Annotated in this window: 153 protein-coding genes and 1 riboswitch; of the genes, 84 read left to right on the top strand and 69 right to left on the bottom strand. The window is 73.0% G+C overall.

Annotation, left to right across the window (positions count from 1 at the left end; translation table 11 throughout):
• On the top strand, positions 1-543 hold a 543-nt coding region (locus ACFWV2_RS17590), incomplete at its 5' end, for a pentapeptide repeat-containing protein (protein WP_384405927.1).
• A 27-nt stretch (positions 544-570) separates the two neighbouring features.
• Here ACFWV2_RS17590 and ACFWV2_RS17585 read toward each other — a convergent pair.
• From ACFWV2_RS17585 to ACFWV2_RS17570, 4 genes are all read right to left on the bottom strand, one after another.
• A complete protein-coding gene (locus ACFWV2_RS17585; protein ID WP_384405926.1) occupies positions 571-2,454 on the bottom strand; it encodes a serine/threonine-protein kinase in 1,884 nt (627 codons plus the stop codon).
• A 58-nt stretch (positions 2,455-2,512) separates the two neighbouring features.
• Complete coding sequence (locus ACFWV2_RS17580; protein ID WP_384405925.1) at positions 2,513-3,334, bottom strand: GNAT family N-acetyltransferase; 822 nt, start codon at positions 3,332-3,334, stop codon at positions 2,513-2,515.
• Positions 3,335-3,436: 102 nt separating this feature from the next.
• Positions 3,437-4,024, bottom strand: coding sequence for a cupin domain-containing protein (locus tag ACFWV2_RS17575; protein ID WP_384405924.1), 588 nt, complete (start codon positions 4,022-4,024; stop codon positions 3,437-3,439).
• A 16-nt stretch (positions 4,025-4,040) separates the two neighbouring features.
• Positions 4,041-5,261 (bottom strand): cytochrome P450, encoded by a 1,221-nt coding sequence (locus ACFWV2_RS17570; protein WP_384405923.1) that lies wholly within the window; start codon positions 5,259-5,261, stop codon positions 4,041-4,043.
• Between the two features lie 378 nt (positions 5,262-5,639).
• On the opposite strand from ACFWV2_RS17570, the gene paaK reads away from it, so the two are divergent.
• Entirely contained in the window at positions 5,640-6,935 is a 1,296-nt protein-coding gene (gene paaK / locus ACFWV2_RS17565) for a phenylacetate--CoA ligase PaaK (RefSeq protein ID WP_384405922.1), read from the top strand.
• A gap of 74 nt (positions 6,936-7,009) precedes the next feature.
• On the opposite strand, the gene ACFWV2_RS17560 is transcribed toward paaK, so the two are convergent.
• Positions 7,010-8,524: a fatty acyl-CoA synthetase gene (locus tag ACFWV2_RS17560; RefSeq protein ID WP_384405921.1), complete on the bottom strand. Its 1,515-nt coding sequence runs from the start codon at positions 8,522-8,524 to the stop codon at positions 7,010-7,012.
• Positions 8,525-8,679: 155 nt separating this feature from the next.
• Between ACFWV2_RS17560 and ACFWV2_RS17555 the strand changes: the two genes are divergently transcribed.
• The gene (locus ACFWV2_RS17555; protein ID WP_384405920.1) at positions 8,680-11,067 is read left to right on the top strand and encodes a penicillin acylase family protein; all 2,388 of its coding nucleotides are present in this window, start codon (positions 8,680-8,682) and stop codon (positions 11,065-11,067) included.
• A gap of 22 nt (positions 11,068-11,089) precedes the next feature.
• Here the strand turns inward: ACFWV2_RS17555 and ACFWV2_RS17550 are convergent, their stop codons facing one another.
• Positions 11,090-12,187 carry a calcium:proton antiporter gene (locus ACFWV2_RS17550; protein WP_384405919.1) on the bottom strand — a complete coding sequence of 366 codons (1,098 nt, stop codon included), beginning with the start codon at positions 12,185-12,187 and terminating at the stop codon, positions 11,090-11,092.
• A 311-nt stretch (positions 12,188-12,498) separates the two neighbouring features.
• Here ACFWV2_RS17550 and ACFWV2_RS17545 point away from each other — a divergent pair, with 311 nt between their 5' ends.
• Both ACFWV2_RS17545 and ACFWV2_RS17540 read left to right on the top strand, forming a co-directional pair.
• Positions 12,499-14,154: a serine hydrolase gene (locus tag ACFWV2_RS17545; RefSeq protein WP_384405957.1), complete on the top strand. Its 1,656-nt coding sequence runs from the start codon at positions 12,499-12,501 to the stop codon at positions 14,152-14,154.
• Positions 14,155-14,250: 96 nt separating this feature from the next.
• Entirely contained in the window at positions 14,251-16,275 is a 2,025-nt protein-coding gene (locus ACFWV2_RS17540; RefSeq protein ID WP_384405918.1) for an exo-alpha-sialidase, read from the top strand.
• A gap of 12 nt (positions 16,276-16,287) precedes the next feature.
• On the opposite strand, the gene ACFWV2_RS17535 is transcribed toward ACFWV2_RS17540, so the two are convergent.
• From ACFWV2_RS17535 to ACFWV2_RS17515, 5 genes are all read right to left on the bottom strand, one after another.
• Entirely contained in the window at positions 16,288-17,196 is a 909-nt protein-coding gene (locus ACFWV2_RS17535) for a LysR family transcriptional regulator (protein WP_384405917.1), read from the bottom strand.
• A 116-nt stretch (positions 17,197-17,312) separates the two neighbouring features.
• On the bottom strand, positions 17,313-18,512 hold the full coding sequence (locus tag ACFWV2_RS17530) for a glycine C-acetyltransferase (RefSeq protein WP_384405916.1): 1,200 nt from the start codon (positions 18,510-18,512) through the stop codon (positions 17,313-17,315).
• Between the two features lie 3 nt (positions 18,513-18,515).
• Entirely contained in the window at positions 18,516-19,550 is a 1,035-nt protein-coding gene (tdh, locus tag ACFWV2_RS17525) for an L-threonine 3-dehydrogenase (protein ID WP_384405915.1), read from the bottom strand.
• A gap of 234 nt (positions 19,551-19,784) precedes the next feature.
• Complete coding sequence (locus tag ACFWV2_RS17520; RefSeq protein ID WP_384405914.1) at positions 19,785-21,341, bottom strand: phytoene desaturase family protein; 1,557 nt, start codon at positions 21,339-21,341, stop codon at positions 19,785-19,787.
• A 355-nt stretch (positions 21,342-21,696) separates the two neighbouring features.
• Positions 21,697-24,159, bottom strand: coding sequence for a tetratricopeptide repeat protein (locus ACFWV2_RS17515; RefSeq protein WP_384405913.1), 2,463 nt, complete (start codon positions 24,157-24,159; stop codon positions 21,697-21,699).
• Between the two features lie 729 nt (positions 24,160-24,888).
• Here ACFWV2_RS17515 and ACFWV2_RS17510 point away from each other — a divergent pair.
• From ACFWV2_RS17510 to ACFWV2_RS17475, 8 genes are read left to right on the top strand one after another with little or no spacing between them, the layout of a single operon-like run.
• The gene (locus tag ACFWV2_RS17510) at positions 24,889-25,512 is read left to right on the top strand and encodes a hypothetical protein (RefSeq protein ID WP_384405912.1); all 624 of its coding nucleotides are present in this window, start codon (positions 24,889-24,891) and stop codon (positions 25,510-25,512) included.
• Positions 25,502-26,206, top strand: a complete 705-nt coding sequence (locus tag ACFWV2_RS17505) for a cupin domain-containing protein (RefSeq protein WP_384405911.1) — start codon at positions 25,502-25,504, stop codon at positions 26,204-26,206. Before ACFWV2_RS17510 ends, ACFWV2_RS17505 begins: the two co-directional genes overlap by 11 nt.
• Positions 26,203-26,985, top strand: coding sequence for an SDR family oxidoreductase (locus ACFWV2_RS17500; RefSeq protein WP_384405910.1), 783 nt, complete (start codon positions 26,203-26,205; stop codon positions 26,983-26,985). The genes ACFWV2_RS17505 and ACFWV2_RS17500 overlap by 4 nt, the downstream gene beginning before the upstream one ends.
• 14 nt (positions 26,986-26,999) lie before the next feature.
• Positions 27,000-27,749 (top strand): SDR family NAD(P)-dependent oxidoreductase, encoded by a 750-nt coding sequence (locus ACFWV2_RS17495; protein ID WP_384405909.1) that lies wholly within the window; start codon positions 27,000-27,002, stop codon positions 27,747-27,749.
• 40 nt (positions 27,750-27,789) lie between these two features.
• The gene (locus ACFWV2_RS17490; RefSeq protein ID WP_384405908.1) at positions 27,790-29,100 is read left to right on the top strand and encodes an MFS transporter; all 1,311 of its coding nucleotides are present in this window, start codon (positions 27,790-27,792) and stop codon (positions 29,098-29,100) included.
• Positions 29,090-30,280: an aminotransferase class I/II-fold pyridoxal phosphate-dependent enzyme gene (locus ACFWV2_RS17485; protein WP_384405907.1), complete on the top strand. Its 1,191-nt coding sequence runs from the start codon at positions 29,090-29,092 to the stop codon at positions 30,278-30,280. The genes ACFWV2_RS17490 and ACFWV2_RS17485 overlap by 11 nt, the downstream gene beginning before the upstream one ends.
• Positions 30,273-30,581, top strand: a complete 309-nt coding sequence (locus ACFWV2_RS17480) for a chorismate mutase (protein ID WP_384405906.1) — start codon at positions 30,273-30,275, stop codon at positions 30,579-30,581. Before ACFWV2_RS17485 ends, ACFWV2_RS17480 begins: the two co-directional genes overlap by 8 nt.
• Before the next feature lie 32 nt (positions 30,582-30,613).
• A complete protein-coding gene (locus ACFWV2_RS17475) occupies positions 30,614-30,907 on the top strand; it encodes a Dabb family protein (RefSeq protein WP_360793045.1) in 294 nt (97 codons plus the stop codon).
• Positions 30,908-31,173: 266 nt separating this feature from the next.
• Here the strand turns inward: ACFWV2_RS17475 and ACFWV2_RS17470 are convergent, their stop codons facing one another.
• A complete protein-coding gene (locus ACFWV2_RS17470) occupies positions 31,174-31,374 on the bottom strand; it encodes a hypothetical protein (protein ID WP_384405905.1) in 201 nt (66 codons plus the stop codon).
• A gap of 260 nt (positions 31,375-31,634) precedes the next feature.
• On the opposite strand from ACFWV2_RS17470, the gene ACFWV2_RS17465 reads away from it, so the two are divergent.
• Complete coding sequence (locus ACFWV2_RS17465) at positions 31,635-33,719, top strand: SpoIIE family protein phosphatase (RefSeq protein WP_384405904.1); 2,085 nt, start codon at positions 31,635-31,637, stop codon at positions 33,717-33,719.
• 11 nt (positions 33,720-33,730) lie between these two features.
• Positions 33,731-34,756 (top strand): PHP domain-containing protein, encoded by a 1,026-nt coding sequence (locus tag ACFWV2_RS17460; protein ID WP_384405903.1) that lies wholly within the window; start codon positions 33,731-33,733, stop codon positions 34,754-34,756.
• Between the two features lie 34 nt (positions 34,757-34,790).
• On the opposite strand, the gene ACFWV2_RS17455 is transcribed toward ACFWV2_RS17460, so the two are convergent.
• The 3 genes from ACFWV2_RS17455 to ACFWV2_RS17445 all read right to left on the bottom strand — a co-directional run bounded on the left by ACFWV2_RS17455 (position 34,791) and on the right by ACFWV2_RS17445 (position 37,783).
• Positions 34,791-36,188 carry an NADP-dependent succinic semialdehyde dehydrogenase gene (locus ACFWV2_RS17455; RefSeq protein ID WP_384405902.1) on the bottom strand — a complete coding sequence of 466 codons (1,398 nt, stop codon included), beginning with the start codon at positions 36,186-36,188 and terminating at the stop codon, positions 34,791-34,793.
• A 112-nt stretch (positions 36,189-36,300) separates the two neighbouring features.
• Positions 36,301-36,969 carry a ThuA domain-containing protein gene (locus ACFWV2_RS17450; RefSeq protein ID WP_384405901.1) on the bottom strand — a complete coding sequence of 223 codons (669 nt, stop codon included), beginning with the start codon at positions 36,967-36,969 and terminating at the stop codon, positions 36,301-36,303.
• Positions 36,970-37,141: 172 nt separating this feature from the next.
• On the bottom strand, positions 37,142-37,783 hold the full coding sequence (locus ACFWV2_RS17445; protein ID WP_384405900.1) for a TetR/AcrR family transcriptional regulator: 642 nt from the start codon (positions 37,781-37,783) through the stop codon (positions 37,142-37,144).
• A 101-nt stretch (positions 37,784-37,884) separates the two neighbouring features.
• Between ACFWV2_RS17445 and ACFWV2_RS17440 the strand changes: the two genes are divergently transcribed.
• From ACFWV2_RS17440 to ACFWV2_RS17425, 4 genes are all read left to right on the top strand, one after another.
• Positions 37,885-40,629: an FHA domain-containing protein gene (locus ACFWV2_RS17440; protein ID WP_384405899.1), complete on the top strand. Its 2,745-nt coding sequence runs from the start codon at positions 37,885-37,887 to the stop codon at positions 40,627-40,629.
• A 3-nt stretch (positions 40,630-40,632) separates the two neighbouring features.
• Positions 40,633-41,346, top strand: coding sequence for a hypothetical protein (locus tag ACFWV2_RS17435; protein WP_384405898.1), 714 nt, complete (start codon positions 40,633-40,635; stop codon positions 41,344-41,346).
• Positions 41,346-42,350: a serine/threonine-protein kinase gene (locus tag ACFWV2_RS17430; RefSeq protein ID WP_384405897.1), complete on the top strand. Its 1,005-nt coding sequence runs from the start codon at positions 41,346-41,348 to the stop codon at positions 42,348-42,350. The genes ACFWV2_RS17435 and ACFWV2_RS17430 overlap by 1 nt, the downstream gene beginning before the upstream one ends.
• Positions 42,351-42,431: 81 nt before the next feature.
• Positions 42,432-42,821, top strand: a complete 390-nt coding sequence (locus ACFWV2_RS17425) for a hypothetical protein (protein WP_384405896.1) — start codon at positions 42,432-42,434, stop codon at positions 42,819-42,821.
• Between the two features lie 71 nt (positions 42,822-42,892).
• Here ACFWV2_RS17425 and ACFWV2_RS17420 read toward each other — a convergent pair whose 3' ends face one another.
• Positions 42,893-44,242 (bottom strand): streptophobe family protein, encoded by a 1,350-nt coding sequence (locus ACFWV2_RS17420; protein ID WP_384405895.1) that lies wholly within the window; start codon positions 44,240-44,242, stop codon positions 42,893-42,895.
• A gap of 175 nt (positions 44,243-44,417) precedes the next feature.
• On the opposite strand from ACFWV2_RS17420, the gene ACFWV2_RS17415 reads away from it, so the two are divergent.
• Together ACFWV2_RS17415 and ACFWV2_RS17410 are read left to right on the top strand one after the other, a co-directional pair.
• Positions 44,418-45,836 (top strand): DUF6777 domain-containing protein, encoded by a 1,419-nt coding sequence (locus tag ACFWV2_RS17415; protein WP_384405894.1) that lies wholly within the window; start codon positions 44,418-44,420, stop codon positions 45,834-45,836.
• Between the two features lie 31 nt (positions 45,837-45,867).
• Entirely contained in the window at positions 45,868-46,407 is a 540-nt protein-coding gene (locus ACFWV2_RS17410) for an FBP domain-containing protein (RefSeq protein WP_384405893.1), read from the top strand.
• A 22-nt stretch (positions 46,408-46,429) separates the two neighbouring features.
• On the opposite strand, the gene ACFWV2_RS17405 is transcribed toward ACFWV2_RS17410, so the two are convergent.
• The gene (locus ACFWV2_RS17405; protein ID WP_384405892.1) at positions 46,430-47,620 is read right to left on the bottom strand and encodes an acyl-CoA dehydrogenase family protein; all 1,191 of its coding nucleotides are present in this window, start codon (positions 47,618-47,620) and stop codon (positions 46,430-46,432) included.
• A gap of 135 nt (positions 47,621-47,755) precedes the next feature.
• On the opposite strand from ACFWV2_RS17405, the gene ACFWV2_RS17400 reads away from it, so the two are divergent.
• From ACFWV2_RS17400 to ACFWV2_RS17385, 4 genes are all read left to right on the top strand, one after another.
• Positions 47,756-48,988, top strand: a complete 1,233-nt coding sequence (locus ACFWV2_RS17400; RefSeq protein ID WP_384405891.1) for a CaiB/BaiF CoA transferase family protein — start codon at positions 47,756-47,758, stop codon at positions 48,986-48,988.
• Positions 48,989-49,055: 67 nt separating this feature from the next.
• Positions 49,056-49,727, top strand: coding sequence for a GntR family transcriptional regulator (locus tag ACFWV2_RS17395; RefSeq protein ID WP_384405890.1), 672 nt, complete (start codon positions 49,056-49,058; stop codon positions 49,725-49,727).
• A gap of 147 nt (positions 49,728-49,874) precedes the next feature.
• Positions 49,875-50,468: a TetR/AcrR family transcriptional regulator gene (locus ACFWV2_RS17390; protein WP_384405889.1), complete on the top strand. Its 594-nt coding sequence runs from the start codon at positions 49,875-49,877 to the stop codon at positions 50,466-50,468.
• A gap of 144 nt (positions 50,469-50,612) precedes the next feature.
• Entirely contained in the window at positions 50,613-52,679 is a 2,067-nt protein-coding gene (locus ACFWV2_RS17385) for a discoidin domain-containing protein (protein ID WP_384405888.1), read from the top strand.
• 107 nt (positions 52,680-52,786) lie between these two features.
• Here ACFWV2_RS17385 and ACFWV2_RS17380 read toward each other — a convergent pair whose 3' ends face one another.
• The gene (locus ACFWV2_RS17380) at positions 52,787-54,103 is read right to left on the bottom strand and encodes a YncE family protein (RefSeq protein ID WP_384405887.1); all 1,317 of its coding nucleotides are present in this window, start codon (positions 54,101-54,103) and stop codon (positions 52,787-52,789) included.
• Positions 54,104-54,271: 168 nt separating this feature from the next.
• On the opposite strand from ACFWV2_RS17380, the gene ACFWV2_RS17375 reads away from it, so the two are divergent.
• Positions 54,272-54,940, top strand: coding sequence for a CBS domain-containing protein (locus ACFWV2_RS17375; RefSeq protein ID WP_384405886.1), 669 nt, complete (start codon positions 54,272-54,274; stop codon positions 54,938-54,940).
• Between the two features lie 152 nt (positions 54,941-55,092).
• Here the strand turns inward: ACFWV2_RS17375 and ACFWV2_RS17370 are convergent, their stop codons facing one another.
• Both ACFWV2_RS17370 and ACFWV2_RS17365 read right to left on the bottom strand, forming a co-directional pair.
• Positions 55,093-55,392 (bottom strand): DUF1876 domain-containing protein, encoded by a 300-nt coding sequence (locus ACFWV2_RS17370; RefSeq protein WP_384405885.1) that lies wholly within the window; start codon positions 55,390-55,392, stop codon positions 55,093-55,095.
• Between the two features lie 141 nt (positions 55,393-55,533).
• Positions 55,534-56,301, bottom strand: coding sequence for an SDR family NAD(P)-dependent oxidoreductase (locus tag ACFWV2_RS17365; RefSeq protein ID WP_384405884.1), 768 nt, complete (start codon positions 56,299-56,301; stop codon positions 55,534-55,536).
• A gap of 124 nt (positions 56,302-56,425) precedes the next feature.
• Between ACFWV2_RS17365 and ACFWV2_RS17360 the strand changes: the two genes are divergently transcribed.
• The 3 genes from ACFWV2_RS17360 (at position 56,426) to ACFWV2_RS17350 (ending at position 60,451) form a co-directional block, all read left to right on the top strand.
• Positions 56,426-58,411 (top strand): NlpC/P60 family protein, encoded by a 1,986-nt coding sequence (locus ACFWV2_RS17360; RefSeq protein WP_384405883.1) that lies wholly within the window; start codon positions 56,426-56,428, stop codon positions 58,409-58,411.
• A 309-nt stretch (positions 58,412-58,720) separates the two neighbouring features.
• Positions 58,721-59,419: a type 1 glutamine amidotransferase domain-containing protein gene (locus ACFWV2_RS17355; protein WP_384405882.1), complete on the top strand. Its 699-nt coding sequence runs from the start codon at positions 58,721-58,723 to the stop codon at positions 59,417-59,419.
• A gap of 81 nt (positions 59,420-59,500) precedes the next feature.
• Positions 59,501-60,451, top strand: a complete 951-nt coding sequence (locus ACFWV2_RS17350; protein ID WP_384405881.1) for a LysR family transcriptional regulator — start codon at positions 59,501-59,503, stop codon at positions 60,449-60,451.
• A gap of 16 nt (positions 60,452-60,467) precedes the next feature.
• Here the strand turns inward: ACFWV2_RS17350 and ACFWV2_RS17345 are convergent, their stop codons facing one another.
• Positions 60,468-62,594: an HAD-IC family P-type ATPase gene (locus ACFWV2_RS17345; protein WP_384405880.1), complete on the bottom strand. Its 2,127-nt coding sequence runs from the start codon at positions 62,592-62,594 to the stop codon at positions 60,468-60,470.
• A gap of 96 nt (positions 62,595-62,690) precedes the next feature.
• Between ACFWV2_RS17345 and ACFWV2_RS17340 the strand changes: the two genes are divergently transcribed.
• Positions 62,691-63,062 (top strand): ArsR/SmtB family transcription factor, encoded by a 372-nt coding sequence (locus ACFWV2_RS17340; RefSeq protein ID WP_384405879.1) that lies wholly within the window; start codon positions 62,691-62,693, stop codon positions 63,060-63,062.
• 44 nt (positions 63,063-63,106) lie between these two features.
• Here ACFWV2_RS17340 and ACFWV2_RS17335 read toward each other — a convergent pair whose 3' ends face one another.
• Positions 63,107-64,381 (bottom strand): preprotein translocase subunit SecY, encoded by a 1,275-nt coding sequence (locus tag ACFWV2_RS17335; protein WP_384405878.1) that lies wholly within the window; start codon positions 64,379-64,381, stop codon positions 63,107-63,109.
• A gap of 43 nt (positions 64,382-64,424) precedes the next feature.
• Positions 64,425-65,861, bottom strand: a complete 1,437-nt coding sequence (locus ACFWV2_RS17330; RefSeq protein WP_384405877.1) for an MFS transporter — start codon at positions 65,859-65,861, stop codon at positions 64,425-64,427.
• Positions 65,862-66,104: 243 nt separating this feature from the next.
• Between ACFWV2_RS17330 and ACFWV2_RS17325 the strand changes: the two genes are divergently transcribed.
• Positions 66,105-66,755, top strand: a complete 651-nt coding sequence (locus tag ACFWV2_RS17325; RefSeq protein WP_360792991.1) for a carbonic anhydrase — start codon at positions 66,105-66,107, stop codon at positions 66,753-66,755.
• A gap of 148 nt (positions 66,756-66,903) precedes the next feature.
• On the opposite strand, the gene ACFWV2_RS17320 is transcribed toward ACFWV2_RS17325, so the two are convergent.
• The 4 genes from ACFWV2_RS17320 to ACFWV2_RS17305 are packed head-to-tail and all read right to left on the bottom strand — an operon-like array spanning position 66,904 to position 71,157.
• Complete coding sequence (locus ACFWV2_RS17320; protein ID WP_384405876.1) at positions 66,904-67,758, bottom strand: glycosyltransferase family 2 protein; 855 nt, start codon at positions 67,756-67,758, stop codon at positions 66,904-66,906.
• Positions 67,743-68,981 (bottom strand): glycosyltransferase, encoded by a 1,239-nt coding sequence (locus ACFWV2_RS17315; protein ID WP_384405875.1) that lies wholly within the window; start codon positions 68,979-68,981, stop codon positions 67,743-67,745. The genes ACFWV2_RS17320 and ACFWV2_RS17315 overlap by 16 nt, the downstream gene beginning before the upstream one ends.
• Positions 68,978-70,048: a glycosyltransferase gene (locus ACFWV2_RS17310; RefSeq protein ID WP_384405874.1), complete on the bottom strand. Its 1,071-nt coding sequence runs from the start codon at positions 70,046-70,048 to the stop codon at positions 68,978-68,980. The genes ACFWV2_RS17315 and ACFWV2_RS17310 overlap by 4 nt, the downstream gene beginning before the upstream one ends.
• Positions 70,045-71,157 (bottom strand): glycosyltransferase, encoded by a 1,113-nt coding sequence (locus tag ACFWV2_RS17305; protein ID WP_384405873.1) that lies wholly within the window; start codon positions 71,155-71,157, stop codon positions 70,045-70,047. The genes ACFWV2_RS17310 and ACFWV2_RS17305 overlap by 4 nt, the downstream gene beginning before the upstream one ends.
• 266 nt (positions 71,158-71,423) lie before the next feature.
• Between ACFWV2_RS17305 and ACFWV2_RS17300 the strand changes: the two genes are divergently transcribed.
• Positions 71,424-71,645, top strand: coding sequence for a DUF5133 domain-containing protein (locus ACFWV2_RS17300; RefSeq protein WP_384405872.1), 222 nt, complete (start codon positions 71,424-71,426; stop codon positions 71,643-71,645).
• Between the two features lie 78 nt (positions 71,646-71,723).
• Here ACFWV2_RS17300 and ACFWV2_RS17295 read toward each other — a convergent pair whose 3' ends face one another.
• Positions 71,724-72,782, bottom strand: coding sequence for an SPFH domain-containing protein (locus ACFWV2_RS17295; protein WP_384405871.1), 1,059 nt, complete (start codon positions 72,780-72,782; stop codon positions 71,724-71,726).
• A 3-nt stretch (positions 72,783-72,785) separates the two neighbouring features.
• Entirely contained in the window at positions 72,786-73,217 is a 432-nt protein-coding gene (locus tag ACFWV2_RS17290) for an NfeD family protein (RefSeq protein WP_384405870.1), read from the bottom strand.
• Between the two features lie 252 nt (positions 73,218-73,469).
• Between ACFWV2_RS17290 and ACFWV2_RS17285 the strand changes: the two genes are divergently transcribed.
• Positions 73,470-74,531 carry a PucR family transcriptional regulator gene (locus ACFWV2_RS17285; protein WP_384405869.1) on the top strand — a complete coding sequence of 354 codons (1,062 nt, stop codon included), beginning with the start codon at positions 73,470-73,472 and terminating at the stop codon, positions 74,529-74,531.
• Between the two features lie 122 nt (positions 74,532-74,653).
• Here the strand turns inward: ACFWV2_RS17285 and ACFWV2_RS17280 are convergent, their stop codons facing one another.
• The 4 genes from ACFWV2_RS17280 to ACFWV2_RS17265 all read right to left on the bottom strand — a co-directional run bounded on the left by ACFWV2_RS17280 (position 74,654) and on the right by ACFWV2_RS17265 (position 79,437).
• Positions 74,654-76,123: a non-reducing end alpha-L-arabinofuranosidase family hydrolase gene (locus ACFWV2_RS17280; RefSeq protein WP_384405868.1), complete on the bottom strand. Its 1,470-nt coding sequence runs from the start codon at positions 76,121-76,123 to the stop codon at positions 74,654-74,656.
• Between the two features lie 209 nt (positions 76,124-76,332).
• Positions 76,333-77,166, bottom strand: a complete 834-nt coding sequence (locus ACFWV2_RS17275; RefSeq protein WP_384405867.1) for a carbohydrate ABC transporter permease — start codon at positions 77,164-77,166, stop codon at positions 76,333-76,335.
• Positions 77,163-78,098, bottom strand: coding sequence for a carbohydrate ABC transporter permease (locus tag ACFWV2_RS17270; protein ID WP_384405956.1), 936 nt, complete (start codon positions 78,096-78,098; stop codon positions 77,163-77,165). The genes ACFWV2_RS17275 and ACFWV2_RS17270 overlap by 4 nt, the downstream gene beginning before the upstream one ends.
• A 46-nt stretch (positions 78,099-78,144) precedes the next feature.
• Positions 78,145-79,437: an extracellular solute-binding protein gene (locus ACFWV2_RS17265; RefSeq protein ID WP_384405866.1), complete on the bottom strand. Its 1,293-nt coding sequence runs from the start codon at positions 79,435-79,437 to the stop codon at positions 78,145-78,147.
• Between the two features lie 232 nt (positions 79,438-79,669).
• Here ACFWV2_RS17265 and ACFWV2_RS17260 point away from each other — a divergent pair, with 232 nt between their 5' ends.
• From ACFWV2_RS17260 to ACFWV2_RS17245, 4 genes are all read left to right on the top strand, one after another.
• Positions 79,670-80,683 (top strand): LacI family DNA-binding transcriptional regulator, encoded by a 1,014-nt coding sequence (locus ACFWV2_RS17260; protein WP_384405865.1) that lies wholly within the window; start codon positions 79,670-79,672, stop codon positions 80,681-80,683.
• A gap of 9 nt (positions 80,684-80,692) precedes the next feature.
• Positions 80,693-82,915 (top strand): glycoside hydrolase family 3 N-terminal domain-containing protein, encoded by a 2,223-nt coding sequence (locus ACFWV2_RS17255; protein ID WP_384405864.1) that lies wholly within the window; start codon positions 80,693-80,695, stop codon positions 82,913-82,915.
• Positions 82,912-84,369: a family 43 glycosylhydrolase gene (locus tag ACFWV2_RS17250; protein WP_384405863.1), complete on the top strand. Its 1,458-nt coding sequence runs from the start codon at positions 82,912-82,914 to the stop codon at positions 84,367-84,369. Before ACFWV2_RS17255 ends, ACFWV2_RS17250 begins: the two co-directional genes overlap by 4 nt.
• 141 nt (positions 84,370-84,510) lie before the next feature.
• Positions 84,511-85,944 carry an endo-1,4-beta-xylanase gene (locus tag ACFWV2_RS17245; RefSeq protein ID WP_384405862.1) on the top strand — a complete coding sequence of 478 codons (1,434 nt, stop codon included), beginning with the start codon at positions 84,511-84,513 and terminating at the stop codon, positions 85,942-85,944.
• A 91-nt stretch (positions 85,945-86,035) separates the two neighbouring features.
• Here ACFWV2_RS17245 and ACFWV2_RS17240 read toward each other — a convergent pair whose 3' ends face one another.
• Both ACFWV2_RS17240 and ACFWV2_RS17235 read right to left on the bottom strand, forming a co-directional pair.
• Positions 86,036-88,654: an RICIN domain-containing protein gene (locus tag ACFWV2_RS17240; RefSeq protein ID WP_384405861.1), complete on the bottom strand. Its 2,619-nt coding sequence runs from the start codon at positions 88,652-88,654 to the stop codon at positions 86,036-86,038.
• Between the two features lie 815 nt (positions 88,655-89,469).
• Positions 89,470-90,090: a DUF1772 domain-containing protein gene (locus ACFWV2_RS17235; RefSeq protein ID WP_384405860.1), complete on the bottom strand. Its 621-nt coding sequence runs from the start codon at positions 90,088-90,090 to the stop codon at positions 89,470-89,472.
• Positions 90,091-90,266: 176 nt separating this feature from the next.
• Between ACFWV2_RS17235 and ACFWV2_RS17230 the strand changes: the two genes are divergently transcribed.
• Entirely contained in the window at positions 90,267-91,136 is an 870-nt protein-coding gene (locus ACFWV2_RS17230) for a LysR family transcriptional regulator (RefSeq protein ID WP_384405859.1), read from the top strand.
• Positions 91,137-91,286: 150 nt separating this feature from the next.
• Here ACFWV2_RS17230 and ACFWV2_RS17225 read toward each other — a convergent pair whose 3' ends face one another.
• The gene (locus ACFWV2_RS17225; RefSeq protein ID WP_384405858.1) at positions 91,287-91,934 is read right to left on the bottom strand and encodes a LuxR C-terminal-related transcriptional regulator; all 648 of its coding nucleotides are present in this window, start codon (positions 91,932-91,934) and stop codon (positions 91,287-91,289) included.
• A complete protein-coding gene (locus tag ACFWV2_RS17220; protein ID WP_384405857.1) occupies positions 91,919-93,139 on the bottom strand; it encodes a sensor histidine kinase in 1,221 nt (406 codons plus the stop codon). The genes ACFWV2_RS17225 and ACFWV2_RS17220 overlap by 16 nt, the downstream gene beginning before the upstream one ends.
• A gap of 109 nt (positions 93,140-93,248) precedes the next feature.
• Between ACFWV2_RS17220 and ACFWV2_RS17215 the strand changes: the two genes are divergently transcribed.
• Complete coding sequence (locus tag ACFWV2_RS17215; protein ID WP_384405856.1) at positions 93,249-94,016, top strand: ABC transporter ATP-binding protein; 768 nt, start codon at positions 93,249-93,251, stop codon at positions 94,014-94,016.
• A complete protein-coding gene (locus tag ACFWV2_RS17210) occupies positions 94,016-96,385 on the top strand; it encodes an ABC transporter permease (RefSeq protein ID WP_384405855.1) in 2,370 nt (789 codons plus the stop codon). The genes ACFWV2_RS17215 and ACFWV2_RS17210 overlap by 1 nt, the downstream gene beginning before the upstream one ends.
• A 506-nt stretch (positions 96,386-96,891) precedes the next feature.
• On the opposite strand, the gene ACFWV2_RS17205 is transcribed toward ACFWV2_RS17210, so the two are convergent.
• The gene (locus tag ACFWV2_RS17205; protein ID WP_384405854.1) at positions 96,892-98,019 is read right to left on the bottom strand and encodes a PQQ-binding-like beta-propeller repeat protein; all 1,128 of its coding nucleotides are present in this window, start codon (positions 98,017-98,019) and stop codon (positions 96,892-96,894) included.
• A gap of 398 nt (positions 98,020-98,417) precedes the next feature.
• Between ACFWV2_RS17205 and ACFWV2_RS17200 the strand changes: the two genes are divergently transcribed.
• The 4 genes from ACFWV2_RS17200 to ACFWV2_RS17185 all read left to right on the top strand — a co-directional run bounded on the left by ACFWV2_RS17200 (position 98,418) and on the right by ACFWV2_RS17185 (position 103,225).
• Positions 98,418-99,716, top strand: coding sequence for a vanadium-dependent haloperoxidase (locus tag ACFWV2_RS17200; protein ID WP_384405853.1), 1,299 nt, complete (start codon positions 98,418-98,420; stop codon positions 99,714-99,716).
• 383 nt (positions 99,717-100,099) lie between these two features.
• Entirely contained in the window at positions 100,100-101,014 is a 915-nt protein-coding gene (locus ACFWV2_RS17195) for an SDR family oxidoreductase (protein WP_384405852.1), read from the top strand.
• A 230-nt stretch (positions 101,015-101,244) separates the two neighbouring features.
• Complete coding sequence (locus tag ACFWV2_RS17190; protein WP_384405851.1) at positions 101,245-102,159, top strand: alpha/beta fold hydrolase; 915 nt, start codon at positions 101,245-101,247, stop codon at positions 102,157-102,159.
• Positions 102,160-102,241: 82 nt separating this feature from the next.
• Positions 102,242-103,225 carry an SDR family oxidoreductase gene (locus ACFWV2_RS17185; protein WP_384405850.1) on the top strand — a complete coding sequence of 328 codons (984 nt, stop codon included), beginning with the start codon at positions 102,242-102,244 and terminating at the stop codon, positions 103,223-103,225.
• A 203-nt stretch (positions 103,226-103,428) separates the two neighbouring features.
• Here the strand turns inward: ACFWV2_RS17185 and ACFWV2_RS17180 are convergent, their stop codons facing one another.
• On the bottom strand, positions 103,429-103,707 hold the full coding sequence (locus tag ACFWV2_RS17180) for a GlsB/YeaQ/YmgE family stress response membrane protein (RefSeq protein ID WP_384405849.1): 279 nt from the start codon (positions 103,705-103,707) through the stop codon (positions 103,429-103,431).
• Positions 103,708-104,120: 413 nt separating this feature from the next.
• On the opposite strand from ACFWV2_RS17180, the gene dhaK reads away from it, so the two are divergent.
• From dhaK to ACFWV2_RS17125, 11 genes are all read left to right on the top strand, one after another.
• The gene (dhaK, locus tag ACFWV2_RS17175; RefSeq protein ID WP_384405848.1) at positions 104,121-105,113 is read left to right on the top strand and encodes a dihydroxyacetone kinase subunit DhaK; all 993 of its coding nucleotides are present in this window, start codon (positions 104,121-104,123) and stop codon (positions 105,111-105,113) included.
• Positions 105,114-105,139: 26 nt separating this feature from the next.
• Positions 105,140-105,760, top strand: coding sequence for a dihydroxyacetone kinase subunit DhaL (gene dhaL / locus ACFWV2_RS17170; protein WP_384405847.1), 621 nt, complete (start codon positions 105,140-105,142; stop codon positions 105,758-105,760).
• Positions 105,757-106,197 (top strand): PTS-dependent dihydroxyacetone kinase phosphotransferase subunit DhaM, encoded by a 441-nt coding sequence (locus ACFWV2_RS17165; RefSeq protein ID WP_384405846.1) that lies wholly within the window; start codon positions 105,757-105,759, stop codon positions 106,195-106,197. The genes dhaL and ACFWV2_RS17165 overlap by 4 nt, the downstream gene beginning before the upstream one ends.
• A gap of 37 nt (positions 106,198-106,234) precedes the next feature.
• Positions 106,235-106,471, top strand: a riboswitch (cobalamin riboswitch).
• Between the two features lie 28 nt (positions 106,472-106,499).
• Positions 106,500-107,198: an energy-coupling factor ABC transporter permease gene (locus tag ACFWV2_RS17160; RefSeq protein ID WP_384405845.1), complete on the top strand. Its 699-nt coding sequence runs from the start codon at positions 106,500-106,502 to the stop codon at positions 107,196-107,198.
• Positions 107,195-107,938, top strand: a complete 744-nt coding sequence (locus ACFWV2_RS17155) for an energy-coupling factor ABC transporter substrate-binding protein (RefSeq protein WP_384405844.1) — start codon at positions 107,195-107,197, stop codon at positions 107,936-107,938. The genes ACFWV2_RS17160 and ACFWV2_RS17155 overlap by 4 nt, the downstream gene beginning before the upstream one ends.
• A 6-nt stretch (positions 107,939-107,944) precedes the next feature.
• Complete coding sequence (cbiQ, locus tag ACFWV2_RS17150) at positions 107,945-108,694, top strand: cobalt ECF transporter T component CbiQ (RefSeq protein WP_384405843.1); 750 nt, start codon at positions 107,945-107,947, stop codon at positions 108,692-108,694.
• 5 nt (positions 108,695-108,699) lie between these two features.
• Complete coding sequence (locus ACFWV2_RS17145) at positions 108,700-109,584, top strand: ATP-binding cassette domain-containing protein (protein ID WP_384405955.1); 885 nt, start codon at positions 108,700-108,702, stop codon at positions 109,582-109,584.
• 170 nt (positions 109,585-109,754) lie between these two features.
• Positions 109,755-111,770, top strand: coding sequence for an FAD-dependent oxidoreductase (locus ACFWV2_RS17140; RefSeq protein WP_384405842.1), 2,016 nt, complete (start codon positions 109,755-109,757; stop codon positions 111,768-111,770).
• A 32-nt stretch (positions 111,771-111,802) separates the two neighbouring features.
• Positions 111,803-112,348 carry a PadR family transcriptional regulator gene (locus ACFWV2_RS17135; RefSeq protein WP_384405841.1) on the top strand — a complete coding sequence of 182 codons (546 nt, stop codon included), beginning with the start codon at positions 111,803-111,805 and terminating at the stop codon, positions 112,346-112,348.
• Positions 112,349-112,684: 336 nt separating this feature from the next.
• On the top strand, positions 112,685-114,076 hold the full coding sequence (locus ACFWV2_RS17130) for an FAD-dependent oxidoreductase (RefSeq protein WP_384405840.1): 1,392 nt from the start codon (positions 112,685-112,687) through the stop codon (positions 114,074-114,076).
• 108 nt (positions 114,077-114,184) lie between these two features.
• On the top strand, positions 114,185-115,639 hold the full coding sequence (locus tag ACFWV2_RS17125) for an endonuclease/exonuclease/phosphatase family protein (RefSeq protein ID WP_384405839.1): 1,455 nt from the start codon (positions 114,185-114,187) through the stop codon (positions 115,637-115,639).
• 55 nt (positions 115,640-115,694) lie between these two features.
• Here ACFWV2_RS17125 and ACFWV2_RS17120 read toward each other — a convergent pair whose 3' ends face one another.
• The gene (locus ACFWV2_RS17120; RefSeq protein WP_384405838.1) at positions 115,695-117,035 is read right to left on the bottom strand and encodes a DUF2252 domain-containing protein; all 1,341 of its coding nucleotides are present in this window, start codon (positions 117,033-117,035) and stop codon (positions 115,695-115,697) included.
• Between the two features lie 184 nt (positions 117,036-117,219).
• Here ACFWV2_RS17120 and ACFWV2_RS17115 point away from each other — a divergent pair, with 184 nt between their 5' ends.
• Complete coding sequence (locus tag ACFWV2_RS17115; protein ID WP_384405837.1) at positions 117,220-117,975, top strand: GntR family transcriptional regulator; 756 nt, start codon at positions 117,220-117,222, stop codon at positions 117,973-117,975.
• A gap of 54 nt (positions 117,976-118,029) precedes the next feature.
• On the opposite strand, the gene ACFWV2_RS17110 is transcribed toward ACFWV2_RS17115, so the two are convergent.
• A complete protein-coding gene (locus tag ACFWV2_RS17110) occupies positions 118,030-119,568 on the bottom strand; it encodes an amino acid permease (protein ID WP_384405836.1) in 1,539 nt (512 codons plus the stop codon).
• A 101-nt stretch (positions 119,569-119,669) separates the two neighbouring features.
• Positions 119,670-120,644 carry a hypothetical protein gene (locus ACFWV2_RS17105; RefSeq protein WP_384405835.1) on the bottom strand — a complete coding sequence of 325 codons (975 nt, stop codon included), beginning with the start codon at positions 120,642-120,644 and terminating at the stop codon, positions 119,670-119,672.
• A gap of 302 nt (positions 120,645-120,946) precedes the next feature.
• Between ACFWV2_RS17105 and ACFWV2_RS17100 the strand changes: the two genes are divergently transcribed.
• The 5 genes from ACFWV2_RS17100 (at position 120,947) to ACFWV2_RS17080 (ending at position 126,020) form a co-directional block, all read left to right on the top strand.
• The gene (locus tag ACFWV2_RS17100) at positions 120,947-122,533 is read left to right on the top strand and encodes an FGGY family carbohydrate kinase (RefSeq protein ID WP_384405834.1); all 1,587 of its coding nucleotides are present in this window, start codon (positions 120,947-120,949) and stop codon (positions 122,531-122,533) included.
• Positions 122,530-123,966, top strand: a complete 1,437-nt coding sequence (locus ACFWV2_RS17095; protein ID WP_384405833.1) for an FAD-dependent oxidoreductase — start codon at positions 122,530-122,532, stop codon at positions 123,964-123,966. Before ACFWV2_RS17100 ends, ACFWV2_RS17095 begins: the two co-directional genes overlap by 4 nt.
• On the top strand, positions 123,963-125,168 hold the full coding sequence (locus tag ACFWV2_RS17090) for an FAD-dependent oxidoreductase (RefSeq protein ID WP_384405832.1): 1,206 nt from the start codon (positions 123,963-123,965) through the stop codon (positions 125,166-125,168). The genes ACFWV2_RS17095 and ACFWV2_RS17090 overlap by 4 nt, the downstream gene beginning before the upstream one ends.
• A 67-nt stretch (positions 125,169-125,235) precedes the next feature.
• Complete coding sequence (locus ACFWV2_RS17085) at positions 125,236-125,712, top strand: NUDIX domain-containing protein (RefSeq protein ID WP_384405831.1); 477 nt, start codon at positions 125,236-125,238, stop codon at positions 125,710-125,712.
• Between the two features lie 62 nt (positions 125,713-125,774).
• Complete coding sequence (locus ACFWV2_RS17080) at positions 125,775-126,020, top strand: hypothetical protein (RefSeq protein WP_384405830.1); 246 nt, start codon at positions 125,775-125,777, stop codon at positions 126,018-126,020.
• Positions 126,021-126,068: 48 nt separating this feature from the next.
• On the opposite strand, the gene ACFWV2_RS17075 is transcribed toward ACFWV2_RS17080, so the two are convergent.
• Positions 126,069-127,319: a cytochrome P450 gene (locus ACFWV2_RS17075; protein WP_384405829.1), complete on the bottom strand. Its 1,251-nt coding sequence runs from the start codon at positions 127,317-127,319 to the stop codon at positions 126,069-126,071.
• 61 nt (positions 127,320-127,380) lie between these two features.
• A complete protein-coding gene (locus tag ACFWV2_RS17070; RefSeq protein WP_384405828.1) occupies positions 127,381-127,533 on the bottom strand; it encodes a hypothetical protein in 153 nt (50 codons plus the stop codon).
• Positions 127,534-127,878: 345 nt separating this feature from the next.
• On the opposite strand from ACFWV2_RS17070, the gene ACFWV2_RS17065 reads away from it, so the two are divergent.
• Positions 127,879-129,132 carry a D-alanyl-D-alanine carboxypeptidase family protein gene (locus ACFWV2_RS17065; RefSeq protein ID WP_384405827.1) on the top strand — a complete coding sequence of 418 codons (1,254 nt, stop codon included), beginning with the start codon at positions 127,879-127,881 and terminating at the stop codon, positions 129,130-129,132.
• A gap of 77 nt (positions 129,133-129,209) precedes the next feature.
• Here the strand turns inward: ACFWV2_RS17065 and ACFWV2_RS17060 are convergent, their stop codons facing one another.
• Both ACFWV2_RS17060 and ACFWV2_RS17055 read right to left on the bottom strand, forming a co-directional pair.
• Positions 129,210-131,573 (bottom strand): ATP-binding cassette domain-containing protein, encoded by a 2,364-nt coding sequence (locus ACFWV2_RS17060; protein ID WP_384405826.1) that lies wholly within the window; start codon positions 131,571-131,573, stop codon positions 129,210-129,212.
• A 37-nt stretch (positions 131,574-131,610) separates the two neighbouring features.
• Positions 131,611-131,853: a DUF5133 domain-containing protein gene (locus ACFWV2_RS17055; RefSeq protein ID WP_384405825.1), complete on the bottom strand. Its 243-nt coding sequence runs from the start codon at positions 131,851-131,853 to the stop codon at positions 131,611-131,613.
• A 127-nt stretch (positions 131,854-131,980) separates the two neighbouring features.
• On the opposite strand from ACFWV2_RS17055, the gene ACFWV2_RS17050 reads away from it, so the two are divergent.
• On the top strand, positions 131,981-133,018 hold the full coding sequence (locus ACFWV2_RS17050) for an NAD-dependent epimerase/dehydratase family protein (RefSeq protein ID WP_384405824.1): 1,038 nt from the start codon (positions 131,981-131,983) through the stop codon (positions 133,016-133,018).
• Between the two features lie 38 nt (positions 133,019-133,056).
• Here the strand turns inward: ACFWV2_RS17050 and ACFWV2_RS17045 are convergent, their stop codons facing one another.
• The gene (locus ACFWV2_RS17045) at positions 133,057-133,917 is read right to left on the bottom strand and encodes a glutathione S-transferase C-terminal domain-containing protein (RefSeq protein ID WP_384405823.1); all 861 of its coding nucleotides are present in this window, start codon (positions 133,915-133,917) and stop codon (positions 133,057-133,059) included.
• Positions 133,918-134,384: 467 nt separating this feature from the next.
• Here ACFWV2_RS17045 and ACFWV2_RS17040 point away from each other — a divergent pair, with 467 nt between their 5' ends.
• The 4 genes from ACFWV2_RS17040 (at position 134,385) to ACFWV2_RS17025 (ending at position 138,333) form a co-directional block, all read left to right on the top strand.
• Positions 134,385-134,840 carry an RrF2 family transcriptional regulator gene (locus ACFWV2_RS17040; RefSeq protein WP_384405822.1) on the top strand — a complete coding sequence of 152 codons (456 nt, stop codon included), beginning with the start codon at positions 134,385-134,387 and terminating at the stop codon, positions 134,838-134,840.
• A 234-nt stretch (positions 134,841-135,074) separates the two neighbouring features.
• Complete coding sequence (locus ACFWV2_RS17035) at positions 135,075-136,430, top strand: acyl-CoA dehydrogenase family protein (RefSeq protein ID WP_384405821.1); 1,356 nt, start codon at positions 135,075-135,077, stop codon at positions 136,428-136,430.
• A gap of 147 nt (positions 136,431-136,577) precedes the next feature.
• On the top strand, positions 136,578-137,450 hold the full coding sequence (locus ACFWV2_RS17030) for a universal stress protein (RefSeq protein WP_384405820.1): 873 nt from the start codon (positions 136,578-136,580) through the stop codon (positions 137,448-137,450).
• A 157-nt stretch (positions 137,451-137,607) separates the two neighbouring features.
• Positions 137,608-138,333 carry a CAP domain-containing protein gene (locus tag ACFWV2_RS17025; RefSeq protein WP_384405819.1) on the top strand — a complete coding sequence of 242 codons (726 nt, stop codon included), beginning with the start codon at positions 137,608-137,610 and terminating at the stop codon, positions 138,331-138,333.
• An 11-nt stretch (positions 138,334-138,344) separates the two neighbouring features.
• Here ACFWV2_RS17025 and ACFWV2_RS17020 read toward each other — a convergent pair whose 3' ends face one another.
• The 7 genes from ACFWV2_RS17020 to ACFWV2_RS16990 all read right to left on the bottom strand — a co-directional run bounded on the left by ACFWV2_RS17020 (position 138,345) and on the right by ACFWV2_RS16990 (position 146,261).
• Positions 138,345-140,000 carry a sigma-70 family RNA polymerase sigma factor gene (locus ACFWV2_RS17020; protein ID WP_384405818.1) on the bottom strand — a complete coding sequence of 552 codons (1,656 nt, stop codon included), beginning with the start codon at positions 139,998-140,000 and terminating at the stop codon, positions 138,345-138,347.
• A 97-nt stretch (positions 140,001-140,097) separates the two neighbouring features.
• Positions 140,098-140,391, bottom strand: a complete 294-nt coding sequence (locus ACFWV2_RS17015) for a hypothetical protein (RefSeq protein WP_360792891.1) — start codon at positions 140,389-140,391, stop codon at positions 140,098-140,100.
• A 97-nt stretch (positions 140,392-140,488) separates the two neighbouring features.
• Positions 140,489-142,708 (bottom strand): NADP-dependent isocitrate dehydrogenase, encoded by a 2,220-nt coding sequence (locus tag ACFWV2_RS17010; protein ID WP_384405817.1) that lies wholly within the window; start codon positions 142,706-142,708, stop codon positions 140,489-140,491.
• Positions 142,709-142,753: 45 nt separating this feature from the next.
• On the bottom strand, positions 142,754-143,827 hold the full coding sequence (locus ACFWV2_RS17005; RefSeq protein WP_384405816.1) for a phosphatase PAP2 family protein: 1,074 nt from the start codon (positions 143,825-143,827) through the stop codon (positions 142,754-142,756).
• 172 nt (positions 143,828-143,999) lie between these two features.
• Positions 144,000-145,034, bottom strand: a complete 1,035-nt coding sequence (locus tag ACFWV2_RS17000) for a LacI family DNA-binding transcriptional regulator (protein WP_384405815.1) — start codon at positions 145,032-145,034, stop codon at positions 144,000-144,002.
• A 93-nt stretch (positions 145,035-145,127) separates the two neighbouring features.
• On the bottom strand, positions 145,128-145,457 hold the full coding sequence (locus ACFWV2_RS16995) for a putative quinol monooxygenase (protein ID WP_384405814.1): 330 nt from the start codon (positions 145,455-145,457) through the stop codon (positions 145,128-145,130).
• 45 nt (positions 145,458-145,502) lie between these two features.
• Entirely contained in the window at positions 145,503-146,261 is a 759-nt protein-coding gene (locus ACFWV2_RS16990) for an IclR family transcriptional regulator (protein ID WP_384405813.1), read from the bottom strand.
• Positions 146,262-146,449: 188 nt separating this feature from the next.
• Between ACFWV2_RS16990 and ACFWV2_RS16985 the strand changes: the two genes are divergently transcribed.
• From ACFWV2_RS16985 to ACFWV2_RS16960, 6 genes are all read left to right on the top strand, one after another.
• The gene (locus tag ACFWV2_RS16985) at positions 146,450-148,186 is read left to right on the top strand and encodes a VanW family protein (RefSeq protein WP_384405812.1); all 1,737 of its coding nucleotides are present in this window, start codon (positions 146,450-146,452) and stop codon (positions 148,184-148,186) included.
• A gap of 120 nt (positions 148,187-148,306) precedes the next feature.
• Positions 148,307-149,338 carry a serine hydrolase domain-containing protein gene (locus tag ACFWV2_RS16980; RefSeq protein WP_384405811.1) on the top strand — a complete coding sequence of 344 codons (1,032 nt, stop codon included), beginning with the start codon at positions 148,307-148,309 and terminating at the stop codon, positions 149,336-149,338.
• A gap of 84 nt (positions 149,339-149,422) precedes the next feature.
• Positions 149,423-150,868 carry a glyceraldehyde-3-phosphate dehydrogenase gene (locus ACFWV2_RS16975; RefSeq protein WP_384405810.1) on the top strand — a complete coding sequence of 482 codons (1,446 nt, stop codon included), beginning with the start codon at positions 149,423-149,425 and terminating at the stop codon, positions 150,866-150,868.
• A gap of 136 nt (positions 150,869-151,004) precedes the next feature.
• Entirely contained in the window at positions 151,005-151,796 is a 792-nt protein-coding gene (locus tag ACFWV2_RS16970) for a DUF817 domain-containing protein (protein ID WP_384405954.1), read from the top strand.
• Between the two features lie 210 nt (positions 151,797-152,006).
• Positions 152,007-152,210, top strand: coding sequence for a cold-shock protein (locus ACFWV2_RS16965; RefSeq protein WP_030218719.1), 204 nt, complete (start codon positions 152,007-152,009; stop codon positions 152,208-152,210).
• A 214-nt stretch (positions 152,211-152,424) separates the two neighbouring features.
• The gene (locus tag ACFWV2_RS16960; protein ID WP_384405809.1) at positions 152,425-153,870 is read left to right on the top strand and encodes a DEAD/DEAH box helicase; all 1,446 of its coding nucleotides are present in this window, start codon (positions 152,425-152,427) and stop codon (positions 153,868-153,870) included.
• Between the two features lie 56 nt (positions 153,871-153,926).
• On the opposite strand, the gene ACFWV2_RS16955 is transcribed toward ACFWV2_RS16960, so the two are convergent.
• Positions 153,927-154,352, bottom strand: a complete 426-nt coding sequence (locus tag ACFWV2_RS16955) for an ATP-binding protein (protein WP_384405808.1) — start codon at positions 154,350-154,352, stop codon at positions 153,927-153,929.
• A gap of 226 nt (positions 154,353-154,578) precedes the next feature.
• On the opposite strand from ACFWV2_RS16955, the gene ACFWV2_RS16950 reads away from it, so the two are divergent.
• Complete coding sequence (locus tag ACFWV2_RS16950; protein WP_384405807.1) at positions 154,579-155,073, top strand: DUF6328 family protein; 495 nt, start codon at positions 154,579-154,581, stop codon at positions 155,071-155,073.
• Between the two features lie 62 nt (positions 155,074-155,135).
• Positions 155,136-155,465, top strand: coding sequence for a plasmid stabilization protein (locus ACFWV2_RS16945; RefSeq protein ID WP_384405806.1), 330 nt, complete (start codon positions 155,136-155,138; stop codon positions 155,463-155,465).
• Between the two features lie 42 nt (positions 155,466-155,507).
• Here the strand turns inward: ACFWV2_RS16945 and ACFWV2_RS16940 are convergent, their stop codons facing one another.
• Positions 155,508-156,926 carry an amidase gene (locus tag ACFWV2_RS16940; RefSeq protein ID WP_384405805.1) on the bottom strand — a complete coding sequence of 473 codons (1,419 nt, stop codon included), beginning with the start codon at positions 156,924-156,926 and terminating at the stop codon, positions 155,508-155,510.
• A 126-nt stretch (positions 156,927-157,052) separates the two neighbouring features.
• On the opposite strand from ACFWV2_RS16940, the gene ACFWV2_RS16935 reads away from it, so the two are divergent.
• Positions 157,053-157,748 (top strand): 4'-phosphopantetheinyl transferase family protein, encoded by a 696-nt coding sequence (locus ACFWV2_RS16935; RefSeq protein WP_384405804.1) that lies wholly within the window; start codon positions 157,053-157,055, stop codon positions 157,746-157,748.
• A gap of 59 nt (positions 157,749-157,807) precedes the next feature.
• Here the strand turns inward: ACFWV2_RS16935 and ACFWV2_RS16930 are convergent, their stop codons facing one another.
• The 3 genes from ACFWV2_RS16930 to ACFWV2_RS16920 form a co-directional block, all read right to left on the bottom strand.
• Positions 157,808-158,167, bottom strand: a complete 360-nt coding sequence (locus ACFWV2_RS16930) for a hypothetical protein (RefSeq protein WP_384405803.1) — start codon at positions 158,165-158,167, stop codon at positions 157,808-157,810.
• An 85-nt stretch (positions 158,168-158,252) separates the two neighbouring features.
• A complete protein-coding gene (locus ACFWV2_RS16925) occupies positions 158,253-159,740 on the bottom strand; it encodes a SulP family inorganic anion transporter (RefSeq protein WP_384405953.1) in 1,488 nt (495 codons plus the stop codon).
• A gap of 266 nt (positions 159,741-160,006) precedes the next feature.
• Positions 160,007-160,882: an oxygenase MpaB family protein gene (locus tag ACFWV2_RS16920; protein ID WP_384405802.1), complete on the bottom strand. Its 876-nt coding sequence runs from the start codon at positions 160,880-160,882 to the stop codon at positions 160,007-160,009.
• A gap of 239 nt (positions 160,883-161,121) precedes the next feature.
• Between ACFWV2_RS16920 and ACFWV2_RS16915 the strand changes: the two genes are divergently transcribed.
• Entirely contained in the window at positions 161,122-162,840 is a 1,719-nt protein-coding gene (locus tag ACFWV2_RS16915; RefSeq protein WP_384405801.1) for a PP2C family protein-serine/threonine phosphatase, read from the top strand.
• 114 nt (positions 162,841-162,954) lie between these two features.
• Here the strand turns inward: ACFWV2_RS16915 and ACFWV2_RS16910 are convergent, their stop codons facing one another.
• From ACFWV2_RS16910 to ACFWV2_RS16885, 6 genes are all read right to left on the bottom strand, one after another.
• Entirely contained in the window at positions 162,955-163,551 is a 597-nt protein-coding gene (locus ACFWV2_RS16910) for a GAF domain-containing protein (protein WP_384405800.1), read from the bottom strand.
• A 25-nt stretch (positions 163,552-163,576) separates the two neighbouring features.
• On the bottom strand, positions 163,577-164,416 hold the full coding sequence (locus ACFWV2_RS16905) for a S8 family serine peptidase (RefSeq protein ID WP_384405799.1): 840 nt from the start codon (positions 164,414-164,416) through the stop codon (positions 163,577-163,579).
• On the bottom strand, positions 164,413-168,426 hold the full coding sequence (locus ACFWV2_RS16900) for an adenylate/guanylate cyclase domain-containing protein (RefSeq protein ID WP_384405798.1): 4,014 nt from the start codon (positions 168,424-168,426) through the stop codon (positions 164,413-164,415). Before ACFWV2_RS16900 ends, ACFWV2_RS16905 begins: the two co-directional genes overlap by 4 nt.
• 41 nt (positions 168,427-168,467) lie before the next feature.
• On the bottom strand, positions 168,468-168,728 hold the full coding sequence (locus ACFWV2_RS16895; RefSeq protein WP_384405797.1) for an aroma-sacti cluster domain-containing protein: 261 nt from the start codon (positions 168,726-168,728) through the stop codon (positions 168,468-168,470).
• Positions 168,725-169,387 carry an iron-containing redox enzyme family protein gene (locus tag ACFWV2_RS16890; protein WP_384405796.1) on the bottom strand — a complete coding sequence of 221 codons (663 nt, stop codon included), beginning with the start codon at positions 169,385-169,387 and terminating at the stop codon, positions 168,725-168,727. Before ACFWV2_RS16890 ends, ACFWV2_RS16895 begins: the two co-directional genes overlap by 4 nt.
• A gap of 112 nt (positions 169,388-169,499) precedes the next feature.
• Positions 169,500-170,585 carry a radical SAM protein gene (locus tag ACFWV2_RS16885; RefSeq protein WP_384405795.1) on the bottom strand — a complete coding sequence of 362 codons (1,086 nt, stop codon included), beginning with the start codon at positions 170,583-170,585 and terminating at the stop codon, positions 169,500-169,502.
• 827 nt (positions 170,586-171,412) lie between these two features.
• Between ACFWV2_RS16885 and ACFWV2_RS16880 the strand changes: the two genes are divergently transcribed.
• The 6 genes from ACFWV2_RS16880 (at position 171,413) to ACFWV2_RS16855 (ending at position 179,398) form a co-directional block, all read left to right on the top strand.
• On the top strand, positions 171,413-172,612 hold the full coding sequence (locus ACFWV2_RS16880) for a glycosyltransferase (protein ID WP_384405794.1): 1,200 nt from the start codon (positions 171,413-171,415) through the stop codon (positions 172,610-172,612).
• Positions 172,584-173,546 carry a DUF6895 family protein gene (locus tag ACFWV2_RS16875; RefSeq protein ID WP_384405793.1) on the top strand — a complete coding sequence of 321 codons (963 nt, stop codon included), beginning with the start codon at positions 172,584-172,586 and terminating at the stop codon, positions 173,544-173,546. The genes ACFWV2_RS16880 and ACFWV2_RS16875 overlap by 29 nt, the downstream gene beginning before the upstream one ends.
• A 176-nt stretch (positions 173,547-173,722) precedes the next feature.
• On the top strand, positions 173,723-174,907 hold the full coding sequence (locus ACFWV2_RS16870; protein WP_384405952.1) for a radical SAM protein: 1,185 nt from the start codon (positions 173,723-173,725) through the stop codon (positions 174,905-174,907).
• A 2-nt stretch (positions 174,908-174,909) separates the two neighbouring features.
• Complete coding sequence (locus tag ACFWV2_RS16865) at positions 174,910-175,839, top strand: DUF6895 family protein (RefSeq protein ID WP_384405792.1); 930 nt, start codon at positions 174,910-174,912, stop codon at positions 175,837-175,839.
• Positions 175,836-177,248 carry an MFS transporter gene (locus ACFWV2_RS16860; protein ID WP_384405791.1) on the top strand — a complete coding sequence of 471 codons (1,413 nt, stop codon included), beginning with the start codon at positions 175,836-175,838 and terminating at the stop codon, positions 177,246-177,248. Before ACFWV2_RS16865 ends, ACFWV2_RS16860 begins: the two co-directional genes overlap by 4 nt.
• On the top strand, positions 177,245-179,398 hold the full coding sequence (locus ACFWV2_RS16855) for a prolyl oligopeptidase family protein (RefSeq protein ID WP_384405790.1): 2,154 nt from the start codon (positions 177,245-177,247) through the stop codon (positions 179,396-179,398). The genes ACFWV2_RS16860 and ACFWV2_RS16855 overlap by 4 nt, the downstream gene beginning before the upstream one ends.
• 161 nt (positions 179,399-179,559) lie before the next feature.
• Here the strand turns inward: ACFWV2_RS16855 and ACFWV2_RS16850 are convergent, their stop codons facing one another.
• The 4 genes from ACFWV2_RS16850 to ACFWV2_RS16835 all read right to left on the bottom strand — a co-directional run bounded on the left by ACFWV2_RS16850 (position 179,560) and on the right by ACFWV2_RS16835 (position 188,430).
• The gene (locus tag ACFWV2_RS16850; RefSeq protein WP_384405789.1) at positions 179,560-181,395 is read right to left on the bottom strand and encodes a BTAD domain-containing putative transcriptional regulator; all 1,836 of its coding nucleotides are present in this window, start codon (positions 181,393-181,395) and stop codon (positions 179,560-179,562) included.
• A gap of 209 nt (positions 181,396-181,604) precedes the next feature.
• Positions 181,605-184,616 (bottom strand): helix-turn-helix transcriptional regulator, encoded by a 3,012-nt coding sequence (locus ACFWV2_RS16845; RefSeq protein WP_384405788.1) that lies wholly within the window; start codon positions 184,614-184,616, stop codon positions 181,605-181,607.
• Positions 184,617-184,761: 145 nt separating this feature from the next.
• The gene (locus ACFWV2_RS16840; RefSeq protein ID WP_384405787.1) at positions 184,762-184,962 is read right to left on the bottom strand and encodes a hypothetical protein; all 201 of its coding nucleotides are present in this window, start codon (positions 184,960-184,962) and stop codon (positions 184,762-184,764) included.
• Between the two features lie 144 nt (positions 184,963-185,106).
• The gene (locus tag ACFWV2_RS16835; protein ID WP_384405786.1) at positions 185,107-188,430 is read right to left on the bottom strand and encodes a type 2 lanthipeptide synthetase LanM family protein; all 3,324 of its coding nucleotides are present in this window, start codon (positions 188,428-188,430) and stop codon (positions 185,107-185,109) included.
• Between the two features lie 423 nt (positions 188,431-188,853).
• On the opposite strand from ACFWV2_RS16835, the gene ACFWV2_RS16830 reads away from it, so the two are divergent.
• The gene (locus tag ACFWV2_RS16830; protein WP_384405785.1) at positions 188,854-189,207 is read left to right on the top strand and encodes a PRC-barrel domain-containing protein; all 354 of its coding nucleotides are present in this window, start codon (positions 188,854-188,856) and stop codon (positions 189,205-189,207) included.
• The last annotated feature ends 58 nt before the right edge of the window (positions 189,208-189,265 follow it).

The following is a 189,265-nucleotide window of genomic DNA, read 5'->3' as shown; positions in this document are numbered from 1 at the left end:
GACCCCTGGCGCGTTTTGTTCGCTGTTTTCTTGGTGGGGCCCCCGGCGCCCGCGCGGCGGCGACCCCCCCCCGCGGCGGGGCCCCGGCGGGGGGCCCGCCCCCCCCACGCCGACCTGAGGGGTGCGCTCGACCGTGTCGAGGCGCTCACCCGTGTCTCGGCGGACACGCTGGAGCAGCTCCGTGTGCCCGAGGTGCGCGCCGACGTGAACCGGCTGCTCCTGCGGACGAGTGAGCTGGTCCGCGCGACGGCCGGCGGGAAGCCGAGGAGCCGGCGCGGCGCGGACCTGGTCGGGAAGCGGCTGCGCGGGGCGCGGCTGCGCGGCACCGACCTGCGGGGGGCGCTGCTCATCGCCGCCGATCTCACGGGGGCGGATCTGTCGCTCACCGATCTGATCGGCGCCGACCTCCGCGACGCCGATCTGTCGGGGGCGGACCTGACCGGCGCCCTCTTCCTGACGCAGCCCCAGCTGAACGCGGCGCGCGGGAACGCCGACACCCGGGTCCCGGAGGGCTTCGAGCGCCCCGCGCACTGGACGGCCTGACCGTCCCCCGCCTCCTGCCCGGGAGGCCTAGGAGGAGGCCGCCGCGTTCCGCCAGACCGTGACGTCGAGCGTCAGGTAGGTGCTGGGCGAGTCCTCCGGAGAGATGCCCTTGACCGTGACGAGTCCCAGGTGTCCCGTGCCGGTCGTGACGCAGATCTGGCGGCCCGTGGACAGTTTGTTCACGTAGACGTTCTGGGTGAAGCGGGTCTCCGCGCGGCACACGGCGAGGGAGCCCTTCTGCCCCGGGTCGAGGAGGACCAGGCTGCCACCGGTGACCTCCGCGTCGAGGTAACCGCCGGTGTCGTAGGAGAGTTCGTACCCGCCGTCCTCACCGTCCTGGGGTCGCACGGTGTCGTCGCCGAGGGTCAGGTGGTAGCCGGCGGTGAGGTTGACGCTCGTGTAGTCGGCGGGCTGCGGGTCGGTGCCGGTGGAGGGCCTCGTACTCGGGGTGCTGCCGGTGGTGCCGGGTGTCGTCGCTCCGCCCTGACTGTTCGACGGGTCGCCGCTCGACGTGCCCCCGCTCGGCTTGTCGCCGTTCGCCGCGGTCGTCTGCCCCTTGTCCTTCAGCAGGGCGTACGCCGTCACACCGCCCACCGCGCCGAAGGCGAGTACGGCGGCGACGGCGACCAGCAGTCCTCGTCCGGCCCGGCCCCGTGAGGCGCCGGGCGCCGTGGGCGGTTGCCCGCCCGGGCCGCCGAGGTGCTGGTACGGCGCGGGGCCGGGCCCCTGCGTCGGCGCGTACGCGGCGTGGACCGGGGCGGCGTGCACCGGCGCCGCATGGGGCGGAGGCGTGCGGTACGGCCCGAACTGCTGTCCGACGGGTGTCCGGTGGGCGCCGGGCGGGCCGGCCGGCGGGGCCGGAGCGGCGGGCGCGGTAGGTCCCGCGGGGGCGGTGGGGGCGTAGCCGGGGGGCGGGCCCGACGGAGCGGTGGGTGAGTAGCCGACCGCGGGGGCGGCCGCCGGGGGCGGCGGGGTCTGGACGGGTGCGGGGGCGGCCGCCCTCGCCGTGATGTCGGCGGAGACCGGGGCCGGAAGCCAGTCCTCGGGGCGGCGGAGCACCGTCGCGGCGTTCGCCTGCTGGCAGAGGCGGATGATCTCGGCGAGCGTCGGCCTCGCTTCGGGGTCCTTCGCGAGGCACCGGGTGACCAGCTCGCTCAGCCGCTCCGGCACCGCGGTGAGGTCCGGCTGCTCGTGCACGATGCGGTAGAGCACGCCGTGCGAGGTGCCCTCGCCGAACGCGGGGACGCCCGTCGCCGCGTAGGCCGCGACCTGTCCGAGCGCGAAGATGTCCGTCGCCGGGGTGACCTTGCGGCCCGCGGCCTGCTCGGGAGCCATGAACGACGGGGTGCCGATGGTGACGCCGCTGCCGGTGAGCGAGGTCGCGTCGGCCGCGTGGGCGATGCCGAAGTCGATGACCCGGGGTCCGTCGGAGGCGAGCAGCACGTTGGACGGCTTGAGGTCGCGGTGGACGATCCCGGCTCCGTGGATGACGTGCAGGGCCTCGGCCATCCCGGCGACGAGCAGCAGCACCGTCTCCACGGGGAGCGCCCCGTGGGCCACGACGGCGTCGGCGAGGGACGGGCCCGGGACGTAGGCGGTGGCCAGCCAGGGCTGGGCGCCTTCGGGGTCGGCGTCGATCACGGGCGCGGTGAAGAGCCCCTGCACGCGCTGCGCGGAACGCACCTCCTGGGCGAAGCGGCGGCGGAACTCCGCGTCCTCGCCGAACTCGGGGCGGATCAGTTTGATCGCCACGGGCCGGCCACCGGGCGTGTACGACAGGTACACCTTTCCCATGCCGCCCGCCCCCAGCTTGGCGGCCAGCCGGTATCCCGCGACCGTGGTGGGGTCGTCCGCCGCGAGCGGGTGGAAGATCTCGCCCGCGTCGCCTCTCCCTGGCTGCTGACCGCTCATGTACTCATGTCTCCCCACGCTGACCTCTGTTGCCGCACGGCACCCTACCGTTGTGCGGTCACCCCGCCCGACCCGAGGGAGGCCGGGCGGCGGTGCGGCCGGCCTGTCCGGCGTACGTGTAGGGGGTGGTGGTGGAGAGGGTGAGGAAGCCGAGCCGCTGGAGGATGGGGCGGCTGGTGGCGGCGGCGTCGACCTGGACGTAGCGGTGGCCCCGTTCGGCCGCGAGGCGGGCGCGGTGGGCGACGAGGGCGCGGTAGAGGCCGCGGCCCCGCCAGCTCTCGACGGTGCCGCCGCCCCAGAGTCCGGCGAAGTCGGTGCCGGGGCAGAGTTCGAGGCGGGCCGCGCTGACGGGTTCGCCGGCCGCGAGGGCGACGACGGCGGTGACGGTGTCGGGGTCGGCCGCGAGGCGGTCGAGGAGCCGGCGGCCGATGTGGGTGCTGTCGGTGCCGAAGGCGCGTTCGTGGACCTCGACCACCTGGCGCACCCCGGCCTCGTCGGTGACCGGGCGGAGTTCGACGCCCTCGGGGAGCGGTGCGTCCAGGGGCAGAGAGGCGGCTTCGGCGGCCATCAGGGTCTCGGGGTCCTCGGCGGTGAAGCCGGCGGCGAGGAGCCGCTCGCCGAGGTCGGCGGGGGTGTCGTGGGCGTACAGCTTCCACTCGAAGGACAGACCGGCGGTGCGGTAGTGGTCGATCTGTTCGGCGATGGCCCGGTCGGCGGCGGAGGCGTCGAGGCGGGACCAGAGCACGCCGTTCCAGGCGTGCGCCGGTCCGGTCTGGCGGACGACGTCAGCGAGGCGTTCGACCCGGCAGCCGGGGCCCTCGGGGCGGGCCCCGTGGCGGAGCTGACGGTCGTACAGGTCACGCAGGCGCTGGGGTTCCATGGGATCACTCCAGCATCGCGTCCGCCCCCCTGCAACGGGGTTTCCGCTGGTCGGGACGGCGACGGCCCGGCCGGGGCCGGCCGGGCCGCGGTCCTCGCGCGGTCATAGGGCGGGGGTCACCCTGCCGGACGCGGACGGCGATCCGGTCGTTCCCGCGTCGTGCCGGAGCGGGGTGATCTGTTCGATGTCGTAGCGGATCCGGAGCCGTTCGACGGCTTGGTGGTCGACCTCTCCGCCCGAGGCGAGGATCTCCATGAGTTCCTCGAAGTACCGCTCGTGGTCGGGTGGCGGGGAGGCCTGGAAGAGCATGCGTACGGGGTCCCCGGTGGGGTTGGCGAAGGCGTGCGGGCAGCCGGGCGGCACCAGGATCAGGGTTCCGGGGGTCGCCCGCACGGCCCGCTGCCCGGAGGAGGACTCCCATTCCCGCCAGCTGTCCGTCGTGCGGACGAGCGGTTCGAAGGCGAGGACGTCGAGTTCCCCCTCCAGGACGTAGAAGAGTTCCTCGCTGTGTCCGTGGGCGTGGGCGCCGACGTCGAAGCCGGGCGGCACGACGACCTCGAAGGTGGAGGCGGTACGGGAGTGCTCGCCGGTCACCTTGAAGGTGACGTGCTGGGCGGCGGTGGTGAGGGTCTTGCCGTGGCCGGGCGGCACGATGAGGCCGCCGCCCGGTCCGATCGCGGTGGCTGTCACGGTGTGCGGGTTCCTCTCACCAGGCGACCGGGAGGGTCTCGGGGCCGCGGATGAGGGCTCCGCGCTGCCAGCGGATCTGGTCCTCGGGCACGGCGAGCCGCAGGTTCGGGAAGCGGGTCCACAGGGAGTCGACGAGGATCTCCGACTCGATGCGGGCGAGCGCCGAGCCGGGGCAGTAGTGGGGGCCGTGTCCGAAGGCGACGTGCGGGTTGTAGCCGCGGTCGAAGTCCAGCCGTTCCGGGTCGGGGAAGACGGCGGGGTCGCGGTTGGCGGTCAGGTAGGACACGTAGACCGGGTCGCCGGCCGGGATGGTGACCCCGCCGACCTCGACGTCCTCCAGGGCGATCCGGGAGAGACCGACGGCGTTGCGGTGCGGGATGTAGCGGAGGAGTTCGTCGACGGCCTGCGGGACCAGGGCGGGTTCCGCGCGCAGCCGGGCGAGGTGCTCGGGGTGGGTGAGCAGCGCGTACACCATGTTGGCGCTGTTGTTGCGGACCGCGTGGGCGCCGCCGATCTGGATGAGGACGGCGAGTCCGACGGCCTCGTGTTCGGTGAGGGTGTCGTCGTCGACGGCGTCGGCGAGGACGGCGGCGAGGGTCTCCTTGCCGGTGCCGTGGGTGCGGCCGATGAGCTCGGTGAAGTAACGGCCCATGTCGGCCTTGGCCTGTTCGCTGGCCTCGCGGCCGGCGGCGGCGGAGATGATGGTGTCGGACCAGCGGGCCATCAGCGGCTGGTCGCCCTCGGGCACCCCCATGAGTTCGCTGACCATGGCGAGCGGGAACGGCCGGTTGACGAGCTCCATGAGGTCGGCGGGCGCGCCGTGCTCCTCGACCCGGTCCAGGAGCCGGTCCATGACGTCCTGGGCGTGGTCGCGCAGCGCGCGCAGGGCGCGGGCGCTGAAGGCGCGGGCGACGACGCGGCGCATCCGGGTGTGGTCCGGCGGGTCGGCGAAACCGACGGCGCCTTCCATCGGGATGAAGTGGGGGGCGACCCGGGTGATGGAACGGCCCCAGACGGCCTGGCGGCTGAAGCGGGGGTCGACGGAGACGAACTTGACGTCCTCGTACCGGGTGACGAGCCAGGCGTGACCCTCGCCGTTGGGCAGCCGGACCCGGCTGACCGGGTCCTCGTGCAGCAGCTTGGCGAGCAGCGGGTCGAAGTCGAGGCCGGTGAGGTCGGGCACGGCCCAGAAGTGGACCTGGGGGGAGTCGGCGTCGGTGGCGGTGGTGGCGGTCACGAGGCCGCCCCCTCGGGAGGGGCGACGGCGGGGCGGTGCTGCGGGTGGGGAGGGGTGACGGCGGGGCGGTGCGGGTCGGGCATGACGTTCACTTTCGTCCGGGCACGCGGGCGGGCCGCCGCCCGGGCCGGGGCGGCGGGACCGAGACCGGGCGGACCTCGGCTGATCCAGCCTTCCCCGCCCCGGAGGCGCGCCGTCCCGGGGCCCGCCGAAAAGACACCCCAAGGTGTGATGATCGGTTCGCACCCGGCGGTGCCGGGAAAAGGGCCGGCCGACCCCTTGCCAACCCCCCGGCCCCTGCGGTTCTACTGTCCCGGAACGCATCTACCGAATGATCGGTCGTCCGGTCCGTGACCGGGGCCGTGGAGGAGCAGCGCGATGACGGACCTGCTGGACAGCGGCGAACGGCTCGGGCGCGAGGAACTCGCGGCACTCCAGCTGGAGCGCCTGCGGGCGACCCTGCGCCACGCGTACGAGAACGTGGACTTCCACCGGCGCTCCTTCGACGCGGCCGGCGTGGCCCCGGACGACTGCCGGACCCTCGCGGACCTGTCCCGCTTCCCCTTCACCACCAAGGCGGACCTCCGCGACCACTACCCCTTCGGCATGTTCGCCGTCGAACCGGACCGGATCCGCCGCGTCCACGCCTCCAGCGGCACCACCGGCCGTCCGACCGTCGTCGGCTACACCGAAGGCGACCTCGACACCTGGGCGGACGTGGTGGCCCGGTCCCTGCGGGCCGCCGGCGTCCGCCCGGGCCACAAGGTGCATGTGGCGTACGGGTACGGCCTGTTCACCGGCGGGCTCGGCGCCCACTACGGCGCGGAACGGCTCGGGTGCACGGTGATCCCCGCCTCCGGCGGCATGACGGCCCGGCAGGTGCGGTTGATCCAGGACTTCCGGCCCGAGGTCATCATGGTGACCCCCTCGTACATGCTGACGCTGCTCGACGAGTTCGGGCGGCAGGGCGTGGACCCGCGCTCGACCTCCCTGAAGGTGGGCGTCTTCGGCGCGGAGCCGTGGACGGAGGCGATGCGGAAGGAGATCGAGGAGGCCTTCGCGATCGACGCGGTCGACATATACGGCCTGTCGGAGGTGATCGGGCCAGGCGTGGCGCAGGAGTGCGTGGAGACCAAGGACGGACTGCACATCTGGGAGGACCACTTCTACCCGGAGGTCGTGGACCCCTTCACCGGCGAGGTGCTCCCGGACGGCGAGGAGGGGGAGCTGGTCTTCACCTCGCTCACCAAGGAGGCCATGCCGGTGGTCCGCTACCGGACCCGTGATCTGACGCGTCTGCTGCCGGGGACCGCGCGGGTGTTCCGGCGGATGGAGAAGGTGACCGGGCGCAGCGACGACATGATCATCCTGCGCGGGGTGAACCTCTTCCCGACGCAGATCGAGGAGCTCGTGCTCCGTACGCCGGGCGTGGCCCCCCACTTCCAGCTGCGGCTCACCCGGGAGGGACGGCTCGACGCCCTGACGGTACGCGCCGAGGCCCGCCCGGGGGCGACGGGCGAGGAGCGGGCGGAGGCGGCCCGGACGCTCGCGGCGGCGGTCAAGGACGGGATCGGGGTCTCGGTCGGGGTCGAGGTGGTCGACACCGGGACGCTGGAACGGTCGGTGGGCAAGATCAAGCGGATCGTGGACCTGCGGGAGGGCGGGAAGCGCTGAGGCCTGTCCGGAAGGGCCCGCCCACGCTCGTCACGCAGACGAGCGGCGCTGGTTTCCGGACTGGCCCGAGGGGGTCATGAGGGCTCGCCGGCGAGGCGGTCGCGGAGTTCGCGCTTGAGGATCTTGCCGCTGGCGTTGCGGGGCAGTCCGGGGGTGAAGTGGACGCGCTTGGGGGCCTTGAAGGGGGCGAGCCTCTCCCGTGCGTGGGTGAGGAGTTCGGCCTCGGTGACCTCGCCGCGCGGGACGACCACGGCCGTGACCGCTTCGATCCAGCGGTCGTCGGGGAGACCGATCACGGCCACCTCCGCGACGCCGGGGTGGGTGTACAGCGCGTCCTCGACCTGGCGGGAGGCGACGAGGACGCCGCCGGAGTTGATGACGTCCTTCACCCGGTCGACGATCGTGTAGTAGCCCTCGGTGTCGCGGACGGCGAGGTCGCCCGAGTGGAACCAGCCGCCTCGGAAGGCCGCCTTCGTCTCGTCGGGCTTGCGCCAGTAGCCGTCGCACAGCTGCGGCGAGCGGTAGACGATCTCGCCGGGGGTGCCGTCGGGGACGTCGTCGCCGTTCTCGTCGACGACGCGTGCCTCGACATGGCGGACCGGACGGCCGCACGACTCCATCCGGCCCTCGTGCTCGTCCGGGCCGAGGACGGTGGCGAGCGGCCCGATCTCGGACTGGCCGAAGCAGTTGTAGAAGGCGAGCCCCGGGAGCCGGGTGCGCAGCCGCTCCAGGACGGGCACCGGCATGACCGACGCCCCGTAGTACGCCTTGCGCAGGGCGGACAGGTCGCGACCGGCGAACTCGGGGTGGCCGGCGAGGCCGATCCAGACGGTCGGCGGGGCGAAGAGGCTGTCCGCGCGCCCGGCCTCGATCAGGTCGAACAGGACGGCCGGATCGGGGCCGTCGACGATCGTGTTCTCGGCGCCGACCGCGAGACAGGGCAGCAGGAAGACGTGCATCTGCGCCGAGTGGTACAGCGGCAGGGCGTGCACCGGCCGGTCGTCCTCGTGCAGGTCGAGGGCCTCGATGGCGCTCGTGTACTCGTGGGCGAGCGCGAGGTGGCTCATCATCGCGCCCTTGGGGAGGGCGGTGGTGCCCGAGGTGTAGAGCAGTTGGGCGAGGTCTCGGGCGTCGCGGTCGGTGGGGTACGTCTCCGGTTCGGCGAGCGCGTCGAGCAGTGAACCGGGCGCGTCACGCAGGGCCTTGACCGCGAAGCCGTCGGGGACGCGGTCCGCGAGGGCCGGGTCTGCGAGGACGAGCGAGCTGTCCGACTGCTCCAGGACGTACGCGAGGTCCTCACCCGTCAGGTGGTGGTTGACCGGCACGTGGATCAGCCCGGACCGGGCGCAGGCGAGGAACGCGATGAGGTAGGCGTCCGAGTTGTGGCCGTACGTCGCCACCCGGGCGTACTCCGGCAGGGCGAGGCCGTGCCGCCGCTCGCGCAGGACCGCTGCGGCGGTGGAGACGGCCGCGTCCAGCTCCGCGTACGTCCACGTCCTGTCGGCGTACCGGACGGCGATCCGGTCGGGGACACGCCGGGCGCTCGCGCGCAGGAAGCCGTCGACGGTACGGCTGAGGAGTCGGTCCATGCGGTGATCCTCGGCGCGGACGGTCCGAGGGTCAAGTACCGCTCCCAGTGCCGCACTTGTCCGGACGCCGGATACCGAACGGGATGTTGACAAGGGGGCGCGCGGCTGGGTGCATGGGGCAACCAGCAGTGCACATCCGTCCGTCGGGAGACACGTTGCATCTCCGCACCCGTCTGAAACACCTGGCGCTCACCGGCGCCGCCCTCGCCGTCGTCACCGCCTCGCTGCCGGGCGCGGCGGCCGCGGACTCCGGCGGTCGGGGCCACCGTCCCTCCGACCGGGGGCTGTCGGCCGTCATCCGGTACACCGAGTACGGCGTCCCGCACATCGTGGCCAAGGACTACCCGAACCTCGGTTTCGGGACGGGCTGGGCCCAGGCCGCCGACCAGGTCTGCACCCTCGCGGACGGCTTCCTGACCGTGAACGGTGAACGGTCCCGGCACTTCGGTCCGGACGCCGCCACGGACGGCTCGCTCTCCTCCGCCGCCACGAACCTCTCCAGCGACCTGTACTTCCGCGGGGTGAAGGACGCCGGGACGGTCGAGGAGCTGCTCGCGACCCCGGCACCGGCCGGGCCGAGCCGTGACCTCAAGGAACTGATGCGCGGCTGGGCGGCCGGGTACAACGCCTGGCTGCGGAAGAACCGGATATCGGATCCCGCCTGCGCGAAGGCCGCGTGGGTCCGTCCGGTGACCGCGCTCGACGTGGCCCGGCGGGGCTTCGCCGTGTCGGTGCTCGGCGGGCAGGGCCGGGCCGTCGACGGCATCACCGCCGCCCGGCCGCCGGCCGCTTCCACGGGGGAGCCCGTACGGGCGCCCGACCCGGAGCGTGCGGCCGCGGCCGCGCGGGACCTGTTCGCCGCCGGGAACGCCACCATGGGCTCCAACGCCGTCGCCTTCTCGGGCGCCACCACGGCGAACGGGCGCGGGCTGCTCCTCGGCAACCCGCACTATCCGTGGCAGGGCGGACGCCGCTTCTGGCAGTCGCAGCAGACCATCCCGGGCGAACTGAACGTCTCCGGTGCCTCGCTCCTCGGCACCACCGTCGTGAACATCGGCTTCAACGACAAGGTGGCCTGGAGCCACACCGTCGCCACCGGGGTGCCGCTGAACCTGCACCAGCTGACGCTCGCGCCCGGTGACCCGACCGCGTACCTGGTGGACGGCCGGCCCGAGCGGATGACCCCGCGCACGGTGACCGTGCCGGTGAGGGACGGCGCGCCCGTCACCCGCACCCAGTGGTGGACCCGGTACGGCCCCGTCGTCGGCGGCCTCGGCGCCCAGCTCCCGCTGCCGTGGTCCCCCACCACGGCGTACGCGCTCAACGACCCCAACGCGGTCAACCTGCGCGGCTCCGACACCGCACTCGGCTTCGGGAAGGCCCGGTCCACGCAGGACATCGCCGACACCCTCGCACGCACCCAGGGCCTGCCCTGGGTCAACACGATCGCCGCGGACTCGGCGGGGCACTCCCTCTTCACCCAGGCGCAGGTACTCCCCCGCGTCACCGACGAACTCGACCGGCGCTGCTCCACCCCGCTCGGCCGGGCCACCTACCCGTCATCGGGTGTGGCGGTGCTCGACGGCTCCCGGTCGGACTGCGCGATCGGCTCCGACCCCGACGCGGTACAGGCGGGGGTCTTCGGCCCCGCGCGGATGCCGGTCCTTCGGGACACCCCGTACGTGGCGAACTCCAACGACAGTGCCTGGCTGACCCACGCCGACCGGCCGCTGACCGGCTACGAGCGTGTCTTCGGGACGATCGCGACCCCGCGTTCGCTGCGCACCCGGGGCGGGATCGAGGACGTGGCGGCGATGGCGGAGCGCGGCCGGCTGACGGTGGCGGACCTGCAGCGCCAGCAGTTCGCCAACCGGGCGCCGGCCGGTGACCTGGCGGCCGCCGACGCGGCGGAGGCCTGCGCGGGCGCGCTCCCGGGCGACCCGGAGGTCTGCCGGGTGATCGGCGCCTGGGACCGGACGGTGGACACCGGCAGCCGGGGCGCGCTGCTCTTCGACCGGTTCTGGCGGAAGTTCACCGGCACGGTGAGGCCGGCCGACCAGTGGAAGGTGCCGTTCTCGCCGAACGACCCCGTCCGTACCCCGAACACCCTGAACACGTCGGCGCCCGGGTTCGCGAAGGCGCTGACCGACGCGGCGGCGGAGCTGCGGGCCGCCGGGATCCCGCTGGACGCGCCCCTGGGCGCCCATCAGTTCGTCGTACGGAGCGGGCAGCGGATCCCGGTGAGCGGCGGCACCGAGTCGCTCGGGATCTGGAACAAGACCGAATCCGTGTGGGACGCGGCGGGCGGCGGCTACGTCGAGGTGGCGCACGGGACCAGCCATGTGCAGGCGGTGGGCTGGGACGGCGGAAGGTGCCCGGTGGCCCGGACCCTGCTGTCGTACTCCCAGTCGTCGAACCCGGCGTCGCCGCACTACAGCGACCAGACCCGGCTGTACGCGGGTGAGCGCTGGGTGACCTCCCGGTTCTGCGAGAAGGACATCCTGCGCTCACCGGCGCTGCGGGTGGTGGTCGTCAGGGGCTGAACGCCTCTTCCGGGCCCCGTCGTCAGGGGCTGAACGACAGGAAGACGAAGGCCGCGAAGATCGAGAGGTGGACGCCGCCCTGGAGGAGGTTGGCACGTCCGGGCACCACGGTCAGGGCGCTCACCACACCGGTGAGGACGAGCAGGACCATGTGGAGCGGGCCGAGACCGAGCACGAGGGGCCCGGACAGCCAGATCGATGCGAGCGCGATCGCCGGAATCGTCAGTCCGATACTGGCGATCGCGGAGCCGTACGCCAGGTTGAGGCTGGTCTGCACCCGGTCCCTGCGGGCGGCGCGGACGGCGGCGAGGGTCTCGGGCAGCAGCACCATGAGGGCGATGACGACGCCGACGACCGCCTTGGGCAGGCCCGCCGACTCGACGCCGTTCTCGATGGTCGGCGAGATCAGCTTGGCGTTTCCGACGACGGCGACGAGGGCGACCAGGAGCAGGCCGAGGCTGGTCCAGGTGTCGCGCCGGGTGGGCGGCTCGGCGTGCTCGTCCGCCGAGTCGTGGCCGGGGCGCGGCACCGGGAGGAAGTAGTCCCGGTGCCGTACGGTCTGGACGCCGACGAACACGCCGTACAGACAGAGGGAGGCGACCGCGGCGAAGGCGAGCTGCGCGGTGGAGAACTCGGCGCCGGGCTGGCTGGTGGTGAAGGTGGGCAGGACCAGCGTCATCGTGGCCAGGGTGCAGACGGTGGCGAGCGCGCCTCCGGACCCCTCGGCGTTGAAGACCGCGACCCGGGTGCGAAGGGCGGCGACGAGGAGGGACAGGCCGACGATGCCGTTGCAGGTGATCATGACGGCGGCGAAGACGGTGTCACGCGCGTACGTGGAGGTCTTCTCACCGCCTCCCGCCATCAGCGTGACGATGAGCCCGACCTCGATGACGGTGACCGCGACGGCGAGGACGAGCGAGCCGTAGGGTTCGCCGACGCGGTGGGCGATGACCTCGGCGTGGTGGACCGCCGCGAGGACGGCGCCGAAGAGGCAGAGCGTGATGAGCCCGACGGCGAAGCCCGGGAGATCCCGCCCCCAGGCCGCCGCGAGGGCAAGCGCCGCCACCACCGGCCCCCAGGTGGTCCACTGCCGTGCCGTCGCCGCCGTACTCGAACTCATGATCCGCATCCTGCCACAAAGGATGCTTTCAGCCCTTTCGTTCCAAGGTCGCGGCCGGTGGACGAGCGGCTGGAACGGACGCTCCCGACCCTCCCGGCAGGGGTCGCGGAGGCGGCACTTGTCCCGCTCGCCGTGGGGTTCGCGGGGCACGACCGGGACGCAGTGCCGCCTCGATCTCGGCCGGGTAACCGTCCTGGAAGGAAGTCCGGAGCCGACCCCTTAGCCTGCGCTTGAGCCTGAGCCTGAGCCGGGCGCGGGGGAGACGGCGGCTGCGGCCTTGAACGTGCGAAGGAGGTGTCGAGAGCGTGGGCATGGCGGAAGGCGGAGGCGGGGCCGGCAGGCGCACCAGCCTGCGGCCGGGCTCGGCCGAGGAGGCCGGGCTGCTCTCCGCGCACCTGGACGGGCTGGTCACGGAGGCGGAGAGGTTCCTCGCGCCCTCCCCCACCCACCCCTGGTACGCGGGCGCCGTGCTGCTCGCCGGCCGTGGCGGGATCGTCGCCCTGCACCGGGCGATCGGCTCGGCGGTGCGGTACTCGGCCTACGACGAGACGACGGACACCGGCGTCGAGCTGCCGCCGGAGCGCCGGGTCGCCATGACCGAGGAGACCGTCTTCGACCTGGCGTCGGTCACCAAACTGTTCACCTCGATCCTGGCGGTGCAGCAGATCGAGCGCGGAACACTGGACCTGGAGGCGAGGGTCACCGCGTACCTCCCGGAGTTCGGTGGCGGCGGGAAACGGGAGGTCACGGTACGTCAGCTGCTCACCCACACCTCGGGGCTCCGGGCGTGGCTTCCGCTGTACGAGGAGCGCACGCGGGAGGGGAGTCTGCGGCTGCTGTGGGACGAGGGCCCGGCGCACTCGCCGGGGACCGCGTACCTCTACTCCGATCTGAATCTGATCACACTTCAGCTGGTCCTGGAGGAGATCACCGGTCACGGTCTGGATGTCCTGCTCCACGACGAGATCACCGCTCCCCTCGGGATGCCCCGCACTCGTTTCGCTCCACCGCTCTCCTGGCGGCCGGGGATCGCCGCCACCGAGGACGCCCGACCACCGTGGTCCGGCCTCGACCGGGGCATGGTGCGGGGCGAGGTCCACGACGAGAACGTCCACGCTCTCGGCGGGGTCGCGGGCCACGCCGGGATCTTCTCCCGCGCCTGGGACCTCGCGGTCCTCGCCCGCACCCTGCTGAACGGCGGGGCGTACGGCCCGGCACGCATCCTCTCCCCCGCCTCGGTGGACCTCATGTTCACCGACTTCGCCGGCGCCTTCCCCGGTCACGGCCACGGCCTCGGCTTCGAGCTGCACCAGCACGGGTACATGGGCGCGATGGCCACTCCCCGTACGGCCGGGCACACCGGATTCACCGGTACCAGCATGGTCCTGGACCCGACGACCGACACGTTCCTGATCGTCCTCGGCAACTCCGTGCACCCGGTGCGGTCCTGGCGCTCGGGCTCCGCCCCGCGCGTCGCCCTCGCCGACCGGCTGGCCAGGGCCGTGCCCGTACGGTCGGCCGGGGGTCGCGCGGCCTGGTTCTCCGGCATGACGAGCGGCAGCACCGGCACCCTCACCCTGCCGCCGGTGCCGGGTGCGGCACGGTTCGCGTGCACCCTGTGGTGGGACACCGTGCCCGGCGCGGACGCGACCGCCCTGGAGGCCTCGGCGGACGGCGGCAGGACCTGGCGGCCGGTGCCCTTCACCACCGACGGGCGCACCGAGCACCCGACGGGGACGGTCGGCGGCTGGTCCGGGCGGGTCTGGCACACCGTGTCCGCGCCGCTGAACCGGGCGGAGGGACTCGTGCGCTGGCGGTACACCATGGACCGGCGGTACGTGGGGCGTGGCGTGTACGTGGACGGGCTCCGGCTCCTCGACGGGGCGGGGCGCCCGGTGTTCGACGCCGCGCGGCCGGCGGACGAGGCGCGGATCGAGGCGAACGGATGGTGCAGGTCGGTCGATTGAACACGCCGGGCGCAGCGCCCGCAGGGACCCCGGACACGTGATCACATGAGATACCGTCCCGGCGGGAGATCTCCTGCGTAACGAGGTGTTTCCTTCGTGTCGTCCCTGCCCGAGCGCCGTCCCCCCGGCGCGCGCCGCTTCCCCCTCTCCGCATGGCTGTGCGCTCTCTCCCTCGCCGTCCTGGCCACGGTCGTGCTCGCGGTCGCACCGCCGTCCCGCGCGGACGCATCGGGGACGACCGCCACCACGGCGTCCACCGCACCGCTCACGACCCAGGTGCTCACCACGCCGTTCAAGGCGCGCGAGAACTACTTCTGCACGCGGATCCCCGCCCTCGTCACCAGCACCGACGGTGTCCTCCTCGCGTTCGCCGAGGGCCGCACCCGGCTGCCGACGACGGGTTGCCACGACGTCGGCGACAACGACATCGTGCTCAAGAGGTCCGTCGACGGCGGTGCGCACTGGGAGGACCTCCGGGTGATCATCGGCGCGGGAGACACGCGGGCGCACGGCAACCCCGTGCCCGTGGTGGACGCCGTCACCGGCCGGATCACCCTGCTGTACGCCAGCAGCGACTGGAACCGTGACGGGGCCAAGCCCGATCGTGACGGCTTTCCCCGTACCATCCACTCCGTCCACAGCTCGGACGGCGGCGTGACCTGGTCCGCGAGCGTCGAGCTGCCGCAGTTGAAGGCCCCCGGGTGGGGGTGGGTGTCCACCGGACCCGGCCACGGCATCCAGCTCACCCGCGGACCGCACCGGGGCCGGCTGATCGTGCCCGGCGACCACACGGCGGGGGGCAACACGACCGCGGGCGCCCACCTTTACCACAGCGACGACGGCGGCCTGACGTGGAAGCTCGGCGCCGTCACCCCCGCCGTGAGCAAGTCCGGGGCGTTCCCGGCCGAGTTGACGGTCGCCCAGACCACCGACGGCGCCGTCCACGTCAACGCCCGCAACTCCGAGCCCAGCCGATGCGCGACCAACGACCACCGGCTGGAGACCACGAGCGCCGACGGCGGCGCCTCCTTCGCCGCGCCCTTCACTCCCGTGGCCGATCTGGACACCTCCCCCACGTTCGGCTCGCTGCTGCGACTGCACGCACCCGACCAGGACGGCAGGCCCGAGCGGCTGCTCTACTCCGGCCCCTCCCGCCTGGGCCCGAACCCGCTGGAGGACCGTCGCGAGCTGGCCGTCCGCTCCTCGTACGACGAGGGGAAGACCTGGAGGACCGTCGGCACCCTCGTCTCGGCGGCCCGCACCGGCTACTCCGATCTGACCCTCCTGCCGGACGGCTCCCTCGGCGTCCTGTACGAGACGGCCGGCAACGTCCCGCACGGCAACCTCGTCTTCGCGGCCTTCACCGAGAAGGACATGGACGACGCCGCGACCGAGCTGCGCCGCCCGCGCACCGCCGACACCCGGGTGCGGCCACCCGGCGAGGCGGGCAACCACGCCGTCGTCCACGGCGGGGCCGTACTCGGAACCCGCCTCAGCGGCAAGGCCATGGAGCTCGACGGTACGGACGACTACCTGCGTCTGGTCTGCTCGCCGTCCCTGCGGGTCGACGACCGGGACTTCACCGTCACGGCCTGGTTCCGGCACTCGGCCACCACCGGCACGCTGCCGATCGTGTGGGCGTACGGGATGCCGGGCACCGACCCGCTCAAGAAGGGCCGGCACTTCTCGGTCAGGGCCGAACCCGGGGCGGGGAACGTCCTGCGCGCCACCGTCGGCACGGACATCGGTTCCACGGAGGTGACACTCCCCTCCTCGTACAACGACGGCGCATGGCACCACGTCGTGTTCACCCGCGCCGACCTCACCCTCGGCCTCGCGGTGGACGGCGGCGCTCCGGCCACCGCCGCCATGCCGGAGGGGGCGTCGGCGGCCGACAGGAACGTCACCCCCGCCGCCCAGTTCAACATCCACATCGGCGCCCGGCCCGACTTCCCCAACCAGCCGCCCGGGGTCACGCAGCTCTTCCGTGGCACGCTCGACGACGTACGGCTCTTCCGGCGCGCGCTGACCCCGGCCGAGGCCGCCCTGGTGAAGAGCGGCTCGCTCGACGTGGCCACCGCGGACGAACGTCTCCGCCTCGGCTTCTCCACCGTCTGGTAGAGCCGCCCGGGGTCAGGCGCCCGGTTCCGAGGCCGTACGGAGGGCGGTGAGCACGGGGCTGATCAGGGGGTGCTCCTCCGCACCGCGCCGGACGGCGGCGAAGACCCTGCGCGTCGGGGCCACACCGTCGATCGGGCGTACCTCCACCCCCGCGAGTTCCATGCCGCGCAGCGCCGAGCGGGGCACGAGCGCCACTCCCGCGCCCGCGGAGGCGAGGGCGACGACCGCGCGGAAGTCGTCGGACGCGTGCTCCAGGCGCAGGGTGAACCCGGCGTACTCGCAGGCCAGGACGGTGACGTCATGGCAGGGGTTGCCGGTGGACTGGCCGATCCAGGTGTCCTTGGCGAGGTCGGCGAGCGCGACCCGCCGCTCGTGCGCGAGCGGGTGGCCGGCCGGCAGGACCGCGTCGAAGGGCTCCGCGTAGAGCGGGACGCGGGTGAGGCGGGCGTCGTCCTCGCCGGGAGCGCCCCGGTACTCGACCGCGACGGCCACGTCCACCTGCCGGTCGAGGACCATGAGCAGGCTCTCGTCGCCCTCGGCGTCCCGGACCCGGACCCGGATGCCGGGCGCGGTGCGGGACAGGGCCGTGAGGGCGGGGGCGACCACGAGCCCGATGCCGGTGGCGAAGGCGGCGACCGTGACCGTACCGGCGTCACCGGAGCTGTAGGCGGCGAGTTCCGACTCGGCGCGCTCCAACTGGGCGAGGACGGCGTTGGCGTGGCTGAGCAGGATCTCGCCGGCGGGGGTGAGGCGGGCGCCCCGGGCGCTGCGGTCCACCAGGCGGTGACCGGTCTCCTGTTCCAGGGCGGCGAGCTGCTGGGAGACGGCGGAGGGGGTGAGATAGAGCGCGGCGGCCGCCGCCGTGACCGTGCGGTGGTCGGCCACCGCACGGAGGATGTGCAACCGCCGCGCTTCGATCATGCCCCTAGTCTCGCAGGCCGCGAGACCGGCTCTCGTCCCGGCCGCGCGGGGTCCGGGACCGGCCGCGCGGACCACCCCCGACCCGGGCGCGCAGGTCGCGGGACCGGCGTTCGCACTCAGCCGCGCAGGGCGGCTCGGGTCTCGACGAAGGCGTCGACGGCCCGGTTCACGTCGGCCGTGGAGTGGGCGGCGGAGAGCTGCACCCGGATCCTGGCCTGGCCCTGCGGCACGACCGGGTACGAGAACCCGATCACGTACACACCGCGCTCCAGGAGCAGTTCGGCCATGCGGCCCGCCTCGGAGGCGTCGCCGATCATGACGGGGGCGATGGCGTGGTCGCCGGGGAGGACGTCGAAGCCCTCGGCCGTCATCCGGGTCCGGAACAGCTCGGTGTTGGCGCGCAGCCGCTCGCGGAGGTCATCGGCGGACTCCAGGAGGTCCAGGACCTTCAGCGAGGCGGCGGCGATCACCGGGGCGAGCGTGTTCGAGAAGAGGTACGGGCGGGAGCGCTGACGCAGCAGGGCGACGATCTCGGCGCGGGCGGCGACGTAACCGCCCGAGGCGCCGCCGAGGGCCTTGCCGAGGGTGCCGGTGATGATGTCGACGCGGTCCATGACGCCGTGCAGCTCGGGGGTGCCCCGGCCGCCGGGGCCGACGAAGCCGACGGCGTGCGAGTCGTCGACCATGACCATGGCGTCGTAGCGCTCGGCGAGGTCGCAGATCTCGCCGAGCGGGGCGACGTAGCCGTCCATGGAGAACACGCCGTCGGTGACGATGAGCTTGCGCCGGGCGCCGCCCTCCGTGGCCTCCTTCAGCTGCTGCTCCAGGTCGGCCATGTCGCGGTTGGCGTAGCGGAAGCGCCGGGCCTTGGAGAGGCGGATGCCGTCGATGATCGAGGCGTGGTTGAGGGCGTCGGAGATGACGGCGTCCTCGGCGCCGAGGATCGTCTCGAAGACTCCGCCGTTGGCGTCGAAGCAGGAGGAGTAGAGGATCGTGTCCTCCTGGCCGAGGAAGGCCGAGAGGCGCGCCTCCAGCTCCTTGTGCACCTCCTGGGTGCCGCAGATGAAGCGGACGGACGCCATGCCGTAGCCCCAGCGGTCCAGCGCCTCGTGGGCGGCGGCGATCACCTCCGGGTGGTCGGCGAGGCCCAGGTAGTTGTTGGCGCAGAAGTTGAGCACCTCGCCGGGACGCCCGCCCTCGGTCACGGCGACGGTGGCCGACTGGGGCGTGCCGATGACCCGCTCGGGCTTGTGGAGCCCGGCCTGCCGGATCTCGTCGAGGGTGGCGCGGATGTCGTCGCGTACGGAATCGAACATGGGTCAGGCTCCCGCAGTCCAGTCGAGGATGATCTTGCCGCTCTTGCCGGAGGCCGCGTCGTCGAAGGCGGCCTCGAAGTCGGTGTACGCGTAACGCCCGGTGATGACGGGGGCGAGGTCGAGGCCGCCCTCCAGGAGCACCGACATCGCGTACCAGGTCTCGAACATCTCGCGGCCGTAGATGCCCTTGACGGTGATCATGGAGGTGACGATCTTCGCCCAGTCGACGGCGAAGTCCTCGCTGGGCAGGCCCAGCATGGCGATCCTGCCGCCGTGGGTCATGTTGGCGACCATGTCGCGCATGGCGTGCGGGTTGCCGGACATCTCCAGGCCGACGTCGAAGCCCTCCTTGAGGCCGAGGGTGCGCTGGCCGTCGGCGATGGTCTGCTCGGCGACGTTGAGGGCGAGGGTGACGCCCGTCTTGCGGGCCAGGGCGAGACGCTCCTCGCTGACGTCGGTGATCATCACGCTGCGGGCGCCGGCGTGCTTGGCGACGGCGGCGGCCATGATGCCGATCGGGCCCGCGCCGGTGACGAGGACGTCCTCGCCGACGAGCGGGAAGGAGAGCGCCGTGTGCACGGCGTTGCCGAACGGGTCGAAGATCGCGGCGATGTCGAGGTCGACGGCGACCCGGTGCACCCACACGTTGGACGCGGGCAGCGCCACGTACTCGGCGAAGGCTCCGTCCCGGCCGACCCCGAGGCCGACGGTGGCGCGGCACAGGTGACGGCGTCCGGCCAGACAGTTGCGGCACTTGCCGCAGACGAGGTGGCCCTCGCCGCTGACCAGGTCGCCGACGGCGATGTCGGCCACGTCACGGCCGACGGAGACGACCTCGCCGACGAACTCGTGGCCGATGGTCAGGGGCGCGGCGATCGTCTTCTGCGCCCAGCCGTCCCAGGAGCGGATGTGCAGGTCGGTCCCGCAGATGCCGGTCCGCTTGACCTTGATCAGTACGTCTCCGGGGCCGGTCTCCGGCTCGGGCACGTCCGTGAGCCAGAGTCCCGGCTCCGCCTTCAGCTTGACCAGCGCCTTCAATGCATCGGCTCCCGACGTGCGTGTCCTGTGATGTGGGGGCGCGGGCACGACTGAGTGCCCAAGATCCCTGGAAGAGAATCTTCCGTACGGAGCGCTCGCGGTCCATCGAGGATTTCTTAAGCGCGCTCGCAGATCAGCTTCACACCCCGGGCGGGCGCCCGGCGACGTCAACGCGCCCGAACGGCGGGACCCCGTGCGGGGAGGCACGGGGGGCCACCGTGGGACGGCGCTCCCTCAGCGGCCCAGGGCCGCCATCGCCGCGTTGTGGCCGGGGATGCCGCTCACTCCCCCGCCTCTGATCGCGCCCGCCCCGCACAGCAGCACGTTGGCGTGCCGGGTCTCCACGCCCCAGCGGCCCGTGCCGTCCTCCGCGTACGGGAAGGAGAGGTCGCGGTGGAAGATGTGGCCGCCGGGCAGGCGCAGTTCGCGTTCGAGGTCGAGTGGGGTCTTCGCCTCGACGCAGGGGCGCCCGTCCGCGTCGACGGCGAGGCAGTCGGTGATCGGTTCGTCCAGATGCGCGTCGAGCTGGTCGAGGGTCGCCGCGAGGAGCGCGGCCCGAGTGCCCTCGTTGTCGGCGGTGAACAGGCGTGCGGGGGTGTGGAGCCCGAACAGGGTGAGCGTCTGGTGGCCCGTGGCGGCGAGGTCGCGGCCGAGGATCGTCGGGTCGGTGAGCGAGTGGCAGTAGATCTCGGACGGCGGCGCGGAGGGCAGCCGTCCGGCGGCGGCCTCGGCGTGGGCGGTGGCGAGCTGCCCGTACCCCTCGGCGATGTGGAAGGTGCCGGCGAAGGCCTCGTGCGGGTCGACGGACCGGTCGCGGAGTCTCGGCAGCCGGGTGAGCAGCATGTTGACCTTGAGCTGGGCGCCTTCCGGGGCCGGCGGCGGCGTCTCGCGGAGGAGGGCGGCGAGGTCGCGGGGGGAGGCGTTGACGAGGACGTGGTCCGCCTCGACGGTGTCCTCTCGGTCGGCGGTGCGGTAGGTGATCGCGGCGCGGCGGCCGTCCGTCTCGATCCGGGTGACCTCGTGGCCGGTGCGGAGGTCGGCGCCCGCGGCGCGGGCCGCGTCGGCGAGGGCATCGGTGAGGGCGCCCATGCCGCCGACGGGCACGTCCCAGTCGCCGGTGCCGCCGCCGATGACGTGGTAGAGGAAGCAGCGGTTCTGCGGTAGCGCCGGGTCGTGGGCGTCGGCGAAGGTGCCGATGAGGGCGTCGGTGAGCACGACACCGCGGACGAGGTCGTCGGCGAAGGTCCGTTCGACGGTGACACCGAGGGGTTCCTCGAAGAGCATCCGCCAGGTCTCGGCGTCGTCGACGCGGTCCCGGAGCGCGGCGCGGGTCGGGAGCGGCTCGGTCAGGGTGGGGAAGACGCGGCGGGCGGCCCTGCCGGTGCGGGCGTAGAAGGCCTGCCACGCGTCGTACTCGCGGTCGGAGCCGGTGAGCGCGGCGAAGGAGGCGCGGGTGCGGTCGGGGCCGCCGCCGACGAGGAGACCCCCGTCGCCCTTCGGCGTGTACGAGGAGACGGACCGTTTCCGCACCGCGAACCGCAGCCCGAGCTCGCGCACGATCTTCTCGGGGAGGAGCGAGACGAGGTACGAGTACCGGGAGAGCCGCGCGTCGACCCCGGCGAAGGGCCGGGTGGAGACGGCGGCGCCACCGGTGGATCCGAGCCGCTCCAGGACGAGCACGGAGCGTCCGGCGCGGGCGAGGTAGGCGGCGGCCACCAGGCCGTTGTGGCCGCCGCCCACGACGACGGCGTCGTAGGAACGGGCGGCGGCGGACGGTGGGGAAGCGGTCATGGCTCATGCTCACACGGGGCGCCGGGCCCGGAAAGAGGGCGGTGGAGTGGGGCCGGAGGGCGGCGCTCCATGGACGATCAGGGCGGGGCGGGGTGGCCGCCCGCCGGAAGACCGGAGCCGGTGGCCGCTTTCTCGGGCGGACCACGGCGGGGCGGGACGGCCCCTCGCAGGAAGACCGGGGCCGGGGGCGGATCACGGCGGGGCGGGACGGCCCATCGCAGCAAGACCAGGGCCGTGGGCGGATCACCGCGGGGGCGGGGTGGCCGCTTACAGGAAGACCAGGGCCAGGGGCCGCTCTCGGTGGGACACAGCGGGGCGGGACGGCCCTCGCAGGAAGACCGGGGCCGGGGGCGGATCACGGCGGGGGCGGGGTGGCCGCTCTCAGGAGGAGGGCCGCCGCTTCGGTGTGGCGGCCCAGGCGGTCCAGGCAGTGGGCCTCGTCGTCGAGCGCGGCGACGGTGTCGGGATGCGCGGGGCCGAGGAGGCGGGCCCGGGTGGCGGCGACCACGCGGTGCGCCTCCAGCGCCTCCGCCCAGCGGCCGAGCCGGCCGAGGGCGACGGCGGCCTCACGACGGCTCAGCAGGGTGTCCGGGTGGTCCGGTCCGAGGACCCGCTCCCGGCCGGCGTGGACGCTCTCGGACTCCGCGAGCGCCTCCGTCCAGCGGCCGAGGCGGCCGAGGTTGACCGCGAGGGCGTGGCGGGCGCGCAGGGTCTCGGGCCCGTCGGCGCCCTGCGCGCGGGCGCGGGCCTCGACGAGGTCGCGGCAGACGGCCAGGGCGTCGGCGGCCTGGCCGAGCCGCCCGAGGCAGACCCCGGTCTCGTAGCGGGCGGCGAGGGTGTCCGGGTGATCGGAGCCGAGGGCGGCGGCACGCGCGTCGGCGACCGCGCGGTATTCGGCGAGCGACTCCCGCCCCCGACCGAGGCGCCCGAGGGTGTACGCCACCTCGTGCCGGGTCAGGAGCGTGTCGGGATGGTCCTCGCCGAGCAGCCGGGCCCGTGCCTCCGCGACCTCGTGCGCCGTGCGGTACGACTCCTCCAGGCGGCCCAGGCGGCCGAGGGTGAACGCCAGGTTGTGGCGGCAGCGCAGGGTGTCGGGGTGGTCGGGGCCCACGGTGCGCTCGCGTGCGGCGAGGACGGTGACGTACACCTCGTACGCCTCGGGGTGCCGGCCGAGGCGCCCGAGGGCGTACGCCCGCTCCTGCCGGGCGGCCAGGGTGTCGGGGTGGTCCTCCCCGAGGACACGGGCGCGGGTCGCCGCGACCCTGTCGAAGACGCTCAGGGCGTCGGCGGGACGGTCGAGCCGGGCGAGGGCGAAGCCCACCTCGTAGTGGCTGGCGAGGGTGTCGGGGTGGTCCTCCCCGAGGGCCGCCGCGCGGTGCTCGGCGACCGACCGGTGCACGGCCTCGGCCTCGTCCCAGCGGCCGAGTCGACCGAGGCCCATCCCGGCCCGGTACCGGCCGGCGAGCACGGCGATCAGCTCGGCGGAGGGGGTGACGCGCGCGGGCACGGGCGCGTCCGGAGCGGGGCCGGCGGTGGTCCATTCGGTCGTGAGCACGGCCGCGGCGGGATCGTGGGCGATCGGGCGGGGCGCGGCGCCCGCGTCGGCGGGCCGGTGGCCGGGCGTGATCCCCCGTACCCACGCGGGCGCGGTAGCAGGGTCGGAAGCGCCGGGGGCGGCGGTGACGGCCATGCCAGGCCGCATGTCCGGACCGAGACCCGGCGCGGGTCCGGGCCCCGGACCCGGACCCGGACCCGGACTCGCTGCCGGACCGGGCCGGGGTCCCGGACCCGGAACCCCCTGGCCCGAGCCTTCGGCCGGACCAGGTCCCGGACCTCCCGGATCCACACCCGGACCGGGCCAGGGCCCTGGCCCCGGCCCCGGCCCCGGCCCCGGCCCCGGCCCCGGCCCCGGCACAACGATCTGCCCTGGAAGGGACATGCCGGCCGTGGTCCCGGGAAGAGACGGCGAGATCCGCCCCGAGACGATCCGGCGCCGCAGGTCACCCGCGTCGGCCGGTCGCTCCTCGGGGACCTTGGCGAGCAGGTCGACGACGATCCGGTCGAAGTAGTCGGGCAGCTCGGCGCGGTGCGCCCGCGGCGGGCTCGGCACCGTGTCCCGGTGTCCGATGAGGATCGCCCAGGAGTCGCCGAGGTCGAAGGGCGGGGCGCCGGTGGCCAGTTCGTACAGCACGCACCCCAGCGAGTAGAGATCGCTGCGGTGGTCGATCTCGCCGCCGCCGATCTGCTCGGGGGACATGTAGTGGGGCGTACCCATGGCGATGCCCGTCCCGGTGAGGCGGGAGGTGAAGCCCATGTCGGCGCCGAGGCGCGCTATCCCGAAGTCGCAGATCTTCACCGTCCCGTCCCGCAGCCGCATGATGTTCGCGGGCTTCAGGTCGCGGTGCACGATGCCGTGGCCGTGGGTGTACGCGAGGGCGTCGGCGACCTGGTCGGCGATCTCGACGACGTCCTGGACGGGCAGCGGGTGCTGGGCGTTGGCGGCGAGGAGCTGGCTGAGGTTGCGCCCCTCCAGGAGCTCCATGACGAGGAAGAGCACACCGTCGTCCTCGCCGAAGTCGTGCACGACGGTGATGCCGCGGTGCTGGAGCGCGGCGGCCACCCGGGCCTCGCGCCGGAACCGCTCGCGCACGATGGTGAGGACCTGGGGGTCCTGCTGCGGTCCGAGCGGTTTGAGGCACTTGACGGCGACCCCGCGGCCGAGCGCCTCGTCGGTGGCGCGCCACACCTCGCCCATGCCTCCGCGGCCGATGACCTCGTGCAGGCGGTACCGGCCCTGGATCAGTCTGGAGTCCCCCATCGTGTGCTGCCGCCCCCGTCGGTTTCCTACGCCTTCTCCGGCTGCTCCAGTATGGACGCCGGTTCGGACACTGGGTACGGGGCGGGGTACGCGTAAGGGTCGGGTCGCGTCCGCGGGCCGGGCCGGTCCCGGGCGCGGACGTCGTGTCCTGGCGGCAGGTCCCGAAGAAGCTCACGGTCCGCGTGAGCCGGCCCCCGGGGTCTTCCCGGAGGCTGCTGTTGATCATGACGCCGCGCACGGCGCCTCATCGGGCGTCAGAGGCCCCGCGTCGGCCGGCGAGCCGACACGCGGAGGCGAGTTCGGGCCGCCCGCGGACTGACGCGTTCTCGCCAACCACGCGAAGACGGGAGCCCCGGAGAGGGTGTTGCGGCGGCCGACGACGCCCTGCCGGCGGCCGCACCGCAGGACTCTCCGTATACATCGGCCGGTCACCGCCCGGCCTCGAAGTCAGGCCCAAGCCGTCCATCCACGGCAAAAGGACCGGCCTCAACGCGCCATCTGGCGCATTTAATTCGTCCGAAACAACAGCGAAACGAATCACTCTCCACGAAAGAAATCAGCCTCGACCTGACGGCAATTCATGGTCACGCTTGATTGCCTGTGCGAGGGAGTCCTAGGGTTCACTCCTGCTCAAGATCGTCGGAGCTGAAGCGCCACCGTCGGCCCCGTTCACCCCTACGCAGCCGACAGAAGAAGCCCGCGAATGAACGCCACAGAGGAGGTCGAGACATGGATACGGTCCGAATTCCTGACAGTGAAAAACAGGCACTCATGGCGCTCATTCCCGCCGACGCAACACAACGCGTCGCGATCGGGACATTGGGCCCGAAGGGGACCAGTAGCGAGCACATCGCACGACTGATGCTGCAGTGCGTCGGCGACCCCGAATCCTGCCGGATCGTCCTGAAGGACACCTTCGAGCAGTGCATGGACGCACTCGTCGGCACGCACATCGATCTGGCCCTGGTACCGCACGCCTATGCCGATATCAACGCCTTCTACATGCATCCGGGCCTTGAGCCGGTGAGCCTCTTTCACGGGAGTACGCCGGAGTACGGCCTCGCGGCGCGGGCCGACTTCGCCTTCCGCGAGGAACTGCTCAGCACCGAGACCGTAGCCACTCACCCGGCTCCCGTTCCCATGCTGCGACACCACTTCGATCATCCCGTGAAACTGGCCACCGTCAGCTCCACGAGCCAGGCGGCCGATCACGTCGCCAACGGCCGCTACAACATCGCTCTCACGAACGAGCAGGCGGTCGAGGAATACAACCTGAAGTTCGTCTACAGGTTTTCACGGATCCCCATGACCTGGACGGTCTTCTCAAGGAGGAAGGATCTCCATGTCCGCTGAAGTGCGTGAGCACCCCTACTTCCCGGCCCCCGGCGTCGCCCGACACGACGACGGGGTCCGGATCGAGTCCTACCGACGCGAGGACACGGAAGTCCGGCTCCTCTACATCGCCCCCGGAGCTGCCGTACGGAGCGATGACTCCCGGCAGGAAGCACACGTCGGAATGGTCATCCGGGGTGAGATCTCCGCGACGGTCGGAGACGTGACAAGGCTGATGAAGCCCGAGCACGACGTGTACGTCGCACCTCCCGGCATCGAGCTGTCGGCCGTGAACACGGACTCGGCCGAATCCATTCTCCTGGAGATCAGGCGCTGCAAGGCGGGCGAGTCCTATCCCGCGCCGAGCGGTTTCTTCCTCGAACCGCTCGAATCGCGCAAGTTCGTCAAGATGGACGTCACGTTCTTCCTGGCCGACTGGATCGAGCTGATGATCGCCGATATTCCCGGCGGCGGCGAGATGCCGTACCACAAGCACTCCCACGAGCAGATCGGGACGTGCCTGGACGGTCGGTACGAGATGACGGTCGAGGGCTCGCGCCACGAGCTGCAGTTCGGTGCCACCTACTTCTGCGGGAGCCAGGAGGGGCACGGCGCCGCCAACCCGAACGAGGGCCTGGCCCGCTCCCTCAACATCTTCATCCCGCCGCGCTACCACCGGGTCCCCCAGCAGGAAGCCGAGCAGGAGTCCCGGTGACGCGGGTAGCGATCATCCTGGGCGCCGGCCGCGGCATCGGGAGGGCGACCGCACTGCACCTGAGCGCCAAGGGGTACGCGACCGTCCTGTGCGCGCGCAGCTCCCCCGACCTGGAGAAGGTCGCCGCGGAATCCAGGGCGGTGACGGCCGACGGCGGGCAGGCCACGTACGTCCTTCCGGGCGACGTCACCTCGCGGGCTTTCCGCGAGGAGCTGGTGCGGGACGTCGAGCGCCGTTTCGGCCGGATCGACGTCCTGGTCAACAACGCCCCCGGGCCGCCGCCCGGACACTTCGACGACGTCATGGTCGACGACGTGCGTTCCGCGATGGACCAGAAACTCGTCCCGTACCTGGATCTGATCAAGTCCGTCGCCCCGGTGATGGTCCGCAACGAATTCGGCCGGATCGTCAACATCGTCGGCAACATCGGCAGGGAGCCGGCCGCCGGCATGTTTCTCTCCGGTCTGGTCAACGCGGCCGTCGCGAATGCGAGCAAGTACCTGGCGGGTCAGTACGCCAGACACCACGTGACCGTGAACTGTGTGCACCCCGGGGTCATCCGGACGCAGCGCTACGACAACGCCGTCACCCATATGAGCCGGTCCGGCGCCATGTCGCGGCAGGAGGCGGAGGACCGCCTGCGCAGGGCCATCCCGATGGACAGACCGGGAGAGGCCGACGAGGTCGCCGCCCTCATCGGCTTTCTGGCATCCGATGAATCGTCCTACGTCACCGGTCAGCAGATCTCGGTCGACGGCGGTCAATTGACATGCGTGTGAGAGGAGACCTGCTCATGTTCGAGGACAAGGTGGTCATCGTCACCGGTGCCGCATCGGGGATCGGCAGGCAGACCGCGATCGAGTTCGCGCGACAGGCCGCGAAGGTCGTCGTGGCGGACATCGACGAGAAGGGCGGGACCGAGGTCGTCGCCGCGCTCAGGAGCGACGGGCACGACGCCGTCTTCGTGTCGACGGACCTGACGGTCGAGGCGGACTGCAGGAACCTCGTCGCCGCCGCCGTCGACGGTTACGGGCGACTCGACGTGCTGGTCAACAACGCCGGCATAGAGATAACCACTCCTTTCCACGAGATGTCGGAGCAGGAGTGGGACAGGTTGGTCGACACCAACCTGAAGAGCATGTTCCTGTGCTCCAAGCACGCCCTGCGCGAGATGATCACGGCGACGAGCGGAGTCATCGTCAACGTCTGCTCCGTCAGCGGTCTGGTGGCCTGGCCCGGCATCGCCGCGTACAACTCGACCAAGGGAGGAGTGATGATGCTGACGAAATCGCTCGCCGTCGACTACGCGCGGTACAACATCAGGGCGAACTGCGTCTGCCCCAGCATCATCGACACCCCGATGACGGATGTGTCCAACGGACACGACGCGGACATCAAGGCCGAAAAGGCGAAACTGAACCCGATCGGGCGGCTGGGTACGCCGGAGGACGTCGCGAACGCGATTCTGTTCCTCGCCTCGGAGAAGTCGTCGTTCATCACGGGCAGCGCGCTCACCGTCGACGGCGGTTACACGGCGATCTAGCCGTCTCGTTCCACCTGCACGAATGGAAAGGTTGGCTGGAGTGTCGGACCGATCGACCGACGAGGAACACCCCGGAGGGTTCCCCGTCCTGACCGTCCTCGCACTGATGGCGGGAATCTTCGCCGTCGGTTCGGAAGAGCTGGTGGTCTCACCGCTGCTCGTGAACATGGCCGACTCCTTCGGCGCGACGGTGGCCCTGATGGCGCTGTCCGTCAGCGTCTACGGCATCGGTACGGCGGTCGGCGCGTTGCTCTTCGCTCCGCTCGGGGACAGGGTGTCGCGCCGCCTCAGCCTGGTCGTCGGGATGGTGATGTTCGTCCTGGGAACCATCCTGTGCGCGTCCGCCACCGGGCCGGGGATGTTCTTCGCGGGCAGGGTGCTGGCCGGCCTGGCGACGGGCGCCTTCGTCCCCACGGCCTATGCCTTCGTCGGTGACCGGATTCCGTACCGGCACCGCGCCAAGGCCATGGGCATCCTCGTGTCGAGCTGGTCGCTCTCGCTCGTCCTCGGTGTGCCCATGGGGTCCTTCGTCGGGGAATGGGCGGGCTGGCGCTGGACCTTCGGGCTGCTCGCGATCCTGGGCGCCCTCGTCGTCTTCGTGCTGCTCCTGGTCGGAGGCGGAAAGCCCGCCGGGGGCGGTGCGACGGCGTCCGAGGAGGCCGCGGAGCCGGCGGAGCGGGGCTGGGTGCGCTCGACCGCCCAGGCGTTCCGCGCCCCGAGGGTGTCCGTCTACGTCCTGGCGACCTTCCTGAACATGTTCGCCTTCTACGGGATGTACACCTTCCTCGGCAGCGCTCTGCAGTACCGGTTCGGCTCGGGCAGCTCCCTGACCGGCGTCATGATCCTGCTCTACGGGCTGGGGTTCGCGACCAGTTTCGTCACCGGCAGGTGGGCCGACGAACTCGGCAAGGAGAAGGTGCTGGTCGCCCTCCTCGCGGGGCTGGTCCCGGCCCTGGTGGCCATCCCGCTCGTCACCGGGTGGACGGCCCTCCTCGTGGTCTGCCTCTTCCTGTGGGGGGCGATGCAGAGTCTGGTCGTCACGCTGCTCAGCACGCTGCTGAGCGAGTGTTCACCCCAGCACCGCGGCGCCATCCTGGCGTTCTACAGCCTCGCGACCAACCTCGGTGTGGCCCTCGGGGCGGCCCTGCTCGGCCCCCTGTTCACGGCGTACGGATTCACCGCCGTGGGCTGCGTCTGCGCCGGGATCACGCTCATCGCGTCCGGTCTGAGCGGATGGGTGTACCGGCGCCGCCACGGGGGATCCCCGGGCGTCCGGGGCGCGGGCGAGGGCGGCGCGGACAAGGACAAGGACAAGGCTCACGAGGCGAGGGTCGCGGCACATGAAGACTGAGTTCGCCCGACGGCTTCTCGACCTGCCCAGGAGTTCCTTCGCGACGACCGTGGGCAGGATCGACCAGCTCGTCGGAGCGGGTGAGGACGTCGTCAACCTGTGCCAGGGGAATCCCGACCTGCCCACCCCGCCGCACATCGTCGAGGCGCTGCGCCGGGAGGTGCTCGACCCCGACACCCACCGCTATCCCTCCTTCTCCGGACTCCTCGAACTCAAGGCGGCCATCGCCCAGTGGTACGAGGCGAACCACCAGGTCCGGCTGGACCCGGAGACGGAGGTCGCGATCCTGTTCGGAGCGAAGGCCGGTCTCGTGGAGATCAGTCAGTGCTTCCTGAACCCGGGCGACGTGTGCCTGATGCCGGACCCGGCCTTCCCCGACTACTGGGCGGGCGTGGTCCTCGCCAGAGCCCGCATGCACACCCTCCCGCTCCTGAAGGAGAACGGCTTCCTGCCGGACTACGCCGCGCTCGACCCGGCGACGTGTGACCAGGCCAAGCTGATGTTCCTCAACTATCCCAACAATCCGACCTCGGTGACGGCGCCGCCGGAGTTCTACGAGGACACGGTCCGCTTCGCGGCCGAGCACGACGTGATCGTGGCCTCCGACTTCGCGTACGGGGCCCTGGGCTTCGACGGCCAGGTCCCGGCCTCGTTCCTCGCGACGGAAGGCGCCAAGGACGTGGGCGTCGAGTTCATCTCGCTGTCGAAGATGTTCAACATGGCGGGATGGCGGATCGGTGCCGTGGTCGGCAACCGTGACGTCGTCGCCGCGATCAACCTCATCCAGGAGCACTACTACGTCTCGCTCCCGCCGTTCATCCAGCGGGCCGGCGTCGCGGCCCTGTCCGGACCGCAGGACTGCGTCCGGGAACTCACGGGGATATACGAGCGCCGCAGGGACGTCTTCGTGTCCGGGATGCGCGAGGCCGGCTGGCGGATGGACACCCCGCGGTCGATCTTCGCCTGGCTGCCGATACCCGGCGGGGGGAACTCCGTCGCGTTCGCCGACGAGCTGCTGACACGGGCCAAGGTCGCGGTGGCGCCGGGCCGTTGGTTCGGGGCGTACGGCGAGGGTTACGTGCGGGTCAGCCTGCTCGCACCGGAGGAACGACTCCGGGAGGCCGTCGTCCGGCTGTCCGAGTTCCGTAACGCCGAGGAAGAAGGAACCCCCCATGACTGAGACGACCGGGAGTGCGACAGGGATCGACCAGGAACGCCTGGCGATCGACGAGCTCGACGCGCACATCATCGAGCTGCTCGCCCGACGCGCCCGGATCTCCGACCGCATCCAGCGGAGCCGCATGGGCTCCGGCGGTCCGCGGACGGAGCTGAACCGGGAGATGGACGTCCTCGCGCACTACCGGGACGGCCTCGGACCGTACGGCACCCAGGTCGCCATGAGCGTGCTCAAGCTGTGCCGGGGTGCCGGCCCGCGGGAGCTTCTCGCGCTGGCCGGGGAAGCGAACGACCGGACCGCCTGAGCCACCGCCCCTCGATCCGCAGGAGATCCACCGTGATACGTCATGTCGTGCTGTTCAAGTTCAAGCCCGGGATCGACTGGAACGACCCGCGAGCCGTGGAGGCGGAACGTTCCACCGCCAAGGTGGGCGGCGAGGTGCCCGAGCTGCGTGCCTGGCGCTACGGGCGCAACGTCTCCACCCGGCCGATCGCCTACGACTTCCTCGCCGAGGGGCTCCTGGACGACATGGAGGCGGTCGATCGGTACATCGTCCACCCGTTCCATCAGGAATCGGTCCGTCTGTGGCGTGAGATCAGCGAGTGGGTCGTCGTCGACGTCGAGGACTGAGGCATGCCGGTCGACGTCGACTTCCACCTCCCTTTCCGGCGCACCAGCGGACAGGGTCCCGTCCCTCGGTGACCGCCTGTCCTGCGCCCCCCGGCCGAGCGAGCGGCCAGGTACCGCCATCTCGTTCTGTCCGGCTCCGGGCGGTCCCCGGCCCCGGTTCGGGGCTGCCGAACCGGGGCCGGGGGTGGGGAGGAGCAGGAAGGGGGTACGGACAGGGATGTCGCGGGTGAGTACGGGCCCGGGCCGATGCCCGTGGCCCGGTCGGCCTACGGCAGGAGCTCGTCCATGGAGGCGCGACCCTTCTCCGCCATACGGCGTTCCGCCCAGGCGAGGCTTTTCGGATTCACGTCACGGCCGGAGGCGAGGACCAGGTCCTCGGCCGTGAAATCGCCCTCCGACCCGGCGTGGAGCAGCCGGTCGGGCGTCGGGAAGTCCCCCGGGGACGTCTTGTCGGGCTCAGCGTTCATGCCGCCTCCTACGTGTTCTTCCGGCACTGGCCATTCTCGTGTCCGACCCCCGGGACCGCATCCGGGCGAGCCCGGGACGGGCGGTGGCGCGGGGCGCGGGGGCACGCGGGCGCACCCCGGGACCCCTGGGGCACCTGGGGCACCCGGGGTGCCTTCCCGGCTCCCGCTCCGCTACCCGTCCGCCCCCCGGCGCGGCGAACTCGCGCCACGCCGTGTCATCGCCATGGCGTCGGCGGGGTGCGGGTTCGACAATGGGGGGGATGACCGAGGAAGACCGGCATACGCGCAATGGCGAGATCGGGCCCGCCGAGTGGCTCGCCATGAACCGGACCGGCAGCTTCGACTGGGATCTCGACACGGGCACCATCGATGTCGACCCGTCCGGGCTGCTGGTCTTCGGGCTGTCGCCGGACACCTTCGACGGGCGTCCTGAGACCGTCGTCGCGCGGCTCGCCCCCGAGGAGCGGGCCCGTCTCGACGACGTCGTACGGCAGGCGGTCACCGGCGGCGAGGTCTCGTACACCGCGCACTTCCCCATCCCGCAGGACGACGGGCCACCCCATTGGACCCATGTGCAGGCCCGTATCCTGCGCTCGCCGAGCGGCTGGGCCCGGCGGATCGTCGGCGTCGTGCGGGACACCACCGCCGAGGTCACCCGCTTCACCTTCGTCCAGGAGCTGGAGAAGCGGCGCGAGGTCCAGACGAGCATCGTCGAGCGGACGACGAACGCCCTGTCGCGCGCGGTGACCGTGGACGACGTGACGGCCGCGCTGACCGGCCCCGGCGGGCTCGCCCGGCTCGGTGCGGACGGGCTCGCCCTCGGCCTCGTCGAGAACGGCTCGCTCAACATCATCGCGCTCAGCGGCGAGTCCCTCGACGTGCTCGACGACCTCCGCGTCCGCCGCCTCGACCGGGGGTTTCCGCTGGCCGAGGCCGTGCTGAGCGGGCGGCCCCGGTTCGTCTCGTCGTTCCCGTCGCTCGGGCGGGACTTCCCCCAGCTCGCCCCCTACCTGGAGCGTCTCGAGTTCCGGGCCGCGTGCTACCTGCCGCTGGTGGCGCAGGCCCGCTCCCTCGGCGGCATGGTCCTCTTCTACCGGGGCCGCACCTCCTTCAACGCCGACGAGCGCAATCTCGCCCTCGGTCTCGCGGCGATCGTCGCCCAGTCGCTCCAGCGGGCGATCCTCTTCGACGAGGAACGGGAGCTGGCGACCGGACTCCAGGCCACCATGCTGCCGCGGCGCATCCCGGCGATCACCGGCGGAGAGATCGCCGTGCGCTACCACGCGGCGTGGAGCGGCCGGCAGGTCGGCGGCGACTGGTACGACGTGATCCCGCTGCCCCGCGGCCGGGTCGGGATCGTCGTGGGCGACGTCCAGGGGCACGACACCCATGCCGCCGCCATCATGGGCCAGCTGCGGATCGCCCTGCGGGCGTACGCGGGCGAGGGCCACGCCCCTTCGACGGTCCTGGCCCGGGCCTCCCGGTTTCTGGCCGAACTGGACACCAACCGCTTCGCCACCTGCACCTACGCCCAGGTGGACCTGGGGAGCGGCACCCTGCGCGCGGTGCGGGCCGGACATCTGGGGCCGCTGATCCGGCACAACGACGGCCGGGTCGGGCAGCCCAACCTCCGGGGCGGGCTGCCGCTGGGGCTCGCGACGGTGTTCGGGGACGAGGAGTTCCCGGAGACACGGCTCGACCTCGTGCCCGGGGAGACCCTCGTACTGTGCACCGACGGTCTCGTCGAGCAGCCCGGCTCGGACATCGAGGCGGGTCTCGCCGCGCTGTCGGAGGCCATCGCGAGCGGTCCGCCGCAGGCCGAGGCGCTCGCCGACCACCTCTCCGAGCGGCTGTGGGAGCGCTGGGGCTCGGGCGACGACGTGGCGCTGCTCGTGCTGCAGCGCAGCCCGGACCCGGGCACACCGAAGGCGCCGCGCATCCACCAGTACATCCACCAGGCCGATCCGCAGGGCCTCTCGGACGCGCGCGTGGCCGTCGGACAGGCGCTGCGGGACTGGGGCATGCCGGAACTCGCCGACGACGCCGAGCTGATGACGGGCGAGCTGCTCGTCAACGTGCTGCTCCACACCGAGGGCGGTGCCGTGCTCACCCTCGAAGTGCTGCCCGAGCCGGTGCGCCGGGTGCGGCTCTCGGTGCAGGACCGGTCGAGTGCCTGGCCCCGGCGGCGTACCCCCGGGGAGGCCGCCACCTCGGGGCGTGGACTGATGCTGCTCGACGCGCTGGCCTCCCGGTGGGGGGTCGAGCCTCGCGGCGAGGGCAAGGCGGTGTGGTGCGAGATCGGTCCGGCGACGGTGCCGACCGGTACCCCGGCGAACGGCGCCTGAGGAGGAACGTCATGGACCCTGTGGCCGCCCTGAACCGGATCGCGTTCCTCCTTGAGCGGGCTCAGGCACCGGGGTACCGGGCGAAGGCCTTCCGTACGGCCGCCGCCGCGGTCGCCGCCCTGCCCGAGGGTGACGCGGCGAGCCGCGCGGCCGCGGGAACCCTGGAGTCGGTGAAGGGTCTCGGGCCGAAGACGGGGGCGGTGGTGCGCGAGGCGCTGGCGGGGCAGGTGCCGGAGTACCTCGCCCGGCTGGAGGGGGAGCTGCGGGACTCCCTGCGGTCCGCGGAGCCGGGGACCGGCGGCGAGGCCCTGCGGGCGGCGCTGCGCGGGGACTGTCATCTGCACTCGGACTGGTCCGACGGCGGCGCCACGATCGAGGACATGGGCCGGGCGGCGGCGGAGCTGGGTCACGAGTGGGCGGTGCTCACGGACCACTCGCCCCGGCTCACGGTGGCGCGCGGTCTGTCGCCGGAGCGGCTGCGGGAGCAACTGGACGTGGTGGCGCGGCTGAACGAGGAGTGGGCGCCGTTCCGCCTGCTGACCGGGATCGAGTGCGACATCCTGGACGACGGCTCGCTGGACCAGGAGCCGGAGCTGCTCGACCGTCTGGACCTGGTGGTGGGTTCGGTCCACTCGAAGCTCCGGATGGACGCGAGGTCGATGACCCGGCGCCTCGAGCGGGCGGTGCGCGATCCTCTGATGGACGTGCTCGGTCACTGCACGGGCCGTCTCGTGGCGGGTGGGCGGCTGCGGCCGGAGTCCGAGTTCGACGCCGAGCGGGTGTTCGCCGCGTGCGCGGAGGCAGGAACGGCCGTCGAGATCAACAGCCGCCCGGAGCGGCTCGATCCGCCCCGGCGACTGTTGCGGCTCGCGGTGGCGGCGGGTGCCTACGTCGCGGTGGACACGGACGCGCACGCGCCGGGTCAGCTGGAGTGGCAGATCCTCGGCTGCGCGCGGGCGGAGGAGTGCGGGGTGCCGGAGGACCGGGTGATCAACACCTGGCCGGCGGAACGGCTGCTGGAGTGGACGCGGGCCTGAGCGAGAGGGGCCGGGGGGGAGGCGAGGCGGGTGGTCAGGCCCGCTGCCAGACGGTGGTCGCGTTGCAGAACTCGCGGATGCCGTGGCCGGCGAGCTCACGTCCGTATCCGGAGCGCTTGATCCCCCCGAAGGGGAGCGCCGGGTGCGAGGCGGTCATGCCGTTGACGAAGACGCCGCCGGCCTCCAGGTCCCGGACGAAGAAGGCGATGTCCTCGGGGGACCGGGTCCAGACGTTGGAACTGAGTCCGAACGGGGAGTCGTTGGCGACGGCCACGGCCTCCTCGATGTCGCTCACCGGGTAGACCGTGGCGACGGGCCCGAAGGTCTCCTCCTGGTGGATCCGCATGTCGGGGGTGATGCCGGTGAGGACGGTGGGCCGGTAGTACCAGCCGTTGCGGAGCTGCGGCATGTCGGGACGGTGGCCGCCGCACAGGACGGCGGCGCCGTGGCGTACCGCGTCGTCGACGAGTTCCTCCAGATCGGTCCTGCCCTGTTCGGTGGCGAGGGGGCCGACGTCGGTGGACTCGTCGAGGGGGTCGCCCACGGTCAGGGCGTTCATGGCGGCCGTGAAGCGCTCGGAGAAGTCGTCGTACACGTCCCGGTGGACGATGAACCGCTTGGCGGCGATGCAGGACTGCCCGTTGTTCTGCACGCGCGCGGTGACGGCGGTCTTCACCGCCCCGACGATGTCGGCGGAGGGCATGACGATGTACGGGTCGCTGCCGCCGAGCTCCAGGACGGTCTTCTTCACCTCGTCGCCGGCGACGGCGGCGACGGCCCGGCCGGCCGGTTCGCTGCCGGTGAGGGTGGCGGCGACCACCCGGGGGTCGCGCAGCACCGCCTCGACGTCGCCGGAACCGATGAGGAGGGTCTGGAAGCAGCCTTCCGGGTATCCGGCGCGGCGGAAGAGGTCACCGAGGTAGAGCGCGGTCTGCGGCACGTTGGAGGCGTGCTTGAGGAGGCCGGTGTTGCCCGCCATGAGGGCGGGCGCGGCGAACCGCATCACCTGCCAGAGCGGGAAGTTCCACGGCATCACGGCGAGGATCGGGCCGAGGGGCCGGTAGTGGACACGGGCCATGTCCGCGCCGGAGTCCTGCACGTCGCTCTCGGCCGGGTGCTCGTCGGCGAGCAGCTCCTCCGCGTGGCGGGCGTACCAGCGCATGGCCTTGGCGCACTTGGCGGCCTCTGCGCGGGCGGCGACGATCGGCTTGCCCATCTCGACGGTCATCGTGCGGGCGATGTCCTCGGTGTCCTCGTCGAGCAGGTTCGCGGCGGCGCGCAGGAGGCGGGCGCGTTCGGCGAAGGAGGTGGTGCGGTACTGGCGGTACGCCTCGTGGGCGGCGCTGATCCGCCGCTCGACCTCCTCGGGCCCGTGGGCCTCGTAGGTGCGCAGCGTCTCGCCGCTCGCGGGGTTCACGGTGGCGATGCCCATGCCCAGCCTCCTCCTGCCATCGGCCCCCGTCTGCAACCTTGCGCCTGGCACGGCGGAACGCAACAGGGGCGGGGCGGTGGGGTGACCGGGGAGCCGCCGGGGGCCGCGCCGGTCAGGAGGTCAGCCAGGCGAGGGCCCCGGAGAGGTGGGCGCGGAAGACGGGGTCGCGGTACGCCTCAGGGTCGTGCCCGAGGGCGGTGAAGAAGACGCGGCCCCGGTCCACGTCCCGGCACCATACGAGCGGATGGTCGTCCCCGTGGGTGCCGCCGCGGTAGGTGGACTCGTCGGCGCGGGCGAGGATCCGTACGCGGTCCGCGCCGGTGTCCCTCGGGGCGGAGGTGAAGTTGTACCACTCGTCGGTCCAGGCCCAGCGGTCCGGGAGCGGCGCGGTCGCCGGATGGTCGTGGCCTTCGACGAGGACGACTCCGGGCTGGACCTCGGGGTGGCCGTCGAAGCGCGTGCCGAGCAGTTCCCCGTAGAAGGGCCAGTCCGGTTCGGCGTTCGCCGCGGCGTGGACGGCGAGGAGGGCGCCGCCGCCTCGCAGGTACGCCTCGAAGGCGGCACGTCCCTCGGGGGTCAGGACGTTCCCCGTCGTGGACAGCAGGACGACGACGGCGCACCGGGCCAGGCGCCCGGGAGTGAAGACGTCGGGATCCTCCGTGACCTCTGCCGTACGCCCGAGGTCGCGGGCCAGCTCCGTGAGCGCGGTGGCGCCGTCGGGGATGGACGCGTGGCGGTAGCCCGTGGTGCGGGTGTAGATCAGGACGTCGGGGGTGGGCACGGGGGGCTCCTGGGGACGACCGGGCGGCGGAGACGAGGATAGTAAGCGCTCTCCGTCGGGCGCCGACCGTAGCCACCGAGAACCCCGAGCCGCAACCCCGGCCGCTGCGGCGCACCGCCCGCGTGACGCCGGTCGAAGCGCCCACGCCGGCCCACGCCGAGAAGGTCTGGTGTCACCCCGCCCCGTCAGGGGCGGACGCCGGTCGGGGGATCTCCCTCGTCGACGCCGCCAGGAGCGGGGCGAGGAACTGCCGCTCCAGACTGCCCGGCGGCAGCACGTCCGGTTCCACGTAGCTCTGCGCGAGACCGCCCTCGCGCAGGGCGATGAGGAGCCGCGCGAACCGGTCGGCGTCCACGGTCAGTTCGCGCCCCGCGCGCCGAAGGACGAGGGTGAGGCCGCGGGCTATCTCGGCCCGCAGTCGCTCGTCGTGGCGGGCGAGGACCCAGGCGGCCTGCGGGTCCCGGATGGCGTGCAGGGTGAACTCCGTGGTCACCAGGTACCAGTCCCGCTCGTCCGGTTCGACGCGGGCGGCGAGCTCCGCGATCCGCGTCAGGGTGTACTCGTCCGCCGACAGCGCGTCGATCGCCTCGGCCAGCCTCCGCACGGTCCGGTCGCTGTGCTCGTCGAAGAGAGCGAGGAAGAGCTCCTCCTTGCTCGCGAAGTTCGAGTAGTACGCGCCTCTCGTGTAGCCCGCCCGCTCGCAGATCTGCTCGATCGTGGTCGCGTGGAACCCGTGCTCGGCGAAGGTCTCCAGGGCGGCCTTCAGGAGCGCCGCGCGGGTACGGGGCCGCCGCCCGGTGACACCTTTCGGCACGGGTGCATCCTCCTTCGTCGGGCGCCGCTCTCGCGGCGGACGCCCACCCTACCGGCGCCCCATCCCGGGCACGGATGAGCACCGGCGGATAAAATTCACCCATGGGAGAGCGACCCGTCGCGCCCGCGGCGCCAGATCTGGTCCTCGAGATCGACGGGGACACAACACGCTTGGACCCGGGGCGCGTCTACCGCGTCGGACGGGACCCCACCTGCGACATCGTGCTCGCGGACGCACGCGCGTCCTGGCACCACGCCGTGCTCTCGGCCGCCGACGGCCACTGGACCCTGGCGGACGAGGGCAGCACGAACGGCACCTTCACGGACGGCCTGCGGATGGCGGGACCCCAGGCGGTGCGCCCCGGGACGGTCGTACGCTTCGGGCATCCGGAGGACGGGCCGCGCGCGGTGTTCTGGGCGGTGTCGCGTGCGGTGCGGGCGGAAGGCACGGGGCCGGAGGACGGCGCCAGGCCGCCGGCCGTGGCGAAGCCGTCGGCCGTTCCGGAGCCGCCTGTCGCTCCGGAGCCGCCCACCGTTCCCGAGCCGCCCCTCGCCGCACCGGAGCCTCCCGCTTCGGAACCGCCCGTCGCACCGGACCCGTCGGCCGTGCCCGAGCCGCCCGCCGTACCGGAAGCGCCTGTCGTACCGGTGCCCCTGGCCGTACCGGACCCCCCGCCGGCTCCCTCGGAACCTGAGCCCCGGCCCGAACCTCCGCCGCGGGTCCAGCCCTCGCAGGCCCCCCGACCTGACCCCGCTCCCCCGGCCCCGGTCGCCCCCGAAGCCGTACGCCCGCCCGGGGCGCCGCCCCGGCCCCCGTCCGTCTCCCACCCCGCCGCCACCGGCACCTTCCGGCGGCCGACCTCCGTGCGGCCGCTGCCCGCCCACACCATCCGTATCGGCCGCGCGCCCGAGAACGACGTCGTCGTCTCCGACCTCGTCGTCTCCCGGCAGCACGCCGAGCTGCGGGCCCACCCCGACGGCACCTACTGGATCCATGACCTGGGCAGCCACAACGGCACCTTCCTCAACGGCGCTCCCGTCGTCGACGCCCGGGTCACCCCGGAGGACATCGTCGGCATCGGCCGCTGCGCGTTCTGTCTGATCGGCGGGCAGCTCGTCGAGTTCACCGACACCGGCGAGGTCTCCCTCGACGTCCAGCAGCTCGCCGTCACCATCGACCACGGACGCCGGACCCTCCTCGACGAGGTGTCCTTCCCGGTGGGCCAGAAGTGCCTGCTCGGGGTCGTCGGCCCGTCCGGCGCGGGCAAGTCGACGCTCCTCGGCGCGCTCACCGGCCAACGCCCCGCCGACCGGGGCACGGTGCTCTACGACGGCCGCGACCTGTACCGGGACTACGCCGAGCTCCGCCAGCGCATCGGGCTCGTGCCGCAGGACGACATCCTGCACCTCCAGCTCACGGTGCGCCGGGCCCTCGGTTACGCCGCCGAGCTGCGCTTCCCCGAGGACACCGTCCCCGCCGAGCGGCGGGCCCGGGTGGACGAGGTGATCCGCGAGCTGGGTCTGGTGGAGCGCGCGAAGCAGCCGATCCACAGTCTCTCCGGCGGCCAGCGCAAGCGGGTGAGCGTCGCCCTGGAACTCCTCACCAAGCCGTCGCTCCTCTTCCTGGACGAGCCGACCTCCGGCCTCGACCCGGGCATGGACCGGTCCGTGATGCACATGCTGCGCGGGCTCGCGGACGACGGGCGTACGGTCGTCGTGGTCACGCACAGCGTGCTCAGTCTGGACGTGTGCGACCGGTTGCTCGTGCTGGCACCCGGCGGTCGGGTCGCGTACTACGGGCCGCCCGGGGACGCTCTCGGCTTCTTCGGTTTCGCGCAGTGGCCGGAGGCGTTCGAGGCCTTCGAGAACGACCGGGACCGCGACTGGGCCGGCCAGTACCGGTCCTCGCGCTTCCACCGCCGGTACATCGAGGACTCCACCGCCCGCCCGGACGTTCCCGTGCCCGTCGCCGGGGACGGGATCAGGAAGGGGGGTGGCGCCCCGCCTTCGGAGCCGGCCCCGCCCCCGAAGGCGCAGAGCTGGGGTTCTCAGCTGCGGACGCTCGTACGCCGGTACGCGGCGGCGCTCGCCGCCGACCGCACCTTCCTCGCCATCATGATCGCTCTGCCGTTCGTGATGGGCGCGATGGCCAGAGCCCTGTCCGAGGGCAGCCTCAATCCCGAGTCGACGCTGAACGTGCTGCTCATCCTGTGCGTGGGCGGAGTCCTCACGGGCGCGGCGAACGCCGTGCGCGAACTCGTCAAGGAGCGCACCATCTACCGGCGCGAGAGAGCCGTGGGCCTGTCCCGCTCCGCGTACCTCGCCTCCAAAGTGGTGGTCCTCGGCCTGATCACCGTGGTGCAGGCCGTCGTGCTGACCCTGGTCGCCCTGATCGGCGTGCCGTTGAACGTGCCCGGCGGCAAGGGGGTCCTCCTGCCTCCGCTCGTGGAGATCACGCTGGCCGTCGCGCTGCTCTCGTTCACGGCGATGATGCTCGGCCTGCTCGTCTCGGCGCTGGTGCGCAAGGAGGAGGTGACGATGCCGCTGCTCGTCCTCCTCGCCATCGTGCAGGTGGTGTTCTGCGGGGCGCTCCTGACCGTACGGGGCACGCTCGTCCTGGAGCAGCTGGCCTGGCTGGTCCCCTCCCGCTGGGCGTTCGCGGCGATGGGCGCGACGATCGACATCGGGAAGGTCGCGCCGAGCGACAAGACGACGGATCCCCTGATGCGCCACACGGCGGAGGCCTGGTTGTTCGACATGGGCATGATGGTGCTGCTCTGTCTCGTCCTCGGCCTGGTCGTGGCCCGGCTGCTGCGCCGCCACGAGCCGGTCGTCATGCGGAGGTAGACCGTGAGCGTCCCCGTACCCGAGTACCTGCCCGACTTCCGGCCCACCCATGTCGTGCCGCGGGGCGGTCTCGCCGCGTGGGAGACGCCGGACCCGGCGCTGCCCACGGTGCCGCTCGACGCGTTCCTGCCGGTGCGTCTGGAGGAGCGGGCCGGGGACTGGGGGCGGATCCAGTGCTCCAACGGCTGGGCCGCGTGGGTCGACGCCCGCCTCCTCGTCGCCGTCCCCGACGACCCTCCGGCGGCGGGCCGGCCACTCACCAGGACCGCCGATCCGCGTCCGCTGATCGCCCGCGCGGAGGACGCGCTCGGCCGCTACCGGCGCGCCGCCGACGAGCTGGGGTCGGGCCGTCTCGACCGCGAGCACTTCCGGCTGCGGACCCGTGGCCTGCGGGTCGGCATGGTGGTCGACGGCGAGTCCGTGTGGCTGTACGACGCGGAGCACGAGCGCTGGGTGTACTGCGACGGGGTCGGGCTCAGTACGTACGCCGCTTCGGCCGCGCCCTCGGTCGCCGCGTCCTCCCCGGCCGCCTCCCCCACCTCCCCCGCCGCCGGTTCCGCGCCGCCGGACGAACCCCGGGAGGAACGGCCCGGTCCCACGCCCCCGGCGCACGAGCCGACGCAGGTGGTGGTGCGGGGCGATCCGTCCGCCGCCGCGGGGCCGCCGCCGACGCAGGTGGTGCCGCGCCCGCCCTCCGGCCCGGCCGGTGAAGGCTGATGACCGGCGTGCCGCACGACGACCCCGAGCTCCCCGCGGGCCGCCCCTCGGGGCTCCTGGGCAGGGAGGTCGCGGGCTACCGCGTGGAGGGCGAGATCGGGCGCGGCGGCATGGCGGTCGTCTACCGGGCGCGGGACCTGCGGCTCGGCCGGACGGTGGCGCTGAAGCTGCTCGCCCCCGAGCTGGCCCGTAACGACACGTTCCGCAAGCGCTTCGCGCACGAGTCGCGGGTGGCGGCGTCGATCGACCACCCGCACATCGTGCCGGTCTTCGAGGCGGGCGAGACGGAGGGCGTGCTGTACATCGCGATGCGGTACGTGGCCGGGCAGGACCTGGTGGCGCTGCTCGACCGCGAGGGGCCGCTGCCGCCCGTGAAGGCGGGGCGGATCGCCGTCCAGATCGCCTCGGCCCTGGACGCGGCACACGCGCACGACCTGGTGCACCGGGACGTGAAGCCCGGCAACATCCTGGTCGCCGAGGGCACCGACCGCGACCACCCGGAGCACGTGTACCTCACGGACTTCGGCCTGACGAAGAAGTCGCTGTCCCTCACCGGCTTCACCACGGTGGGCGAGTTCGTCGGCACCCTCGACTACGTGGCGCCCGAGCAGATCTCGGGGAAGCCGGTGGACGGCCGTTGCGACGTGTACAGCCTGGCGTGCGTGGTGTTCGAGACCCTGGTGGGAGCGCCGCCGTTCCGTCGTGACACCGACTGGGCGGTGCTGTGGGCGCAGCAGTACGATCCGCCGCCGCCGCTCTCCGAGGTCCGTCCGGGTCTGCCGGAGGCGGCTGACCCGGTGTTCGCGAAGGCGCTGGCGAAGACGCCGGAGGAGCGGTACGGGACGTGCCTGGAGTTCGTCGCGGAGCTGCGGGCCGCGCTGGTCTCGGGGGGCGGCGGCGGGGCGGGGCCGGTGGTGGCGAAGGGCCCCGAGCCGCTCGGTCCGCCGACGGACCCACCGGCGTGGGCACGGCCGGTGTTCCGTGACCTGGGATCCGGGAGGTGACCGGGCTCCCGCCGGGGACGGTCTTTCCCCGGGCGGAACCCGCCGACGCGGGGAGCGCGCCCGATCACTACAGTCATGCGCATGGCAGCACCAGTGCTTCAGGCGATCGAGGCGGACGGGACCACCTGGGACGACCCGTCCGAGGACCGGCTGCACGACCTGCTGGCCGACATGAACCTCACCTGGCGGTTCGTCGTCGTGCGACGGCTCGACGGGGAACCGGTGGACCAGCACTACATGCAGGTGTATCTCCACGACGACCTGAGCTACCAGGTGGAGTACCGCGAGGGAGGGCCGGACCGGCACTTCCAGGCCTGGGTGCCCCGCACCCACGAGGTCTTCGCGGTGGAACCCGTGGCCGAGGTGGTCCAGAACTGGGCCTTCGACCGACCCGGTTGGCGTGAGGCGCTCTCCTGGACGCCCTGGTCCCCCGCAGAGGCCTGCGCCCGTCCCCTTACGGACACTCGCTGACGAACTGCCCTCCGGCGTGACACGAGGGGCTCATCGAGAAGCGGCCCGTACGCGTCCCGCCGGCCCCGGGGTCACCCTCGGGAGGGCGGTCGCGGGTCCTCGATCTCGCCCTTGCGGCGCACCCGGGTGGCGAGGAGTCCGCCGAGGAAGCCGAAGAACAGGCCCCAGAGGAGGGCGAGGCCGGCGGTCTTCCAGACGTGGGGGCGCAGGAGCACCTGTCCGCCGAGGGAGTCGAGGTCGCCGATGCCGAGGACGGAGAGGCCGAAGCGGGCCTCGACCAGGGTGAGCGGGGCGACGACCAGCATGGTGAGGGCGAACGCGACGCCCAGGTGCAGGGCGTGCTGCCAGAGCGTGATGCGGGCCGGGGAGCGGACCGCGGCCGCGAAGGCGACGGCGAGGACCAGGACGGCGGCGACGGGGAGCAGCCACCAGGCCCGTCCGTCCTGCGCGGCGAGCGAGCCGAGGTCGATGGTCGAGAGGTCCGGGGTGTCGCCCGTGCCGCTGCCCCGGCGCAGTACGGCGTCCAGGATCTGCGGCATGGGAAGGCCGAAGGGGCCTTCGGCGCGGCCCTCCCACGAGCCGCCGATGCCCACCCCGAGGGCGAGCCAGGTGACGTTGGGCAGGCCGAGCAGCAGGACGGCGAGGGTTTCGGCGGCGTGGCCCCTGGTCGCCGCCACGATCACACCGATGACGAGGCCGGCGGCCGCGTACGCGAGGAGCAGCAGGAGCATCGCGTGGGCGGCGGGCCGGACGGGTTCCTGGTAGCGGACGAGCCGGGGCGGCAGCGGGGTCCTGCGGGAGACGAGGAGGGCGACGACGAGCACGCCGAGGATCCACAGGAGGCCGTAGAACAGGGTGGGGCCCAGGTCGGTGCGGAAGCCGACGGTGGGGTTCACGGCGTCGAGGAGCTCTCCGAAGATGTCCGCGAGGTCTCCCGTGGGGTCTCCGCCGCCGAGGGCGATGCGGAAGTCGTGCCGGGCGAGCGCGGAGAGCCCCGCGAGGGCGATCAGCCAGAGGACGACGGTGCTCGCGGCGCGCAGCAGGAGTTCGCGGGTGCGCGCCACGGCGTGGTGGCGCAGCGGACGCAGGAAGCAGAAACCCGTGACCAGTGCGCCCACCAGGGTGACGGTGAGGGGCATGGCGGTCAGTTCGCCCTGGGTTCCGGCGAGGGCTCCGGCGTCGCCGGAGAGCTCGACCTTGCCGCCCACGGCCATGACGACGACCGCGGCGAGGACGGCGGAGAAGCCGCCGGGCAGGTCGTCCGCGCCCGCGGCCCAGAGGCCGAGACCGGCCGTGACACCCATCGCGAGGTATCCGGCGACCACAGCCGTCAGGGCGTGGAGGCCGATGCGGGCCAGGGGCGCGGTGGAGGTCGCGGCGGGCCGCGTGGAGGTGGGGGGCGGGCTGCTCACGCTGACCACGCTAGTAGCGGTGCCGGACGGTTGCTTGCCGACGGCGGTGCAGCCGCCGGGTGGGGGGGGCGGTGGGTGCGTACTCCGACGCGGGTGCGTACTCCGACGCGGGTGCGTACTCGACGTGGGTGCGTACTCGACGTGGGTGCCTCCGCTTGCGGGCGGGCACTGTTCGGCGCACACAATGGGCCCGGAACGGAAGAAAGGGAAAAACGTGACTTCCCACCCGCCGTCCGGCCCCCCGTCCGGCCCCCCTTCGGTCCCTCCCGCAGGTCCCCCCTCGGGCCCCCTCTCGGGTCGGAGCACACGCCCCGGGACCGCCGGCCCACCGCCACCCCCCGGGCCTCCCCACGACGGTTCGGGGGGAGGTCGGGGCGGCGGCGGTTCCTCCGGCGGCTCAGGGAGGGGTGGCTCGGGCGCTTCCCACGGAAACGGCTCCGGCAAGGGCCCGTGGTGGCGCTCCGTCCCGAAGGTCGCCTCGGTCACCGCCGTCGTGGTGGCGGCCGCCGCCCTGGCCGTCGTCCTCAGCAACAGCCCCGACGGCGGCGGCTCGGGGGGATCGGCCGGCGGCGAGGTGTTCCTCCAGAACGCGGCCGCCTCGGGACCCGACCCGTTCACCCGATCGACGGCACGTACCGGCGGCGCCTCCGCCTCGCCGGCCTCGCTGCCGCCCCGTACCGCCTCGGCGACCCCCGAGGTGTCGGGGTCGACGCCGGGCCTCTACGGCGGAACGCGCTCGGTGCCCAGCTGCGACGTGGAACAGCAGGTGCGCTACCTCTCCGGTGAGCCCGCGAAGAACACCGCCTTCGCCTCGGTCGCGGGCGTCGCCCCGAACCGGGTACCGGCCTATCTGCGCTCCCTGACCCCGCTTCAACTCCGTGCCGACACCCGGGTGACGAACCACGGCTACCGGGACGGCGCCGCCACCCCCTACCAGGCGGTGCTCCAGGCCGGGACGGCGGTCCTGGTCGACGGCCGTGGCGTACCGCGGGTGCGCTGCGCCTGCGGGAATCCGCTGACCGATCCGGTGCCGCAGAAGGCACCGCGCACGACGGGGACGCCGTGGCAGGGGTTCAGCACCTCCCGGGTCGTCGTCGTGGCACCCTCGGTGACGGTCGTGAACGTCTTCGTCGTGTACGACCCCGAGGACGACGAGTGGTTCGCGCGCAAGCACGGCGACACGGGCCCGCAGGACAAGCCGACCACGCCGCCTCCGCCGCCCACCGCGCCCCCCTCGACGTCGGCGTCGGCGTCCCCCTCGCCCTCCGCGTCGACCTCCTCGTCCCCGCCCGTCTCCCCGTCGACGTCCTCGCCGCCGACGCCCCCGTCGGACACGCCACCGTCGACCGACACGCCCCCGTCGACCGACACGCCCCCGCCCGACACGTCGCCGTCGACCGAGTCGTCGGAGCCGGAGTCGTCGCCCGCCACGGACGGTCCGGCGGATCTGACCACCACCGGCGACTCGACCGACCGGTCGGCCTCGGTCGGCGATCCGACGACCGTCTCCCCGCTGTCGCCCCCGGCCGACTCGGCCACGACCTCGGTCCCGGGCCCTCCCCCGGCTCCTCTGCCCGGATTCCCGGCCGGCCGGACGTCCTGACGCCTGACGCCCGGTCCGGCGCCTTATTCGGATGCCGGCTCACGAAGGTCGGTGTACGGTCCACCGAGTGGAACCATTGACCGACAGACAGATCCGCTCGTCCTTCGTGAACTGCACCAAGGGCGAGGCGGCGCGCCTCAAGCTGCCGCTCGACTTCGCCGAACTCCCTTGGGACGACCTGGACTTCCTGGGCTGGGTGGACCCGGGTGCGCCGCTGCGCGCGCATCTGGTCGTGCCCCGCGCGGACGGCCCGGTCGGGGTGACCCTGCGCGTGCCGGCCGCGGGCCGGACCAGCGCCGTGAAGTCGAGCATGTGCCAGGTCTGCCTGACCGGACACGCCTCGTCGGGCGTCACGCTCCTTGTCGCGCCCCTCGCGGGCACCCGTGGCCGCGAGGGGAACACGGTCGGCATCTACCTCTGCGCCGACCTCGCCTGCTCCCTGTACGTACGGGGCAGGCGCCTGCCCAAGCTGCGCGGCAGACGCCACGAGGAGTCCCTCACGCTCGACGAGCAGGTCGCACGCCTGACGGGCAACCTGGACGCGTTCGTCGGCCGGGTGACGGCGGGCTGAACCCGGCCGGGCCGGGACCGGCTCAGCGGAAGGCCTGCTCGCCGGTGAGCGCCTTGCCGATGACCAGGGAGTGGACCTCGCTCGTGCCCTCGTAGGTGAGCACCGACTCCAGGTTGTTGGCGTGGCGCAGCACCGGGTACTCCAGGGTGATGCCGTTGGCGCCCAGGATCGTGCGGCACTCGCGGGCGATGGCGATGGCCTCGCGGACGTTGTTCAGCTTGCCGACGCTGACCTGCTCGGGGGTGAGCGTGCCCGCGTCCTTGAGCCGGCCCAGGTGGAGGGCGAGCAGCATGCCCTTGCCGAGTTCGAGGGACATGTCGGCGAGCTTCGCCTGCGTCAGCTGGTACGAGGCGAGGGAGCGGTCGAAGACGATCCGGTCGCGGGCGTACGAGATCGCCGTCTCCAGGCAGTCGCGGGCGGCACCGAGGGCGCCGAAGACGATGCCGAAGCGGGCTTCGTTGAGGCAGCCGAGGGGGCCGGAGAGGCCGCGGGCCTCCGGCAGCATCGCGTCGGCCGGGAGGCGTACGTCCTCCAGGACCAGTTCGCTGGTGACGCTCGCCCGCAGGGAGAGCTTCTGCTTGATCTCCGGGGCGCTGAAACCGGGCGTGCCGGACGGGACGAGGAATCCGCGCACGCCTTCCTCGGTGCGGGCCCAGACGACGGCCACATCGGCCACGGAGCCGTTGGTGATCCACATCTTGGTGCCGTTGAGGACCCAGTCGGAGCCGTCGCGCTTGGCGTTCGTCCGCATGGCGCCCGGGTCGGAGCCGGCGTCGGGCTCGGTGAGGCCGAAGCAGCCGATGTACTCACCCGCCGCCATCCTCGGCAGCCAGCGCTGCTTCTGCTCCTCGGAGCCGTACTTCCAGATCGCGTACATGGCGAGGGAGCCCTGCACGGACACCAGGGAGCGCAGGCCCGAGTCCACGGCCTCCAGTTCCAGACAGGCGAGGCCGTACGCGACGGAGTTCGTGCCCGCGCAGCCGTAACCCTCCAGGTGCATGCCGAGGACGCCGACGGAGCCGAGGGTGCGGGCGAGTTCGCGGGCGGGGATCTCACCCTTCTCGAACCAGCCGGCGACATGGGGGCGCAGGTCGCGGTCGGCGACGGCGCGCACGGTGCGGCGGATCTCGCGCTCCTCGCCGGTGAGCAGTCCGTCGACGGCGAGCAGGTCGAAGGGGTGCACGGGGACGGAGCTGGACTGCGGCGACTTCACGGACGGCCTCCTGGCGGCTGTGGCGACTCGGCGTGCCGAGCGTAGCGGCAGATCGGATATTGGATCCAGTATTGAAAATCCCGAATCCGGCCCGTACGGTCCGACCGGATCCGATCGCCAGCGAGGGAGAGCGGAATGCGCGCAGATCAGCCGGGTATGCCGGGAGCTCCGGAGTCTCATGGAGGGCCCGGCGCGACGGCGGCAGGCGCCCTCTCCGGGATCGTCGTCGCCGACTTCGGCCGGGTCCTGGCCGGTCCGTACATGACGATGCTCCTCGCCGACCTGGGCGCCGACGTCATCAAGATCGAGCGTCCGGGTTCCGGCGACGACACGCGCGCGTGGGGCCCGCCGTTCGCCGCCGGGGAGGCCACGTACTTCCTCGGGGTGAACCGGAACAAGCGCTCCGTCGCCCTCGACCTCACGGACCCCGACGACCTGGCGGCGGCGCGCGCGATCGTGGACCGCGCGGACGTCCTGGTGGAGAACTTCCGCCCCGGCACCATGGAGAGGCTCGGCCTCGGCTACGAGGACGTCCGGACGGCCAACCCCGGGCTCGTCTACTGCTCGGTGACCGGTTTCGGCACCGCCGACGGCGCCCGGCTGCCCGGATACGACCTGCTCGTCCAGGCCATGGGCGGCCTCATGAGCGTGACGGGCGAACCGGGCGGACAGGGGACGAAGGCCGGGGTCGCGCTGGTCGACGTCATCACCGGGCTCCACGCGGGCCTCGGCGTCCTCGCCGCCCTCCGGCACCGGGAACGCACCGGCGAGGGCCAACGGGTCGAGGTCTCCCTCCTGACCTCCCTCCTCTCCGCGCTCACCAACCAGGCCGCCGCCCACCTAGGCACCGGGGTCGTGCCCCGCGCGATGGGCAACAGGCACCCGAGCATCGCCCCGTACGAGGTGTTCGAGGCGCAGGACCGGCCACTGGTTCTGGCCGTGGGCAACGACCGGCAGTTCGGGGCCCTCTGCGAGCGGCTCGGCCTTCCGGGACTCGCCGGGGACCCGCGCTTCGCCACCAACACCGCCCGGGTCGCCCACCGGGAGGAGCTGGTCGCGGCGCTCGCCGGGCCGCTCGGCGCCCGTACCGCCGACAGCTGGTTCGAGGAGCTCACCGCGGCGGGCGTGCCGTGCGGGCCGATCAACGATCTGGCCGCCGCCTTCGACCTCGCCGACCGGCTGGGGCTCGCCCCCCGGGTCCCGGAGTCCGCGGTCGGCCCCGGTCAGGTCGCCCATCCGATCCGGTTCGACGCCACCCCGCCCGCCTACCGCGCCGCTCCCCCGCGGCTCGGCGAGCACACGGAGGACCTGATGGCGGAGCTGGGACGGTCCGTCCACGGGGGCTCGGCGTCCAACGGCCGCGCGTAGGAAGATGGTCGCCACCGGTGCGGGGACGCGCGGGTGGGCGGCACGAGGGAACGGAAGGTCACAGGCGATGAGCAGCGCGGTGCAGAAGAGGCGGCCGCAGACCGCCCAGCAGTTCGTCCTCGGGGAACTGCGGCGCGCCATCACCAGCGGGGAGCTCAGGCCCGGTGGGCAGATCCGCCAGGACGCCCTCGCGGCCCGGTTCGAGGTGAGCCGGGTGCCGCTGCGCGAGGCCCTGAAGTCCCTGGAGGCGGAGGGCCTGGTCGTCCATCACATCCACCGGGGGTACTTCGTCGCGGAGCTTTCGCTCGCCGACCTGGAGGAGATCTACCGGATCCGTGAGCTTTTGGAGACGGAGGCCGTACGCATGGCGGTCCGGCGCATGCCGGAAGGCACGGTCGACACCCTGGAGCGCGTCCAGGGCGAGGTGGAGCGGGCCGCGGACGAGGGTGACGTGCCGGGGATGGCCGCGGCGAACCGGCTCTTCCACTTCACCCTGATCGAGGCGTCGGGCATGCCCCGCCTGGTCCGCCTCATCGCGACCCTGTGGGACTCCACCGACGCGTACCGCTCGCTCTACTACGCCGAGGACCCGCACCGGAAGCAGGCGGTCCGCGAGCACCGCGCCGTCATCTCCGCCCTCCGCCACGGCGACGAGGAGGCCGCGATCCGGTGGCTCGACGAGCACCGCGCCCACGCGGTGGCGGCCCTGCGCCGGGTCCTGGACCTGGAGCGGGGCTGAGACACGGCCGCACCCTTCGTCGGATGGGCGGGCCGCCGGGACACCGGTCACCGGGAAGCCGCCCCCCTCGCGCGTGCGGCGGGCGGCGCCCGTGGTGTCACCGGCCGGGTCTCTCGCCTAACCTGGCGCCGGACGCGAGGAGGAACCATGGGGCGGATGCCGTCGGCCGAACGACGCAGGCAGCTGGTCGAGGCGGCGATCAGGGCGATGACCAGGGACGGTGTCGCCCGGACCACGACCCGGTCGATCTGCGCGGAGGCCGGGGTGTCGCTGAGCGTCTTCCACTACTGCTTCGAGTCCAAGCAGGCGCTCCTGGAAGCCGCGATCGAGACGATCACCGGCAACTACGTGGCGCGGGTGATGTCGGCCGTCGAGCCGGGCGCCACGCTGCGGGAGACCGTGCGGGGAGCGCTCCAGACGTACTGGGACCATGTCACGGCCCACCCCGGTGAGCACATGCTGACGTACGACCTCACCCAGTACGCCCTGAGGGAGCCGGGGTTCGAGCATCTGGCGCGCGCCCAGTACGAGCAGTACGTGGTGGCGGCTGCTGCTCTGGTCGAGCAGGTCCGCGCGCCCCGGGGTCTTCAGCCGAGCGTCTCGGTGGAGACGATCGCGCGGTATCTGGCGGCGGTGATCGACGGTCTCACCGTGCAGTTCCTCGTACTCGGCGACGACAAGGCGGCTGCGGCGCAGCTCGACCTGACGGCTGAGCAGCTGGTTTTGCTGATCGAGGGCTGACGGCCCGGCGGGTCCCCCCTCCTGGTCGGCCGGACGTGCTCCGCCTTCAACAGGTCATCCGTCCCGGACTCTTGACTCGGTCCATCGACACCGCGATCCTCGGGGCGCCCGGTACACCCCCACCGACCGGAGGCATCGCTGACCATGACTCGACCCCACTCGCGCGGGACGGGCGGCCGATCCGCTCTCCTGGCGCTGTTCCTCGCCCTGGCCGCCGTCCTCTTCGGCTCCGGTCCCGTGCCCGCGGCGGACGGCCCCGGTTCGTGGTGGGAGCCCACGTCCCGGCCCGCCCCCGACTCCCGCATCGACGTGACGGGCGCGCCCTTCACGGGAACGGACGCGCAGGGGAAGGTGCGCGGCTTCGTCGACGCGCACAACCACCTCATGTCCGACGAGGGTTTCGGCGGCCGGCTGATCTGCGGCCGGACGTTCGCCGCCGGCGGCGCCCCCGAGGCGCTCAAGGACTGTCCCGAGCACTATCCCGACGGTTCGGGTGCGCTGTTCGAGAACATCACCGGTGGCTCCGACGGCCACCACGACCCGGTGGGCTGGCCGACCTTCAAGGACTGGCCCGCACACGACTCCCTGACGCACCAGCAGAACTACTACGCGTGGGTGGAGCGCGCCTGGCGCGGCGGACAGCGCGTACTCGTCAACGACCTGGTGACGAACGGCCTGATCTGCTCGATCCTGCCCCGGGACCGCAGCTGCGACGAGATGACGTCGATCCGCCTCCAGGCCCGCAGGACGTACGAACTCCAGGACTACGTCGACGGGATGTACGGCGGTCCCGGCAAGGGCTGGTTCCGTATCGTCACCTCCGCCGCGCAGGCGCGCTCGGTGGTCGAGCAGGGCAAGCTCGCGGTCGTCCTGGGCGTGGAGACCTCGGAGCCGTTCGGCTGCAAGATGATCCTCGACGTGGCCCAGTGCGACAGGGAGGACATCGACCGCGGTCTCGACGAGCTGTACGGGCTCGGGGTGCGCAGCATGTTCCTCTGCCACAAGTTCGACAACGCGCTGTGCGGTGTCCGGTTCGACTCGGGGGCCATCGGGACGGCGGTCAACATCGGCCAGTTCCTGTCGACGGGCACGTTCTGGGCCACCGAGAAGTGCACGGGCCCGCAGCACGACAACCCGATCGGGCTCGCCGCCGCCCCGGTGATGGCCTCCAAGCTGCCGGCCGGGGTGAGCGTCCCCTCGTACGCCTCCGACGCCAAGTGCAACACCCGCGGCCTGAGCAGGCTCGGCGAGTACGCGCTGCGGGGCATGATGGACCGGGGCATGATGCTGGAGCTCGACCACATGAGCGTCAAAGCGGCCGGGCGGGCGCTCGACATCCTGGAGTCCGAGGAGTACCCGGGCGTTCTCTCCAGCCACAGCTGGATGGACCTGGACTGGACGGAGCGGCTCTACCGCCTCGGCGGTTTCGTCGCCCAGTACATGCACGGCGCCGAGGGCTTCATCGGGGAGGCGGGCCAGAAGGCCGCACTGCGCGAGAAGTACGGTGTCGGCCTGGGGTACGGGACCGACATGAACGGGGTCGGCGGCTGGCCGGGCCCGGTCGGCGCGGACGCGCCGAACGCCGTCACCTACCCGTTCCGCAGCTTCGACGGTGGGTCCGTGATCGACCGTCAGGTGACGGGAGAGCGCACCTGGGACCTGAACACCGACGGCGCCGCGCACCACGGGCTGGTGCCGGACTGGATCGAACAGATCCGGCTCACGCCCGGCGGCCCGGGGATCGTGGCCGAGCTGGCCGACGGCGCCGAGTCGTATCTGACCACCTGGAAGGCGACCGAGGACCACGAGCCGGGCGTCGACCTCGCCGCGGGGGCGGCCGCTTCGGCCAGTTCCTCGGAATGGAACCCGTTCACGAGCTACGCGCCGGGCCGCGCAGTCGACGGTGACGTGGACACCCGCTGGGCGAGCAACTGGTCGGACGACCAGTGGATGGGCGTGGACCTCGGGGCCGTACGCCGGGTCGGCCGGGTCACGCTCGACTGGGAGCGGGCGTACGCACGGCAGTACCGGATCGACGTGTCCGAGAACGGCACGGACTGGCGGACGGTGTGGTCCACGGACGCCGGGAACGGCGGGTACGACACGGCGGAGTTCCCGTCGACGTCGGCCCGCTACGTACGGATCCACGGCGAACGGCGGGCGACGCAGTGGGGCTACTCGCTCCATGAGGTCGCGGTCCACAGGGCCTGAGAGCCGGACGCGTCCGTCCCGCGTCCGAACGCGGGACGGACGCGGGACGGACGCGGGACGGGGCCGGCCGGATCACGCGCTGACCCGGTCGGCGCCGCTTCCGGCCCTCAACCCCCGTCGACCCCGGTCCAGTCGGCGGGGACACGGGCCAGCCGCACGCGCTGGGGGTGGTCGCCGACGTCCACGGAGGCCACGCGCCGACCGGTGGCGAAGTCGATCGCGGTCACCCGGTCGGCACCGCTCTCGGAGACGACACAGGACCGTCCGTCGCCGCTGACGGTCGCCCAGTACGGCTTGGACACCTCCACGAGCGGGCCCTCCTGGAGGGTGGCGCGGTCGACCACCGTGGCGTAGTCGTCCATCGTCCCGGCGACGCAGAGCTTGGTGCCGTCGGGACTCATCGAAAGGCCGTGATGACGCGAGTCGTTGACCCAGGTGGTGCGGTCGGGATCGGTCGCCGGGTTGCCGGGGAGGGTCTTGAGGCGGGTGATCCGGTCCGTGGCGATGTCGTACTCCAGGAACCCGTTGAGGAAGGAGACCTGGAGGTAGAGCTTCTTCTCGTCCGGTGTGAAGGCGACGGGGCGGACGGCGTCGGAGAGGTCTCCGCGCCCGAAGGCGTCGAGGCGTCCCCGCATGTCGATGACGCGGACGGTCTCGAAGGTGCGGGCGTCGACGACGGTGATACGGCGGTCCCCCTTGGTCCAGTCGAGCCATGGCGCGTCGAGGGCGGTGGTGACCTCGCCGATGGACATGTTCCACAGGAGTCCGTCGGAGGTGAAGACGTTCTCGTGGGGCTTGTCGCCCGTCTTGAAGGAACCGAGTTCGCGGCCGGTGGTGATGTCGAGGACGTGGACCGTGTTCGCCGTGGAGGCGGAGACGGCGACGCGGGTGCCGTCGGGCGAGACGGCCATGTGGTCGGCGCGGTAACCCGCCACCGGGAAGCGCCAGTTGATCCGTCCGGTGCGCAGGTCGAGGGAGACGACATCGGCGAAGCTGGGCCGGGAGACGACCATGGCGCCGCCGTCGGGGGTCGCGTACATGTCGTCGACGAACTGGTCGTGGCCCTCCCCCGGGCCGTTGCGGACGCCAAGGAAGAAGGCCAGTTTGACGGGGTTGAGGTAGATCTCCCGGAGGCGCTGCTCCTTGTCGGGGATCACGTTCAGACGGCCGATGCGATGGAAGTCGCCCCGGGCGGCGATGACGTCGGCCGTTCCGTCCCAGTTGTTGCCGACGAACATCGCCTCGCGGAGACCGGCGGACGCCGGACCCTCGGGCGCGGCCGAACCGGTGGCAGCGCCGGTGGCGACGAGGGCGAGGGCGACCGCGACGGCCGCGGTGAGGCGGCGGGGGCGGGGTGCCGAGGTGCGGGCTGCCGAGGTGCGGGCGGTCGACGTGCGGGTGCTCGACCTGCGGGGAGAGGGCATGCGGGGATCCTTCTTCCGGCTCGCGGAGGTGGGCTTACCCGAAGTAACCATGTACATGTCAATTCGTGCAAGCCCTCCTCCGCACCTTCGTTCCGCAGGTCCCTCACCGCACTCCGACGCCCGGTGGGAGATCATGGGATCCGGAACCCAGAAGGGACGGAACGGACGATGAGGCACCGCAGTGTCGCCGACCTGATGACGCCGACCGCGGTGACGGTGCAGCCCGGGACGTCGTTCAAGGAGATCGCGCGGCTCCTCGACGAGTACGGCATCACCGCCGTCCCCGTGGTCGACGAGGAGAACCGGCCGGTGGGCGTGGTCTCCGAGGCGGACCTGCTGCGGCGGCACACGGCCAAGGACGGGCCGAGCACGGCCGAGGCCATGATGTCGAGTCCCGTCGTGACGGCCCGGCCCTCGTGGACGGCGGTCGAGGCGGCGCGCCTGATGGAGCGGCACCGGGTGAAGCGGCTGCCCGTGGTGGACTCGGAGGGGCGGCTCATCGGGGTGCTGAGCCGCAGCGACCTGCTCCAGCTGTTCCTGCGCAGGGACCGCTCGATCCAGGAGGAGATCCGCGAGGACGTGGTCGTCCGCATCCTGCGCCTCTCGCCGTCCGCCGTGCACATCGACGTCGACGAGGGCCGGGTGACGCTCAGCGGCACGCTGGACCGCCCGGGGCTCGGCCCGATCATCGTCCGGCTGTGCGAGACGGTGGACGGGGTGGTGGAGGTCGCGGACCGGCTGACGTACGAGGAGGCCGAGACGGCTCCCTCCCCGCCGGGAGTGGAGGAGGCCCGGGCGGCTCCGTCGCCTCCGGGAGCGGGCGGATCGAGCCTCTGACGTGTGCCCGCCCGGGTCAGGCCCGGGCAGCACACGTCAGCGCACGGGCGGCTGGTCAGGTCCCGGGCGGCTGGTCAGAACTCGGGGGCCCCAGTGAGGGCCCGGCGGGTCGTCGGCGCCCCGCCGGGCCGTCCTCGTGGGCGGCCGTCCCGTCAGGAGACCGCCTCCGGCCAGCCGTATCCGGGTCCGGTGTGCTGGGGTACGGTCCCCGCGCCCACCGCTTCCATGTCCCGGTTGGCCTCCCGCATGAGCTTGCCGGCCAGGTCCTTCATCGCCCGGCTCGCGGCGAGCTCGTCGCCGATCGCCGGCACGTCCGTGTCCGCCGGGTTGCACCGGGCGGAACCGTGTCCCGTGAGGGTCGAGTGTCCGGTGCTCAGCCGGGCCTCGGCCTCGGTCCTGCCGTCCTCCTCGACCAGTTCCACGCCGACCGTCCACTCCAGGTTGCGGGTCATGGCCTGCCTCCTCGCACACCGGACCGCGCGGAACCGGGGCGCGGCCCCTTCCGATACCTCCAGGATCCATCCCCGGACGCCGGAACGCACGCGCACCGGTCCACGCCCCGGGACCGCCACTGGGCCACTCCTCCGCCGGCGTCAACTGCGCAGGTACGAGGCTCCGTTGAGGTCGAGGATCGCGCCGGACGACCATTCGGCGACGGGAGACGCCAGCCACAGGACCGCAGCCGCGATCTCGGCGGGCTCGGCCACCCGGCCCAGGGGGCTCTGGGCGAGGATCGCGGCCCCCTCCGCCCCCTCCAGGCGGGGTGCGACGCGCTCCGTGGCGAAGAAGCCGGGCGCGACCGAGGCGACGGCGATCCCGTACGGGGCGAGGGAGACCGCGAGCGACTGGCCGAGCGCGTGGACGGCGGCCTTGGTCGCCGCGTAGGCCGGGTGGTCGGGTTCGCCGCGGAAGGCACCCCGGGAGCCGATGTTGACGAGCCGGCCGCCCGAGCCCTGGTCGATCATCCGCCGGGCGGCGAGGTGGCTGAGGTTCGCGGTGGCGAGCAGGTTCACGGACACGTGCCGCTGCCAGACGTCCACCCACTCCTCGTACGGGGTCTCGGCGAGGGGGTGGCGGAGGTTCACCGCCGCGTTGTTGACCAGGACGTCGATCCCGCCGAGGGCCTCGGCCGCCGCGTCGGCCACGGCGGCGGCTCCCGCCGGGTCCGCGAGGTCGCCGCCGACCAGGAGGTGACCCGTGCCGTCGAGGGAGTCCAGGGTGGCGCGGGCCTCGTCCGCGCGCGTACCGAAGTGGACGGCGACCCGGTCGCCGTTGGCGGCGAACGCCTGGGCGACGGCCCGCCCGAGACCCCGGGAGGCGCCACTGACGAGGACGCGACGGCCTGATGCGGGCAGGTTCATACGGGTGCCTTCCGGTCGGGTACGTCCCGCCGGGCATTCTGCCCGCCCCCGACCCGGCCTTCCCCGCCCGGGCCCCGGGCGGTCGTGGCCCTCGCCCGCTCTCGGCGCGTTCGGCGTGCTCGGCATGCTCGGCGTGCTCGGCGTGCTCGGCGTGCTCGGCGTGCTCGGCGCGTTCGGCATGCTCGGCGCGTTCGGCATGCTCGGCATGCTCGGCGTGTTCGGCGTGCTCGGCGTGTTCGGCGTGCTCGGCGTGTTCGGCGACCGCGTGCGAGGCCACCCTGGTGCACGGCGACCGCGGCGCGTCCGGATGATGGCTGTCATGATCAATGCATCCCGTGGCACCGGCACCTCCCGGCGCAGCCTGCTCACCGCCCTCACCGCCACCGCGGCCGCGGTTCCTCTCGCGTCGCTGACCGCGGCCCCCGCTCGCGCCGCCGCCCAGACGGGTGCCCCGGCTGCCGCACCCGCCGTGGCGCCGCTCGCCGCCCCCGTGTCCGGACTCGGCGCGCCCAGATCCGCCGTGACGATCGCGGACCTCGGCGCCGACTGGTTCGGTCCCGTGACTCTCGGCGCGCTCAGCACCGGCGTACTGGCCGGCACTCCGACCCGCACCGAGGTCACCTCCGGCGGCCGGCGCGTCGCGCTCCTGACGCACGGCGCCCGCACGGTGGTCCTTCCCGGCCCCGAGCGCACCTTCACCGAGGACAAGCGGCTCTTCGCCGACGACTTCCAGCGCACCCTGCCGGATCCGGCGCTGCCCGAGGCCGACCGGGTGTACTGGGGCACCGCCCCCGGCGGCGGCGGGTGGACCACGCTCGGCGGCTCCGCCACCGACTTCTCCGTGACCCCCGGTGCCGGGGTCATCAACCTCACCACGGACTTCGCGAGCCGCCACGCCAGCATCCGCGACGGTGAGATCACCGACGTCGACGTGCGCTCGGTGGCCAGGTTCGACAAGGTGCCCACCGGCCAGGCGTGCTCCTACGCCCTGTCCTTCGGCTACCAGGACTCGCACAACAACTACCGGGCCCGGCTGTCCTTCACCACCTCGGGGGCCGTCGAGCTCCGGGTCGAGAAGGAGGTCGCCGACGCCGTCACGCAGCTCGCACCGGCCGTCTCCCTGGCCACCGGGGTCGCGGCCGGCACCGACTGGACCATACGGGTCCGCCGCGAGGGCACGAGGATCCAGGCGAAGGCCTGGCGCACCTCCACCGCCGAGCCCGCCGCCTGGACCGCCGAGGCCGACGACGCCACCTTCGCCAAGGGCCGGGTGGGCCTGCGCGCCCTCGCCAACGACGGCTGCACCAATCTGCCGGTCAAGCTGACGGTGAGCCGTTTCGAGGTCACCGACGCGACCTGGGAGGCGCCGCCGACGGTCACCCACCGCGACTGGGTGCGCGTCCTCGACGAGCCGTTCGACGGCACCTGGACCCCGGCCGTCGAGGCCCGGATCCGCGCCTGGGCCGGTTCGACCGCGCCCGACGTGCTCGCCTACGCGGCGATGTTCCTGCCGGGCGCGCCGACGGTGAACGCGGGCGTGGGCACCGCCGCGGGCAAGCGGGTCCTCGGGCAGGCGGGCTACGGCTATCTCGACCCGCAGGGCAACCGCTACGAGGGCGCCGACTTCCACGAGTACATGAACCTCGGCTGGACCTTCCCGGACGGTACGTACACCGGGCCGTCCAGCAAGCAGGTCGGCAACCTGGACTGCTCCGGCTACACGCGGATGGTGTTCGGCTACCACCACGGGGTCCCGCTCGCTGCGGGCGCGGACACCTCCAGGACACGGCTGCCGCGCAAGTCCCGCGACATGGTGGACTTCGCGCCGGGTGTCCGCGTCGACCGGACGGCCGGAGGCACCCCGCCGGCCGCGGTGCTGCTCCAGCCGGGCGACCTCGTCCTCTTCAACGCCGACTCGGGTGACGACGGCGCGACGGTGACGGTCGACCATGTCGGCATCTACCTCGGCAAGGACGCGAACGGCAAGCGCCGCTTCCTCTCCAGCCGCAAGACCGGCAACGGCCCGACCATGTCGGACCTGGCGGGCTCCTCCACGCTGGACGGTACGGGCACGTACGCCATGAAGCTGCACACCGTGCACCGGATCTGACGCACGGCCCGGAACCGCCCGCCGGGCCTACGCGCTCCCGCGGGGACCCGCAGGACGATCGGGCCGCCCGCCCCCGTCCGGGTCCGCGCCGCGGAAGCGGTGCACGGGGATCCCGTGGGCCAGGGGGGTTATTCCCCCGGGGCCCATCGGAGATCGCATGGCAGCCATCGGATCGCGCATGGGAAAGATCTCCAGGACCGGAGTACGTTCGAGGACATCGCCACACCGGCGGTCTCGGACCGAGGCGCCGGGTGTGCGATCACCGTCCTCCGGGCTTGACCATGGCCCATACCGACCGGGAGAACCCCTATGCCCAAGATCCTTTTCGTGATGACCGGCGCCGACCACTGGACCCTGGCCGACGGTACGAAGCACCCGACCGGCTTCTGGGCCGAGGAGGCCGTCGCCCCGTACGAGGCGTTCACCGGCGCCGGGTACGAGGTCGTCGTCGCCACCCCCGGCGGTGTCGTCCCCACCGTCGACAGGAGCAGCCTCGCTCCCGAGGTCAACGGTGGTCAGGACGGCGCCGACAAGGTCGCCGCCACGCTCGGCTCGATCACCGCGCTCAGGAACCCGCTCCGTCTCGAAGACGTCAACCTGTCCGACTACGCAGCCGTCTTCTACCCGGGCGGTCACGGCCCCATGGAGGACCTCGCCGTCGACGAGACCTCCGGCAGGCTGCTGGTCGACGCCCTGAACTCCGGCAAGCCGCTGGCCGTCGTCTGCCACGGTCCGGCCGCGCTCCTCGCCGCCACCGACGCCGACGGCGCGAACGCCTTCGCCGGCTACCGGGTCGCCGCCTTCACCAACGACGAGGAGACCCAGTCCGGTTTCGCCGACAAGGCGAAGTGGCTCCTGGAGAGCCGGCTCGTCGAGGCCGGCGTGGACGTCCAGGTGGGCGAGCCGTGGGTGCCGAACGTGGTCGTCGACCGCAACCTCGTCACCGGCCAGAACCCCGCGTCCTCCGCCCCGCTCGCCGCCCAGGTCCTCAAGACCCTGGCCGGCTGAGGCGGCGGTCGCGCCCCCTCCGCCGGTCGCCCGCGAAGGCGGGACGGGTGGCCTGCCATAGGAGACCCGTAGGCTTGCCGTGTGAGGCATAGGGATCCTGATGGGGCTGTCGGCGAGGCGCGGTCCGCCGCGGCTCCCGTGGCGGACCTGAACCTGCTGCGTACCTTCCTCGCCGTCTACCGTTCCGGCTCGTTCACGGCGGCCGCCGGTCTCCTGGGTCTGTCGCAGCCCACGGTGACCACCCAGATCCGTGCCCTGGAGCGATGGACCGGCCGGGAGCTGTTCGAGCGGTTGCCACGGGGCGTCTCCCCCACGGCGGGCGCCCACGACCTCGCGGCCCGCGTCGCCGCTCCTCTCGACGCGCTCGCGGTCGCGGCCGGCGACGGGTCCGAGCCGCACGAACGGGCCTCCCCCGTCCATCTGGCGGGGCCCGCGGAGCTGCTCTGCACCCGGGTCCTCCCGGCCCTGGTCCCGTTGACGGCGGAGGGGGTACGGCTCAGCGTCACGCCGGGCCTCACCGAACCGCTCCTCGACGAACTCCGGAGCGGCCGCCACGATCTGGTCATCGCCACGTTCCGGCCGCGCGGGCGGGCCCTGGCGGCCGTTCCTCTGATGGACGAGGAGTTCGCGCTGGTCGCCGCCCCCGTCTGGGCCGACCGCGTCAAGGAGCGGGTGGCCGAGGAGGGGCCGGCGGCCCTGCACGGGGTCCCTCTGATCACGTACGCGGAGGACCTGCCGATCGCCCGGCGTTACTGGCGGCACGTCTTCGGGACCCGGCTGTCCCGACCCGCCGCCGTCACCGTGCCCGACCTGCGCGGTGTCCTGGCGGCGGTCACCGCCGGAGCGGGTTTCAGCGTCCTGCCGCGCTATCTGTGCGAATCCGAGCTGGCCTCCGGGGCCCTCGTCCTCCTCCACCGCCCCGACGACCCGCCCATCAACACCGCCTATCTCGCCCAGCGCCCCGGCCGCCCCGCGCACCCGGACGTCACCCGCGTCCGCGACCTGCTGATCGAGGCCGGCCGGGCCTGGTGACCCGGCGCGCGACGGCTCACCCCGCGCGTACGGCGGGCGGGGTGACGGCGTCGGTGGCGGCGCGGCGCCACGCGGATTCGCGGAGCAGCCGCAGTCCGTTGAGTCCGACGAGGACGGTGGAGCCCTCGTGGCCGAGGACGCCGAGGGGCAGCGGCAGGCTGCCGAGGAGGTCCCAGAGCACCAGGACGGTGATGAACGTTCCCGCGATGGCGAGGTTCTGCACGACCAGGCCCCGGGCGCGGCGGGAGAGCGCGACGACGGTGGGGACGGTGGCGAGTTCGTCCCTGACGATCACCGCGTCGGCGGTCTCCAGGGCGAGGTCGGAGCCGGCCCGGCCCATGGCGACGCCGGTGTGGGCGGCGGCCAGAGCGGGCGCGTCGTTGACGCCGTCGCCGATCACCATGACCTTGCGTCCTGCCCGCTCCTGGTCCCGGACGGCCGCGACCTTGTCCTGGGGCAGGAGGCCGGCCCGTACGTCGGTGATGCCGACGGCGGCTGCCAGACGGGCGGCGGCGCGCGGGTTGTCGCCGGTGAGCAGCGTCGGCGCGGCGCCGGTCAGCCCGGTCAGGGCGGCGACGGTGGCGGCGGCGTCCGGGCGGAGCCGGTCCTCGATGCCCAGGACGCCGACCGGCGCTCCGTCCACGACGACCAGTACGGCGGTGTGGCCGCCCGCCTCCAGTTCGGCCGCCACTCCTGCGGCGCGGGCGGAGAGCGCGTCGTCGGCCCCGTGCAGGAGCCGGGCGGGGGCGCCGACCCGGACCTCGTGACCGCCGACGGTGGCGGTGACGCCGATGCCGGGGGCGGAGCCGAAGTCCTCGGCGGGCGCGAGCCGGAGGCCGCGGGCGTGGGCGGCGAGGACGACCGCGCGGGCCAGCGGGTGCTCGCTGGGGTACTCGGCGGCGGCGGCGAGCGCGAGCAGCCCGTCCTCGTCCGGGCGACCGGAGGGGAACGTCCCGCGGGACTCGTCCGACGCACCCGCCCCCTCCCGGACGGCTCCCCGCTCGTGGTCGGCCGTCGCGCTCGCACGCGCCGCCGCTCCTTCCGGCGCCCTCGTGGTCCGGCCCGGTCCGGACAGGGGGCGGACAGCGGTGACGCGAGGGGTGCCCTCGGTCAGCGTGCCGGTCTTGTCGAGGGCGACCGCGTCGACCTGTCCCAGGCGCTCCATCACCACCGCGGACTTCACCAGGACGCCGTGCCGGCCGGCGTTCGCCAGGGCAGAGAGGAGCGGCGGCATGGTGGCCAGGACCACGGCGCACGGCGAGGCGACGATCATGAAGGTCATCGCGCGCAGCAGGGAGGCGGTGAGTTCGGCGCCGAACGCCAACGGGACCAGGAAGACGGCCAGGGTGGCCGCGACCATGCCGAGTGAGTACCGCTGCTCGATCTTCTCGATGAACAGCTGTGTGGGGGCCTTGGTCTCGGAGGCTTCCTCGACCATGCGGACGATCCGGGCGATCACCGAGTCCGAGGCGTCCCGCCCGACCGCGACCCGCAGCACGCCCGTGCCGTTGAGGGTGCCCGCGAAGACCTCGTCACCGGTCTCCTTGGCCACTGGCAGGGGCTCGCCCGTGATGGTGGCCTGGTCGACCTCGCTCGCCCCCGTCAGGACGCGGCCGTCGGCCCCGATCCGCTCACCGGGGCGGATGACGATGACGTCCCCGACCACCAGGTGGGCGGTCGGCACGCTCTCCTCGGCGTCGTCGTCCAGGACCCGCGTGGCGATGGTGGGGGCGAGGTCGAGCAGGCCGCGTACGGAGTCCTCGGTACGGGCGGTGGCGATCGCCTCCAGGGCGCCGGAGGTCGCGAAGATGACGATCAGGAGCGCTCCGTCGAGGACCTGCCCGATGGCGGCCGCGCCGAGGGCGGCTACCACCATCAGGAGGTCGACGTCCAGGGTCCTGCTCCTCAGTGCCCTCAGGCCCTGCCACGCCGGTTCCCAGCCGCCGGTGAGGTACGTGGCGGCGAAGAGCGGGCCCCATGTCCAGGCCGGGGCCCCGAGGAGGTCCAGGGGGAGGCCGGCGAGGAACAGCAGCAGGGCGGCCAGGGCCCAGCGGGCCTCCGGCAGCGCCAGGACGCGGGTGCGCCGACGGGCGTCCGCGATGCCGGCGGACGGCGGTGCGGACTTGGTCAGGGTGGAGGGCATGACGGAGGGAGCCCCTTCGCGGGAGGAGTCGTACACCCCCACCGTACAGGAACACTTGAACATCCATTCATGTGTTTGCTTCCGTAGGATGCTGCCATGGGCCATGGAGTGAACGCACCGGACAGCAGCGCGGCACCGCACACCCGTCTGACCCCGGAGAACGCGCAGCAGGTCGCCACCACGCTCCAGGCGCTGTCCACACCGTCGAGGCTGCTGATCTTGGCCCGCCTCCGCGAGGGGCCCTGCGCGGCGACGGAGCTCGCGGGGGCCGTCGGCATGGAGCAGTCGGCCTGCTCCCATCAACTGCGCCTGCTCCGCAACCTCGGCCTGGTCACCGGCACCCGCGAAGGCCGCTCCGTCGTCTACGCGCTCCACGACGACCACGTCGCCGGCCTCCTCGACCAGGCCCTCCATCACGTGGAGCATCTCCGCCTCGGCATGTCCGACACGGTGACGGGGCCGCGCTGAGACGGCGCCCGTCTCCCCGCGCGGGCGTGGACGGGCGCCGCCGGTCAGCGCAGGGTCGGCTCGTGCCGGCGCATCATCGCCAGGGACTCCATCCGCCTGGCGGCGGGCCGTGCGGTGCCCAGGGCGGCGCTCGCGGTGATCAGCAGCGTCGTCGCGCTGAGGGCGAAGCGCCCGGCGGGCCCGTCGAGCGCCAGGAGCGTGAGCACGGGGACCAGGGCCACGGCCGTCATGCAGAGCGCGGCGATCAGTCCGATCCGCACCTGGACGTACTGGATGTACTCGGCGGTCGGCCGGCCCAGACGGATCCCGGGGATGAAGAGGCCCGCCCCCTTCAGCCGGTCGGCGAGTTCGACGGCGCCCGGCTCGATGCCCGCCCGGAGCCACGCGTGCGCGAAGACGACCAGGACGTACGGGAGGAGCAGCCACGGTCCCACCGGCGCCGGCACCAGGAGCAGCAGGGACGCCGGGACCATCACGCCGAAGCCGCCCTGTCCGCCCCTCACGGGCACGTACGTCGGCGTGGCACCGTGCAGCCGGCGGCCGATCATCCGCTTGGCCCGCTGTACGGGGATGCGCCGGTCCCCCTGCTGCACGGCGATGACCATGGCGACCATGACCACGAGGGCGACGGCGACGAGAAGGAGGACGACGGCGCCCCGGGTGCCTCCGGTCTCGCGGGCGGCGCTCAGCACCTGGCCCGGGACGACCGCGGCGATCTGGGCGAGGAACAGGACGGAGAGGCCCTCCCCGACGCCCCGGGCCGTGATCAGCCCGCCCAGCAGCACGACGACCGCCGTACCCGCCGTCATGCAGGCCACCAGCGCGACCCGCACGAGCAGGCCGTCCGCGCGGGCGTGAAGGAGGGACGAGTCGCCCGAGGCGCAGACGTCGGCGAGCGGGACGCACCCGCCGTCGGTCACCGCGCCCACCACCACGACGGCGGCCCCGGCGGCCAGGAGGACCGCCAGCCACCGCGTCACGCGCGCGATCACGGCGGCGCCCTGCTCGCCGGCCGCCCGCAGGACCCGCACGCGCGGGACCAGCTGGCTCACGACCTGCATGACGAGACGGGCGGCGATGACGGGTGCCGTCCCGAAGGCGAACACCGAGAGCCCGCCCAGCCCACCGCCGGTGAGCAACTCGACGAGGCCCTGGAGCGGCCCCCGTCCCCCGTCACCGCCCGCGGCGGCCCCGTCGGGCGCCCCGCCGCGTACACCGGGCAGGGGCAGGTTCTGGCCCAGCCGGAAGACCACGACGGCGAGCACCGTCCACAGCAGTTGCCTCCGCAGCTCGGGTACGCGCAGCACTCGTGCGAGCATGAACGACTCCCCCGTCCGTCCTCACGTCACCGGGGCCGGATGTTCACCCCACCGAACGCTCTCCCCTGTTGGACACCGAGTCAACTCCCTTACGGGCCAGGGGCGTCGCCGCTCGCGCCACGACCAGGAGGAAGAGCCCGCAGGCCGCCACGAGCAACCACCCGGGGCGGGTCGCCGCGGCGAGGCCGGTGGGGCCGACGCCCGCGACCAGACCGCCGGCGACGGCGATGCCGACCGCCGCACCGACCTGACGGGCGGTCGACGTGATCGCTCCCGCGACTCCGGCCCGGGACGGCGGCAGTCCGCCGACGGCCGTGTTCGTCAAGGGGGCGTTGGCGAAGCCGAACCCGATGCCGATCAGCAGGAAGGCGAGGAGGATCACCCCGACGCTCGTGTCCCGGTCCAGGCGCACCAGGCACAGTCCTCCGGCCGCGGTGAACCCGCCCGCGAGGACGAGCGGCAGCCGCGCGCCGCGCCGGCCCACCAGGGCGCCGGCCCAGGGTGCGCACAGGGTGGCCCCGAGCGCCATGGGCAGGGTCGCCGCGCCGGTCGCGAGCGGAGTCCAGCCGCGGGCGTGCTGGAGGTGGAGGGTGTTGAGCAGCAGGGTCACGTTCAGGGCGACGAACACCGCGGTCGCCCCGAGCACGGCCGTGACGAAGGGGGGCCGACGGAAGAGGCCGAGGTCCATCAGGGGTTCGTCGCGGCGCTGTTCGACCAGGACGAAGCCGACGACGGCGGCCGCGGTCAGGGCGTAACCGGTGAGGGCCGGGGGTGACGTCCAGCCGATGCGCGGTCCCTCGATGAGGAGACCGACGGAGAGCCCGATCGTCGCGGTGAGGAGCACGGTCCCCGGCAGGTCGACGCGGCGGCCGCGGCGGCCACGGGACTCCGGTACGAAGACGGCGACCAGGACGAGAGCGACGAGGACCACCGGCACGTTGATCCAGAACACCGAGCGCCAGCCGAACGCGGCGATGAGCGCCCCGCCGGTGACGGGACCCGCCGCCATGCTGAGGCCGAAGACCGAGGCCCACACCCCGATCGCGCGGGCCCGTTCGCGGGGGTCGGGCATCGCGTTCACCACGATCGCCAGGGCCACGGGGCTCAGCATCGACGCTCCGATACCCTGCACGGCCCGGGCGGCGACGAGCGTGCCGAGGGAGGGGGCGAGGGCGCACGCGAGGGAGGCGAGACCGAAGACGAGCAGTCCGCAGCGGAAGACCCGACGGCGCCCGAAGCGGTCCGCGAGGGCGCCGGAGACGATGAGGAGACCGGCCATGACGACGGTGTAGGCGTCGACGACCCATGCGAGACCGCGGGTGCCCGTGCCGAGACCGCGTCCGATCTCCGGCAGCCCCACGTTCACGATGGTGGTGTCCACACCGACCAGGAACATGCTGAGCGCGCAGACCGCGAGCACGGTCCAGCGCCTCCGTGGGCTCAGTGGGGCGGGCGAGGCGGTCAAGGATGTCGTGAGCATGATGTTCCCCCTTCGACGAAGTCGTACGCGCCCAGGTTGGGGCGGGGGGACGGCCGGGGACCAAGAACTTTGCGGATACCGCAAAACGTCCGTGTGGACGCCGGACTCGCGAACCGTCGCCGGGCCTCGTCGCGGGCGGTGCCGTCGCACGCGTACGGCCGCCCCGAGAGACCGGGGGGAGTCGACGCGCGTCAACGGACCCCCGACCCGGCACGGAGTGCCGCCGGATCATAGGCTGCGGGTATGCCCAGAACTTCACCCCACATCGCCTTCGACGCCCTCCTCGCCGGCAACAAGCGCTTCGTAGCGGGCTCGGTCGAGCATCCGAACCAGGACGCCGCCCGCCGCACCGAGCTGGCCCCCGGTCAGAACCCGTTCGCCGTCGTCCTCGGCTGCTCCGACTCGCGGCTCGCCGCGGAGATCATCTTCGACCAGGGCCTCGGGGACCTGTTCGTCGTACGGACCGCCGGCCATGTGCTGGGGTCGGAGGTGCTGGGGAGCGTCGAGTACGCGACCAGCGTGCTCGGCGCACGTCTGGTCGTCGTCCTCGGACACGACTCGTGCGGGGCGGTCGCGGCCGCCCGCGCGGCGGTGGAGGACGGCTTCTCCGCCGGCGGCTTCGTCCGTGACGTCGTGGAGCGTGTCACGCCGAGCATCCTCGCCGCCCGGGCGGCCGGTCTGACCGGTGACAGCGACATCATCGACGAGCACATCCGGCACACCGTGGACCTGATGCTCGACCGCTCCCGTCTGCTGTCGCAGCAGGTCGAGGCCGGGGAGGTCGCGGTGGTCGGCCTCGGCTACCAGCTCGCCGAGGGCAGCGCGCGCCTGGTGACCTCGCGCGGGGACATCGCCGGCGGGGACGAGGAGGGCGACGCGCCTTCTAGCCGCTGACTGTCGACGCGTGACGTCGCCCGCCGACGCGCGGTCCGCTGGCGCCTTGGCCCGCTGACACCCTGGCCCGTTGACGCCCTGGTCCGCTGACGCCCTGGTCTGCCGACGCCTTGGTCCGCTGACGGTCGCGCGATCGGGAGCGGGCGTCTCACCCGGCCGGGCCGGGGCGGCCGACGCCCGCGGGCTCCCGTCTGTGCCAGGAGCCGGTCCGGGCGTCGTGGGTGACCAGCCCGAGGCGGGCGAAGTCACGGAGCCAGCCCTCCATCGGCCATTCGCCCCAGCGGCGGTGGAAGAGGGCGCCGTTGCGCAGGATGTCGTCCAGGTGCTCGACGGGCGGCCTGCTGACGGGGTGGTACTGGTGGTGGGCGGCGGCACCGCCGACCCACCACAGGTCCACCCCCCGTCCGGCGGCGGTCATGGCGAAGTCGGTGTCCTCACCGCCGTAGCCGGTGTAGTCCTCGCAGAAGCCGCCGATCCGCCGCCAGGTGGCCGCGGTCACCGCGAACGACAGGGACCAGAACAGCCGGTGGTCGCCGCCGGTCCGCACCTCACCGTCCGAGGGGACGGGCCGTCCGGGGTGCGGAGACGCCAGCCGGGACAGCGCGTCGAGGCGGTAACCGTCGGCGGGCGGCGGGGGAAGGTAGGCGACGGTGCCGCACAGCAGAGCGCCGTCCTCGGCGGTGTCGGCGTAGCGGGCCAGCAGGCCCGGTCCGGGTACGCAGTCCACGTCGAGGAAGACCAACAGGTCGGCGCCCGCCTCCAGAGCCCGCCGGGCGCCCGCGTTACGGGCGGCCGCCAGCGGCAGACCGCCTCCGTCGATGCGCGGTACGGCCACGGTGTCCGCCGTCGGCGGACGGCCCCGCACCACGTCGGCGGCGCCCGGATCGTCCATGGTGACGACGACGTAGTGATCGGGCCGGCGGGTGCCGTGGGCGAGACCCCGTTGTTGCAGTGCCAGATGGCGGTGGCGGCCCGCGACGAGGGTGATCACCGCGACGCGCATGTGGTGCTCCCGCCCGGGGGTGAGGTCGGGGCCGCGTCCGCGCCTGTGTCCGCCCGTACGCCGATGGCCGTGCTCCGGCCCGCGTCCGCACGTACGCCCGGGTCCGCTTGCACTCCCATGTCCTCACGCACGCCCGAGACCTGACGCACACCCGCATCGGTGGGCGCCTCCGGGTCGGTGCGCGCCTCCGGCGCGGCCAGGCGGTCGAGCAGGCGGGCGGCGCGCTCGGCCCCGTCACCTGGAGCCCACAGGCCCCACCGGTCACCCCCGGTCCGAAGGGCTTCGTCCAGGAGCCCGGGCCAGTCCCGGGGCTCGGGCCAGCGGTCCCGTACGGTGGCAAGTCCGCCCGCTGCCAGGGCGCGGGCGGTGGCGTGCTGTTCGCCGTGCGGCCGGGACTGCGGCACGATCACGGCGGGTGTGCGGGCGGCGGCGCACTCGGCCACGGCGTTCTGGCCCGCGTGGGTGACCACCACGTCGGCCCGGCAGAGCAGGGGCCAGGGGTCCTCGGTCCAGCCGCCCGGGCCGCCGAGCACCGTCCAGTTCCATCCCGGGGTGGCGTCCGCCGCCCCCCGCAGGTCGGCAGCGGTCAGCTCGGTGCCTCCGGCACCGAGCATCAGCAGCACCTCCCGGCCGGCCGTGGACCGCTCGGGCCGGGGACCCGTACCGCCCGGCTCACGCTTCTCCGGGCGGGGCCGTCCGTCGTGGCGGGAGAAGGCGCCGGTGTGCTCGGTCTTGGCGCGCCACTCCGGTGGCCAGTCGGGTTCCGGCAGCGCCGCCGGCCAGGGCGCCATGAGGGCGTCGGCCAGGTCGTACGCGAGGCGGTGGGCCGCGTCGGAGCGGTCGCCGCGCATCGCGGAGACCACGACGGGCACACCCATGAGCCGGGCCAGGGTCGCGACTTCGACCGAGACGTCGCTGACGAGCAGTGCGGGCGCGGTGCGGTCGATCCAGTCGGCGACGGCCGCCATCCGGGAACGGAGCCCGGCGTGGTGGCGGGGTACCCAGTGGAGTCGGCCGTGCGCCGTGGGATCGGCGGTGGCGGTGCCCGCCGGTCCGTCGGTCACCGGCCCGGTGTCGAGGGGCAGCGGGATCCACTCCCCGGGCCAGTCGGCGGGGCGGGGCAGCGAGGACAGACCGGTGAGGGGCGTACGGGTCCGGTGGGCGACGCACCGCGCGCGGTGGAGGTGGCCTCGGCCCTGGTGGTGGACGTAGTAGCCGATCACTGGGTCAACTCCTCGTAGATCGCGGTGTACTCCTGGGCCATGGTGTCCAGCGAGCAGAAGCGTTCGGCGCGTTCCCGCGCGGCCCGGCGGTCCAGCCGCACGGTCTCGGGAACGAGCGCGGCGAGGGCCGCGGGGTCGTCGGCCGGGGCGAGCCGGCCGCATTCCGGCGTGAGGATCTCGCGCAGCGCACCCCGGTCGAAGCCGCACACCGGAGTGCCGCAGGCCAGCGCCTCGGCGACGACCAGACCGTACGGCTCCTCCCAGCACGGGGTGACGAGCGCCGCGGCCGCCCCGCCCACCAGCCGGGCCAGGGCCCTGCGGTCCAGGTGGCCGACGTAGTCGATGCCGTCGCCGAGGAGGGGCTCGACGTACTCGGCGAAGTACCGCGGGTCCCCCACCGGTCCCGCCATGCGCAGCGGCAGGCCGGCCTTGCGGGCCGCCTGCGCCGCCAGGTGCGCCCCCTTCTCCGGGACCAGCCGCCCCGACCAGACGAGGTAGGGCCCACCGGGGCCGGGAGGCCACAGGCGGGTGTCGATCCCGTTGCGCACCACCCGGGCCCCGGGCGCGGTCCCGCGCCAGGCCTCCGCGGTGTGGGCGCTGACGGCGGTGAACGTCACGGGGCAGCGGTCCTGCGCCTGGACGGCCGACTCGAGCCACGGGGTCGGCGGGGTGTGCAGGGTGGTCACGACCGGCAGCCGCAGCGCCGACGCCATCGCCACGGGCAGATGGTGGAGGCTGTTGTTGTGCACCACGTCGAAGCGCCGTTCGCCGTCCTGCGCGAGATCCAGCATGAGCCGCAGGTAGGCGTGGTGCTCGGCCATCCAGACGGCGTCGGGCATGCTGACGTCCTGGCGGGCGATGGTGCTCAGCACCGGCCGGTGCACGGGGAGTTCGTGCACCCCCAGGCTCGGGTCGGAGCCGGGGGCGGCGAACAGTTCCACGTGGTGCCCGCGCTCGGACAGCGCCTTCGCGAGCGTCCAGGTGTGCGCCTCAAGACCTCCGGCGAACGGTTCGCCGACGGGGAAGCGGGCGGAGGCGATCAGGACGATCCGCAACGGGACGCTCATCGATCCAGCTCGTGGTAGAGGTCCCGGTGCGCGCGGGCGACGGCGGCACGCTCGGCGGTCCGGGCGGCGGCCGAGGCCCGCCACGCGGGACGCGTGCGGTACGCCTCCAGGACCGCGGCACGCAGGGACTCCTCGTCGAGTCCGTTCTCCGCGTCGTTGCCGAAGGACAGGCAGGGACGCTGCTGGGCGTAGTACCCGCAGGTGGGCGCCGCGACGGCGGTGCCGAGGTCGTGACACGCCTCGAGCCAGCCCGAGTGGGTGCCGAAGGTGTACGGCAGGACGGACAGGTCCAGGCCGCTCAGGTAGTCCCACAGCGCGTCGTCGTCGAGGTAGTCGTGCTCGTGCAGGTGCAGCAGGCCGCGTGCCGCCAGTGCCCGCAGCTCGTCGAGCACGGCCGGGGCGTAGGCGTGGGCGCCGGGGTCGCCCACCTCGCGGTGGATGTTCACCTGGAGGTCGGAGTCGGGCAGCTCGGCGAGCGTCTCGGCCAGGACCCGCACCACGGGCAGGACGGCCATGTTGGGTCGCAGGCTCTTCGCGTGGAGGCCGACGCGGAAGCGGTCGCGCGGCGGGCGGGGCCGGGTGAGGTGCGGCCGCTCCACCACATGGGGGTGGGGCAGCACCGTGGCCTTTCGGTTCCAGCGCCGGGCGATCTCGTCGGCGGCGCCGGGCGTGAGGGTGATCAGCCGGTCGGCCGCCGGGACGAGAACGTCCAGGGCGGCGCGGTGCGGCGCCGGGTCCACCTGGTGCGGGTTGTGCAGGTCGTGGACGGTGTAGACGAGCGGCTTGCCGTGGCGGCGCAGCGCGGTCACGAGGTCGTCGAGCGCGGCCGGGCCCTGCGCGTCGAAGCCGAAGTGGAGGTGGAAGACGTCGAACTCCGTATGGTGTCCGTCCACCCAGGCGGGTTCGAGCATGACGGGCGGCCACCAGCGGCCGGAGGTGCTGGGCGCGCCGTTGGGCCGGGGGTCCGTGAGGCGGATGACGCCGTCAGCGGCTTCCTCGTCGCCGCAGTGCCGTACGTAGACGTGACCGGAGGGTACGGAGGCCACCCGTACCGAGCGGTCGCCCGGTCGGCGGGACGGTGAGGTCGGCAGGGCGGTCTGATCGGTCATGACGGTGCTGACTCCCGCGTGAGGGTTCCGGCGCCCTGGGCAGTACCCGCGCCTCTTGTCACGGCATGCACGGCACGGGACCGGCGCGTCGGCACCGCTCGTCCCGTGACTCGATGGTCGTACAGGCGCGTCGACCGCGCCTCCGCTGAGGGTCAACCGTGGGGCGGGCGGCTTTCCGTCGGATGCCGCGCATACCTCCGCGCCCTCGGGGGCAGGCGAGCGGCACGGGACGGGTGTCCCCTGTTGGGAGTAGAAGGAGAAGCCTGATGCTGATGGCCCACCCCACGGTGCTGACGGACCTCATCGAGCGGTACGAGACGCTGCTGCGTGCCGATGACGGTTCGGTCGAGGCGCGCCGCCGGAGGGAAGACGTCACGTACACCCTGTGCGTGGCCACCGGTACGCGCGACATCGACACCGCGCTGGCCACCGCCCGCCGACAGCTGTCCGCCGCGAACGCCGAGAGCCGCTTCGCGCTCGCCGGCTGACCGAAGCGCCGGCCTGTCCCCGAGAACAGACCGGCAGGGGCGAGCACGGGCCGGGATCGGGGGACGCCGCGCCCGGCCCTACTCACCCGCCGGCCCCCGCGGCGCCTTACCGCCTGCGGGGAAGGGAAGCGTGGCGGCGTCGGCTTCGGCCGCGTCGGCCAGTGCCTCGGCGGCGGCCTCCGCGGCCTTCGCCGTGTCGTCGGCGGCCCTGGCGGCCGCCCTGTCCTCCGAGGACGTCTCACGGGTGGCCGGGGATTTGGGCAGCACCTCGTTGAAGGCGCGGGACACCCCCTGGAGCGCGGAGGTGACCTCGCTGGGGATCACCCAGAAGGTACTGCCCGCGCCCTGGGCGAGCTGGGGCAGCATCTGCATGTACTGGTAGGCGAGCAGCTTGGGGTCGGGGTCGTTGCGGTGGACGGCCTGGAACACCTCGTCGACGGCGCGGGACTGCCCCTCGGCCTTGAGGATCTCGGCGGTGCGGTTGCCCTCCGCCCGGAGCACGGCGGCCTGCTTGTCCCCTTCGGCGGTCAGGATCTGCGACTGCCGCTGCCCCTCGGCCCCGAGGATCGCCGCCCGCTTGTCCCGCTCGGCGCGCATCTGCTTCTCCATGGCGTCCTTGATGGACTGCGGAGGGTCGATGGCCTTGATCTCCACGCGGTTGACCCGCAGCCCCCACTTGCCCGTCGCCTCGTCGAGCACGCCGCGGAGCTGGTTGTTGATGGTGTCCCGGGAGGTCAGGGTCTTCTCCAGGTCCATGGAACCCACCACGTTGCGGAGCGTGGTGACGGTGAGCTGTTCGACGCCCTGGAGGAAGTCGGCGATCTCGTAGGCGGCGGCGCGTGGATCGGTGACCTGGAAGTACAGCACGGTGTCGATCTCGACGACCAGGTTGTCCTCGGTGATGACCGGCTGCGGCCTGAACGAGACGACCTGTTCCCTGAGGTCGATCTCCGGATAGACGCGGTCGACGTAGGGGATGACGAGATTGAGCCCGGGCCGCAACGTGCGCCGGTAGCGGCCGAGTCGCTCGACGTTGCGGGCCCGCGCCTGCGGCACGATGCGTACCGCCCGTACCACGGTGAACACGGCGAGCGCCGCGAGGATCAGACCGGCTATGAGCAGTCCCGGCACGTCCATGACTCACTCCCGGGGGTAGACGACGGCGGTGGCGCCATCGATTTCCATGACGTCGACCGTCGCTCCCGGAGGTATCGACAGCGTCTCGTCGTAGGCGCGGGCCGTCCACTCGTCGCCGCCGATGCGGACCCTGCCGCCCAGGCCGGTCACCTCCGAGACGACCTGGGCGGAGCGGCCCACCAGCGCGTCCATGCCGAATCGCTCGGTCTGGGGTCCCCGTAGATGGCGCACGGCGACGGGGCGTACGAACAACAGGCTGACCACGGCCAGCGCGGTGAAGACGACGAGCTGCAGGGGCGGCGGGACCCCCAGGGCGGCGGTTCCCGCCGTGACCGCCGCGGCGACGCCGAGGATCCCGAGTGCGGCGGTGAGGGTGAGGATCTCCGCCACCGCCAGCACCCCTGCGGCGATCAACCAGATCAGCCAGAGGTCCATAGCGCTCTCCCGGCGGGTGCGACTCCGCGGAAGGCCGTACGAACAGCGCACCCTTTTGTCGTTTCTACCCCGTTTTGCGACGGTGCACGCTCAGGCCGACCGCCCTTCCCGCTCCTCCCTCGCCCGCCAGGGGGTCGGGGGTTTCGATGTCCCCTCGACGCCGGTTGCGGCCCTCCGCGGTCCGCGTGCCAGTCTTGGCCTCCGCGCGTCCGGAGCTCGTCGGTCGCGTGGGGAGAGAGACCGGGAGGAAGCGTGACGGAGAAGGATCCAACCGAGGGGCACCTGGAGGGGTACGCCGAGATCCTGACGAACGTGTGCGCGACCCGTCGTACGCTCACCCGTGAGGAACGCGAGGCCCTCCGCTCCCGCGGGGAGCGGGCCGCGGAGGCCGGTGTCGGACTGCGGCCCCTCGTCCGCGCCCACCTCTCCGCAGCGCAGAGGGTACTCCTCGACGTGCCGAGGAGCGCCGCGGATCACCTGCTGGGCGCCGTCGGGCAGGCCGTCGACGCGTTCGCCGAGGGCCACGAGCGCGCGCAGCATCTGGCGATGCGTCAGGAGGAGGCCGCGCGCCGGGAGTTCATCGACGACCTGCTCTACGGCCGGAGTGACCTCGGCCGCCTGGCCGAACGTGCCGAACGCTTCGGCCTGCTCCTGTCCCACGCCCACGCCGTGGCCGTCGCCCAGGGCCCGGAGCCGTACAGCGACGGTTACGCGGTCACCCGTACCGTCGAGTCCGCGCTCATCGCCCGCTTCGGCGACCGCCGCATCCTGCTCACCACCAAGGACGGCCGCCTGATCTGCGTCGCACCGGCCGACGAGCCCGACGTGCTGGCCCACTTCGCCAAGCAGGCGTACGCGGCGACCGACGGCGGCCGGGTCGCCATCGGTCGCGCCCACCCGGGCGCGGGTGGAGTCGTCCACTCCTACGAGGAGGCCCTCAACGCCCTCGACCTCGCCGCGCGCATGCACCTGGACGAGCCGGTCCTGCACGCCGCCGATCTCCTGGTCTACCCGGTCCTCACCCGAGACCGGCAGGCGATGGCCGACCTCGTCCGCACCATCCTCGGCCCGCTCAAGGAGGCCCGGGGCGGCGCGAAGCCTCTGCTCGACACCCTGACGGCGTACTTCGACACCGGCTGCGTCACCGCGCAGGCGGCCCGTCGCCTGAACCTCAGCGTGCGGGCCATGACGTACCGCCTGGACCGCATCCACCGCCTGACCGGCGCGGATCCCGGCGACCCGGTCCAGCGCTACACCCTCCAGACCGCCGTCGTCGGCGCCCGCCTCCTGGACTGGCCCGACCAGGCCCTGTGATCAGGTTCCGGCCGGCCGGTCGTGTGTCGACGGAGGCGCGGCGAGAGCCCGGCCGGGCGGGCCCGGCCCTCCGCCGAGCCCGCCACACCGGCTCCCCACGGGAGCCGGACCGTGTCATGCCGTCAGCGCCGCAGTGTCAGCAGCCCCGGCCGATAGGGCCACAGACCGTACTCCCCACCGGAGTTCGGGTCGCGTCCCTGGTAGAGGAACCGCAGATTGCAGGGATCGACGGTGAAGGTCTGATCGGCCCCGGCGCGGATCAGTTCGCCATGGCTGATGTCGTTGGTCCACGTGACGCCGGTGTTGGCCTTGCCGGCGAAGGAGTTGCTCTCGGTGGCGGCCTGGGGCGTCCACGTGCCGTCCAGACTGGTGGCCGTGAACGAGCGGAAGTACCGGCCCTGCGAGCCGATCGCCTCGACGAGCATCAGGTAGCGGTTCTGGCCCTGGAGCTTGTAGACCTGAACGGCTTCGAACAGGTTGTTCGTCGTGTCGCTCATGATCACGGTCGAGGTCGTGCCGAAACTGCCCGGGAAGTTCCCGATCGGCATGCCCGCCCGGTAGATCTTGCCGTTGTCGCCGGCGAAGAACAGGTACATGTTCGCGCTGTCACCGATGAGTGTCTGGTCGATGGGTCCTGTCGGGGAGCCGGTGATGCCTCCGGAGAAGAGCACCTGCTCCGATGACCAGCCGTTCGGGTTGGCGGGGTCGCTCGACGTCCGGTAGGAGAAGGCGGTTCTCCCCCACTGGTAGGCGAGCACCCAGATGTTCTTCGGCGCGAAGTAGAAGAGCGTGGGCGCGACGACGGACGTCGACATCGCGTTCTGGGCGGCCGAGGCCATCTCCGACCAGTCGGTGAAGAGGCCGAAGTTCATCGAACCCCACGTCTCCCCCGTGTCGTGCGTCGTCGCGTAGACGAGCTGTCGGCCGTTGTAGGGGGCGACGGTGAAGTCCTTGAGCGAGACCCACCCCGGTTTGGGCTGCGCCAGCGGGCCCGTCGATGTCCAGCGGTACGTCGACGGAAGGGGGCACGGGCCGGGGTTGCCGCCGCCGACCTTGACCAGCTGCCACTGCTGGTTGCCGCCGCCCCAGTCCTCGTACTGGACGATGTTCGCGTTGTCGGCGGTGGAGCCGCCTTGTACTTCGAGGGCCTTGCCGCTGTGGCGCGCGATGAACCTCACGTGACCGTCCGAGCTGTCGGCCAGTCGCCACTGCTGATGGGCGCCGTTCAGGTCGGCCCATTGGACGATCGGGCCGCCGTTCGCGGTGGACCCGTTGTGGACGTCCAGCACCTTGCCGGAGTGCCGGGACTTGATGCGGTAGTAGCCGCCTCCCGAGTCGACGAGCTGCCACTGCTGCTGGTTCTGATCGTTCCTGGCCCACTGGGTGATGCGGGCACCGTCATGGGTCGCCAGGTTGTGGACGTCCAGCGCTTTGCCGCTGTTGCGGTTGATGAGCACGTAGGAGGCGTTGGTGTCGATGACCGGCGCCGCGCCGGCGGGCTGCGCACCGAGGTAGGCGGCCAGGAACAGCAAGGGCATGAGGACGGCGAGCAGGCCTCTCAGGTGGAACGGGGACGGATGGCGGGACCACATCAGAGGAACTCCTTCGGGGGGCGTGGTGAGATGACCCCGACCAGCCGCGGAGCGGCCGCGCCAGGGGGCGGGTACGGGATGGACGTGGAGGCGGCCACACACTCGGGGGGCCGTCCCGAACGCCGCATGTTAGCGCTCACAATTTTGGGCCTTCCGGTACCGTCAGACGTTTCACGAGACTCCTCAAGTGAGGTTCACACAGGACGGATTCAGCCTTTGGTGGCGCCCGCGGTGAGGCCGCCGATCAGCTGCCGCTCGGCGACGGCGTAGAAGGCGAGCGCGGGGACCATGGCGAGCACGATGTAGGCGAGGACGAGCGCGTAATCGGTCGAGTACTGACCCTGGAACTGCTGGACGCCGACCGGGATCGTCTGCCATTTCGGGTCGTTGAACACCAGGAGGGGCAGGAAGAAGTTGTTCCAGCTCGCGACGATCGCCAGCACCGAGACCGTGCCGAGCGCCGGACGCGCCATCGGCAGCAGAATCTTCCAGAAGAAGCGGAGCTTGCCGCAGCCGTCCACGATGGCCGCCTCCTCGACCTCCGCCGGGATGGTCCGGAAGAAGCCGCGCAGAATGATGATCGCCATGGGGAGCCCGAAGGCCGCCTGCGGGAGGATCACCCCGAGCGGGTTGTCGAGCAGGCCGAAGGTGCGCAGCATGAGGAACAGTGGCAGGACGGCCACCGCGAACGGGAACATCAACCCGATCGTGAAGAGCGTGTAGAACAGCTCCCTGCCCCGGAAGGCATAGCGGGCCAGCACGAATGCCGCCATCGCGGCGGCCGCCACCGTGCAGCACGTCGTGCCGATCGCGATGCCCGCGCTGTTGGCGATCTGCCGCCAGAACATTCCGTCGCCGAGAATGCCGGTGTAGTTGCCGGTCTTCCACCGCTGGGGCAGGCCGAAGGGATTGGTCGTCAACTCGCCGGTGCTCTTGAACCCGGAGATCACCGCGTAGATCAGGGGCACGACGACGAACGCGCCGATCAGCCAGACCACAGCGTGCAGCGACAGGCCGCGTGCCGTCCTTCCTCCGGCGTTCACCGGCCGCCTCCCGTGGTGACGGCCCCGCCCAGGTCACGGCGGAGCACGTAACGCTGGTAGAAGAGGGAGAAGGCCAGGCTGATCATGAACAGCACCACGCTGATCGCACTGGCGTAGCCGACCTGGTACCGCTTGAACCCGAACTGGAACATCGAGATCGCCATCGTCTCGGAGGAGTGGTTGGGCCCGCCCGCCGTCATGACCCAGACGAGGTCGAAGAGCTGGATGGACCCGATGATCGAAAGGAAGACGCTGATCCGGATCGTCGGGCCGAGCAGCGGCAGCGTCACGTGCCGGAAGCGCTGCCAGGCGCCGGCGCCGTCGATGGAGGCGGCCTCGAGTATCTCGCCCGGGATGCTCTGCAGCCCGGCGAGGAAGAGCATCATATGGAAGCCGAAGTACTTCCAGATCATGACCACGAACAGGGTCGGCATGACCGTGGAGGGATCGGCGAGCCACGTGCCCTGCAACCCCTCCAGGCCCAGGGCGCCGACGAGATGGTCGGCCATGCCATCGCCTGGCAGGAAGATCAGGGTGAAGAGGACCGCCGTGACCACCTCGGACAGGATGTACGGCGCGAAGAACAGCATCCGGTAGACGGCCCGGCCGCGCAGCCTCTGGTTGAGCAGGACCGCGGTGAAGAGCGCGAAGGGCAACTGCACCGTGACCGACAGGACGATCAGGTACAGCCCGCGCCTGAGGTCGCCGAGGAAGACCTGGTCGTCGAACAGCTTGGTGTAGTTCGCGAAACCGACGAAGTGGTCCATGGGGCCTATCCCGCCCCACTTGAAGAAGCCTGTGTAGACGGCGACCACGATCGGAGTGAGGACGAAGACGAGGAAGAGGACCAGAGCCGGGACGAGGAACCAGGCGACCGACGCCCAGCTTCCCCACGCGCGCAGGAGCGACCGGGCCGGGACGGGCGGGCGCATCGGCACGGCGTGTTCCGTCCGCTCCTCGGTCAGGACGGGCACGGAGTCAGGCACTCTTCGCAGCCTCGGTGATCGACGCGGTGACCTGCTCGGGAGTCTTCTTGCCGGCGATGAGGTCGGCGACGCTGTCGTTGATCTCCTGGCCGACCGCCGGCGGGTAGGCCTGGTCGAGGAAGAGCTGGAAGCCCGTCGCCCTGACCAGGCTGTCGGCCACCACCTTCCTGTTCACGTCGGCGAGTTGGCTCTCCGCGCCCTTGACCACCGGCAGGAAGCCGTTGGAGGCCAGCAGCTTGGACTCGTTCTCCAGGACGAAGAACTTCAGGAAGTCCAGCGCCTCCTTCGGGGCGCCCTTGCGCAGGGCGAAGCCGCCGCCACCGCCGAACACCTCGGTGACCTGGCCGACACCGCCGTCGACCGCCGGGAAGGGAAAGAAGCCCAGGTGCGCTCCGAGGTCGGCGCCCGCGTCCTTCTGGACCGACGGTCCCCACTGCCCCATCAGCTCCATGGCGGCCTTGCCGTTGCCCATGGTCGCGGCCTGTCCGCCCGGGGTGGCGTAGCCGGCGCCGAGGAAGCCCTTCTGGAACGGCTGGAGGTCGACCAGTTCCTTGAGGCGGATACCTGCCTGGACGAAGCCCGCGCCGGTGAAGTCCTTGGTGGTCGCTGCCTGCCGTAGCGCGGGAAGGCCCGCGACGCGCATCGCGAGGTAGGCCCAGTAGTAGTGCCCCGGCCATTTCTCCTTGCCCGCGAGGGCGATCGGGATGACACCCGCCGCCTTGAGCTTCCTGACGTCTTCAAGGAGCTGCGACCAGGTGGTCGGCGGATCGGTGATCCCCGCCTGGGCGAAGAGCTTCTTGTTGTACCAGAAGCCGACCATGCCGACGTCATAGGGCACTGCGTAGGTCCGGCCCCCGAACTGATAGGCCTGCAGCGAGACCGGGGTGAGGTCGGACGACCAGTCGAGTGCGTCGGTGAGGTCCTCGACCAGCCCCGCGTCGACCTGTTGCCGCAGCACGCCGCCGCCCCAGGTCTGGAAGACGTCGGGGAGCTTGCCCGAGGAAGTGACGGCGGTCAGCTTGGCCTTGAACGCCTCGTTCTCCAACGAGGTCGTCTCGATCGCGATGTTCGGGTGAGCGGACGTGAACGCCGAGGAGATCTGCGGGAAGAGGGACTTGCCCGGTTCCGTCGTGGCGATGTTCCACCATGCGAACGTCACCTCGCCGCCGGCCGCCCGCTTGCCGCCGGAGTCGTCGGCGCCGCATGCCGCGGCCAGGGAGACGGACAGTGCGGTCAGGCCCGAGAACGCCAGGAAGCTTCGTCGGCTCGGGGGTTTGCTGGTCATGGGACCTCCGGGGTGGGGAATGCCGGTTCGCGCCCGAAAACGTTTCGAAACACTCTCAAATTCTGTGCTGCCACAAACTAGGAACGCGGGGCTTCTCGGTCAAGGCTTGTAGCCAACTTGGTTGAGAGCGAGGGTTGTTCTCGGGCTTGACAAGCAGCTCCGTCGACCAGAAACTCGTCGAAAGTTTGCGATACCTTTCGCCTACCGAAGGTGTCCGCGCAGAGGAGAGAAGTTGAGCGAGCAGCGTCCGACCCTGGCCGTCATCGCCGCGGAGGCGGGGGTCTCCCAGGCAACCGTGTCCAAGGTGATCAACGGCCGCTCCGATGTCGCACCCTCGACGCGCGAACGGATCGAGGGTCTGTTGCGGTCTCACCAGTACCTCCGTCCCGGCCGGCAGGGCAGGGTCCGCAGGTCCGGGCTCGTCGACCTGATCATCGGCGGTCTGGACAGCGCGTGGGCGGTGGAGATATTGCGCGGCGTCGAGGCCGAGTGCGCCCGGCGCAGCGTCGGCACCGTTGTATCGCTCGTGCCGCCGGGCGAGGCCACGCCGTCGAGCTGGGCCGCCCTGCCGGCCCTGCACCACAGCGACGGCGTCATCCTGGTGACCAGCTCGGTCACCCGAGCCCAGCGCACCCAGGTCGAACGGGCAGGGGTGGCGCTGGTCGTCATCGACCCGATCGACCTGCCGGGCAACGGTGTGCCGAGTATCGGCGCCACCAACTGGGCGGGCGGCCTCGCCGCCACCGAGCACCTGCTGGAGCTGGGGCACCGCCGGATCGCCACGATCGGCGGGCGTAAGGAGATGCTCTGCAGCCAGGCCCGCATCGACGGGTACCGGGCCGCCCTGGAGCGGGCCGGGATCGAGGTCGACCGCACTCTGATCCGCTTCGGCGACTTCCAGCACGAGGGCGGGTTCCGGCAGGCCCGGGAACTACTCGCCCTTCCCGACCCGCCGACCGCCATCTTCGCCGGCAGCGACCAGCAGGCGATGGGCGTCTACGAAGCCGCCCGGCAGGCCGGACTGAGCATCCCGCAGGACCTCAGCGTGGTCGGCTTCGACGACCTGCCGATGTGTGAGTGGCTGTCACCACCGCTGACGACGGTGCGCCAGCCGTTGGAGGAGATGGGCCGACTTGCCGCCCGCACACTGTTCCAGCTTCTGGAGGACCAACCCCTGGTCAGCCCCCGGATGGAGCTTTCGACCGAACTCAAGGTCCGGGTCTCCACCGCCCCGCCCCGTCCCTAGGAGAACCCCTTGACGACCGTTCCCTGGCGTGACCCCCTCCTCCCCGCGTCCGTACGAGTCGCCGATCTGCAGAAGCGGATGACGTTGGAGGAGAAGGCGGGCCAACTCGCAGGCTTCTGGGCGTTGCCCTCGAATCCGGGAGCGCCTGTCGCACCGATGGAGGACGATTCGGCCGAGCCGGCGCCCGGTCTCGACGACATCGCCGCCCACGGGCTGGGCCAGCTCACCCGGGTGTACGGCACCGCTCCGGTCACCGCTGAGGCCGGAATGGAACGGCTCGCCTCGCTCCAGCGGCAGGTGACCGCATCCGGACGGTTCGGGATCCCGGCGGTCGCGCACGAGGAGTGCCTGACCGGGTTCATGACGTTCGGAGCGACGGTCTTCCCCGGGCCCCTCGCCTGGGGCGCGTCCTTCGATCCCGGGCTCGTGCGCCGGATGGCCGCCGCCATCGGCGCGGGTATGAGACGGGTCGGCGTCCACCAGGGACTGGCTCCGGTGCTCGACGTGGTCCGTGACTACCGGTGGGGCAGGACGGAGGAGTGCATCAGCGAGGACCCCTACCTCGTCGGTGCGATCGGCACCGCCTACGTACAGGGGTTGGAAGGCGCCGGGATCGTGGCGACTCTCAAGCACTTCGCCGGGTACTCGGCCTCGCGCGGCGGCCGGAACATGGCCCCCGTCGCCTCGGGTCCTCGCGAGTTCGCCGACGTGCTGGTCGAGCCCTTCGTGCGGGCGCTACGCGAGGGAGGCGCCCGTTCGGTGATGAACAGCTACACCGACGTGGACGGCGTCCCGGTGGCCGCCGACCGACGGCTGCTCACCGACGTGCTCAGGGGAGAGCTCGGTTTCAGCGGTGTCGTCGTCGCCGACTACTACGCCGTCTCCTTCCTGGAGACCCGGCACCACGTGGCCGGGTCGCGCGGCGCGGCCGGCGCGCTGGCGTTGACCGCCGGAATCGACGTCGAGCTGCCCACGGCCCGCTGCTACGGCGAGCCGCTGACCGAACTCGTGCGGTCGGGAAGCGTACCCGAGGAGCTCATCGACCGGGCCGCGGAACGGGTCCTGCGGCAGAAGGCCGAACTCGGCCTCCTCGACCCCGACTGGGAACCCGTCAAGCCCGAGCCCGTCGACCTCGACCCGCCGGAGAACCGGGCACTGGCCAGGCTCCTGGCGGAACGGTCCACCGTGCTACTCGCCAACGACGGCATCCTGCCGCTGCGGCCGTGCCGGGTCGCGATCAGCGGGCCGTACGCCGACGACCCCCAGTCCTTCCTCGGCTGTTACTCCTTCCCCAACCACGTCGCGCTGCCCGGCGCCCTCGGGCTGGAGATACCGACGCTCGGCGAGGCGCTCACCACCGCCGGGTTCACGGTCACCGCGGTCGATCCGGACGTGCACGTGCTGATGCTCGGGGACCGGGCCGGCATGTTCGGCCGGGGCACCTCCGGGGAGGGCTGTGACGCCGAGACCCTCGCCCTGCCCGGCGACCAGGCAGCACTCGCCTCGGCCGTGCTGGAGTCCGGGGTGCCGACCGTCCTGGTCCTCGTCGCCGGGCGGCCCTACGCGCTCGGCTCGCTGGCCGAGCGCGCGTCGGCCGTGGTGCAGGCCTTCTTCCCCGGCGAAGAGGGGGGGACAGCACTGGCCCGGATCATCAGCGGGGCCGCGGAGCCGTCCGGGCGGTTGCCCGTCTCCATACCCCGCGAGGTCGGCGGTCAGCCCGGCACCTACCTGCACTCCGGGCTCGGCGGGCACACCGACTGGAGCTCGGTGGACCCGACCCCGCTGTTCCCTTTCGGACACGGGCTGAGCTGGACCAGCTTCCGCTGCTCGGAGCTCTCGGTGGATCCCGTCGCCGCGACGGACGGAGTCGTCGCCGTCTCGGTCACCGTACGCAACGTGGGAGAGGTGGCCGGAACCGAGGTGGTCCAGCTGTACCTCTCGGACCCCGAGGCGTCCGTCGTCCGGCCGCAGCGGTGGCTCGCCGGATTCTGCCGGGTCGAGCTGCAACCGGGTGCGGCCGCCCGGATCACCTTCTCCGTCCATGCCGACCGGACCTCGTTCACTGGGCTCGACCTGCGCAGAAGAGTGGAGCCCGGGGAGATCGGGGTGGCCGTCGGGCGCTCCAGCGGCGACCTGCCGCTCCAGGGCTCCTTCACTCTGGACGGCCCCGTACGTCACCCGGCGGCCGACCGGATCCTGTCCGTTCCGGTCGAGATCGTCCCGGTTCCGTGACCGCGTCGTTCGGGGATCCCGTACTCCCCGGGTTCCGGCCCGACCCCTCCGTCTGCCGAGTGGGAGCGGACTACTACGCGGTGACGTCCAGCTTCGAATGGTTCCCGGGCCTTCCCGTGTTCCACAGCCGCGATCTCGTGAACTGGCGGCGCCTCGGCTCCGCGCTCGACCGGGCGTCTCAGCTCGACCTCGACGGGTGCGAGCCCTCACGGGGACTGTTCGCACCGACGATCCGGCACCACGAGGGGGTCTTCCATCTCGTCTGCACACTGATGGACGGCCCCGGCCACTTCGTCGTCACGGCGACCGACCCGGCGGGCCCGTGGTCGGAACCGCTCTGGCTGGAGGGCGACGGCTTCGACCCGTCGCTGTTCTTCGACGACGGGCCGGACGACGGCGACGGCGACGGCGACGGCCGGGCCTGGTTCACCGCCGCCCGCGTGCTGGACGAGGCCGTCGGCCGCACCGAGATCTGGATGCGCGAATACCTTCCCCGCGAGCGGCGGCTCACGGGACCCGAACACGTCCTCTGGTCGGGCAGCCGACCGGGTGCCCGCTGGTCAGAAGCCCCGCACCTCTACAAGATCGACGGCACCTACCTGCTGCTCACCGCCGAGGGCGGCACCGATGTCGACCACAGTGTGGTGGCCGCCCGCGCCGACCACGTTACCGGCCCCTACAAGGGCGCCCCCGGCAACCCGGTGCTCCCACCCGCCACGGGACCGACCACGTGCACCGGGCACGCCGACCTGGTCCGAACCCCTGACGGCGACTGGCGGGCCGTCCTTCTGGGCGTCCGCCCGGGCTCCGCCATCGGCCGCGAGACGTTCCTCAGCCGGATCAACTGGAACGACGGCTGGCCGGTCTTCTCCCCCGTCGGCCACACCGCCCTTCGTCGCCCCCTCCACGACGGCTTCGCTGCCCTCTCCGCCGACTGGAGCACCCTGCGCACCCCACGCGCCCGGTTCTGGAGCACCGGTGACGGGCTCCGCCTCCAGCTCCGCCCCGAGCGCCTCGGCGAACGCACCACCCCGTCCCTCCTGGCTCGCCCCCAGGAACAACCCGACTGCGACGTGTCCACCGAACTCCGCTTCACCCCCGCCGCACCGGACGAACAGGCGGGGCTCGCCGTAGTCCTCGACGACGACGCCCACCTCCTCCTCCTGCACAGCACGGAGGGACTCAGCCTCCGCCAGGGGCCCCATGTCCTGGCCCGCGTTCCCGTTCCCCCGGGACCGGTTCGCCTCGGAGTCCGCATCCGCGGCTTCCGTCACACCTTCGCCTACGCGGCATCCGACGGCGCCTGGCAGGACCTGACCACCGTCGAAGCCACCTTCCTCACCCCGCTGTTCACCAGCGTCCAGCTCGGCCTCTACGCCACGTCCAACGGCCGCCCGTCCACCAACCAGGCGCACTTCCCGTGGTTCGACATCACGTACCCGAGCCGGCAGTGACCGCCGGGACTCGGGCGTCGACAAGGGAAATGCCTGTTCATGGCGATCTCTTCTCCAAGAGTCGCCGTTCAGATCCCGCACACATGTCCAGAATCCGCCGAGTTCAGCCCGGTTCCGCGAATCCCCCCCGGAGGTTCAGTCATGCGCTTGACCGCCAGTCCCCCATCCACCGTCCGCCGGAAGATCCGCGGCCTGTGTACGGCGCTGATCGTCGGCGTCCTCGGATCGGCCGCCGTGCTGGTGGCACCGCCGACCTCGCACGCCGCCGAGACCACGCTCGGCAGCGCGGCGGCGCAGAGCGGACGCTACTTCGGCACCGCCATCTCCTCGGGCCGGCTCAACGACTCGGCGTACACGACGATCGCGGCCCGCGAGTTCAACTCGGTGACAGCTGAGAACGAGATGAAGATCGACGCCACCGAACCGCAGCAGGGCCAGTTCAATTTCACCTCCGGTGACCGCGTCTACAACTGGGCGGTGCAGAACGGCAAGCAGGTGCGCGGCCACACCCTGGCCTGGCACTCCCAACAGCCCGGCTGGATGCAGAGTCTCAGCGGCAGCGCGCTGCGCCAGGCGATGACCAACCACATCAACGGCGTGATGGCCCACTACAGGGGCAAGATCGTCCAGTGGGACGTGGTGAACGAGGCTTTCGTCGACGGCACATCGGGAGCCCGGCGCGACTCCAACCTGCAGCGCACGGGCAACGACTGGATCGAGGTCGCCTTCCGCACCGCGCGCGCGGCCGACCCGGCGGCCAAGCTCTGCTACAACGACTACAACGTCGAGAACTGGACCTGGGCCAAGACCCAGGCCATGTACGCCATGGTCCGTGACTTCAAGCAGCGCGGAGTGCCGATCGACTGCGTCGGTTTCCAGTCGCACTTCAACAGCGACAGCCCGTACCACAGCAACTTCCGCACCACCCTGCAGAGTTTCGCCGCCCTCGGTGTCGACGTGGCCATCACCGAACTCGACATCCAGGGCGCGTCGGCCACGACCTACGCCCAGGTGACCGACGACTGCCTGGCCGTCCCTCGCTGTGTCGGCATCACCGTCTGGGGTGTGCGCGACACCGACTCCTGGCGAGCGGAGCACTCTCCGCTGTTGTTCAACGGCGACGGCAGCAAGAAGTCCGCCTACGCCTCCGTCCTCAACGCACTCAACGCCGTCTCCCCCACGCCCACCCCGCCCGGTTCCGGACCGATCAAGGGGGTCGCTTCGGGCCGCTGCCTGGACGTGCCCGGCTCCAGTACCGCCGACGGCACTCAGGTCACCCTGTGGGACTGCAACAACCGCGCCAACCAACAGTGGACCCTCACCGCCGGAGGTGAGCTCAGGGTCTACGGCGACAAGTGCCTGGACGCCGCCGGCACCGGCAACGGCTCCAAGGTCCAGATCTACAGCTGCTGGGGTGGCGGCAACCAGAAATGGCGCCTCGGCTCCGACGGATCCATCGTCGGCGTCCAGTCCGGCCTCTGCCTCGACGCCGCCGCCAACGGCACCGCCAACGGCACCCCGATCCAGCTCTACTCGTGCTGGAACGGCGGCAACCAGCGCTGGACCCGCACCTGACCTCCCAGGAGCGGTGCTGACGGAGCGCGTTCCGTCAGCCACGGCGGGGCCGAAGGCGGATGTGCCTGCGGCCCCGCGCGGGGCGCCGGGGTCAGGACGGGTCGCCGTACTGGAGTCCGCGCCCGTTGGTGCCGACGTAGACGCGCCCGAAGGTGTCGGGATCGCCGGTGATGACGCCGACACCGCCGATGCTGCCCCACTGGTGGGCGTCGTCGTTGACACGGAGCCAGGTGGCGCCCTTGTCGGTGGAGCGGAAGACTCCGGTGACGTCCTTGACGGTACCGATCAGGTACAGGGCCTGGTAGCCGGTTCCCGGCGCCGCCTTGCCGAAGCCGAGGGCGGAGGCTGACTTCACCGTGGTGAGCGTGGTGAAGGTGCGGCCGCCGTCGGTGGAGTGCAGCAGCCCCCCGGTGCCGCCCGCTACCCACAGGTCTCCGGCGACGCCGGGCAGGGCCGTGAGCCGGCCGGAGGGCAGATCGCCGGCGCGGGCGGTGAACGTCGCGCCGCCGTCGGTGCTGACGTGCAGCGTGCCGCCGGTCAGCGCGTAGAACGTCTTGGCCGAGGAGCGGTCCGCGACGACCACGGCGCCGGCGCCCAGGCCTCCGACCCTCGACCAGCTCGCCCCCTTGTCGGTCGAGCGGTACGGGACCTGGCCTGCCTGGGTCCAGACGATGGCGGAGCCGTCCGCCGCGAGCGCGACCCGGCCGCTGTCGGCGTTGCCGACCGGCTCTGCCGTGAAGCCGTTCCAGCTGCTGCCGCCGTCGGTGGAGTAGGCGCCGTCCTGCGCGCCACCACGGCCGACGCGGACCATCAGCGAGGGGTGGGACTGGGCGAAGTCGATGTCGGTGCTGGTGATCATCATCGGATCGTCCAACCGCCCTGCGGGCACCTTGGTCAGGGAGTCGTGGCGGAACCCGCCCAGGTCGCCCATGGCGCTGATGACGGTGGCGCCGCCGGGCGGGGCGATCGCGTCCATCAGGGAGGTCTCCTCCAGGCCTCGGGCTCCCACGATCCAGTGGCTGGTGCCGCCGCCGTCGGTGGCGTCGGCGTCCTTGCTGCGCCAGATGCCGCCACCGGTGCCGTAGAGCATGTGCCCGGAGTCGAAGGGGTCGATGGCCAGGGCCGTCATCCAGTGTCCGATGCCGGTACCGACGTATGGAGCGCCGGAGGGGTCCCGCTTCGATGTCGCGGCCTGTGCCTTCCAGGTCGTGCCGCCGTCGGTGCTACGGTACAGCTCGTCCTGGGGCCACCAGCGGTGGAGGGTCGCGACCGTCACCGTGGAGGGCTTCTGCGGGTCGACTGCCAGTCCGGAGAACCCGTAGTTGCCCCGAGACGGGGAGACGTTCTTCCACGCCCCGCCGACCGGCGTGTACTTCCACACCGACCCGGCGGTCGCGTCGCCGATGGAGTCGGCGTACGTCAGGTACAGCGAGCCGTCACCGGAGATGACGCCGTGCTGCGGCAGGTGGCCGGTGGGCTGCCCGGGGACGGCCTGCCAGGTGGTGCCACCGTCGGTGGAGCGGTACAGGGAGGTCGACGTGTCGGCGACGCCGACGTAGACCGTCCTGCTGCCGGCCGGGCCGTACGTCACGAAGGCGATGCCCGCGCCGCTGCTCGCTCCGCCCTTGACGGGGAACGCGGACACCTGACGCCATGTCACGCCGTGGTCGCTGCTGCGCCACAGGCCATTCTTCCGGGTGCCGAGCAGGAGGGTGCCGTTGTCCGCGGGGTCGATCGCCAGCCGCTCACCCGCCCCGCGGCCGTGCTCGTTGGCGCCCAGTTTGAAGGGCAGCGCGGTGCGCTGGAAGGTGCGGCCCCGGTCCGTGGAGCGAAGGAGTTCGGCGTTGCCCGCCCAGTCGTTGGTGTAGGTGCCCGCCGCGAGGTAGAGCCGGTCGGGGTCGACGGGATCGGTGGCCAGCGAGTCGATGCCCAGCAGGTTCCAGTCCTTCTCACCGACCCAGTCGGTCAGCGGGGTCCACTGTTCGGCCGCGGCGTCCCAGCGGTAGGCGCCGCCCATGTCGGTGCGCGCGTACAGCAGACCCCTCTGACGCGGGTTGAATACCAGACCGGTGACGTAACCGCCGCCCACGACCTGGACGTTGTTCCACCGGTACGATCCTGCCGCGGCCGTCGGGGTCTCCGCCGACCGCACCAGCTTCCACTGCTGGTTGGCACTGCCTTTGCCGTGGTACTGGATGACTGCCGCGCCGTCGGCCGTGGAGCTTCCGGAGACGTCCAGGACCCGGCCGCTCCCGCGCGACGTCAAGGTGACGGCGTCGGAACCGCTCACCTGGTCGACGCGCCACTCCTGGGAGGTCGAGGAGCTGTCGGTCTGCTGCTCGGCGGGAGCCTTCTCGCCGGTGGAGTCACCCCTTACGCCGAGCACCTTGCCGCTGTTGCGGTTCACCAGCTCGTAGTAGCCGTTCCCGGTACTCCTCAGCCTCCACTGCTGGTTGGCGGTGTTCTGGTCGGTCCACTGCTGGATGTGAGTGCCGTCGGCGGTGGAGAAGCTGTCGACGTCCAGCACCTTGCCGCTGTGCACGGAGACCAGCCGGTAGTAGGCATGAGCGTCGATCGGCGCGGCCTGCGAGTCCTGCTGCACGAAGAGGAGGTAGGGCACGACGAGGGCGGGTGCGCCGAGCAGGAGACCGGTGGCGGTCCAGCGACGGCGGTGACGTCCGCGGCGCCCGCCGTTCGTGGAAGGTGTCATGGAAGGTGTTCTCCTTGCGTGCCGTGCAACGGATGAGAGGTGGTTCCGGGCTCCGGAACGGCCGGACCCAGGCCTCTTGTCGCCACAGGTTCCGCGAAAGGTTGCCCTGTGCCGGAAATCCTTCATGTCCCCTCGTGGCGCGGGACGTCGGTCGGTGCAGAGCGGTGTGCGGGGCGGTGGACGGATCAGTGCTGGGCGAACTGGACCTGTGTCGGCTGCACGGCCTCCGGTCGCAGAGCGATCCCGTCGATGGTCAGTCGCTCTCCGTGGATGTCGGTGATCCTGAGGGCACCGCCACATCCGCTGTCGACGCGAACTTCCAGCCGCGCGAGCGGGTTGCGGTGGCCGGGGAAGCCGTCGGGGGCGTGGCGGCCCTCGACGGTGGCGTGGGGGCCGTCGCCTCGGCCGCCGGAGTGACGGAGGGGCTCGACGGAGTCACGGAGGGGTTCGACGGTCCGGCCATGGTGGGCTTCCCGACCGGCGATGTCAGCCCGACACCTCCCGCGGAGCCGGCGACGGCCGTGGCCGGGGCCGGCCTGGAGTGCTCCTCACGGTCCGGTTGCCTCACCATGACCAGGCAGACGAGAAGACCGATGCCGACCAGCCCCGTGGCGGTGCCCGCGCTCGGCCCTCGTCCGCGCCCGCGATGCCGGGCGGGCGGCCGGGTGCGGGGAGCGCGACCGCCGCGCTGACCGTCATCCGGAGACGACGGATGAGGCGAGGGGCCTCGCCCTCTCGTCGGTCTCCCCGCCCTCCTGCCGGCGAACGCGTCAACCGGAATCGGCGCGGACTAAGGGTGCTGTGCCGGATGCCGGTCAGCGGTCGGTGGGGGCGTGGTGGGGCTGCGCTCCCCTCACGTCGTCGGCGGGCTGCGGATGTCCGGCGGGGGACGCCGGGGCGAGGGTTCGCGGGGGCGCGCCGATGTCGTCGCCCCCGTGGGACCGGTGCGCGCCGTGCACGACCAGCGCCCAGAGCAGGCCGGCGAACGCGGCCGTGTGGAGGAGGGCGCGCACGTGGTTCCAGACGACCCACCGGTTCTCGAAGTCCGTGCGGACCTGCGCCAGATGACTGATGTGGGCGAGGTCCCCCACGCTCGCGAGTCGGTCGTTCAGGGGGACGTTGACGGCGGTGGTGACCACGAAGGCCACCAGGTACAGGACCAGTGCGACGATCAGCCACGGCAGAGCGGGACGGCCCTCGTCGCGCCAGGCCAGGAAGACCGCCAGGCCGAGGAGGGGGATCGAGCCCATGAACGGGAGCATGAAGGCCGGGTTGACGATCGCCTTGTTGATGCCCTGCATCGCCTCGACGAGGGTGTGGTCGGACGATCGGGCCAGACCGGGCATGACCGCGTAGGAGAAGGCGGCGAACAGTCCGGCCATGAGCCCCGTGGAGAGAGTGGCGGCGAGCAGCACAACGGTCTGCAGGTTCTTCATACGGCGTCCTCCCGGATCCCGGATCCCCTCGACCACGCATCGATGACGTCGTCGCAGCTCGACTATCGATCACGGGGTAATCGTCGGCAACGGCCTTTCCCGCAGCCTGCGTTAACCTGGCGGTTAACGCGACCAAGGGACGGCGGCGAACCGGGGGGCCCGTGGAGATCAGGGACATGGAGATCTTCCTGACGCTCGCCCAGGAACTGCATTTCGGCCGGACCGCCGAGCGGTTGCGCGTCTCCCCGGCCCGGGTCAGCCAGGCGATCAGGAAGCAGGAGCGCCGCATAGGCGGCGCGCTCTTCGACCGCTCCAGCCATCACGTCCGTCTCACTCCGCTCGGCCGGCAGCTCTACGACGACCTCCTTCCGGTGCACCGCGGACTGCGGCAGAGCCTGGAGCGGGCCGCGTCGACGGCCCGCGGGGGGACGGAGGTGCTGCGACTGGGCATGATGTCCAGCAACAGCGAGGACCTCCGGCCCGTCCTCGCCGCGTTCGCGTCCCGCCGCCCCTGTTGCCGCGTGCAGATTCGCGCCGTGGGCTACGACGATCCGTTCTCCGCCCTGCGCCGCGGAACCGTCGACGTCCTCCTCGCCTGGCTCCCCATCCGGGAACCGGGCCTCACGGTGGGTCCGGTGGTCTACACCGAGCCCGTCGTCCTGTGCGTGTCCTCCGCCCACCGGCTGGCCGCCCGTGAGTCGGTCTCCTACGAGGACCTCGCCGACGAGGCCGTCCCGACCGGTGCCACCCCCGACTACTGGCGCGAGGCGCTGATCCCCACCCGCACCCCCGGCGGACGGCCGATCGCCAGGGGGCCGGCCGTGATCGACGGCACACAGCTGCTTGCCGTCGTCGCCAGCGGGGAAGCCGTCTGCCCCGTGCACGCGCACGCGCTGCGCTACTACGCCCGGCCCGACATCGCCTACGTCCCCATCCACGACGCCCCGCTCAGCCGCTGGACGCTCTGCTGGCGTACCGGCGGCGACACCGGTCCGATCCGCGACCTCGCCGAAGCGGCCGAGGCCCTCGGACCCCTGCCCCTGTGACACGGGAGCGGCGGACGCGAAGCACCTGGACGTACGGGGCGGGAACGGAGACCCGCTTCTGGCACGGTGGCGAAGCCGACCGGCCCGCGTCCGCGCGGCCCCTCCCATGTCGGGTGGGGGACGAGGTACCTCGCGGTGACCGGGCCCCGGTCAGGACCGCAGGAAGGCGAGCACCGCGAGGACCCGTCGATGCCCTTCGGTGGCCACCGGCAGGTCGAGCTTGGAGAAGATGTTGCCGATGTGCTTGTTCACGGCCGCCTCACTGACGAACAGCTCGGCGGCGATGGTCGCGTTGGTGCGGCCCTGGGCGACCAGGCCGAGCACCTCGCGCTCGCGGGGGCTCAGCCTTTCCAGGGGGTCCTTCCGCATCCGTACGAGCTGCTGGATCACCTCCGGGTCCACCACCGTCCCGCCGACGGCGATCCGGTCGATGGCGGCCGTGAAGTCGGCCACCGCCGCCACCCGCTCCTTGAGCAGATAGCCGACTCCGGCTCCGCCGCCGGAGTCCAGCAGGCCCAGCGCGTAGGAGCGTTCCACGTACTGACTGAGCACGAGCACCGGCAACCCGGGGAACTCCTCGCGGAGTTGCACGGCGGCCTTGAGCCCGTCGTCAGTGAGCGTCGGCGGCATCCGTACGTCGGTGACGATCAGGTCGGGCCGTTCGGCGCGCACGGCCGCGACCAGGGCGTCGGCGTCGCCGACCGCCGCCACCACCTCGTGGCCGACCCGCTGCAACAGCCCGACCAGGCCCTCGCGCAACAACACAGCGTCCTCTGCCACGATCAGGCGAAGCGACACGGAACCTCCACATGCAACAGGGTGGGACCACCGACCGGACTCGACACCCGCAGACGCCCGTCGAGCGCCTTGACCCGGTCGGCGAGTCCGGTCACACCGCTGCCCGCTTCCGTGTCCACACCGCCGTGGCCGTCGTCCGTGATGTCGAAGATCAACAGATCGGCATGGTAGCGACCGCGCACCTCCGCGCTCGCGGCCCCACTGTGTCGGGCGATGTTCGTCATGGCCTCGTTGATGAGGTAGTACATGGTCGTCTCCACCTTCCTGGGCAGCTTCTCAGGCAGCCGCAGATCCACCGTGACCGGGATCGGGAACCGGGCGGCGTAGTCCTCGATCGCCGCGACAAGTCCGTGATCGGCCAGGACCGGCGGGTTGAGCCCGCGGATCAGCGCCCTCAACTCCTGGTGGGCGGCGGACAGCTGGGCCTCCGCCCGGGTGAGCAGTTCGGCCTGCGGGGAGTCCGGAGGGGTGTCCAGGCGCAGCATCCCGAGGGTCATCCCCAGGGACACCAGCCGCTGCTGCGCCCCGTCGTGCAGATCGCGTTCGATCCGTACCCGTTCGGCGTCGAAGGTGTCCAGCAGGCGTGCCTGCGAGGCGCGCACCTCGCGCAGCTCCTCCGCGAGCTCCCGGTCGCGCGGGGCGAGGAAGGTACGGGCCATGGCGGCCCTGGCGCCCGCCCAGGAGGTCACCGTGTAGGGCGAGGCGAGCAGCACGATCGCGCTGAAGACCGCCCACGGCCAGGTCTCGCCGTCCAGCGAGCTGAGGAAGACGGCCGGCACCCCGAAGCAGAAGCCCAGCACCATCAGGTCGAGCCACCACAGCGCGGCCGTCGAGATCAGCGTGAACAGCAACTCCCGCCAGGTGACCTGCTCCTTCAGCCGGGTCGTCACCCAGGCCTTCGTGCCCGGTGCGTACGGGCGCCTGTGCGGGTCCGGCAGCCGGTCGAGGTCCACCAGCCGCAGCCGGTGACGCTCCACCGTGGCGACCACCGTGGAAGCCAGCACCAGACCCACCAGGGGGGCTATGCCGATCAGCACCACCAGCAGGACGACTCCCGCCGCGAGACCGGCGGCGAAGACCATCAGCGCCACCGCACCGACCAGGACACCGCTGCTCAGATAGGCCAGCGACCGCCAGGGCCAGCTCGACGTCAGAAAGCTCATGGGGCGCTGGGCCATGGCCTGCCAGGCCGTAGTGGGACGCATCCGCCCACCGTAGCCGGGCAGTCCGGGCCGCCGGGGTAGAGCTGGCACTACCTCGGAAGTAGAGAGGGGATCAGTGCCACGCTCCCCCCTCCTGCGGTGAGATCGACGCATGACGACAACGACGCAGAACTCCGGGCAGGACGCGGTCGAACTCCACGGCGTACGCAAGATCCACGGCACCGGAGATCACGCGGTGACCGCACTCGACAGCATCTCCATCGGCTTCCCCCGCGGCACCTTCACCGCCATCATGGGACCCTCCGGCTCCGGGAAGTCGACGCTGCTGCAGTGCGCGGCGGGACTGGAGCAGCCGACCGAGGGACACATCGTCCTCGCGGGCGTCGACATCGGCCGGCAGAGCGAGAAGCAGCGCACCGAACTCCGCCGTAAGCACGTCGGCTTCGTCTTCCAGGCGTTCAACCTCGTCGAGTCCCTGACGGCGGCACAGAACGTGGAACTGCCCTCCCGCTTCGCGGGCCGCAAGGTCGAGTCCGAGCAGGTCGCGGGCGCTCTCGCCTCGGTCGGTCTGGCCGAGCGGGCGAACCACCGGCCCAGTCAGCTCTCCGGCGGCCAGCAGCAGCGCGTGGCCCTGGCCCGCGCCCTGGTCACCCGCCCCGACGTCCTCTTCGCCGACGAGCCCACCGGCGCCCTGGACACCGTCACCTCGCACGAGGTGCTGCGCATGATGCGGATGCTCGTGGACCAGGAGGGCCAGACGACCCTGATGGTCACCCACGACCCCGTGGCCGCGGCCGTGGCCGACGTCGTCGTCTTCATCAAGGACGGCCGGATCGCCGACCGGATCGTGCTGGACCGGGCCCCCCGGACGAACAACGCCGCGGCGATCGCCGCCCACATGACCCGACTGGAGGCGTGATGCTCGTCCTCGCGAACGTACGTGAACGCTGGTCCAGCTTCCTCGGAGCCTTCCTCGCCGTCCTGGTCGGCGTGGCCCTCATCACCACGACCCTCGTCATCTACGACTCCTCCCGGCCCACCGTCCAGAGCCGCTACACGGGCACCGCCGCCCTGGCCCTGCCCGAACGGGCTCTCGACCGGGAGGGCAGCCCCGAGGACCGGGTGCCGTGGAGCCGGGCCGAGGCCGCTCCGATCCGGGCCGAGCTCGACGCGGTCCCAGGAGTGGCCTCCGTCGTGGTGGACCGTTCCTTCTACGCCCAGGCCCTCAAGGGCGACAAGCCCGTCACCGACGAGGGCGCCGCGGAAGCGGGACACGGCTGGGGCAGCGCGCGGATGGCGCCCTACCGGCTCGTCTCCGGCCGGGCCCCGAGCGGTCACGGCGAGGTCGTGGTCGACCGCGCCCTGGGCGTGGCAGCGGGCGGCGAGCTCACCGTCAACCTCACCGAGGGGCGTCGGCAGTTCACCGTCGTCGGCACCGTCGACGGCCCCGGCTACTACTTCAGCGAGGCGTTCGCCGCCGAGCAGCAGCCCGGTGTCGTCGCCCTCGCACTGATAGCGGACGAGGGAGCGTCCGCCTCCTCGGTCGCGTCCGCCGCGCAGCGGGCCCTCGGTGACAGGGGTGACGTGCTCGCCGGCGAGGCGCGCTCCGAACTCCAGCCCCGGTACGTCGAGCACAAGCGCAACCTCGGCGTCCAGCTCATCAGTGCCATGGCCGCACTCGGCCTGTTCACCACGGTCTTCGTCGTCGCCTCCATGCTGATCCTGTCGACCGGCATGCGCCGCCGTGAGATCGGCCTGCTGCGCACCATCGGCGCCGCACCGAGCCAGATCCGCCGCATGATCCTCGGTGAGGCCGCCGTGGTGGGTCTGCTCGGTTCGCTCGTCGGCTGTTTGACCGGCATCGCCGCCACCCCGATCCTGCGAGACATCCTCAAGGGCCTGGACGTCACCCCGCCGGGCATGGAGGTCACCGTGGCCGCCTGGCCGCTGCTCACCGCCTCCGCGGTCGGCGTGGGCGTCAGCCTCATCGGTTCCTGGGCCGCCGGCCGCAAGGCGGCGAAGGTGGCTCCGATCGAGGCCCTCCTGGACAGCCGCTCCGCCAACGACGGCATGGGTCGCGGTCGTTGGATCACCGGACTGTCGGTCCTCGGCCTCGGGGCCGTCCTGGCCATCGGCACCGCGACCACCGGCGCCGACAGCCGTATCAGCATGGCGCTCTTCGCGACCATGACGCTCATCGTCGCGGCGGCCCTGCTGGCCCCCGCCCTCGTCGGCCCCCTCGGCCGTCTCCTCACCGCTCCTTTCCGGAACCACGGCTCGGCCGCTCCCGTCCTGATCCGCTCCGAACTCACCGCCAACTCCCGCCGCGCCGCCTCCCTGGTGGCCCCCGTGATCGCCGCCGTCGGCTTCGCGGTCCTGCTCAGCGGGGCGGTGGAGACGATGCGGGTGGCCTACCCGGCGGGCGAGGCCCTCAAGGTCGCCGGCCAGACGATCGTCACCTCGGACGGCACCCCCGGCAACACCGATGAGGTCGTCGCCGCCAACCCCGTCGGCAAGGCCTCGCTGCCGACCCGCGCCTTCGTCGGCGAGGAGCGGACCGTCCTGGACGTCCTCGGCAGCCGTGACGCCCGGTGGAACAAGCCGGGAGAGGCCGTGCTCGGCCGACGCACCGCCGCCGACCTGGGCCTGGAGCGGGGCCAGAGCGTCCTGGTCCGGTTCGCCGACGGCGCCAGCGTCGACCTGACGGTCAGCGAGATCCTGCCCGACGACCCGGCCCGCGGGGACTTCGTGGTCGCCCGCGACCTGGTCCGAGCCCATGATCCGGCGGCGCTCACCGACGACATCTTCGTCCCGGCGGGACACGAGGCCTCCGCCGCGATCCCCGGCACGGTCGTGCACGACGCCATGCGGTACGCCCTCGACGACTACAACACCGACGCCAAGCTCACCGACAGTCTGGCCGCCATGCTCATCGCCATCGCCGTCGGCTACAGCGTGATCGCCGTGGCCAACAGCATGGCCATGGCGGCCCACGGCCGTCGCCGCGACTACGCGGTGATGAAGTCCGCCGGCGGCACCGTCCGCCAGCTCCTCGGGCTGGCCGCAGGCGAGACCGCGGTGCTGGTGGCGGTCGGCGCGGGCCTCGGTGTCCTCGTGACACTGCCCCCGCTGGCCGGCATGGCCTCCGGCCTCTCCCAGGCCACCTCGTCAGACGTCGGCCTGCACCTGAACAACGGAGCCGTCCTCACGGCGATCGTCGGCACCCTGATCGCGGCGGTCCTGGCGGGGGTGATGGTCACCGGGAAGACCCTGAGGAAGACCGCCTAGCCATCCGGGCGACGACCTGCCCGCCTGCCCACGGAGAAATGGAGAGGAGGGGAACGGAAAGGGACGACCGGCCACCGGCCCGCTGCCGGTGGCCGGTTCCGGCTCCCCGCGTACGGCAGATGAAGTACCGCGGTCCGTGCGGCCGTCCCTGAGCCACGTGGCGAACCGACCGGACCATGGACCTCACCCGGATCCCGGAGGGCCGACGTGCCCTCAGCGACTCCGGACCGTCGGGACGGTGACGCTGAAGTCCTTGCCGGAGCTGTCGTCGGTGCGGTCCCCCACCGACACCGGACCTGTAGTCGGTGCGGTCCCCACCGACATACGGGTCTCGCCCTTCAGCCTCACCTGGAACACCTCGTTGATCGGCTGTCGTTCGCTCCCGGACCTCTACCGGAACTGCTCCCGAGCATGCGACGTCCGCACTCCGGAGCAGTCGCAGCCCGCGCACGCCGACGGGGTGCCCGGCCTCCGCCGGACACCCCGTGTCCGTCGCGACCGCCAGGTCAGGCGTTGCCGAACGCGATCAGAACGCCGTCCCGCGCCGGCGCGAACAGCCTCCCCTGCGCCGTTCCGAGCCCCGGCACGGTCCAGCCCCGCCAGTCGCTCTCCGCGACGATGTTCTCCATCGGATGCGGCTCCGCGGACAGCCGGTACGACCAGACCTTCTTCCCGGTCTGTTCCTCCAGGACCACCAGCTCGCCGGAGCCGTCGGCCACGTACACGTGGCCCCCGGCGACCAGGCGCACCGTCGCCGCCTGGCGCGGGCTCGTGTACGTCCAGCGCGTGGCGTATCCGGCGGTGGTGTCGAGGGCCTTCACCACGCCCCGGTTGGCGACGTACACCCGCCCCGTGCCGAACGCGGGCGTGGCGTCGGCGGGCAGCCTCCGCACCACGGCACCGGTCCGGCGGTCGTGGGCGACGACGTTCGAGTCGTCGGCGAAGCTGTTCCGCAGCCACAGGGCGCCGTCGCCCAACGCGGTGGGGTTCCCGCCCGCCCCGGACATGTCGGGGACGTCGTAGCGCCGCAGTTCCTTTCCGGTCGCCCGGTCCAGCTGCTGGTAGGCGAGGTTGTCGAAGCCGATCCAGACGCCGTCGTCGTCGACGAGGACGGGGGCGAACCCGTTCTCGACGAGGGGCGCCTGCCACAGACGAGCGCCGGTGTCGGCGCGCAGCGCGTAGGCCCTGCCCCGGCCGTCCTGCGCGTAGAGGACGTCGGCGTACCAGACGGGCGGGTACTGGCAGAACCCGTTGCCGAGCTCCACGGTCCACTTCACGGTCCCGGTGGCGGGGTCCCACGCCCGTACCTGCCCGTCCATGGTCTGCGTGTAGAGCAGCCCCCCTCCGTAGGTGACGGTGGCGTTGGGCCGACTGGTCAGGAACCTCTGGGGCCACAGGGACCTGCCCGTCGCGGCGTCGAGCCCGACGAGTTCCATGCGCGGGCCGCCCTCGTCGCCCTGGTCGGCGTTGACGACGGCGAAGACCTGGCCGCCGACCGCCACGGGGGCCGACACGACCGACCCCAGGTCGCGCTGCCACAACTTCTTGAACGGCGGCTTCGCGGTGGCGCCCACGACCCGGCTGTCGCCCCGAGCGTTGGCCCGGTACCCGAAGGTGCCACTCTGTACGGGCATCGCCGCGGGCCCTTCGCCCGACGCCACGGGCGACGCCGGCGGAGCGATCCCGAGCACCAGCAGGGCGCACGCCGTCGACACCACCGCTCCCGCCCGCCACGGTCCCCGGAGCGCATTCCCGTTCACATGACCCCCCACAGCCTCGACGAAGTTGACGATCCGTCCGATCGACCTCGGACAGCCTCGCCCGCATACCCCCGCCCGTTGCTCCCATACACCTCGGGAACGCACCTCGCCGTTCTCCGTGGGGGGAGCGGCGTGTCCGCATCCGACCGCCGAGCGGGTGGCGCGAACGCTCAGACGGCTGGTTCGGCCTCGACTCGGCGGTTGCTTCTTCGCACGGGGTGTCATGTGTGCTGACGAGACATCACGAGATGTGTGGACAGAAGGAACCCGCGATGCACATTAGAAGGATCGGCAGAGGTACAGCGGCGACGGTCGCGGCGCTGCTGCTGACGGGAACATGGAGCAGTCCGCACGCCGGGGCGGAGACCACCGCCCCGCAGCCGGAGACCGCCTCATCGGTGATCACCGAGTGGGCTGAACGGGTGTCCGCGACCGTGGACCCGGAGGGGCTGCTGCGTGCTCCGGAGGAGGGGGTGTGGCACGCGTACGTGTCACTGGCCATGTACAACGCAGTGGTGGGCATCGAGGGTCGCTATGCCCCGTACCGGTGGCGCGCGCGTGCTCCGCGCGGTGCGTCGGCCGAGGCGGCAGCCGCCACAGCGGCCTACGAGGTACTGCTGGCAGGGTTCCCGAAGGCCGGCCCCAAGCTGAAAGAAGCATGGACGGCTTCACTGGCGAGAGTCCCGGACGGACCCGCCGAACAGTCCGGAGCAGCCTTCGGCAAGCGGGCGGCGAAGCACATCACGGGACTGCGCGCAGACGACGGGCGAGGTGCTTCCGTCCCGTTCTCGTCCCTGTCGGTACCCGGTAGGTGGCGGCCGACGCCGCCCGACCGCGAGAACTTCGCAACGGCGTGGATCGGTCGGCTGCGCCCGTTCCTCATGGAACACCCCAGCCAGTTTCGCCCCGGACCGCCCCCTGAGCTGACCTCGGCCCGGTACGCGCGGGATCTGGCGGAAGTGAAGGCGTACGGTGCGAAGAGCGGTTCGCGCCGGAGTGCTCGGCAGACGGAGACGGCGCTGTTCGTGGCTCGTGCGGACATCTCGCGGGCGCTGGGCGACCACGCGGCACGGCACGCCTTCGGCATCGCCGAGACGGCCCGTCTGTACGCCGCCGCGCTCACCGTCATGATGGACGCGATGATCGTCGCCTGGGATGCCAAACTGCACTACGCCACATGGCGGCCGATCACCGCCATCCGCGAGGCGGACCATGACAGCAATCCCGCAACCCGGCCGGATCCGACGTGGGAACCCCTCCTCGCCACGCCCGCGCATCCCGACTACCTCAGTGGGCATGCCGCTACGGCGGGAGCCCTCATGCGGACTCTGGAGGGAGTTCTCGGCACCCCCCGCGTCGATCTGAACATCCATTCGGCCACCACCGACACCACCCGGCACTACGAACACTCCGCGGACTATGTCCGCGACGTCGTCGACGCGCGCGTATGGTCCGGGATTCACACAAGGACGGCCGATGTCGTCGCCGGTACCACAGGGAGACGGGTGGCCGAGTGGATGCTGGACCGCTACTTCCTCAGCACTCACGAGTTGCCCCGTAACAGCGGCTGAGGCGTGGATTCCGACGGGCGGGACGACCCGGCTCCGGCACTCACGGTGGGCCGGTTCTGCGGAGGCACCTGCTCGGTTCGGGCCTGGTGAAGGCGCACGGGAGTGCCCCGGCGTGCGCCTGCTGTTCTTGGCTCGACCGCCATGTCCCGGCCCGTGGGCAGCGGGTAGTAGTCCCACCGGCCACCCTCGTCGGCGGCTCGTCATCCGGCACGGTGTCGAACAGACCGTGCGCGTAAGAGGGTGCCGGTGCTGCCCGCAGGCGTGACCGAGAGGGCGCAGGGGCGTTTTCACCGAGGGCGCATCTCGCCCCCGTCGCGGTCGGGACCGGTACTTCCCGGTGTCTGGCTCGCGGCAGGGCGGCCGACTTCGGGAGCGGAACAGCTGTGAATCAGCGGATGAAGGACGCGGGCCGGCCGGACAGCGTGCTGGTGACGGGTGCGACCAGTGGGATCGGGCTGGCCACTGCGCTCCTGCTGGCCCGTCAGGGCCGGCACGTGATCGGGACGGCCCGCTCCCAGGACAAGGCTGACGCGCTGCTCCGCACCGCTCACGCCCACGGTGTGTCCTTGGACGCGGTGATCATGGATCTCACCGATCCGGCGTCGTGCCAGGAGGCCGTCGCGAGAGCCGCCGACCTGACCGACGGTGGCCCTCACGCGCTCGTGGCCAACGCCGGCATGCCGCTGACGGGCGGGATCACCGACGTGTCGGAGAGGCGGGTCCGTAAGGTGATGGAGGTCAACGTCGTCGGCACACTGCGGATGTGCACGCTGGTGCTGCCCGCGATGCGCAGGCAGGGCCGGGGACGGATCGTGACCGTCTCCTCGGCGGGCGCACGGATCCCGGCACCGATGAACGGCTGGTACACGGCCAGCAAACACGCGCTGAGCACGGCAACGCACAGCCTGCGTATGGAGGTCCGCCGCCACGGCGTACAGGTGGTCCTCGTCGAGCCCGGCACCGTGGCGACACCGTTCTGGGACCGGGCCCGGGAGGACCTGTCAGCGTTCGGCGAGGTCCACGCCGACGCAGACGTCCACGGCCGCGCCGCAAGCCTCTTCTCCCGTATCCAGCGGTCGGCCGGTGGTCCCGAGCCGGTGGCCCGCAAGATCGCCGAGGCTCTGCGTGTCCCGCACCCGCGTCGCAGGTACACCGTCGGCGTGGATGCCCACCTGGGTGCCGCCCTGCAGTGCGTGGCGCCTCTCTGGCTCAGCGACCGCATCAAGACCCGTGTGTTCGCTCTCCACACCCCGGCCGCCACTCCTCCCGCCCACATCCGGCAGGCGAAAGGGAACTGACGGGCCTGCGGGTCCCGTAAGAGCTCGGCAGCAGCTCCGCTGCGGCATCTTCGCGGCGGAGCAAGCCCTACGGACAGGCCGGCTCAGCTCGACCGGGCGGCGTCGTGGCAGGCGTTCGCCTACGCCGTTCACGTGACGGTATGCCGCCGTGATCGTTGCACCGAGGGGCGTGGACGTCACGGCCAGGACCAGCGGGGCCGTCGAGGGCTCGCAGCGAAAGGGAGAGCGCCTTGGCCTTCGAGGAGTTCGTGGTGTCCGCCTACGGCGGATACAAGTCCGAGGGGCGCACGCTGTGGCACCCTGACCCGGCGGCCGAGACGGTCGTGCTGATCGGCGGGGCTCTCCAGCGCAAGACGGCATGGGGCCGCTTCGAAGCGGTGCTGGCCGAAAGGTTTCACGTGTTCGCCGTGGACCTGCCCGGGTGGGGGGACGCGGACGTCCTGCCCGCCTCCTACGGCGTGGACTTTCTGGCAGCTGCGCTGCACGACCTGCTGGCAGCCGCCGGGCACACTCGGGTGCACGTTCTCGGCGCCTCGTACGGTTCGGGTATCGCCTACCGCTTTGCCCAGACCTATCCCCGGGCGGTGCGCACAATCGTCCTGGCGGGACCGCTCGTGTGGGTCCCTGACGAGGTCCGGGCGGATCTGCGGCGCAGCGTACATCTGCTGGAGGGCGAGCGGATGGAGGAGTTCGCCGAACTGAGCGCAAGCGTCATCCTTCGTTCCCCTCCGGGCCCGCGAGTGATTCGCCAGTCGGCGGTGCGCCGGATCCTGCATTCCCTGTTTCGCGACATCGAGGGCGCGGACCGGGAGAAGTACCGCAACAACACCCTGCGGTTGCTGCAACAGGCGCCTTCGTCGCAGCCGTCGATCACCGCGCCCGTTCTGGTGGCCACAGGCGAACACGACCTCTTCACGCCGCCGGAGTTGTGCCGCCAGGTCGCCTCGGCCTGTTCCGACGCCCGCATCGTGCTGGTGTACGGCACCGACCATGCGATGCATCTGGAACTTCCCCAACAGGCCGCCGAGCTACTCACGCGCTTCGCGAGCGGGGAGTCCCTCGAGGGTCTCACCCACTGCCACCCGGTGGAGTACCCCGCCGCGCAACGGGTCAGTGCCGCATTGAGCGCGAACGGCCGGCGATGACCTGATACACCGCAGCCCTCCAGGCCACGCCACACCCCTTACCGGACTGCCCTCTTCCTCACTCCACAGCCCCGAGGCCACCATGACCGCAGCCCGCCCCACCGTCCTTCTCACCGGCTCGACCGGGGTGATCGGGGCAAACCTTCTTCCCGCACTGGCAGCGCGCCACGATGTCACCGCACTCGTCCACCGCCGCCGGCCCGAGGGGGCCACCGCCTGCCTGCAGGCCGACCTGAGCATCGACGGCCTGGGACTGAGCCCCCGTCAGCGCAGCGAACTGGCCGCCGGCATCGACGTCATCGTGCACTGCGGGGCCGTCACCGACTTCGCCCCCCGTGACCCCACCGCTTTCACCAACGTCAACGCCGACGGCACCCGCAGGATTCTCGAACTCGCCGAGGAAGCCCGCGTACCCGTGGTCCTGCTCTCCTCCGCCGCAGCCGCCTTCGAGGTCCCGGGAGACGATCTCGCCGCCCGCTCCATGCGGGCCTACGGCCGGTCCAAGCGCCGCGCCGAAGAACTGGCCGCCCACTGCAGCCAGCCCGTCGCCATCGTGCGCACCGCCCTGCTGTTCGCCGCCCGCAACGCCCCCACTCCGCCTCGACACCAATTCCCGCATGCCCTCTTCACCGCTCTGCTGCAGGCACGACCCGGCGCACTGCCCGTCCAGCCCGACCACTGGACCGACATCCTCCCGATGGAGACCCTCGTCGACTACGTCACCGCACTGACCGAAGCCCAGCTTCGCGGCGACACCACAGCCCCCGGCCTCCACTGGGTCACCGCCGGCCCCGCCCGGCTGACCGCGGCCGACCTCGAACGTGCGTGCCTCGACTTCCTCGACGAATCCGACCGCCCGGTCGACGGACCACTGCTGGCCGACCCCACCGCACCACAGTCCCGGGCACGCGGCATGGCCCGCGTGGCCCAGCTCGGCTTCCTGCCACCCGAACAGCCCGACATGCCCTGTGACCTGAACCGCCTCCTCCCCACCCAGCCGACCCGTACCGACGTACTCCAGGCCCTCGCGCACAACGTGCGACGCTGCGCGCCCTGGGAGGCGTGACTCTCACAGGGCATGGAAGCGGGGCCCTTGCACCAACAGGCTGGGGGCTTCCTCGCAGGGGGCGGTGTCTGCGGGGAGGCAGGCGACGTCCGTCGGTGCGTGGCAGCGGCCACGCGTCGGGCGGTGACGCCTCGGCGGGCAGCGGAACGGCCCCGCCTCGCAAGGAGGGGGGCCGTGTCCGTCCAGGGATGGGGCTGGGTCGCTCAGGCGTGGCTGTGATGGCGCTTGTTGCCGGTGACCAGCCGGTAGACGGCGAGGAGGATGACGGAGCCGGCGATGGCGGCGATCCAGGTCGAGAGGTCGAAGAAGCCGTCGATGGAGTCGACACCGAAGATGACCTTGCCGAGCCAGCCCCCGAGCAGACCGCCCGCGATACCGATCAGCATGGTGATGATGATGCCGCCCGGGTCCTTGCCCGGCATCAGTGCCTTCGCGATGAGACCCGCGAGAAGCCCGATGAGAATCCAAGCCAGAATGCCCATGATGCGTCTCCTACCTTGGTGAATAAAGCTGGCGTGAACGAACGTCTGCGCCCCATCGAGGTTTCCAAACGTCCCCGATCCATGATCGTCCAGAGGTGACGGGGGTCTTCCCTCGTCGCCCGGCGAGATCGCCGTACTTTTTGACCGGGACCCCGCGGGATGGCGAGGGGAGGAACGTCATCCTGGGCCACGACGAGAGCGTTTCCCACGCGCTCGTGCGTACAGGCGATCTCGTGCCGATAATGGCGACCACGATGCGCACCGGCAAAGCCCACCCCCCGCGAGCCCCATCTGACGAATCATCAGATGGGACAGCGGCGAGTCAGCGTCAGTACCGCGCAGCCCCCTCACCCGTTCTGACCTGCGAAGACCCTGCCGAGCGGCTAGCCCGCCAGTCTCACCAGGAGGTATCCATGAGGATGCTCATCAACGTTCCCGAGACCGTGGTCGCCGACGCGCTGCGGGGGATGGCGGCGGCTCATCCCGAGCTCACCGTCGACGTCGAGCGGCGGGTCGTGGTGCGGCGGGACGCGCCCGTGGCGGGGAAGGTCGCCCTGGTCTCCGGCGGCGGGTCCGGGCACGAGCCGTTGCACGGGGGGTTCGTGGGGCCCGGGATGTTGGCGGCCGCCTGTCCCGGGGAGGTGTTCACGTCTCCGGTGCCCGATCAGATGGTGCGGGCCGCGGCGGCCGTCGACAGCGGCGCCGGGGTGCTGTTCGTCGTCAAGAACTACACCGGAGACGTGCTGAACTTCGAGATGGCGGCGGAACTCGCGGAGGACGAGGGCATCCAGGTCGCCAAGGTCCTCGTCGACGACGACGTCGCCGTGACGGACAGTCTGTACACGGCGGGGCGGCGCGGCACCGGCGGCACGCTCTTCGTGGAGAAGATCGCGGGCGCCGCCGCCGAGGAGGGCGCGCCCCTCGAACGGGTGGAGGCGATCGCCCGCCTGGTCAACGCGCGCTGCCGGTCCTTCGGCGTGGCCCTGGGGGCGTGCACCACCCCCGCCAAGGGCAGCCCCACCTTCGACCTGCCGGCCGGGGAACTGGAGTTGGGCATCGGCATCCACGGCGAGCCGGGCCGTGAGCGGCGGCCCATGATGACCTCCCGGGAGATCGCGGACTTCGCCGTCGACGCCGTCGTCGAGGACCTCCGCCCGTCCGGGCCGGTGATCGCGCTGGTCAACGGCATGGGCGCGACTCCCCTCCTGGAGCTGTACGGCTTCAACGCCGAGGTGCAGCGCGTCCTGGGCGAGCGCCGCGTGCCGGTGGTCCGTACCCTCGTCGGGAACTACGTGACCTCGCTCGACATGGCCGGCTGTTCGGTGACGCTGTGCGAGGTGGACGAGGAACTCCTCCGCCTCTGGGACGCTCCCGTGCAGACGCCCGCGCTGCGCTGGGGTCGGTGAGACGAGGGATGGGAGAGGGGACCGGCATGACAGAGACCTTCGGCGCGGACTTCCTGGTGCGCTGGCTGACCGCGGTGGCCGAGGCCGTCGACCGTGAGGCGGACCGGCTCACCGAGCTCGACTCGGCCATCGGCGACGCCGACCACGGGGCCAATCTGAGGCGGGGGTTCGCCGCCGTCACCGAGACCCTGGCCGAGGAGGCGCCGGCGACGCCGGGCGCGGTGCTGACCGTCGCGGGACGGCAGCTGATCTCCACCGTGGGCGGCGCGTCGGGACCGCTGTACGGCACGCTGTTGCGTCGTACCGGCAAGACCCTCGGCGACGACGAGCGGGTCACCCGGGCGCGGTTGGCGGAGGCGCTCGGCTCCGGCGTGACGGCCGTGTCGCAGCTGGGCGGCGCGCAGGCGGGCGACAAGACGATGCTGGACGCGCTCCTCCCGGCCGTGGAGGGCCTGCGGGAGTCGTTCGGGGACGGCCGTGCCGCAGCCGAGGAGGGCGCCCTCGCGACCGTACCGCTGCGGGCGCGCAAGGGCAGGGCCAGCTATCTGGGCGAGCGGTCGGTGGGGCATCAGGATCCGGGGGCGACCTCGTCCGCGCTGCTGTTCGCCGCGTTGGACGACACCGCGCGTGCGGAGGGGGCGTCATGAGCGCCGCGAGCCGGGGCGCGCCGGTCCGCGACGGTTCCGTGCGGGTCGGCATCGTGCTCGTCTCGCACAGTGCCGCCGTCGCGACAGCCGTGGCCGAGCTCGCCAGGGGGTTGTCCGGTGGCGGCGACCTGGCGCCGATCGTCCCCGCCGGCGGGACTCCGGACGGTGGTCTGGGGACGAGTTCCGAGCTGATCTGCGAGGCGGCGAAGGCCGCGGACCGGGGCGCCGGCGTGGCGATCATGGTCGACCTGGGGAGCGCGGTGCTCACCGTGAAGGCGTTGCTCGCCGAGGGCGACGAGCTTCCCGAGAGCTCCCGTCTGGTGGACGCGCCGTTCGTCGAGGGCGCGGTCGCCGCGCTGGTCACGGCGAGCGCGGGAGCGGACCTCGACGCGGTGGTGGCGGCGGCGTCGGAGGCGTACGCCTACCGCAAGGAGTGACAGCGCTGTGTGAGCGAGAAGCCGCACCGGGTGGCGACCGTGTTGTGATGTACCTGGTCAACGCACTAGTGTCGCAGGGCCTTGGTGTACGGGAAACCGGTGCAGTACCGGTGCGGCCCTCGCCACTGTGATCGGGAGGTCCGGCTCCACCCCCGCGGGATGTCACCCTCGGGGAAGCCACTGGACCGCGACGGGAGACCGCCGTGGTGTGGGAAGGCGGAGTCCGGGCGTATGACCGTCAGCCAGGAGACCGGCCAGGGTGCGTTGTCCATCCACGAGGTGCTGGAGAGGGTCTCCCAACCATGCATATAGCCGAGGGGTACCTACCCCCTGTGCACGCGGCCGCCTGGGGCGTCGCGTCCGCACCGTTCATCGTCCACGGGGTCCGCGCGCTGACCCGCGAGGTACGGTCCAACCCCGAGTCCACTCTTCTGCTCGGCGCCGCCGGCGCCTTCACCTTCGTCCTCTCGGCTCTCAAGCTGCCGTCCGTGACCGGTAGTTGTTCGCATCCGACCGGGACGGGTCTGGGCGCGATCCTGTTCCGGCCGCCGATCATGGCGGTCCTGGGGACGATCACCCTGCTCTTCCAGGCCCTGCTGCTCGCCCACGGAGGGCTCACCACGCTCGGCGCGAACGTCTTCTCGATGGCGATCGTCGGCCCCTGGGCGGGTTACGGCACGTACCGGCTGCTGCGCCGGTCCGGTACGCCGCTGATGGTCGCCGTCTTCTTCGGCGCGTTCGTCGCCGACCTGTCGACGTACTGCGTGACCAGTGTGCAGCTGGCGCTCGCCTTCCCGGACCCGGGCAGCGGCGTGGCCGGCGCGCTCGCCAAGTTCGGCGGGATCTTCGCGGTGACGCAGATTCCGCTGGCCGTGAGCGAGGGCCTGCTGACCGTGCTCGTGATGCGGCTGCTCACGCAGTCCAGCAAGGGCGATCTGATCCGGCTCGGCGTCCTCGCCGGGCGGACGGCGGAGCGACGCGAGGAGGCGGCCGCGCGATGAGCCGGAACGCGAAGATCAACGCCCTGTTGCTGCTCGTCGTCGCGGCGCTCGCGGTACTGCCGCTCGCGCTGGGGCTCGGGGACCACAAGGAGGAACCGTTCACCGGGGCGGACGCGGAGGCGGAGACCGCGATCACGGAGCTCCGGCCGGACTACGAGCCGTGGTTCACGCCGCTGTACGAGCCGCCGTCCGGGGAGGTCGAGTCCGCGCTGTTCTCGCTCCAGGCGGCGCTGGGCGCCGGGGTCCTCGCGTACTACTTCGGTCTGCGGCGAGGGCGCAGGCAGGGCGCCGCGCGGGCCGGCGCGGCCGCAGTGGACGGGGCCGCCGGGGCTGCTGCTGAGGCATCGGGGGTCGTCGGGCCTGCTGGAGCCGCCGGGGCCGCTGAAGCATCGGGGGTCGCCGGGCCTGCCGGGGCCGCTGAGGCCGCCAGGCCTGCTGAGGCCCACGGGGTCGCTGGGGCCTCCGGGCCCGCTGGGGCCGCTGGGGCCGCTGGGGCCGCTGGGGCCGCTGGGGCCGCTGGGGCCGCTGAGCCCGCTGAGCCCGCTGGGGCATCGGAGGCTGCCAGGGCCTCCGCGCCCGCCGGGGTTTCCGGGGCCGCCGGGGTTTCCGGGGCCGCCGGCATCCCTGAGATCCCTGGGGCATCCGGGGCTGCCGGGGGCCCCGTCGACGGTGCGGTCGTGGCGTCCGGAGCCCGGGAGCAGGGCGGCCCGGGGGTTCCGGCCGACGGGCGGGACGCGTAGCCGCCGATGCTGCCGATCGACGCGGCGGCGCACAGCAGTCGCTGGCGCCGCCGTCATCCCGCCGAGAAGGCGCTCCTCGGCTTCGGTCTGACCCTGTGCGCGGTCTGTCTGCCGCCGTGGCCGGGGGCTGTACTCGTGGCCGCGGTCACGCTCGGGGTGCTGCTCGGGCCGGCCGGTGTGCCGGGCAGGGCCCTTTGGCAGGCGTTCCGCGTCCCGCTCGGCTTCTGCGTCACGGGTGCCGTTCCGCTGCTCTTCGAGGTGGGCGGCGCCCGCGGGGTCGTCGCGTTCGCCCCGGGAGGTCCGGTCCAGGCGGTCGAACTGCTCCTGCGGACCGCGGCGGCTTCGCTCGGGGTGCTGCTGTTCGCCTTCACCACCCCGGTCTCGGACGTCCTGCCCCGGCTCGTCCGGGCGGGGGTGCCGGCGCCCGTGGTGGACGTGGCGCTCGTGATGTACCGGATCATCTTCCTGCTGCTCGACTCGCTGTCCAGGATCCGGCAGGCCCAGGCCGCCCGGCTCGGGCACACCACCCGGGCCGCGGCCTGGCGCTCGCTCGCCGGTCTCGGCGCGACGACGTTCGTCCGGGCCTTCGACCGGGCGCAGCGCCTGCAGTCGGGGCTCGCCGGGCGGGGGTACGACGGGACGCTGCGGGTGCTGGTGCCCGGGTGCGTGCTGTCGCGCCGGTTCCTCGCCGCCACGGGCGCGCTGCTCGCGGGGCTCGTCGCCCTCACCCTCGTACTGGAAAGGCTCCTGCCGTGACGTCCGTGACGCCTCCGCCGCCTTCGCCGCCCGCCTCCCTTGCGGCTCCCGTGGTGGAGCTGGTGAACGCGGGCTTCGCCTACGAGGAGGGGCCGGCCGTCCTGACGGGCGTGGACTTCCCGGTGGTGCGGGGGCGCGCGGTCGCGTTGCTCGGCCGCAACGGCAGCGGCAAGACGACCCTGCTGCGGCTGCTCAGCGGCGGGCTCCGCTGCGGGAGCGGTTCGCTGTTCCTGGACGGGGCGGAGGTGGCGTACGACCGGAAGGGGCTGACCCGGCTGCGGACCACCGTGCAGCTGGTGACGCAGGATCCGGACGACCAGCTGTTCGCCGCCTCGGTCGGCCAGGACGTGTCGTTCGGTCCGATGAACCTGGGGCTGCCCGAGGACGAGGTGCGGCTGCGGGTCCAGGAGGCTCTGGAGGCGCTGGACATCGTGGCCCTGGCGGACCGGCCGACGCATCTGCTGTCGTTCGGTCAGCGCAAGCGGGCCGCGATCGCGGGGGCCGTCGCCATGCGGCCGAGGGTGCTGATCATGGACGAGCCGACGGCCGGGCTCGACCCGCACGGGCAGGAACGGCTGCTCGACGCGCTCGGGCGGCTTCGGGAGGCCGGGACGACGGTCCTCATGGCGACGCACGACGTGGACCTGGCGCTGCGGTGGGCGGACGAGGCCGCGGTGCTCTCCCCCGCCGGTCTGCGCACGGGTCCGGTCGCCGAGCTGCTCGCGGACGACGCGCTGCTCGACGCGGCCCGGCTGCGAAGGCCCTGGGGGACGGCCGTGGCCAGGCTGCTGCGGGCGCGGGGCCTGCTGGCCGCGGACGCGCCGGAGCCGCGGACGCCGGAGGACCTGGACGTGCTGCTCGAGGCGGCGGCACGGCCGGTGACCGAGTAGCCGGGCAAAGGCGCTCCTGTCACGGCGGTGGAGCCGTTCCGGCCACCAGATGACGGGCGCTCTTGCTACCGAGTAGTACACATCACGTCCCCGACCTTCTGCAACTAGTTGCATAACGGGAGGGGGTCCCCTACAACTGAGGGCGACCATCCCGCGCGAGGAGGCGCCCCATGACCCCGTACCCGCACCTGCTGAGCCCGCTCGACCTCGGGTTCACCACCCTGCCCAACCGGGTGATCATGGGCTCGATGCACGTCGGCCTCGAAGAGACCGAGCACGGCTTCGAGCGCATGGCCGCCTTCTACGCCGAGCGGGCACGCGGCGGCGTGGGCCTCATCGTCACCGGCGGCATCGCGCCCAACGACGCCGGGCGCCCGTGGGACGGCGGGGCCAAGCTCACCACCGCCGACGAGGTCGCCGAGCACCGGCTGATCACCGACGCCGTGCACGAGGCCGGCGGCCGGATCGCGATGCAGATCCTGCACTTCGGCCGGTACGCGTACCACCCCGCCCTCGTCGCGCCCAGCGCCCTCAAAGCCCCGATCAGCCCCTTCGTACCGAACGAGCTGACCGACGCCGAGGTCGAACAGACCGTCGAGGACTACGCCCGCTGCGCCGAACTCGCCAAGGAGGCGGGTTACGACGGCGTCGAGGTGATGGGCTCCGAGGGCTACCTCATCAACGAGTTCATCGCCTCCGCCACCAACCAGCGCACCGACCGGTGGGGCGGTTCCTACGAGAACCGCGTCCGCTTCCCGCTGGAGATCGTCCGCCGCATCCGCGAACGTGTCGGCGAGGAGTTCATCCTCGTCTACCGCCTCTCCATGCTGGACCTCGTCCCCGGCGGCTCCACCCTGGAGGAGGTCGTCCGGCTGGCCAAGGAGATCGAGGCCGCGGGCGCCACCATCATCAACACCGGCATCGGCTGGCACGAGGCGCGCATCCCCACCATCGCCACCTCCGTGCCGCGCGGCGCCTACACCTGGGTGACGAAGAAGCTGATGGGCGAGGTCTCCGTACCGCTCGTCACCAGCAACCGCATCAACACGCCCGAGGTCGCCGAGGAGATCCTCGCCGACGGACGCGCCGACCTGGTCTCGCTGGCCCGCCCTTTCCTCGCGGACCCGGACTTCGTCGCCAAGGCCACGGCCGGCCGCGCCGACACCATCAACACCTGCATCGGCTGCAACCAGGCCTGCCTCGACCACACCTTCAACCTGAAGATCACCTCCTGCCTGGTCAACCCGCGCGCGTGCCACGAGACCGAGCTGGTCCTCTCCCCCACCCGCCGCGCCAAGCGGATCGCCGTCGTCGGCGCCGGCCCGGCCGGCCTCGCCTGCGCGGTGTCGGCCGCCGAGCGCGGCCACTCGGTGACCCTCTTCGACGCCGCCGACGAGATCGGCGGGCAGCTCAACGTCGCCAAGCGGGTCCCCGGCAAGGACGAGTTCCACGAGACCCTGCGCTACTTCCGCGTGCAGCTCGCCGAGCGCGGGGTCGACGTGCGCCTCGGCACCGCGGTCGCCGCCACCGACCTGGACGGCTACGACGAGGTCGTCGTCGCCACCGGCGTCTCCCCCCGCACCCCCGCCATCGCGGGCGTGGACCACCCGAGCGTCGTCAGCTACCTGGACGTGCTGCGGGACGGCGCGCCCGTCGGGGAGCGCGTCGCGATCATCGGCGCGGGCGGCATCGGCTTCGACGTCGCGGAGTTCCTCACGGACGGCGGCGAGGGCGCGAGCCAGGACCCCGAGACGTACTTCCGCCAGTGGGGCGTGGACACCTCGTACGAGAACAGGGGTGGACTGCGGGCCCCCGAGCGCGCCGCGCCGCCGCGCCAGGTGCACCTGCTCCAGCGCAAGGAGACCAAGGTCGGCGCGGGACTCGGCAAGACCACGGGCTGGATCCACCGCACGGAGCTCAAGCACCGGGGCGTGGCGATGGTGGCGGGCGTGTCGTACGACCGGATCGACGACGAGGGCCTGCACGTGACGATCGGCGGCGAGGCACAGCTGCTGCCGGTCGACACGGTCGTGCTCTGCGCCGGGCAGGAGCCGCGCCGGGACCTGTACGAGGAGCTGGTGGCGGCGGGCCGGGTGGCGCACCTGATCGGCGGGGCGGACGTCGCCGCCGAGCTGGACGCCAAGCGGGCCATCGACCAGGGCACCCGGCTCGCGGCCACCCTGTGATCGCCGTGGCCGGCCGCTCCTAGGATGCGTGCATGTCCCTCCCGCACGCGATCCTGACCGCGCTGCTCGAGAAGCCGTCCTCCGGCCTCGAACTGACGCGCCGCTTCGACAAGTCGATCGGTTACTTCTGGTCGGCCACGCACCAGCAGATCTACCGCGAGCTGGGCAGGCTGGAGCAGGCGGGGCACATCCGTGCCCTGCCCACCCCGGTCCCCACGCGGGGGCAGCGCAAGGAGTACGAGGTGCTGCCCGCGGGCCGCGCCGAACTCGGCACCTGGGTCGCGAGATCGGAGGACCCGAAGCCGATGCGGGCCGCCCTGCTGCTGCGGATGCGGGCGGCCGCCGTGGTCGGCGCGGCGGGGCTGCGCGCGGAGCTGTCCCGTCATCTCGCTCTGCACCGGGAGCAGTTGGAGGAGTACCTGACGATCGAGACCCGGGACTTCCCGGCGGAGCGCCGCAGCACGGAGGCCGACCGCCTGCGCCATCTCGTCCTGAGGGGCGGGATCGACATGGAGCGCTTCTGGGTGGAGTGGCTGACGAGCGCCCTCGCTGAGCTGGGGACGCCCGACCCGACCTGATCCGGGCCTGGTCCCGGCCTCGTCCGGGCCTGGTCCCGGCTTGCCCGGCCTCGTCCGGGCCTGGTCCCGGCTTGCCCGGCCTCGTCCAGGCTTGGTCCCGGCTTGCCCGGGCCTGATCCCGTCCTACTCCGAAGCTGATCCGAGCGTGATCCGATCCGGCCCGGCCTGCCCCGTCCGGCCCGGTCCAGGCCGAGGTGGTCCGTCCCTCCCGCTGCTGCGGTCCGGGCACGGCCGAAACCGTGCGGCCGTGGCCGGGACGTGGGTGACGGGACGCGACCGTGAGCGTACCGGCGTGGATACTGGGCCGTCGGAGTTCCACGACACGAAAGGGCGCACATGGCCGACGACTTGGGGCACCGCGCGACACGTCACGCGGTGGTCATCGGGGGAAGTCTCGCCGGGCTGCTTGCCGCTCGGGTGCTGGCCGAGCACGCGGAGCGGGTGACGGTCGTCGAGCGCGACCGCCTCCCGGAGGGGCCCGAGGCACGGCCGGGCGTGCCGCAGGGCCGGCACCTGCACGTCCTGATCGCCGGCGGACAGCAGGCGCTCGACGAGCTGCTCCCCGGGTTCATGGACGAGCTGCACGCGCTCGGCGCGCCCAAGGTGGGCGTCCCCGAGGACATGGTCCAGTGGCAGAACGGGCAGTGGTTCAACCGCACGGCGGCGACCGCGCACTTCTACACCGGTCCGCGTCCCCAGCTGGAGTGGCTGGTGCGGCAACGGGTGCTCGCCGACCCGCGCATCGAACTGATGGAGGGTACGGAGACGGTGGGCCTGACCGGCGACTCCGCGCGTGTCCGGGGCGTACGGCTGCGTCAGCGCGGCGCGGGGGCCGACAAGCAGCCGTGGACCCTCGCGGCCGATCTGGTGGTGGACGCGTCGGGGCGGTCCACGAAGGCGGCCGACTGGCTGGCGGACATCGGCGCGGAGGCCGCGCACGAGGAGATCCTGGACACCGGTCTGGCGTACGGCACCCGGGTCTACCGGGCTCCGGCGGGGGACGAGGGGACCGACGCGACCGGTTACTACATCGTGCCCGGTCCCGCCCAGGTGTACGGCGGCGTGGTGCTGCCCCTCGGCGACGGGCGGCACCTGGTCACCCTGTCGGGGCTGCGCGGTGACGAACCGCCGACGGAGGAGGGCGCGTTCGAGGAGTACGCGAAGCGGCTGCCGCATCCGGTGGTCAGCGACTGGCTGGCGCGGGCCGAACCGGAGTCCCCGGTGTACGGATTCCGCGGCACCGCCAACATCCGGCGGCGGTACGACCGTCCCGGGCGCCGCCCGGCCGGGTTCCTCGCCACCGGCGACGCGCTGTGCGCCTTCAACCCCATCTACGGGCAGGGGATGGCGGTCGCCGCGCTCGGCGCGGTGGCGCTGCGGCGGGCGCTCGCCGACCCCCGGCGCACCCCGACCACGCGGCAGGTGCAGCGCGCGCTGCTCGAAGCGTCGCGGCAGGCCTGGGACATCTCGGCGGGCGCCGACAAGAAGATGCCCGGCGCGACCGGTGACGCGGCCCGGCCGGGGCCGCTGGACAAGGCCGTCGGCTGGTATCTGAGCCGGGTGCAGGCGCGGGCCGCGGGCGATCCGACGGTGGGAGCGCCGTTCCGTGCGGCGCTCACCCTGACCGCCCCGCTGACCTCGCTCTTCGCGCCGCCGGTGGCCCGGGCCGTGCTCTTCGGGCCGGTGGCCGACACGCCGGCGGAACCGCCGCTGCGCCGCCACGTCTAGCCAGGAGTCGTCCTGGGGGAACCGGACATGGACCGGATCTTGATCATGCTTGACTTCCCCTCGTTCACATCCCCACACCGGTGCGGATGACTCACGAAGGAAACAGGCATGTTGAAGCCGATACGCCTCGCGCTGGCGGCGCTGCTCACCGCCGTCAGCGCCGTGGCGCTGGCCGCGCCGCCGGCCGTAGCCGCCGACCCGACGGTGCCCCCGTCGTCGGCGGGACAGAGATGGGCGCTGAAGGTCAGCGGTCACTACGTGACCGTGTCCGCCGGGCCGAACGGTGACACGAAGCTCCGGGCCAACCCGGAGGCCACCGCGGCCAAGGGCTGGGAGCTCTTCACCCTGCACACCGACTACCTCGCGGACGTGAAGAAGTACGGGACGACGGTCAGCTTCCGCTCGGAGGCCACCGGCAACTACGTGACGGCGGAGGGGGACGCCGACGCGTCCTTGCTTCGCACCCGTGGGACGACCACCGGATCCTGGGAGCGTTTCAGGCTGAAGCCCCTGGCCGGAGGCGCCTTCGGCCTGCTGGCCCACAACGGCAGGTACGTGGCGGCGGAGCTCGGCACGTACCCCGACCGCGGGTTGCTGCGCGCGCGTACGTCCGTCTCCGATCCCCAGGCCCTCGGTTCCTGGGAGCGCTTCACCCTGGAGAAGGTCGGCACGGAGGGCGCCTCCACCGGGAACATGCCCGCGCCCACCGCCCAGGCCCCCGGAGCGCGCGATGTCGTCTCGTGGAACGTCTGCGCCAACAACAACCCCGCCCCCGAATGCGGTCTGAGGTACGCCACGCCGGCGACCGTCGCCGGCAAGGTCTCGACCGCTCTCCACGCCGCCATGGGCACCAGGCGGCCCGACGCGATCTTCTTCCAGGAGATCTGCGAGAAGGCCGCCCTGCCCCTGGAGCTGGAGTTGGAGAGGTGGGCCGGACCCCTGGTCGTCCGGTTCATGCCGACGTACTACAGCGTGGCCACCGCGACCGACGGCACGGTCGTCCGGGCGCAGAAGAACTGCTCGGACGGCACCGACAAGGCCGACCGCGGAGCGTTCGGCATCGCCCTCGCCGTGCCCGACGGCAACACCTGGTACCAGGGCACCGTCCTGCCGTCGCCAGCCGGCACGGAGCAGCGGCCCATGCTCTGCGCGGTCGTGCCGGCCGAGGGTTCCGCGTACTGCAACGCCCACTTCAGCAGCGGTCCCTACCGTGACACCCACGGCAACCTGGTCGGTGACGACATGGATCCCGACAACCAGTTCCGTCCGAAGCAGGCCGCGAAGATGGGCGAGAACGTCGACATGTTCACCGCCGGCGGGTACGCCGCCTACTACGGCGGTGATCTGAACACCACCACCCAGGACGTCGCCCACCTCAGCACCCTCTACACCGGCCACCAGGAGTGCGGGCAGCCGACTCCGGGCGCACCGCCCACCGGCGAGGCCACGGACGGAGGCAACAAGATCGACTACGTCTTCGGTCCGCAGGGGCCCTCGTACTCCTGCCGTGTCGTGGACGGCGGCCTTTCCGACCACAGGATGATCCACCTGACGACCTCCTGAGCCCCTCCGGTCTCACGAGGGCACAACGGGGCCACTCGTTCGGCTCGGGCCGGGCTCAGGCGTCCGGCGCCGCCGTCACGACGCCCGCGGCGATGGCGGCGCCGAGCGCGGCGTAGTCGTCGGCGTTCTGGCCCGCGTAGGCGAGGGCGAAGTCGGCGACGCTCCGGTCGAAGACGTCCGAGCCGCCGAGGTAGGCCGCGATCGCGACACGGTCCCCGGAGCGGGCGTGGGCGCGGGCCAGGGCGCGGCCGCAGAGCCGCGCGTACTCCCTGAGCGCGGCCGGCGACATGGTCTCCACCTCGGCCGAGCCCCTCATGTCGCGCAGTTGGCGCCAGTAGAAGTGCCGTTCCTCCGGTCCGGTCATCCAGCCGAGGAAGATGTCGCTCGCCGCCTGGATGAGGCGCTGGCCGCAGACGACCCTGCGCCCCTGGTGGCTGTACGCGCTCGGGGCCAGGTACGTCTCCAGGACGGACGGGCCGGCCTCCTTGATCTGGAGGATGAGCGGGTCTCCTTCGTCCCGGCCTTCGAGGAGGAGGACGAAGCAGCGGGTGCCGACGCCGCCGACCCCGACGACCTTGCGGGCAGCGTCGCGGAAGCGGTAGCGGTCGAGGAGGACGCGCCGCTCCTCGGCGAGCGAGCTGCGGTAGTCGCTGAAGACCTTGCCGAGGGTGACGCGGTCGATGTCCGTGGTGCGTTCGAGCAGCGGCGGGTCGTCGACGATGTGCCGGACTCCGGCCGGGTCGGCCTCGGTCAGCCTGGCCAGGGCCTGGAGGCTGGTGCGGCGGCGGGCGCGGGCCAGCCGGTCGGCGAAGCGGGCACGGTCGTCGTGGCGGACCAGGGGGGCGAGTTCGTCTGCGGCGATCCGTTCGTACCAGACGGTGAGCTCACCGAGGCCGGCGAGGCGGCGCACGGTCGTCCGGTACGACTCGGTGGCCAGGAGGGCCGCCCGGTGGGCCTTGGGGGTGGTGCTGCCGTTCTGGAGGGCGGCCACGGCGACGCTGGCGGCGAGCCGCTTCACGTCCCACTCGAAAGGGCCGGGAAGCGTCTCGTCGAAGTCGTTCACATCGAACAGCAGCGTCCGTTCGGGTGAGGCGTAGAGGCCGAAGTTGAGGAGGTGGGCGTCGCCGCAGAGCTGCACGGTGAGTCCGGTGTGGCGCAGGGCGGCGAGGTCGGCGGCCATGACCGCGGCGCCGCCGCGGAAGAAGGCGAAGGGGGAGGTCACCATCCGGCCGTAGCGGAGCGGGACGAGGTCGGGCAGCCGGTCCCGGGACTGGCCCTCGAGGACGTCGATCGGGTGGGGGCGCTGGGAGCTGGGTATCCAGCGGCCGTGCGAGGAGCGCGGGACGCGTTTGCGGGCCGCCCTGCCCCGAGCGGCGCGCTCCGACGGTGTCGTCATCCGGCCTCACCCGCCTCTTCCGCCGCCGCGGCCTCGTCCCCGTCACCTGGTACCTCATTACAAGGCGCGGCGTTCGTTTCGGCCACTCTGCCGAAGTGGTCTAGTAAAATGGTTTAGACCAATGGTAGGAATTGATCACCCACACGGCCCATGCGGTCACGCTGAGCGAAGAGAGGGTCTGATCATGGCCGAGCCCGATTCCGAAGCGCCGGCGGAGGCGCCGCTGTATCTCCGGGTCGCCGCCGCGCTGCGCGAGGATCTCGCACACCGGCGCATCTCCCCCGGCGGCCGGCTCCCTTCGGAACGATCCCTGTCCCAGCGGTACCACGTCAACCGGCAGACCGTACGCAGCGCGCTCCAGCTCCTGCGCGACGAACGGCTGGTGGTCACCGACCGGCGGGGCACCTTCGCCGCCGCCGGAGCGGGGGGCGAGCCGAGCGTCCCGGCCCTCACGGCCCTGCGGCCGACGTTCCCCGGCGGCCCCCGCGCGGCGGAGGCCCTGGTGCGGGCCTCGCTGGCCTGGGAGCCCGCGCCCACCCCGCTGGTGCCCCGACTGCTGCTCGCCCCGGGCGAGCCGACGCTCGTCCACCGGCACGTCGTGCTCGGGCCGCAGGGCGGGGCGCTCCAGCGGGCGGTGTCGTGGTTCTCCCGGCGGGCTGTCACCGAGATCCCCCAGCTGTCGCGGTACCGGCGGTGCCGCGACAGCCGTCAGCAGCCGGATCTGCGGCTGCTCTACCACTGGATGCACCAGGCGGGGCTGCGGATCACCCACCGGGAGTCGGTCGGCGTCCCGCCGGGTCCGGCCGCGACGACGGCAGGCGGCGCGGCCCGGCTGCTCGTCCACCGGGTGGTGAGCGATCAGCACGGGCACGCCCTGGAGATCACGGACATCGACTTCTCGGCCCAGTCGGCCGCCTGGACCTACGAGTTCAGCGCCTGAGAGCGCGCCCGGTCCCCGTCCGGTGCCGCGGTCACGGGGCGGGACCGGGCGTCGTCAGACGATGCCCTCCGAGATCTCCGCCTCCTCGCGCGCGGTGCCGTACGCCGTCGGTGTCCCGTACGAGCGGCGGGCGACGTACCACCAGACGCTGGCCAGGACGAGGACGACGACGAGCGCGATCACGGCGTAGTTCATGGTGTCGACCGTCACCGGGGACTTCTGCGGCAGGCAGAAGAGCACGGTGACGATCGCCACCCAGACGACGGCGGTCCAGCCGATCGGCCTGCTCCAGCGGCCCAGGCTCCACGGACCGGGGACGAACCGGTCTCCGGCGCGCAGGCGCAGATAGATCGGGATGGCGTAGGCGGGCGTGATGCCGATGACGTTGATCGCGGTGACGGCGCCGTAGGCGGTGGCGGAGTACAGCGAGGGCACGGCGAGCAGCGCGGCGACCGCCACCGCGAGCCAGACGGCCGGAACCGGGGTCTGGGTGCGTCCGCTGACCTTCCGCCAGATCGCCGAGCCGGGCAGGGCGTTGTCGCGGCTGAAGGCGAAGACCATCCGGCTGGCGGCGGCGACCTCGGCGTTGCCGCAGAAGAGCTGCGCGCCGATGACCACGAGCAGCAGGGCGGCGGCGCCGCCGGACCCGAGCGCGTCCAGGAGGATCTGGGCGGGCGGGACGCCGGTGGCGCTGTTCTGCGTGGCGGCGTAGTCCTGGATGGCGAAGCTCAGTCCGGCGAGCAGGGCGAATCCGGCGATCCAGGAGACCCAGATGGCCCGGACGATGCCCTTGGCGGCGGAGACGGAGGCGTTGGCGGTCTCCTCGGAGAGGTGGGCGGACGCGTCGTAGCCGGAGAAGGTGTACTGGGCGAGGAGCAGGCCGATCGCGGCGACGTAGAAGGGGTTGGCCCAGCCGGTGTCGTTGACGAACTCGGTGAACACGAACCCGACGGACTGGTGCCGGTCGGGGACGATCGCGAGGGCGCCGACGATGACCGCCACACCCGTCAGGTGCCACCAGACGCTGATCGAGTTGAGCACGCTGACCAGTCGGACGCCGAAGAGGTTCAGGACGGCGTGCAGCAGCAGGATCGCGAGGAAGATCAGGAAGGTGGAGCCCGCGGTGGGTTCGAAGCCCCACTGGAGGTTGAGGAAGGCCCCGGTGAACAGCGCCGCTCCGTAGTCGATGCCGGCGATCGCCCCCAGCAGACCGAGCAGGTTCAGCCAGCCGGTGTACCAGCCCCAGCGGCGTCCGCCGAGCCGGTCCGCCATGTAGTAGAGGGCGCCGGAGGTCGGGTAGGCGCTGGTGACCTCGGCCAGGGCGAGACCGACGCACAGCACGAACAGGCCGACGCCTGCCCAGCCCCACAGCATGACGGCGGGCCCGCCGGCGCCCATCCCGAAGCCGTACAGGGTCATGCATCCGGAGAGGACGGAGATGACCGAGAAGCTGATCGCGAAGTTGCCGAAGCCGCCCATGCGCCGGGCGAGGACGGGTTGGTAACCGAGCTCCCTCAGCCGCGCCTCCTCGTCCTGGGCGGCGGCGGGGGGTGGCTTGCGTATCGCGTCGGTGGGGGCGGCCGTGCGGGACATCGGGTTCCTCCGGGGACGGGGGTGAGCGGGGTCGGGGGGCCTGTCCGGCGCGCGGCGGGGCCACGCGTGCGCCGGGACTACTACGGGGGTGCGCCGGCGCGTCAGCCGCCGAGACAGCGGGCGCGGGCGCGCAGGAAGACCTCTTCGGCGAGTACGCGGTCGTCCGGGTGGGGAGTCCGGTACCCCCACGGGAGCGTCGTGTAGTACGGGCCGAGCGACTCGAAGACCCGGGCCGCGTCCGTGAAGCGGAGGGCACCGAAGAGGGCGTGCGCCAGATGGTTGAGGTCGAGCAGGGAGGCCTCGTCGGTGGCGCAGAAGAGGAACCAGGTGTCGAGGGCGCGCCGGGCGTCGCGTACGGCGTCCTCGGCGACCCAGTGGAGGTCGAGGGCGCGCTCGTGGCCCCGCTCACGCCGGTAGCGCTCGACCCGCACGTAGAGCGGGAGGACGTGCAGGGCGGAGCCGACGGGCGCCGAGGAGGCGGCCCAGTGGGCGTAGTTGACGGCCTCGGAGAGCGGCCCGGGGCGCCGGGCGTAGACGAACTGCAGCATGCGGTGGTGCGCTTCGCGGTTGTACGGGTCGCGCTTCTCCGCCTCGGCGAGCAGGCCCCAGGGGCCGGGCGGCAGCATGGGCGCCGGCGGGGAGAGCCGGTGTTCGGCCATGCGCTGGCGCCCGTCGAGGGCGGCGAGGGCGATCAGACCCACCCAGGGCACGGGGTCGGCGGGTGCGAGGTCGGTGGCCTCACGGCACGCGGTCCCGGCCTCCTGCCAGAGCTCCCGGGTACGGGGATGGCCCGCGCGGTGGGCGCGCACGGCCCGCTCGACGGCCACCCGGCTGTGCATCACGGTGGCGGCGAGGCTGTCCGGCTGTTCGGCGCGCCAGGTGTGGACGACGTCGGTGCCTGCGGCGACGGCGGCGAGGACCTGGGTGCGCCGCGTCCAGCTGTCCCAGTCCGTCGTCTCGCCGAGGAGCCGCGCCATCGCCACCCAGCGGCCGGTGCGTAAGTCCTGGACGGCGTTGCGCAGGGCGTGGTCGTGTCCCGCGGGGTGGTAGACGGGCCGGAAGCCTTGCCCGGCCATCAGAGGGTGGGGCGTGGTGTGGATGACATGGGTCCTCGGTGGGTGGTGGGGGTGGTCAGTCCCCCGGGCGTCCCGGCCGTTGATCGGCGATCACTATAGAGGGCGATGGATGCGGCCGGTCCACTTTTCCGGGGGGCCGCAACTATCCGGCCAAGGACTACATTTGACGTTGCATCAGTAGGGCGTGAGAGACCTGACGGTGTCGGCCGGGGAGGCTTGACGCAGGCGAGAGCGGGACGGCACCCTGACCCCTTTCGGTGATCAGTCGGTCACCGAAACGACCCAGGGACAGGAGCGGCACGATGACGGGCGGCCCGGTACTCGCCGTCGACCAGGGCACCTCGGGCACCAAGGCCCTCGTCCTGTGCCCCGAGCGCGGAGTCATCGGCACGGGTACGGCGCCGGTACGGCCCCGCTACCTGCCGGGCGGCCTGGTCGAGGTCGACCCGCGTGAGCTGTACGACTCCGTGGTCACCGCGGGACGAGCCGCGCTCGCCGACGCGGGCACGCCCGTCGTGGCCGTGGGCCTCGCCAACCAGGGCGAGACCGTCCTCGCCTGGGACCCCGCCACCGGCGAACCGTTCACCGACGCACTCGTCTGGCAGGACCGCAGGGCGGCCACCGTCTGCGCCGGACTCGACGCCCACGCCGACCGGTTGCGGCACCTCACGGGACTCCCCGTGGACCCCTACTTCGCCGCGCCGAAGATGGCCTGGATCCGCCGCCACGCCACCGGCGCCGGCGTGGTCACCACCAGCGACGCCTGGCTCGTCCGGCGGCTCACCGGCGCCTTCGTCACCGACGCGGCGACCGCCGGCCGGACCGGACTCCTCGACCTGGACACCGTCGCCTGGTCGCAGACCGCCCTCGACCTGTACGGCCTCGGCGGCGAACGGCTTCCCATGGTCGTGGACTGCGACACCCCCGTCGGCACCACCAGCGCCTTCGGCCCGCCGCTGCCGCTCACCGGACTCCTGGTGGACCAGCAGGCGGCGCTGCTCGCCCAGAGCGCCGACGACCCGGCCGCCGCCAAGTGCACGTACGGTACGGGCGCCTTCCTCCTCTCCCAGACCGGGCCGAGGGCCCGACGCGCCGCCTCCGGACTCGTCAGCTGCGTCGCCTGGCGGCTCGGAGGGCAGGTCACCCACTGCCTCGACGGCCAGGTGTACACGGTCGCCTCGGCCGTGCGCTGGCTCACCGACCTCGGCGTCATCGCCGGTGCGGAGCAGATCGACCCGGTCGGCGGCGGAGTGCCGGACGCCGGCGGGGTCACCTTCGTCCCCGCGCTCGCGGGGCTCGCCGCGCCCTGGTGGCGGGGGGACGTACGCGGCTCCCTCACCGGACTCGGTCTGGACACCACACCGGGACATCTGGTGCGCGCCCTGTGCGAAGGCGTCGCCGCCCAGGTCGTCGAGCTCGCCGCCGCCGTCGCCGCCGACAGGGACGAGCCCCTGAGCTCCCTGCGCGCCGACGGCGGGCTCACGCGGTCCGCGCTGCTCATGCAGACCCAGGCGGACCTGTTGCAACTCCCGGTCGAGGTCTCCTCGTCGCCCGACGCGACGGCGCTCGGGGTGGGCGCGGTGGCCCGGCTCGGCCACGACCCGGGACTCACGCTCCGCGAGGCCGTACCGGAGTGGAAGCCGTCGGCGGTGTACGAGCCGAGGATCTCGGGCGACGAGGCGGCGGCCCGCCTCGGCCGGTTCCGTGAGGAGGTGGCGGCGGCCGTGGACCGGGCGGGGACGGATTCCGGCGGAGGCGGTGCCTCCGGCGACGGCTCCTTGTCCGGATCCGGCGCAGGCCCTTCCGCCGGGCCCCGGTCCGCGTCCGGCTCGCCCTCCGGATCCACCGCAGGCTCCGGCCCCGGCGGCGACGGATACGGCCACGGATGAGCGTCACCCGCACGGGCCCCCTCCCCGCCGACGCCGACGCGCCGTACGACGTCGTGGTCGTCGGCGCCGGGGTGGTCGGATCCGCCATCGCCCGCACGCTGGCCCGCCACCCGCTGCGGATCGCGCTCGTGGAGGCCGCGCACGACGTGGGCGAGGGGACGTCGAAGGCGAACACGGCCATCCTGCACACCGGTTTCGACGCCGTGCCCGGCACGCTCGAGGCGCGGCTCGTCCGTGACGGGCACCGGATGCTCTCGGCGTACGCGCGGGAGACCGGCATCCCCGTGGAGCCGCTCGGGGCCCTCCTCGTCGCCTGGGACGAGGAGCAGCGTGCCACCCTCCCCCGGCTCGCGGAGAAGGCCGAACGCAACGGACACCGCACGACCCGGCCGCTCTCCGCCGCGGAACTCCGCGCGAGGGAGCCGCACCTGGGCCAGGGCGCGCTCGCCGCGCTCGACGTGCCGGGCGAGGCGGTGATCTGTCCGTGGACGACGACCCTCGCGTACGCCACGCAGGCCGTGCGCTCCGGGGTGGACCTGCATCTCGGCTGCCGGGTGGAGGAGGTGCGTCCGGGCGATCCGTACCACCGCCTGGTGACCCGGCGCGGGGTGCTGCGGGCCCGTCACCTCGTCAACGCCTGCGGGCTTGACGCCGACGCGTTCGACGCGCTGGTCGGCCGCGAGGACTTCACCGTCACCCCGCGCCGGGGCCAGCTGCTGGTCTTCGACAAGTTCGCGCGCGACCTGGTCCGCCACATCCTGCTGCCCGTCCCGGGCCCCCTCGGCAAGGGGGTGCTCATCGCGCCGACGGTGTACGGGAACGTCCTGCTCGGGCCCACCGCCGAGGACCTGGACGACAAGACGGCGACCGGCACGACGGCCGAAGGCCTCGCCGGACTCCGCGAACAGGGCGGCCGGATCCTTCCGGCGCTTCTCGACGAGGAGGTCACGGCCGTCTACGCAGGGCTGCGGGCCGCCACCGGTCAGGAGGACTACCGGATCGCCGCGCACCCGGAGCTGCGGTACGTGACGGCGGGCGGGATCCGTTCCACCGGGCTCACGGCCTCCCTGGCCATCGCCGAGCACGTGCGCGGACTGCTCGCCGACTGCGGGCTCGACCCGGGCCCCGAACGGCCGCTCGCCCCGGTCCGCATGCCGAACCTCGGGGAGGCCTCCGCCCGCCCGTACCGGGACGCCCGGCTCATCGCCCGCGACCCCGACTTCGGCGCGATCGTCTGCCACTGCGAGCGGGTCACCCGGGGCGAGATCCGGTCCGCGCTCACCTCGACGATCCCCCCGGCGGGCCTCGACGGGCTGCGCCGCCGCACGCGCGCGCGTGGCGGGCGCTGCCAGGGCCACCACTGCGGCGCGGAGGTGCGGGCGTTGTTCGAGGGGTACGGGAAGCACCGGACGTACCGGGAGGGCGCGCGGTGAACCGTACGGTCGACGTGCTCGTCGTGGGCGCGGGACCCGCGGGGCTCGCCGCAGCCGCCCGCCTGGCCGCGGCGGGCGCGGGCCGTGTCGAGGTCCTGGAGCGGGACGAGACCGCGGGCGGGGTCCCCCGGCACTGCGCCCGTACGGGATTCGGCGCGGACGCCCGGGGCCGCCCGCTGGACGGTCCGGCCTACGCCCGGCGAGCGGTGCGGGCGGCGCTGCGGGCCGGGGCCACCGTCCGTACCGGCGTGTCCGCCACCGGCTGGGCGGGACCGCTCACCCTGGACGTCACCGCGCCGACCGGGCTCGAACGCGTCCGGGCCCGTGCGGTGGTCCTGGCGACCGGGGCCCGTGAACGGCCCCGCAGCGCCAGGCTCGTACCGGGGTCGCGGCCCGCCGGGGTGCTGACCACGGGCGAACTCCAGCGGACGGTGCTCCGCTTCGGGGCCCGGCCAGAACGCGTCGGGCGGCGGGCGGTGGTCGTCGGCGGGGATCCCGTGGCCCGCGACGCCGTGCGGACACTGCGCGCGGCCGGGGTGGACGTGGTCGCGGTCGTGACCGAAGCGCCCGGCCGGCGGGCCGCGTTCGGGTCCGTTCCGGTGGTCACCGGCGCGGTGGTGACGGACGTCCTCGGACGCGTGCGGCTGAGCGGGGTGGCGATCCGGGACCGTGACGGCCGTACGAGCACCCTGCGGTGCGACACCGTGGTCTTCACCGGCGACTGGATCCCGGACCACGAACTCGCCCGGGCCCGGGGGCTGCCGCTGGCCGCGGGCACGCGTGGACCGGCGACGGACGGCCTCTTCCGCACCGCCGCGCCCGGGGTCTTCGCCGTCGGCAACCTTCTGCGCGGGGTGGAACCGGCGCCGGTGGCCGCCGCGGAGGGCCGGGCGGTGGCGGCCTCCGTACGGGAGCGGCTCGCGGGCGGCCCCTGGCCCGCGCCCGGGGTGCCGGTGGTGACGAAGGGGCCGCTGCGGTGGGTGACACCCGGCCTCCTCGGCCCGGAGACCGTCCCGCTGCTGGTCCGGCCCACGGCACTGCTCGTCCGTCCGGTCCTGACCCTCGCTCAGGACGGCGCCCCGCTCGGGCGACACCGGCTGAGCGGGTCGCTCGTCCCCTGGCATTCGGTGCGGCTGCCGTCGCACTGGACGAGGGGGGTGGACCTGGAAGGCGGACCGGTGGTGATCGGCGCGGAGGGGTGAGACGGGGGCGCACGGGGGCGGGGCGTGCCCCCTGCGGCGACGGCGTCCTTCGGGGACACTGGGCGGCATGCCGGAGAAACGCAGCGCGGGTCTCCTCGTCTTCCGCCGTGCGACGAACGGTGGCGTCGAGGTCCTCATCGGTCATATGGGCGGGCCCTTCTGGGCCTCCCGCGAGCAGGCCGCGTGGTCGATCCCCAAGGGGGAGTACGAGCCGGACGAGGCTCCCGAGGTCGCGGCGCGCCGCGAGTTCCTGGAGGAACTGGGGCTCCCGGCCCCGGAGGGCGCGTGGGTCGACCTCGGGGAGTCCCGGCAGCGCAGCGGAAAGGTCGTCACCGTCTGGGCCGTCGAGGGCACGCTCGACCCGGCCGAGGTCGTGCCGGGCACCTTCACCCTGGAGTGGCCGCCCACGTCGGGGGTGCTGAGGGAGTTCCCGGAGATCGACCGGGTGGGCTGGTTCACCACGGAAGCCGCTGCTCCGCTGCTCGTCGCGGGACAGCGGGTCTTCCTCGAACGGCTCCTGGAGCACCTCGACGGGCGGGGCTGAACGCGATTGTCAGACCCGTACGAGAGGGTGGTCAGCGCCGAACTGTCGAGAGGGAGCCCGACATGACCACGATCACCGCAAGCGAGCGCGCGGCCGCCCAGGCGTATCTGCGGCTGCTCGAATCCACCCAGGCCGTGCTGACCGATCCACAGCTCGCCCCGTACGCGGGGGTGATGCTCACGAATCCGATGGCGGAGGCGGACGAGGCGCTCCGCGCCGCGGGCCTCGCGGGGAACGAGGACCGGCTGCTGCGGCTCGTCTCGGCGCTGCGGGCCTCCCCCGCGTCCGCGTGGGGGCGCGCCGGCTGAACTCCCGGCTCACGCGGGCCGGGGGGCGGGGCCGGGGAGCCGGAGTCCTCAGCCGCCCGGCCGGACGGGGAGCTTCCGGACGCTGTTCCCGACGAAGCCGGAGTGGCGGGGCAGCTCGGGTTCGGGGACGGCCAGGTCCAGCTCGGGGAAGCGGGTGAAGAGCGCCTCGAGGGCGACGGCGGCCTCCATCCGGGCGAGCGGGGCGCCCAGGCAGTAGTGGGGGCCGTGGCCGAGCGAGAGGTGCTTCACCGCCCCTGTGCGGGTGAGGTCGAAGCGGTCGGCGTCCGGGCCGTGGGCCTTCGTGTCCCGGCCCGCCGCCGAGTAGCCGGCCAGGACGGGGGTGCCCCGGGGGACGAGGGTGCCGTCGACGGTGAGGTCGCGGACGGGGTAGCGGAACGGGAAGTAGCTGACCGGGCTGTCCCAGCGGAGGGTCTCCTCCACGACGTCGGCCCAGGTGGCGTGTCCTTCGATGACCAGGGCGAGCTGGTCGCGGTGGGCGCAGAGCGCCCTGACCGCGTTGGTGACCAGGTTCAGGGTGGTCTCGTGGCCGGCGACGATCAGCAGGAGCAGCGTGCCGATCAGCTCGGCCTCGCTGAGCCGGTCGCCGTCCTCGTCCCGGGCCGCGATGAGGGCGCTGGTCAGGTCGTCCCCGGGAGCCGCGGCCTTGTCAGCGACGATGGAGGCGAGGAGTCCGGTGAGTTCACGGTTGGCGGCGACGGCCTGTGCGGGCTCGGTGTCTGTGGCGACGACCAGGCTGGAGAGACGGTGCAGCCGGTCCTGGTGGGCGGGGTCGACGCCGAGGAGTTCGCAGATGACGCCGAGCGGGAGCGGCAGCGCGTAGTGACGGCGCAGATCGGCCACGCCGTCGCCGGCCCGTGCGGCCTCCGCGAGTCCGTCGAGGAGCCCGGCGGTGACGGTCTCGACGCGTGGGCGGAGTTCCTCGACCCGGCGGGCGGTGAAGGCCCTGCTGACCAGGGTGCGCAGGCGGCGGTGGTCGGCGCCGTCCGCGGTGGTCATGCCGGGGACGACGGCGAACGTGCGCAGGGGCCAGCCGTCGGGTATGCGGCCTTCGGCGAGGGCGGTGAAGTGCTGTGCGCCCTTCGCGACGTCGGGGTGCGAGAGGAAGTCGCGCAGGGCGTCATGGCCGAGCACCGCCATGCCCTCGACCCCGCCGGGCAGGATCACCGGGGCCACGGCGCCCCCGGCGAGCAGTCGGGCGTTGTCCGCGTGCGGGCAGCCGCCCGCCGGGTCCAGACGGTGCGGCGGCCGGCCGGACGGGGCGCTGTGCGGTGTGTTCACGGAGGGAACTCCTGACTGCGGGGCCGGCGGGCCGGAGCGGGGGCGGGGTCAGATCCTACGGTCAACTCCGTTCCGTGGGTACGGCTTCGACCACGGCCCTGTGGTCGTCGGGCCGGTCGGTGGGACCGCCCCTGCCCAGGAGTTCGGCCAGGCCCCGGCGGGTGGCGGCCACGACGACCCGGTCACCGGGGCCGAGGACGCGCTCGGGGCGCACCGCCGACCCTGGCCCCCGGCACCGGAGCGCGGACGGGCCCCCGGAGGCCGTACCGCTCCCGTCGAGGCCGATCGGGCCGTCGCCGGGGTCCCCGCTGACCTGACGGGGCCCGGGGCGGACTCGTGGCCGGTCCGGCGGGGGTGGCTCCGGTGACTCCGGCGGGAACCGCGCCGCTCCGGTCGCGGTGTGAGGACACGTCACGAGGATGCCCAGCGACACCGGCGGCGCTCCCGGGAGCCCGTACCACCCGGGCGGGCCCACGACGCGCCGCCGTACGCCACACCCAGTACCCCGGTCGGCGCACTCCGATCTGCGCCTCCCGCGCCGCCTTCCTACGGTGGCTGAATGATCGTCACGTCAGCTGTCCGTCATGTCGCCGCCGGTACCGCGGCGGTGCTGCTGGTGCTGCCCGCCCCCGCGGCCGCCGCGGCCCCCTCGGCACGCTCCGTCTCCGTCGCCGGGGTGGTCGGGGAGCCCACCCCGCCCGCGCGGCAGCACGTCGACCCGGCACGGCTCGACCGGAGGGGCACGCAGGTGCAGCGGCTGGCCGGCGCCCCCGATGTGCCCTCGGTCTCCGCACTGTCGTGGGTGGTGGCCGACGCGTCGTCGGGAGAGGTTCTCGCCGCGCGGAACGCCCACCGGAAGCTGCCGCCGGCCAGCACCCTGAAGGCGCTGTTCGCCCTCACCGCGCTCCCCCGCCACGACGCCTCCGCCCAGCACACCGTGGCCTATTCCGAGCTGACCGGGATCGGCGACGGCAGCAGCCTGGTGGGGGTGAAGGAGGGGTACACGTACAAGGTGTCGGACCTGTGGAACGGGGTGTTCCTCAGCTCGGGCAACGACGCGGTACGCGTCCTGGCCGCGATGAACGGCGGCTGGGAGGCGACGGCCCGCCAGATGCAGGAGAAGGCCCGGTCCCTGGGCGCCCTGGACACGAACGTGGTGTCCCCCGACGGTTACGACGCCCCGGGGCAGGTGTCCTCGGCGTACGACCTGGCGGTGTTCGGCCGGGCCGGGCTCCAGGACCCGGCGTTCACCCGGTACTGCTCGACGGCGTACGCGGACTTCCCGGCGGGCTCCTGGTCGTACGGCATCGCCAACACGAACCGGCTCCTCACGGGCGCGGGCGGTGTGGCCCGCTACCCGGGGCTCATCGGGGTCAAGAACGGCTACACGAGCAAGGCGGGCAACACGCTGATCTCCGCGGCGAGGCGCGGCGACCGGACCCTGGTCGTCACGGTGATGAACCCGCAGGGCGGGGGCGGCCTCGCCGTGTACGAGGAGGCGCGGGAACTCCTCGACTGGGGGTTCGAGGCGGCGGGACGGGTCCGGCCGGTGGGCTCGCTGCTGCCGGTACGGCCGAAGGAGACGGCCGCTCCGGACACCAGGACCGTGACGGTGGCACGCGGCGGACGCCCCGCCGAGGCGGTCGGCGGGGCCCCACGAGCCGGCGCGGAGGCGGCGCTCGCCTCCGCCGAGGACCCGGCGGGCGACGAAGCCGCGTCTCCCGCGCTGCCCCTGGCCCTGGTGGGGTCGGCCTGCGCGGCAGCGCTCGCCCTGTGGGCCCGGCGACGCAGGACGGGCCACCGGGAGCCCTGACCCGCGCGGGACCCGGGCCCCCGGCGGGGTCGGTGGGAGCCGCCGACCCCGCCGGCCGAAGCCCTCGCCCCTTCCCGTCAGGCGCCCACGTAGGCGGCCAGGTGCTCCCCGGTGAGGGTGGAGCGCGTGGCCACGAGGGCGGCGGGGGTTCCCTCGAAGACGATGCGGCCGCCGTCGTGACCCGCGCCGGGGCCGAGGTCGATGATCCAGTCGGCGTGGGCCATGACCGCCTGGTGGTGTTCGACGACGATGACCGACTTGCCGGAGTCCACGAGCCGGTCGAGCAGGCCGAGCAGCTGTTCCACGTCGGCGAGGTGCAGACCGGTGGTGGGCTCGTCGAGGATGTAGACGCCGCCCTTCTCGCCCATGTGCGTGGCCAGCTTGAGCCGTTGCCGCTCGCCGCCGGACAGGGTGGTGAGCGGCTGGCCGAGGCTGAGGTAGCCGAGGCCGACGTCGGCGAGCCGGGCGAGGATGCGCTGCGCGGCCGGGGTGCCCGCCTCTCCGGCGCCGAAGAACTCCTCGGCCTCGGTCACGGACATCGCGAGCACCTCGCTGATGTCACGGCCGCCGAGGAGGTATGCGAGGACGGCGGGCTGGAACCGCTTGCCCTCGCAGTCCTCGCAGGTGGAGGAGACGCCGGCCATCATCCCGAGGTCGGTGTAGATGACGCCCGCACCGTTGCAGGTGGGGCAGGCGCCCTCCGAGTTGGCGCTGAACAGCGCGGGCTTCACGCCGTTGGCCTTCGCGAACGCCTTCCGGATCGGGTCGAGCAGTCCGGTGTACGTCGCCGGGTTGCTGCGGCGGGAGCCGCGGATCGGGCTCTGGTCGATCGACACGACGTCCTCGCCGGGGGGGATCGAGCCGTGGACGAGCGAGCTCTTGCCGGAGCCGGCGACGCCGGTGATGACGGCGAGCACGCCGAGCGGGATGTCGACGTCGACGTTCCGCAGGTTGTGGGTGCTCGCGCCCCGGATCTCCAGGGTGCCGGTGGGCTCGCGCACCGAGTCCTTGACGCCGGCCCGGTCGTCGAAGTGGCGCCCGGTGACGGTGCCCGCGGCCCGCAGTCCGTCGACGGTTCCCTCGAAGCAGACGGTGCCGCCCGCCGCACCGGCGCCGGGGCCGAGGTCGACGACGTGGTCGGCGATCGCGATCGTCTCCGGTTTGTGCTCCACGACGAGGACCGTGTTGCCCTTGTCGCGCAGTTGGAGCAGGAGGTCGTTCATCCGCTGGATGTCGTGCGGGTGCAGGCCGATGGTGGGCTCGTCGAAGACGTAGGTGACGTCGGTGAGCGAGGAGCCGAGGTGCCGGATCATCTTGACGCGCTGGGCCTCACCGCCGGACAGGGTGCCCGCAGGCCGGTCGAGGGAGAGGTAGCCGAGGCCGATCTCCACGAAGGAGTCGAGGGTCAGCCGGAGCGCGGTGAGCAGCGGGGCCACCGACGGCTCCTTGAGACCGCGCACCCAGGCGGCCAGGTCGCTGATCTGCATCGCGCAGGCGTCGGCGATGCTGATCCGCTTGATCTTCGACGCCCGTGCCCCCTCGGCGAGGCGGGTGCCGTCGCACTCGGGGCAGGTGGTGAAGGTGACGGCCCGCTCGACGAACGCCCGGATGTGCGGCTGCATCCCCTCCTTGTCCTTCGCGAGGAACGACTTCTGGATCCTGGGGACCAACCCTTCGTACGTCATGTTGATGCCGGCGATCTTCATGCGGGTGGGCTCGTGGTGGAGGAAGGCGTGCAGTTCCCTCTTGGTGTACTTGCGGATCGGCTTGTCGGCGTCGACGAGGCCCGACTCGGTGTAGAGCCGGTGGTTCCAGCCGCCCTGCGTGTAGCCCGGGATGGTGAGCGCGCCCTCGGCGAGCGACTTGGAGTCGTCGTAGAGCTGGGTGAGGTCGATGTCGGAGACGGTGCCGCGGCCCTCGCAGCGCGGGCACATGCCGCCGGTGCGGGTGAAGGTGGCCTTGACGGCCTTCTTGTTGCCGACCTCGACGGTGATGGCGCCGCTCGCCCGGACCGAGGGCACGTTGAAGGCATACGCGCTGGGCGGGCCGATGTGCGGCTTGCCGAGGCGGCTGAAGAGGATGCGCAGCATCGCGTTGGCGTCGGTGGCGGTGCCGACGGTGGAGCGGGGGTCGGCGCCCATCCGCTGCTGGTCGACGATGATCGCGGTGGTCAGCCCGTCGAGTACGTCGACCTCGGGTCGTGCCAGGGTCGGCATGAAGCCCTGGACGAAGGAGCTGTACGTCTCGTTGATCAGCCGCTGCGACTCCGCGGCGATCGTGTCGAAGACGAGCGAGCTCTTGCCGGAGCCGGAGACGCCCGTGAACACCGTGAGCCGGCGCTTCGGGATCTCGATGCTGACGTCCTTGAGGTTGTTCTCGCGGGCGCCGTGCACGCGGATCAGGTCGTGCCGGTCGGCCGGGTGTGGAGGCTGCGTGTCCATGACTGCCACGCTAGCGGCGGCCGGACGACGACGCTTCTCACATCCTGATCGATGATCCTGACCGCTGATCCTGAGCGGGGCGGGATCCGGCCACATGGCGTTCGGCGGCGTGGACGGCTTCGCGGGCGGTACGTTCTCCCATCAGGACGCACAGGGTGTACGCCGTGTCCTCGAAGCGTCGGCGCGCCGACAGGTCGCACGGCCTGGCGAGCACGGTCCGCTCCTGGGCACGGTAGTGCCGGAGCAGCCGGTCGACCGTGTTCCTGTCGGGCAGCAGCATGGTGTCCTCCTTCTCCTGAGTCGCTCCATACTCCCGGTCGTCGGGCACGCTCGCGACCCGCACGGACACGCCGAGTGACGAGGCCCCCGGCGTGCGCTTCCGCCGTCCATGGCGGAGGGTCGAAGACATGAACCCGAGCACGATTTCGCGGGTGGTCGTCACCGGCGCCACCGGCAACGTGGGCACGAGTCTGGTCCGGGCCCTGGCGAGCGAGCCGCGCGTCGGTTCGGTCCTGGGCCTCGCCCGTCGCCGACCGGACCTCGATCTCCCCGGGGTCGAGTGGGGCGAGGTGGATCTCTCCCGGGAGGGGGACGAGCCCCTGCTCGCGCGGCACCTCGCCGACGCGGACGCGGTCGTGCATCTGGCCTGGCGGTTCGGGCCGACCCACGACCCGGTGGAGACCTGGCGGACGAACGTCCTGGGCTCGGTGCGCGTCTTCGACGCGGCCGCGGCGGCGCGCGTGCCGTCCCTCGTCCACGCCTCGTCGGTCGGGGCGTACTCGCCGGGTCCGCCGGGCGGCGCCCCGGTGTCCGAGGCGTGGCCGACGCACGGCTGGCCCGGCGCCGCGTACACCCGGGAGAAGGCCTATCTGGAGCGGGTACTCGACACGTTCGAGCGGGACCATCCGCTGGTCCGGGTGGTGCGGATGCGTCCGTCCTTCCTCTTCAAGGAGGAGTCGGCGAGCGAGCAGCGGCGGATCTTCGCGGGGCGCTTCTTCCCGGGCGCGCTGATGCGGCCCGAACTGCTGCCGCTGCTACCCGAGTTCGACGGGCTCCGCTTCCAGATCATGCACACCGAGGACGCGGCCGACGCCTACCGGCGGGCGCTGCTGCGGGACGTCCGCGGCGCGTTCAATCTGGCCGCCGAGCCGGTGATCGACGGGACGACCCTGGGCGAGCTGTTGCACGCCCGGCCGGTTCGGGTGCCGGCGGGTGCGGTACGGGGTGCGCTGTCGGCGGCCTGGCACCTGCGGCTCGTCCCGGCCTCCCCCGGGCTCTTCGACGCGCTGCGCCACATGCCGCTCCTGTCGACGGAGCGGGCGCGGCGGGACCTGGAGTGGGAGCCGTCGCACAGTTCCCAGGAGGCCCTCCAGGCGTTCCTGCGGGGTGTCCGCTGGGGCGCGGGCGACGAGACGCGTCCGCTCGCGGGGCGCCGCGTGGGGTGATCCGAGGGGCGCCACGCTCGCGGGGCGGGGCCGGGCCGTCAGAGTGACGTGGTGGGCCAGTCGACGATGCGGATCGCGGCGCCGGCGGCCTCCCGGCCACGGCAGTGGGCGCGGTGACGTCGTACCACGGCGTCGATGTCGAGGCGTCGGGCGAACTCGGGGCGTGCGGCGAGGCGTCGGGCGTAGGACCACAGGGCCGGGTGCGCGGCGACCCGGTCCATCGCGGTGGCGTCCAGGTGCCAGCGGTGGACGGTGTCGAGCTGGACCAGGGTGACCCAGACGCGTACGTCGGCGGCGGTCGGCGCCTCGCCGAGCACGTACGGGTGGCGGGCGAGACGGCGTTCCAGGGAGCCGAGTGCCGCGAAGAGGACGGTGAGGGGGTCGCGGTGGGCGGACTCGCCGTCGAGTCCGAGTTCGCCGGCCCGCTGGGCGGCCCCGTTGACGCTCCTCTCGCACAGGTCGGTGATCGCCTCGATCTCGGCCCGGTGCTCCTCGGGCAGCAGCTCCGGGCCGTCCCCCCGGAAGCGGAGGGCGAGGTCCCGGAGGATGTCGGGGACGTGGGTGCTGACGATCCGACCGGTCCAGCCGTCGCTGAGGACGGGCGCGGCGGCCGGCCCGCGGTAGAGGTGGGCGCTCGCCTCGTACAGCGGACGGAGCGCCTCGTAACCGCCGTCCGGGCTGTCGGGGGTGTCGGGCAGCACGGTGAGCGGAAGCGTGTCGTCGAGTCCGAGAAGGCCGTGGGTGAGGGCGATGCTCAGACAGTCGGGGTCGGACGGTGCGACATGGAGGCGGTAGCGGTGCGGCACGGCGTAGTGACCGCTGCGCACGTCGCGGCCGATCCGGCCGCGGAACACGGGTGCGGCGGAGGCCGGCAACAGTGAGGAGGGGACGACGGACATGCTTCTCCCTTGGGGTTGCTCGGCGCTGGGTCTGGGCGGCTCGCGTCGGCGCCGGTCGCGGGAGCGCGACGGCGGCACCGGGCGCGGGACCCTGAGGCAGCAGAGGTACGGGAAGGAGGAGACGGGTGTCGGCGGACAGGCGGAGCCGTGGACACACGCCTCCGCAGGGGCCGGCCCCGTCGACGAGCCGCGCCGTGGACGAGCGTCTCAGCGGGCGGGACGGACACCCCGGCGGGCGGGGTGACTTGCCGCGCTGCAGACCCGCAGGAGGTCGATGTGCCTGCGGGACGTGAGGCGGGGGGAGCGAGGAAGGGGTGCGGCGGCGGGTGGGGTGTCCCCTCGACCTCTGGGTCCCATGGTTCCCTACCTGTTCGCTCGGTTTTCCCGTCCCTGAGTGTCCGGCCGGGCCCGGGTGACGTCAAGGTGCGGAACGGGCCATCTCCCCCGACGTGCGGGATACTGCGCGCATGCGCATTTCAGCCAGGGCCGATTACGCGGTGCGTGCCGCCCTCCAGCTCGCCGCCGCCCAGGACGCGGGCCCGCTGAAGGCGGAGGCCATCGCCGAGGGCCAGGGCATCTCGCACAAGTTCCTCGAAGGGATCCTGGGCGACATGCGCAAGGGCGGCCTGGTGCTGAGCCAGCGCGGGGGCAACGGCGGCTACTGGCTGGCCAGGCCGGCGGAGTCGATCTCGGTGGCGGAGGTCATCCGCTGCGTGGACGGCCCGTTGGTCTCCGTCCGCGGGGAGCGGCCGCCGGACCTGTCGTACACCGGGCCCGCGGAGTCCCTGCTCACCGTGTGGATCGCCCTGAGGGCCGGTGTCCGTGAGGTGCTCGCGGTCTCGCTGGCGGAGGTGGCGGCGGCCGAGCTGCCGGCCGGGATCCTCACGCTCGCGGACGACCCGGAGGCCTGGACCAACCCCTGAGGGCCGCGGGGCCGCTCTCCGGGCGAGCCGGATCGACCCTTCGCCGAACCGGGACCGGCCCCTGAGCTGCGGGACCCACCCCGTACAGCCTGCTCGGACGTGACGCCTGTCTCGCAGATCAAGACGACCCTGTCCACCCTGCGGACGCCCCTTGGGCCGGGCCGACCACCTCTGCCACTATCCCTACTATTCCAGTGGGAATACTCGGGAACACCATGGACCAGGTGAGGTGACGTGAGTACGCCGAGGAGATCACCGAAGAGAGCAGCGATACGCACCGCCTACGCACCGCTCGGCCGGCCGGGCGGCCACCCCGCCGACCGGCCGGCCGACGACGAGATCTGGCCCCGCGTCACCCGTGAACTCGCCGACGACCTGGCCGTCGACGCCCTCGCGAGGGACCGGGCGGGAAAGGCCCCGTTCGACGAGGTCGCCCGGCTCCAGGAGGCCGGACTGCCCGCCCTGCTCACAGCGCCCGGACCGGGCGGGCGGGGCGCCGACTGGCGGACCGCGTCCGCGGTCGTACGGGAGATCGCCGCCGCGGACGGCTCGGTGGGTGAACTCCTCGCCCACCACTACGCGCTGTCCTGGAGCAGCCGCTTCTTCGGTCCCGTGCGCAAGCCGGGCAGCCGACGTCCCAGCGGGCCCGCGCTCGACGCCCGTACGGCTGAGGGGCGCTGGCTGCTCGCCGGGGGCGTCGAGCCGCCCCGCGAAGAGACCGGCCCCGGTCTGACGCTCACGCCCGCCGCCGCGGGCCGCGGATGGGTCCTCGACGGGAGCCGGGCCTTCGCCTCCGCCGTGACCGTGGCCGACCGCCTCGTCGTCGGGGCCCGCCCCGACGGAACGGGCGAACTGTGCGTCGTCCTGGTGGATCCGGCGCTGCCCGGGGTGTTCACCGACGCCGGGACGGACCGGGTCGGTCAGCGCCTCGCGGGCGCGGGCACCGTGTCCTTCGACCGGGTCACGGTCGCGCCGGAGGACGTCATCGGCGGCGTCCCGCAGGACGAGCACGCCGTCGCCCCGTACACCACCCTCGCTCCCCTCGCTCTGCGACTGCTCCTCGTCCAGGTCGCCCTGGGCGTCGCCGAGGGGGCACTCGCCGAGGCCCGGGACGTCCGCCGCGCCGGACAGGCGGGAGCGACGCCGGCCGGACACCCGATCGGCCTCACCGGAGCGGACGGCCTCTCGGCGCCCGGCGCAGGGGACGATCCGTACCTCCTCCTCGCCTACGGGGAGCTGGCGACCGCCGCGCACACCGCGGCGGCGGTGGTGGAGCGGGCCACGGAAGCACTCGCCCGCGGTCTGCTCGCCGCCCGTTCGCTCGGCCCGGAGGAACGGGCCGACATCGCCGTCCTGGTGGCGGCGGCCGAGACGGTCACCGGCCGGGCGGCCGTTCACGTCACCACCCGCGTCCTCGAACTCGTCGACGGCACGGCGGGCGCCGACGTCCGCACCGGAGGGCCGGGCTTCGACCGCTTCTGGCGGAACGCCCGCACCCTCACGGCCCCCACGCGCGCGGCCCACCGGCTCCGTGACATAGGCGACCACTACCTCAACGGCAGCCACACGCGGCTCACCCTGCCCGCCTGACCGGGACCGCGCCGGCGGGGCAGGCGACGGACGGACCGGCATGTCGGAACGTCCGGCCCTCTCGCCGGACCGCCGATGGGCCCAAGCTGGGAGAGGAATGGGCCGGCCGACCGGCGGGCCCGACAGCGCGCGCACGGAGGCATCCTGATGAGTCATGAGATCGTCGCAGGGGTGGACGGCTCCCCGGAGAGCCTCGCCGCGGCCGACTGGGCCGCCCGCGAGGCCGTCCACCGAGGGCTCCCGCTCCGGCTCGCGCACGCCTGGCGCTGGGAACCCCTCGACCTTCCCCTGGTGCAGGACCGCGCCGCACAGGAGCGCGTCGCGGAGGCGGTCGTGCGCGAGGCGGAGGCCACGATCGCCGGCCGCTACCCGGACCTCGGGCTCACCGCGGAGGTCCTCGGCGACACGCCCGCCACGGCGCTGCTCGGCACCGCGGAGCGCGCCGAGATGCTCGTCATCGGCTCGCGCGGCCACGGGGCGGTGGCCGGCTTCCTGCTCGGCTCGTACGGGCAGCAGATCACCGCCGCCGCCACCTGTCCCGTGGTGGCCGTCAGGTCCCGCGACGGTGAGCCCGCCGAACCGCCCACGGGGCACGTGCTCGTGGGCCAGCTCGGCGGCCCGGAGGACAGTGCCCCCGCGCTGCGCTTCGCGTTCGAGACCGCCGCCGCCCGCGGGGCCTCGGTGCGGGCCGTGCGGGCGTGGAGCCTGCCGCCGCTGTTCGCGTACAGCCCGACCTCGATGCGGCTCGCCGACGAGGCCGGCGGGCTCATCCCGTACGAGGAGAAGGCGCTGCGCGAGGCGCTGGCCCCCTGGCGCGAGCGCTACCCGGACGTTCCGGTCGGCGAGCACGTCGAGCTGGGCAGCGCCGGTCAGGTACTGCTGTCCGCCTCGGGGGCCGCCCAGCTGATGGTGGTCGGCCGGCGGGCCCGGCGGGGGGCGGTCGGGCCCCGGATCGGGTCCGTGGCGCACGCGGCGCTCCACCTCGCGCCCTGTCCGGTGGCGGTCGTCCCGCAGGGCTGAAAGGGTTCAGACGGGCCACACGGGGCGACACGCCGTGTCGACGCCGCCTTGACGAGGAGTGTCGGAGCGGGCCGGGCCGGAAAGGGTTACGCCGTCGCCCCGGTGGCTCTCCCCAGCGCCGGACCGTCCGGCGACCACGGCGAGAGAGCGGAGTTCCATGCGGCACCACGACCATCCGGAGGACCGGGCGGCGCACGCGGACGGCCGGCACCGCGGGGCACGCAGGTGGCGGCGCCCGCGCCGCCGTCCGTCCTTCCGCACCGCCGTCACCCTCGCCGGAGCCGCGACCGCCGTACTGACGGTGGCGACCGGGACCTACATGGCGGCTTCCACCGGTGCGGGCCCCAGGCCCTCGGGCCCCGGCGTCGGAAACCCCACGGCATCGGGCACCACCGTCGCGGGCCCCGGGGCCGCCGCTCCCGCCGTCGCGGCACCGGTCGCGCCCCACGGGGAACGACAGGGCGCGGTCAAGGCGGCCGAGGCGCCGGCGGGCAAGGCCGCGAGCTTCGTCCAGGACCTGGTCGCCCGCGTCAACGCCGAGCGTGAGGACGCCGGGTGCGCGCCGCTCCGCGCCGAGCGTCATATGCGGACCGCCGCCCAGAGGCACGCGGACGACATGGCCGCACGCGACTACTACAGCCATGACAGCCCGGACGGCCGCGACGGCGGCGACCGGCTGAGCGACGCCGGGTACGCGTGGTCGGCCTGGGCGGAGAACATCCACCGGGGTCCGAAGACCCCGGCCCAGGCCATGGGTGACTGGATGGAGAGCTCCGGCCACCGGGCGAACATCCTCAACTGTTCCTTCAAGGACATCGGGGTCGGCGTGGCCCTCACCGCCGACGGCGCCTACTGGGTGCAGAACTTCGGCGCCAAGCGCTGAACCCCGGAGGGTCAGGAGGCGGGGGCCGCCAGCTTCTGCACCCAGATCGTGCCGCCGGGACCGGGCGCCGACGCCACTCCGGTGTCCCGGTACCGGCAGTCGAGCATGTTCTCCTCGTGCATCGAGCCGTCCGTCCAGTCCTCGACGACGGACCGCGGGTCGGCCGCACCGCGGGCGAGGTTCTCGGCCCAGGCGCTCCAGTCGTAACCGGCCTCCGTGATCCGCACGTCCGCGTACTCGCCCTCGGGGCTGGCGTGACCGTAGTAGTCGCGCGCCGCCATGTCCTCGGCGTACCCGCGGGCCGCCGCGGTGAGGCGGGGGTCGACCCGCAGCGGCGCGCAACCGGCGGCCGCACGGAGCCGGTTGACGAGTCCGGTGACCCGTTCCCCGGCGTCGGGCGTCGGCGTGGGGCGCGCGGTGGGGCGGGGCGCCGGCGGGGTGGTCGGCGGGATCGTCGTCGGGGGGGGCGCGGCGACGGTGGTGGCCACAGTGGGGGTCGTCGGGGCCGGGGAGGGGGCCGCCGGGGGCGCCGCGGCGGGCCTGCCGGGCTTCACGCGCGCGTGCGGCTCCTGCGGTACGAGGAGGGTGACCGCCCCGAGGACGGCGACGGCCGCCGTTCCGGCGAGTGCCGCACGCCGGAACGACGTCCGTCGGGGGACGGCCCCGAAGGCACCGGGGTCGGGGGCGGCGCCCTCGCCGGCAGGCGCGCCGGGGTCGCGCGCCTCGCCGCCACCGGACGCCTGGGCAGCGGGCACGAGCGCGTCGCTCTCCCCGGGTGCGGGTGAGACCGGTTCCGGGCTGTCCCCGCCCCCCGACGCGAGGGCGCCCGGTTCCAGGCTGTCGCCGCCTACGGCCACGACCGGTTCCAGGCCGTCGACGCCATCGAGTCCGACGGCCAGCGGGGGCACGAGGCCGAGGCCGACCAGGAGGCCTTCGACGGGGGCGAGGCCGCGGCGGCCGGTCACCCGGGCGGTGCAGTCGGCGCAGGTCCGCAGATGCCGGGCGACGCGCTTGCGCCAGAGCGGGGAGGGGCGGCCGTCCCAGGCCGTGACGGTCTCCGCGAGGCCGGGGCACAGCGGCGCGGCGTCCAGGGCGCGGACGACGGCCCGGCCGGTTTCGAGGCGTTCCTTCATCCGCTGGACACGGACGGCGGCGTGCTGCAGCGAGATGCCGCCGAGGCCCTCGGCGAGCTCGGCGCGGGTCAGCTCGCCCGCGGCCTCCAGCCACCAGAGGGCGAGGAGTTCACGGTCGTCCTCGTCGAGCCAGCGGGTGGCGCGGGCGACGTCCCTGCGCTGTCCGGAGAGGCCGAGCCGGAGGATGGTGACCTCGGTGAAGTCGCCGGCCGGGTCGGCGAGGTGGGTGGCCCGGTCGAGGCCGGGCACGGGTGCCTGCCGGTGTTCGCGCCAGCGGCGGCGTACACCGTTCATGGCGATGGCGACGAGCCAGGACCGGAAGCGGGCCGGGTCGCGGAGACCGGTCAGGCCGTCCAGGGCGCGGACCATCGTCTCCTGGACGATGTCGTCGGTGTCGGCGTGCCCGTCGAGGGCCCGCCCGACAATGTTGTGGACGAGGGGCAGATACGCGCGTACCAGTGCGTCCCTCGCCTGCGCGTCACCGGCCCTGGCCGCTTCCACCAGTGCGGTGGTGCGGCGCTCGTCGATGTGCATGGGTCTGCTCCCTCATCCCTGGTTCGAGTCCCCCGTCCTCCGGAGACCCCTGGGCGTGGGAGGGATAACACTTCTTCACGGTGCGGGGCGCGGACCCCTACCTGGGGGGTGCCGTGGGCAGGGTCGGGACCGTGGCCCCGTTCCCCTCCCGGACGGCTTCCACGACGTCGTCGTGGAGATCGCGGCTCTCCTCCTCCGTCGCGCACGGAACGGGACTGCCCGACATGGTGAACCAGTCGGACGCGCCGCTGTACTGCACGGCCACGCGTGCTTCGCCGTCGGCCCAGGTCGTGTGCACGGTCAGATCGCCCGTGACGACACCACCCTCGTCGGTCAGCACGCCACCTCGCCCGGTGTAGACACCGGCGGTCGTCCAGGATGCCCAGCTCATCCATCCAGGTTCACACCCGGACGGCGGATGCGCCACCGACAAGGCCGCCCCGGCCGGAGGAGTTCCGGCCGGGGCGGTCCAGGTGGTCCCGTGCCGGTCAGGCGAGGGACGCGACGGCCTCGTTGAACGTGGCGGACGGGCGCATCACGGCCGCGGCCTTGGCCGGGTCGGGCTGGTAGTAGCCACCGATCTCGGCCGGGGAGCCCTGGACGGCGTTCAGCTCGTCGACGATCTTCTGCTCGTTGGTCGAGAGGGTCTCGGCCAGCGGGGCGAAGGCCTTGGCCAGCTCCGCGTCCTCGGTCTGGGCGGCCAGCTCCTGGGCCCAGTAGAGGGCGAGGTAGAAGTGGCTGCCGCGGTTGTCGATACCACCGAGGCGACGGGTCGGCGACTTGTCCTCGTTGAGGAAGGTGCCGGTGGCGCGGTCGAGGGTGTCGGCGAGGACCTGGGCACGGGAGTTGCCCGTGGACGTCGCGAGGTGCTCGAAGCTGGCGGCCAGGGCGAAGAACTCGCCGAGGCTGTCCCAGCGGAGGTAGTTCTCCTTGACGAGCTGCTGGACGTGCTTCGGGGCGGAGCCGCCGGCGCCGGTCTCGAAGAGCCCGCCGCCCGCCATCAGCGGGACGACCGACAGCATCTTGGCGCTGGTACCCAGCTCCAGGATGGGGAAGAGGTCGGTCAGGTAGTCGCGGAGGACGTTGCCCGTGACGGAGATGGTGTCCTCGCCGCGGCGGATGCGCTCCAGGGAGAACGTGGTGGCGTCGACCGGGGACATGATCTTGATGTCCAGGCCCTCGGTGTCGTGCTCCGACAGGTACTGCTTGACCTTGGCGATGAGCTGCGCGTCGTGGGCGCGGTTCTCGTCCAGCCAGAAGACGGCCGGGGCGCCGGTGGCGCGGGCGCGGGTGACGGCGAGCTTGACCCAGTCCTGGATGGGCAGGTCCTTGGTCTGGCAGGCACGGAAGATGTCGCCCTCGGCGACCTCCTGCTCCAGGACGGCGTTGCCCCGGGAGTCGACGAGGCGGACGGTGCCGGCCTGGGCGATCTCGAAGGTCTTGTCGTGGGAGCCGTACTCCTCGGCCTTCTGCGCCATGAGGCCGACGTTCGGGACGGAGCCCATCGTCGACGGGTCGAAGGCGCCGTTGGCGCGGCAGTCGTCGATGACGACCTGGTACACGCCCGAGTAGCTGTGGTCCGGGAGGACCGCCAGGGTGTCGGCCTCCTGGCCGTCCGGGCCCCACATGTGGCCGGAGGTGCGGATCATGGCCGGCATCGAGGCGTCGACGATGACGTCGGACGGCACGTGCAGGTTGGTGATGCCCTTGTCGGAGTCGACCATGGCGAGGGCGGGGCCGGCGGCGAGCTCGGCCTCGAAGGAGGCCTTGATCTCCTCACCCTGCGGGAGGGACTCCAGGCCCTTCAGGACGCCGCCGAGACCGTCGTTCGGGGAGAGACCGGCGGCCGCCAGCGTCTCGCCGTACGTGGCGAAGGTCTGCGGGAAGAAGGCGCGCACGACGTGGCCGAAGACGATGGGGTCGGAGACCTTCATCATGGTGGCCTTGAGGTGCACGGAGAAGAGCACGCCCTCGGCCTTGGCGCGGGCGACCTGCTCGCTCAGGAAGGTGCGCAGGGCGGCGGCGCGCATGACGGCGGCGTCGACGACCTCGCCGGCGACGACCTTGAGCGGCTCGCGGAGCTCGCTGGTGGTGCCGTCGGCGGCGGTGAACTCGAAGCGGAGGGTGTCGTCCTCGGCGATGACGACGGACTTCTCCGTGGAGGCGAAGTCGTTCTCGCTCATCGTGGCGACGTTCGTCTTGGACTCGGGGGTCCAGGCGCCCATGCGGTGCGGGTGGGCCTTGGCGTAGTTCTTCACCGAGCCGGGCGCGCGGCGGTCGGAGTTGCCCTCGCGCAGGACCGGGTTGACGGCCGAGCCCTTGATCTTGTCGTAGCGGGCGCGGATGTCCCGCTCCTCGTCGGTCTTCGGGTCGTCCGGGTAGGCCGGGAGGGCGTAGCCCTGCGCCTGCAGCTCGGCGACGGCCGCCTTGAGCTGCGGGATGGACGCCGAGACGTTCGGCAGCTTGATGATGTTGGCGCCGGGCGTCTTGGCCAGGTCACCGAGCTCGGAGAGGGCGTCGGCGATGCGCTGGCCCTCCTCCAGGTACTCGGGGAAGACGGCGATGATGCGGCCCGCGAGGGAGATGTCCCGCGTCTCGACCGTGACGCCGGCCTGCGAGGCATACGCCTGGATCACGGGCAGGAACGAGTACGTCGCCAGGGCGGGCGCCTCGTCAGTGTGGGTGTAGATGATGGTCGAGTCAGTCACCAGGGTTCTCCAGCTCCACGTCTGCGTATGCGAGATTGCTCGACATCAAGATATCTCGTGATCGAGGTCCTCGGTAAAGGGGTCCACGAGCTCGCAGTCCCGGGGTGCGCCGGCGGCCTCGACGAACGGTCCGTCGAGCCGGTAGTGGGCGGGGACGCCGCCCAGCTCGACGCGGCGGAGCAGCGCGAGGAGGAGCAGCCCCGCCGCGGCGACGACGCCGGCGGCGAGTGCCTGGCCGCAGCGGTGGGCGAGCCGGAGCTGGGCCGGGTCGTAGGCGCCGGTGGCGGGCGGGACGAGGGTGGGGCCGAGCAGCCAGAGGCCCGCGCCGAGTCCGGCGGCGGCGAGGAGGAGGAGCGGCAGGGTCACGGGGAGGCCGACCAGGGCGGGCCCGCGCCGGGCGCCGGGGTGCACCTTGCCCTTGCGGGCGAGCAGGGCGAGGAGGCCGCAGTGGACGGCGAGGGCCACCAGGGCTCCGGCGACGACGTCGCCGGGCCGGTGCCTGCCGGCCGCGACGGTGTGGGCGCCGACGCCGACGGCCCAGAGCGTGGCCGCGCCGACGACGAGACCGCGCTGCCGGTACGGGACGACGAGGGCGAGGCCGAGGGCGATGCCCAGGGCCAGCGTCGTCTGGGCGCTGGGGAAGCCGCTGGGGACGAGCGGCCCGCCGGGGTCGGGAAGCGGGGGGCGCGGTGCGTACCGCTGGAGCAGTCCGGTGAGGGCGAGGGCGGTGACGACCGCGCCGGCGGCCGCCCCGGTAAGGGCGTACCGCCCGCGTATGAGACCGACGGCGAGGAGCAGGACGCAGCCGGTGGCCAGGGAGAGCGTGGTGAGTCCGGTGAGTGAGGGGTGCTCGCGGATCAGGGTGGCGGCGACGGTGTCGGCGCGCCGGCCGGCCATGGCGGCGTCGCCCCAGCGGCGGCCGGTCGCGGTGAGCACGAGCCCCGCGTAGGTGACGGTGAGGACGAGGACGGCACCGAGACAGGCACGTCGGGTCCGGGTGCGGACGCGGGTGCTGAACGAGCCTGGCGCCTCGCCCGCCACGGCGGCGTACCACCAGGTGTCGCCGGTCTCCAGCGGCCTCGGGGAGCCGCCCGCGCGGGACCTGTCGTAGGAAGCCATGCCCCGATTCGAACCCACCCGTGGTGGCCCCGCCCGCTGGACGCACCCGAACGGCGAACCGGGCGGGGCGGGCCCGCCGCCGGCCTCTCGCCGGCTCCCTGCCGAGGTCGGCGGGCCTGTGCCGGGGCGGGCTGACGGGGAGGGCGTACGTCGACGGGCGCGGCGCCCGACGTCAGGAGGACGCGCGGACGACGAGTTCCGTCGGGAGCATCGTGCGGGGTTGATCGTCGGGGTCGCCGGGTGCGGCGATCTCCTGCAGGAGGAGACGGGCCATGGCGCGGCCCATCTCCTCGATGGGCTGGCGGACGCTGGTCAGCGGCGGGTCCATGTGCCGGGCCACGGCCGAATCGTCGACGCCGACGAGGGCGACGTCCTCGGGGACGCTGCGGCCCGCCTCGCGCAGCACGCCCCGGGCGCCCGCCGCCATGACGTCGGAGGCGGCGAAGACGGCGTCCAGGCCGGGCCGGCGGTCCAGGAGTTCGCGCATGGCGCGGCGGCCGCCCTCCTCGGTGAAGTCACCGCCGGCGACGAGCCCCTCGTCGGCGGTGAGTCCGGCGTCGGCCAGGCCCTCGCGGTAGCCGTCGAGGCGGCAGCGGGCCACGTACATGTCGAGGGGGCCGGTGATGGTCGCGATCGCGCGGCGGCCGCGCGCGGCGAGGTGGGCGACGGCGGTCCGGCCGGCGCCGGTGTTGTCGGAGTCGACGAAGGCGACGCGCTCGTCCTCGGTGCGGCGGCCGTTGAGCACGGCGGGCAGGCCGAGGGCGCGGACCTGGTCGGGCAGCGGGTCGTCGCCGTGGACGGAGACGAGGAGGACGCCGTCGACGCGCTGGGCGGCGAGGTACTGCTCGAAGCGCTGCCGCTCCTGCTCGCTGCGGATCAGGGTGAGCAGCAACTGTTTGTCGGCGTCGGCGAGTTCACTGCTGACGCCGCGGATGATGTCGAGGAAGTAGGGCTCGGCGAAGAGCCGGGCCTCGGTCTCGGGGATCACCAGGGCGACGGCGTCGGTCCGGCTGCCGGCGAGCGCGCGGGCGGCGCGGTTGGGCACGTAGCCGAGTTCGGCGACGGCCCGTTCGACGGCGGCCTTGGCCTGTTCGCTGACCCGGGGCGAGCCGTTGATGACCCGGGAGACCGTGCCGCGGCCGACTCCGGCCAGCGCCGCGACCTCTTCCAGGGTGGGCCTGCCGGTCTGACGCCCGCTCACCGCCATGTGCCGCTTCTCCCCTCGGGCAGCCGCCCCGCCTGCGTGTGCACGCGAACCTATCAGGCGGAACGGCGGGCCCCCGGGGTGTCGGAAGGGGGTTCAGGAGCCGGTAGGGGCGAGCTCGGCCATGGCTCCCCAGCCCTGCTGGGGCACCTCGACGTTGATGATCTCGGGGGTGGTGGCGATGGCTCCGGCCATGGCGGCGAGACCGGCCGTGAAGTGCGGGGACGTGACGTGCGCGGCGCCCGCCTCGGCGTCGGCGAAGGCTTCGAGGAGGACGAAGACGTTCGGGTCGTCGACGCTGCGGGACCAGTCGAAGAAGAGGTTACCGGGCTCCTCGCGGGTGGCGCGGGTGAAGTCGGCGACGAGGTCGAGCCAGCGGTCGGCGTGGTCGGGACGCGCGGTGAAACGGACGGCGATGAAGATCATGCGTCCAGCCTGCACCGCGAGGGCGGGCGGGGCCGGCCGGGGCCCTCAGGATTCCGGCAGGGCCGGAAACTCCGGTACGGCCCGGGCGAGCGCGGCCCGGATCTTCCCCTGGCGCCGTCCGAGGTCGCCGGTCGGCAGGGACACGGAGAGGGCGTGCACGATGCCGTCGCCCCGCTCGGGCAGCGCCACGGCGAGGCAGGTGTACGCGAGGTCCGCCTCGCCCACCGACACGGCGAAGCCCTGGCCCCGCACCCGGTCGACCTCGGCCTCGAAGCGTGCGGCGCCGGTGATGGTGCGCTCGGTGAAGCGGGCCATCCCGTGCTCGGCGAGGTAACGGCGGCGCAGGGGACGCGGGAGCGCGGCGAGCAGCGCCTTGCCGTGGGCGGTCGCGTGGGCACGGCTCTCGGGGCCCGGCGCGAAGGGGTGGCCGGTGTCGGTGACGGGGGCGGTGGTGTCGACGACGGTGATCAGCCCGTCGCGGTAGGCGGTGTGGTACGCCTCCGCGCTGGTGGCCCGCCGCAGCCGGCCGAGGAGCTCCCCGGTGCCGGCGCCGAGTCCGTGGTGCCGCTGGTGGGAGCGGTGCAGGGCGGGGACGCGGGGTCCGGGCGCGTATCCCTCGGCGGTGCGGGCGAGGTAGCCGCGGGCGAGCAGGGGGCCGGTGACGTGGTAGACGGTCGACAGGGCGCAACCGAGCTGCCGCGCCAGCGCTTTGGCGCCGACGGGCCGGTCGGCGTCGGCGACGGCGTCGAGGACGGCGAGGGCCCGGTCGGCCGACCGGGGCCCGGGGCTCGGGAGGGCGGGCATCGCACCAGCGTAGGCGGCGGCCCGGGCCCCTCTCCCACCAGGACCCCTCCGCGATCCGGCGGCAACGCTCCGTGCCGACCTCGCCGCGGTCCGTATCACCGCAGGTCAGATCGCCCTTATGTGCATAAGACACTCTTTCGGCGTATCGTCGGGTGGATTCCCTCATCGCCGACGCCACGGGAGAGCGTGTGCCCCGCTCCAGGACCGACCAAGCCCCGACGCACCGCGCGGAGCGCCGACCGCGTCTCCGGGCGACGGTCATCGCGACAGCCGTGGTCGCCGTCGCCGCGGGCGGGCTGTACGTGGCCGGGGTGCTCGCGACCGGTGACGACATATCCGCCGGCACCCGGATCGCCGGTGTGGACGTGGGCGGCATGAGCCGGGCCGAGGCCCGCACCAGGCTCGCGGCGCAGGCCCCGGCGGCGTGGAGCGCGCCGATACCCGTGCGGATCGGCGACCGCACCACGACCGTGGCGCCCGCCTCCGCCGGTCTTTCGGTGGACCTGGAGAAGACCGCCGACGAGGCGGCCGACCCCTCGCGCGATCCCGTCACCGTCATCGGGCGGCTCTTCTCCTCCGGCGAGCGCGACATCCGCCCCGTGTTCGCTCACGACGCCGACAAGACGCGCGCGGCCGTGGCCGAGCTGGCCGAGAAGTACGACCGCGAGGTGCGCGAGGGGTCGGTCGCCTTCCGTGGGGGCAAGGCCGTCGCGACCCCGTCGGTCACGGGCCAGCGACTGGACACCGGGCGGGCCGTCGAGACCCTGCGCGCGGCCTATCCCGCCACGGGCACCGCGCCCGTGACCCTCCCCGTCACCCGGACCGAGCCGAAGCTCCCCGCGGCCGAGGTGACCCGCTTCCTCGACACGTACGCGAAGCCCGCGATGTCCGGCCCGGTGACGCTCACGGCCGGCACCGACCGGCTGCGGATCTCCCCCGCCACCCTCGGCGACCACCTCACGGTGAAGGCGGCGAACGGCCGGCTCAGCGCCGCGCTCGACGCCGAGGCGCTGTTCCGGGACCCCGACGTGGCACGGCCGGTCGCCTCGCTGACGGGCGCGCCCGTGGAGGCCACGCTCGGGGTGCGGGACGGCAAGGTCGTGGTGGAGTCCGAGGGCCGGCCGGGTCGCGAGGTGACGTCGAAGGCCCTCGGCGACGCCGTACGCCCGCTGCTGACCGAGACCGGCGCGGCCGCCCGTACCGCTCCGGTGGTCACGGCGGCCACCCAGCCCGAGCTGACCGCCGCCTCCCTCGCCCGTCTCGGCATCACCGAGCAGATGTCGACGTTCACGGTGGACTTCCCGACGGCGCCGTACCGCACGACGAACATCGGACGCGCCGCCGAGCTCATCGACGGCTCGGTCGTGCAGCCCGGCGAGGTGTGGAGCTTCAACAGGACGGTCGGCGAACGCACCCCGGACAACGGTTTCGTCGACGGCACGATGATCCTCGACGGCCAGTACCGGTCCGCGCCCGGCGGCGGTGTGTCGGCCATGGCCACCACCGTCTACAACGCCATGTTCTTCGCCGGGGTCAAGCCCGTCGAGTACGGCGCCCACTCCTTCTACATCGAGCGCTACCCGGCCGGCCGGGAGGCGACCGTGGCCTGGGGCAGCCTGGACCTGAAGTTCCGCAACGACTCCGGGAAGCCGATCTACATCAAGGCGGACGCGACGGACTCCTCCGTGACCGTGAGCTTCCTCGGGACGAAGAAGTACGACTCGGTGGAGGCGGTCGCCGGGCCCCGCACCAACCTCAAGGAGCCCGCGAAGCGCGAGGGCACCGGCGAGGCCTGTATGCCGCAGGAGCCGCTGGAGGGCTTCGACATCGCCGTGGACCGGGTGTTCAAGGACGGCGGCGCCGAGGTCAAGCGGGAGACGTTCAGGACCCACTACACCCCGCGCGACGAGGTGATCTGCGAGTGACCCGGGGGTGCCCGGCGGGCACCCGCACGGACGGAAGGGTGTCTTCCGATACGGCCGGGGCATGACTCCGAAGCACGGCCCACCAGGCCAGGGCCGCCCGCTACCCGTCGGAGGCACGCCTTGGCGCAGCGCAGCGACCCCTTCGAGCGTCTCCTCGGCGACGCGGTGCGCGCGGGCGTCTGCCCCGGTGCCGTATGGGCCGTGGGTGACACCCGTACGACCGTGTCGGAGGGGGCCGTCGGTCTGCTCGACCCGGCCCGCCCCGACGAACCCACGCGTCCCGGCACGCTCTTCGACGTCGCCAGCCTCACCAAGATCCTCGCCGTCTGGGCGGTGACCGGCACCCTCGTCGACGCGGGAAAGCTCGATCTGGCCGCCCCGCTCGGTTCGTTCTGGCCCGAGGCGGCGGGACGCCCCCTCGCCGGGGTCACGCCCCACCACCTCCTCACGCACACGGCGGGGCTGCCGCTCCGCGCCAATCTGCGGCACCTGTACGGCTCCGACCCGCAGGACGTCCGGGACGGCGTCCTCGCCGAGCCGCTCCGGCACCGGCCCGGGGCGGCCGTCGCGTACACCGACCGGGCCGCGCTCATCCTCGGCTACCTGGCCGAGCACCTCACCCGGCGTCCCCTCCCCCGCCTCGCCGAGGACCGGGTGTGGAGCCCCCTCGGCATGACGGAGACCCGGTACGGTCCCCTGCCGGCCGCGGTCAGGGAGCGGTGCGCGCCCACGGAGTACGACGAGGAGAGCGGCGCCCCGCTCCGGGGCGTCGTCCACGACTTCTCGGCCCGGCTCCTGGGCGGCGCCTGCGGGATCGCGGGGGTGTTCACCACCGCCCCCGACATCGGGCGGTTCCTGCGCCAGGTCCTCGCCCCGGTGCCCGGCGTCTTCTCCGCCGACTGGACGGCCGCCTCGCTCCGGGTGCGCACCGGGGGGCTCGTACCGCCGCGCGGGCTGTTCTGGCATCCGGCGCCGGGCACGGCCCCCTCGGACGACGTCTGGGCGCACTTCGGCTTCACCGGCACGGCCCTGTGGGTGTCGCCGGCCCGTGACCGCTGGGCGGTCCTGCTCACCAACCGGCTCCGGCTGACCCGCGACGCCGAACCGCTCACCCGCGTCAGGAACGCCTTCCGGACCCTCGCCTTCACGTGACGCGCACCGGTGACCCGACCCCCTGATGGATCAAACGAGCCGGGGGTTACCATATGAGCGCCGCCTAGCTCGAAAGATAATCTTGTGACTGTCAATGACGACTCGTTCACCAGTTGGAAGAACCGCGAGGAGATCGCGGAGTCGATGATCCCGATCATCGGGAAGCTGCACCGGGAGCAGGACGTCACCGTCCTCCTCCACAGCCGCTCCCTGGTGAACAAGTCGGTGGTCAGCATCCTCAAGACCCACCGCTTCGCCCGGCAGATAGCCGGCGAGGAGCTGTCGGTCATCGAGACGCTCCCCTTCCTCCAGACGCTCACGACCCTCGACCTCGGCCCGTCGCAGATCGACATCGGCATGTTGGCCGCCGAGTACAAGACCGACGACCGTGGACTCTCGGTGGCGGAGTTCACCGCCGAGGCCGTCGCCGGTGCCACCGGCGAGAACAAGATCGAGCGCCGTGACGGACGCGACGTCGTCCTCTACGGCTTCGGCCGCATCGGCCGCCTCGTCGCCCGCCTCCTCATCGAGAAGGCCGGTTCGGGCAACGGTCTGCGTCTGCGCGCGATCGTCGTGCGCGGCGGCGGCGAGCAGGACCTCGTGAAGCGTGCCTCGCTGCTGCGCCGCGACTCCATCCACGGCCAGTTCCAGGGCACGATCACGGTCGACGAGGCGAACAGCACCATCGTCGCCAACGGCAACACGATCAAGGTGATCTACGCCAACGACCCCTCCGAGGTCGACTACACGGCGTACGGCATCGAGAACGCCATCCTCATCGACAACACCGGCAAGTGGCGCGACCGCGAAGGCCTCTCCAAGCACCTGCGCCCCGGCATCGACAAGGTCGTCCTGACCGCGCCCGGCAAGGGTGACGTGCCGAACATCGTGCACGGCGTCAACCACGACACGGTGAAGCCGGACGAGCAGATCCTGTCCTGCGCCTCCTGCACCACCAACGCGATCGTCCCGCCGCTGAAGGCCATGGACGACGAGTACGGCGTGCTGCGCGGCCACGTGGAGACGGTCCACTCGTTCACGAACGACCAGAACCTCCTGGACAACTACCACAAGGCCGACCGTCGCGGCCGGTCCGCGCCGCTCAACATGGTGATCACCGAGACCGGTGCCGCCTCGGCCGTCGCCAAGGCGCTTCCGGCGCTGAAGGCCCCGATCACCGGCAGCTCGATCCGCGTCCCCGTCCCGGACGTCTCGATCGCGATCCTGAGCCTGCGGCTGGGCCGCGAGACCACGCGCGACGAGGTCCTCGAGTACCTCAGGGACGTCTCGCTGCACTCGCCGCTGAAGCGACAGATCGACTTCACCACGGCCCCCGACGCCGTCTCCATGGACTTCGTCGGCTCGCGTCACGCGTCGATCATCGACGCCGGCGCGACCAAGGTCGACGGCGACAACGCGATCCTCTACCTCTGGTACGACAACGAGTTCGGCTACTCGTGCCAGGTCATCCGGGTCGTCCAGCACGTCTCCGGCGTGGAGTACCCGACCTTCCCGTCCCCGGCGGTCTGATCCACCCGCCCGACGGCCCGACGGCGCGCCGCACCTCCTGACGGGGGTGCGGCGCGCCGCTCGTCGTGGGGAGCAGGGAGTGAACCGACCACGACGGCCCGGCGTCCCTCCCCCCATGAAGACGTTCGGGCACCTGATGCGCCAGCTGCTGCTCTTCGCGGTGCTCCAGGCCCGTTGCTGCGCCTTCGCGTTCGCGCTCGTCGGCGGCATCGCGGTCTCCACCCTGCTGCCCGAACTGCCGATCGCCCGCTACGACCTGCTGCTCCTGTACGGGATCGGGCTCACCCTGGTCGCGTGGAAGGTCGGCTGGGACACCGGGCGGGACGTCGTCGTCATCGCCGGCTGCCATGTCATCGGTCTTCTCTTCGAGTTGGTCAAGGTACGGATGGGTTCCTGGAGTTACCCGGAGGACTCGCTGACGAAGGTCGGCGGAGTGCCGTTGTACGGCGGTTTCCTCTACGCGGCCCTCGGCAGTTACGTCTGCCGGGCGTGGCGCCTGCTCGACCTACGGCTCACGGGCTACCGGCCGCGTGTCACCGCGGTCCTCGCCGCCGCCGTGTACGTCAACTTCTTCAGCCACCACTGGCTGCCCGACGCGCGGTGGGCCCTGGCCGCGCTCCTCCTCGTCGCGACGGCGGGGACCTGGGTGCGGTTCCGGGTGGGTGAGCGGGATCACCGGATGCCGCTGGCCCTGTCGTTCGTCCTGATCGGGTTCTTCCTGTGGGTCGCGGAGAACGCGGCCACGTACGTCGGCGCCTGGAGCTATCCGAACCAGCTGGACGGCTGGCAGCCCGTGTCCGTCGCCAAGTTCGGCGCGTGGGCGCTGCTCATCACGGTCACCTTCGTCCTCACGGCGCACCGGGGGCGGCCCACGGGCCCGGTCCCGTCGGCGGTGAGTCCGTGGCAGACCCGCCGCCGACGGGAGTAGGCGGTTCCGTGCGCTCCCCCGGCCTACGTGCTAGAGTCACAGCAGTTGCAGTCGTGGTTCCCAAAGAAACTTACAAGTGCCTTTGACGATTCGACATCGTCAGGCACTTTCTGTGTTTTCGGTGCAGTTTTCCGGACGGGGCAATCATCACGGCGACTCCGGGTTTCGCACAGTGCGGACCCCTGGGCTACGCCCCGAAGGAGATTTATTATGGCTAACGGCACCGTGAAGTGGTTCAACGCTGAAAAGGGCTTCGGCTTCATCGAGCAGGAGGGTGGCGGCCCGGACGTCTTCGCCCACTACTCCAACATCGCCACCTCTGGCTTCCGTGAGCTCCAGGAAGGCCAGAAGGTGACCTTCGACGTCACGCAGGGCCAGAAGGGCCCCCAGGCGGAGAACATTCTCCCCGCCTGACGTTGACACGTCCGACGCAGCTGGGGCCCTCACCCGTGTGGTGAGGGCCCCGGCTCGTTGTATTTTCCAGGCATTTCACGGACCGGACGTCGATTTCCCTCCCGTCGGCACGGCCGGATCCGCACGCATACGGCGTTCGGTACGTTCCTGTAATTCATTGGGCCGACAGCCCGTCGCGAATTCCTCGAAGCGCACCGTCTCGAGGAAGGCCCCCATGGACAGCACCCACAGCACCTCCCGTACCGACAAGGCACGACGCGCCGCCGCGGCGCGGGACGAATTCGCGGTGACGGCCTCCGTCACCCCCGCCCTGCCGCCGGCCGCCACCTTCGCCGAGCTCGACCTGCCGGCCGAGGTCCTCGGCGTGCTCACCGGTCTCGGCCTCGACGAGCCGTTCCCGATCCAGTCCGCGACCCTGCCCGACGCCCTCGCGGGCCGTGACGTCCTCGGGCGCGGCCGGACCGGCTCCGGCAAGACCCTCGCGTTCGGCCTGCCCCTGCTCGTACGCGTCGCGGGGCGCCGCGCCGAAGCCCGCAAGCCGCTCGCGCTGGTCCTCGTGCCCACCCGTGAACTGGCCCAGCAGGTCACCGACGCCCTCGACCCCTTCGCGCGCGCCCTGAAGGTGCGCCTGGCCACCGTCGTCGGCGGCATGTCGATCGGACGGCAGGCCACCGCGCTGCGCGACGGGGCCGAGGTGCTGGTCGCCACACCCGGCCGGCTCATGGACCTCGTCGAGCGCAAGGACTGCCGTCTGGACCGGGTGGGCGTCACCGTCCTGGACGAGGCCGACCAGATGGGCGACATGGGCTTCATGCCGCAGGTCACCGAGCTCCTCGACCTGGTGCGTCCCGAGGGCCAGCGGATGCTGTTCTCGGCGACGCTCGACCGCAACGTCGACCTGCTCGTCGAGCGCTACCTCACGGACCCGGTCGTCCATTCCGTGGACCCGTCGGCCGCCACGGTGTCCACCATGGACCACCACGTGCTCCAGGTGCACGGCGCCGACAAGTTCGCCACCGCCACGGAGATCGCGGCCCGTGACGGGCGCGTCATCATGTTCCTCGCCACGAAGGCCGCCGTCGACCGCTTCACCCGGCATCTCCTCGGCAGCGGTGTGCGCGCCGCCGCCCTCCACGGCGGCAAGTCCCAGCCGCTGCGGACCCGCACCCTGGAGCGCTTCCGGAGCGGTGAGGTCCCGGTCCTCGTCGCCACCAACGTGGCGGCGCGCGGCATCCACGTCGACGAGGTCGACCTCGTCGTCAACGTCGACCCGCCCGCCGACCACAAGGACTACCTGCACCGGGGCGGGCGCACCGCCCGCGCCGGCGAGTCCGGTGCCGTCGTCACCCTCGTCACCTCCGAGGAGCGGCGGGACGTGGCGCGCCTGATGGCGGAGGCCGGCATCCGGGCCGAGGTCACCCAGGTCCGCTCGGGCGAGGCGGTACTGAGCCGCATCACCGGCGCGCGTACCCCCTCGGGCGTCCCCGTCGACGGCAGCGCGCCCAGCAAGGAGGGCCCCAAGCGCGGCGGCGCCGCCTTCCGCGGCATGGGCACCGTCCCGGGCCGTCCCGGCCGCGCCAAGAACGAGTCCCGGCGGGCCGCGGAGGCCCGTAAGACGGCCGAGGCGCGCCAGGCCGCGAGGATCCGCCGCGGCGGCTGAGGGCGTCGCGCCGGCCCGGCAAGGGGTGTGCAAGCGGTCGGCGGCCGCGGGAGCCCTCAGTGCAGCGGGAGCCGTACCTCGATGGTCTTGCCGCCTCGTGGCGGGAGTCGGAGCCGGATCTCCAGAGCGAGCAGTCTGATCAGGGGCCAGCCGAAGCCGCCCTCCCCCAGGCCGGCCTCGCGCTTCCTGCCCTGTCCGCCGGTGAGGTGGGGCAGCTCGCCGCTCGCGTCCGCGACGGTGATCGTCATCGCCCCGCGGTCGCACTCCACTCCGAAGCCGGTGAGGCCGCCCCCGTGCCGCAGCGCGTTGCTCACCAGCTCGGACGTCACGAGGAGGGCGTCGCCCAGGGCGGTCGGGGACGGCGGGCTTCCCGTGCCGGCCACGGCCCGTGCGAAGGCCTCCGCGACCTGGGCCCGCGCACCGGCGGCGTCACGCGGAATCCAGGAGCGGACGCTGTCCGGCGTGTGCTGCCCTGAGGTCACTGATCTGCCCTCCCGGTCTCTCGTTCCGCCCGGCCGGTCGTCCCTTCACGGGGCCCCTGCCCCGACCCGCGCGTCGCACTCCCTCTTCCCCTCGTACGAGGGGCGGGACCGTATTCGTGCGATGACACGAAGATCTTTGCGGTATGGATGCGGCAAGGCGGTCGGGGGCAGACGCGGCGTACGGCCATTCGGGTGACGACGGCCGCTGGACCGGAGGGTGAGTGGGATGACTGAGCGTGACAACGGGCGGGGCCGTGACGAGACCACGGACGAACGCGCGGACCGGCAGTGGCAGGACGTCCTGCAGGAGATACGGGTCGCGCAGACGGGTGTGCAGATTCTCCTCGGTTTTCTGCTGACCGTCGTCTTCACCCCCCGGTTCGCGGACCTCGGCTCCACCGACAAGACGATCTACATCGTGACGGTGATCCTGGGCTCGCTGGCCACGGGCGCGCTCATCGGCCCGGTCTCCTTCCACCGTCTCGTCTCCGGACGCCGGCTCAAGCCCCAGGCGGTCGCCTGGGCGTCCCGGCTCGTCATGACCGGGATCCTGCTCCTGCTCGCCACCCTCACCGCCGCGCTCTTCCTCATCCTGCGCGTGGCCACCGACGACTCCCTCGTCGCCTATCTGGTGGGACCCGTCCTCGCGTGGTACCTGCTGTGCTGGTTCGCCCTGCCCCTGTGGGCCCGGCGCCGGCACGGTTCCCACGCCGACGAGTGACGGACGCGGCGCGGGGTAGCCGCACGGCGACCCCCGCCGGACGCGCCGGAAGGAGAAGGACCATGCCTCGTGGATCCAGCCCCAAGCGGGAGCGGCAGTACGAGCACATCAAGGAGAGCGCGGAGGACCGCGGCGAGAGCCCTGAGCGCGCCAAGGAGATCGCCGCCCGCACGGTGAACAAGGGACGGGCCCGGCATGGCGAGTCCAAGACATCGAGCAAGCTGTCCCGGGAGGACATGTCCTCCGGCGAGCGCGGGGGCCGGCGCTCCCACAGCGGCGCCGCGGGGCGCACGTACGACCAGCTCTACGAAGAGGCGAAGCGGCGCAACATCGACGGCCGCTCGAAGATGAACAAGGCCGGCCTCGAGCGCGCCCTCGGCGGCGACGGCTGAGACGGCCGCCGACGCGAGCGGCCGCCCCTCGGGTGCCCCGGGTCAGCGATCCTGGACGCGCCGGAACGGGCGGTCCGCCTCCAATGCGAACGCGACCTCCAGCAGCGTCCGTTCGCTGCCCGGCCGGCCCGAGAACATGACGCCGACGGGCAGTCCCTCCTCCGTGGCGCTCGCGGCGGGCACCGAGATCGACGGTGTACCGACGACGTTGTTGACCGGGGTGAAGGCGACGTACGCGAGGATCCGGTCGATCAGGGTCCGGTAGGGGACCGTCGGGCTGAGGTGACCGATCTCCGGTGTGGTGTGGGCCAGTACGGGTGTGAGGACCAGGTCGAGTCCCCGGAACGCCGCCGCGTACGCCTCCCTCGTGCGCTTCAGGCGCCGCAGCACGCCCGGGGTGCGCCGCCAGCCCCGCAGGTAGTCCTCGCGCAGTCCGCGGCTGAGTCCGTCCATCCGGCGCCGGTCGAAGTCCGCGCCGAGGGACCGGCCGGTGACACCGAGGAGGAACGACAGCATCCCCCAGTAGCTGAGGAAGTCCTCGGTGAAGCGGGGGTCGAGGGTCAGTTCCACCGGTTCCACGGTGTGCCCGAGCCGTTCGAGCGTGGTGGCCGTCTCCCTCACGGCCGCCCTGGTGGCGGGGTCGGCGGGGACGCCGTTCGGCGAGTCGAGCAGGAACCCGATGCGCAGCCTTCGCCCGGAGGGGCCCTCGACCAGGCCCACGGGCGGGAGCCGGGGGTTGCGCCAGTGCGCCTCGGCGGCGGCGAGGAACGCGGCGGTGTCCCGCACGGAACGGCTCACGATGCCGTCGGAGACGATGTCGAGGGGGAGCTGCCGGCTCTGGGCGTTCGTCACGACCCGGCCCCGGGTCGGCTTGAGGCCGACGAGTCCGCAGCAGGCGGCCGGAATGCGGATCGAACCGCCCCCGTCGTTGGCGTGGGCGATCGGCACCGCCCCCGCGGCGACGAGCGCCGCGCTGCCGCCGGACGAACCACCCGCCGAGTAGCCCGTGTTCCAGGGGTTGCGCACCGGTTCCGCGCCGTCGTACTCCGTGGCGGGGCTGAATCCGAACTCGGGCAGCCGGGTCTTGCCCAGGACGGTGACTCCGCTGCTCAGGAACTGCCGGGTGAAGGGCGCGTGCCGCCGGGCGACCCTCGGCGTGAAGGCGGCGCTGCCGTGGCCGGTGGGCAGGCCCAGGTAGTCGGTGTTGTCCTTGACGAACGTCGGCACACCCGCGAACGCACCGCCTCCCGCGCCCGCCTCCCGCGCGGGAGGGTCGATGTGGACCTGGACGGCGCGGAGCCGCGCCTCGACCGCCCGTACCCGCTCGGCCGCGTCCCGGGCCGCCTCCGCCGCGCCGACCTCACCCCGCCGGATGGCGTCGGCGAGACCGACGGCGTCGTACTCCCCCAGCGCGTCGTCCCGGTAGGCGTGCACCGTCGCCCGTTCCTCGAAAGTCGTCACCGCTGCCTCAGCCCCCGGCCGTGTGGATGGTTGACCGCAAGAATGCCCTACCGGCCGGTAACACGCGAGGGGTTCGGGCCCCGCCCTCTCCCCGTCCCACCGGGCGGACCCGTGCAGAATGACCGCATGACCATGGAGATCACCCCTGTGCGGGTGTGGCGAGCCGGTGCCGCGCCGGGACCCGTGGCGCCCCTCGCGGACGGGACGGTGGCGCTCTGGCTGCTGCGGGTGGCGGCGGACCCCGAGGCGTACGGCCTCCTCGACGCCGAGGAGCGGCAGCGGTGGAAGGCGCTGAAGCGGGAGGGCGACCGGGCGCGGTACCTCGCCGCGCACGGCGGTGTGCGGCGTCTGCTCGGGCGCTACCTGGACGTGCCGCCGGGCGAGGTCGCGTTCGTCAGGGAGGACTGTCCGCTGTGCGGCGGGCCGCACGGCCGGCCGGCCGTGCGGGGCGGAGGCGTCCACTTCTCCCTCTCGCACAGCCGGGACCTGGTCCTCGTCGGGGTCGCCGGGAGACCGGTGGGGGTGGACGTCGAGGCGTACCCGGAGGCCGGGACGTCGGACCTCGTCGCGGTCAGCCTGCACCCGAGGGAGCGGGAGGAGTTCGCCCGGCTGCCCGCGGACGGCCGGGCCGCCGCGTTCGCCCGGTGCTGGGCGCGCAAGGAGGCGTACCTGAAGGGCACGGGCGCAGGACTCGCCGGAGGGCTGCCACGGACGTACGTCGGCACGGGCCCCGAACCGGCGACGGTGCCGGGGTGGTCACTGACCGACGTTCCGGTCGCGCCCTCCTTCGCGGCGGCCGTCGCCGTACGGGAAGGGCACTGACGCTCCGCCCGGTCGGGCGTCGGGTGACCGCGTTCGGCGCGGTCGGACGTCCTCCTCACCTACCGGCCGATGGCGTCGAGGCCCTTGCCCAGGTCCTCCCGGTTCATGACCGGTGAGTACGTGATCCTGGCGCCGAGCTCCATGAAGAAGGGTTCGGAGAACTTCGGCATCTGGGAGGGGTCGGTCATGTCGAAGAAGAGATACGCCGTCCGGCAGCCGCTCTCGGTGCCGAAGTAGGCGGCCTCGGGGTGGAGTTCGCTCAGCGCGCTCTCCATCGTCTTCTGCAGGGTGCCCTGCCTGATGGCCTCGTTGGAGGCCTGTGTGTCCATCTGAACTTTCAGCAGCATGCGCATGGCGCGGCCTTTCGCGACCGGGCAGGCGCGTCGTCGGTACGCCCTCGACACCCGGACGCCCTTCATTCCAGCGTCCTCCTTCGAGGACGGGGGGACCACTCGGGCGGCCGGGTCGGGGCGAAGGCCGGTCAAGGCGCTTCGGTGACCGGTCTCAGTGGCCCGCGAGTTCGCCGGTGAGCCTGGCGTGGAGGTCGGAGCTGAGGCGGTCGAGGCCGGTGATCTCGACGGTCTTGCCCCGCTGGGCGTACTTGTTCTCGATGGCGTCGAGGGCGGCGACGGAGGAGGCGTCCCAGATGTGCGCAGCGCTCAGGTCGATGACGACCTTGTCCGGGTCGCCCGCGTAGTCGAACTGCCCGACGATGTCGTCGGACGAGGCGAAGAACAGCTCTCCGGTGACCCGGTAGACGACGGTGGCGCCGTCGGGGGCGGTCACGGGGGTGACCTCGGCGAGGTGGGCCACACGCTTGGCGAAGATGACCATGGCGGTGACCGAGCCGACGACGACACCGACGGCCAGGTTGTGGGTGACCACGACGCAGACGACGGTGATCACCATCACGGCGATCTCCCCTGCGGGCATCCGCCGGAGCGTCTTCGGGGCGACGGAGTGCCAGTCGAAGGTCGCGAACGTCACCATGATCATGACGGCGACCAGTGCTGCCATCGGGATGTCGGAGACGAGCGGGCCGAAGACGACGCACAGCACCATGAGGAACGCGCCCGCGAGGAACGTCGACAGCCGGGTGCGGGCGCCGGAGACCTTCACGTTGATCATCGTCTGGCCGATCATGGCGCAGCCGCCCATGCCGCCGAAGAAGCCGGTGACGATGTTCGCGACGCCCTGGCCGATGGACTCGCGGGTCTTGTTCGAGCGGGTGTCGGTGATGTCGTCGACGAGCTTGGCGGTCATCAGCGACTCCATCAGGCCGACGAGCGCCATGGCGAAGGCGTACGGGGCGATGGTCGTCAGGGTGTCGAGCGTGAAGGGCACGTCCGGGAGCCCCGGCACGGGAAGCGAGGACGGCAGGTCGCCCTTGTCGCCCACGGTCGGGACGGCGATGGCCGCGCCGACGGTGATGGCGGTGAGGATGACGATGGAGACCAGGGGCGCGGGGACCACCGTGGTGACCCTCGGGAAGAACACCATGAGGGCCAGACCGCCGACGACCAGCGGGTACACGGCCCACGGCACGTTCCGCATCTCCGGGACCTGGGCCATGAACATCAGGATGGCGAGCGAGTTGACGAAGCCGACCATCACCGAGCGCGGAATGAACCGCATCAGCTTCGCGACTCCCAGCGCGCCCAGGATCACCTGGCAGACACCGGCCAGGATGACGGCGGCGATCAGGTAGCCCAGGCCGTGTTCGCGGTTCAGCGGCGCGATGACGAGCGCGACGGCGCCGGTGGCGGCCGAGATCATCGCCCGCCGGCCGCCGACGACCGAGAGGACGACGGCCATCGTGAAGGAGGTGAACAGGCCGATCGCCGGGTCGACACCGGCGATGATCGAGAACGAGATCGCCTCGGGGATCAGCGCCAGCGCGACGACGAGACCGGCCAGCACCTCGGTGCGCCACACCTTCGGATCACGCAGCCAGTCGGGCTTCGGACGACGCAGGTACGCGGCCGGGGACAGAGCGGAAGCAGCAGGGGACAAAGGAGGGAAACCTGTCGGGCTCGGGGCGGGGCGGGACGAGGCCCGGCAGCACGGGCGTCACAGCGGACGGACGGATTCGGTGGGCGTCGGCGGCTCGCGCACGCTTCCGTCCCGCTCACTCCCGCCGGAAACGGATCTTCGCCGGGGGCGCCCTCGACCCCGACACGTCAGCGGGAAGGCGACGGCACGCCGCTCTCACCCCCGGCAACTCTACTCGCCGTACGACGCCCGCCCCCGTACGGCGATCACGCCGGTGGCGGCGGAGGGGCCGTCATCACCCAGCGGAGGCCGCCGGTGATCGCACGGCCCCCCGGACGGGCCAGCGGCAGCATCAGCCGGGTGGCGGCCGGCGGGTCGAGGAACGTCCTCGCCCAGGCGGGCAGCAGCTCGACCGCCGCGGCCGCGAGGAACGCGTAGGGAAGCCTGGCGACCGCCGGCAGCGGCGGTTCCGAGAGCAGGAAACGGGCCGCCGACCGGGACGCGGGTGTGGCCCGCAGCTCCGGCCGGTACTCGGCCAGGCGCGCCGAGAGGCCGGCGCGGGTCCCGGGCGGGCGCTCCGCACCCAGACGCCGCGCCACCTCGGCCATGTCGGCCACGTAGCCGTCCGCCCCGGCCGGGTCGAGCGGAGCCCGTCCGTACCGTTGGTGGGCCTGGAGGAAGCACGCCGTCTCGGCGACGTGCACCCAGCCGAGGAGATGCGGGTCGGAGGCGCGGTACGGCACGCCCTCGGGCGTCGTTCCCCGGATCCGGTCGTGCACCTCGCGCACGCGTGTCACCGCCGCTTCCGCGTCCTCGCTGGTCCCGAACGTCGTGACGGCGAGGAACGTGCTGGTCCGCTGGAGGCGCCCCCACGGGTCGCCCTGGAAGCCCGAGTGGGCCGCGACGGCCGCCATCGCGGTCGGGTGCAGCGACTGGAGCAGCAGGGCGGCGAGGCCGCCGATGTACATCGACGCGTCCCCGTGCACGGTGCGGACGGGACGGTCGGGGCCGAACCAGCGCGGGCCCGGCGTGCCGTGGATGCGCGCGCGTTTCCGGTGCGCCTCGGGGCCCGCGACCCGGTGGAGCAGGGACTCACCGGCTCGCTCCCGCAGGGCGAGGACGTAGGACGGAGACCGTGGCACACCTCCAGTATGGCTCCCGGTCTGCCCGCGACCGCTCCCTCGCCCCGGCCTCGACGGTCACCCGGATGCCCGCGCCGCGCCGCGCATGAAGCCACGCGCGGAGGGCAGCCGCCCCGTGGCGGCAGGTGCGCCGGCGTCCGTACCGCCACCGCCGTCGGTCGAGTGGTCAGCGGAACCGGGCGGCGCACCGCCGGTGCCCGGAGGCGAGCGGTACGTCATGTGGTGCCCGGAGGCGATCGATGAGCTTTCCCCTGCCCGACAGCGTCGACGCCCTCAAGGGCATGATCGGCCGTGAGGTCACGTCGCTGCGGGCGACGGTTCGCCGGCACACGGAACGCGCGGTGGCCCCGACGGCCGGTGCGGACATGACGTCGCCGTTGCAGTCCCTGGCGGTGCTGCCGCCCTCCGCGGAGACGGACGGGGCCGCCCGGTGCCTGTGTGGCACCCACGAGCCCGGCGGCAGCGGAGTCTGCTCGGTGCTCGCCGCGATCCCGGTCTCCGCCGTGCTCCTCGAACCGGTGTGGGGCGACGCGGCGGCCGTCCTGGACTTCAGGATCGTGGCGGGCAACCGCGTCAGGTCGGCGGACTGGCTGGAGCCGCCGGACCACCAGGTCGGCCAGCGGTTCCTGGAGGCGCGGCCCGGCGCGGCGCACTCCGGTCTGCTCTCCGCCCTCGCGGACGTGGTGGACACCGGAAAGCCCCTGGCCGGCCTGGTGGTGGACTACACCGAGCAGCGGCTCGGCCGGATCCACCGCACTCCCCTGCTGTACTCCGCCGCCCGGTGCGGGGAGCAGGTGCTGGCGACGTGGCGGCCCGTGCAGACCCAGGCGGAGCTCCTCACCATCGACGCCCAGTTCCTCGCGTCGATGGGGTGGGGGAACTGGGACCTGCTCTCCGGAAAGGTGACCTGGTCGGAGGGGCTGAGCCGGATCTTCCACGCCGACGTGCGCATGCCGTGGACCCTGGACCAGCTGTGCGACGCACTGCTGCCGGACGATCTCACGGCGTTCTCCGAGTTCCTCACCTCCGTGCTGGCGGGCGAGGAGCCCGCATGGACCCGGATCCGTTTCCTGGTCCTCGGCGAGGTCCGTACGCTCGACCTCCTCGGGCGGCCCGTCACCGGGACGGACGGCCGGACCTGGGCCGTCAACCTGGTGGCCCGCGACCTCACCCCGCAGATCCGCAGCCGTCGGCGCCTCGCCGAGACGGAGCGGGAGTCGGACCGGCTGCGGCGCATGACGGAGGCGGAACGCAAGGTCGCGGACGCGCTGCGGGAGGCGATCCTTCCCACGCACTCGGAGGCCCTCGCGGCGGTCGGGCTGACGGTGGCCGCCTCCTACCGGCCGGTCGAGCCCGACGCGGCGGTGGGCGGCGACTGGTACAAGTGCCGGCTCCTTTCCGACGGCCGGGTGCTGGTGGCGATCGGCGACGCGTCGGGGCACGGTCTGGACGCCGTCGCGCGGATGGCCCAGCAGCGGCACGCGCTGGCCGGCCTGGCCCAGACGGGATCGTCGGCCGGGGAGATCACCACCTGGATGAACGACCTGGTGTGCAGCGATCCCACCGGGCACACCGCCACGATGGTGGCCGGCCACCTCGACGAGGACAAGGTCCTGCACTGGGCCGACGCCGGCCACCCCGCGCCGCTGCTGCTGCGCGACGGACGTGCCGAGGTGCTGGCGACGGAACAGCGCGGTCCGCTCCTCGGAGCGCTGCCGGGGTACGCGTACGAGACCTCGTCGACCCCGCTGCTGCCGGGCGACATGCTGGTGCTCTACACCGACGGCATGGTCGAACGGCGTGGCGAGGACGTGACCGTGGGCATCGACCGGCTGGCCGCCGCGGTCGAGGCGTCGTCCCCCGCGGCCCCCCGGCAGGTGATCGACGCGCTGCTCGCGGACGCGGAGATCGCGGGGCACGAGGACGACGCGTGTGTCCTGGCGATCCGGGTGGAGTGACGGCCGGGGGGGGCGGGACGGCAGGGGGCGTGTGACGCCCGAGGGATGGTGCGACTCCGGGGACGTGGGGCGCCCTCCCGGGGGGCGCTAACACCCCCGGGGTGGGCCGGTCGGTCAGTCGCCGAGGAGGCGGCGGGCTTCCGACAGGAGGCGGAGGAGTTCGGTGCGGGAGGGGTCGCCGGCCGGGTCCGGGGCCGGGAGCGGGGCCGGAAGGCGTGGGGTGTGCGTCAGGAGGACGTTCAGGGCGACCGCCGCCTGGCGGGCGAAGAGACACAGCAGGTCGAGCTCCGTCAGGCTGGACCGGGCCTGGGGGGACGGGTCGAGCACCTCCAGAACCCCGAGAACCCGGTTCCCGTGGATCAGGGGGGCGGCCATCAGCGCGTTCGGCACGTAGCCGGTGGACTCGGCTATGTCCCGGTCGAAGGGCGCGCCCCCGCGCAGGTCGTCGACCACCATCGGCTCCCCCGACGCGGCGACCCATCCGGCGATCCCCCGGCCCGCCGGAAAACGCCGGCCGACCAGGAAGTCCTGGCCCTGCCCGGAGACGGCCTCGAAGACGAGCTCGTCCGCCGCGGCCTCCAGGAGCAGGATCGAACTCGCCTGGGCGCCGAAGAGGGCGCGTGCGGTGTCCACCACCGACTGGAGCAGCTCCTCCATGGCCGGATCGGGCTGGCGTGCCGCGGAGGCTACGGGAGTGATCGTCTGAGCCATCTGGGTTCCCTTCCGACGCCGGTCGTTACCGGCGTCCGTGGACACGGACGTTGGCCGCGGACAGATACAGGGCGTTCTTCAACTGGAACGGCGTCAACCGGGGGTGACTCGACAGGATCCGCGCGCACAGCCCCGTGATGAACGGTGTGGCGAAGCTGTTCCCGGAGCTGCGGATCGACGTGCCGCCGAGCCACGCCACCCGGACCCGCTGGCCCGGGGCGAAGAACTCCACCGGCGGCTCCGGGTTGTAGAGGTGGAGGTCCGGGTCGTCCTCCTGGTGGCTGCCCACCGAGATCACCGAGGAGAAGCGCCACGGGAAGCTCTCCACATGGGTGTTGTGCGCCGAGGCGACGATCACCGTCTGCTGGAAGTACGCCTCGTCGGCGAGGCGGCGCAGCTCCTCCACGAAGCGGTCGCTGCTGGTGGACAGGCTGAGGTTCACCACGTCGAAGCGCTGCCGCACGGCCCACCGGATGCCTTCGAGCAGGACGTCACCGCTGCCGGAGAAACGTTCTCCCAGTACGCGGACGCTGGTCAGCTCGCAGTCCGGCGCGGTACGCCGGATGATCCCGGCGCAGGCGGTGCCGTGACCACAGGTGTCGCCCTCGTCCGTCTCCTCGACGTGGACGCCGTCGTCGTCCTTGAAGACGCGCCACGACCCGTCGACCCGGCCGACCATGGGGTGGTCCCGCTCGACCCCCGAGTCGACGACGCAGACGCGTACGCCACGGCCCGTACCCCCGAGGAGCCCGGGGCCGCCCCCGTCCGGGTCCGGCGGCCCGTCGGCCTCCACGGGCACATCCGCGGGCCCCCGCCCCCGCAACCCCCAGGTGAGCCCGGCCGCCGACCGCCGACCGGTCGTCATCGGGGGGCCTTGTGGGGGGCGGGGCGGGAGGTTGCGCGGGGGACGGTTTCGCCCGGGGCGGGGCGGGCGGTCTGGCCGGGGGCGGGGTTGGCGGTCTCGCCGGGGGCGGGGCGGGCGGTCTGGCCGGGGGCGGGGCTGGCGGTCTCGCCGGGGGCGGGGCTGGCGGTCTCGCCAGAGGCGCGGACGGTGGCATCGCCCGGTGCGGGGAGGGCGGCGGTGGCGGCGGTCGACCCGGAGGCGGCTACGGATCGGGGTCCGAGGCCCGGCCACGGGCCGGATCCGGTGGCGGATTCGGGTCCGAGGACCGGCCACGGACCGGATTCGGTGGCGGATTCGGTGGCGGATCCGGGTCCGGAGCGAGGTTCGGGTCCAGGCCCAGGACCATGTTCGGGTCCAGGGCCGGGCCGGGGGGCGGGCTGGGGGCGTGGCTCGGTCACGGCCTCAGGTCCGGGGGTCGGGCCGGGTTCGGACCCGGATTCGAGGCAGGGCTCGGGGCCGGACTCCGGGCCGGTCGCGGGACGGCGTGCGGGGCCGGACTCCGGGCCGGACGGGGGGCGGCGTGCGGGGCCGGGCTCCGGGCCGGACGGGGGGCGGCGTGCGGGGCCGGACTTCGAGCCGTTCGCGGGACGGTGGGCGGGGCACGGCTCGGGGCCGGTCGTGGGGCGGCGTGTGCCGGACACCGCCTTGGTCACGGCCTCCGCCTGGCGTACGGCGGGGAGGTGGCCCTTCGCCGCGAAGTACGCGCGGGCGCGTGTCGCCGCATCGGAGGCCTCGGCCGGGTGTCCGAGCACGAGCTCCGTACGGGCGAGGTCAAGGGCGGCGAGGCCTCGCACGATGGGCGAGTCGGTACGGGCGGCGGTGGCGAGCGCTCGGGCGGCCAGGCGGGTGGCGGCCGTGGACTGCCCCCGTGCCGCGGCGATCCGGGCACGCAGACCGTCGAGGTCGGCCGCCTCGGCGCGCGGCCGGGCCGCTTCGGCCCGCGTGCCCTCCAGTTCGGCGAGGGCGGCGTCGGCGGTACGCCAGTCCCCGAGGTCCAGCCGGATGCGGGCGGTGTCAAGGAGGGCACTGCGCAGCAGGGCCGTGGCGCCCAGTTCCCGTGCCGAGGCGGCCGCCCGCTCCAGACTCAGGAGCGCCTGGTCCGGGCGGCCGGCCAGGTCGGCCACGGTCGCGGCGAAGATCGGCAGGAACGCGTCGGCCTCGGCGTACCCGAGCCGTTTCGCGAGTTGCTCCGCCTCCGCGAGGCAGGCCAGGGCCCCGTCACGGTCGTCGTGAAGGGCGAGGAGTACGGCCAGGGGACAGTTGAGCGTCAGTCGTACGGCCCGGCGTCCGGCCCCCTGGTCGGTGAGGAGTTCGCGGCAGCGGGCGACGGCGTCCGCGACGGGTTGGGGGCCGCGCCACAGCGAGACGCCCGTCGCGCCGAGGGCGGCGGCCCGCTCCGGCTCCGCGTCCGCGCGTACGGCGTGGTCGAGCGCGCGGGCGAGCAGCCGTTCCGCCTTCCGGTGCCGGCCCTGTTCCTGGGCGCCCTGGGCGAGCCTCAGGCAGGCCTTGGCCTGGCCGAGGTCGTCGCCGGCCGCGGCGAAGACCGGAAGGGTGGCGCCCGCGGCTTCGGCGGGGGTCTCGCCCCTGCCGGCGGACGGGCCGACGGAGGCCAGGGCGAGACGGGCGTGGGCGGTCTCCACGACGGCCTCGGACACCGCCGCACCGCCGGGGGCGCCGGGGGGCGAGCCGTCGGGCAGGGGCCCGTGGGGGGTGGCGGAGCGGGCCGCCGATGTGTCGTCGGGGCGGGCGCCCTCCGCGCCGGTGAGCGCGTTGCCGGGCGGGGCCGTCGGGGCCCCGGCCGGCGGCGTGCTCGGGGTGAGTTCCGCCAGTAGGGCTTCCAGCAGGGCTCTGCCTTCCGCGCCGCGGCCCAGGTCGAGGAGTGTCTGACCGAGACGTCGTCGGGTCGCCGTGCCGCCCGGCTCGCCGGGCGCGTACCGGGCCGTGGCTCTCGACAGGAGGTCGGCGGCCCACACCGGGTCGGCGTGGGCGAGCGCCAGCCGTCCGGCCTCGGCCAGCGCGTCGGCGGCGCGGCGGCGCAGTCCGTCGGTGTGGGGGTCCTGGGCGCCCAGCTCGACCCGGTAGCGGTAGGCGTGGTCCAGATGGGCGCCGACCGCCGCTCCGCCCCGTTCACGGACCGAGTCGAGGCGGGCCGCCCGTTCGTGCCGGTCGGCCCGGTCCATCTTGGACTGGCTGGCGTAGACGACCTCCTGGATGAGCCCTCCGGCGAAGCGGAACGCCTCTCCGTCCGGCCGGATCAGGCGGTGCAGGACCAGCCGGTGCAGGGTGGACCGGACCTCGGAGCCCGTCCACGCCTCCGCCGCATGTGCGGCGAGCGCGGTCAGTTCGTCGGCGGTGAAGTCGCCGCCCAGGACGGACGCCACTCCGAGGGCCCGGTGTTCCGGCGGGTCGAGCGCGTCGATCCGCGCGCCGATCAGGGCCTGGAGCTGGAGCGGAACACCGTCCGCCTCCACCTGGTTCCCCGCGAGCAGCAACTGCTCCAGGTGCAGTGGATTCCCGCCCACCCGTGCCAGGACCCGTGGTCCGAGCGGCTCTCCGCCCGCCACTCCCCCGGTGAGCTCGGCGGCCAGGAGCTGGGCCTCCGCGTCGGAGAGTCCACCGAGCGGCACGGCGTCCTGGGCCAGTTCGGGCCGGGTGTCGAACAGGTGCGGTCGGGTGAGGAGGACGATGAGGACGGCGGCGTCGGTGAGTGCCCGCAGCAGCCGTTCCAGGGTGTCGAAGAGCGGTTGCGCGGCCCAGTGGCAGTCGTCGATCACCAGCACGACGGGCTCCGTCGCGGACAGCTCGGCGAGGACCTTGGCGAGCGCCGCGCAGGTGTCCGCGGGTGAGGGTGTGGGCGTCCCGTCCAGGAGCAGTCCCCCGTCGAGGAGGTCCAGTTCGGGCGAGGGTGCGGGCCTGCCGCAGGTTTTCAGCAGGTCGGCCACGGCGTCGGCGAGCGGTCCGAGGCTGGGCTGTTCGCCACGTGCCCGGCAGCGTCCTACTCCGTGACGCGGGCGGGCAGCCGCGGCCGCGGCCATGGCGCTCGTCGCCGTCACCATGGGCGCCTTCGCCCTCGGCCCCGCCACGATAGGCGCCTTCGCCCTCGTCCCCGTCACCCTCGGTGGCTTCGTCGCCGCGGTCCGGTGGATCCACTCGCGTACGAGCCTCGTCTTGCCCTGGCCCGCCTCGCCTCCGACCACCAGGCGGCCGGCCCGGCGCTCCCCTACCACCCGGGCCAACGCCCTTTCCAGTACGGCCAGTTCGTGGGTCCGGCCCACGAAGCCCAGGTCGAAGCGTCGCAGCCTCTCCGGGTCCTCCTCCTCGTCCGCCCCGAGCAGGAGGTGCGCGTGGACACGGTCGCTCTTGCCCTTGAGCAGCAGCGGGCCCCTGTCCGCCGTCCGGACGCCCGGTCCGGCCGCCGCCAGGGTGTCGGATCCGATGAGGATCTCCCCCGCGGCGGCGTTCTGCTCCAGGCGAGCGGCGACGTTGACCGCTTCCCCGGAGACCATCGCCTGCCGCAGGGTCGCCGAACCCGTCACCACCTGACCGGTGTTGACGCCGATGCGCATCTCCAGGCGTACGCCGACGGCCTGCTCCAGCCTGGCGTTGAGCCCGGCGAGCGCCTCGCGCATGGCGAGGGCCGCCGCGAGCGCCCGGCGGGCGTCGTCCTCCCGTACCGTCGGCACGCCGAAGACGGCCATCACTGCGTCGCCGATGAACTTCTCCACGGTGCCGCCCTGGTCCTCGATCCGCAGCCGCATGAGGTCGAACCAGCGGAGCGTCACCGAGCGCAGGGTCTCCGCGTCCAACGTTCCGGAGAGGGCCGTGGAGCCGACCAGGTCACAGAAGAGGACGGTCACGACCTTGCGGCCGGTCGGTTTGGCCATGGCCGGCCCGGGGGTGCTCGGACTGCCGCACGAGGGGCAGAACCGGGCGCCGGGCGGCAGTGCGCTCCGGCACGAGGGGCAGGGCATGGGTTCCTCCGGTGGACGGCGGGGCTGCGGGGCTGCCGGGCTCAGAACAGGGCGCCGCCCGCCACGTCTGCATGGGCCTGTACCTCGGGCGCGGCCGCGTCGAGTCGTCCTCTGATGTCGACGAGCAGGGCCAGTTCCTCACGGGTGAGCGCGCGCAGCACCTCGTGCTGTTCGTCGCTGAGGGCGTCGACGTCGAAGCCCGCGGCGGCGAGCGCCTCCACGGTGGGTTCGGAGAGGGGACCGGAGGACGGCGGTCCGGAGGAGGCGGAGTCGGCGTCGTACGGCGTGTCGGCGTCGGTCACGGGTGTCCTCCGGGGGCCGTGGCGAGGGAGAGGAAGAGCCGGGTGAGCAGATGGGTGGTGTGCAGCGCGCTGACGGAGACGGCGGTCCGCCGGGCCGGGGTCGGCGCGAGTGCGTCCAGTACGCGGTAGAGGTCGTCGAGGTGGCCTCCGTCGAGCTCCGCGTGCTCCCTGAGGGTGCGGAAGGCCGCGTCGGGGAACCCGGTGGTCGCGGCGAGGCGGTCGGCGAGCCGCGGTCCGGGCGCGTTGCCCTCCAGGACCGCGATGTATCCGAGCAGGGCGACGGGGTGCTCGTGCTCGATCCGGTAGTACTGCGCGCCGGCGAGTTCGACGGCGACGGGGTGGGCCACGGCGTCCGGTTCGGCACCGGTGGCGGCAAGGTCCTGGAGCAGCCAGAGATCGTGACCGCGCTCCTCCTCGGCGTGGCGGTCGCAGTACGCCGCGAGCAGGGGCGCGGCCGGGTCGTCCAGCTCGGCGCACCGGGCGGCGGCGCGCTGGAGGAGCGGCACCGAGGCCCGTACGAGCGGATGCATGGCGGCCAGGTAGCGCGGATAGCGCTGTCGCAGCCCGTCCGGTCGCCACAGGGACGCGATCGCGGCCCGCAGCACGGGCGCGGTGGGCGTCAGTGTGGTCCTGAGCGCGAGGGACGCGGTGGTGTTCATCGGCGGCTCCACGTGGTCATGAGGTGCGGTACGCGTCCGCGGCTCCAGGTCGTCATCGGGTGCCGCACGCGTCGACCGGCGGCTCCGCGTACGCGTCCGCGGCTCCACGTGGTCATCGGCTGCTCCGCTCCCGCGCGGGCGGCGACTCGACCAGGTGGGCGTAGCGGGCGCAGCCGAGGCGGCGTACCAGGGCGGTGGGTCCTGCGGCCAGTTGCTGCTGGGTGTTGAGCCGGTCGAGCACCTCGCCGACCCGGCCGGCGGCGTCGCGGGCCGCGCCCGCGAGGACCTCCGGGCGGTCGGCGAGCCCGTGACAGCTGCGGCAGTAGCCGGCCGGGGCGGGCGAGGTCGCGTACCGGGTGTGCAGCCGCTGGGGGCCGACCGTCCGCAGCATCCGCAGCACCGGTGAGCCGAGGGAACGGGCGCGTACGGCCGGCCAGTCGTCCTCGGCGATGTGGCCGAGCCGCAGGTGCGGGGGCACGGGGCGCCGGTCCACCGTCCACTGGTTGCAGCAGGCCGCGACGGTCCCGTCGAAGGCGACGACCGGCCAGGCGGCGAGGGCGCACGGCGCCGTCACGGAGCCGCCGGGTCCGGGCGGTGTCGTGCGGACGAGGCCGGCGGCGCGGCCGAGCGGGCGGACCTCGTTGACCAGCAGAGGCACCCGGTCGGCGAAGACGCGGCGGATGTCCGCGACCGCTTCCGCCAGGTACGGGTCGTCGGGGCCGGTTCCGGTGAGGTGGACGCTGACGGGGGTCCCGGCGTCGAGGACGGACCGCAGGACGCGGAGCACGTCCGCGCGCGGGACCTCGCGCTCGTGGTGGACGTCCAGGCTCGCCGAGAAGTGGTCGAGGGCCGTGATCGCCCGCATGATCCGGTCCGGGACGTGCCCGTCACGGGCGAAGAACATCCCGCTGAGCAGTGCCGTCCGGGAACCCGCCTCGCGCGCGCGTCCCGCCAGGCGGACGACCAGCTCCGGCAGCAGCAGCGGTTCGCCTCCGGTGAGCATGACCACCTCCGGGCGGTCCTCCGTCCCGAACGAACCGACGAAACGCAGTAGTTGCTCGGGGTCGGGCCGTTCGGACACCGAGAGGGAGGAGTCGGTGGAGCAGTGGGCGCAGCTCAGGGGGCAGCGGCGGGTGAGTGCCACCAGGAGGCCGCCGCAGGGCACCGGCCGCAGGCCGATCAGCTCCGCCAGGTCCACGTCTCCTCCTCCGTACGCGGGGCGTCGCCCGGATTCCCTTGCGCAGGGCGTCGCCCGGATCGTGGCGCGGGGCGCCACACTTCCGGTTCGGGAACACCTGGTAATCGGTTAAGTGCCAGGTCAGGGTGGGCACGGAGGGCCGGTCCCGGCGGGCCGGGCGGGCGAGCGGGGCGGGCGACGGGGCGCCCGGCCGGGTTCCCGCGCTGTTCCGCGCTCCCGTCGACGCCCCATACCGGCCTCCAACCGACGACCAGGCGTTCCCATACCGGGCATCCGTACGTTCATTCCCAGCCGGCGCAGCGACGCCGCCGACCAAGGAGGACGAACATGCCCGAGAACACGAACCCGAAGCCGATCGAGGACGAGGACATCGAGGTCGTCGCCCACAGCGAGGACGAGGAGGCCGAGGCCGGCTGCATCGTCAACAACTCCAGCGACCTCTCCTGACCGAGGTCGTCGAGGTCTGAAGCACCGCGCGGGCCACTCGGCTTCCTGGCAGATCCTGCCAGGAGCCGGGGGGCCCGCGGCCCACTTCGGCGCTCATCAGGCCGCCCGGCCCTCCGGCCGACCCCGTGCCGCGCGGCTGGGCGACCCCGGGCGCCCCACGGCCGTCCACCCGCCCGGACCCCGACCGGCCGGCCGCACCCCGGCCATGCACCCGGCCCCTCACCGACCGGCCGTCCATTCGACCCTGACCGACCGCCCGGTCCCCGGCCGCGCACCGGTCCCTGGCCGCGCACCGGCCCCGGGCCGTCGACCCGGCTCCCGGCCGTCCACCCGGTCCACCGACCACCCCGCCCGCCATCGCCCGAGGGAGCTCGCACGTCGTGAAGATCCTGCTCTGCCCGCTCAGCGACGGCGGCTACCTCTACCCGACGATCGCGGCCGGACGTGAACTGCGGCGCCGTGGCCACCGGGTCAGCGTGCTCGGACGGTCCGCAGCCGCTCCCGTCGCGGCGGAAGCCGGACTTCCGTTCGCGGCCGCCGAGGACTTCGGCGGGCGACGGGCCTTCTCCGCCACCTGGTGGGGGAAGACCGGCCCGGCGCAGTACCGGGCTACCCTGCGCGCCGCCAAGGACGCCGACGCCGACGTGCTCGTCACCTCCGTGCTCTGCAACGGCGCCCTGCTGGCCGCCGAGACACTGGACCTTCCGGTGGTCGTGGTCGGGCTCTCGGTCCATCTGTGGGACTACCGGACCGGCGGCGACGACGAACCACACCTGGGCAGGACCCGGGCGAGCAGAACCCTCGACTGCCGGCGCATCCACACCGCCACACGCGAGGAGGTCGGCCTGGCGGGGCGCGCGCCCCGGTGGGCGGACGATCCCCTGCCCGGCGACGCCCTGCTGCTGCGCGGGGACCCGGCCCTCGAGTACCCGGGCGCGGAACTCCCCGAGCGCGTGACGCACGTGGGCCCGCTGGCCTGGGAACCGAAGGCGGACCCGGCGGAGGTCGAAGCGGTCGCGGACCACGTGGCGCGGTCCGGGAAACCCGTCGTCTACGTCCACCTGGGCCGCTTCTTCGGGGGGAACAGCCTGTGGCCCCGGCTCAACGAGGCGTTCACGGCCGGCCCGTTCCAGGCCGTGGTCGAACAGGGCAGGTCCACCGAGCCCCGGCCCGCACCGGACGCCGACATCCTGCTGGTCCGCAAGCCGTGGATGGGCCCGCTCGTCGATATGGCCGGGACGGTGCTGGCCAACGGCACCTCCGCTCCGGTACTGGCCGCGCTGCTGCGCGGCCGGCCCCTCGCACTCTCTCCCAACGGCTCCGAGCAGCCGCTGCTCACCGGCGCGTGCGTACGGGCCGGTGTGGCCGTGCGCGTCCCGAACACCCCGTCCGCCGACCCGTCGGCGCTGATCGAGCGGGCGTGGCGCGACGACGGCCTGCGGAGCCGCGCCCGAGCGCTCGGCGCCCGGCTGGCCGCGCCGGACGGCCCGGCGCGCGCCGCCGACGTCGTCGAGCGCGTCGCCCAGGCATCCGCAACCCCGAAGGAGGACCATGAGTACGCGATCAGCCGGCCTCGATGAGGCCGTGACGAGTCTGTCCGCGGGTGTGCGGCACTGGATCGGTCAGCACGCCGGATTTCTCGACTCCCCGGCCGGCCGCGCCGAACTGCCGGTGACCCCGCGCGTCAAGGCACTGCTCCAGCTCGCGCTGCTCCGCCGCCACTGGGGGTACGCGGCGCCCGACGATTCGGTCCTCACCGAGGTGACGGGCGTGGTCGAACGGGCCTGGGGGCGGCCGGACTTCCCGGAGCTCCTCACCCTCGACCGCCGGTACGCGCGGCAGTTCGAGCTGATGTACGCGGCGCTGGCCCCGGTCGGGGCCGGTGGGGACGCCCCGGGCGCCGTGGTGGCCCGACTGGCGGCCGACGGCTACCTGGCGCCGCGCCGGAAGTCGCCGTACCTCCAGCTGGAGGCCCGGTACCACGCCGATCTCGCGGGCGCCGAGCACTGCTTCGCCTCGTACCGCGAGCTGTACGAGACCAGCGTGCCGGCCCGTGCCGCCGCGATGCCGGTGCCCGATCTCGACGTGTGCGTGGTCACCCACACCGTCTTCTACCTCGGTGACTTCGGCCTGCGGGATCCCGGGCTGACCGAGGAGGAGCGGGGGCGGCTGCTCGGCGTCGTGGAGCGGCTCACGGAGCGCTGCGTGGGACTCGGCGAATGGGACCTCGTGGGCAAGCTGCTGCTCGCCCAGTTCTGCCTGGGCGCGGATCCGCTGGGCACCCCGTCGGGTGCGGCCGGATTCCGGATGCTCGCCGAGGTGCAGGCGCCGGGCGGCGCGATCCCCGGACGGTCCGTCGTCCGACGGGCTCCGGCGGACGCGACGCCCGTGGACTTCTTCCGGAGGTCCTACCAGGCGACCCTGGTCACGGCGCTCGCGACGCTGATCGTCACGAGCGGCCGCCGGGCCGGGGGGCTTTCCACAGCGGGGGCGACGACAGGAGGGGCCCGATGACCACGGACCAGGCGATGACCACCGACCAGGCCGTGCGCACCGACCAAGCAGGGCGCACCGACCCGGTCATGTCCACGGGCCGGACGTCGACCGCCGGCCGGGCCACGACCGCCGACCGCGCCGTGACCGCAGGCCGGACCACGACCACCAACCGCGCCGAGGGGCCCGGCCAGGCGATGACCACCAGTTCCGTCCCCTCCGGTGCGCGCCTCCTGCGGGGTGAGCGTGACTGGTGGTTCCTCGGGCCCGGCGGGGTGGCCCGGCTCGGGGACCGGCACGTCACGGCCGACGGCGTCCTGCGCCCGGAGGCGGCGGACCGGCTGCGCGACAGCGGCATGTTCACGCCCGCCCGCGTCAGGGCGTACGCCCTGACCGTGCTCACCAGCACCCACTGCAACCTGGGCTGCGGCTACTGCTTCCAGAACACCGCGCAGGACGAGGCGGGCGGCAGCCGGCCGCCCCGGATCGCCAGGACCCGCCTCAGTTCCGCGACGATCACCTCGATCCTCGGCTTCACCGAGCGGCAGATGGCGGCCGTCGGCCTGGAGAAGCTCAGGATCCTCCTCTTCGGCGGGGAGCCGCTCCTCAACCCTCGCGGCTGCCTGGAACTCCTGGAGCGGGCCGCGGACATCGCGCCGACCTCGGCCTGGATGATCTCCAACGCGACGCTGCTCACCCCGTCCCTGGCCCGGCGCCTCTCCGACCGCGGTCTGACGTCCATCCAGGTCACCTTCGACGGCGACCGCGCCGATCACGACCGGATCCGGGTCGGCAGGGCGGACGGCAGCGGGACCTTCGACAAGATCGTCCGCAACATCGTCAAGGCCTCCGAGGTGTCCCCCATCCAGTGGACGCTGCGGGTCAACGTCTCCCAGGAGACCTTCCACGGCGTCGACGCGCTCATCGACCGGCTCGTGGGGGCGGTCGACCCCGCGCGGTGCACCCTGTACTTCGCCCGGGTCGGCGACGTGGGCGTCGGGTACGCCAACAGCCTGCTGCACACCGGTGAACTCTCCGCCGCCTTCACCCGGTGGCAGCGCCGGGCCCTCGACCTCGGCTTCACGGTGAGCCGCCCCGGCGCCCGGAAGACCTGCGTGACCTGCGGTCACGCCGACGGTCGCTACGGGGCGGTGGTGAGCGCGGACGGAACCCTGGCCAGCTGCTGGGAGACCGCGGGCAAACCCGACTGGGAGGTGGGTACCGTCGCCGACGGCTACCGGACAGGCGCGGAGACCCGGGACCGGTGGATCGCCTGCCAGGACCTGTACCGCTTCGACGAGAACGCGCGGACGCTGGCGCGGTTCCGTGACGTCGTGGACACGGCCCTGCTCGACCATCTGCACGAGACGGGGCGCCTGTAGCCATGGCCTCGCCCCTGGAGCGGCTCTCGGCCGGCGCGCTCGGCTGGCTGGGAAGGAACCTGGACCACTTCGATCCGTTCTCCGCGAGCGCCGGGACCTCGGCCCGCGGCCGGGCGAAGGCCGCGCTGGAACTGGCGCTGCTCTGCCACTGCGCGGACCGCCCGGGCGGCTCCCCCGACGCGCTCGACGGGGCGACGGCCCTGGTCCGGAAGCTCTGGCAGCACCCGGACCTTCCCCGGCTGTTCGACGAGGACCCCGCGTACACCCCCACGTACGGGCTGGCCTTCGCCGCGCTGGCTCCCGACGGGATCGACGACACCGTGTGCCGGGACACGCTCGCCAGGCTGGACCCCGGTTTCCTCTCGTCGCCGGGGAGGTCGGCGTACCGGCGCATCGAACTCCGGTACTACGCGGACAAGGCCGGTGTCCGCCACGCCATCGAGCCGTACGCCGAACTCGTCCCCCTGAGCCCGCTGGTCGCGCTCCGCGCCGCCGGGCCCGGGGACACGACGGGGCCGGACGAGGCACCGCTCACCACCCCGGAGGCGTACGCGCTGACGCACACCGGCTTCTACCTCGGGGACTTCGGCCGGACCGTGCCCGTCCTCACCGGCGGTGAACGGGCGCACGCGGAGGGCCTGGTCGACCGGATGCTGGGGCACTGCGTCGCGCACGACCGGTGGGACCTGGCCGCGGAACTCGTCCTCACGCAGTACATCCTGGGGAGCGATCCGCTGCGCACGCCCTCGGGATCCGCCGCCGTGGAGTGCCTGGTGCGGGCCCAACGGCCCGACGGCGCGGTCCCCGGACGGTCCGCGGCACTCGCGGCGGCGCCGTCCGCGCCGCCCGGGGAGTTCTTCCGGAAGGCGTACCACACGACCCTGGTGACCGCCCTCATGGCGCTCGCCGTCGCGTCTCCGAGGCCGTCATGACTCCACGGCTGACACTGATCAACCGCGACTACACCCGGCTGTGGTTCGGCCAGGCCGTCTCGTCCGTCGGCGATGCCGTCTTCAGCACCACCCTGGTGCTGTGGGTGGCGACCGTGCTGGCGAAGGGCGAGACATGGGCGCCGATGGCGGTCAGCGGGGTGCTGATGGCGTCGAGCGCCGCCGTCCTCGTCATCGGACCGCTCGCGGGCGTGTTCGTCGACCGCTGGGACAAGCGGGCCACGATGCTGCTCAGCGAAGCGGTCCGAGGCGTGCTCGTGGCCGTGCTGACCGTCGTCTCGTTCCTGCCGACCGACGCCCTCCCCACGGGCGTCTGGCTCGCCGTCGTCTACGCGACGGTCCTCCTGCTGCACGCGGCCGGCCAGTTCTTCTCACCGGCGCGCTTCGCGATCCTCGCGGACCTGGTCACCGGGGACGCCGACCGCGCCCGCGCCGCCGGCATCGCGCAGGCGACCGGTGAGACGGCGTGGATCATCGGGCCTCCCCTCGCCGCGCCCCTGCTGTTCACCGCCGGACTGCAGTGGGCGCTGCTCTTCAACGCCCTGTCGTACGCGGTGTCGTACGTCGCCGTCCGCTCGATCGGGACGGGTCCCGGGGCCACGGCTCCGGACGGACGGAGTGCGGCGCGGAAGTCCGCCAGGACGCCGAAGGGCGGTCTGCGGCGGGAGTTCACGGACGGGCTGCGCTTCTTCGCCCGCAGCAGGTTCCTGGTCGCACTGCTCCTGCTCGCCGTCATCGGCCAGTTCGGCATCGGCGCGCTCAGCACCCTCAACGTCTTCTTCACCACCGACAACCTCCACGCGGAGGCCCATCTCTACGGGTACGTCGGCATGGCCATGGGCATCGGAGGCATCACCGGCGCGCTGTGCGCGGGCCGGGTGGTGCAGTGGTTCGGGGCCCGGCGGAGCACCTGGATCAGCCTTCTCGTGAGCGGTGTGCTGCTCGTCGCGTACTCCCGGCAGGGCGGATTCCTCGCCGGAGTCGCCCTGCTGTTCGTCTTCACGGTCCCGCTCACCGTGCTGAACACCGCGATGGCACCGCTGCTGCTCGCGGCGGCGCCCCCGGAGTACCGGGGGCGGGTGATGGCGGTGTTCTACCCGGTGACGAAGTTGGCGTCGATGCTCTCGGCGGTCCTGTCCGGCTGGCTCGCGGGTTCCGTGCTCCACGGTTTCACGGGCTCCTTCGGGGGTCTCCGCTTCGGCCCCATCGACACGATCTTCGCGGTCTCCGGCCTGATCGTCGTGCTGTCCGGGGTCTACGCCTGGCTCTCCCTGCCCGGGACGGAGACCGCGGACGAGACCGTCGCGGACACCGTCGAGAAGGCCGGTGCCGGTACGGCCGCCGCCCCCGCCCGCCGTCCGCCCCACCACGAACGAGGGAGCATCGAGTGACCCGCGACGACGAGCGACCGCCACGGCGCCCGTACCCCCACGCGGAACGGCAGGACGTCGTGGAGGAACTCCACGGGCTGCGGATCCCCGACCCGTACCGCTGGCTGGAGGACGCCGAGGCCCCCGCGACGCTCCGCTGGAGCGCGGAGCAGGAGTCCCTGTACGAGGCGGAGCGCGCGGCCCTGCCCGGTCTGGCGCGCTGGGAGGCGGAGGTCGCGGCGCTCGACGCCGTCGACCGTTCCAGGGCGCCCAAGGTCCGCGGCGACCGGGTCTTCTGGCTGCGGCAGGGCGCCGGCCAGGAGCATCCGGTGCTCGTCGTCACGGAGACCGGCCCCGACGCGGTGGAGCGGGTCCTGCTCGACCCCGGTGCCCTCGACCCCTCCGGGCGTACCGTGCTCGACGCCTGGGAGCCCTCCGTGGAGGGCGACCTGCTGGCCTTCCAGGTGTCGCGGGACGGCACGGAGGACTCGCTGCTCCAGGTGGTCGACGTGGCCACGGGGAAGCTCGTCGACGGGCCGGTGGACCGGGTGCGGAAGTCCTCGGTCGGCTGGCTGCCCGGGGGCGGGGCCTTCTACTACGTCCGGCACCAGGACCCCCGGCTCCACCCCGGCGAGGAGCGCTACCACCGCCGGGTGTGCCTGCACCGGGTCGGCACGTCGCCCGACGAGGACGCCGTCGTCTTCGGTGACGGGCGGAACAGGACCCAGTTCTACAGCGTCTCCGTGACCGCGGACGGCCGTTGGCTCGGTGTGACGGCGACGCTCGGCACCGGCCGCGGCACCGACCTCTACCTCGCCGACCTGACCGCGGGACCGCCCGAGCGGCCGCTGCTCCGGCCGGTCCAGGAGGGCAGGGAGGCCGCGACCCGGCTGCACGCCGTGCCCGGAACGGGCCCCCGGGACCGGGTGTGGCTGCGCACCGACCGCGGCGCCGCCCGAGGTCGCGTCGTCGCCTGCCGGCCGGACGAAATCCACCTCGGCCCCGACGCCTGGCACGAGGTGATCCCGGAACGGCCCGACGCGGTACTGACCCACCTCGTCGTCCTGTCCGGTCCGGAGCCCGGACACCCGCTCGGCCTCGCCGCCTGGACCCGCGACACGGTAGCCGAGGTGACCGTGCACGACCTCGTGGAGGGCCGCCAGGTGGCCACGGTCCCGCTGCCCGGCACCGGCGCCGTCGGTGACTTCTCCGTCGGACCGCCCGGCAGTCACGAGGCCTGGTTCGCGTACACCGACTTCGTCACGCCGACCCGGGTGCTCCGCTTCGACGCGCGCACCTGCCGCGTGACGCGCTGGGAGCGTGACGCCCCGGACGCCCTGCCGGCCGGCGGCGCGGTCACCCGGCAGGTCGCCTTCCCCTCACGGGACGGGACGACGGTCCGCATGTTCGTGATCTCCCCGACCGGGCGGCCGGACGTGCCGCGGCCGACGCTGCTCACCGGGTACGGCGGCTTCGGCCGCACGATGTCGCCCCGCTACCGCGCCCAGGTCCTCGCCTGGGTGAGGGCGGGCGGGGTGTTCGCCTGGGCGGGACTGCGGGGCGGAGGCGAGGAGGGCGAGGCCTGGCACCGCGCCGGCAGCGGAGAGCACAAGCAGAACACCTTCGACGACTTCGCCGCCGCCGCCGACCGGCTGGTCTCGGCGGGCTGGACCGCGCCCGGCCGGCTCGCGATCATGGGCGGCTCCAACGGCGGACTGCTCGTCGGCGCGGCTCTCACCCAACGGCCGGGCACGTACGCCGCCGTGGTGTGCATGGCCCCGCTCCTGGACATGGTGCGCTACGAGCTGTCCGGCCTCGGGCCCAGCTGGACGCCCGAGTACGGCAGCGCCCGGGACCCGGCGATGCTGCCGACGCTCCTCGGGTACTCGCCGTACCACCGCGTCACACCGGGGACCGTGTACCCGGCGGTGCTGCTCACGGCCGCGGACGGCGACACCAGGACCGATCCGCTGCACGCCCGCAAGATGTGCGCCGCGCTCCAGCACGCCTCGTCCGGCCCCGGACCGGTTCTGCTGCGCCTCGAACGCGGCGTCGGACACGGCGACCGGGCCGCGTCCCGCGCGGTGGCACTTCAGGCCGAGTGCCTGGCGTTCCTCGCGAACCAGGTGGGGCTTCCGGCGCCGGACGGGGCGGTGGGGACGGGGAGCTGAGAAGCGGGGAGCTGAGAAGCGGGGCGGAATACGGTCGCGCGGGGGGCCGGTCGGCGCGGGCCTCGCCCGGCCGGACGGGCGCGGGGGACCCCGGTCCGTCGGGGCCTCGCCCGGCCGGACCGGCGCGGGACCCCGGTCCGTGCCGGCCCCCGCGTAGGTGCTCAGCCCGCGGCCAGGACCGGCGTGCCGGACCTGATCCCGCGGGCGTACAGCCGTATCAGGTGCGGCAGTTCGTACAGCGCCGCGTGGGCGGTGACCTCGCCGCCGGGTGAGGTGACCATCCCGGCGTCGATCAGCGCCTCCACCACCCGTACGGCGTGCCGCTCGTCGCACCCGAGGGCCTCGGCCGCCTCGCTGAGGCCGAAGGGGCCGTCGCCCGTGCCCGCCGCGAGGCGTCCCGCGTCCCGGCCGCACTCCCCGGGCAGCGCCTCCCAGCCGTCGGCGAGCCACCGCCGTACGGACACGTCGCCCGAGGTCAGCTCGTCCAGCGCCCCGGCGGGGTCGGTGAGCCGGTCCGCGAACTCCCGCAGCGGTACGTGACGCAGGACCGCCAGCCGCATCCCGCTGACCCTGACGGCGAGCGGCGACCCGCCGCACGCGCGCACGATGCGCAGCGCGGCCTCCCGGTCGGCCCGCACCCGGCTCCCGCCGACGAGCCCGGTGAGCAGCTGGAGCGCCTCCGCGGTGCCGAGCGGCGGGACGGACACCCGGTGGACCGGTGCGAGACCGCCGAGCTGACCGCGTGCGGTGAGCAGCACCCTGCCCCGGCCGCCGCACGGGAGCAGGGCCCGTACGGCGCGTTCCTCCGGCACGTCGTCCAGGATCACCAGGACGCGGTGCTCCGCGAGCCAGTCGCGCCACGCGCCCGGCCCGGAGAACCCCGCCCCGCCCGTCCGTTCGGCGAGCTCCGCGAGCACGGCGGCCTGCGGGCGAGGGGTACCGTCCGCCGCCCGCAGGGACACACAGAGCCGCCCCTCGGCGTACCGGTCACCGAGGAGGTGGGCGGCCCGCACCGCCAGCGTGGTCTTCCCCGCCCCGGCGGGACCGGACAGCAGCACCACCCCCGACGCGCCGTCGTCCTCCAGCACGTCGACGAGATGGCGCAGTTCCTCCCCGTGTCCGGTGAAGTCGACCAGATCGGGCGGCAGGACCACGGGGGCCGGACGGTGGGCGGCGGGGGCCCGAGTCCCGGGCGCGCCGGAGCCGGAGGACCCTCCGCGGTCGTCGCCCGCGAGGAGCGCCCGGTACCGGGCGGCCATGGCGCCGCTCGGCTCCAGTCCCAGCTCCCGGGCGAGGAGCTGCCGGTAGTCGTCGTACACCGCGAGTGCCTCGCCCTGCCGGCCGGAGGCGTGCAGGGCGCACATCCAGGCGGATCTGAGGCGCTCCCGCAGCGGGTGCCGCTCCACCAGGTCCCGCAGCCCCTCGACCACCGCGGGCGCGCCGCCGAGGCCCACCTCCGCCTCGGCCCAGTCCTCGTACACGCTCAGACGGCGCAGTTCGAGTCGCTCGGCCTCCTCGGCCAGCCGGGGAGACTGCCGCAGGTCGTCGCCCAGCGGCGGCCCCTGCCACAGGCCGAGGGCCTTCCGGAGGAGCCGGGCGGCGGGTGCGGGCCGCTGCCCTTCCGCGGCCCGCACGAGGGAGCGGAACCGCAGGAGGTCGAACTCGTCCTCCGCCACGCGCAGCACGTATCCCCCGCCCGTGTGGGTGAGCCGCGGCCGGTCCCCGTCGTCCTCGCCCAGCAGCGCGCGCAGGGCGCTCACGTACACCTGGAGGTTCTTGCGGGCGGTACGCGGCGGTTCCTCCGGCCAGACCGCGTCGGTCAACGCGTCTACGGAGACCGGACAGTTGGCGGAGCCGAGGAGCATCGCGAGGACGACGCGCTGCTTCAACGGGCCGAGGGGCAGCGGCCGGTCGTCCCGGTGCACGGTCATCGGGCCGAGGACGGAGAACCGGAGAGCGCCGGGTGACGCTGCGGGTGGCGCGGACGGACGCGGCATCGAACGAACCTCCGTAGGGGGACGGGAGTTGATCGGTCCGCTCGATGATCCGCCGCCCGGACCCGCCGCACATCGGTGCCGGGCCCGCAGAGTCACGGGACCTGGGGCGGTCGTATGGGGGCCGGGGCCCCCATACGGACGGAGGCGTCCCCCATCCCGGGTCCGCCGACCCCCACCACCACGCTCCGGCGACGCCCCACCCGGGCCGGTCAGGCCGGTCGCGCCCGGGGGACGACACCGGGGGGCGCCGTCCGGTCCTCCGCCCGCTCCGCCGAAAGGGCGCACAGGGCCGAGCGGTCCGCGCAGCCGGTCTTGGCCATCAGGCTCGCCATGTGCTTCTCCACGGTCCGGGGCGAGATGCACAGGCGCTGCGCGATCTGCTGGTTGCCCGGCCGCTCCCCGAGCAGGGCGAACACCTCGTACTCGCGCGGGGTGACGCCCGCCGTGCGCAGCTCCGCGGGGATCCGCTCCCGGCCTCCCCTGCGCTGCGGGACGCTGATCCCCGCCCGGCGCAGTACGGCCCGGCAGGCTCCGGCCACCGGCTGTACGCCCGCCTCGTGGAAGTACTCCTCCGCGGTGCGCAGCCAGGCGACCGGTTCGCCCCAGGAGTCGTCGAGCGCCGCCTCGGCGACGAGCCGCAGGGCGAGGTGCCAGGCCTGCGGGAACACCGCCGCCACGCGTCGGGCCTCCGCCACGGCCCGCCGGGCGCCGTCCGGGTCGCCGTCGCGGCCGCGCAGCACCGCGTCCGCCATGCCGAGGAACATGCGGTTCCAGGCGAGCTGTCCGCCGGGCGAGGCGAGGGCCTCGTGGTAGGCCTCCCGGCCGCCGTCGTCGCCGTCGAGGATCCGCAGCAGCGGGCGGAGTCCGTACCGTCCGCTGAGGTAGAAGAAGCTGGGGTGGTCCCGCTCCCAGGCGGCCACCGCGTCGAGTTCGGCCGCCGCCTTCGTCCGGTCCTCCGCCATCAGCGCGCCGACGGCCTGGCACAGTCCGCGCTGCACGGGGACGAGCATCGATTCCTCGCCGCCCGCGCGGCGGAACCTGACCAGGGCTCTTTCCTGCTCCCGGCTCCTGCCCCGGTGCGCGGCGAGCAGGGCGTCGACGAGGAGGAGATAGCGGTGCGCCGACAGGTTCTGGAGGCGGGCGCTGGCCTCCAGGGACCGTTCGACGATCTCCCGCGCCCGGTCCCACCGTCCGGTCAGCACGCTCTGCATGGCGAGCAGTCCGTCGACGGTCTGGAGCAGGGCGAGCGAGCCGAGTTCGTGAGCCGCCGCGCGGGCGGTCTCCAGCTGGGTCGCCTCGCCCGTCCGCAGGAACGCGTTGGTTCCGAGCCGCACCAGGGCCTCGGCCCGGGACACCGGGAGCCGGTGCTTCTCGGCGACTTCGAGCATCCGCACCAGGCAGGCGTCGGCCTCGTCGAAGCCCCGCTCCCGGGAGAGCAGCGCGAGGAGCTGCCATGCCCGGCAGGCCACCACGGGCCGGTCACCCTGTTCCGCGGTGAGCGCGGCACGCCTGGCGGAACGTTCCGCCTCCGCGAGTCGCTCACGACCCGCCGCGGCGCCCCGGCCCTCCGGGGCGCGTCCCGCGTCCCCGCCGCTCCCTTCGTCCTGATCCGGCAGCAGCGCGAGATGGCCCTCGACCACCACGAGCGCGGCCTCCTGCTCCGGGCTCGGCGCGCCCCCGAAGAGGGCGCGGGCCGCGCGGATACGACTGCGCGCCTCCTCCTGCTGCTCCGCCATGGTCGCGACCCAGGCGACCTGGGTGTGGGCCTGGGCCCGTTCCTCCGCCGCGCGCGACCCCACGGGCACGGGCGGCAGATCGTCGAGGAGCGCGGAGGCCGTGTCCGGCCGCCCGGACTCGGCCTCCGCGATCGCCAGCCGCACGGTGATCGCGTCCCGTTCCTCGTCGGCGGCGAGCCCCCGGGCGCGTTCGAGGAGTACGGCGGCCGAGCCCGACGCACCGGCGTCCAGCATCTGCCGTCCCACCTGGGCGTACTGCCGGGAGGCCGTCACTCTGTCACCCGCCGCCAGCCAGAGGGTCGCCACCAACTGGCGCTCCTCGCCGGACAGTACGCCGGACTCCTCGATCGCGGAGGCGGCCCGTCGGGCCAGGGCCGCCTGTTCGGCCGGCGGCAGCGAGGCCCTGAGGGCGTCCGCCGTCAGGACGTGCCGGAAGGTGTAGTCGTCGTGGGCGGCGCCGTCCGGGGCGATGATCCCCGCCTCGGAGGCGGACCGGAGGTGGGCGAAGAGCGCCCGGTCGTCGAGCCCCGTCACCGCCCGCAGCGCCCCGACGGAGAATCGGCCGCCCAGCGTGGCCGCGATGAGCAGCAGGTCGCGCACGGGTTCGTCGAGCCGGTCGAGCCGGCGCGCCCAGCTGCGGACGGCGCCCGTCGGCACCGTCGCCTCGCCCTGATCGGCGAGCTGCCACCAGCCCTGGGCCCTGCTCAGCCGCCCCGTGTCCAGCAGGTCGGCCAGCAGGACCTCCACCAGGTACGGGTTCCCGCCCGCCCGCTCCGCGAGGTGCCGGTGCGCGGCCGACGGCACCTCGCCGGGCCCCGCGTCCAGACACGCGTCCACCATGTCCCGTACGGCGAAGGCGTCGAGGGGCTCCAGCTCCCTTACCGACGCGGTGTTGCGGAGTTCGGCGGCGAGTGCCAGGTCGAGGGCCGGGCCGGGGTCCGGGCGCAGTGTGCCCACCAAGAGGACCGGCAGGTCGGCCACGTTGTCGACGACGTACTCGACGACCGCGATGGTCTCGGTGTCGGAGTCGTGGAGGTCTTCGAGGAGGATCACGCACCCGCGCTCCCGGCCGAGCACCGCGAGGAGTCTGAGAAGCGCCTCCGCCATCTCGACCAGCGAGATCGCGTATCCGGGCGCCCCCGTGCCGGCCCGCCACTCGGGCACGAGCCCGGCCAGCGCGGGGCGGTACGGGACGAGTTCGGGGTCGTCCGGGGCGCCGGCCGCCCGGAACCGTGAGGACAGCGCCTCGATCAACGGCCGGAAGGGTACGACGAGTCCGGTGGACGTGGCGCGGCCGCGAAGCACCGGCATGTGCCGGTCGTACGCGCGTAAGGCGCACTCGCCGGCCAGCCGGGATTTGCCGATCCCCGCCTCGCCGACGAGGAACACCGCCCGTCCGGCCCCCCTTCGGACGCCCTCCAGGGCATCGTCAAGGAGCCCGATCTCGGTTTCCCGCCCCACGATGACCGACGACGTCGCTCGCATGGGCGCAGGTTACTTGCTCCTTTTCCCTCACGGCAGGGGGCCGGGGATCACCCCGGCCCCCGCTCGTTCCGTCCAGGCGACATCCAGGCCAGGTCGCCGACTCTTTCCGGACAGGGCCTGGGACCGCGGAACGGTGTCGGTGGTGTCAGGAGAGGGGGATGGTGCCGGTGGTGTACGGCATGTCCAGGGAGGCGGCGGCGTCGAGACCCGACGTACCGAGCAGCCTGCTGCGCAGCCCGAGGGCGCCGCTCGCTCCGAACGTCACCTCGCCCACGGGGTGCTCCTGGAGCGAGGTCTCCGCGCCGGCGCCGCCGTCGACGTACATCACCGAGTCACTGATCTGCATGAGTCCTCACTCGTCCTTGGTGTCCGCAGGAGTGGTGGTCGTGCCGGGTGGTGCGGTGGAGCGCGGTGCGGGGCGGTGCGGTGTGGCGGATGGTGCGGTGGGGCGTTCTGTGGGGTGGTCACGGCGGGCGGCGGTCGTGGGCGGCTACGGGCCCGGGGCGGACGTCCGCAGGAGAAGCAGGGACGGTACGCGCTCCGGGAAGCCCGCCCGGAGGAGTCCGTGGCCGATTCCCGCGAGGCCCGTCAGGAGCCCGGGGTGGGCGACACCGTCCGGCGCTCCGCTCCGGGCACCGGTCTCCTCCACGGACGCGAGGAGCGCCCCGGCCCTGCGGATCCAGTGCGGGCGGGCCTCCGGGAGCGCGTGGTGGCCCAGCAGTTCGCACAGACCCGCTTCTCCGTGGCACAGGCTGTCGTCAGGGGCCTGCCGCTCCCGGCCCAGTTCCTCGACGGCCTCGCGGGACCAGGCCGCCAGGTACGGATCGTCGAGGGCGCCCGGTGCGTCCAGTACAGCGAGCGCGATACCGGCGCGTCCCCGGCACCAGGCCGAGGCCCGGGCGGCCTCTCCTCCGGATCCCACGGCGGGCGGGTCGACGGGGGCACCCCCGTGGTCCCCGTCGACGGCCGCCCGCAGCGCGGCCAGGCCCGCGACCCGATACCGGCCACCATCCCGGCCCCGGGACCCGCGGTCGGCGCGGGCCCGGGCCGGTGCCTCGACCTTGGCTCCGGTCACGGCCACGGTTCCGGTCACGGCCACGGCCACGGCTCCGGTTCCGGTTCCGGTTCCGGTTCCGGTTCCGGCCAAGGCGCCTGCTTCGGCGTGGACTCCGGCTTCGGTTCTCACCCCGGCCCCGGCTCCCGCTTCGGTCCCCCCTCCGATCTCGGTTCCGGCTCCGGCCTCCGCTTCGGCTCCGGCTTCGGTTTCGGCGAAGCGCAGCAGGGCCCAGCCGATTCCGGCCGCACCGGTCGTGAAGCCTCGCCCGGCGGCCGTGGGACCGGCGGTGAGCAGCCGGTCAGCGCAGGCGCGCGCGGCCCGCCAGGTCTCGCGTGCCTCGCCGCCGGTACCGGAACCCGAACCGACGGGGTACGGGCCGCGACCCGCTCCGTGGGCAGCGAGCAGGGCGGCGAGCCCGCCTGCGACGCCCGCGCCCACCCCGTACTCCCGTTCGACCTCCGCCGCCGCCCCGGCGAGGCGGAGGGCGGCGGACGCCCATGAGCCGATCGCCGGGTCGTCCAGCAGCCGTGCCGTCTCTCCGAGGGCGTACGCGATGCCGCCGAGCCCGGAGAAGGCGCCCGAGCCCACCGCGCCGAGGTCGTCGGGGCGGGCGGTCAGCACGTCGAGCAGGCGCGGCACCGGCGCGAGGGCCGTCCTGGCCGCCTCCGCGTAGTGTGCGGCGCCGGTGAGCGCCGCCAGTTGGGCGAGGAACAGGGCGGGGCCGGTGTAGCCGCCCGCCAGGTCCGCCGGCATCGGGCCGATCCGCCAGTAGCGGTCGTCCAGGAGTTCGAGGCCGATCCAGTTGCTGCGGGGGCCTTCGCGGTACGCGAGGGAGACCAGCTGGTCCCCGACGGACCGGGCCGCCGAGAGGAGCCGCTCCGGCTCGGGGGCGCGCTCGGCCGTACGGGTGCGGCGGCCCGGGGCGGGCCGGTGCGCGGGCGTGCGGGAGGTCGTCGCCATCGCGGCGCGCACGATCCGCTCCTGGTCCTGTCGGTCGACCGTGTCCAGGGCGGCGAGCTTCGCGGCGACGCGGGCGGCCCCGGGCAGGTCCGTACGGCCGGCCGGCGGTCGCTCGGGCGCTCCCCACAGAAGGTTCCGGCCGGGTCGGGCGGTGAACAACGGAACGTCTCCGGACCAGAGTTGGGCGATCTCCTCGATGACGAGTCCTGGTGTGAGGACCGTGCCGAACGCGTCGGTCCCCAGGGTCTCGAAGACCCGTTGCCGGGCGTCGGCGTCCTTCAGGAGATCGGGATGCGTCGACTCGTCGAGCAGCGTGCTGTACATCCAGGTGGGACGTACCACCACGCGTACCTCGTCCTCGGCGAAGGCCGCCAACAGGCCCGTGTCATGCAGGAGTTCCTTCCGGGCGGCGCTGAGCGCGGTGTATCCGGCGCGGAAGCCGGCGCAGAGCGCGTCGATGTGGGCGCCCGGTTCGACGGGCGCGCCGTCGGCCAGTCGGGGCCGGTTGGCGGACTCGCCGAACGTTCCCGCCCTGCGGACCAGGCGCATCCGGTCGGTGCCGGCGTCGGCCCAGTCCGCCCGCGCCACGGGCGAGACGGCCTCGTGGCCGCCGCCGACGGCTGACACGTCCAGAGCGCCGTGGTCGCCCACGAGGAGCTGGGGCAGCAGTCCCACCCGGTACACGGAGTCGTGGAGTGCGCGGGCCGCCGGGTCCTCGGTGGCGGCGGCTCCCGGCAGCGGCGGGTGGAACAGGGTCTCCACGTCGACGAGGACCGGGTGGGCGCCGACGGCGATCAGGTTCTCGTGGTGCAGGTCGGTTCCGTCGAGCAGGTGCAGCAGCGCGAGGAGCGCACCCTGGCGGCCGTAGAACGCCTCGACCTCTTCGACGGCGGCGCAGGGACGCGCGGCGACGAACTCCACCCAGCCGTAGCCGCCCCGGTCGAGCAGCCGCAGCGTGCGGAGGTCGGGGACGTCGGGCAGCTGGTTGAACCACGTGACGACATCGTTGAAGTGGCGGTGCGCGGCGAGCGGACGAGGTTTGTAGACGAGTCGGGTGCCGTCGGCGAAGCGCAGCAGCAGCACGCCGCGGCCGCCCCGGTGCCCGTCGCCCGCGCCGGTCTCGACGCCGACGAGCGTCCTCGGCCCTGCGCCGGAGCCCCGCAGGAGATCTGCGGTCAGCCGGTCGTGGTCGTCGGCGAGGCGCTCCAGGGCCTCGGCGACGGCGGCCGCGGTGTCGAGGGCCGTCCGTCCGAGGATCCGGGCGAGTACGGGCCTCCCGGCCAGCAGGGCCGCCAGGCCGCGCCGGGACGCCGTACGCCCCAGGAAGTCCCGGAACCGGGCGTGCGGGTCGTCGCCGTCGAGGCGTCCGGCGGTCCGCGCCTCGTGCAGTTCGAGGACCAGCGTCCGCGCCGCGGCCCGCGCGAGTCTGCCGCTGAGCTGCCGCTCCAGGTCGCCCCGTACGGCGGCGACGTCCACGAGGTCGCGCGCCGTCGCGGACAGGCCGCGCTCCAGCCGCTCCCCCGCCAGGACGGTGAAGGGCCGCAGTATCCAGGCGAAACCGCTCAGTCCCGGGTACTCCTGCGCGGGGGCGACGGCCTCCTCGGGTGCGGCGGCGGTCGCCGCCTCGGTGAACGCGGCCCAGTCCGGACGCGGCCCGCTCCCGTCCCCGCTCTCGGTCCCGTTCGCGTCCCCGCTCTGGTTCCCGTTCGCGTCGCCGGAGACCTGCCCGGCCTCCCACCACCGCCGGACGGCCGACAGCGAAGCCTCGGCCCGCCCGTGTCCCGCCTCCGCCGCCATCGTCCCTCCTCCGCCACCCGGCCCAGCGCTCGGTGCCCGCACTGATCCTGGTACGGACGGCGCCCGCGGGGCATGGGGGAAGGCCCCCCATGTTCTCGACCCCGTCCCCGGACCGGTTCGAGGGCCGGGGGCCGGGGCCGGGGAGTCAGGACGGGCGGCGTCGGACGGCTCGCGCGCGGTGACCGGTTCCCGCACCCGCCGGGCTCCCCTTTCGCTGCATCCACCAGCGCCCGTCGGCCACCTCCGCGGACCCGGGACGCATGGGAGGACGAGGTCGGGGCAGGCGGACCGTGGGCGGGACAGGACGTCCGCCCGAACCGAAACGGAGTCCGTACCGACATGGAGTCCGTACCGACACGGAGAAGGGAAGGACGACGGAGAGCACCTCGTCGTCCTCCATCGACCGGAGGAGTTGTTGTTCGCGTGACTGGGAATGCGTGGAGCTACGGTTCGACCTCGGGCCACCTGGCCGGCGCGGTCCTGACCGGATACAAGGTCGAGGCGACCGACGGCAGCATCGGCAAGGTCGACAAGCACTCCGACGAGGTCGGCGACGCCTACCTGGTGGTCGACACCGGCGTGTGGATCTTCGGCAAGGAGGTCCTCCTCCCCGCCGGTCTCGTCTCCCGCATCGACCCGGAGGAGCAGAAGATCTACGTCGACTGCTCCAAGGAGCAGGTGAAGGACTCCCCCGAGTTCCACCGGGAGACCCACCTCGGCGACGCCGACTACCGCGACCAGCTGGGCACGTACTACCGCCCCGGCGGTCTCGTCTGATCCGTCGCCCGGATCGGCGCATGACGGCGGGGCCCGAACTCCATGAGTTCGGGCCCAG

This window comes from Streptomyces sp. NPDC058671 (assembly GCF_042716475.1).
Classification (GTDB): Bacteria; Actinomycetota; Actinomycetes; order Streptomycetales; family Streptomycetaceae; genus Streptomyces.
This window is presented reverse-complemented; position numbering and strand designations above follow the sequence as displayed.

Excerpts from the sequence above, each read along its gene's own strand:
- ACFWV2_RS16960 (WP_384405809.1), top strand. The coding sequence starts at position 152,425 with ATGGACAGCACCCACAGCACCTCCCGTACCGACAAGGCACGACGCGCC.
- ACFWV2_RS16860 (WP_384405791.1), top strand. The coding sequence starts at position 175,836 with ATGACTCCACGGCTGACACTGATCAACCGCGACTACACCCGGCTGTGG.
- ACFWV2_RS17380 (WP_384405887.1), bottom strand. The coding sequence starts at position 54,103 with ATGCCCTCTCCCCGCAGGTCGAGCACCCGCACGTCGACCGCCCGCACC.
- ACFWV2_RS16870 (WP_384405952.1), top strand. The coding sequence starts at position 173,723 with ATGACCACCAGTTCCGTCCCCTCCGGTGCGCGCCTCCTGCGGGGTGAG.
- ACFWV2_RS17425 (WP_384405896.1), top strand. The coding sequence starts at position 42,432 with ATGGCAGCACCAGTGCTTCAGGCGATCGAGGCGGACGGGACCACCTGG.
- ACFWV2_RS17025 (WP_384405819.1), top strand. The coding sequence starts at position 137,608 with ATGCGGCACCACGACCATCCGGAGGACCGGGCGGCGCACGCGGACGGC.
- ACFWV2_RS17265 (WP_384405866.1), bottom strand. The coding sequence starts at position 79,437 with ATGACCAGCAAACCCCCGAGCCGACGAAGCTTCCTGGCGTTCTCGGGC.
- ACFWV2_RS17045 (WP_384405823.1), bottom strand. The coding sequence starts at position 133,917 with ATGTCCGTCGTCCCCTCCTCACTGTTGCCGGCCTCCGCCGCACCCGTG.
- ACFWV2_RS17550 (WP_384405919.1), bottom strand. The coding sequence starts at position 12,187 with ATGAGTTCGAGTACGGCGGCGACGGCACGGCAGTGGACCACCTGGGGG.
- ACFWV2_RS17390 (WP_384405889.1), top strand. The coding sequence starts at position 49,875 with ATGGGGCGGATGCCGTCGGCCGAACGACGCAGGCAGCTGGTCGAGGCG.
- ACFWV2_RS17455 (WP_384405902.1), bottom strand. The coding sequence starts at position 36,188 with ATGGGCATCGCCACCGTGAACCCCGCGAGCGGCGAGACGCTGCGCACC.
- ACFWV2_RS17400 (WP_384405891.1), top strand. The coding sequence starts at position 47,756 with ATGCGCGCAGATCAGCCGGGTATGCCGGGAGCTCCGGAGTCTCATGGA.
- ACFWV2_RS17130 (WP_384405840.1), top strand. The coding sequence starts at position 112,685 with ATGGCCGACGACTTGGGGCACCGCGCGACACGTCACGCGGTGGTCATC.
- ACFWV2_RS17335 (WP_384405878.1), bottom strand. The coding sequence starts at position 64,381 with ATGCTCGCACGAGTGCTGCGCGTACCCGAGCTGCGGAGGCAACTGCTG.
- ACFWV2_RS17340 (WP_384405879.1), top strand. The coding sequence starts at position 62,691 with ATGGGCCATGGAGTGAACGCACCGGACAGCAGCGCGGCACCGCACACC.
- ACFWV2_RS17305 (WP_384405873.1), bottom strand. The coding sequence starts at position 71,157 with ATGACCGATCAGACCGCCCTGCCGACCTCACCGTCCCGCCGACCGGGC.
- ACFWV2_RS16950 (WP_384405807.1), top strand. The coding sequence starts at position 154,579 with ATGACTGAGCGTGACAACGGGCGGGGCCGTGACGAGACCACGGACGAA.
- ACFWV2_RS17375 (WP_384405886.1), top strand. The coding sequence starts at position 54,272 with ATGAGGCACCGCAGTGTCGCCGACCTGATGACGCCGACCGCGGTGACG.
- cbiQ (WP_384405843.1), top strand. The coding sequence starts at position 107,945 with ATGCTGCCGATCGACGCGGCGGCGCACAGCAGTCGCTGGCGCCGCCGT.
- ACFWV2_RS17545 (WP_384405957.1), top strand. The coding sequence starts at position 12,499 with ATGGCGGAAGGCGGAGGCGGGGCCGGCAGGCGCACCAGCCTGCGGCCG.
- ACFWV2_RS17100 (WP_384405834.1), top strand. The coding sequence starts at position 120,947 with ATGACGGGCGGCCCGGTACTCGCCGTCGACCAGGGCACCTCGGGCACC.
- ACFWV2_RS17125 (WP_384405839.1), top strand. The coding sequence starts at position 114,185 with ATGTTGAAGCCGATACGCCTCGCGCTGGCGGCGCTGCTCACCGCCGTC.
- dhaL (WP_384405847.1), top strand. The coding sequence starts at position 105,140 with ATGACAGAGACCTTCGGCGCGGACTTCCTGGTGCGCTGGCTGACCGCG.
- ACFWV2_RS17135 (WP_384405841.1), top strand. The coding sequence starts at position 111,803 with ATGTCCCTCCCGCACGCGATCCTGACCGCGCTGCTCGAGAAGCCGTCC.
- ACFWV2_RS17505 (WP_384405911.1), top strand. The coding sequence starts at position 25,502 with ATGTCCGCTGAAGTGCGTGAGCACCCCTACTTCCCGGCCCCCGGCGTC.
- ACFWV2_RS16935 (WP_384405804.1), top strand. The coding sequence starts at position 157,053 with ATGACCATGGAGATCACCCCTGTGCGGGTGTGGCGAGCCGGTGCCGCG.
- ACFWV2_RS17050 (WP_384405824.1), top strand. The coding sequence starts at position 131,981 with ATGAACCCGAGCACGATTTCGCGGGTGGTCGTCACCGGCGCCACCGGC.
- ACFWV2_RS17055 (WP_384405825.1), bottom strand. The coding sequence starts at position 131,853 with ATGCTGCTGCCCGACAGGAACACGGTCGACCGGCTGCTCCGGCACTAC.
- ACFWV2_RS16910 (WP_384405800.1), bottom strand. The coding sequence starts at position 163,551 with ATGGCTCAGACGATCACTCCCGTAGCCTCCGCGGCACGCCAGCCCGAT.
- ACFWV2_RS17165 (WP_384405846.1), top strand. The coding sequence starts at position 105,757 with ATGAGCGCCGCGAGCCGGGGCGCGCCGGTCCGCGACGGTTCCGTGCGG.
- ACFWV2_RS16970 (WP_384405954.1), top strand. The coding sequence starts at position 151,005 with ATGCGCCAGCTGCTGCTCTTCGCGGTGCTCCAGGCCCGTTGCTGCGCC.
- ACFWV2_RS17120 (WP_384405838.1), bottom strand. The coding sequence starts at position 117,035 with ATGACGACACCGTCGGAGCGCGCCGCTCGGGGCAGGGCGGCCCGCAAA.
- ACFWV2_RS17040 (WP_384405822.1), top strand. The coding sequence starts at position 134,385 with ATGCGCATTTCAGCCAGGGCCGATTACGCGGTGCGTGCCGCCCTCCAG.
- ACFWV2_RS17480 (WP_384405906.1), top strand. The coding sequence starts at position 30,273 with ATGACTGAGACGACCGGGAGTGCGACAGGGATCGACCAGGAACGCCTG.
- ACFWV2_RS17000 (WP_384405815.1), bottom strand. The coding sequence starts at position 145,034 with ATGGCGGTGAGCGGGCGTCAGACCGGCAGGCCCACCCTGGAAGAGGTC.
- ACFWV2_RS17200 (WP_384405853.1), top strand. The coding sequence starts at position 98,418 with ATGCACATTAGAAGGATCGGCAGAGGTACAGCGGCGACGGTCGCGGCG.
- ACFWV2_RS17310 (WP_384405874.1), bottom strand. The coding sequence starts at position 70,048 with ATGAGCGTCCCGTTGCGGATCGTCCTGATCGCCTCCGCCCGCTTCCCC.
- ACFWV2_RS17065 (WP_384405827.1), top strand. The coding sequence starts at position 127,879 with ATGATCGTCACGTCAGCTGTCCGTCATGTCGCCGCCGGTACCGCGGCG.
- ACFWV2_RS17290 (WP_384405870.1), bottom strand. The coding sequence starts at position 73,217 with ATGGACCTCTGGCTGATCTGGTTGATCGCCGCAGGGGTGCTGGCGGTG.
- ACFWV2_RS17580 (WP_384405925.1), bottom strand. The coding sequence starts at position 3,334 with ATGGAACCCCAGCGCCTGCGTGACCTGTACGACCGTCAGCTCCGCCAC.
- ACFWV2_RS17240 (WP_384405861.1), bottom strand. The coding sequence starts at position 88,654 with ATGACACCTTCCACGAACGGCGGGCGCCGCGGACGTCACCGCCGTCGC.
- ACFWV2_RS16840 (WP_384405787.1), bottom strand. The coding sequence starts at position 184,962 with ATGCAGATCAGTGACTCGGTGATGTACGTCGACGGCGGCGCCGGCGCG.
- ACFWV2_RS17185 (WP_384405850.1), top strand. The coding sequence starts at position 102,242 with ATGACCGCAGCCCGCCCCACCGTCCTTCTCACCGGCTCGACCGGGGTG.
- ACFWV2_RS17515 (WP_384405913.1), bottom strand. The coding sequence starts at position 24,159 with ATGGGGGACTCCAGACTGATCCAGGGCCGGTACCGCCTGCACGAGGTC.
- ACFWV2_RS17080 (WP_384405830.1), top strand. The coding sequence starts at position 125,775 with ATGACCACGATCACCGCAAGCGAGCGCGCGGCCGCCCAGGCGTATCTG.
- ACFWV2_RS17530 (WP_384405916.1), bottom strand. The coding sequence starts at position 18,512 with ATGTTCGATTCCGTACGCGACGACATCCGCGCCACCCTCGACGAGATC.
- ACFWV2_RS16900 (WP_384405798.1), bottom strand. The coding sequence starts at position 168,426 with ATGCCCTGCCCCTCGTGCCGGAGCGCACTGCCGCCCGGCGCCCGGTTC.
- ACFWV2_RS17465 (WP_384405904.1), top strand. The coding sequence starts at position 31,635 with ATGACCGAGGAAGACCGGCATACGCGCAATGGCGAGATCGGGCCCGCC.
- ACFWV2_RS17235 (WP_384405860.1), bottom strand. The coding sequence starts at position 90,090 with ATGAAGAACCTGCAGACCGTTGTGCTGCTCGCCGCCACTCTCTCCACG.
- ACFWV2_RS17215 (WP_384405856.1), top strand. The coding sequence starts at position 93,249 with ATGACGACAACGACGCAGAACTCCGGGCAGGACGCGGTCGAACTCCAC.
- ACFWV2_RS16875 (WP_384405793.1), top strand. The coding sequence starts at position 172,584 with ATGAGTACGCGATCAGCCGGCCTCGATGAGGCCGTGACGAGTCTGTCC.
- ACFWV2_RS17410 (WP_384405893.1), top strand. The coding sequence starts at position 45,868 with ATGCCGGCTCACGAAGGTCGGTGTACGGTCCACCGAGTGGAACCATTG.
- ACFWV2_RS16945 (WP_384405806.1), top strand. The coding sequence starts at position 155,136 with ATGCCTCGTGGATCCAGCCCCAAGCGGGAGCGGCAGTACGAGCACATC.
- ACFWV2_RS17015 (WP_360792891.1), bottom strand. The coding sequence starts at position 140,391 with ATGAGCTGGGCATCCTGGACGACCGCCGGTGTCTACACCGGGCGAGGT.
- ACFWV2_RS16930 (WP_384405803.1), bottom strand. The coding sequence starts at position 158,167 with ATGAAGGGCGTCCGGGTGTCGAGGGCGTACCGACGACGCGCCTGCCCG.
- dhaK (WP_384405848.1), top strand. The coding sequence starts at position 104,121 with ATGAGGATGCTCATCAACGTTCCCGAGACCGTGGTCGCCGACGCGCTG.
- ACFWV2_RS17060 (WP_384405826.1), bottom strand. The coding sequence starts at position 131,573 with ATGGACACGCAGCCTCCACACCCGGCCGACCGGCACGACCTGATCCGC.
- ACFWV2_RS17160 (WP_384405845.1), top strand. The coding sequence starts at position 106,500 with ATGCATATAGCCGAGGGGTACCTACCCCCTGTGCACGCGGCCGCCTGG.
- ACFWV2_RS17510 (WP_384405912.1), top strand. The coding sequence starts at position 24,889 with ATGGATACGGTCCGAATTCCTGACAGTGAAAAACAGGCACTCATGGCG.
- ACFWV2_RS17295 (WP_384405871.1), bottom strand. The coding sequence starts at position 72,782 with ATGGACGTGCCGGGACTGCTCATAGCCGGTCTGATCCTCGCGGCGCTC.
- ACFWV2_RS17330 (WP_384405877.1), bottom strand. The coding sequence starts at position 65,861 with ATGCTCACGACATCCTTGACCGCCTCGCCCGCCCCACTGAGCCCACGG.
- ACFWV2_RS17360 (WP_384405883.1), top strand. The coding sequence starts at position 56,426 with ATGCTCGGCGTGCTCGGCGTGCTCGGCGTGCTCGGCGTGCTCGGCGCG.
- ACFWV2_RS17370 (WP_384405885.1), bottom strand. The coding sequence starts at position 55,392 with ATGACCCGCAACCTGGAGTGGACGGTCGGCGTGGAACTGGTCGAGGAG.
- ACFWV2_RS17115 (WP_384405837.1), top strand. The coding sequence starts at position 117,220 with ATGGCCGAGCCCGATTCCGAAGCGCCGGCGGAGGCGCCGCTGTATCTC.
- ACFWV2_RS17155 (WP_384405844.1), top strand. The coding sequence starts at position 107,195 with ATGAGCCGGAACGCGAAGATCAACGCCCTGTTGCTGCTCGTCGTCGCG.
- ACFWV2_RS16890 (WP_384405796.1), bottom strand. The coding sequence starts at position 169,387 with ATGAACACCACCGCGTCCCTCGCGCTCAGGACCACACTGACGCCCACC.
- ACFWV2_RS17020 (WP_384405818.1), bottom strand. The coding sequence starts at position 140,000 with ATGCACATCGACGAGCGCCGCACCACCGCACTGGTGGAAGCGGCCAGG.
- ACFWV2_RS17140 (WP_384405842.1), top strand. The coding sequence starts at position 109,755 with ATGACCCCGTACCCGCACCTGCTGAGCCCGCTCGACCTCGGGTTCACC.
- ACFWV2_RS17415 (WP_384405894.1), top strand. The coding sequence starts at position 44,418 with ATGGGCCCGGAACGGAAGAAAGGGAAAAACGTGACTTCCCACCCGCCG.
- ACFWV2_RS16990 (WP_384405813.1), bottom strand. The coding sequence starts at position 146,261 with ATGCCCGCCCTCCCGAGCCCCGGGCCCCGGTCGGCCGACCGGGCCCTC.
- ACFWV2_RS17220 (WP_384405857.1), bottom strand. The coding sequence starts at position 93,139 with ATGCGTCCCACTACGGCCTGGCAGGCCATGGCCCAGCGCCCCATGAGC.
- ACFWV2_RS17105 (WP_384405835.1), bottom strand. The coding sequence starts at position 120,644 with ATGGCCGGGCAAGGCTTCCGGCCCGTCTACCACCCCGCGGGACACGAC.
- ACFWV2_RS17320 (WP_384405876.1), bottom strand. The coding sequence starts at position 67,758 with ATGCGCGTCGCGGTGATCACCCTCGTCGCGGGCCGCCACCGCCATCTG.
- ACFWV2_RS17585 (WP_384405926.1), bottom strand. The coding sequence starts at position 2,454 with ATGAGCGGTCAGCAGCCAGGGAGAGGCGACGCGGGCGAGATCTTCCAC.
- ACFWV2_RS16995 (WP_384405814.1), bottom strand. The coding sequence starts at position 145,457 with ATGATCTTCATCGCCGTCCGTTTCACCGCGCGTCCCGACCACGCCGAC.
- ACFWV2_RS17385 (WP_384405888.1), top strand. The coding sequence starts at position 50,613 with ATGACTCGACCCCACTCGCGCGGGACGGGCGGCCGATCCGCTCTCCTG.
- ACFWV2_RS17430 (WP_384405897.1), top strand. The coding sequence starts at position 41,346 with ATGACCGGCGTGCCGCACGACGACCCCGAGCTCCCCGCGGGCCGCCCC.
- ACFWV2_RS17470 (WP_384405905.1), bottom strand. The coding sequence starts at position 31,374 with ATGAACGCTGAGCCCGACAAGACGTCCCCGGGGGACTTCCCGACGCCC.
- ACFWV2_RS17520 (WP_384405914.1), bottom strand. The coding sequence starts at position 21,341 with ATGACCGCTTCCCCACCGTCCGCCGCCGCCCGTTCCTACGACGCCGTC.
- ACFWV2_RS16865 (WP_384405792.1), top strand. The coding sequence starts at position 174,910 with ATGGCCTCGCCCCTGGAGCGGCTCTCGGCCGGCGCGCTCGGCTGGCTG.
- ACFWV2_RS17230 (WP_384405859.1), top strand. The coding sequence starts at position 90,267 with ATGGAGATCTTCCTGACGCTCGCCCAGGAACTGCATTTCGGCCGGACC.
- ACFWV2_RS17005 (WP_384405816.1), bottom strand. The coding sequence starts at position 143,827 with ATGGCTTCCTACGACAGGTCCCGCGCGGGCGGCTCCCCGAGGCCGCTG.
- ACFWV2_RS17535 (WP_384405917.1), bottom strand. The coding sequence starts at position 17,196 with ATGATCGAAGCGCGGCGGTTGCACATCCTCCGTGCGGTGGCCGACCAC.
- ACFWV2_RS17300 (WP_384405872.1), top strand. The coding sequence starts at position 71,424 with ATGCTGATGGCCCACCCCACGGTGCTGACGGACCTCATCGAGCGGTAC.
- paaK (WP_384405922.1), top strand. The coding sequence starts at position 5,640 with ATGACGGACCTGCTGGACAGCGGCGAACGGCTCGGGCGCGAGGAACTC.
- ACFWV2_RS17095 (WP_384405833.1), top strand. The coding sequence starts at position 122,530 with ATGAGCGTCACCCGCACGGGCCCCCTCCCCGCCGACGCCGACGCGCCG.
- ACFWV2_RS17180 (WP_384405849.1), bottom strand. The coding sequence starts at position 103,707 with ATGGGCATTCTGGCTTGGATTCTCATCGGGCTTCTCGCGGGTCTCATC.
- ACFWV2_RS17085 (WP_384405831.1), top strand. The coding sequence starts at position 125,236 with ATGCCGGAGAAACGCAGCGCGGGTCTCCTCGTCTTCCGCCGTGCGACG.
- ACFWV2_RS16915 (WP_384405801.1), top strand. The coding sequence starts at position 161,122 with ATGAGCTTTCCCCTGCCCGACAGCGTCGACGCCCTCAAGGGCATGATC.
- ACFWV2_RS17205 (WP_384405854.1), bottom strand. The coding sequence starts at position 98,019 with ATGCCCGTACAGAGTGGCACCTTCGGGTACCGGGCCAACGCTCGGGGC.
- ACFWV2_RS17440 (WP_384405899.1), top strand. The coding sequence starts at position 37,885 with ATGGGAGAGCGACCCGTCGCGCCCGCGGCGCCAGATCTGGTCCTCGAG.
- ACFWV2_RS17460 (WP_384405903.1), top strand. The coding sequence starts at position 33,731 with ATGGACCCTGTGGCCGCCCTGAACCGGATCGCGTTCCTCCTTGAGCGG.
- ACFWV2_RS16850 (WP_384405789.1), bottom strand. The coding sequence starts at position 181,395 with ATGCCGCGTCCGTCCGCGCCACCCGCAGCGTCACCCGGCGCTCTCCGG.
- ACFWV2_RS17325 (WP_360792991.1), top strand. The coding sequence starts at position 66,105 with ATGCCCAGAACTTCACCCCACATCGCCTTCGACGCCCTCCTCGCCGGC.
- ACFWV2_RS17210 (WP_384405855.1), top strand. The coding sequence starts at position 94,016 with ATGCTCGTCCTCGCGAACGTACGTGAACGCTGGTCCAGCTTCCTCGGA.
- ACFWV2_RS17110 (WP_384405836.1), bottom strand. The coding sequence starts at position 119,568 with ATGTCCCGCACGGCCGCCCCCACCGACGCGATACGCAAGCCACCCCCC.
- ACFWV2_RS17485 (WP_384405907.1), top strand. The coding sequence starts at position 29,090 with ATGAAGACTGAGTTCGCCCGACGGCTTCTCGACCTGCCCAGGAGTTCC.
- ACFWV2_RS17280 (WP_384405868.1), bottom strand. The coding sequence starts at position 76,123 with ATGTGGTCCCGCCATCCGTCCCCGTTCCACCTGAGAGGCCTGCTCGCC.
- ACFWV2_RS16845 (WP_384405788.1), bottom strand. The coding sequence starts at position 184,616 with ATGCGAGCGACGTCGTCGGTCATCGTGGGGCGGGAAACCGAGATCGGG.
- ACFWV2_RS17345 (WP_384405880.1), bottom strand. The coding sequence starts at position 62,594 with ATGCCCTCCACCCTGACCAAGTCCGCACCGCCGTCCGCCGGCATCGCG.
- ACFWV2_RS17030 (WP_384405820.1), top strand. The coding sequence starts at position 136,578 with ATGAGTCATGAGATCGTCGCAGGGGTGGACGGCTCCCCGGAGAGCCTC.
- ACFWV2_RS17560 (WP_384405921.1), bottom strand. The coding sequence starts at position 8,524 with ATGGACCGACTCCTCAGCCGTACCGTCGACGGCTTCCTGCGCGCGAGC.
- ACFWV2_RS16835 (WP_384405786.1), bottom strand. The coding sequence starts at position 188,430 with ATGGCGGCGGAGGCGGGACACGGGCGGGCCGAGGCTTCGCTGTCGGCC.
- ACFWV2_RS17395 (WP_384405890.1), top strand. The coding sequence starts at position 49,056 with ATGAGCAGCGCGGTGCAGAAGAGGCGGCCGCAGACCGCCCAGCAGTTC.
- ACFWV2_RS17270 (WP_384405956.1), bottom strand. The coding sequence starts at position 78,098 with ATGCGCCCGCCCGTCCCGGCCCGGTCGCTCCTGCGCGCGTGGGGAAGC.
- ACFWV2_RS17495 (WP_384405909.1), top strand. The coding sequence starts at position 27,000 with ATGTTCGAGGACAAGGTGGTCATCGTCACCGGTGCCGCATCGGGGATC.
- ACFWV2_RS17245 (WP_384405862.1), top strand. The coding sequence starts at position 84,511 with ATGCGCTTGACCGCCAGTCCCCCATCCACCGTCCGCCGGAAGATCCGC.
- ACFWV2_RS17355 (WP_384405882.1), top strand. The coding sequence starts at position 58,721 with ATGCCCAAGATCCTTTTCGTGATGACCGGCGCCGACCACTGGACCCTG.
- ACFWV2_RS17365 (WP_384405884.1), bottom strand. The coding sequence starts at position 56,301 with ATGAACCTGCCCGCATCAGGCCGTCGCGTCCTCGTCAGTGGCGCCTCC.
- ACFWV2_RS16965 (WP_030218719.1), top strand. The coding sequence starts at position 152,007 with ATGGCTAACGGCACCGTGAAGTGGTTCAACGCTGAAAAGGGCTTCGGC.
- ACFWV2_RS16905 (WP_384405799.1), bottom strand. The coding sequence starts at position 164,416 with ATGACGACCGGTCGGCGGTCGGCGGCCGGGCTCACCTGGGGGTTGCGG.